The sequence below is a fragment of the Pseudomonas sp. GL_117 genome, assembly GCF_057835125.1.
In genome coordinates this window covers 1546466-1771979 of the sequence record NZ_CM174418.1, presented here as the reverse complement: position 1 = coordinate 1771979, position 225514 = coordinate 1546466, and the positions used below count along the sequence as shown (strand labels likewise).

218 protein-coding genes and 2 tRNA genes (2 of these 220 cut by a window edge) are annotated in these 225514 nt (G+C 61.5%); 110 read left to right on the top strand and 110 right to left on the bottom strand.

Translation table 11 applies throughout. The features are described 5' to 3' along the window. On the bottom strand, positions 1-1711 hold the 5' portion of the coding sequence (locus AC3ISR_RS08005) for an ABC transporter transmembrane domain-containing protein (protein WP_192298618.1). Its footprint begins 56 nt before the window's first position; the window shows 1711 of its 1767 coding nt (coding positions 1-1711); it begins with the start codon at positions 1709-1711; its stop codon lies off the left edge, out of view. Positions 1712-1957: 246 nt separating this feature from the next. Here AC3ISR_RS08005 and AC3ISR_RS08000 point away from each other — a divergent pair, with 246 nt between their 5' ends. Continuing rightward, a complete protein-coding gene (locus tag AC3ISR_RS08000) occupies positions 1958-2131 on the top strand; it encodes a PA1571 family protein (RefSeq protein WP_463984373.1) in 174 nt (57 codons plus the stop codon). 60 nt (positions 2132-2191) lie between these two features. Here AC3ISR_RS08000 and pdxB read toward each other — a convergent pair whose 3' ends face one another. Then, entirely contained in the window at positions 2192-3334 is a 1143-nt protein-coding gene (gene pdxB, locus AC3ISR_RS07995; RefSeq protein ID WP_192298616.1) for a 4-phosphoerythronate dehydrogenase PdxB, read from the bottom strand. Positions 3335-3614: 280 nt separating this feature from the next. On the opposite strand from pdxB, the gene AC3ISR_RS07990 reads away from it, so the two are divergent. Continuing rightward, positions 3615-5009, top strand: a complete 1395-nt coding sequence (locus AC3ISR_RS07990; protein ID WP_192298615.1) for an MATE family efflux transporter — start codon at positions 3615-3617, stop codon at positions 5007-5009. Here AC3ISR_RS07990 and tusA read toward each other — a convergent pair. Continuing rightward, positions 5006-5251, bottom strand: coding sequence for a sulfurtransferase TusA (gene tusA / locus AC3ISR_RS07985; protein ID WP_192298614.1), 246 nt, complete (start codon positions 5249-5251; stop codon positions 5006-5008). The two genes, AC3ISR_RS07990 and tusA, sit on opposite strands and share 4 nt — an antisense overlap. Positions 5252-5412: 161 nt before the next feature. Further along, positions 5413-6489: a 23S rRNA (cytidine(2498)-2'-O)-methyltransferase RlmM gene (rlmM, locus tag AC3ISR_RS07980; protein ID WP_192298613.1), complete on the bottom strand. Its 1077-nt coding sequence runs from the start codon at positions 6487-6489 to the stop codon at positions 5413-5415. Between the two features lie 196 nt (positions 6490-6685). Between rlmM and acnA the strand changes: the two genes are divergently transcribed. Further along, a complete protein-coding gene (gene acnA, locus AC3ISR_RS07975; protein ID WP_192298612.1) occupies positions 6686-9427 on the top strand; it encodes an aconitate hydratase AcnA in 2742 nt (913 codons plus the stop codon). A gap of 133 nt (positions 9428-9560) precedes the next feature. On the opposite strand, the gene AC3ISR_RS07970 is transcribed toward acnA, so the two are convergent. Continuing rightward, a complete protein-coding gene (locus tag AC3ISR_RS07970) occupies positions 9561-10496 on the bottom strand; it encodes an aspartyl/asparaginyl beta-hydroxylase domain-containing protein (RefSeq protein WP_192298611.1) in 936 nt (311 codons plus the stop codon). Between the two features lie 115 nt (positions 10497-10611). Continuing rightward, positions 10612-11586, bottom strand: a complete 975-nt coding sequence (gene cysK, locus AC3ISR_RS07965) for a cysteine synthase A (RefSeq protein WP_192298610.1) — start codon at positions 11584-11586, stop codon at positions 10612-10614. A gap of 127 nt (positions 11587-11713) precedes the next feature. On the opposite strand from cysK, the gene AC3ISR_RS07960 reads away from it, so the two are divergent. From AC3ISR_RS07960 to AC3ISR_RS07950, 3 genes are all read left to right on the top strand, one after another. Continuing rightward, complete coding sequence (locus AC3ISR_RS07960; protein ID WP_192298609.1) at positions 11714-12790, top strand: DUF748 domain-containing protein; 1077 nt, start codon at positions 11714-11716, stop codon at positions 12788-12790. 212 nt (positions 12791-13002) lie between these two features. Then, on the top strand, positions 13003-13848 hold the full coding sequence (locus AC3ISR_RS07955) for an AAA family ATPase (RefSeq protein WP_034112447.1): 846 nt from the start codon (positions 13003-13005) through the stop codon (positions 13846-13848). Continuing rightward, positions 13848-15026, top strand: coding sequence for a vWA domain-containing protein (locus AC3ISR_RS07950; RefSeq protein WP_463984374.1), 1179 nt, complete (start codon positions 13848-13850; stop codon positions 15024-15026). Before AC3ISR_RS07955 ends, AC3ISR_RS07950 begins: the two co-directional genes overlap by 1 nt. 133 nt (positions 15027-15159) lie before the next feature. Here AC3ISR_RS07950 and AC3ISR_RS07945 read toward each other — a convergent pair whose 3' ends face one another. The 3 genes from AC3ISR_RS07945 to AC3ISR_RS07935 are packed head-to-tail and all read right to left on the bottom strand — an operon-like array spanning position 15160 to position 17506. Beyond that, positions 15160-16068 (bottom strand): 5-oxoprolinase subunit C family protein, encoded by a 909-nt coding sequence (locus tag AC3ISR_RS07945; RefSeq protein ID WP_192299115.1) that lies wholly within the window; start codon positions 16066-16068, stop codon positions 15160-15162. After that, complete coding sequence (locus tag AC3ISR_RS07940; protein WP_226455301.1) at positions 16065-16769, bottom strand: 5-oxoprolinase subunit B family protein; 705 nt, start codon at positions 16767-16769, stop codon at positions 16065-16067. The genes AC3ISR_RS07945 and AC3ISR_RS07940 overlap by 4 nt, the downstream gene beginning before the upstream one ends. Then, the gene (locus AC3ISR_RS07935) at positions 16766-17506 is read right to left on the bottom strand and encodes a 5-oxoprolinase subunit PxpA (RefSeq protein WP_192299117.1); all 741 of its coding nucleotides are present in this window, start codon (positions 17504-17506) and stop codon (positions 16766-16768) included. Before AC3ISR_RS07935 ends, AC3ISR_RS07940 begins: the two co-directional genes overlap by 4 nt. Before the next feature lie 175 nt (positions 17507-17681). Between AC3ISR_RS07935 and AC3ISR_RS07930 the strand changes: the two genes are divergently transcribed. Beyond that, positions 17682-18602, top strand: coding sequence for a LysR family transcriptional regulator (locus tag AC3ISR_RS07930; RefSeq protein WP_192299118.1), 921 nt, complete (start codon positions 17682-17684; stop codon positions 18600-18602). 110 nt (positions 18603-18712) lie between these two features. On the opposite strand, the gene AC3ISR_RS07925 is transcribed toward AC3ISR_RS07930, so the two are convergent. From AC3ISR_RS07925 to AC3ISR_RS07915, 3 genes are read right to left on the bottom strand one after another with little or no spacing between them, the layout of a single operon-like run. Further along, positions 18713-19255, bottom strand: coding sequence for a DUF2937 family protein (locus tag AC3ISR_RS07925; protein WP_192299119.1), 543 nt, complete (start codon positions 19253-19255; stop codon positions 18713-18715). 11 nt (positions 19256-19266) lie between these two features. Then, on the bottom strand, positions 19267-20043 hold the full coding sequence (locus AC3ISR_RS07920; protein WP_192299120.1) for a class II glutamine amidotransferase: 777 nt from the start codon (positions 20041-20043) through the stop codon (positions 19267-19269). A 21-nt stretch (positions 20044-20064) separates the two neighbouring features. Further along, a complete protein-coding gene (locus tag AC3ISR_RS07915) occupies positions 20065-20595 on the bottom strand; it encodes an MFS transporter (protein WP_192299121.1) in 531 nt (176 codons plus the stop codon). A gap of 24 nt (positions 20596-20619) precedes the next feature. Between AC3ISR_RS07915 and AC3ISR_RS07910 the strand changes: the two genes are divergently transcribed. After that, on the top strand, positions 20620-22665 hold the full coding sequence (locus AC3ISR_RS07910; RefSeq protein WP_463984375.1) for a S9 family peptidase: 2046 nt from the start codon (positions 20620-20622) through the stop codon (positions 22663-22665). Positions 22666-22734: 69 nt separating this feature from the next. Further along, a complete protein-coding gene (locus tag AC3ISR_RS07905; RefSeq protein ID WP_463984376.1) occupies positions 22735-23208 on the top strand; it encodes a cyclic nucleotide-binding domain-containing protein in 474 nt (157 codons plus the stop codon). Here the strand turns inward: AC3ISR_RS07905 and AC3ISR_RS07900 are convergent. Continuing rightward, entirely contained in the window at positions 23205-23483 is a 279-nt protein-coding gene (locus tag AC3ISR_RS07900) for a hypothetical protein (protein WP_463984377.1), read from the bottom strand. The genes AC3ISR_RS07905 and AC3ISR_RS07900 overlap by 4 nt on opposite strands. Positions 23484-23561: 78 nt before the next feature. Between AC3ISR_RS07900 and AC3ISR_RS07895 the strand changes: the two genes are divergently transcribed. The 4 genes from AC3ISR_RS07895 (at position 23562) to AC3ISR_RS07880 (ending at position 25695) form a co-directional block, all read left to right on the top strand. Continuing rightward, positions 23562-24248, top strand: a complete 687-nt coding sequence (locus AC3ISR_RS07895; protein WP_463984378.1) for a spermidine synthase — start codon at positions 23562-23564, stop codon at positions 24246-24248. A gap of 59 nt (positions 24249-24307) precedes the next feature. Next, complete coding sequence (locus tag AC3ISR_RS07890) at positions 24308-24682, top strand: YajD family HNH nuclease (RefSeq protein ID WP_003210675.1); 375 nt, start codon at positions 24308-24310, stop codon at positions 24680-24682. A 187-nt stretch (positions 24683-24869) separates the two neighbouring features. Further along, positions 24870-25337, top strand: a complete 468-nt coding sequence (locus AC3ISR_RS07885; RefSeq protein ID WP_014717486.1) for an RNA methyltransferase — start codon at positions 24870-24872, stop codon at positions 25335-25337. A 67-nt stretch (positions 25338-25404) separates the two neighbouring features. After that, entirely contained in the window at positions 25405-25695 is a 291-nt protein-coding gene (locus AC3ISR_RS07880; protein WP_192299126.1) for a YgaP family membrane protein, read from the top strand. A 143-nt stretch (positions 25696-25838) separates the two neighbouring features. Here AC3ISR_RS07880 and AC3ISR_RS07875 read toward each other — a convergent pair whose 3' ends face one another. Both AC3ISR_RS07875 and AC3ISR_RS07870 read right to left on the bottom strand, forming a co-directional pair. After that, the gene (locus tag AC3ISR_RS07875) at positions 25839-27059 is read right to left on the bottom strand and encodes a hypothetical protein (protein ID WP_463984379.1); all 1221 of its coding nucleotides are present in this window, start codon (positions 27057-27059) and stop codon (positions 25839-25841) included. Positions 27060-27072: 13 nt separating this feature from the next. Further along, positions 27073-27522, bottom strand: coding sequence for a YcgN family cysteine cluster protein (locus AC3ISR_RS07870; RefSeq protein ID WP_003172524.1), 450 nt, complete (start codon positions 27520-27522; stop codon positions 27073-27075). Positions 27523-27675: 153 nt separating this feature from the next. On the opposite strand from AC3ISR_RS07870, the gene AC3ISR_RS07865 reads away from it, so the two are divergent. Then, positions 27676-28260, top strand: a complete 585-nt coding sequence (locus tag AC3ISR_RS07865) for a nitroreductase family protein (protein ID WP_192299128.1) — start codon at positions 27676-27678, stop codon at positions 28258-28260. Between the two features lie 130 nt (positions 28261-28390). On the opposite strand, the gene AC3ISR_RS07860 is transcribed toward AC3ISR_RS07865, so the two are convergent. From AC3ISR_RS07860 to AC3ISR_RS07840, 5 genes are all read right to left on the bottom strand, one after another. Next, a complete protein-coding gene (locus tag AC3ISR_RS07860; RefSeq protein WP_192299129.1) occupies positions 28391-29323 on the bottom strand; it encodes a D-2-hydroxyacid dehydrogenase in 933 nt (310 codons plus the stop codon). A 107-nt stretch (positions 29324-29430) separates the two neighbouring features. Next, positions 29431-29724, bottom strand: a complete 294-nt coding sequence (locus AC3ISR_RS07855; RefSeq protein ID WP_159962113.1) for a YcgL domain-containing protein — start codon at positions 29722-29724, stop codon at positions 29431-29433. Next, on the bottom strand, positions 29721-30854 hold the full coding sequence (gene rnd / locus AC3ISR_RS07850) for a ribonuclease D (protein ID WP_192299130.1): 1134 nt from the start codon (positions 30852-30854) through the stop codon (positions 29721-29723). The genes AC3ISR_RS07855 and rnd overlap by 4 nt, the downstream gene beginning before the upstream one ends. A gap of 121 nt (positions 30855-30975) precedes the next feature. Further along, complete coding sequence (locus AC3ISR_RS07845) at positions 30976-31572, bottom strand: class I SAM-dependent methyltransferase (RefSeq protein ID WP_192299131.1); 597 nt, start codon at positions 31570-31572, stop codon at positions 30976-30978. A gap of 101 nt (positions 31573-31673) precedes the next feature. Further along, positions 31674-33044: a glutamine synthetase family protein gene (locus tag AC3ISR_RS07840; protein ID WP_192299132.1), complete on the bottom strand. Its 1371-nt coding sequence runs from the start codon at positions 33042-33044 to the stop codon at positions 31674-31676. A 316-nt stretch (positions 33045-33360) separates the two neighbouring features. Here AC3ISR_RS07840 and AC3ISR_RS07835 point away from each other — a divergent pair, with 316 nt between their 5' ends. Beyond that, positions 33361-34200, top strand: a complete 840-nt coding sequence (locus AC3ISR_RS07835) for a cache domain-containing protein (RefSeq protein ID WP_463984380.1) — start codon at positions 33361-33363, stop codon at positions 34198-34200. A 26-nt stretch (positions 34201-34226) separates the two neighbouring features. On the opposite strand, the gene pobA is transcribed toward AC3ISR_RS07835, so the two are convergent. Next, complete coding sequence (pobA, locus tag AC3ISR_RS07830) at positions 34227-35420, bottom strand: 4-hydroxybenzoate 3-monooxygenase (RefSeq protein WP_463984381.1); 1194 nt, start codon at positions 35418-35420, stop codon at positions 34227-34229. Between the two features lie 180 nt (positions 35421-35600). Here pobA and AC3ISR_RS07825 point away from each other — a divergent pair, with 180 nt between their 5' ends. Then, positions 35601-36479: a helix-turn-helix domain-containing protein gene (locus tag AC3ISR_RS07825; RefSeq protein ID WP_192299135.1), complete on the top strand. Its 879-nt coding sequence runs from the start codon at positions 35601-35603 to the stop codon at positions 36477-36479. Between the two features lie 129 nt (positions 36480-36608). On the opposite strand, the gene AC3ISR_RS07820 is transcribed toward AC3ISR_RS07825, so the two are convergent. Both AC3ISR_RS07820 and AC3ISR_RS07815 read right to left on the bottom strand, forming a co-directional pair. Then, a complete protein-coding gene (locus tag AC3ISR_RS07820; protein ID WP_192299136.1) occupies positions 36609-36785 on the bottom strand; it encodes a hypothetical protein in 177 nt (58 codons plus the stop codon). Positions 36786-36885: 100 nt separating this feature from the next. Beyond that, positions 36886-37791, bottom strand: coding sequence for a LysR family transcriptional regulator (locus AC3ISR_RS07815; protein WP_226455287.1), 906 nt, complete (start codon positions 37789-37791; stop codon positions 36886-36888). Between the two features lie 107 nt (positions 37792-37898). On the opposite strand from AC3ISR_RS07815, the gene AC3ISR_RS07810 reads away from it, so the two are divergent. Further along, positions 37899-38765 carry an MBL fold metallo-hydrolase gene (locus AC3ISR_RS07810; protein ID WP_192299138.1) on the top strand — a complete coding sequence of 289 codons (867 nt, stop codon included), beginning with the start codon at positions 37899-37901 and terminating at the stop codon, positions 38763-38765. 34 nt (positions 38766-38799) lie between these two features. Next, on the top strand, positions 38800-39414 hold the full coding sequence (locus AC3ISR_RS07805; RefSeq protein WP_192299139.1) for an NAD(P)-dependent oxidoreductase: 615 nt from the start codon (positions 38800-38802) through the stop codon (positions 39412-39414). Between the two features lie 137 nt (positions 39415-39551). On the opposite strand, the gene AC3ISR_RS07800 is transcribed toward AC3ISR_RS07805, so the two are convergent. After that, positions 39552-40424, bottom strand: a complete 873-nt coding sequence (locus tag AC3ISR_RS07800) for a LysR substrate-binding domain-containing protein (protein WP_489324673.1) — start codon at positions 40422-40424, stop codon at positions 39552-39554. 112 nt (positions 40425-40536) lie between these two features. Here AC3ISR_RS07800 and AC3ISR_RS07795 point away from each other — a divergent pair, with 112 nt between their 5' ends. From AC3ISR_RS07795 to AC3ISR_RS07780, 4 genes are all read left to right on the top strand, one after another. Then, positions 40537-42162, top strand: coding sequence for a 5-guanidino-2-oxopentanoate decarboxylase (locus tag AC3ISR_RS07795; protein ID WP_463984383.1), 1626 nt, complete (start codon positions 40537-40539; stop codon positions 42160-42162). Next, positions 42159-43589: an aldehyde dehydrogenase family protein gene (locus tag AC3ISR_RS07790; RefSeq protein WP_463984384.1), complete on the top strand. Its 1431-nt coding sequence runs from the start codon at positions 42159-42161 to the stop codon at positions 43587-43589. Before AC3ISR_RS07795 ends, AC3ISR_RS07790 begins: the two co-directional genes overlap by 4 nt. A gap of 252 nt (positions 43590-43841) precedes the next feature. Next, entirely contained in the window at positions 43842-45029 is a 1188-nt protein-coding gene (locus AC3ISR_RS07785) for a cyanate transporter (protein WP_192299143.1), read from the top strand. Positions 45030-45166: 137 nt separating this feature from the next. Continuing rightward, positions 45167-46102: a LysR family transcriptional regulator gene (locus AC3ISR_RS07780; RefSeq protein ID WP_463984385.1), complete on the top strand. Its 936-nt coding sequence runs from the start codon at positions 45167-45169 to the stop codon at positions 46100-46102. Positions 46103-46149: 47 nt separating this feature from the next. Here the strand turns inward: AC3ISR_RS07780 and AC3ISR_RS07775 are convergent, their stop codons facing one another. Together AC3ISR_RS07775 and AC3ISR_RS07770 are read right to left on the bottom strand one after the other, a co-directional pair. Then, on the bottom strand, positions 46150-46512 hold the full coding sequence (locus AC3ISR_RS07775) for a 5-carboxymethyl-2-hydroxymuconate Delta-isomerase (RefSeq protein ID WP_192299145.1): 363 nt from the start codon (positions 46510-46512) through the stop codon (positions 46150-46152). 55 nt (positions 46513-46567) lie between these two features. Continuing rightward, the gene (locus AC3ISR_RS07770; protein ID WP_192299146.1) at positions 46568-47491 is read right to left on the bottom strand and encodes a LysR substrate-binding domain-containing protein; all 924 of its coding nucleotides are present in this window, start codon (positions 47489-47491) and stop codon (positions 46568-46570) included. A gap of 128 nt (positions 47492-47619) precedes the next feature. On the opposite strand from AC3ISR_RS07770, the gene AC3ISR_RS07765 reads away from it, so the two are divergent. Together AC3ISR_RS07765 and AC3ISR_RS07760 are read left to right on the top strand one after the other, a co-directional pair. Next, complete coding sequence (locus AC3ISR_RS07765) at positions 47620-47796, top strand: hypothetical protein (RefSeq protein ID WP_192299147.1); 177 nt, start codon at positions 47620-47622, stop codon at positions 47794-47796. Between the two features lie 135 nt (positions 47797-47931). Then, positions 47932-48324, top strand: a complete 393-nt coding sequence (locus AC3ISR_RS07760) for a VOC family protein (protein ID WP_192299148.1) — start codon at positions 47932-47934, stop codon at positions 48322-48324. A 139-nt stretch (positions 48325-48463) separates the two neighbouring features. On the opposite strand, the gene AC3ISR_RS07755 is transcribed toward AC3ISR_RS07760, so the two are convergent. Further along, complete coding sequence (locus AC3ISR_RS07755; protein WP_192299149.1) at positions 48464-48607, bottom strand: hypothetical protein; 144 nt, start codon at positions 48605-48607, stop codon at positions 48464-48466. A gap of 198 nt (positions 48608-48805) precedes the next feature. Here AC3ISR_RS07755 and AC3ISR_RS07750 point away from each other — a divergent pair, with 198 nt between their 5' ends. Next, positions 48806-50110 (top strand): MFS transporter, encoded by a 1305-nt coding sequence (locus tag AC3ISR_RS07750; protein WP_226455278.1) that lies wholly within the window; start codon positions 48806-48808, stop codon positions 50108-50110. Next, complete coding sequence (locus AC3ISR_RS07745) at positions 50110-50868, top strand: substrate-binding domain-containing protein (RefSeq protein WP_489324837.1); 759 nt, start codon at positions 50110-50112, stop codon at positions 50866-50868. Before AC3ISR_RS07750 ends, AC3ISR_RS07745 begins: the two co-directional genes overlap by 1 nt. Here AC3ISR_RS07745 and AC3ISR_RS07740 read toward each other — a convergent pair. Continuing rightward, positions 50860-51762, bottom strand: coding sequence for a LysR family transcriptional regulator (locus AC3ISR_RS07740; protein ID WP_192299151.1), 903 nt, complete (start codon positions 51760-51762; stop codon positions 50860-50862). The two genes, AC3ISR_RS07745 and AC3ISR_RS07740, sit on opposite strands and share 9 nt — an antisense overlap. Before the next feature lie 129 nt (positions 51763-51891). Between AC3ISR_RS07740 and AC3ISR_RS07735 the strand changes: the two genes are divergently transcribed. Beyond that, the gene (locus AC3ISR_RS07735; RefSeq protein WP_225595516.1) at positions 51892-52761 is read left to right on the top strand and encodes an SMP-30/gluconolactonase/LRE family protein; all 870 of its coding nucleotides are present in this window, start codon (positions 51892-51894) and stop codon (positions 52759-52761) included. Positions 52762-53354: 593 nt separating this feature from the next. Continuing rightward, positions 53355-54581: an MFS transporter gene (locus tag AC3ISR_RS07730; protein WP_192299152.1), complete on the top strand. Its 1227-nt coding sequence runs from the start codon at positions 53355-53357 to the stop codon at positions 54579-54581. 380 nt (positions 54582-54961) lie between these two features. Here AC3ISR_RS07730 and AC3ISR_RS07725 read toward each other — a convergent pair. From AC3ISR_RS07725 to dapA, 5 genes are all read right to left on the bottom strand, one after another. After that, positions 54962-55051: transfer RNA gene (locus tag AC3ISR_RS07725), tRNA-Ser, on the bottom strand. A gap of 84 nt (positions 55052-55135) precedes the next feature. Next, entirely contained in the window at positions 55136-55849 is a 714-nt protein-coding gene (gene purC / locus AC3ISR_RS07720; protein WP_003172493.1) for a phosphoribosylaminoimidazolesuccinocarboxamide synthase, read from the bottom strand. Between the two features lie 27 nt (positions 55850-55876). Further along, a complete protein-coding gene (locus AC3ISR_RS07715; protein ID WP_192299153.1) occupies positions 55877-56635 on the bottom strand; it encodes an MBL fold metallo-hydrolase in 759 nt (252 codons plus the stop codon). Positions 56636-56639: 4 nt separating this feature from the next. Continuing rightward, entirely contained in the window at positions 56640-57755 is a 1116-nt protein-coding gene (gene bamC, locus AC3ISR_RS07710; RefSeq protein ID WP_192299154.1) for an NlpB/DapX family lipoprotein, read from the bottom strand. Between the two features lie 17 nt (positions 57756-57772). Then, positions 57773-58651 (bottom strand): 4-hydroxy-tetrahydrodipicolinate synthase, encoded by an 879-nt coding sequence (dapA, locus tag AC3ISR_RS07705; protein ID WP_192299155.1) that lies wholly within the window; start codon positions 58649-58651, stop codon positions 57773-57775. Between the two features lie 273 nt (positions 58652-58924). On the opposite strand from dapA, the gene AC3ISR_RS07700 reads away from it, so the two are divergent. Both AC3ISR_RS07700 and AC3ISR_RS07695 read left to right on the top strand, forming a co-directional pair. Continuing rightward, the gene (locus AC3ISR_RS07700) at positions 58925-59485 is read left to right on the top strand and encodes a glycine cleavage system transcriptional repressor (protein WP_017137336.1); all 561 of its coding nucleotides are present in this window, start codon (positions 58925-58927) and stop codon (positions 59483-59485) included. Positions 59486-59495: 10 nt separating this feature from the next. Continuing rightward, on the top strand, positions 59496-59969 hold the full coding sequence (locus AC3ISR_RS07695) for a peroxiredoxin (RefSeq protein WP_192299156.1): 474 nt from the start codon (positions 59496-59498) through the stop codon (positions 59967-59969). A gap of 146 nt (positions 59970-60115) precedes the next feature. Here AC3ISR_RS07695 and AC3ISR_RS07690 read toward each other — a convergent pair whose 3' ends face one another. Beyond that, a complete protein-coding gene (locus tag AC3ISR_RS07690; protein WP_192299157.1) occupies positions 60116-61186 on the bottom strand; it encodes an AI-2E family transporter in 1071 nt (356 codons plus the stop codon). 31 nt (positions 61187-61217) lie between these two features. Continuing rightward, positions 61218-61457 carry a sulfurtransferase TusA family protein gene (locus AC3ISR_RS07685; protein WP_010212198.1) on the bottom strand — a complete coding sequence of 80 codons (240 nt, stop codon included), beginning with the start codon at positions 61455-61457 and terminating at the stop codon, positions 61218-61220. Positions 61458-61552: 95 nt separating this feature from the next. On the opposite strand from AC3ISR_RS07685, the gene AC3ISR_RS07680 reads away from it, so the two are divergent. Then, positions 61553-62986 (top strand): M48 family metalloprotease, encoded by a 1434-nt coding sequence (locus AC3ISR_RS07680; protein WP_463984386.1) that lies wholly within the window; start codon positions 61553-61555, stop codon positions 62984-62986. A 70-nt stretch (positions 62987-63056) separates the two neighbouring features. Here AC3ISR_RS07680 and AC3ISR_RS07675 read toward each other — a convergent pair whose 3' ends face one another. The 4 genes from AC3ISR_RS07675 to rpoE all read right to left on the bottom strand — a co-directional run bounded on the left by AC3ISR_RS07675 (position 63057) and on the right by rpoE (position 66908). After that, positions 63057-64493, bottom strand: a complete 1437-nt coding sequence (locus tag AC3ISR_RS07675) for a DegQ family serine endoprotease (RefSeq protein WP_192299159.1) — start codon at positions 64491-64493, stop codon at positions 63057-63059. Between the two features lie 235 nt (positions 64494-64728). After that, the gene (locus tag AC3ISR_RS07670) at positions 64729-65691 is read right to left on the bottom strand and encodes a MucB/RseB C-terminal domain-containing protein (protein WP_192299160.1); all 963 of its coding nucleotides are present in this window, start codon (positions 65689-65691) and stop codon (positions 64729-64731) included. Between the two features lie 15 nt (positions 65692-65706). Beyond that, entirely contained in the window at positions 65707-66294 is a 588-nt protein-coding gene (locus AC3ISR_RS07665) for a sigma-E factor negative regulatory protein (protein ID WP_003172479.1), read from the bottom strand. A gap of 32 nt (positions 66295-66326) precedes the next feature. After that, positions 66327-66908, bottom strand: coding sequence for an RNA polymerase sigma factor RpoE/AlgU (rpoE, locus tag AC3ISR_RS07660; protein WP_003172477.1), 582 nt, complete (start codon positions 66906-66908; stop codon positions 66327-66329). Positions 66909-67371: 463 nt separating this feature from the next. Between rpoE and nadB the strand changes: the two genes are divergently transcribed. Next, positions 67372-68988 carry an L-aspartate oxidase gene (nadB, locus tag AC3ISR_RS07655; protein WP_489324672.1) on the top strand — a complete coding sequence of 539 codons (1617 nt, stop codon included), beginning with the start codon at positions 67372-67374 and terminating at the stop codon, positions 68986-68988. Here the strand turns inward: nadB and AC3ISR_RS07650 are convergent. Further along, positions 68957-69406: a hypothetical protein gene (locus AC3ISR_RS07650; protein ID WP_192299166.1), complete on the bottom strand. Its 450-nt coding sequence runs from the start codon at positions 69404-69406 to the stop codon at positions 68957-68959. The two genes, nadB and AC3ISR_RS07650, sit on opposite strands and share 32 nt — an antisense overlap. Then, on the bottom strand, positions 69390-69644 hold the full coding sequence (locus AC3ISR_RS07645; protein ID WP_014717362.1) for an FAD assembly factor SdhE: 255 nt from the start codon (positions 69642-69644) through the stop codon (positions 69390-69392). Before AC3ISR_RS07645 ends, AC3ISR_RS07650 begins: the two co-directional genes overlap by 17 nt. A 140-nt stretch (positions 69645-69784) precedes the next feature. On the opposite strand from AC3ISR_RS07645, the gene ygfZ reads away from it, so the two are divergent. Both ygfZ and AC3ISR_RS07635 read left to right on the top strand, forming a co-directional pair. Beyond that, a complete protein-coding gene (gene ygfZ, locus AC3ISR_RS07640; RefSeq protein WP_192299167.1) occupies positions 69785-70726 on the top strand; it encodes a CAF17-like 4Fe-4S cluster assembly/insertion protein YgfZ in 942 nt (313 codons plus the stop codon). Between the two features lie 36 nt (positions 70727-70762). Further along, positions 70763-71584: an HDOD domain-containing protein gene (locus AC3ISR_RS07635; RefSeq protein WP_192299168.1), complete on the top strand. Its 822-nt coding sequence runs from the start codon at positions 70763-70765 to the stop codon at positions 71582-71584. Here the strand turns inward: AC3ISR_RS07635 and AC3ISR_RS07630 are convergent, their stop codons facing one another. Both AC3ISR_RS07630 and AC3ISR_RS07625 read right to left on the bottom strand, forming a co-directional pair. Next, a complete protein-coding gene (locus AC3ISR_RS07630) occupies positions 71585-72970 on the bottom strand; it encodes a sensor histidine kinase (RefSeq protein WP_192299169.1) in 1386 nt (461 codons plus the stop codon). After that, positions 72963-73634, bottom strand: coding sequence for a response regulator (locus AC3ISR_RS07625; protein ID WP_010212220.1), 672 nt, complete (start codon positions 73632-73634; stop codon positions 72963-72965). Before AC3ISR_RS07625 ends, AC3ISR_RS07630 begins: the two co-directional genes overlap by 8 nt. A gap of 235 nt (positions 73635-73869) precedes the next feature. Here AC3ISR_RS07625 and AC3ISR_RS07620 point away from each other — a divergent pair, with 235 nt between their 5' ends. The 6 genes from AC3ISR_RS07620 to AC3ISR_RS07595 all read left to right on the top strand — a co-directional run bounded on the left by AC3ISR_RS07620 (position 73870) and on the right by AC3ISR_RS07595 (position 80361). After that, entirely contained in the window at positions 73870-75162 is a 1293-nt protein-coding gene (locus AC3ISR_RS07620) for an OprD family porin (protein WP_463984417.1), read from the top strand. Positions 75163-75196: 34 nt separating this feature from the next. Then, the gene (locus AC3ISR_RS07615) at positions 75197-76180 is read left to right on the top strand and encodes a Bug family tripartite tricarboxylate transporter substrate binding protein (protein ID WP_463984416.1); all 984 of its coding nucleotides are present in this window, start codon (positions 75197-75199) and stop codon (positions 76178-76180) included. 129 nt (positions 76181-76309) lie between these two features. Beyond that, positions 76310-76768, top strand: coding sequence for a tripartite tricarboxylate transporter TctB family protein (locus AC3ISR_RS07610; protein ID WP_192299172.1), 459 nt, complete (start codon positions 76310-76312; stop codon positions 76766-76768). A gap of 1 nt (position 76769) precedes the next feature. Beyond that, positions 76770-78284, top strand: a complete 1515-nt coding sequence (locus AC3ISR_RS07605) for a tripartite tricarboxylate transporter permease (RefSeq protein ID WP_192299173.1) — start codon at positions 76770-76772, stop codon at positions 78282-78284. Further along, complete coding sequence (locus AC3ISR_RS07600; RefSeq protein WP_463984415.1) at positions 78277-79305, top strand: AbrB family transcriptional regulator; 1029 nt, start codon at positions 78277-78279, stop codon at positions 79303-79305. The genes AC3ISR_RS07605 and AC3ISR_RS07600 overlap by 8 nt, the downstream gene beginning before the upstream one ends. A 126-nt stretch (positions 79306-79431) precedes the next feature. Continuing rightward, the gene (locus AC3ISR_RS07595) at positions 79432-80361 is read left to right on the top strand and encodes a YncE family protein (protein ID WP_463984414.1); all 930 of its coding nucleotides are present in this window, start codon (positions 79432-79434) and stop codon (positions 80359-80361) included. A 16-nt stretch (positions 80362-80377) separates the two neighbouring features. Here AC3ISR_RS07595 and ung read toward each other — a convergent pair whose 3' ends face one another. Then, positions 80378-81070 (bottom strand): uracil-DNA glycosylase, encoded by a 693-nt coding sequence (gene ung, locus AC3ISR_RS07590; RefSeq protein ID WP_192299176.1) that lies wholly within the window; start codon positions 81068-81070, stop codon positions 80378-80380. A 136-nt stretch (positions 81071-81206) separates the two neighbouring features. On the opposite strand from ung, the gene AC3ISR_RS07585 reads away from it, so the two are divergent. After that, entirely contained in the window at positions 81207-82319 is a 1113-nt protein-coding gene (locus AC3ISR_RS07585; RefSeq protein ID WP_192299177.1) for an enoyl-CoA hydratase/isomerase family protein, read from the top strand. Between the two features lie 54 nt (positions 82320-82373). Here the strand turns inward: AC3ISR_RS07585 and AC3ISR_RS07580 are convergent, their stop codons facing one another. Further along, positions 82374-82742, bottom strand: a complete 369-nt coding sequence (locus tag AC3ISR_RS07580; RefSeq protein ID WP_226455265.1) for a hypothetical protein — start codon at positions 82740-82742, stop codon at positions 82374-82376. Between the two features lie 319 nt (positions 82743-83061). Between AC3ISR_RS07580 and AC3ISR_RS07575 the strand changes: the two genes are divergently transcribed. The 5 genes from AC3ISR_RS07575 (at position 83062) to AC3ISR_RS07555 (ending at position 87096) form a co-directional block, all read left to right on the top strand. Further along, positions 83062-84684 (top strand): methyl-accepting chemotaxis protein, encoded by a 1623-nt coding sequence (locus AC3ISR_RS07575; RefSeq protein WP_463984413.1) that lies wholly within the window; start codon positions 83062-83064, stop codon positions 84682-84684. A gap of 85 nt (positions 84685-84769) precedes the next feature. Beyond that, positions 84770-84982 carry a cysteine-rich CWC family protein gene (locus AC3ISR_RS07570; RefSeq protein WP_192299180.1) on the top strand — a complete coding sequence of 71 codons (213 nt, stop codon included), beginning with the start codon at positions 84770-84772 and terminating at the stop codon, positions 84980-84982. After that, positions 84982-85674: a 16S rRNA pseudouridine(516) synthase gene (locus AC3ISR_RS07565; RefSeq protein WP_192299181.1), complete on the top strand. Its 693-nt coding sequence runs from the start codon at positions 84982-84984 to the stop codon at positions 85672-85674. The genes AC3ISR_RS07570 and AC3ISR_RS07565 overlap by 1 nt, the downstream gene beginning before the upstream one ends. Positions 85675-85981: 307 nt before the next feature. Further along, on the top strand, positions 85982-86866 hold the full coding sequence (locus AC3ISR_RS07560) for an alpha/beta fold hydrolase (RefSeq protein WP_463984412.1): 885 nt from the start codon (positions 85982-85984) through the stop codon (positions 86864-86866). A 156-nt stretch (positions 86867-87022) separates the two neighbouring features. Further along, positions 87023-87096: transfer RNA gene (locus tag AC3ISR_RS07555), tRNA-Gly, on the top strand. Positions 87097-87397: 301 nt separating this feature from the next. Here the strand turns inward: AC3ISR_RS07555 and AC3ISR_RS07550 are convergent. Beyond that, on the bottom strand, positions 87398-88591 hold the full coding sequence (locus tag AC3ISR_RS07550) for an MFS transporter (RefSeq protein ID WP_192299235.1): 1194 nt from the start codon (positions 88589-88591) through the stop codon (positions 87398-87400). Positions 88592-88747: 156 nt separating this feature from the next. On the opposite strand from AC3ISR_RS07550, the gene AC3ISR_RS07545 reads away from it, so the two are divergent. From AC3ISR_RS07545 to AC3ISR_RS07530, 4 genes are all read left to right on the top strand, one after another. Continuing rightward, entirely contained in the window at positions 88748-89641 is an 894-nt protein-coding gene (locus AC3ISR_RS07545; protein WP_192299236.1) for a LysR family transcriptional regulator, read from the top strand. After that, entirely contained in the window at positions 89619-89759 is a 141-nt protein-coding gene (locus AC3ISR_RS07540; protein ID WP_192299237.1) for a hypothetical protein, read from the top strand. The genes AC3ISR_RS07545 and AC3ISR_RS07540 overlap by 23 nt, the downstream gene beginning before the upstream one ends. A gap of 55 nt (positions 89760-89814) precedes the next feature. Next, positions 89815-90147 carry a hypothetical protein gene (locus AC3ISR_RS07535; protein WP_192299238.1) on the top strand — a complete coding sequence of 111 codons (333 nt, stop codon included), beginning with the start codon at positions 89815-89817 and terminating at the stop codon, positions 90145-90147. A gap of 92 nt (positions 90148-90239) precedes the next feature. Beyond that, the gene (locus tag AC3ISR_RS07530) at positions 90240-90740 is read left to right on the top strand and encodes a methylated-DNA--[protein]-cysteine S-methyltransferase (RefSeq protein ID WP_192299239.1); all 501 of its coding nucleotides are present in this window, start codon (positions 90240-90242) and stop codon (positions 90738-90740) included. Positions 90741-90802: 62 nt separating this feature from the next. On the opposite strand, the gene AC3ISR_RS07525 is transcribed toward AC3ISR_RS07530, so the two are convergent. The 3 genes from AC3ISR_RS07525 to AC3ISR_RS07515 all read right to left on the bottom strand — a co-directional run bounded on the left by AC3ISR_RS07525 (position 90803) and on the right by AC3ISR_RS07515 (position 93078). Beyond that, positions 90803-91330 carry a DUF4142 domain-containing protein gene (locus AC3ISR_RS07525; protein WP_192299240.1) on the bottom strand — a complete coding sequence of 176 codons (528 nt, stop codon included), beginning with the start codon at positions 91328-91330 and terminating at the stop codon, positions 90803-90805. A gap of 119 nt (positions 91331-91449) precedes the next feature. Next, positions 91450-92091, bottom strand: a complete 642-nt coding sequence (locus AC3ISR_RS07520; protein ID WP_192299241.1) for a LysE family translocator — start codon at positions 92089-92091, stop codon at positions 91450-91452. Between the two features lie 21 nt (positions 92092-92112). Then, complete coding sequence (locus tag AC3ISR_RS07515) at positions 92113-93078, bottom strand: LysR family transcriptional regulator (protein ID WP_463984411.1); 966 nt, start codon at positions 93076-93078, stop codon at positions 92113-92115. 77 nt (positions 93079-93155) lie between these two features. Between AC3ISR_RS07515 and AC3ISR_RS07510 the strand changes: the two genes are divergently transcribed. After that, complete coding sequence (locus AC3ISR_RS07510) at positions 93156-93641, top strand: DMT family transporter (protein ID WP_192299243.1); 486 nt, start codon at positions 93156-93158, stop codon at positions 93639-93641. Positions 93642-93648: 7 nt separating this feature from the next. Here AC3ISR_RS07510 and AC3ISR_RS07505 read toward each other — a convergent pair whose 3' ends face one another. The 6 genes from AC3ISR_RS07505 to yiaY all read right to left on the bottom strand — a co-directional run bounded on the left by AC3ISR_RS07505 (position 93649) and on the right by yiaY (position 100114). After that, entirely contained in the window at positions 93649-94977 is a 1329-nt protein-coding gene (locus AC3ISR_RS07505; RefSeq protein WP_192299244.1) for an MFS transporter, read from the bottom strand. A 59-nt stretch (positions 94978-95036) separates the two neighbouring features. Then, positions 95037-95978 (bottom strand): hydroxymethylglutaryl-CoA lyase, encoded by a 942-nt coding sequence (locus tag AC3ISR_RS07500; RefSeq protein WP_489324671.1) that lies wholly within the window; start codon positions 95976-95978, stop codon positions 95037-95039. Further along, the gene (locus tag AC3ISR_RS07495) at positions 95975-97168 is read right to left on the bottom strand and encodes a CaiB/BaiF CoA transferase family protein (protein WP_192299246.1); all 1194 of its coding nucleotides are present in this window, start codon (positions 97166-97168) and stop codon (positions 95975-95977) included. Before AC3ISR_RS07495 ends, AC3ISR_RS07500 begins: the two co-directional genes overlap by 4 nt. Positions 97169-97279: 111 nt before the next feature. Continuing rightward, entirely contained in the window at positions 97280-98200 is a 921-nt protein-coding gene (locus tag AC3ISR_RS07490; protein WP_192299247.1) for a LysR family transcriptional regulator, read from the bottom strand. Continuing rightward, the gene (locus AC3ISR_RS07485; RefSeq protein ID WP_463984409.1) at positions 98200-98874 is read right to left on the bottom strand and encodes an NAD(P)H-binding protein; all 675 of its coding nucleotides are present in this window, start codon (positions 98872-98874) and stop codon (positions 98200-98202) included. The genes AC3ISR_RS07490 and AC3ISR_RS07485 overlap by 1 nt, the downstream gene beginning before the upstream one ends. A gap of 91 nt (positions 98875-98965) precedes the next feature. Beyond that, positions 98966-100114: an L-threonine dehydrogenase gene (gene yiaY, locus AC3ISR_RS07480; RefSeq protein ID WP_192299249.1), complete on the bottom strand. Its 1149-nt coding sequence runs from the start codon at positions 100112-100114 to the stop codon at positions 98966-98968. 123 nt (positions 100115-100237) lie between these two features. On the opposite strand from yiaY, the gene AC3ISR_RS07475 reads away from it, so the two are divergent. The 5 genes from AC3ISR_RS07475 to AC3ISR_RS07455 all read left to right on the top strand — a co-directional run bounded on the left by AC3ISR_RS07475 (position 100238) and on the right by AC3ISR_RS07455 (position 106784). Beyond that, a complete protein-coding gene (locus AC3ISR_RS07475; RefSeq protein ID WP_192299250.1) occupies positions 100238-101254 on the top strand; it encodes a DUF4917 family protein in 1017 nt (338 codons plus the stop codon). Between the two features lie 172 nt (positions 101255-101426). Continuing rightward, a complete protein-coding gene (locus tag AC3ISR_RS07470; protein ID WP_305392229.1) occupies positions 101427-101966 on the top strand; it encodes an RNA polymerase sigma factor in 540 nt (179 codons plus the stop codon). Beyond that, positions 101963-102931 carry a FecR family protein gene (locus AC3ISR_RS07465; RefSeq protein ID WP_463984408.1) on the top strand — a complete coding sequence of 323 codons (969 nt, stop codon included), beginning with the start codon at positions 101963-101965 and terminating at the stop codon, positions 102929-102931. Before AC3ISR_RS07470 ends, AC3ISR_RS07465 begins: the two co-directional genes overlap by 4 nt. 117 nt (positions 102932-103048) lie before the next feature. Further along, positions 103049-105622 (top strand): TonB-dependent receptor, encoded by a 2574-nt coding sequence (locus AC3ISR_RS07460; RefSeq protein ID WP_463984407.1) that lies wholly within the window; start codon positions 103049-103051, stop codon positions 105620-105622. 262 nt (positions 105623-105884) lie between these two features. Further along, positions 105885-106784 (top strand): DMT family transporter, encoded by a 900-nt coding sequence (locus tag AC3ISR_RS07455; protein WP_463984406.1) that lies wholly within the window; start codon positions 105885-105887, stop codon positions 106782-106784. 118 nt (positions 106785-106902) lie between these two features. Here the strand turns inward: AC3ISR_RS07455 and AC3ISR_RS07450 are convergent, their stop codons facing one another. The 4 genes from AC3ISR_RS07450 to AC3ISR_RS07435 all read right to left on the bottom strand — a co-directional run bounded on the left by AC3ISR_RS07450 (position 106903) and on the right by AC3ISR_RS07435 (position 110314). Beyond that, on the bottom strand, positions 106903-108111 hold the full coding sequence (locus AC3ISR_RS07450) for a class I SAM-dependent methyltransferase (protein ID WP_463984405.1): 1209 nt from the start codon (positions 108109-108111) through the stop codon (positions 106903-106905). 201 nt (positions 108112-108312) lie between these two features. Then, positions 108313-108930: a TPM domain-containing protein gene (locus AC3ISR_RS07445; RefSeq protein ID WP_192299256.1), complete on the bottom strand. Its 618-nt coding sequence runs from the start codon at positions 108928-108930 to the stop codon at positions 108313-108315. Between the two features lie 28 nt (positions 108931-108958). After that, on the bottom strand, positions 108959-109684 hold the full coding sequence (locus AC3ISR_RS07440) for a TPM domain-containing protein (protein WP_192299257.1): 726 nt from the start codon (positions 109682-109684) through the stop codon (positions 108959-108961). Between the two features lie 18 nt (positions 109685-109702). After that, positions 109703-110314, bottom strand: coding sequence for a LemA family protein (locus AC3ISR_RS07435; RefSeq protein ID WP_192299258.1), 612 nt, complete (start codon positions 110312-110314; stop codon positions 109703-109705). A gap of 225 nt (positions 110315-110539) precedes the next feature. On the opposite strand from AC3ISR_RS07435, the gene bglX reads away from it, so the two are divergent. Beyond that, on the top strand, positions 110540-112831 hold the full coding sequence (gene bglX / locus AC3ISR_RS07430) for a beta-glucosidase BglX (protein ID WP_192299259.1): 2292 nt from the start codon (positions 110540-110542) through the stop codon (positions 112829-112831). Positions 112832-112994: 163 nt separating this feature from the next. Here bglX and AC3ISR_RS07425 read toward each other — a convergent pair whose 3' ends face one another. The 4 genes from AC3ISR_RS07425 to AC3ISR_RS07410 all read right to left on the bottom strand — a co-directional run bounded on the left by AC3ISR_RS07425 (position 112995) and on the right by AC3ISR_RS07410 (position 116338). Next, positions 112995-114152 carry a phospholipase D-like domain-containing protein gene (locus AC3ISR_RS07425; protein ID WP_463984404.1) on the bottom strand — a complete coding sequence of 386 codons (1158 nt, stop codon included), beginning with the start codon at positions 114150-114152 and terminating at the stop codon, positions 112995-112997. A gap of 2 nt (positions 114153-114154) precedes the next feature. Then, complete coding sequence (locus AC3ISR_RS07420) at positions 114155-114733, bottom strand: YceI family protein (protein ID WP_192299261.1); 579 nt, start codon at positions 114731-114733, stop codon at positions 114155-114157. A gap of 220 nt (positions 114734-114953) precedes the next feature. Next, positions 114954-115268, bottom strand: coding sequence for an amidase (locus AC3ISR_RS07415; protein ID WP_192299262.1), 315 nt, complete (start codon positions 115266-115268; stop codon positions 114954-114956). Beyond that, the gene (locus AC3ISR_RS07410) at positions 115265-116338 is read right to left on the bottom strand and encodes a serine hydrolase domain-containing protein (RefSeq protein ID WP_192299263.1); all 1074 of its coding nucleotides are present in this window, start codon (positions 116336-116338) and stop codon (positions 115265-115267) included. Before AC3ISR_RS07410 ends, AC3ISR_RS07415 begins: the two co-directional genes overlap by 4 nt. Before the next feature lie 187 nt (positions 116339-116525). Here AC3ISR_RS07410 and olsB point away from each other — a divergent pair, with 187 nt between their 5' ends. Continuing rightward, positions 116526-117281 (top strand): L-ornithine N(alpha)-acyltransferase, encoded by a 756-nt coding sequence (olsB, locus tag AC3ISR_RS07405; RefSeq protein WP_105525131.1) that lies wholly within the window; start codon positions 116526-116528, stop codon positions 117279-117281. Beyond that, positions 117281-118072, top strand: a complete 792-nt coding sequence (locus AC3ISR_RS07400) for a lysophospholipid acyltransferase family protein (protein WP_192299264.1) — start codon at positions 117281-117283, stop codon at positions 118070-118072. Before olsB ends, AC3ISR_RS07400 begins: the two co-directional genes overlap by 1 nt. 103 nt (positions 118073-118175) lie before the next feature. Here AC3ISR_RS07400 and AC3ISR_RS07395 read toward each other — a convergent pair whose 3' ends face one another. Then, positions 118176-118760: an acyl carrier protein phosphodiesterase gene (locus tag AC3ISR_RS07395; RefSeq protein ID WP_192299265.1), complete on the bottom strand. Its 585-nt coding sequence runs from the start codon at positions 118758-118760 to the stop codon at positions 118176-118178. Between the two features lie 154 nt (positions 118761-118914). Here AC3ISR_RS07395 and AC3ISR_RS07390 point away from each other — a divergent pair, with 154 nt between their 5' ends. The 3 genes from AC3ISR_RS07390 to AC3ISR_RS07380 are packed head-to-tail and all read left to right on the top strand — an operon-like array spanning position 118915 to position 121489. After that, positions 118915-119229: an ArsR/SmtB family transcription factor gene (locus AC3ISR_RS07390; protein WP_192299266.1), complete on the top strand. Its 315-nt coding sequence runs from the start codon at positions 118915-118917 to the stop codon at positions 119227-119229. Positions 119230-119239: 10 nt separating this feature from the next. After that, on the top strand, positions 119240-120406 hold the full coding sequence (locus tag AC3ISR_RS07385) for an MFS transporter (RefSeq protein ID WP_463984403.1): 1167 nt from the start codon (positions 119240-119242) through the stop codon (positions 120404-120406). Between the two features lie 27 nt (positions 120407-120433). Continuing rightward, on the top strand, positions 120434-121489 hold the full coding sequence (locus AC3ISR_RS07380) for an alkene reductase (protein ID WP_192299268.1): 1056 nt from the start codon (positions 120434-120436) through the stop codon (positions 121487-121489). Between the two features lie 234 nt (positions 121490-121723). Here the strand turns inward: AC3ISR_RS07380 and AC3ISR_RS07375 are convergent, their stop codons facing one another. After that, positions 121724-122356: a TetR family transcriptional regulator gene (locus AC3ISR_RS07375; RefSeq protein ID WP_192299269.1), complete on the bottom strand. Its 633-nt coding sequence runs from the start codon at positions 122354-122356 to the stop codon at positions 121724-121726. Positions 122357-122642: 286 nt separating this feature from the next. Here AC3ISR_RS07375 and AC3ISR_RS07370 point away from each other — a divergent pair, with 286 nt between their 5' ends. The 8 genes from AC3ISR_RS07370 (at position 122643) to AC3ISR_RS07335 (ending at position 136149) form a co-directional block, all read left to right on the top strand. Next, complete coding sequence (locus AC3ISR_RS07370; protein WP_192299270.1) at positions 122643-123791, top strand: efflux RND transporter periplasmic adaptor subunit; 1149 nt, start codon at positions 122643-122645, stop codon at positions 123789-123791. A 3-nt stretch (positions 123792-123794) separates the two neighbouring features. Beyond that, positions 123795-126956, top strand: coding sequence for an efflux RND transporter permease subunit (locus AC3ISR_RS07365; RefSeq protein WP_192299271.1), 3162 nt, complete (start codon positions 123795-123797; stop codon positions 126954-126956). Beyond that, complete coding sequence (gene adeC / locus AC3ISR_RS07360; protein WP_463984402.1) at positions 126953-128410, top strand: AdeC/AdeK/OprM family multidrug efflux complex outer membrane factor; 1458 nt, start codon at positions 126953-126955, stop codon at positions 128408-128410. The genes AC3ISR_RS07365 and adeC overlap by 4 nt, the downstream gene beginning before the upstream one ends. A 309-nt stretch (positions 128411-128719) precedes the next feature. Continuing rightward, entirely contained in the window at positions 128720-130417 is a 1698-nt protein-coding gene (locus AC3ISR_RS07355) for a molecular chaperone HscC (RefSeq protein ID WP_192299273.1), read from the top strand. A gap of 12 nt (positions 130418-130429) precedes the next feature. Continuing rightward, complete coding sequence (locus AC3ISR_RS07350; protein ID WP_463984401.1) at positions 130430-132040, top strand: J domain-containing protein; 1611 nt, start codon at positions 130430-130432, stop codon at positions 132038-132040. 143 nt (positions 132041-132183) lie between these two features. Continuing rightward, positions 132184-133434 carry an OprD family porin gene (locus AC3ISR_RS07345; RefSeq protein WP_463984400.1) on the top strand — a complete coding sequence of 417 codons (1251 nt, stop codon included), beginning with the start codon at positions 132184-132186 and terminating at the stop codon, positions 133432-133434. Positions 133435-133519: 85 nt separating this feature from the next. After that, positions 133520-134419, top strand: a complete 900-nt coding sequence (locus AC3ISR_RS07340) for a polysaccharide deacetylase family protein (protein ID WP_463984399.1) — start codon at positions 133520-133522, stop codon at positions 134417-134419. Positions 134420-134517: 98 nt separating this feature from the next. Beyond that, positions 134518-136149: a M91 family zinc metallopeptidase gene (locus AC3ISR_RS07335; protein WP_463984398.1), complete on the top strand. Its 1632-nt coding sequence runs from the start codon at positions 134518-134520 to the stop codon at positions 136147-136149. Between the two features lie 54 nt (positions 136150-136203). On the opposite strand, the gene pcaC is transcribed toward AC3ISR_RS07335, so the two are convergent. From pcaC to pcaR, 11 genes are all read right to left on the bottom strand, one after another. Continuing rightward, complete coding sequence (gene pcaC, locus AC3ISR_RS07330) at positions 136204-136596, bottom strand: 4-carboxymuconolactone decarboxylase (RefSeq protein ID WP_192299278.1); 393 nt, start codon at positions 136594-136596, stop codon at positions 136204-136206. Between the two features lie 10 nt (positions 136597-136606). After that, positions 136607-137398 (bottom strand): 3-oxoadipate enol-lactonase, encoded by a 792-nt coding sequence (pcaD, locus tag AC3ISR_RS07325; protein ID WP_192299279.1) that lies wholly within the window; start codon positions 137396-137398, stop codon positions 136607-136609. Between the two features lie 10 nt (positions 137399-137408). After that, complete coding sequence (locus AC3ISR_RS07320) at positions 137409-138764, bottom strand: 3-carboxy-cis,cis-muconate cycloisomerase (protein WP_463984397.1); 1356 nt, start codon at positions 138762-138764, stop codon at positions 137409-137411. 10 nt (positions 138765-138774) lie between these two features. Continuing rightward, positions 138775-140070 (bottom strand): MFS family transporter, encoded by a 1296-nt coding sequence (locus AC3ISR_RS07315; RefSeq protein ID WP_463984396.1) that lies wholly within the window; start codon positions 140068-140070, stop codon positions 138775-138777. A 189-nt stretch (positions 140071-140259) separates the two neighbouring features. After that, positions 140260-140826, bottom strand: a complete 567-nt coding sequence (pcaG, locus tag AC3ISR_RS07310) for a protocatechuate 3,4-dioxygenase subunit alpha (RefSeq protein WP_192299282.1) — start codon at positions 140824-140826, stop codon at positions 140260-140262. Position 140827: 1 nt separating this feature from the next. Continuing rightward, complete coding sequence (gene pcaH / locus AC3ISR_RS07305) at positions 140828-141532, bottom strand: protocatechuate 3,4-dioxygenase subunit beta (protein WP_192299283.1); 705 nt, start codon at positions 141530-141532, stop codon at positions 140828-140830. A 17-nt stretch (positions 141533-141549) separates the two neighbouring features. After that, positions 141550-142752, bottom strand: a complete 1203-nt coding sequence (pcaF, locus tag AC3ISR_RS07300) for a 3-oxoadipyl-CoA thiolase (RefSeq protein ID WP_463984421.1) — start codon at positions 142750-142752, stop codon at positions 141550-141552. Then, the gene (locus AC3ISR_RS07295) at positions 142749-143528 is read right to left on the bottom strand and encodes a CoA-transferase subunit beta (protein WP_463984395.1); all 780 of its coding nucleotides are present in this window, start codon (positions 143526-143528) and stop codon (positions 142749-142751) included. Before AC3ISR_RS07295 ends, pcaF begins: the two co-directional genes overlap by 4 nt. Next, positions 143528-144385 carry a CoA transferase subunit A gene (locus AC3ISR_RS07290; protein WP_226455225.1) on the bottom strand — a complete coding sequence of 286 codons (858 nt, stop codon included), beginning with the start codon at positions 144383-144385 and terminating at the stop codon, positions 143528-143530. Before AC3ISR_RS07290 ends, AC3ISR_RS07295 begins: the two co-directional genes overlap by 1 nt. A gap of 300 nt (positions 144386-144685) precedes the next feature. Further along, positions 144686-146026, bottom strand: coding sequence for a 4-hydroxybenzoate transporter PcaK (pcaK, locus tag AC3ISR_RS07285; protein WP_226457709.1), 1341 nt, complete (start codon positions 146024-146026; stop codon positions 144686-144688). 147 nt (positions 146027-146173) lie between these two features. Beyond that, on the bottom strand, positions 146174-147016 hold the full coding sequence (gene pcaR, locus AC3ISR_RS07280) for a pca regulon transcriptional regulator PcaR (RefSeq protein ID WP_192299287.1): 843 nt from the start codon (positions 147014-147016) through the stop codon (positions 146174-146176). A 526-nt stretch (positions 147017-147542) separates the two neighbouring features. Between pcaR and AC3ISR_RS07275 the strand changes: the two genes are divergently transcribed. After that, positions 147543-147743, top strand: a complete 201-nt coding sequence (locus tag AC3ISR_RS07275) for a hypothetical protein (protein ID WP_003172389.1) — start codon at positions 147543-147545, stop codon at positions 147741-147743. Positions 147744-148066: 323 nt separating this feature from the next. Continuing rightward, the gene (locus AC3ISR_RS07270) at positions 148067-149542 is read left to right on the top strand and encodes an inorganic phosphate transporter (protein ID WP_192299288.1); all 1476 of its coding nucleotides are present in this window, start codon (positions 148067-148069) and stop codon (positions 149540-149542) included. Positions 149543-149705: 163 nt separating this feature from the next. On the opposite strand, the gene ccoM is transcribed toward AC3ISR_RS07270, so the two are convergent. After that, on the bottom strand, positions 149706-149822 hold the full coding sequence (gene ccoM, locus AC3ISR_RS07265; protein WP_003172387.1) for a cytochrome c oxidase subunit CcoM: 117 nt from the start codon (positions 149820-149822) through the stop codon (positions 149706-149708). 143 nt (positions 149823-149965) lie between these two features. Further along, positions 149966-150127 (bottom strand): hypothetical protein, encoded by a 162-nt coding sequence (locus tag AC3ISR_RS07260; protein WP_017844811.1) that lies wholly within the window; start codon positions 150125-150127, stop codon positions 149966-149968. Positions 150128-150258: 131 nt separating this feature from the next. On the opposite strand from AC3ISR_RS07260, the gene AC3ISR_RS07255 reads away from it, so the two are divergent. The 3 genes from AC3ISR_RS07255 to AC3ISR_RS07245 all read left to right on the top strand — a co-directional run bounded on the left by AC3ISR_RS07255 (position 150259) and on the right by AC3ISR_RS07245 (position 152865). Next, on the top strand, positions 150259-151125 hold the full coding sequence (locus tag AC3ISR_RS07255; RefSeq protein ID WP_489324670.1) for a LysR substrate-binding domain-containing protein: 867 nt from the start codon (positions 150259-150261) through the stop codon (positions 151123-151125). 91 nt (positions 151126-151216) lie between these two features. Further along, on the top strand, positions 151217-151687 hold the full coding sequence (locus AC3ISR_RS07250; protein WP_192299290.1) for a RidA family protein: 471 nt from the start codon (positions 151217-151219) through the stop codon (positions 151685-151687). Beyond that, positions 151684-152865 (top strand): aminotransferase class V-fold PLP-dependent enzyme, encoded by a 1182-nt coding sequence (locus AC3ISR_RS07245; RefSeq protein WP_463984393.1) that lies wholly within the window; start codon positions 151684-151686, stop codon positions 152863-152865. Before AC3ISR_RS07250 ends, AC3ISR_RS07245 begins: the two co-directional genes overlap by 4 nt. On the opposite strand, the gene AC3ISR_RS07240 is transcribed toward AC3ISR_RS07245, so the two are convergent. Further along, positions 152862-153203, bottom strand: a complete 342-nt coding sequence (locus tag AC3ISR_RS07240; RefSeq protein WP_025855310.1) for a hypothetical protein — start codon at positions 153201-153203, stop codon at positions 152862-152864. The genes AC3ISR_RS07245 and AC3ISR_RS07240 overlap by 4 nt on opposite strands. Positions 153204-153423: 220 nt before the next feature. Between AC3ISR_RS07240 and rapA the strand changes: the two genes are divergently transcribed. Further along, a complete protein-coding gene (gene rapA, locus AC3ISR_RS07235) occupies positions 153424-156270 on the top strand; it encodes an RNA polymerase-associated protein RapA (RefSeq protein ID WP_192299292.1) in 2847 nt (948 codons plus the stop codon). 150 nt (positions 156271-156420) lie between these two features. Here rapA and AC3ISR_RS07230 read toward each other — a convergent pair whose 3' ends face one another. Then, entirely contained in the window at positions 156421-157767 is a 1347-nt protein-coding gene (locus AC3ISR_RS07230) for a spinster family MFS transporter (protein ID WP_192299293.1), read from the bottom strand. Positions 157768-158016: 249 nt separating this feature from the next. Here AC3ISR_RS07230 and AC3ISR_RS07225 point away from each other — a divergent pair, with 249 nt between their 5' ends. The 3 genes from AC3ISR_RS07225 to AC3ISR_RS07215 all read left to right on the top strand — a co-directional run bounded on the left by AC3ISR_RS07225 (position 158017) and on the right by AC3ISR_RS07215 (position 163166). After that, a complete protein-coding gene (locus AC3ISR_RS07225) occupies positions 158017-158382 on the top strand; it encodes a YkgJ family cysteine cluster protein (protein ID WP_192299294.1) in 366 nt (121 codons plus the stop codon). 138 nt (positions 158383-158520) lie between these two features. Beyond that, positions 158521-160785, top strand: a complete 2265-nt coding sequence (locus AC3ISR_RS07220) for a putative bifunctional diguanylate cyclase/phosphodiesterase (protein ID WP_463984392.1) — start codon at positions 158521-158523, stop codon at positions 160783-160785. Positions 160786-160988: 203 nt separating this feature from the next. Then, entirely contained in the window at positions 160989-163166 is a 2178-nt protein-coding gene (locus tag AC3ISR_RS07215) for a hypothetical protein (protein ID WP_192299296.1), read from the top strand. A gap of 385 nt (positions 163167-163551) precedes the next feature. Here AC3ISR_RS07215 and AC3ISR_RS07210 read toward each other — a convergent pair whose 3' ends face one another. Continuing rightward, entirely contained in the window at positions 163552-163863 is a 312-nt protein-coding gene (locus AC3ISR_RS07210) for a DUF2288 domain-containing protein (protein WP_192299297.1), read from the bottom strand. A 353-nt stretch (positions 163864-164216) separates the two neighbouring features. Between AC3ISR_RS07210 and AC3ISR_RS07205 the strand changes: the two genes are divergently transcribed. From AC3ISR_RS07205 to AC3ISR_RS07165, 9 genes are all read left to right on the top strand, one after another. Beyond that, positions 164217-165344 carry a branched-chain amino acid ABC transporter substrate-binding protein gene (locus tag AC3ISR_RS07205; RefSeq protein ID WP_226457699.1) on the top strand — a complete coding sequence of 376 codons (1128 nt, stop codon included), beginning with the start codon at positions 164217-164219 and terminating at the stop codon, positions 165342-165344. Between the two features lie 229 nt (positions 165345-165573). Further along, on the top strand, positions 165574-166497 hold the full coding sequence (gene livH, locus AC3ISR_RS07200) for a high-affinity branched-chain amino acid ABC transporter permease LivH (protein WP_060753800.1): 924 nt from the start codon (positions 165574-165576) through the stop codon (positions 166495-166497). Next, a complete protein-coding gene (locus tag AC3ISR_RS07195; protein WP_192299299.1) occupies positions 166494-167747 on the top strand; it encodes a high-affinity branched-chain amino acid ABC transporter permease LivM in 1254 nt (417 codons plus the stop codon). The genes livH and AC3ISR_RS07195 overlap by 4 nt, the downstream gene beginning before the upstream one ends. Further along, positions 167744-168511, top strand: a complete 768-nt coding sequence (livG, locus tag AC3ISR_RS07190) for a high-affinity branched-chain amino acid ABC transporter ATP-binding protein LivG (protein ID WP_017735934.1) — start codon at positions 167744-167746, stop codon at positions 168509-168511. The genes AC3ISR_RS07195 and livG overlap by 4 nt, the downstream gene beginning before the upstream one ends. Position 168512: 1 nt before the next feature. Further along, on the top strand, positions 168513-169214 hold the full coding sequence (locus tag AC3ISR_RS07185; protein ID WP_017735935.1) for an ABC transporter ATP-binding protein: 702 nt from the start codon (positions 168513-168515) through the stop codon (positions 169212-169214). Positions 169215-169474: 260 nt separating this feature from the next. Continuing rightward, on the top strand, positions 169475-169771 hold the full coding sequence (locus AC3ISR_RS07180) for a BufA1 family periplasmic bufferin-type metallophore (RefSeq protein ID WP_024073886.1): 297 nt from the start codon (positions 169475-169477) through the stop codon (positions 169769-169771). 23 nt (positions 169772-169794) lie between these two features. Then, the gene (gene bufB, locus AC3ISR_RS07175) at positions 169795-170673 is read left to right on the top strand and encodes an MNIO family bufferin maturase (RefSeq protein WP_192299301.1); all 879 of its coding nucleotides are present in this window, start codon (positions 169795-169797) and stop codon (positions 170671-170673) included. Further along, on the top strand, positions 170670-171446 hold the full coding sequence (locus tag AC3ISR_RS07170; protein WP_463984391.1) for an HvfC/BufC N-terminal domain-containing protein: 777 nt from the start codon (positions 170670-170672) through the stop codon (positions 171444-171446). Before bufB ends, AC3ISR_RS07170 begins: the two co-directional genes overlap by 4 nt. Beyond that, positions 171443-171928, top strand: a complete 486-nt coding sequence (locus AC3ISR_RS07165) for a DoxX family protein (protein ID WP_463984390.1) — start codon at positions 171443-171445, stop codon at positions 171926-171928. The genes AC3ISR_RS07170 and AC3ISR_RS07165 overlap by 4 nt, the downstream gene beginning before the upstream one ends. On the opposite strand, the gene AC3ISR_RS07160 is transcribed toward AC3ISR_RS07165, so the two are convergent. After that, a complete protein-coding gene (locus tag AC3ISR_RS07160; RefSeq protein ID WP_192299304.1) occupies positions 171925-172833 on the bottom strand; it encodes a LysR family transcriptional regulator in 909 nt (302 codons plus the stop codon). The genes AC3ISR_RS07165 and AC3ISR_RS07160 overlap by 4 nt on opposite strands. A gap of 106 nt (positions 172834-172939) precedes the next feature. Between AC3ISR_RS07160 and AC3ISR_RS07155 the strand changes: the two genes are divergently transcribed. From AC3ISR_RS07155 to AC3ISR_RS07145, 3 genes are all read left to right on the top strand, one after another. Next, entirely contained in the window at positions 172940-173539 is a 600-nt protein-coding gene (locus AC3ISR_RS07155) for a short chain dehydrogenase (protein WP_463984389.1), read from the top strand. Positions 173540-173634: 95 nt separating this feature from the next. Next, positions 173635-174306: a COG3650 family protein gene (locus AC3ISR_RS07150; protein WP_192299306.1), complete on the top strand. Its 672-nt coding sequence runs from the start codon at positions 173635-173637 to the stop codon at positions 174304-174306. A gap of 106 nt (positions 174307-174412) precedes the next feature. Beyond that, the gene (locus AC3ISR_RS07145; RefSeq protein WP_192299307.1) at positions 174413-176026 is read left to right on the top strand and encodes an NAD(P)/FAD-dependent oxidoreductase; all 1614 of its coding nucleotides are present in this window, start codon (positions 174413-174415) and stop codon (positions 176024-176026) included. Positions 176027-176166: 140 nt separating this feature from the next. Here AC3ISR_RS07145 and AC3ISR_RS07140 read toward each other — a convergent pair whose 3' ends face one another. After that, entirely contained in the window at positions 176167-177261 is a 1095-nt protein-coding gene (locus AC3ISR_RS07140) for a PLP-dependent cysteine synthase family protein (protein ID WP_463984559.1), read from the bottom strand. A 216-nt stretch (positions 177262-177477) separates the two neighbouring features. Here AC3ISR_RS07140 and nhaA point away from each other — a divergent pair, with 216 nt between their 5' ends. The 3 genes from nhaA (at position 177478) to AC3ISR_RS07125 (ending at position 180351) form a co-directional block, all read left to right on the top strand. Further along, positions 177478-178653 carry a Na+/H+ antiporter NhaA gene (nhaA, locus tag AC3ISR_RS07135; RefSeq protein WP_463984558.1) on the top strand — a complete coding sequence of 392 codons (1176 nt, stop codon included), beginning with the start codon at positions 177478-177480 and terminating at the stop codon, positions 178651-178653. A gap of 145 nt (positions 178654-178798) precedes the next feature. Beyond that, complete coding sequence (locus AC3ISR_RS07130) at positions 178799-180019, top strand: S-type pyocin domain-containing protein (RefSeq protein WP_463984557.1); 1221 nt, start codon at positions 178799-178801, stop codon at positions 180017-180019. Continuing rightward, positions 180016-180351, top strand: a complete 336-nt coding sequence (locus AC3ISR_RS07125) for a hypothetical protein (RefSeq protein ID WP_192299311.1) — start codon at positions 180016-180018, stop codon at positions 180349-180351. Before AC3ISR_RS07130 ends, AC3ISR_RS07125 begins: the two co-directional genes overlap by 4 nt. Before the next feature lie 645 nt (positions 180352-180996). Here the strand turns inward: AC3ISR_RS07125 and AC3ISR_RS07120 are convergent. The 6 genes from AC3ISR_RS07120 to dinG all read right to left on the bottom strand — a co-directional run bounded on the left by AC3ISR_RS07120 (position 180997) and on the right by dinG (position 189332). Further along, a complete protein-coding gene (locus tag AC3ISR_RS07120; RefSeq protein ID WP_026136695.1) occupies positions 180997-181461 on the bottom strand; it encodes an outer membrane lipoprotein in 465 nt (154 codons plus the stop codon). Between the two features lie 264 nt (positions 181462-181725). After that, the gene (gene pdxH, locus AC3ISR_RS07115; protein WP_192299312.1) at positions 181726-182373 is read right to left on the bottom strand and encodes a pyridoxamine 5'-phosphate oxidase; all 648 of its coding nucleotides are present in this window, start codon (positions 182371-182373) and stop codon (positions 181726-181728) included. 25 nt (positions 182374-182398) lie between these two features. Next, a complete protein-coding gene (locus tag AC3ISR_RS07110; RefSeq protein WP_463984556.1) occupies positions 182399-183442 on the bottom strand; it encodes an OmpA family protein in 1044 nt (347 codons plus the stop codon). Between the two features lie 142 nt (positions 183443-183584). Then, complete coding sequence (locus AC3ISR_RS07105) at positions 183585-184730, bottom strand: serine hydrolase domain-containing protein (RefSeq protein ID WP_463984555.1); 1146 nt, start codon at positions 184728-184730, stop codon at positions 183585-183587. 82 nt (positions 184731-184812) lie between these two features. Further along, positions 184813-187098: a beta-galactosidase gene (locus AC3ISR_RS07100; protein WP_463984554.1), complete on the bottom strand. Its 2286-nt coding sequence runs from the start codon at positions 187096-187098 to the stop codon at positions 184813-184815. 89 nt (positions 187099-187187) lie between these two features. After that, positions 187188-189332 (bottom strand): ATP-dependent DNA helicase DinG, encoded by a 2145-nt coding sequence (gene dinG, locus AC3ISR_RS07095; RefSeq protein ID WP_135288038.1) that lies wholly within the window; start codon positions 189330-189332, stop codon positions 187188-187190. Between the two features lie 99 nt (positions 189333-189431). Between dinG and AC3ISR_RS07090 the strand changes: the two genes are divergently transcribed. Further along, positions 189432-189896, top strand: a complete 465-nt coding sequence (locus AC3ISR_RS07090; protein ID WP_192299316.1) for a CopD family protein — start codon at positions 189432-189434, stop codon at positions 189894-189896. Positions 189897-190035: 139 nt separating this feature from the next. Here AC3ISR_RS07090 and AC3ISR_RS07085 read toward each other — a convergent pair whose 3' ends face one another. Together AC3ISR_RS07085 and AC3ISR_RS07080 are read right to left on the bottom strand one after the other, a co-directional pair. Next, the gene (locus tag AC3ISR_RS07085) at positions 190036-190794 is read right to left on the bottom strand and encodes a collagen-like protein (RefSeq protein WP_192299317.1); all 759 of its coding nucleotides are present in this window, start codon (positions 190792-190794) and stop codon (positions 190036-190038) included. Between the two features lie 156 nt (positions 190795-190950). Continuing rightward, positions 190951-191646, bottom strand: coding sequence for a PA1041 family peptidoglycan-binding anchor lipoprotein (locus AC3ISR_RS07080; RefSeq protein ID WP_305392200.1), 696 nt, complete (start codon positions 191644-191646; stop codon positions 190951-190953). Positions 191647-191836: 190 nt separating this feature from the next. On the opposite strand from AC3ISR_RS07080, the gene AC3ISR_RS07075 reads away from it, so the two are divergent. Genes AC3ISR_RS07075 through AC3ISR_RS07060 form a run of 4 tightly spaced genes read left to right on the top strand, consistent with a single transcriptional unit; the run spans position 191837 to position 193508 of the window. Continuing rightward, positions 191837-192334 carry a DUF6231 family protein gene (locus AC3ISR_RS07075; RefSeq protein ID WP_463984553.1) on the top strand — a complete coding sequence of 166 codons (498 nt, stop codon included), beginning with the start codon at positions 191837-191839 and terminating at the stop codon, positions 192332-192334. A gap of 4 nt (positions 192335-192338) precedes the next feature. Continuing rightward, positions 192339-192809: a YchJ family protein gene (locus AC3ISR_RS07070; protein WP_192299320.1), complete on the top strand. Its 471-nt coding sequence runs from the start codon at positions 192339-192341 to the stop codon at positions 192807-192809. A 19-nt stretch (positions 192810-192828) separates the two neighbouring features. Continuing rightward, positions 192829-193311 (top strand): LEA/WHy family protein, encoded by a 483-nt coding sequence (locus tag AC3ISR_RS07065; RefSeq protein WP_463984552.1) that lies wholly within the window; start codon positions 192829-192831, stop codon positions 193309-193311. Further along, positions 193308-193508 (top strand): SEC-C metal-binding domain-containing protein, encoded by a 201-nt coding sequence (locus tag AC3ISR_RS07060; RefSeq protein ID WP_026136698.1) that lies wholly within the window; start codon positions 193308-193310, stop codon positions 193506-193508. Before AC3ISR_RS07065 ends, AC3ISR_RS07060 begins: the two co-directional genes overlap by 4 nt. 222 nt (positions 193509-193730) lie before the next feature. On the opposite strand, the gene AC3ISR_RS07055 is transcribed toward AC3ISR_RS07060, so the two are convergent. Continuing rightward, complete coding sequence (locus AC3ISR_RS07055; RefSeq protein ID WP_192299322.1) at positions 193731-194282, bottom strand: cysteine hydrolase family protein; 552 nt, start codon at positions 194280-194282, stop codon at positions 193731-193733. Between the two features lie 84 nt (positions 194283-194366). Between AC3ISR_RS07055 and AC3ISR_RS07050 the strand changes: the two genes are divergently transcribed. The 9 genes from AC3ISR_RS07050 to pdeM all read left to right on the top strand — a co-directional run bounded on the left by AC3ISR_RS07050 (position 194367) and on the right by pdeM (position 205333). Beyond that, positions 194367-195011 (top strand): glutathione S-transferase N-terminal domain-containing protein, encoded by a 645-nt coding sequence (locus AC3ISR_RS07050; RefSeq protein WP_192299323.1) that lies wholly within the window; start codon positions 194367-194369, stop codon positions 195009-195011. Positions 195012-195137: 126 nt separating this feature from the next. Then, entirely contained in the window at positions 195138-197579 is a 2442-nt protein-coding gene (locus AC3ISR_RS07045) for a penicillin acylase family protein (RefSeq protein WP_463984551.1), read from the top strand. Positions 197580-197964: 385 nt separating this feature from the next. Further along, entirely contained in the window at positions 197965-198744 is a 780-nt protein-coding gene (locus AC3ISR_RS07040; protein ID WP_017739082.1) for a transporter substrate-binding domain-containing protein, read from the top strand. Between the two features lie 59 nt (positions 198745-198803). Then, positions 198804-199532 carry an ABC transporter permease gene (locus AC3ISR_RS07035; RefSeq protein ID WP_192299325.1) on the top strand — a complete coding sequence of 243 codons (729 nt, stop codon included), beginning with the start codon at positions 198804-198806 and terminating at the stop codon, positions 199530-199532. Beyond that, the gene (locus AC3ISR_RS07030; RefSeq protein WP_192299326.1) at positions 199529-200239 is read left to right on the top strand and encodes an ABC transporter permease; all 711 of its coding nucleotides are present in this window, start codon (positions 199529-199531) and stop codon (positions 200237-200239) included. Before AC3ISR_RS07035 ends, AC3ISR_RS07030 begins: the two co-directional genes overlap by 4 nt. Before the next feature lie 9 nt (positions 200240-200248). After that, positions 200249-201367, top strand: a complete 1119-nt coding sequence (locus tag AC3ISR_RS07025; protein ID WP_463984550.1) for a succinylglutamate desuccinylase/aspartoacylase family protein — start codon at positions 200249-200251, stop codon at positions 201365-201367. A 13-nt stretch (positions 201368-201380) separates the two neighbouring features. After that, positions 201381-202145, top strand: a complete 765-nt coding sequence (locus AC3ISR_RS07020; RefSeq protein WP_192299328.1) for an ABC transporter ATP-binding protein — start codon at positions 201381-201383, stop codon at positions 202143-202145. A gap of 57 nt (positions 202146-202202) precedes the next feature. Next, positions 202203-204683: a ligase-associated DNA damage response DEXH box helicase gene (locus AC3ISR_RS07015; protein ID WP_463984549.1), complete on the top strand. Its 2481-nt coding sequence runs from the start codon at positions 202203-202205 to the stop codon at positions 204681-204683. Next, a complete protein-coding gene (gene pdeM, locus AC3ISR_RS07010) occupies positions 204683-205333 on the top strand; it encodes a ligase-associated DNA damage response endonuclease PdeM (protein ID WP_192299330.1) in 651 nt (216 codons plus the stop codon). Before AC3ISR_RS07015 ends, pdeM begins: the two co-directional genes overlap by 1 nt. A 3-nt stretch (positions 205334-205336) precedes the next feature. Here the strand turns inward: pdeM and AC3ISR_RS07005 are convergent, their stop codons facing one another. Both AC3ISR_RS07005 and dcd read right to left on the bottom strand, forming a co-directional pair. Beyond that, positions 205337-205549, bottom strand: coding sequence for a hypothetical protein (locus AC3ISR_RS07005; protein ID WP_192299331.1), 213 nt, complete (start codon positions 205547-205549; stop codon positions 205337-205339). A 107-nt stretch (positions 205550-205656) separates the two neighbouring features. Next, positions 205657-206223, bottom strand: a complete 567-nt coding sequence (gene dcd / locus AC3ISR_RS07000; protein ID WP_010212421.1) for a dCTP deaminase — start codon at positions 206221-206223, stop codon at positions 205657-205659. Between the two features lie 389 nt (positions 206224-206612). Here dcd and AC3ISR_RS06995 point away from each other — a divergent pair, with 389 nt between their 5' ends. After that, on the top strand, positions 206613-206822 hold the full coding sequence (locus AC3ISR_RS06995; protein ID WP_002554837.1) for a cold-shock protein: 210 nt from the start codon (positions 206613-206615) through the stop codon (positions 206820-206822). A 237-nt stretch (positions 206823-207059) separates the two neighbouring features. Here AC3ISR_RS06995 and rpoS read toward each other — a convergent pair whose 3' ends face one another. From rpoS to AC3ISR_RS06955, 8 genes are all read right to left on the bottom strand, one after another. Then, positions 207060-208064 (bottom strand): RNA polymerase sigma factor RpoS, encoded by a 1005-nt coding sequence (gene rpoS, locus AC3ISR_RS06990; RefSeq protein ID WP_192299332.1) that lies wholly within the window; start codon positions 208062-208064, stop codon positions 207060-207062. A gap of 105 nt (positions 208065-208169) precedes the next feature. Further along, the gene (locus AC3ISR_RS06985; protein WP_463984548.1) at positions 208170-209006 is read right to left on the bottom strand and encodes a peptidoglycan DD-metalloendopeptidase family protein; all 837 of its coding nucleotides are present in this window, start codon (positions 209004-209006) and stop codon (positions 208170-208172) included. A 209-nt stretch (positions 209007-209215) separates the two neighbouring features. Further along, positions 209216-209851 (bottom strand): protein-L-isoaspartate(D-aspartate) O-methyltransferase, encoded by a 636-nt coding sequence (locus tag AC3ISR_RS06980; RefSeq protein ID WP_177325361.1) that lies wholly within the window; start codon positions 209849-209851, stop codon positions 209216-209218. Positions 209852-209892: 41 nt separating this feature from the next. After that, positions 209893-210642, bottom strand: a complete 750-nt coding sequence (gene surE / locus AC3ISR_RS06975; RefSeq protein WP_192299334.1) for a 5'/3'-nucleotidase SurE — start codon at positions 210640-210642, stop codon at positions 209893-209895. After that, positions 210630-211688, bottom strand: a complete 1059-nt coding sequence (gene truD / locus AC3ISR_RS06970) for a tRNA pseudouridine(13) synthase TruD (RefSeq protein ID WP_463984547.1) — start codon at positions 211686-211688, stop codon at positions 210630-210632. Before truD ends, surE begins: the two co-directional genes overlap by 13 nt. Next, a complete protein-coding gene (ispF, locus tag AC3ISR_RS06965) occupies positions 211685-212158 on the bottom strand; it encodes a 2-C-methyl-D-erythritol 2,4-cyclodiphosphate synthase (RefSeq protein ID WP_058412401.1) in 474 nt (157 codons plus the stop codon). The genes truD and ispF overlap by 4 nt, the downstream gene beginning before the upstream one ends. Positions 212159-212212: 54 nt before the next feature. Beyond that, positions 212213-213058 (bottom strand): S-formylglutathione hydrolase, encoded by an 846-nt coding sequence (gene fghA, locus AC3ISR_RS06960; protein WP_192299336.1) that lies wholly within the window; start codon positions 213056-213058, stop codon positions 212213-212215. 89 nt (positions 213059-213147) lie between these two features. Continuing rightward, positions 213148-214260 carry an S-(hydroxymethyl)glutathione dehydrogenase/class III alcohol dehydrogenase gene (locus AC3ISR_RS06955; RefSeq protein WP_017137160.1) on the bottom strand — a complete coding sequence of 371 codons (1113 nt, stop codon included), beginning with the start codon at positions 214258-214260 and terminating at the stop codon, positions 213148-213150. A gap of 109 nt (positions 214261-214369) precedes the next feature. On the opposite strand from AC3ISR_RS06955, the gene AC3ISR_RS06950 reads away from it, so the two are divergent. Next, on the top strand, positions 214370-215266 hold the full coding sequence (locus AC3ISR_RS06950; RefSeq protein ID WP_192299337.1) for a LysR substrate-binding domain-containing protein: 897 nt from the start codon (positions 214370-214372) through the stop codon (positions 215264-215266). A gap of 129 nt (positions 215267-215395) precedes the next feature. On the opposite strand, the gene ispD is transcribed toward AC3ISR_RS06950, so the two are convergent. The 8 genes from ispD to dnaE all read right to left on the bottom strand — a co-directional run. After that, positions 215396-216103 (bottom strand): 2-C-methyl-D-erythritol 4-phosphate cytidylyltransferase, encoded by a 708-nt coding sequence (gene ispD, locus AC3ISR_RS06945; RefSeq protein WP_192299338.1) that lies wholly within the window; start codon positions 216101-216103, stop codon positions 215396-215398. Further along, positions 216100-216378 (bottom strand): cell division protein FtsB, encoded by a 279-nt coding sequence (ftsB, locus tag AC3ISR_RS06940; RefSeq protein ID WP_192299339.1) that lies wholly within the window; start codon positions 216376-216378, stop codon positions 216100-216102. The genes ispD and ftsB overlap by 4 nt, the downstream gene beginning before the upstream one ends. A 170-nt stretch (positions 216379-216548) precedes the next feature. Further along, the gene (eno, locus tag AC3ISR_RS06935) at positions 216549-217838 is read right to left on the bottom strand and encodes a phosphopyruvate hydratase (protein WP_003189193.1); all 1290 of its coding nucleotides are present in this window, start codon (positions 217836-217838) and stop codon (positions 216549-216551) included. Between the two features lie 157 nt (positions 217839-217995). Beyond that, on the bottom strand, positions 217996-218841 hold the full coding sequence (gene kdsA / locus AC3ISR_RS06930; protein WP_010212442.1) for a 3-deoxy-8-phosphooctulonate synthase: 846 nt from the start codon (positions 218839-218841) through the stop codon (positions 217996-217998). A 5-nt stretch (positions 218842-218846) separates the two neighbouring features. Next, the gene (gene pyrG, locus AC3ISR_RS06925; protein ID WP_192299340.1) at positions 218847-220478 is read right to left on the bottom strand and encodes a CTP synthase; all 1632 of its coding nucleotides are present in this window, start codon (positions 220476-220478) and stop codon (positions 218847-218849) included. 273 nt (positions 220479-220751) lie between these two features. Next, positions 220752-222062, bottom strand: coding sequence for a tRNA lysidine(34) synthetase TilS (tilS, locus tag AC3ISR_RS06920; protein ID WP_463984546.1), 1311 nt, complete (start codon positions 222060-222062; stop codon positions 220752-220754). 161 nt (positions 222063-222223) lie between these two features. Beyond that, positions 222224-223171, bottom strand: coding sequence for an acetyl-CoA carboxylase carboxyltransferase subunit alpha (locus tag AC3ISR_RS06915; protein WP_192299342.1), 948 nt, complete (start codon positions 223169-223171; stop codon positions 222224-222226). Positions 223172-223300: 129 nt separating this feature from the next. Then, a protein-coding gene (dnaE, locus tag AC3ISR_RS06910; RefSeq protein WP_463984545.1) for a DNA polymerase III subunit alpha crosses the window boundary here: on the bottom strand, positions 223301-225514 show its 3' portion. It continues 1308 nt past the right edge of the window; the window shows 2214 of its 3522 coding nt (coding positions 1309-3522); its start codon lies beyond the right edge, outside the window; the stop codon is at positions 223301-223303.

Below are 225514 nucleotides of genomic sequence, written 5' to 3'. Positions count from 1 at the left end.
CAATCAGTTGCTGATGCGTGCCCACCGCCACCAGCTTGCCTTGGTCCATCACCGCGATCCGATCCGCGTTCTTCACCGTTGCCAGCCGATGGGCGATCACCAGCGTGGTACGGCCCTGCATGAGTTGCGGCAGCGCTTGCTGGATCAAGTGTTCACTCTGCGCATCCAGCGCACTGGTGGCTTCGTCCAGCAGCAGAATCGGTGCATCCACCAGCAAGGCGCGGGCGATGGCTAGGCGTTGGCGCTGGCCGCCGGAAAGGCCCATGCCGCCGTCCCCCAGGTGGGTCTGGTAGCCGTCGGGCATTTGCAGGATGAAATCGTGGGCGTGGGCGATGCGTGCGGCGGCTTCGACCTGTTCCCGGGTGGCGGTCGGGTTGCCATAGCGGATGTTTTCTTCGACGCTGCCGAAGAACAGCGCCGGGCTTTGGGACACCAGGGCGAAGTGGCGGCGCAGGTCCATGGGCTCAAGTTCGGTCAGCGGCTGGCCTTCGATCAGGATACGGCCGTGCTGCGGGTCATAGAAACGCAGCAGCAAATCGAAAATCGTCGATTTGCCTGCGCCGGACGGACCGACCAGGGCCAGGGTTTCGCCAGGGTTAATCGTCAGATTCAAGCCGTCGATGGCGTAGCTGTCCGGCCGCGATGGGTAGGAAAAGCGCACGTCTTGCAACTCCATACGACCGCTGACGCGCTCCGGCAACTGGACCGTGCCAGTGGCAGGTGCCTGGATGTCATTGTTTGACTGCAACAATTCGCCGATGCGCTCGGCGGCACCGGCAGCACGCTGCAATTCACCGAGCACTTCACTCAGGGTGCCGACGGCGCTGCCGACGATCAGGCTGTAGAACACAAACGCCGCCAGCTCCCCACCGGAAATGCGCCCGCCGATCACGTCCATACCCCCCACCCAGAGCATCACGCCCACGGCGCCGAGCACCAGCATGATCACCAGGGTAATCAGCCATGCGCGCTGGACGATACGTTTGCGCGCCGTGGCGAAGGCCTCTTCCACGGTCATGGCGAAGCGCTGCTCGTCCTGCACCTGATGGTTGTAGGCCTGCACGGTCTTGATCTGCCCAAGGGTCTCGGACACATAGCTGCCCACGTCGGCGATCCGGTCCTGGCTCTGGCGCGACAAGCTGCGCACGCGGCGGCCGAAGATCAGGATCGGCGCAAGCACCAGCGGCAACGCAACCACCACAATACTGGTGAGCTTGGGATTGGTGACAAACAGCAGCACGATGCCACCGATGACCATCAACCCATTGCGCAGGAACAGCGACAGCGACGAACCGATCACCGATTGCAGCAACGTGGTGTCGGTGGTCAGGCGCGACTGGATTTCCGAGCTGCGGTTGTTCTCGTAGAACCCCGGGTGCAGGTAGATCAGGTGGTTGAACACCTGACGCCGGATGTCCGCCACCACCCGCTCGCCAATCCACGACACCAGGTAGAACCGCGCAAAGGTGCCCACGGCCAGGCCCAGTACCAACAGCATGAACAGACCGATGGACTGGTTGAGCAGGTGCGGCGATTGGGTCATGAAGCCCTGGTCCACCAGCAGGCGGATGCCCTGCCCCATGGACAAGGTAATGCCTGCCGTGATGATCAGCGCCAACAAGGCACCCAGCGCCTGCCAGCGGTAGGGCGCGATAAAGCGGCTGGCCAGGCGGATCGCACGGCGTTGACGGATCGAGAACATGGAGGGCATCACCTGCGCAAGGAGGATAGGTATCTACACTGCAACATTGGGGGAACTTGGCTGAATAACAATGAGTCAGGTTAATTATGCCCGCCAGCATGGGCGCCTAGAGGCTATCGGTCTAATACCCGGCTGGAAATCCGCAGTGGTTTCTGGTGGACTGAGGGTTCGAACCGGTGATCTAGCAGGGAGTTGTAACAGCGCGGTCACGCGGGGGAATTAGAGTAGGTACACAACCTGATGAGGAGACAGGCCATGACCTTGCACACCAGCAGCAATGCCAAGATTGAAGTGATCCGTCAGCCGCAGCAGTTGCCTTGCTCGTATATCGATGCAACGGGCCGCGAAGTGCAGATCACCGAAGAGATGATCCAGCAAGCGTGCCGCGAGCTGGAACAGCGACTGGTCACGCCTGCCAAGCAAGGCTGAAGCGCCCAAGCTCTTTCAAACCCGGCCCAGGTGGCCGGTTTTTTTGTGGCGTGGGAGTGCCTACAGGGACTTGGCGCCCAACGCCGAGACGATGCTGGTCAGCACCGCCGACTCACCGTTGATGCGCACGCTCAAACCATCGATCTCACGCCGCGCCGGATAATGCTTGCGCAACAGGTCAAAGGCCGTGCGCTGTTCCTGCACCGTACCTACAAGGCTGCGGCGAAAATCCGCATCGTCGCGGCGCGGGTCGTACACGCTGCGGCACAAGGTCGCCAGCGCCCAGGCCGGGTCGGTTTCTGCATTCAGGTGCACCTCGGCCAGCCACAACGGTGGCAGCAGGTCGCTCAGTTGAATGCTCGGCGCCTGCCCCAGATAAGCACAGAACGCCTGATAGATCTGTGCCGTACCGCGCTGGCGGCCTTCCAGGCTATAGCCGGCGATATGCGGCGTGGCCAGCACGCACAGGTCGGCCAGGTCGACGTCTACCTCGGGCTCACCTTCCCACACGTCCAACACTGCTTGCAGGTCTTCGCGCGCCAGTAACACTTCGCGCAGGGCCGCATTGTCCACCACCGGCCCACGGCTGGCGTTGATCAGCCAAGTGCCGAGCTTGAGTTGGTTGAGGCGCTGACGATCAAACAGGTGCCAGGTGGAAGCGTTGCCAGACTTGGTCAGCGGCGTGTGCAGGCTGATCACATCGCACTGCTCGATGATCTGCTCCAGGCTGACGTAATCCCCGCCTTCGGCGCCCTGCCGTGGCGGATCGCACACCAGCACGTTCCAGCCCAGGCCCTTGAGCACCTTGACCAGCCGCCCGCCGACTTCCCCGGCGCCGACGATGCCGTAGGTGCGCTGATTGAGGTCGGCACCTTCGATCTCGGCCAGGGTCTGCAAGCTGCCCAGCACGTAATCCACCACGCCCCGCGCATTGCAGCCGGGGGCGCTGGACCACTGGATGCCGGCCTGCTTGAAATAATCGAGGTCCAGGTGATCGGTGCCGATGGTGCACGTGCCGACAAACCGCACCGACGAGCCTTCCAGCAGCGCGCGATTGACGTTGGTCACCGAACGCACCAGCAGCACATCGGCCTGCTCCACGGTGGCGCGGTCAATGGAACGGCCGGGCACCCGGCGGATCTCGCCAAAGCCTTCGAAGAAGGCATCGAGCAGCGGAATATTTTCGTCGGCAACAATCAACATGGCAGGCTCCTTTCGCGGACCCGCAGTGTACACAGTTCCCATGCAGGGGAGCTTGTGTGGGAGCGGGCTTGCTCGCGAATACGGTGGGTCAGTAACAAATCAGTCGCCTGACACGCCGCCTTCGCGAGCAAGCCCGCTCCCACACAAGCCAGCTCCCACAAGGGATTTGTGGTGCTTGGAAGGGTGCTTACAAATCGCTAACACAGGTTTTTTCCTGACCATTGCGTCAGGGCGTAGAATCCGCCGTCCTTGCGTCTCCCTTATTCCTGGACACCCGTACGTGAACACTGCCACCGCTCCCCTCACCCGCCCCGCCCGCATCAGCCGGGAAGTGCGCGACCTACTGACGCTCGCCCTGCCGATCATGATCGGCCAACTGGCAACCACCGCGATGAGTTTCGTCGACGCCGTGATGGCCGGGCGCGTCAGCCCGCAGGACCTGGCGGCAGTGGGCCTGGGCAATTCGATCTGGATCCCGGTGTACCTGCTGATGACCGGCACGCTGCTGGCGACCACGCCAAAAGTCGCCCAGCGCTACGGTGCGGGCACGTTCAGCGAAATCGGGCCGTTGGTGCGCCAGTCGCTGTGGCTGGCGCTGGTGGTCGGGAGCATCGCCTCGCTGTTGCTGCTCAGCGCAGAACCGATCCTGCACTGGATGAACGTCGAGCCGGACCTGATCGCACCGTCCATGGGCTACCTGCACGGCATCGCCGCCGGCATGCCGGCGATCGCGCTGTATTACGTATTGCGCTGCTTCAGTGATGGCCTGGGCCGTACGCGGCCAAGCATGGTCATGGGCCTGTGCGGCCTGGCGCTGAACATTCCGCTGAACTACATCTTCATCTACGGCCACCTCGGCGTGCCAGCCATGGGCGGCGTGGGCTGCGGCTGGGCCACGGCCATCGCGATGTGGGTGATGATGCTCGGCCTGGCCGGCTGGACGTTTTTCGGCCCGGCGTACCAGAGCAGCGAACTGTTCAAGCGGTTCGACTGGCCGCAGTGGGCGGTGATCAAGCGCGTACTGGGTATCGGCCTGCCGATCGGCGTGGCGATCTTTGCCGAATCGAGCATCTTCGCGGTGATCGCCCTGTTGATCGGCAGCCTCGGTGCCACGGTGGTGTCCGGTCACCAGATCGCGCTGAACGTCAGCTCGCTGGTGTTCATGATCCCCTACTCCCTGAGCATGGCCGTCACCGTGCGCGTCGGCCAGGCACTGGGGCGGGACCAGCCGCGGGAAGCGCGCTTCGCCGCCGGGGTCGGCATGGGCACCGCCCTCGCCTACGCATGTTTGTCATGCAGCCTGATGCTGGCGTTTCGCGAGCAGATTGCCGCGATCTATACGCCGGACCCGATCGTGATCCACCTGGCCTCGACGCTGATCGTGTTTTCCGCGCTGTTCCAGTTCTCCGACTCGCTGCAAGTCACCGCCGCCGGTGCGCTACGCGGTTATCAGGACACGCGGGTGACCATGGTGCTGACCCTGTTCGCGTATTGGGGTGTGGGGCTACCGGTCGGCTATGCCCTGGGGCTCACCGACTGGCTCGGCGAACCGAGCGGCCCCAGCGGTTTGTGGCAGGGCCTGATCGTCGGCCTGAGTTGTGCGGCAGGGATGTTGCTGGTGCGCCTGGCGCGCAGTGCACGTCGACGCATTCGCGCGGCAAAAGCCCTGGGTTAAGCGGACTTCTTGCGAATCCAGTACAGGTACGTACCGGCCTGCTCCTGCTGATCCACCAGTTCGTGGTCAAGGAACACGCAGAACTTGGGAATATCGCGACGGGTCGACGGATCGGTCGCGATCACCTTGAGCAAGCCGCCGGGCGGCAGGTCGCGGATGTGCTGGTGCAGCATCATCACCGGCTCGGGACAGTTGAGGCCGGTGGCGTCGAGCACAGCGTCTACAGGCAAATCGAGGTTCATACATCACTCCTGAAACGGGCGCCGCTCCAACTGTGGGAGCGGGCTTGTGTGGGAGCGGGCTTGCTCGCGAATGCGGTGTGCCAGTCACTGATGATTTGACTGAACCACCGCTTTCGCGAGCAAGCCCGCTCCCACAGGGGTTTTGAGGTCACTTCAAATATTCAGCGGTTCCTGGGTTTCTTGGGGGTTTCCAGGCGGCGCAGGTGACACGTCACTTCCTCGCGGTCGTGGTACAGCTGCTTGCAGCCGATCTCCACCCGAATGCCGCGCGCCTTGAAGCCGTCCTCGATACGCTCGAGCAAACGCTTCACTTCAGCATAACGCTGCTTCATCGGCAGCTTCAGGTTCACCACCGCTTCACGGCAATGCCCTTCGCCGATCCAGGTTTCCAGCAACGCGGCATTGCGCGCGGGCTTCTCGACGATGTCACACACCATCCAGTCCACCGGCTGCTTGGGCACGAAGGTAAAACCGTCGGCCATCAAGTGTTGCACCAGGCCGGTATCCATCAGGCTTTCGGCCATGGGGCCGTTGTCGATGGCGGTCACCAGCATGCCGCGGTTGACCAGTTGCCAGGTCCAGCCGCCGGGGGCGGCACCGAGGTCGACGCCGGTCATGTCGCCGTGCAGGCGCTCGTCCCACTGGTCGCGAGGGATAAAGTGGTGCCAGGCCTCTTCCAGCTTGAGCGTCGAACGGCTCGGCGCCTCACGCGGGAATTTGAGGCGCGGAATGCCCATCGGCCACATCGCCGAGTTGTTCGACTCGGCCAGGCCCATGAACACTTCGCGGCCGCTCTTGAAGGTCAGCAGCAGGCGCGGTTTGCTCGGGTCGTCCACCAGCTTGCCGGCGTTGAGCAGGGCTTTGCGCAGGTGCACTTCAAATTTCTTGCAGAAGTTCGACAGTTCCTTGCCGTCGTTGGTGTCGACCATCTCCAGCCACAGGCTGCCACATACCGGGAACTCGCGCAGGTGGGCGAGGATCACGCTGATACGGTCGGTTTCCGGCAGGTCGATGAATACCCCGCGCGCCCACTGCCTTGGGAAGATCAACTCGGCAAAACGCTGGCCGTGCATCAGGCGCTGGGCGCCGTCTTCTTCGGTGCAGACAAATTCGGCGCAGGCGCTGCCGGTCTTGGCCTTGGCGTAGCCGGAAACGTTCAGGCGCGCGGCGTGTTCCGCGATCTCGGAACAGACTTCGCCTTCAAACCCCGGGCGGCAGTGCATAAAAAGGGTGTTCATCAACTCTCCTGGTGACTCGACCGACGTTGCGCTATCGCAATGTCTGTCATGAAAACGCGCGCATGATAGCTGAGTTCGGAACCTTGGACTTAACCATAGAGTCCAGTTATTAGCCTGCTAATGAAAACAGCGCTAGCTTTATAGCTCTGTCTGTCCCGTCAGGTCCGTAGCCGTGCGGATCATAAGGAGTCGCGTCATGTCATCGCTTGATAGCCTGAAAACCCTTAAAACCCTGCAAATCGACAGCAAGACCTACCACTACTTCAGCCTGCCCGAGGCGGCCAAAAGCCTGGGCGACCTGGACCGGTTGCCGATGTCGCTCAAAGTGCTGCTGGAAAACCTGCTGCGCTGGGAAGACGACAAGACCGTCACCGGCGCCGACCTCAAGGCCATTGCCGCCTGGCTCAAGGAGCGCCAGTCCGACCGCGAGATCCAGTACCGCCCCGCCCGCGTACTGATGCAGGACTTTACCGGCGTCCCCGCCGTGGTCGACCTGGCCGCCATGCGCGCCGCCGTGGCCAAGGCCGGGGGCGACCCGCAGCGCATCAACCCGCTGTCGCCGGTGGACCTGGTGATCGACCACTCGGTGATGGTCGATAAATTCGGCAACGCCGACGCCTTTGAACAAAACGTCGATATCGAAATGCAGCGCAACGGCGAACGCTACGCCTTCCTGCGCTGGGGCCAGAGTGCCTTCGACAACTTCAGCGTGGTGCCGCCCGGCACCGGCATCTGCCATCAGGTCAACCTCGAATACCTGGGCCGCACCGTGTGGACCAAGGACGAGGACGGCCGCACCTACGCCTTCCCCGACACCCTGGTCGGCACCGACTCCCACACCACCATGATCAACGGCCTCGGCGTACTCGGCTGGGGCGTCGGCGGCATCGAAGCGGAAGCGGCGATGCTCGGCCAGCCGGTGTCGATGCTGATCCCGGAAGTCATCGGTTTCAAACTCACCGGCAAGCTCAAGGAAGGCATCACCGCCACCGACCTGGTGCTGACCGTGACCCAGATGCTGCGCAAGAAAGGCGTGGTGGGTAAATTCGTCGAGTTCTACGGCGACGGCTTGGCCGACCTGCCTCTGGCCGACCGCGCCACCATTGCCAACATGGCTCCGGAATATGGCGCCACCTGCGGTTTTTTCCCGGTGGATGAGGTGACGTTGGACTACCTGCGTCTGTCGGGCCGTCCGTCAGAAACCGTCAAACTGGTCGAGGCCTACACCAAGGCCCAGGGCCTGTGGCGCAATGCCGGCCAGGAACCGGTATTCACCGACAGCCTGGCCCTGGACATGGGCAGCGTCGAAGCCAGCCTGGCCGGGCCAAAACGTCCGCAGGACCGTGTTTCGCTGCCGAATGTCGGCCAGGCGTTCAGCGACTTCCTCGACCTGCAGTTCAAACCGGCCAGCAAAGAGGTCGGCCGCCTGGAAAGCGAAGGCGGCGGCGGTGTCGCCGTGGGCAATGCCGACTTGGTGGGTGAAGCCGATTACGACTTCGAAGGTCAGACCTATCGCCTGAAAAACGGCGCGGTGGTGATCGCCGCGATCACCTCCTGCACCAACACCTCCAACCCCAGCGTGATGATGGCCGCCGGGCTGCTGGCGAAAAAGGCCGTAGAAAAGGGCCTGACGCGCAAGCCCTGGGTCAAAAGCTCCCTGGCACCGGGCTCCAAGGTAGTCACCGACTACTACAACGCCGCCGGGCTCACCCACTACCTCGACAAACTTGGCTTCGACCTGGTGGGCTATGGCTGTACCACCTGCATCGGCAACTCCGGCCCGTTGCCGGAGCCGATTGAAAAAGCCATCCAGAAAGCCGACCTCGCCGTGGCTTCGGTGCTGTCCGGCAACCGCAACTTCGAAGGCCGCGTGCACCCACTGGTGAAAACCAACTGGCTGGCCTCGCCGCCGCTGGTGGTCGCCTATGCGTTGGCCGGCACAGTGCGCATCGACATCAGCAGCGAGCCGCTGGGCAACGATCAGCAGGGCAAGCCGGTGTACCTCAAGGACATCTGGCCGAGCAGCCAGGAGATCGCCGACGCGGTGGCCCAGGTCAGCACCGGCATGTTCCACAAGGAATACGCCGAAGTGTTTGCCGGTGACGAGCAGTGGCAGGCAATTGAAGTACCGCAGGCCGCGACCTACGTGTGGCAGGAGGATTCCACCTACATCCAGCACCCGCCGTTCTTCGACGATATTTCCGGACCGCTGCCGGTAATCGAAGACGTCAAGGGCGCCAACGTCCTGGCCCTGCTCGGCGACTCGGTGACCACCGACCACATCTCCCCTGCTGGCAACATCAAAGCCGACAGCCCCGCCGGCCGCTACCTGCGCGAGCAAGGCGTGGAGCCGCGCGACTTCAACTCCTACGGCTCACGCCGGGGTAACCATGAAGTGATGATGCGCGGCACCTTTGCCAATATCCGCATCCGCAATGAAATGCTCGGCGGCGAGGAAGGCGGCAATACGCTGTACATCCCGACTGGCGAGAAAATGGCGATCTACGATGCGTCGATGAAATACCAGGCCTCGGGGACACCGCTGGTGGTGATCGCCGGCCAGGAATACGGCACGGGCTCGAGCCGCGACTGGGCGGCCAAGGGGACCAACCTGCTGGGGGTGAAGGCGGTGATCGCCGAGAGTTTCGAGCGGATCCACCGTTCCAACCTGGTGGGAATGGGCGTGTTGCCGTTGCAGTTCAAGCTGGATCAGAACCGCAAGACGCTCAAGCTCAGCGGCAAGGAGCAGATCGATATTCTGGGGCTGACGGGCGTGGAGATCGTGCCGCGGATGAACCTGACGCTGGTGATCACGCGGGAGGATGGCAGCAGCGAGAAGGTCGAGGTGCTGTGCCGGATTGATACGCTGAACGAGGTGGAGTACTTCAAGGCGGGGGGCATCTTGCACTACGTCCTGCGGCAGCTGATCGCGTCCTGAGCAACACTGCAAAACCAAATGTGGGAGCGGGCTTGCTCGCGAATGCGGTATGTCAGTCACAGATGTTTCGACTGATCCACCGCATTCGCGAGCAAGCCCGCTCCCACATTTTGACCGTGTTCACAAATTCAGGTCAGAACAACCACTTCCACAGCAATACCAGCACAACCACCGCCAACACCGGCCGCGCAATCCGGTAAGCCTTGGGATGCTTGCGCTTCCACTGCTTGACCACGCCACTGAACTTGTCGCTGAATGTCTTGCTCCAGGCATACGCCTGGTTGATCCCGCCAACCCGCTCGTCGTCCAGGTTCTGCGGCGCCGTGGCGCGGCCCAGTTGCTTGCTGACCCAACGATTGACGCGGGTCATGAAGCCATTGCTCAACGGCCGCTCAATGTCGCAGAACAGGATCACGCGGGTCTGTTCGGTCTCGTTCTTCACCCAGTGCACATAGGTTTCATCGAACATCACGTCGTCACCGTCACGCCAGGCGTACTCCTGCCCGTCGACAAAGATGCGACAAGCGTCGGAATTGGGCGTGGACAGACCCAGGTGATAACGCAAGGAACCGGCGAACGGATCACGGTGCGGGTTGAGGTGGCTGCCACCCGGCAACAGCGCGAACATCGCGCCCTTGACGTTGGGAATGCTGCTCACCAGCGCCACGGTTTTCGGGCACAGCGCCTCGGCCGATGGCAACGGTTTGTCGTACCACTTGAGGTAGAAGCGCTTCCAGCCCTTCTTGAAGAAGGAACCAAAACCGGCGTCGTTGTTCTTTTCGGCGGCGCGGATGTAACCCTCGTCGAACAGGTGCATGGCCTCTTCGCGGATCACTTCCCAGTTGTCCTTCAGCACGTCCAGTTCCGGGAACCTGGAGCGGTCCAGGTACGGCTTGGACGGCACCGCCGAGAACAGGTACATCAAGGCGTTATAGGGGGCGAACAGCGCCGAATGGTTGACGAACTGACGCAATATCGGCAAACGGGCCTTGCCGCGCAGGTGCACATACAGCGTGCTGCCGATAAACAACAGCAACACCGACAGTTTGGCGGCCAAAGAAAAGGTCATGCAGCAACTCCTGGAAAAATGCGCCGGGCATCATAAACACTTGGGCCATTATGCAGAAGGCTTTGGCTGACCGGCTGACACATATCAAACCTTGCGCCCTCGCCACAGACACACATCAGGCTTGGTTTTCCTGTTCGGTAAACAGATCGCTGAACAGCATGCTCGACAGGTAGCGCTCACCGGAGTCCGGCAGGATCACCACGATGGTCTTGCCCTGCATCTCCGGTTTCTGCGCCAGGCGCACCGCCACGGCCATCGCCGCACCGCAGGAGATACCGCACAGAATCCCTTCTTCCTGCATCAGGCGCAGGGCCATGGCCTTGGATTCTTCATCACTGACCAGCTCCACGCGGTCGACCATCGACAGGTCGAGGTTCTTCGGCACGAAACCGGCGCCGATGCCCTGGATCTTGTGCGGGCTTGGCTTGATCTCTTCACCGGCCAGCGCCTGGGTGATCACCGGCGACACGATCGGCTCCACGGCCACCGACAAAATCGGCTTGCCCGCAGTGTTCTTGATATAGCGCGACACGCCGGTGATGGTGCCACCCGTGCCGACGCCGGCCACCAGCACATCCACTGCGCCATCGGTGTCGTTCCAGATTTCCGGGCCGGTGGTTTTTTCGTGGATCGCCGGGTTGGCCGGGTTTTCGAACTGGCCGGGCATAAAGTACCGGGCCGGGTCGCTGGCGACGATTTCAGCGGCTTTCTCGATCGCGCCCTTCATGCCCTTGGCCGGTTCGGTCAGCACCAGCTCGGCGCCGAGGGCCTTGAGCACCTTGCGCCGCTCGATGCTCATGGACGCCGGCATGGTCAACAGCAGCTTGTAGCCACGGGCGGCAGCGACAAACGCCAGGCCGATGCCGGTGTTGCCCGAGGTCGGCTCGACAATGGTCATGCCCGGCTTGAGTTTGCCGCTGCCTTCCGCGTCCCAGATCATGTTCGCGCCGATACGGCACTTCACCGAGTAACCGGGGTTACGCCCTTCGATCTTGGCCAGGATGGTCACGCCACGCGGCGCGATACGGTTGATCTGCACCAGGGGCGTATTACCGATGGAGTGCGCGTTGTCTGCAAAGATGCGGCTCATGACGGGTCCTATGTTGACGGTATCCGGGAAGGCAACAAGGGTATGCCTCGTGCGGCAAAGCGTCCAGTCGCTGGAACGTTGCGCGCCCCTTAGAGGTCAATCGCCTATCTATACGGAGAATACCTACATGAAACGTCGCTACAGCTGGCCGCTATGGACCGTTGCCGGGCTGGTAGTGGTGCTGGTCGCCCTGGACCTGGCCCTGCCCTATCTGGTGCGCAACTACCTGAACGACAAGCTCGCCGACATGGGCGACTACCGCGGCCGGGTCAGCGACGTGGACCTGGCCCTGTGGCGCGGCGCGTACAGGATCAACGGCCTGGAAATCATCAAGGTAGATGGCAAGGTGCCAGTCCCCCTGCTCAAGGCGCCGTTGATCGATCTGGCGATAAGCTGGCAATCGCTGTGGGACGGCCACGCGGTGGTGGCCAAGGTACGGTTTATCAACCCCGAGGTGAACTTCGTCGATGGCGGCGCCAACAGGCAGGCCTCGCAGACCGGTAAAGGCACCGACTGGCGTGCGCAATTGGGCAAACTGGCGCCGTTCACCTTGGATGAAGTGCGCATCGAAGACGGCAAGATCGCCTTCCACAACTTCAGCTCCAAGCCGCCGGTAAACATCAACGCTACGGCCGTCAACGCAAGCTTCTACAACCTCACCAACGTGGTGCAAGTGCAAGGCCAGCGCGACGCCCGCTTCGAAGGCAAGGCCCTGCTGCAAGGCCAGGCGCCGCTGGAAGCCTCCGCCACGTTCGACCCGCTGAGCAACTTCGAGAACTTTGAATTCCGTTTCCGCGCCAAGGATCTGCAACTCAAGCGCATGAACGACTTTGCCTCGGCCTACGGCAAGTTCGACTTCAAGGCCGGCACCGGCGACGTGGTGATCGAAGCCCGGGCGGAAAAAGGCCAGTTGACTGGTTACATCAAGCCATTGTTGCGCGATGTGGAAGTGTTCGACTGGCGGCAGGATGTGGAAAACCAGGACAAAAACATCTTCCGTTCGATCTGGGAAGCGGTGGTCGGCGCCAGCGAGACCGTGTTGAAGAACCAGCAGAAAAACCAGTTCGCCACCCGTGTGGAATTGAGCGGCAGCGTGCATCAGCGAGATGTCAGCGCATTCGGTGCGTTTCTGGCGATTTTACGCAATGGTTTCATCCAGGCCTTTACTGCCCGCTACGAGCAACCCAAGCCCAGCGCCGATTAAATGTGGGAGCGGGCTTGCTCGCGAAGGCGGAGTGTCAGCCACCGTAAATGCCGACTGAACCACCGCATTCGCGAGCAAGCCCGCTCCCACATGGGTACGAGTACACATTCAGGTCGTGACCCGCCATTCAGAGACTGAATAACCCGTCTGCGTTCACAGTCGCCGGGGCTGCGCGGTATAGTCCGGGCATTGATGAATTCGAGGAAACACCGATGAAGTTCGAAGGCACCCAGGCCTATGTAGCCACCGACGACCTGAAACTGGCCGTCAACGCCGCCATCACCCTGGAGCGGCCGCTGCTGGTCAAGGGCGAGCCGGGCACCGGCAAGACCATGCTCGCCGAGCAATTGGCCGAGTCCTTCGGCGCCAAGTTGATCACCTGGCACATCAAGTCCACCACCAAGGCCCACCAGGGCCTCTACGAGTACGACGCGGTCAGCCGCCTGCGCGACTCGCAACTGGGCGTGGACAAGGTGCACGACGTACGCAACTACCTGAAAAAGGGCAAGCTCTGGGAAGCCTTCGAGTCCGACGAGCGGGTGATCCTGCTGATCGATGAAATCGACAAGGCCGACATCGAGTTCCCCAACGACCTGCTGCAAGAGCTCGACAAGATGGAGTTCTACGTCTACGAGATCGACGAGACCATCAAGGCCAAGAAGCGCCCGATCATCATCATTACCTCCAACAACGAAAAAGAGCTGCCGGACGCGTTCCTGCGCCGCTGCTTCTTTCACTACATCGCCTTCCCCGACCGTACCACCCTGCAAAAGATCGTCGACGTGCACTACCCCGACATCAAGAAAGACCTGGTCAGCGAAGCGCTGGACGTGTTCTTCGACGTGCGCAAGGTGCCAGGCCTGAAGAAAAAACCGTCCACCTCCGAACTGGTGGACTGGCTCAAGCTGCTGATGGCCGACAACATCGGCGAAGCCGTACTGCGCGAGCGCGACCCGACCAAGGCGATCCCACCGCTGGCCGGAGCGCTGGTGAAGAACGAGCAGGACGTGCAGTTGCTGGAGCGTCTGGCGTTCATGAGCCGTCGCGGTAATCGCTGATGCTGCTCAACCTGTTCAATGAAATGCGCGCCGCCAAGGTGCCAGTGTCGGTGCGCGAGCTGCTGGACCTGATCAACGCGCTGAAAATGCGCGTGACCTTCGCCGACATGGACGAGTTCTACTACCTGGCCCGGGCGATCCTGGTCAAGGACGAGCGGCATTTCGACAAGTTCGACCGGGCGTTCAGTGCCTATTTCAACGGCCTGGAAAAACTCGACGAGCACTTGCAGGCACTGATCCCCGAAGAGTGGCTGCGCAAGGAGTTCGAACGTTCGCTGAGCGATGAAGAACGTGCGCAGATCCAGTCCCTGGGCGGCCTCGACAAGCTGATCGAGGAGTTCAAGAAACGCCTGGAAGAACAGAAAGAACGCCATGCCGGCGGCAACAAGTGGATCGGCACCGGCGGCACCAGCCCGTTCGGTTCCGGCGGCTACAACCCCGAGGGCATCCGCGTCGGTGACGCCGGCAAGCGCCAGGGCAAGGCCGTCAAAGTGTGGGACCAGCGCGAGTACAAGAACCTCGACGATCAGGTGGAACTGGGCACACGCAATATCAAGATCGCCCTGCGCCGCCTGCGCAAGTTCGCGCGCCAGGGCGCCGCCGAAGAGCTGGACATCGACGGCACCATCGACCACACCGCCCGCGATGCCGGCTTGCTGAACATCCAGATGCGCCCGGAGCGGCGCAACACCATCAAGCTGCTGTTGCTGTTCGACATCGGCGGCTCGATGGACGCCCACGTGAAGATCTGCGAAGAGCTGTTTTCGGCGTGCAAGACCGAGTTCAAGCACCTGGAGTACTTCTACTTTCACAACTTCGTGTACGAATCGGTGTGGAAGAACAACCAGCGCCGCACCTCGGAGCGCACCTCCACCCAGGACCTGCTGCACAAGTACGGCGCGGACTACAAAGTGATCTTTATCGGCGATGCGTCGATGGCACCGTATGAGATCACCCAGGCCGGCGGCAGCGTCGAGCACTGGAACGAAGAACCGGGGTATGTGTGGATGCAGCGCTTCATGGCCAAGTACAAGAAGCTGATCTGGATTAACCCGTATCCCAAGGACACCTGGGGGTATACGGCGTCGACGGGGATTGTGCGGGAGTTGGTCGAGGATCAGATGTATCCGCTGACGTTGCGGGGGTTGGAAGAAGGGATGCGCTTCCTCTCCAAGTAAATGGAGATCCAAATGTGGGAGCGGGCTTGCTCGCGAATGCGGTGGTTCAGTAAAAACAGCTGTGACTGACAAACCGCATTCGCGAGCAAGCCCGCTCCCACACAAGCCCGCTCCCACATTTTTGATTGCGGTGCTACTTAAACCGCCGCAAGAAATCGATGTGCTGCCGATGCGCCGTCTCCTGCACCACCGGCGCCAACCTGACCTTCTCCCCCGGCAAACACTGCGCCAGCCGCGCCAGCGCCAACGGCGTCAACGCGCCCAGGCGCGGGTACCCACCAATCGTCTGCCGATCGTTGAGCAACACAATCGGCTGCCCATCCGGCGGCACCTGGATCGCCCCCAACGGAATCCCTTCGGAGATCAGCGACGGCCCCTGGTACTGCAATGGCGTGCCCAACAAACGCATGCCCATGCGGTCGGCGCGGCTGTCGAGGGTCCATTCGCTGTTGAACGCATCGAACAGGCTTTGCCCGCTGAATTGGCCGATTTGTGCGCCGACGATCACATCCAACGCAGCTCTAGCCGGCAAGCCTGGATCGCTGAGCACTTTCATCGCGCCGCCGGCACCGGAATACGCCAGGCACCCGCCTTCAGCCAGCGCTTTGCCAAAACCATCCACCCCGCCCAGTTCTTCGCGCACCACCGTGGCGCAACTGCCGAGCACCTGCGGCGCGTCAAACCCGCCTGGCGCGGCGAGGTAAGCCCGCGCACCATTGAACGGTTGGGTGAAACGCAAACGCTGGCCCTTTTGCAGGATAAAACTGCGGCCGGGGCTGATCGCACGTTCGTCGATAAACGCCCCCAGGTCCGCGCCGGCCAGGGCCAACAAGCAATAGTCCTCGGCGTGCACGGTAAAGCCGCCGAGGGTGATTTCCACCACGGGCGCATCCAGCGCATTGCCCAGCAGCCAGTTGGCCCAGGCCATCGACACCCAATCCAGCGCCCCACCCTGGGTCACGCCCAGATGGCGCACGCCAAAGCGTCCGGCGTCCTGCAACAGGCACAGCGGCGTGCTGGCCTCGATCAATAAGCGGCTCATGCCTGCGCCTCCAACGGTGTGTCATCGCCACCCAGCTGGATGAATTCGGCGTGCTCGACCGGCTCGAAGCGCACCGTATCGCCGGGCTGCATCAGGCTGTAGCCGTCGCGCTCGCGGTCGAACAACTTGGCCGGGGTGCGGCCGATCAGGTTCCAGCCGCCCGGCGACACCACCGGGTACGCGGCGGTCTGCCGTTCGGCGATGCCGACGCTGCCGGCCGCCACGCGTTTGCGCGGAGTACTCAGTCGCGGCGTGGCGAGGATGTCCTCCACCAGCCCCATAAAGGCGAAACCGGGGGCGAAGCCGAGGGCGAACACCTGGTATTCGTGGGCGCTGTGGCGGCGGATCACCTCGTCGATGTTCAAGCCACTGCGCTGGCTGAGCAGGCTCAGTTCGGGGCCGACGCTCAGGTCGTACCACACCGGCAGCACATGGCACTGGCCGCTGCCCTGGGTGTGCGGTTGCAGGTCGGTCAGCGCCTGGTCGATCAACTCGCGTGCCTGGGCCGGGCTCAATGCCGTGAGGTCGTAATGCACCATCAAGGTGGTATAGGACGGCACCAGGTCGACCAATGCCGCGCCGAATCCGCTGCGCAAGCGCTGGGTGGCGGCAAGCATCCACGGCATGTTGGCTTCGGCGATGACATCAAACAGGCGCACCATCAGGCAGTCGATGGCCACTACTTCGATCCGTGGCTTCATGCGGGCTTCAATGCCTCGCGGATGCGCTGCACGGCGGCGACCGAGCTGGCATTATCGCCGTGCACGCACAGGGTGTTGGCCTGCAACACCAGCGGGCTGCCGTCGCTGGCGACCAGCGCTGCGCCGCGGGAAATGGTCAGGGACTGCTGCACGATGGTGTCGGCATCATGGTGCACGGCACCGGGCAACTGCCGCGAAACCAGGTGGCCCTGGCTGTCGTAGGCACGGTCGGCGAACGCTTCGAACCACAGGGTCACACCGTACTCATCGCCCAGGGCCTGGGCCGCGCTGTTGTCGCGGGTGGCCAGCAGCATCAGCGGCAAGTCGCCGTAAGCGGCCACGGCCTGGATCACTGCGCGCAATTGCGCCGGGTTGGCCATCATGTCGTTGTACATCGCGCCGTGGGGTTTGACGTAGCTGACACGTGCACCTTGTGCGCGGCAGATGCCATCCAGCGCACCGATCTGGTAATGCAGCAGATCCTGGATTTCCTGCGGCGTGTAGGCCATGGAACGGCGGCCGAAGCCTTGCAGATCCTGGTACGCCGGGTGCGCACCGATTTGCACACCGTGCTTGAGCGCCAGGCTGACAGTCTTGCGCATGATGCTCGGGTCGCCGGCATGGAAACCGCAGGCCACGTTGGCGCAATCGATGAACGGCATGACTTCGGCGTCCAGACCCAGGGTCCAGTTGCCAAAGCTTTCGCCGATGTCGCAATTCAATAGCAGGCGGCTCACGGTGGGCTACTCCTGTAGGCTTTGTTTTTTTGTAGTGTGGGATTTTTTACGCAGAACTCGCAACTTGTCCTGACACCCCTACACGCTTATCGTGGAATAGCTCGATTTTTGGCGCTGGCCCGGTGCGGCGTCCAACTAATAAAAACCGATCCATGCATAAGAAAAAGTTGATCCCATGAATTTGAAGTTCCTCGAAACCTTCGTCTGGGTGGCCAAGCTCAAGAGCTTTCGCCTGACCGCCGAGAAGTTGTTCACCACCCAGGCCTCGATTTCCAGCCGCATCGCCGTGCTGGAAAGCGAGCTGGGGGTGAAACTGTTTCTGCGCGACTCACGCGGCGTGAGCCTGACCCCGGAAGGCGTGAAGGTGCTCGATTACGCCGAGCAGATGATGGTGACCATGCAGGGCTTGAAGCAGTCCCTGGAGACCAGCAGCAGCAAGGTCGGGCGCATCCGCATCGGTGCGATGGACACAGTGATCCACACCTGGCTGAGCCCGTTGGTCGCCGAACTGATGGACCATTTCCCGCTGGTGGAAATCGAATTGATCGCCGATACCGCATTGAACCTCAGCGATCAGCTGCAAAAAGGCTTCCTTGACCTGATCCTGCAAACCGACCTGCTGCGCCTCGAAACCGTGCGCAGCCTGGAACTGGCCAGCCACCCGATGGCCTGGATCGTCGCCAGCCAGTCGATCTACCACCGCGACTACGCGTCCCTCGCCGAACTGGCCCAGGAACGCATCATCACCTACTCGAAAAACTCCCACCCGCACCAGGACGTGTTGAGCCTGATGCAAGCCAACGGCGTGGCCGCGCCACGGATGAACTGTGTGAACTCGGTGTCGGCAATTACCCGCTTGCTGCGTGACGGCTTCGGAATTGGCGCATTGCCGCCGGTGCTGGTGATGGAAGAGCTGGAGCGCGGCGAATTGGTGATGTTGCCGATGGCGCAGAAACTGCCGAATTTGCAGGTGGTGGTGTCGTGGCGCGTAGGGGTGGAGTTGGTGGAGGAGATTGTCGGGTTGTGCCAGAAGGTGGTGGCTCGGTATGCGGTAGAAGTCGGCGAAAACAGAATGCAACTGACGAAACCCGATTAAAACTGTGGGAGCGGGCTTGCTCGCGAATGCGGTAGATCAGTCACAACATCTTTGACTGACATTCCGCTTTCGCGAGCAAGCCCGCTCCCACATGTGGATCTGTGTGCGGCTTATAAACCCTTCAGGTCCCGTTCTTCGATCGGCCGGCTCTGGCGCAGACGCTTGCCGCCCAACACCACCCAGTCGATCAACCGGAACAGGCATTCCAACCCGAACGACAGCAACATCGCCCCGCCCAGCCCCCAGCCCATGGCTTCGGGTGTCAGCAGGATCTGGTAGCTGTAGCCCTTCCAGGTCTCCAGGCGAATGTCCGGGTCGGCCGCCACTGCCACTTGCAGCGCACGGATGTACCACGGGCCTTGCATCGCCTGGAATTGCTTGTCCAACGCCACCTGGCGATCAAGCATCGCGCCCAGGCTGCTGGCATCGCTCTGGAACACCGGGTCATCACTGGCGCGGTAATGCGCGACCAGCGCCTTCAAATCGCCGTTGAAGAACTGCTGCGCCGTCGACTCAAACCCGCGCAGGCCGGTCTGGGCCTCGATCAGGTGGGCTTCGACGCGCTTGGCGTAGTCGTTGATAAACCCCGGCACTTGCACGCCGACCAACAAGCCAATGGCAAACAACACCAACCGCAGATAGCTGAGCAACATGGTCAATATCCTTACTCGGTGATGCCCTGGCTGACGCATTCACCACGTCGCCACAGGCTCCATTGGCCCGGTACGTAGCGGGTCCAGTTTTCGTTGTCGGTCAGCGGCTCGGTGGCAATCACCGTCACCACGTCATTGGGGGTGGTTTCAGCCTGAAAATCGACGATCACGTCGACATCTTTCAAACGCGCCGGGCCAAATGGGGCGCGACGGGTAATCTGCGCCAGCTTGGTCGAGCAGTAGCAGAACAGCCAGTCACCATCGCTGAGCAGGCAGTTGAACACGCCTTTGCTGCGGTACTCGGCACAGGCGGCGATCAGGTCCGGCAGCACCTGCTCGATGTCCACAGGTTCCGGGAAAGCTTCACGCACACGGTTGAGCAGATCACAGAACGCCGCTTCGCTATCGGTATCGCCCACCGGGCGATAGAAGGTGGCGCGCGGGTTGAAGTCCGCCAGTTGGCCGTTGTGGGCAAAACACCAGTTGCGCCCCCACAGCTCGCGCACGAACGGGTGGGTGTTGGACAAGCACACCTTGCCGACGTTGGCCTGGCGGATATGACCAATCACCACTTCACTTTTGATGGGATAACGCTGCACCAGCAACGCGACTTCCGACTCACTGCTCGCCGCCGGGTCCTGGAACAGCCGCAGGCCACGGCCTTCATAGAAGGCAATGCCCCACCCATCACGATGGGGACCGGTGCGCCCGCCACGCTGCATCAGCCCGGTAAAGCTGAACACGATGTCGGTGGGGACGTTGGCACTCATGCCCAATAATTCACACATGCCAGGGCTCTCGCTACGTCGTTAAAGGCGCGGTTCGACGCGCATGCCACTGACAGGCGCCGGACGGCGAAAAGGTTCGTCATCCTCTTCTGGCTCGGCCGCCAATGCTGCATCGGCAGCGGCCTTGCGCTCACGGCGGGCGTTGGCCGCGCGTTCGATGGGCCAGCGGATCAACACGATGACGAGATACACGCCGAAGGCAATCATCGTGTACATGAACAAATCGGAAATGGCGCGCCATGCGTTGTTGCCGACCTTGAGCACCAGGTCCAGCGCAGTGATGGCCACGGCGGGCGCAAACTGGGTCTTGACCGGGTCGACAATGGTCGGGCTGAACAGCAACACCGCCATCAGCAACTGCAGCGGCTCGCGCAGCCAGCGCCAGATCCAGCGGGTCATGCGCCACCACACCAACAGGCAGCCCAAAGCGGCGAAGGCGTAGAGGCCCCAAGCGGTCAGATAGTCGTTCTCGGTCATGGTGTCCATGGCAAGGTAGGCAAACAGGCGGCTATGATAACGGCTTTTGCGTGCCGCGGCTGCAATGCCTGCCACCGTCCGCCAGACAGGGATAGATACATGCCTTTATCATCCAACGCCCCGATTGCCCGCAAGGCCCCAGGCCAGGACCCTTACGCCTGGCTGCAGGAACGTGACAGTGCCGAGGTCCTGGATTATCTCAAGGCCGAAAACGCCTGGCAGGAAGCCCAGCTCGCCGACCAGCAGGCCCTGCGCGAAACCCTGTTCGAAGAGATCAAGGGCCGCATCCTCGAAACCGACCTGTCCCTGCCCTCCCCATGGGGCCCGTACCTGTATTACACACGCACCACCGCCGGCGACGAATACGCCCGCCACTACCGCTGCCGTCGCCCGGCCGATGACAGCAACACCGTGGACGAGAGCAGCGAGGAACTGCTGCTGGACCCGAACGTACTGGCCAATGGCGGCTTTTTTTCGCTGGGCGCGTTCAGCATCAGCCCTGACCATCAGCGTCTGGCCTACAGTCTGGATACCAACGGTGAAGAGATTTACACCCTGTTCGTGAAGGAATTGGCCAGCGGCAAGGTCAGCGAACTGGAGTTCGAGAACTGCGACGGCAGCATGACCTGGGCCAATGACAGCCTGACCCTGTTCTTTGCCGAGCTGGACGACACCCACCGCCCGCACAAGTTGTATCGCTACCGCCTGGACGGCACGGCGGCGCAGGAAGTGTTCCACGAGCCCGACGGACGTTTCTTCCTGCATTGCTACCGTTCCAGCTCCGAACGGCAACTGCTGCTGGCCCTGGGCAGCAAGACCACCAGCGAGATCTGGGCGCTGGACGCCGAGCAGCCACACCTTGACTTCAGGTGCCTGGCGCCACGGGTCGAAGACCATGAATACGATGTCGACCACGGCCAACTGAATGGCGCCTGGACCTGGTTTATCCGCAGCAACCGCGATGGCATCAACTACGCGCTGTTCGTGGCGATCGACATTGGCGACGTGCCGACCGAGGCCGAGTGGCTGAACCTGATCCCCCACAGCGACGCCGTGATGCTCGATGGCGTCAGCCTCAACACCAGTGCCATGACCCTGAGCCTGCGCATCGGCGGGCTGCCGGTGATCGAAGTGCATCCCCAGGGCCTTCCGGCCTACCGTGTGGAATTGCCTGACGCCGCCTACAGCCTCTACGTACAAAACAGCCTGGAATTTGCCAGCGACAAGATCCGCCTGCGCTACGAAGCCCTGAACCGCCCGGCCCAGGTGCGCCAGCTGGAACTGGCCAGCGGCGCGCAACAGGTACTCAAGGAAACCCCGGTGCTCGGCGTGTTCAACGCCGACGACTACGTGAGCCAGCGCCTGTGGGCCACCTCCGCCGATGGCACCCAGGTGCCGATCAGCCTGGTGGTCAAGCGCGACCAACTGGGCAAGCCGACACCGCTGTATCTGTACGGCTACGGCGCCTACGGTTCGAGCCTCGACCCGTGGTTCTCTCACGCCCGCCTGAGCCTGCTGGACCGTGGCGTGGCGTTTGCCATCGCGCACGTGCGCGGCGGCGGCGAGCTGGGCGAAGCCTGGTATCGCAACGGCAAGCAGGAACACAAGCAGAACACCTTCAGCGACTTCATCGCCTGCGCCGAACACTTGATCGCCGAGGGTTTGACCAGCGCCTCACAACTGGCGATCAGCGGCGGCAGTGCCGGCGGCCTGCTGATCGGCGCGGTGCTCAACCAACGCCCGGAGCTGTTCCAGGCAGCGATTGCCGAAGTGCCGTTCGTCGATGTGCTCAACACCATGCTCGACCCGGACCTGCCGCTGACCATCACTGAGTACGACGAGTGGGGCAACCCGGAAGAACCCGAGGTGTATGCGCGGATAAAAGCCTACGCACCGTACGAAAACGTACGCGCCCAGGCCTATCCGCACCTGCTGGTGATCGCCGGCTATAACGACAGCCGTGTGCAGTACTGGGAAGCGGCCAAGTGGGTGGCCAAGTTGCGCGACACCAAGACCGACAACAACCTGCTGCTGCTCAAGACCGAACTGGGCGCCGGCCATGGCGGGATGAGCGGGCGTTACCAGGGATTACGTGACGTAGCCCTCGAATATGCATTTGTGTTCAAGGCGCTGGGGTTGATTTAGGAACTTAGCGCGGCGGTTCTGTCTGAACACAGAACCGCCCTACAAGATTGACGGACCAATACCTACGCCATGCCAGAACCGACCTTACTCAACAATGCAATCCGCGACATGCTCATGGACTGCGGCCTGTTCGACCCCTTGTTGCCGGAAGATTTTCACGTGGCCGCGGGCTACTTCAATATCAGCAGCATTGCCAAAGACGAGGTGATCTTCCTCGAAGGCGATGCCGGCACCTTCATGTGCATCCTGCACAGCGGCCAGGTGGCGGTGCAGAAAGCCAATCCCAGCGGCCAGCGCCTGACCATCGCCACCCTGCGCAGTGGGCGGGCGTTTGGCGAAATGGCGGTACTCGATGGCGAGCGGCGTTCCGCCAGTTGCGTGGCCGCCAGTGATTGCGTGTTGTTGAACCTGGGCAAGGACGCCCTGGAAAAGATGCTCAATGAAACGCCCAGGGTCGCCGCGAAGATCATCCGCGCAATCGCCATCGCCCTGTCCAAGCGCCTGCGCATGGCCGACGGGCAATTGCTGTCGCAGCAGTTTTAACCGCCTGGCGTCTTCGGTTTGTTGTCGTTTTGCTGCAGGCCCGGCACGCTCTGGTCCTTGGGCGGCGTCGGCAACACGATCGGCGCCAGCGGCGGTGAGCCGTTGGTCTTGGGCACCGCTGTCGGGGTGACTTGCGGGTACAACGTCGGCGTCGGTGTACCCGGCGCGCCGGGGGTTGGCGCAGGGGCGACCGGTACGGTTTGCAACTCCTGAGCCTGCGCCGCACCCAATGTGAGCGCGCCAAGCACAATGACCGTTAGAATGCTGCACTTCATCGATGGCTCCATGGCCTGACCGGAATGCCATAAGGCTACTCCCAACCGCGCAAGAATGCCCTTCCCAATGAGATTTCCATGAAACGTTTTGTTCTGCTGGACACTGCCCCGATTCCCGACAACGGCGGGGCCTTGTGCCTGTTCGAATACGGTGAAGATTTTGTCATCAAGATCCAGGGCGGTGACGGCGGCCAACTGATGAACACGCGCATGCATGGCTCCGAAGACGCGCTGGCGGAGATCCCTTGCCGCAAGGTCGCCGGGCGCCCGGGCTCACGGGTGTTGATCGGTGGCCTGGGCATGGGCTTCACCCTGGCCTCGGCGCTCAAGCATTTGGGCAAGAGCGCCGAAGTGGTCGTCGCCGAACTGGTGCCGGGCGTGGTGGAGTGGAACCGTGGCGCACTGGGGGAAAAGTCCGGCCGGCCGTTGCTGGACCCGCGCACGGTGATCCGCATGGAAGACGTGGCCAAGGTGCTACAGACCGAGCCCCAGGGCTTTGACGCGATCATGCTCGACGTCGACAACGGCCCCGAAGGCCTCACCCAACGCGCCAACAGCTGGCTGTACTCCGCCGGCGGCCTGGCGGCCTGCGCCAAGGCCCTGCGGCCCAAGGGCGTACTGGCGGTGTGGTCGGCAAGTGCCGACAAGCTGTTCAGCGATAAACTGCGCAAGGCCGGCTTCAAGGCCGAGGAAGTGCAGGTGTTCGCCCACGGCAACAAAGGCACGCGGCACACCATCTGGATCGCCGAAAAGCTCAAGGGCTAAATGCGCCGTGAACGGCTAGAATCAAGCCTTACCGTGACCACCAAAATATAGGAGCCATGATGAGCTCAACCAACCCGCCCTCCCACACCGCCAAGCTGGACCGCATCCTCGCCGATGCCCAGCGCGACCGGGAAATGGGCTATCGCGACAAAGCGTTGAAGATGTACCCCCACGTGTGCGGCCGCTGCGCCCGTGAATTCGCCGGCAAGCGCCTGAGCGAACTGACCGTGCATCACCGTAACCACAACCATGATGACAACCCCCAGGATGGCTCCAACTGGGAATTGCTGTGCCTGTATTGCCACGACAATGAACACTCGCGCTACACCGACCAGCAGTATTTCGGCGAAGGCTCCACCAGCAGCCCGACGATTGCCAAGGCGACGCACAACCCGTTTGCGGCGTTGGCGGGGCTGATGAAGAAGGACGACTGATAGTCCTGTGTTGTCGGTACTGGCCGCTTCGCGAGCAAGCCCGCTCCCACATTTGACTGTATTCACAGATAGACATCTGTGAACCCAATCCAATGTGGGAGCGGGCTTGCTCGCGAAAGCAATGGCCCAAGCACCACAGCCCTCAGCACCGTATAATCGCGTTTTTTCCGCCAAGGCACCCTTCCCCGTGGGCAATAAACGCTACAGCTGCATCGGTCTGTATAACCCCAAATCCCCCGAAAACGTCGGCTCGGTCATGCGCGCCGCCGGCTGCTACGGCGTGGCCTCGGTGTTCTACACCGGCGTGCGCTACGAGCGCGCGCGGGACTTCATCACCGACACCAAGAAGGTCCATCACGACATTCCGCTGATCGGCATCGATGACCTGAAAAAGATCCTGCCCCTGGGTTGCATCCCGGTCGCCGTGGAACTGGTCGACGGCGCCCGTCCGTTGCCCGAATACACCCACCCCGACCGGGCGTTGTACATCTTCGGCCCCGAGGACGGTTCCCTCGACAAAGAGATCCGCGACTGGTGCGAAGACGTGGTTTACATCCCGACCACCGGCTGCATGAACCTCGCCGCCACCGTCAATGTGGTGCTTTACGACCGCCTGGCCAAGGGCAACAACACCCGCTCGGGCCCCAAATACTGATTTTGCGGGAACATCCGGCACCCGCCGGCAGTCAGCTACGTATCACTCGCCTTGTTGGAGACAGATCATGAACGACAGCAAAAACGTGCACGGCTTGGAACGCATCGGCTCCGTGGCCGGTGGCGTGATGATGGTAGGCAAAGGCCTGCGCCGTGGCGGGATTTTTGGCCTGATCCAGGTGGCGATTGGCGGCGTTGTGCTGGCCCGTGGGATAACTGGGCACAGTTCGCTCAAGGACAAGCTGGAGCAGGGCCGGCAGGAGATGAACACCATTCGTACAAAGATCGAACGCGTGGGAACCGAGTTGAAAAACCTCAAGACTCCGGCTGAAGTGGCTGCGGAAAAACCCATTGCCTGACTGTGATCTGTCAGATGCAGCAGATCTAAATGTGGGAGCGGGCTTGCTCGCGAATGCAGTGCATCAGTCGAAACATCTGTGACTGACATACCGCGTTCGCGAGCAAGCCCGCTCCCACATTGGGTTTTGTGCAAGGCTTGCGATCAGTGCAGCAGCTTGCTGTCCAGCACTACCGACCCTTCGCCGATCACGCTTTCAGCCAGCTGCACAAACTCCGCCGTGGTAATGCTGTTGGCCCGCATCACCGCCTGGGCCAGATCATCCAGCGAGCGTTTGTTGTGGGTCTTCACCCGAATCTCGCGATCCAGCTCCTGCAACACCACCACCGCCCGCGACACCGTCGCCCCGCTGACATGCTCGCCGCGCAGCGACGTCACGTCCTTGCCCTCCTTCACCAACCGCGCCTGGATCGCCTGATAACGCTCATCGGTAATCCCCCCGGCACGCCGTACCAGTTCGATGGCGTAGTACTCCGCCAACCCTTCGCTGATCCAGTCGCTGGTGTCGTGATCATTGAAGCGCCCAATCGCCTGCACCACTTCGCGGATCAACGGGCTGCTGCCGTTCTCGCTGACCAGCGGCGTGCGGCTGTTGAGGTAGATCGAATCGCGCGCGGCGAACGCGCCGCGGCGCATGGGGTCGCTGGCGCCGACCACCAGCAGCTTGGCTGGATGGCGTGGGAACGCCGCTTCCACTTGCGGCCAGACGAACGTCAGCAACGTCAGCACATCCATGCGGCGCATGGCCTGGCCCTTGGGCGAAGCCACGGTGACCTCGGTTTCGCCCAGGCGCACGCGGCGGCTGCCAAGGGTGCCGGCAAGCATCCAGCCGGTGGGCCGGTCGAACAGGCGCGAGACGTTGTCGATGCGGAATTTGTTTTTGCCAATACGCGGCCAGGCGGTCTCGACGCTTTTCCAGCCGGCGGGCAATTCGAAGGTCAGGCGCGAGACCAACTCGACGCCGTCCTGCTGGTCGAGCCGCGCAGTGGGCACCAGGTCTTCGCCACGAAACAGCGCCCAGCCTGGGGTCATGCGCGCTTCGTAGATCCCGGCCTTGCGTGCATGGGTCAGGCGTACGCGGTAGGTCAGGCTGACTTTGTCGGCGCCGGGCTGCCACACACCCCGTTGGCCTTTGACGCGCCATTGGCCGTCGGCCTTGAAGTCGCTGTAGTCGCCGTCGCGGCCCAGATCGAAGTCCAGGCTGCGCACCGCCGAGCCCTGGGACAGGCTCACGCGCACTTCAGCCTGATAGCTCTGGGGCAGCAGCTTGACGTGATAATCCAGGTCGACTTTCTTCGCGCACCAACCCGGCCCGCTCAGGGCCAGCAACACCAGGGTCGCGGCCAGCTTGGCTGCCATCGTCATAGAGACTCCTCTGTCAGCCCGCACGGAAGATCAGGTAATCCTCCCAGTCGTCTTCGGGCACGCTGCCTTCGCTGAGCATGCGCCCGGACTGGGAAATGCGTTCGTGGTGCACGGCGTCGCGGTCGCCGCAGACCAGGTGGTGCCACAGGGGCAGGTCCTTGCGCTCGCTGACCAGGCGGTAGCCGCAGGTCGGCGGCAACCATTTGAACTGGTCGGCCTGGCCCGGTGTGAGCTGGATGCAATCGGGCACCGACGCGCGACGATTGGGGTAGTCGGTGCACTGGCAGGTTTTCAGGTCGAGCAGTTTGCAGGCGATGCGCGTGTAATAGACGCTGTTGTCGTCTTCATCCTCAAGCTTTTGCAGGCAGCACAGGCCGCAGCCGTCGCACAACGACTCCCACTCCTCCTGATCGAGGTGCTCAAGGGTTTTGCGTATCCAGAAAGGTTCGACTTTGGCGGCCATGGCTCTACATCAGTATCGGTATGTTAAAAGGCCGCCAGTCTAGTGCCCAAGGCCCTTGGAACCAAGCGCTTACGACTGGCGGTGTAACAACACTTGTCAGTCTAATGGGCGCGCAGTAGCTTTGAACGCCGAATTGACCCTCAGGAAACGCCCATGACACGTGTTGCCGATTACCCGATCCATACTCAGTTCACCGAGCGCTGGTCGCCACGCGCTTTTACTGGCGAGAGCATTCCGCAGGAAACCCTGCTGAGCTTCTTTGAAGCCGCACGCTGGGCGCCGTCGGCCTACAACTCGCAGCCGTGGCGCTTTCTCTACGCACGTCGCGATACGCCGGACTGGGAACGTTTCCTCGGCCTGTTGAATGAATTCAACCGGGGCTGGGCGCAACACGCATCGGCCCTGGTGATCATCGCCTCGAAAACCGACTTCACCGCCCCTGGCGCCACTGAAGAAACCCCGGCGCTGTGGCACACCTTCGACACCGGTTCGGCCTGGGGCCACCTGGCGCTGCAAGCCAGCCTCAGCGGTTGGTACACCCATGGCATGGCCGGTTTCGATCAGGAACTGACGCGCAAAGAGCTGAAGATTCCGCAAGGTTATGCGCTGCATGCCGCCGTGGCGGTGGGCAAGCTGGGGGACAAATCGACGCTGCCGGAATACCTGCAAGGCCGTGAAGCGCCGAGCCCGCGTCGGCCGTTGAGCGAGCTGGCTTGCGAAGGCGACTTCAGCCTCTGAAGCTGAGGCAATAAGCAGGCTTGTGTGGGAGCGGGCTTGCTCGCGAAGACGGTGGGTCAGCCTACTCATCAGGCGACTGACACACCGCATTCGCGAGCAAGCCCGCTCCCACATTTTTTACTGCGTGGTGTCAGTAGCCGCGTGCGAAATCCACTTCGCCGCGCAACGCTTGCTTGGCTTGATACGCCCGCACGTTCTGCAAGAACAACTCCACCATCAATTGCGGTGACGTCGGCGCCGAGCTGTGCCCGGTCAGCAACAGCCCCCAGGCGGTCCAGAACGGATGGCGTTGCGGCAACGGTTCCTGGCGGCACACATCGATCACCGCGCCAGCCAAGTGCCCTTCCTTCAAGGCTTCGACCAAGTCGGCATCCACCACGGCCACACCGCGCCCGACGTTGATAAACAAACCAGTCGGCTTGAATTGCTTGAACAGCGCCGCGTCATACAAGTCATGGGTGCTTGGCGTGTTCGGCAGCAGGTTGATCACATAATCCACCTCGCCCACCAAGCGGCCCAGTTGATCCAGGCCGGCCACGTCAATGAACGGCGCCTGCTCGCGCGCGGTGCTGGCAATGCCGTACAGCTTGACGCCAAACGGCACCAGGAACTCGGCGACGCTCTGGCCGATGTCGCCGGTACCGACGATCAGCACCTTGCGCCCCGCCAGGCTCTGGCCCGTGCGACTGTCCCACTTGCGTTCCACTTGGCTGACCAAGCGCGCCAGTACTTCGCGCTCATGGCCGAGCATGTAGGTGAGGACAAACTCAGCCATGACCTGGCCATAGATACCCACTGCGCGGGTCAGGCGATAGTCGCGGGTCAGGCCGTCAGCCAGCAGCGGCGTGATGCCGGCCCAGGTCGATTGCAGCCATTGTGGCTGATGGCCCTGGCGCAGCAGGGTCGCCAGCAGGTCGGGCTGGCCCAGCCAAACCGGGCAATCGGCGGCCAGGCGCGACAGTTCGGCCGAGTCGCCGCTGGTCAACACCTCAAGGTCCGGTGCCGCTTCGCCGAGCAATTGGGCGTAGAGCGGATGATCCTGTTCAGCAATCAGAACACGCATGCTTAAAACCTTTCAAAAACAGTGCAGACGGCCGCCCGCATCCTTACGGCCACCGCCCAACAATACGATTGCATTGAAAAATGTGCCCCGAAGGGGGCACTGACCGATCACATCGGGTCGTTACGGCGCAGCAGTTCTTCGGGCAAGTGTTCGATGTACTCGTCCTCGGGCGGCGGCATTTGCAGGTGGTAGCCCTGCTTGTCGAGGTTTTCCAGGACCTGGGCGATGTCTTCCTGTTGCAGCTTGCGCTCAGGGGTCAGCACCAGGTTGAACGCGTGCACCGGCTTGCCGAACACCGCGAGCAGGCCTTCGGGCACACGTTCGAGCACATCGCTTTTAAGCACGTAAAGGTACATGCCGGCGCGTTTGGGGCTGCGGTAGATGGAGCAAATACGTTTCAAGGCTGTTCTCCGGCAGTGGCCAGGCTGTCGAGCAGCGCCTGGCCCATCAACTCGCGGCGCCAGCCACGCAGCGAGTCTGGCAATTGGTAAGGCCCATCGGGGTAGCCACTTTTGACCAGGGCTTCGAGGGTTTTCTTGCGCAGCATCAGTTCCGGCGCCATGTTCAGGCGTTCGGCTTCGGCCTGGCCCAGGGCACGCAGTTGCTTGATCAGCGCGGCGGCGTCCACCGGCAAGGGCTCGGCGACGGCGGGCGGCCACTGGTCAGCGGGCACACTGCCGGCACGTTTGATCAGGTCCAGCAGGAACTGGCCATCCTGACGCACGGTGCGCGGGTGCATGTCTTCGATCTTGCCCAGGGCGGCGAGGTTATCCGGCTGGGTCTTGGCCAGGGGCCACAGCGAGTGTTCGCGAATGATGCGGTTGCGCGGCAGGTCGCGGGCACGCGCCTGCTGTTCGCGCCAGGCGCACAGCTCACGTAATACCGCGAGTTGCGCGCGGGACAGTTTCCACGCCAGCTTGGCGTCGCGGTACACCTCGTAGGGGTCGACCTCGCGGCGCAGGTTGGCCACCAGCTCGGCGCCGTCGTCCAATACCCAGGCGTATTTGTCGTCGGACAGCTGCGGACGCAGGCGGATGTAGACCTGCGCCAGGTGCAACGCGTCTTCGGCGGCGTAGCTGATCTGCGTCTCGGACAACGGCCGCTGCAGCCAGTCCGAGCGGGTTTCGCCCTTGGGCAGCTCAATGTCCAGCACGGCCTGCACCAGGCGCGAATAGCCCATGGAGAAACCGAGGTTCAGGTAAGCGGCCGCCAATTGCGTATCGAACAACGGCACCGGCAGGCTGCCGGTCAGGCGCAGCAGCACTTCGAGGTCTTCGCTGCACGCGTGCACCACCTTGATCACCGCCGGGTTTTCCAGCAAGGCGGCCAAGGGTTGCCAGTTGTCGATGGTCAGGGGATCGATCAGGTAAGCGCGTACGCCATCACCAATCTGGATCAGCCCGGCGATGGGATAAAAGGTGTCGACCCGCATGAATTCGGTGTCGAGGGCGACGAATGGCAACTGCTGCCATTCGGCGCAATGCTGGCCGAGGCTATCGTTGTCGCAGATCCAGTGAATATCGATGGCCACACGGCTCTCCCTTGAAGAATGGCGCGCAGTATATATCGCGAAAGGGCATTGCGAGCATCCGCAGTGCGCGCGCCACACGAAAACTCCCACAAGAGATAAAGAATAGTCCGATGAACGGGAGTTATCCTGCCTTACGCAGCACGTAGACCCGCCACAGCTTGGAGCCCGGCACGAATTCCTGGTGGTTGAGCACCTCGAAACCGGCCTGGCGAAACTCCGGCTCCACCGCCACCGCCGAATTGACCGAAACAATCACCGTGTCGCGACTGACCCGGTGAAACTCGCGCAGCAGCGCCAGGCGCCCATCACTGCCGGGGACATGCCGAAACAGCTCCAGGCAGAAAATGCAGTCCACCGCGTTCGCCGACAGGCCGATGGAAAACGCCGAGCCCTGGAACGTCTTGATCCGCTTGAGCAATGCCGGGTGATGACCGCGGGCGTGGTCGAGCATGTCCTGGGAATTGTCCGAGGCCAGGATCACGCGGTTGACGTGCTCGGCCAACACCGGCCAGAAGCGCCCCGAACCACACGCCAGATCCAGAATCAGCCCCGGCTCGCCCGCCGCGTTCAGTGCATGGCGCACCAGCCGCTGCACACGCCAGGCCGCCAGGCGCTGCAGCAGCCCGGGCGGACGCGTATCGCCGCAGACCCGCGCGTGCTCACGGCCACAGCGCTCGGCGAATTCGATCTCGATGGAGGATGGAGGTTGTGGCGACATCGCGAGCTCATGTAAGTGAAACGGGAGTGAACGACCTTGATTCGCAGCTTAACCACTGCAACGTGAAAAAAAGGTTGAAACCGTCACTACCGTCGACTTGTTCAGGCCTGATGCAGATACCAGCGCCAATCCTGCGTGCCGACCTCGCCCATGAACTGGCGGTATTCCGCACGTTTTACCGCCAGGTACACGCCGAGGAACTCACGGCCAAACGCTTCTCGCGCCCAGCTTGAGCCTTCCAGCGCACGCAGGGTGGTCAGCCAGTCAGTGGGCAGCAACTCCTTGGCCTGGGCATAGCCGTTGCCTTCTACCGGCGCGCCGGGGTCGCGTTGTTCGCGGATACCTCGATGGATGCCGGCCAGGATCGCGGCGGCAGCCAGGTAGGGGTTGGCGTCGGCACCGCAGATGCGGTGTTCGATGTGCCGGGACGGGGCCGGGCCACCCGGTACACGCAGGCTGACGGTGCGGTTGTCGACCCCCCAGGTGGCGGCCAGTGGCGCATAACTGTTGCTCTGGAAACGCCGGTAGGAGTTGGCGTTGGGGCAAAACAGCAGCAGCGAATCGAGCAAAGTACTGAGCATGCCACCCACCGCCTGGCGCAGCAGCGGCGTGCCGTCGGCAGCTTCACTGGCGAACAGGTTGTTGCCCGCTGCGTCCGCCAGGCTGACGTGCATGTGCATGCCGGTGCCGGCGAGGTCGTCGAACGGCTTGGCCATGAAGCAGGCGGTCATCCCGTGCTTGTGCGCCACGCCCTTGACCAGGCGCTTGTAGCGCACCGCCTCATCCATCGCTTGCAGGGCGTCGGCGCGGTGCTCCAGGGTGATCTCGACTTGGCCCGGGGCGTATTCGGAGATCGCCGTACGTGCCGGGATGCCTTGCAATTTGCAGGCGCTATAGAGGTCGGCGAGAAACGGTTCGATCTGTTCCAGCTCGCGCAGGCCGTAGACCTGGGTCGAACGTGGGCGGCCGCCGTCCATGTCCCGTGCCGGTTGCGGGCGGCCATGGCTGTCGGGTTGCTGGTCCAGCAGGTAGAACTCCAGCTCCGCCGCCATCACCGGGTAATAACCGTCGGCCTTGAGCCCGTCGATCACCCTGGCCAGCAAGTGCCGGGGGTCGGCCACCGTGGCGGGCAGGCCTTCGCTTGGGTGCATGCTGACTTGCACCGCCGCCGTCGGGATCAACCGCCACGGCATGCGCTGCAGGCTGCCGCTGAGGGGGTAGGCGCGACAGTCAATATCGCCCACGTCCCAGACCAGCCCGGAGTCTTCTACGTCGTCGCCATTGATGGTCAGGCCGAGGATGGTGCTGGGCAGCGGTCGGCCGCTGGCGTACACCGCCAGCAGTTCATCGCGGTGCAGGAGCTTGCCACGTGGCACGCCATTGTTGTCGAGGATAAACAGTTCGAACATCTCGATGTCCGGGTGCTGGTCCAGAAAGGTCTGGGCTTCGTGCAGGCAGGCGAAATCGCTCATGGGCATTCTCATACGTTTGTGTCGGACAGGCGCGCAGGAGCACGCCCTACAGGGGGTGAGTCAACGTAGGAGAAAGGCGTCTGGTGGGCGTGCGTGCCGGCAGTGGAACAGTGCCCAGAAAGCCAGCTCGGGGAGCGTATCGGCGGAACCGTCCATGGGCGATCACAGTGAGGTCGATGCCCGGCAGCGTCACACGCCAGCATAGGTGAATAAATTCAGGCTTGGCGGAGTTTGGGTGCGACTTGGCTAAACATTCGACGCCTTGGACTACAGCCGTCTACGCTCTTGGCACATCCACAAGAACGAGGAACGGACCATGAAGGCACTGCGCCACATCACCTGGCTGCTGTTGTTGTGTTTCAGCCAGGTGCACGCTGCAACGACTCAGGACGAGGACGCTCAAGCCGCCAAGGCACTGCTGGAAAAAGCCTTGGCGTATTACCAGAGCAACGGCGACAAGGCCTTCGCCGCGTTCAGCCGCCAAGGCGAATTCATCGACAAGGACCGCTACGTGTTCGTGCTCGATACCAAAGGCGTGCTGCTGGCCAGCGGCGGCCCCTCCTCCGCCTTGATCGGCCGTGACATCGGTGAAGTGCTCGGGCCCGAGCTGCGCCAATCGTTCAAGGACGCCCTCAACGCGCCCGAAAGCCAAGGCATCCAGCAGGCAGACTATCGCTGGCAGAACTGGAACGACGGCAAAGTGGAACACAAGCATGTGTTCTATCAGCGCGTCGGCGAGCGCATCCTCGCGGTCGGCTACTACCTGCCACGGGCCACTCCGGAACAGGCGCGGGCCCTGCGCAACAAGGCCGTGAACGCACTGGTCAAGGACGAAGCCGGCACGCTGAAGGCGATCAATTCATTGCAAGGCGGCTTCCTGCAGGATGACCTGTACGTGTTTGTGGTCGACCTCAATACCGAGCGCTACGTGGCCCACGGCACCACCCTGCGGTTGATCAACACCGACTTCGGCAAGATCAAGGACCCGGACGGCAAGCCGGTGGGCGAGCCGATCCTCAAACTGATGGCCGAGCAGGACCAGGGTGAGTACAAGTACCGCTGGAAAAACCCGGTGACCGGCAAGGTCGAGAACAAGCATGCGTACTTGCGCAAGAGCGGGCATTACATGGTCGCAGTGGGTTACTACAGCCCCTGAAACCACCTACAGGCGTTGCGGGGGGGTTAGTCGATGGTTTCGTAGGGTAGGCCTACGTAGTTTTCGGCAATGGTCCTACGCCCCGCTTCGGAGTGGATGAAGTAATCAAGCTCACTCTCGGCAATCCGCTGGCTGAAGCCATCCGCCTCTGGAAACTGGTGCAGCATCGAGGTCATCCACCAGGAAAACCGCTCGGCCTTCCACACCCGGCGCAGGCAGATCGCCGAGTATTTTTCCAATAGGTCCACACGTCCTTCGCGGTACACCTTGAGCAAGATCCGCAACAGCGTGTTCACATCGCTGGCCGCCAGGTTCAAGCCCTTGGCGCCGGTGGGCGGCACGATGTGCGCGGCATCGCCGAGCAGGAACAGGCGCCCGTATTGCATTGGCTCGACCACGAAACTGCGCAGCGGCGCGATGCTTTTCTCGATGGACGGCCCGGTCACCAACTGCGCGGCCAGGTCGCCTGGCAGGCGGGTCTTCAGTTCATCCCAGAAGCGTGCGTCCGACCATTGATCCAACGGCTCTTGCACCGGCACTTGCAAGTAATAACGACTGCGCGTGGGCGAGCGCATGCTGCACAGGGCAAAGCCACGCGGGTGCTTGGCGTACACCAGCTCGGCGTGTACCGGCGGCGTGTCGGCGAGGATGCCGAGCCAGCCGAAGGGATACACACGTTCGAAGATTTTCAGCGACTCTTGCGGAATCGACTGACGGGCAACACCGTGGAATCCGTCGCAACCGGCGATGTAGTCGCACTCCAGGCGGTAGGGTTCGCCCTGGTGTTCGAAGGTCAGCCAGGGTTGATCACTTTTCAGCGCGTGCGGCTGCACATGGCTGGCTTCGTAGAAGGTGGTGGCGCCGGCAGCGGCGCGGGCGGCCATGAGGTCGCGGGTCACTTCGGTCTGGCCGTAGACCATCACCGACTGGCCGCCGGTCAAGCCCTTGAGGTCGATGTGGCTGAGCTTGCCGTTCAGCGCCAGTTCGAAGCCGTCATGCACCAACCCTTCGGCGTCCATGCGCTGGCTCACGCCCGCCTCGCGCAGCAGGTCGACCATGCCTTGTTCCAGCACCCCGGCACGGATGCGGCCACGCACATAGTCGGCGCTCTGGCGCTCTACGATCAGGGTCTGGATACCGGCGTTGTGCAACAGTTGGCCGAGCAACAGCCCGGAAGGTCCGGCGCCGATGATGGCGACTTGGGTTTTCAGGATTTTCATTATTTTTATCGCCTGCATATTCCACTCGAACGGATAGAGTGAAAGAGTTGTCATTGATCTTGTTGCTGGCATTTTTAACTTGAGTGGCTGGCATAAGAAGGTGAAAACTGAGCCAAAACCTGCGCTTTTCGCCAATCGGGGCGATTACCGCACCACTGTCCTGAGTATCGGATTGAAACCATGACCAAAACCGCGATTCCGGTCTTCAAGCTTTACGGGGAAAACCAGCAATGGCCGACCCCCGATTTGTTGCACTGCGAAACCATTTCCCGACGCAGCCGGGAATACCAGTGGGAAATCCAGCCCCACCGGCACGCGGATCTGTGCCAATTGCTGTACGTGCATAAAGGCCAGGCACACCTGGAAATCGAAGGCCTGCGCAGTACCCTCAACGAAGCCACATTGCAGGTGCTGCCGCCGCTGTGTGTGCACGGGTTCCGGTTTGCCGAGGATGTCGAGGGTTATGTGGTGACACTGGCGGCGCCACTGGTCAGTCACTTGCAGACGCAACTGGGCGGCACGATGGACGGTTTGCAGGCGCTGGGCAGTTACCCGGCGGGCAAGGACAGCGGCTATCTCAACAGCCAGTTCGCCCGCCTGCAGGACGAATACGCCGACGAACAACCGTCACGGGACATGATGATGCACGCCCTGGTCAGCGTGCTGCTGGTGTGGATCAGCCGCCAGGCGATCCAGCGTCGCCATCCGCGCGCGCCGCGCGGGCGCGAGTACTTTCGGCGCTTTACCCAACTGGTCGAGCAGCATTACCGCGAACATCCAAAGATTGAGGACTTGGCCCACAAGTTGGGGATCTCGGTCTCACACCTGAATGGGACGTGTCGGGAACTGGGCGGGCAACCGGCATTGCAGATCATGCATGACCGCCAGTTGCTGGAGGCCAAACGCCTGCTGACCTACACCAGCATGACCATCAATGAAATGTCGGAGGTGCTGGGTTTTTCCGACCCGACCAACTTCTCCCGACTGTTTCGCCGACGGGTCGGGTTTTCACCCAAGGCGTTTCGCGAGCAGCTCAAGGCTGAGACAACACCGAACTAAACAGTGGGAACAAGTCTATGTGGGAGCGGGCTTGCCCGCGATAGCGGTGGCTCAGTTGGAGCAACTTTGACTGGCACACCGCAGTCGCGGGCAAGCCCGCTCCCACATGGAATCTCCAGCGGACGGGTTCTAGCGCAAGGCGCTGAAACTGCCGGTGTGGGGGACACATTGGTCCTGATGGCAACTGATCGCAAAGCTCGGTTGCATACGGGTTTGCTCGACGCGGTAGGCGGCAGTCCCGTACAGCGCGCTGGCCAATGCGCTAAGGGTGAAAATCATCAGGTACTTTCTGGTTTTGATGCTCATGGCACAGACCTCTGAGCGGATCTACACAGTGCTGTTTAAAGCATAGGCCAGCCCGGGCAAGTTGCCATTATTGGCGCCTATTCAGTCTGTTTATATCGACTCAGAGCCCCTCGTCCCAAACAGGTGTTTGGGGAAACCTCGACACCAGGAAATCCAACAGGCTGCGCAGTGCCGACGGCATGTGCTTGCGTGACGCGTATACCGCGTAGATGTGCATTTGCCGGGGCTCGGCCGCGGGCAGCAGACGCACCAGTTCGCCACGGCGGATGTAATCGCCGGCCTGGTAGCTGGGCAACATGCCCACCCCCGCCCCGGCCAGGGTCACGCGCAATAAGGTACTGGCCTCGTTGGCCGTGATGTTGCCGTGCACCGGCACCGAAACGTGTTCGCCGCCCTCTTCGAAATGCCACAGGCTTTTGCCGAAATAGGAATGGGTGAGGCAGTTGTGCCGCGCCAGGTCCTCGACTTTCTGCGGCGCCGGATGCTCCAGCAGGTACGCCGGGGTGGCACACACCACCGAGCGGCAAACCGTCAGGCGTCGGGCGATCAGGTTGGGGTCCAGGTCGGTGCTGGTGCGGATGGCCAGGTCGATGCGCTCATCCACCAGGTTCACCGTGCGGTCGAGCATTTGCAGGTCCACCGTCACCAGCGGGTAGCGCTTGACGTACTCGGCGATCGCCTCGGCCAATTGCGCCTGGCCGAACGAGGTGCTCACGCTCAGGCGCAGCAGGCCACGGGGCGCATCATCGGGCTCACTGACGGCGGCTTGCATGTCACAGCTCAGCTCCAGCAATTGCCGGCAACGGGGCAAGGTTTCGCTGCCAGCCGCCGTCAGGCTGAGCTTGCGCGTGGTGCGGTGCAGCAGGCGCGCGCCGACCCAATCTTCCAGCTCGGCCAGGTAACGCGAGACCACCGGGCGTGACAGGTCCAGGTGGTCGGCGGCGGCAGACTGGCTACCCAGGTCCACCACCGTGACAAACACACGCATTGCTTGAAGCCGATCCATGATTTGCCCGCTTTTAGAAACAAACTATGTCCCAGCATCGCATTTTTAGTTGGGTTTGGTGCAACTAAGCTCTGTGCATCCTTTGAATCGACTGCTGGAGCTGCCCGATGTTGTCCACCCTCAAACGCTTGACCCTGGCGACCGCCGCGCTGGCCTTCGCCGCGCACGCCGCCGCAGCCGACCTGACCCTTGAGGTGTACAACCCAGGCGAAGCCGCGATCTTCCCGGTCAGCTCGGTGCTGGTCAGCGGCGCCAAGGACGCGATTCTGGTGGACGCGCAATTCGGCAAGGCCCAGGCCGAGCAGCTTGTGCAGAAGATTCGCGCCAGCGGCAAGCATTTGACCACCATCTACATCAGCCACGGCGACCCGGACTACTACTTCGGCCTGGACACCCTCACCACTGCATTCCCCGATGCCAAGGTGCTCGCGCCGCAACCAGTGGTCGACCACATCAAGGCCACCGTGGCCGGAAAACTGGAATTCTGGGGCCCGAAAATGGGCGCCGACAAGCCGGCTAAAACCATCGTGCCGGACGTGCTGCCAGGCCATAGCCTGAGCCTCGAAGGCCAGCAACTGGAAGTCATCGGCCTGGACGGCGCGCAGCCGGATCGCAGCTTTGTGTGGATTCCTTCAATCAAGGCCGTGATCGGTGGCGTGGTGGTCGCCGAGAACATTCACCTGTGGATGGCCGACACCCAGAGTGCCCAGTCCCACAAAGACTGGCTGGCGACCCTGCAGCGCATCCAACAGCTCAAGCCACGCAGCGTGATCCCGGGCCACTACCTCGGCACGCCGACCCTGAAATCGGTGGCGTTCACTGCCGACTACATCAAGGCCTTCGACATCGAAACCGCCAAGGCCAAAGACTCCGCCGCACTGATCGCGGCCATGAAAAAGCGTTACCCGACCCTCGCCGACGAAAGCTCGCTGGAACTGAGCGCCAAAGTCGCCAAGGGCGAAATGAAGTGGTGAATGGTTTTAACCCCCTGACTGACTGGAGAAGATCATGAGCAAGATTGCAATCATTGGGGCTACCGGCCGTGCGGGTAGCCAACTGCTGGAAGAAGCGTTGCGTCGTGGGCACAGTGTCACCGCCATCGCGCGTAATACCGACAAGATCGCCGCGCGCCCTGGCGTCACGGTCAAGCAGGCCGATGCGCTGGACGCCCAGGCCCTGCAGGCAGCGGTCAGCGGCAACGATGTGGTGATCAGCGCGGCACACTTCGCCACCCTGCCCGCCAGTGCGGTGATCGGGCCGGTGAAAAAAGCCGGGGTCAAACGCCTACTGGTGGTGGGCGGCGCGGGTTCGCTGCTGTTGCCCGATGGCAGCCGCGTGATTGACAGCCCGGGCTTTCCGGCCGAGTACAAGGCTGAGGCCAGTGCCGGCGCTGAATTTCTGGCGGCGCTGCGTCAGGAGCAGGAACTGGATTGGACCTTCCTGTCGCCGTCGGCGGAGTTCGTGGAGACCGAGCGCACCGGCCAGTTCCGTGTGGGTCAGGACGATTTGCTGGTGAGCAGTGAAGGTCGTAGCTGGATCAGTTTTGCGGACTATGCGATTGCGTTGATCGATGAAGTTGAATCGCCAAAACACTCGCGCCAACGTTTCACAGTGGGCTACTGACACAACGCGGTAAAACCTGTGGGAGCTGGTTTATGTGGGAGCGGGCTTGCCCGCGATGGCGGTGGGTCAGCTACATCTGTGCTGACTGACAGGCTGCCTTCGCGGGCAAGCCCGCTCCCACAGTTGGATCTGCGGTGTCAGGACGATTGTGCCTCGCTGACCAACCAATCCATTAACGCTTCAAGCCCTTGCGACGGCACCGTCCCAGGCGGATACACCAGGTAATACCCCATCCCCGTCGGCACCCTCAGCGCAAAGGGCATCGCCAATCGTCCCGCCTTCACATCCTCGCCAATCAACGCGCTGTCGCCAATCGCCACGCCCGAGCCTTGGGACGCCACGGTCATCGCCAGGTCCAGCGTTTCGAAATGATGCCCCTGGGCCAGGTTGCTCAAGCGGGTGTTTGCCGCGCTCAACCACAACGCCCAATCCCGTTCGTCCCGCGTGGGGTGCAGCAGCACCTGTCGCTGCAGATCCGCCGGGCTGTGCAAGTCGCCGAGCAGCGTGGGCGCGCAGACCGGGGTGAGTTGTTCATCGAACAAATGCCGCGCCTCGGCCGGCTGCTCGGCGATGGGCGCATAGATCAGCGCCGCGTCGAACTGCTCGCGGCGAAAGTCCACGGTGTAGGCCACGGTGGTGGTGAGCTCCACCGGAACCTGCGGGCGCTCCTTTTGCCATTGCATCAGGCGCGGCAGCAACCAACGCATCACACAGGTGGAAGCCTTGAGTTGCAGGGTCTGGCGACGGCCGCCGATCTGCTCCACCGCCTCACCGATCAGGCCGAATACCTGTTGCACCCGCAGTGACCATTCGCGGCCCTCGTCGGTAAGGCTCAAGCCACGCGCCTGGCGCTGGAACAGCGCGTAGCCCAGATGACTTTCCAGCCCGGCGATCTGTCGGCTGACAGCGCCTTGGGTGATGTGCAATTGCTCGGCGGCGCGGGTGAAGTTGCAGCACTGGGCGGTGACCCAGAAGGTGTGCAACGCGGGCAACGGCGGAAGGCGTTTCATTGGAGGCGCAGCCATGACGTGGAGACATGGCTAGTATGACTTTTTATCGATTGTTGCCGCTACCGGCCAGCCGCTCCAATACCGCCTCGAATCCATAACAAGAGCGACCTCAATGGCGACCTGCGGCGAAGTATTGGTCAACCTCCTCGAAGGCTATGGCGTGGACCAGGTGTTCGGCATCCCCGGCGTGCACACCGTGGAGTTGTATCGCGGCCTGGCCCGTTCCAGCATCCGCCATGTCACCCCGCGCCATGAACAGGGCGCCGGTTTCATGGCCGACGGCTACGCACGCACCAGCGGCAAGCCCGGCGTGTGTTTCATCATCACCGGCCCCGGCATGACCAACATCACCACTGCGATGGGCCAGGCGTATGCCGACTCGATCCCGATGCTGGTGATTTCCAGCGTGCAGTCGCGCAGCCAGCTGGGCGGCGGGCGCGGCAAGTTGCATGAGTTGCCGAACCAGGGCGCGATGATGGCCGGCGTGGCGGCGTTCTCCCATACCTTGATGTCGGCAGCCGAGTTGCCCGGCGTATTGGCGCGGGCGTTCGCGCTGTTCCAGGCCGGGCGGCCGCGGCCGGTGCACATCGAGATTCCGCTGGATGTGTTGGTGGAAAACGCCGACGCGCTGCTCGGCAGCGAGCCGGTCAGCGTGGCGCGTGCCGGGGCGGCGCCGGCAGCGGTCAAGCAGATGAGCCAGTTGCTGGCGGCGGCCAAGCGCCCGTTGATCCTGGCCGGTGGCGGTGCCATCGATGCGGCCCCCGAACTGACCCGGCTGGCAGACGCGCTGGGGGCGCCGGTGGCCCTGACCATCAACGCCAAAGGCATGCTGCCGTCGACTCACCCACTGCTGATCGGCTCGACCCAGACCCTGCTCGCCACCCGCGCCCTGGTCGCCGAAGCGGATGTGGTGCTGGCCATCGGCACCGAGCTGGCCGAGACCGACTACGACGTCACCTTCGCCGGCGGTTTCAAGATTCCCGGCGCCCTGCTGCGCATCGACATCGACGCCGACCAGACCGTGCGCAACTACCCGCCGCAAGTGGCGCTGGTGGCCGACGCACAGATCGCCGCCGAGGCGCTGCTGAGCGAGCTGAACCGCCAACCACTGGCCCCACGCGAGGCCCACTGGGGCGCACCGCGCGTTGCCCGGTTGTGGGCCGAACTGGCGCCCACCTGGGACGCCGCCACCCGCGCGCAAACCCTGTTCCTCGACACCGTCCTGCAAGAACTGCCCGATGCGGTCATCGTCGGCGACTCCACCCAACCGGTGTACAGCGCCAACCTCACCTTGAACCTCGACCACCCGCGCCGTTGGTTCAATTCGTCCACCGGCTACGGCACCCTGGGCTACGCCCTGCCCGCCGCGATCGGCGCCTGGCTGGGACGTGGCACCGGGCAACCGGTGGTGTGCCTGATCGGTGACGGCGGCGTGCAATTCACCCTGCCGGAACTGGCCAGTGCGGTGGAGGCACGCACGCCGATCATCGTGCTGCTGTGGAATAACCAGGGCTACGAAGAGATCAAGAAATACATGCTCAACCGCGCCATCGAACCCGTCGGCGTAGACATCTACACCCCCGACTTCATCGGCGTGGCCAAGGCACTGGGCTGCGCCGCCGAGAGCATCCAGGGCATCACGCAATTGCGCGCCGCGTTGCGCGCCGCCATTGATCGCCAGGGGCCGACGCTGATTGAAATCGACCAGGGACTTTGGATGCAGGAGGTGGCGGTATGAACGGCGTGTTTATCAATGGCGAATGGCTGGCCGGTGGCGAGATGCTGGAGGTGATCAACCCGGCCACCGAAGCGGTGTTGGCGCACGTCAGCGTGGGCAATGCCGCGGCGGTAACGCGGGCGGTGGACGCGGCCAGTGCGGCATTCGGCGACTGGTCGAAAAGCACTGGCAGGGACCGCGGCGCACTGTTGCGCAAGGTCGCCAAAGGCGTGGCCGAGCAGCGCGAACCGCTGATGCAGTTGCAATCGAGCAACAACGGCAAACCGCTGTTTGAGGCGGGTATCGATGTAGACGACGTGATCGCCACCTTCGAGTACTACGCCGCGATTGCCGAGGACATGGACGCCGAGCAGGACCGTCCGGTCGAGTTGCCCACCACGGATTTCAGCGCACGCTTGCGCCGCGAACCGTGCGGCGTGGTGGGGCTGATTGTGCCGTGGAATTTTCCGATGGTGACCACCGCCTGGAAACTCGCGCCGGCCCTCGCCGCCGGCTGCTGCGTGGTGCTCAAACCGTCGGAGGTCACGCCGTTGGCCGAGCTGCAACTGGCGCGGATCATCGCCGCTGCGGGCTTCCCGGCGGGCGTGTTCAACCTGGTCTGCGGCACCGGCCTGGCGGTGGGTGCGCCACTGGCAGCGGACCGGCGCGTGGCAAAGATTTCCTTCACCGGCAGCAATGCCGTGGGGGTGCAGGTGATGCAGCGCGCGGCCGAAACCATCAAGGGCGTAAGCCTGGAATTGGGCGGCAAATCTTCGCTGCTGGTACTGGCCGATGCCGACCTCGACCTCGCCGTAGAGCTGGCGTGCGGCGGTGGTTTTTTCAACGCGGGACAGATCTGTTCGGCGACCAGCCGCGTGCTGGTGGCCGACAATTTGGCCGACGAATTCCTACGCCGTTTGCAGCTGCGCGCTGAAGGCATCCGCGTGGCAGATCCGTTTGCCGACGAGGTGGAAATGGGTGCGCTGATCAACCGTGCGCAATACCAGCGCGTGCTCGGGCACATCAGACGCGGTGTCGAGGACGGCGCGCGGTTAGTCTGCGGCGGTGAGCGTCCGGCGCAACTGACCCAGGGCTTTTTCATCCGGCCGACGGTGTTTACCGATGTGCCCTTGGACAGCGCGTTGTGGAACGAAGAGATCTTCGGCCCGGTGCTGTGTGTCAGACGTTTTGCCACTGAAGCCGAGGCAATTGCCTTGGCCAACGACAGCGATTTCGGGCTGGTGGCCAGTGTGGTCAGCAGTGATGCCGAAACCGCCGCGCGCGTGGCCAATGGGTTGCAGGCCGGGCTGGTGTGGATCAATGCACCGCAGGTGATCTTCCCGCAGACGGCGTGGGGTGGTTACAAGCAGAGCAGCATCGGCCGCGAGCTGGGGCCGTGGGGGTTGGCGGCGTTTCAGGAGGTCAAGCATGTGATCAGGCCCACCTGACACTGAAGTTCGCCTGTCGGCGCGAGATTGTGTGGGAGCGGGCTTGCTCGCGAATGCAGTGTGTCAGTCGCTGAAGGTATTGACTGATACACCGCTTTCGCGAGCAAGCCCGCTCCCACACAAGCCAGTTTCCGCATTTAGAGAGGTGGTGTGTCAGCGACCTGCATTTTTTCAATAGTGCCTGCGACTTTCTGATTTGCCCCCCTGCCCCGCCCGTGGCCTGATTCGCCCTTGTTCACTCAAGGCAGGCCCATGGAAAACGTTCACGCAAAACCCACCACCGCCGTTTGGCTGATGATCAGCGTGGTGCTGGTCGCCCTTAACCTGCGCCCCTCGATGGCGGCGGTCGGCCCGTTGTTGTCGTCGATACGCGGCGAGGTGCCGTTGAGTTTCAGCAGTGCCGCCTTGCTGACCATGTTGCCGGTGATGGCCATGGGGCTGGCGATGTTTTTTGGCATGGGCGTGGCCAAGCGCATTGGCGAGCACCGCAGCATTGTGTGGTCGCTGGTAGTGATTGGCGTGGCGACGCTGTCACGGTTGTTTTTGGATTCGGCGCTGGAGTTGATCGTCAGCGCGATTGCCGCCGGGGTCGGGATCGCCTTGATCCAGGCGTTGATGCCGGCGCTGATCAAGTCGCGCTTCAGCGATAACGTCTCGCTGTTCATGGGCTTGTACGTCACTGCGATCATGGGCGGCGCGGCATTGGCGGCGTCGTTCGCGCCGTTCGTGCAGGTGCAGACCGGCAGCTGGCGCATCGGCCTGGCCGTGTGGGCGCTGCTCGCGCTGCTGGCCCTGGTGTGCTGGTACAAACAGCGCGCAGCATTGCCGCCGTTGCCCCACGCCGCTGCCGGCGCGCAGGAGTCGTTTTTCGGCAACCGCCGCGCCTGGCTGCTGGCGGTATTTTTTGGGCTCGGTACAGCGTCCTACACCTGTGTACTGGCGTGGCTGGCGCCGTACTACGTGGAGCAAGGCTGGAGTGAACAGAACGCCGGTTTGCTCCTGGGTTTTCTGACGGCGATGGAAGTGGTTTCCGGCTTGGTCACCCCGGCTATCGCCAACCGTCGCCAGGATAAACGCGGTGTGGTCGCCGTGTTGCTGGTGCTGATCATCCTGGGTTTCTGCGGCCTGATCCTCAGCCCGCAACACCTGAGCCTGCTGTGGCCGTGCCTGCTCGGCCTGGGCATCGGCGGGCTGTTCCCGATGAGCCTGATCCTGTCGCTAGACCATCTGCACAACCCGCGCCGCGCCGGTGGCCTGACTGCGTTTGTGCAAGGCGTGGGCTACCTGATTGCGGGCTTGTCGCCGCTGATCGCCGGGATGATCCGCGACCAGTTGGGCAGCTTCGAATGGGCTTGGTGGTCGCTGACAGCGGTAGTGGTGGTGATGCTGCTGATCGTCACGCGCTTCGACCCCAGGCATTACGCCCGCCATATCCGCTGACGTCGTGTTGCCAACAGTATTTGTCTCACGCCAAACATAGAAACGCCCTACAGAGCTTTCTAATGGTACGGCCGTTCCGTTAAGCTTTTGCGCTGTCTTGTACTGAGTTCGGTACAACGGGTTTACGGACGAAACCGATGTTAAACAGTAACTTGCTCAGAAAGCTCGATATGCAGGACTTGATGGTGTTTATCGCCGTCTACGACCAGAGCAGCGTTACCGACGTGTCCGAAACACTGTTCGTCAGCCAGTCAACCGTGAGCTACAGCCTGAAGAAACTGCGCACCAGTTTTGAAGATGAGCTGTTTATCAACACGCGGGCGGGCATGCGTCCGACGTACAAGGCCACCAGCATGTATGGCCATGTGCAGAAGATCCTTGAAAGCATCAACCTGTGCCACGCCGGTGGCCAGGCGTTTGATCCGACGCAAAAGGCGGTGACCTTCAATGTGTGTGCTCCGGAGTATTTCGAGCAGTTGATCCTGCCGCGCCTGCTGAAGAACTTCGACCGCGCCGACCTGCCGGTGATCGTCAATGTGCAGAAACTGGAAACCGACATCCCGGCCGACGACCTGCGCGAAGGCCGCCTGGATCTGGTGATCTGCTTCGGCCCGCACTTTCACCGCGCCCACAAAGACTTCAAGACCCAGATGCTGCTGGAAGACGACCTGGTGTGCGTATTCGACAAGCGCTCGGCGCCGAAAGAGCCGGCGTTCAGCCTGCAATCCTTCATCGAACGGCGCCACGTATTTCCCACGCCGTGGACCTCCGACACCAACATGATCGACGGCTGGCTCGCGCGCCAGGCCCACAAGCGCCAAGTGATTGCCCGCGCCAACAGCTATAGCGCCGCGCTGAAAATGATCACCGGCACTGACTTTATCGTCACCCTGCCGCGCCGCGTGCAGAAGCTGCTGGCCCCCGCCACTGTGTTTGGCCACTGCGAGGCGCCCAACGGGTTGCCGGGGTTCACCCTGGATATGCAATGGAACGAAACCAGTGAGCAGGACAGTGCCAATACGTGGTTTCGTGAGCAGGTGGTGAAAGTCTGCGCTGAACAGGGCTTGCTATAACGCTTTGCGGTGAGGGAGCTTGCTCCCTCGCCACAAGGGGTTGTGGGTCAGCCGATGGCGACTTTGCTGTAGGAATCACGATCTATATCCAGCAGTTCAACGCTCAATTGAACCTGCACGCCTTCAGGCCACACATTGAGCTCCTGCAACACAGCCAGCAGGCTTTCCGAGAGTTGCTTCTTGGCCTGCGGCGAACGCCCACTGAGCAATGCCAGGCGCACCGCAACAAACCCACGCTCGTTCAGGCCGGTGCCGACACGGAAATTCTCGACCTTGCACGCACGGCTCTTGATGTCGAACTCGGCGCCGAACTGACCGGAGGCCACCAACGCATGGTTCAGGCGCAACAAGGCCTTGTCGGTGTCCAGTTGCGTCAGGTTGGCGGTGTATTCCAGGTGCAGGTGCGGCATGGGTGTCTCCGAGGCTAACGTAGGAAGATTTCTAGATATATCACGGATAAACGCCTCAGGCTTGGGTTGCCAGGCCGCGGTCACTCATAAACGCTTCCAGTCGTGAACGCACCCAGCGCTCGGCCGGGTCGGTGTCCACGTGGCTGAGCCAGACCATGGACAAATCCAGGGTTGGCGTCTCGAACGGAAACGGCTCGCAGAACAGGTTGCCCGACACGGCCATGGCCTCGGCGGTGTAGTCCGGCAGGCTGGCGATCAGGTCGGTGCCGGCCAGCAGCGCCGGCAATGCGCTGTATTGCGGCACCGATAACACCACCTGGCGCTTGCGGCCGATCTCTGCCAGCCACTCATCGGCAAACCCGGAGACATTGGCGGTGTGGGACACCAGCACATGGGGCCGTGAGCAATATTCATCGAGGGTCAGCGGTGTGTCGGACGCGTCGGCGCGCAGGATGCGCGGGCGGATATGGCGCAGCAGTTTGCGCTTGGCATTGGCCGGCAGGCCACGGGTCTGGGTGATGCCCACGGTGATGTCGCCAGACGCGAGCAGATCGGGGATGCGCCAGTAGTCGACGTGCTGCACCACGAACACCACCTTCGGCGCTTCGCTGCGCAGACTGCGCAGCAAAGGCGGCAGCAGGCCGAACTCGACATCGTCGGACAGGCCGATACGAAAGGTCATGGAACTGATCGAGGGGTCGAAATCGTGAGTCAGGCTCAAGGCTGACGACAGCGAATCCAAAGCCGGCGACAAGTGCTGGATGATTTCCTCGGCGCGCGCGGTGGGTTCCATGCGATGACCGACGCGAATGAACAGCGGATCGTTGAACAATGTGCGCAGACGGTTGAGCGCCGAACTGATGGTGGGCTGGCCGAGAAACAACTTCTCCGCGACCCGCGTGACGTTGCGCTCCAGCATCAGTGCTTCGAAGACCACCATCAGGTTGATGTCGGCCTTGCGTAATTCATTGCGATTCATCGGCGCCTGCCCTTTCCCCACGACAAGCCGCAGTGTAGGAAGCCCGCGGGGCTGCGTCTATGTGCACACTGTTCATCCGGCGGCTTTGGGACTATAAATCAGCGCTTGAAGGTCGCGGGAACACCATCGTGTGGGTCATTATCGCCTTGGCCATTGTCGTGGCCGGGTTCTGTATCTGGGTTGTTCAGTTCATCGCCTCCCCCACCGTGAGGACGCTACTGCGCGTGTTCATCGGTTTGTGCCTGGCGGCGGTGATCGCCTTTGTGGTGCTGGCGGCGGGGTTTCCGACGTCGTTGCTGGTGTAGTGCCCTTTTTGTCTGCTTGTGGAATGGATGCCCTGCTGTGATAAAACCAACCCTCTGCCTCGCCTCGCTGCTGTTGATGGCCAGCTACCGCCCAGGGCTGCTCCCTCTGCCCACTACCGACAAGGACCGCCAACCATGAAATTTGCCTACACCATCATCTACGTGCCCGACGTGGCCGCCTCCCTGGATTTTTTTGAAAAAGCCTTCGGCTTCAGTCGCCGTTTCCTGCATGAATCCGGCACGTATGGCGAGCTGGAAACTGGCGAGACCACGCTCTCGTTCGCTGCCCATGAACTGGGGGAGATGAATTTCCCCGGCGGCCATGTGCAGGCGCATGCCTCCAAGCAGCCCTTGGGCATGGAGGTGGGGTTTGTGACTGAAGACGTGCTCGTCGCCCATGCCAAGGCCCTTGAACACGGCGCGACCGAACTGTCGGGACCGAGCGCCAAGCCGTGGGGGCAAGTGGTGTCGTATGTGCGCTGCCCGGATGGGACGCTAGTGGAGTTGTGCACACCTATCCAAGGCTGAACATAGAAACCCTGTGGGAGCGGGCTTGCTCGCGAAGGCGGTGGGTCAGTTGAAGTATCTGTAACTGACCCACCGCCTTCGCGAGCAAGCCCGCTCCCACACAAGCCCGCTCCCACATTTGATCTTCACCGCCGAGGGATCAGGGTTTGAGCGGACGCTCCTGATCCCGTTCGGAAAGTTCTGTACCGTCGTCTGGATGCTTCCAGGTCTGTGGCTTTTCTTCCTCACGTCGCCGGGGTTGCTCACCCTGTGGCACTTCCCGTGGTTTCTGTTTGTCAGTCATGTCCATCTCCGGTCCTTAAAAATGGGTCGCACCTTCAAGCATAGAACAGCGTCGGCATTTGCGGCGGGGCCGGCCATTGACAACCAACGCGCATCAATCCATCCAAATTTGTCACTTTTCATTTCTAAATGTGTCAGCCACTATTCTAGGTCTTAAGCGAAACAAGCACTTTTAAAAGAACGCTGGAGACACAAAACCATGACTAGTCCGACCCGGCCCGACGCTGCCCACTCTAAAGTTGGCGCGGTATTTCGCGTGACTTCGGGTAACTTCCTTGAACAGTTCGACTTTTTTCTGTTCGGTTTCTACGCCACCTACATTGCTGCCGCGTTCTTCCCCGCCGCTAATGAGTTTGCGTCATTAATGATGACCTTCGCCGTGTTCGGCGCAGGGTTCCTGATGCGTCCATTGGGCGCGATCATCTTGGGCGCCTACATCGATGACGTCGGCCGCCGCAAAGGGTTGATCGTGACCCTGTCGATCATGGCCAGCGGCACGCTGTTGATCGTGCTGGTGCCGGGTTATCACAGCATTGGCCTCTGGGCGCCGTTGCTGGTGCTGCTGGGGCGCCTGCTGCAAGGCTTCTCGGCCGGCGCAGAGCTGGGCGGTGTGTCGGTGTACCTGGCCGAAATGGCCACCCCGGGCCGCAAAGGCTTCTACACCAGCTGGCAGTCGGGCAGCCAACAGATCTCCATCGTGGTCGCCGCCGCACTCGGTTACGGCCTGAACGTGTGGATGGAGCCCTCCGTGGTCGCCGATTGGGGCTGGCGCATTCCGTTTGCCGTCGGTTGCGTGATCATTCCGTTCATCTTTGTGCTGCGGCGCAACCTGCAGGAAACCGAAGAGTTCGCCAACCGCAAGCATCGCCCGACCATGCGCGAAGTGCTGGCCACCCTGGTGAAGAACTGGAGCGTGGTCATCGGCGGCATGCTGATGGTGGCGATGACCACTACCGCGTTCTACCTGATCACCGTGTACGCGCCGACCTTCGGCAAGACCGTGCTGCAACTGAGCACGTCCGACGCGCTGTTGGTGACCTTGCTGGTGGCCGTGTCGAATTTTGTCTGGCTGCCCATCGGTGGCACCTTGAGCGACCGTTTCGGGCGCAAGCCGGTGCTGATCGCCATGACGACGCTGACCGTTCTCACGGCTTACCCAGCACTGTCCTACGTGGTGAACGCACCCAGCTTTGCCCATATGCTGGAAACCCTGCTGTGGTTCTCCTTCCTGTATGGCATGTACAACGGCGCAATGATCCCGGCCCTTACCGAGATCATGCCGGTGGAAGTGCGCGTGGCCGGTTTCTCCCTGGCCTATAGCCTGGCGACCGCGATTTTCGGCGGTTTCACCCCGGCGATCTCCACCTGGTTCATCCACATCACTGAGGACAAGGCTTCGCCGGCCTACTGGATGATGTTCGCCGCAGCCTGCGCGCTGTGCTCGACCCTGGCCCTGTATCGCCGCGCCAACAGTCGCGGCCAGGTGATGCAGGGGGCGGCATGATGAAGCCGCTGCTCAATACCCTGACGGCCCTGGCCCTCGGTGCGCTGGCGCTGGCGGCCCAGGCCGAGGAGCTCAAGGTGATGACCTCCGGAGGTTTCACCGCTGCCTATAAACTACTGGGCCCGCAATACGCCCAGCAGAGCGGCGACACCCTGGACACCATTCTCGGCCCGTCGATGGGCAAGGCACCGGAAGCGATTCCCAACCGCCTGGCCCGTGGCGAACACGCTGACGTGGTGATTATGGTCGGCTACGCCCTGGATGACCTGATCAAGCAGGGCAAGGTCGACAAGGCCTCCCGCGTGGAACTGGCGGACTCGCGCATCGGCCTGGTGGTGAAGGAAGGCGCGCCCAAACCGGCGATCGGCACCGATGTCGAGCTCAAGGCAGTGCTGAGCAAGGCCAAGTCCGTGGCGTATTCGGACAGTGCCAGCGGTGTGTATGTCGAGAAGGAGTTGTTCCACAAACTCGGCATGCCGGCCAAGGGCAATATGATCGAACGCATCCCGGTGGCCTCGGTGGTCGCGAAGGGGGACTACGAAGTCGGTCTACAGCAGGTCGCGGAATTGTTACCAGTGCCAGGGGTGACTTACGTCGGAAAAATCCCGGAGGACGTGCAGTCTGTGACGCGTTTTGCGGCGGGTATTCCCGTCAATGCCGAACACCCGGCGCAGGCCAAGGCGCTGCTGCAATTCCTCGCCTCGCCCGCAGCGCAACCGGTGGTGCAATCCACCGGCCTGGACTCGGTGTCACGCTGACCGAAACGGCATCTCCCGCACCAATCGCTCCAACTCCAGCGCCGCCGGCGGCAACGTCCGTCCGCGGCGCTTGATCAAGCCCACGTTGCGCATCACCTGCGGTTCCACCAACGGCACACTGACCAGCAGCGGGTGTTCGTTCGCCGGCATGGCAATCGAGGGCACCATCGCCACCCCCAACCCCGCCTCTACCAGCCCGATCATCGTGGTCACGTGGTGCGTCTCGCAGATGCTCGGCTTTTTCACCCGCACGCCTCGCAGCGCCTGATCCAGCAGGGAGCGGTTGCCTGAAGTCTTATCCACGGTGATGTAGTCATGTTCGTAGGCCTCGGCCCACGGCACGCTCTCACGCCCGGCCAACGGATGATCACGGCGACACGCCAGCACATAGCGCTCCTGCAGCAGCAACTCGAACTCCACTTCATCAGCCAGGCTGCCGCTGAAACTCACGCCAAAGTCCGCCTCGCCACTTCCCACGGCGTTGCACACTTCACCGGCGCTCGCATCCAGCACGCGCAGGCGAATTTTCGGATACAGCTTGTGGAATTCGGAGATCACGTGGGGCATGAAGTAATACGCGGTCGACGGTACGCAGGCGATGGTGACATTGCCCATGCGCGTGGAGGCAACGTTACTGATGCCCATCAGCGCGATGTCGAGGTCGTCGAGCATGCGCTCCACCTGTGGCAGGAAAGCGCGGCCGACCATGGTCAGGCTGACCCGCCGTGTGGTGCGCTCGAACAGCTTGACGTCGAGGGCGGACTCGAGCTTTTCGATACGTCGGCTGAGCGCCGGCTGCGAGATTCGGATCGCCTCGGCAGCGCCGCGAAAGCTGCCCTTGTCTACCACGGCGCGGAAGGCTTGGAGGTCGTTGAGGTCGAAGTTGATGATCACGAAGAAGGGCCAGTGAGGTCGATTTGTCGGCCATTATCGTACGAATGCAGCGGCAACAGGCCTGCGCGCATTTAAAAAACCCCCTCACCTGCGTAGTCTGCATGCCGAATCCTATCGACCGAGCGATCAATGACCTCCCGATTCCATAACAAAAACCCATTGCGTCTCTGGCGACTCGGGGCGTGCCTCATCGGCGCTCCGGTTATCGCCGCCCTCGGTTTCTTCGCCTGGCAAAGCTTCTACCCCGTGAGTGCGGCGAGCGGTTGGAGCGTTCAGGTGGTACACCGCGACGTGGCGAAAGCGGCATCGCTGATGCCGTTGCCGAACGGCTCACTGATGGTCAGCCAGGAACTCGACAAGGGTCAGGGCAGCATCGTGCGCATCCACCCCGACGGATCGCGCGAGGTGGTGGTGGCCAACCTGTCAAAACCCGACGGCATTGTGCCAACCCGCGGCGGCTGGGTGTTCAGCCAGGAGTCCGCCGACTTGCCCGTCAGTTTCTACAAGGACGGCGTGGTCACCGAACTGTTCAAGGGTGACAGCGTGCAAGGCGTGTGGGTTGAAGGCGACGACCTTTACGCCATCGAAGACCGCAAGCCAGCCGGGCGCCTGCTGCGTTACCGCTGGAGCGACCAGTCTCTGACCGTGCTGCGCGACCAGGTGCAGGAAGGCGAAGCCATCGTGCGCTGCACGGACGGCCGCCTGCTCTACAACGAGAAGAAAAAGGGCGTGGTGCGCGAGCTGACCGCCGACGGCAGTGACCCGGTGGTGCTGGGCAATTTGAACCAGCCGACCTTCCTGATGTGCGACGAGCGCGGGCTGTGGATCAATGAAGATGCCACACACCGGGCGCGATTGCTGCTGATTGATAAGCAGGGGCGCCAGCAGACCATTCTGTCGTTCCTCAAAGCCCCGCAGTCGATTGTGCCTACCGGACGCGGGACTTATCTGGTGGCCGAGGGCGGGAGAAACCGCGTGCTGGAGCTGACGCCTGAGTAACATCTCCCGCGACGTAGATCACGGCCGCTGAAATCGCGATACCCGCGAACGACAATACTGAGAACGTCGAAAACTCCCCCGAGTCGGTTTGAAATGGAAAAAACTCTAATCGCCTGCGTGCTGATCACTTGCCTGACCGGCTGTGTCGGTGCGCAACTTTCACTTCCCGAGCCAAAAAACGCAGCCGCTCCAGATCAGCGGGAATCATCCACCAAAGAAACCGAACGCCAATGGTGCGGCATGACGCTTTGGGTTGGGTTGCCACTGCCGCTGCAACTTCCCGTTTGCCAGTCACGCCCTCCTCCGTCCTACCTATACGCATGCGGCCCTTTCATGTTCCTGGGACCGATCATGCACAGCTACGAGGGGAATGCCTTGTGTGGAAAGTTTCTTTGAGAGCCATCGGCATACACGCACGCGGGGCACCCCCCGGTGCCTGCCAGCGCGCCTGCCAGACGCTTCGCATCGATAGCACTGATGATTACTATCGAAACGAGCGCCTGCTCGATATTCGCAACCGATTCCTATAATCCCCTCCCTGACTCCCTCCCCTCGCCTGGCTTCAGGCGACATTCACCTCGGAACCCACCATCATGCCAAGCGCCAGCCAGGCCCCTAGCGGCCTTCCCGAACACAATCAGCAAAGCGTCAAACAGCAGTGGCTGGCCATTCTTTCAGTGGCCGTTGGCGCCTTCGCCCTGGTGACCAGCGAGTTTCTCCCGGTAGGCGTACTCAACGACGTCGCCAGCGACCTGGGTATCAGTGCCGGGCATGCCGGACTGATGGTAACCCTGCCCGGCATCATGGCCGCCCTCGCCGCGCCTTTGCTGTCGGTGTTCATTGGCGCCATGGACCGTCGCTACCTGCTGATCAGCCTGACGCTGATCATGATCATCGCCAACTCGGTCGTGGCCTTTGCCAGCGACTTCAACCTGCTGCTGTTCGGTCGCGTACTGCTAGGCATCAGCATTGGCGGGTTCTGGGCCACGGCCATCGCCCTCAGCGGCCGCCTGGCGCCCAAAGGCGTGGGTGTGGCGAAGGCCACCTCGATCATCATGATGGGCGTGACACTGGCCACCGTGTTGGGCGTGCCCGTAGGCACCTGGCTCAGCGGCTTGATGGGCTGGCGCATGACTTTTCTGGTGACTGCACTGGTTGGCGTGCCGGTGTTGCTGGCGCAGGTCTTCCTGCTCCCACGGCTGACTCCGGAAAAAGCCATCCGCGTGAGTGACCTGCCGGCCTTGTTTATCAACCCACAAGCCCGGGTCGGATTGATCGCCGTATTGCTGATCGGTCTGGCGCACTTTGCCGCCTATACCTACGTCGCCCCTTTCTTCAAACAGAGTGCCGGTTTCGATGGGCCGACGATCGGCTCGCTGCTACTGCTCTATGGCGTGGCCGGCGTGCTGGGCAACATCTTTGCCGGTTTCGCCGCCAACCGTAGCGTGCGCAACACCCTGCTGCTGGTCGCACTGATGATCGGCACCAGCACCGCCCTGTTCCCCCACTTCGCCACCGGCATGACCGGCGCAGCGATGCTGATCGCACTCTGGGGCTTCGCCTTCGGCGCCTTCCCGGCCTGCGCCAGCATCTGGATGTTTGTCGTGGCACCCAAGGACGTCGAACGCGGCATGCCGCTCTTCGTCGCCTTGTTCCAGGTGATCATCGCCCTGGGCTCGTTCTTCGGCGGACGGATCGTCGATCAGATGGGCAGCTCGGTGTTGTTGAGCCTGGCCACGGCGTTGGTCGGGGCGGGTTTTGTGACGGTGCTGGTGCTGGGTCGCAAGGTGAGCAATAGCCTGGTGGCTCAACCGGCCTAAACGGAAAGTCGTTGACTAAAAAGCCTGCTGAGCATTGAGCCCAGCAGGCTTTTTTGTTTCAGGTGAGCAACATGACGGCCAATCTTCGTCATGCCTCCTAACACAATGGCGCGCGTGCCCCCACGCCTCTGAACTAGCCTTGGAAGGTCGCCGACGTGGCGACTGGCTGACAAGGAGCTTATATGCCAACGAGGTATCGGGATGCGGTCACGGGAGAGTACGTGACAGAAAGTGAGGCGAAAAAAAGACCACGGGAGACGGTGAAGGAGACGGATAAAAAGCCTGCGTCAAAGCCGAAGGATTTGAGTAGTACAGCGGAGTAATGAAATCCGAAAACAAAAAAGCCCCGTAGACTTTTGTCTACGGGGCTTTTATTTGTATGGCGGAGAGATAGGGATTCGAACCCTAGGTACCGGTGAAGGTACAACGGATTTCGAATCCGTCCCATTCGGCCACTCTGGCATCTCTCCAACGGCGCGCATCATAACAGCGTGGTTCAGGAAAGCAAAGCTCGAAGCGAGATTTTTTTCCGTGCTATCAGATGCTTGCGTCGATTAAAGCGGTACGCCAAGACGATTGGCGACTTCTTCGTAGGCTTCGATAACGTCACCGAGGCCCTGGCGGAAGCGGTCTTTGTCCATCTTCTTCTTGGTGTCCTTGTCCCACAGGCGGCAGCCGTCCGGGCTGAATTCGTCGCCCAGGACGATGGAGCCGTCGTGGAACACACCGAATTCGAGCTTGAAGTCCACCAGCAGCAGGCCGGCGTCGTCGAACAGCTTGCTCAGCACATCGTTGACCTTGAGGGACAACTCCTTCATGCGCGCCAGTTGTTCAGCGGTGCCCCAGCCGAACGCCACGACGTGGGATTCGTTGATGAACGGGTCGCCCTTGGCGTCGTCCTTCAGGAACAGCTCGAACGTGTAAGGGTTGAGCTTGAGGCCCTCTTCCACGCCCAGGCGCTTGACCAGGCTGCCGGCAGCGTAGTTACGCACGACGCATTCGACCGGGATCATGTCGAGCTTCTTGACCAGGCACTCGTTGTCGCCCAGCAGTTTGTCGAATTGGGTCGGAATGCCGGCCTCTTCGAGCTTCTGCATGATGAAGGCGTTGAACTTGTTGTTCACCATGCCTTTGCGATCAAGTTGTTCGATGCGCTTGCCGTCGAACGCCGAGGTGTCGTTGCGAAACAGCAGGATCAGGCGGTTGGCGTCGTCGGTCTTGTACACCGACTTGGCTTTGCCGCGGTAGAGTTCTTCACGTTTTTCCATGATGGGCTCCGCTTTGAGTGAGGTGGGCTAGGCGATGTGTCGCCAGTCGAGCCCTGAATCTTGATCGGCCAGTTGCAGCCAGTCCGGGTCGCACCCGAGGGTGTCGACAAAACATTGCCGGGCAAGCGTCGGCAGGTTGTTCTTGCTGCTCAAGTGGGCCAGGACCAGGTGTTGCAGGTCTTGCCAGCCCAACTCATACACCAGGTATGCCGCCTGGTGGTTGTTCAAATGTCCCAGTTCGCCACCGACCCGCTGCTTGAGAAAGTACGGGTAATGACCACGAGCCAGCAGGTCCCGACAGTGGTTGGCCTCGATCATCAACGCATCGAGGTCGCGGTAGCCGTCCAGCACCTTGGAGCAGTAGGACCCCAGGTCAGTAAGCACGCCGAAACGCCGCTCACCGCCACTGAAGACATACTGCGTCGGTTCCTGGGCGTCATGTGCGACGGCAATCACATCAATGCTCAACGCACCGATCTGCAGTTGCTCGCCACCGGCCAGGAAACCTCTAGGCTCGATAGGTTTGCGCATCCCGCGCAGGGTGCCGCGACTGAGGTACACCGGAAGATTGTAGCGCCGAGACAGCAAACCCACGCCATGCACGTGGTCGGCATGTTCGTGGGTTACCAGAATCGCGCTCAGCTGCGCGGGGTGTACCCCCAGGCGCAGCAGGCGCCGCTCGGTTTCTTTTAACGAGAAACCACAATCCACCAGCACATACGTGTCGTCATGTGCGACCAGCGTGCCGTTCCCTTGGCTACCGCTGCCGAGAACGGCAAAACGCATCGGATCAGCCCAGGTTGTCCTGAATCACGCCCAACACTTTGCGCGCTGTTTCAGCCGGCGCAACGGTGTTGATGTTCTTCTCGACGGTGACTTGCACGCTTTCGCCAACCTTGCTCAAACGAACCTGGTAACGCTCGGCGCGGGTCTCGATTTCTTCCTTGGTCGGTTTGCTGCCGAACAGCTTGCCGAAGAAACCTGGCTCGTCGTCTTTACGCTCGGCTTTTTCAGCCACGTTGATGTAGTACAGGCCCAGGCTGCGGTTGATGTCTTCAACACGCCAAGGGCCCTGCTCCAGGGCGCGACCTACACTGGCCCACGCACGGTCGAGGTCTTCGCCGAGGTTCAGCACCACGTTGCCGCTGCCGTCCTCGGTGAGGCTGACACGGCTCGGAGTATCGTAATCACGTGCGGCGAGCAGGGAGACCGAACCGCCCTTCTCGGAAATACGGCTCATGCTGGCCAGCATTTCGTCGACCAGTGCCGAATCAACACCGGTGTTGACCGAACGGTTGGTGAAATCAACGTTGGCGGTGCTGCCGGCAGGACGCTCGGCGCTGACCACATAGACTTCGCTGGTATTACGCTGTACACCCGGCTCGATGCGCACACGCACACGGGTTTCGCTGTCGGAGGCTACGCCACCGGCCTGCAGGCGCTTGGCCATGGTGGCCGACAGTTCGTTGCCCTGCTGCCATGCCGTGGTGAATTCACCGGTCTGTGGACGCTGCTGGTCGATGCGGAAACCGTTGTCCTGGAAGAACTGCACTGCCACTGGCCAGACTTCGGCGGGTGGACGCTGAGCCACGATCCAACGCGAATCACCGCTCTTCTGCAGGCTGTAATCGCTGGCATCGGCCACGGCCGAGATCGGCTGTGGACGTGGCACAACGTACTCACCCTTGGTGGTGTCGTCGGCGACATTGCGCGGGATCGGCAGCAACGGGTCAAGGCGCTTGGCGACGTTGACGTCCGGTGGCAGTTGCATCGGTTTGGTTGCTTGTGCTTCCAGGTAATCGCTGCCGCGGTCACGGAAGTAGCCTTCCGGGCCCCAGATCCAACCGCAGCCACTGGTGCTGGAGATAATCAAGGCAAGTGCGGAAAGTCCGGCCAATCGCTTCATGCGTAGTGCTTCCTCAATTAAACCAGGACGCCGGACTGGCGCAGGGCCTGTCGCAGCGGTTCATGACAGGCTTCGCTCAGACGGGTGAGCGGCAGACGGATACCGTCCGGCATCATGCCCATTTCAGTCAGCGCCCACTTCACGGGAATAGGGTTGGATTCGATAAACAGTGTCTTGTTGAGCGGCATCAGCTTCTCGTGGATCGCGCGGGCGGTCACGGCGTCACCGGCGATGGCGGCGGCGCACATTTCGCTCATGGCACGCGGGGCCACGTTGGCGGTCACGGAGATGTTGCCTTTGCCGCCCAGCAGCATCAGTTCGACAGCGGTGGCGTCGTCACCGGAATACACCAGGAAATCGCTGCTCACGCCGGCCAGGATGTCCTTGGCGCGTTGCAGGTCGCCGGTGGCTTCCTTGATACCGATGATGTTCGGTACGGTGGACAGGCGGATCACCGTCTCGGCCTTCATATCACACGCGGTACGACCCGGTACGTTATAGAGGATCTGCGGGATGTCGACCGCTTCGGCAATGGCGCGGAAATGCTGGTACAGGCCTTCCTGGGTCGGCTTGTTGTAGTACGGCGTCACCAGCAGGCAGGCATCGGCGCCGGCCTTCTTGGCGTTTTTGGTCAGCTCGATCGCTTCGCGCGTCGAGTTGGCGCCCGTACCGGCGATCACGGCAATGCGGCCCGCCACACGCTTGACCACGAATTCGATGACCTGGATGTGTTCTTCCACATCGAGGGTGGCCGACTCACCTGTGGTGCCGACCGCCACAATGGCGTTGGTGCCTTCTTGCAGGTGGAAGTCCACCAGTTTGCCCAGGCTGTCCCAGTCGAGATGACCTTGTGCATCCATGGGTGTGACCAGTGCCACCATACTGCCCGCAATCATGCAACCGCTCCTGCCGGAAAAAGAGAGCCGTAATGGTACTGGCGCCAAGATGCTTGCACAAGCAAAGTACCGCCTGAGGATGCGTTCTGGCGCAACTAAACGACAGGCAATGCCATCATTGGGCCAAAGGCTGCCTCCAAGCGCGTCGAAATCCGGCCGTTCACGCAATGAAAACGCCACCTCCTAGCCCTTGGCGACGGTTTTCGCTACCCTTCATCCTTTGATCGATACAGCCCACGCGGTATCGACCGCTCATCGCTTTAGGAAGGCTGCATGTCCACCCCCACAGTTCGCGAACAATTCCTTGTTATCAGTGCCCTCGGCGCCAACCCCATGGAGCTGACCAACGTCCTGTGCCGCGCCAGCCATGAGAACCGCTGCGCCGTCGTGACCTCCCGCCTGACCCGCCACGGCGAGTGCAGCGCGCTGGTCCTGCAGATTTCCGGCTCCTGGGACGCCCTGGCGCGCCTGGAAACCGGCCTGCCCGGCCTGGCCAAGAAACACAACTTCACCGTCAACGTGGTGCGCAGCGCCGCCCTGGAAAACCGTCCGCAGGCCTTGCCCTATGTGGCGTATGTCAGCTCGGCGTACCGTTCGGACATCGTCAACGAGCTGTGCCAGTTCTTTATCGACCACAACGTCGAGCTGGAGAACCTGACCTGCGACACCTACCAGGCACCACAAACCGGCGGCACCATGCTCAACGCCACGTTTACCGTGACCTTGCCGGCTGGTGTACAGATCAGCTGGTTGCGCGACCAGTTCCTGGACTTCGCCGATGCCCTGAACCTCGACGCATTGATCGAGCCATGGCGCCCACAGAACCCTATGTAAGGAACGCCCCATGCCGGTTGTCATCGACACACCCGTAGCCGATTTCGAAGCTCAGGCCACCAGCGGCCAGACCTTCAGCCTCGCCGCCCTCAAGGGCAAGCAAGTGGTGATCTACTTCTACCCCAAGGACAGCACCCCGGGCTGCACCACCGAAGGCCAAGGGTTCCGTGACCACTACGCAGCGTTCAAGGCGGCCAACACCGAAGTGTTCGGGGTGTCGCGCGACAGCGTGAAGTCCCACGAGAACTTCAAGGCCAAGCAGGAATTCCCCTTCGAGCTGATCAGCGACAAGGACGAAGCGGTCTGCCAGCTGTTTGATGTGATCAAGCTGAAGAAGCTGTATGGCAAGGAATACCTGGGCGTGGATCGCAGCACGTTCCTTATCGACAAGGATGGCGTACTGCGCCAGGAATGGCGTGGCGTGAAGGTGCCTGGGCATGTGGATGCCGTATTGGCCGCAGCACAATCCTTGAACAAAGCATAACTGTAGTGAGCGCGCTTGCCCCGCGCTGGGGGGGCGAAGCCGCCCTAAACCCAGGCACCTCGGTGTATCAGTAAGACCGCGGCGGTTGGATTTGGGGCGGCTTCGCCCCCCCAGCGCGGGGCAAGCCCGCCCACTACAGCAGCCCGTTACAACAGTGGCGCTACCACGGGTTCTTGCCGAGGCCAGGCATCCAACACCGCCTTGAACAGCGTCGCCAGGGGGATCGCAAAAAACACTCCCCAGAATCCCCACAACCCGCCGAACAACAGCACCGCGCAGATGATCGCCACCGGGTGCAGGTTGACCGCCTCCGAAAACAGCAGCGGCACAAGCACGTTGCCATCCAGGGTCTGGATGATCCCGTAGACCGCCATCAGGTAGATGAACTGATCACTCCAACCCCATTGGAACAGCGCGATCAGCGTCACCGGCACCGTCACCACCACGGCGCCGACATAAGGGACAACCACCGAGACCCCCACCAACAATGCCAGCAGCGCGGCGTAGTTCAGGTCCAGGGCGATAAAGGCGATGTAGGTCACGCCGCCGCAAATAATGATCTCAATGACCTTGCCACGGATGTAGTTGGCGATCTGTCGGTTCATCTCCTCGGCCACCCGCGTGATCAGCGCCCGCTCGCGCGGCAGGTAGCCGCGCACCCAGCGGCCGATCATGGCGCGGTCCTTGAGGAAGAAAAACACCAGGATCGGCACCAGCACCAGGTAGATCATGATGTTGACCAACAACGGCAAGCTGGACAGGGAAAACGTCAGCGCCCACTGGCCGAACTTTCCGATCTCGCCGCGCGCCACTTCGATGGCCTGCAACACCTGCTCGTCCGACACCAGATGGGGATAACGCTCCGGCAACAGCAGCAACAGCGACTGCCATTTGGCAAGCATGCCCGGCAGCTCGTTGAACAGGGTGATCAGCTGATGCCACAGCAACGGCAACACCACCACGATAAACAGCACCAGCAGCCCCATGAACAAGGCAAATACCAACCCCACCGCCACACCGCCCGGCAAGCGCAACCGCTCAAGGGTTGTGACCAGGCCCTGCATCAGGTAGGCCAGCACCATCCCCGCCAGGACCGGCGCCAGCATGCCACCCAAAGTGAGCACCGCCGTAAAGGCCAGGAACAGCAGGACGGCCAGCACTACCGCTTCCTCATCGGAGAAGTAGCGCTGAATCCAGTCTCGTAACACTTTGAACATCAATAGACCTCAGGTGGTGGGGGCGAACGGTTCAGGCCTTGCGCAACCAGTAACGGTACACACCGGCGGCGTCCTCTTCGTGCAGCAGGGTGTGACCGGCCAGTTTGGCAAACGTCCGGAAATCACGCTGGGAGCCTGCATCCGTGGCGATTACCTTGAGCACCGCGCCGCTGGCCAATCGATTGAGCTCCAGCTTGGCCTTGAGCAAAGGCAACGGGCAATTGAGGCCGCTGGCATCGAGTTCGGCATCAAAGGCTACAGCGTCGGTCATGGTTTTACTCCGGGCACGGGTTTGAGCTGCTTAGAATATCTGGTCCGAAGCTCAGTGTCCGGCTACAGTAAGCTCTTTGTCGAAAGGCTCTGTGCATGACTTTTTTGCGCCCCACCCTGCTGACGCTGGCTTGCCTGCTGGCCTCCCCAGGCTTCGCTGACGACCTGCCGTCACTTGGCGACGCCAGTTCTGCCATTGTCTCGCCACAACAGGAATACCAGCTGGGCCGTGCCTGGCTGGCCTACTTGCGGGGCCAGGTCTCGCAACTGAATGATCCGCAACTCAAGGATTATGTCGAAACCAGCGTGTACAAACTGGTGGAGACCAGCCAGGTCAATGACCGGCGCCTGGAGTTCATCTTGATCAACAGCCCGCAACTCAACGCCTTTGCCGCACCTGGCGGGATCGTCGGGGTCAACGGCGGCCTGTTCCTCAATGCGCAGACCGAGGGGGAATACGCCTCGGTACTGGCCCACGAATTGGCTCACCTGTCCCAACGCCACTTCGCACGCGGTGTGGAAGCGCAGCAGCGCATGCAGATCCCGATGATGGCCGCCCTGCTCGGCGGCATCATTGCCGCTGCCGCAGGTGCAGGTGACGCCGGCATTGCCGCGATTGCCGGCACCCAGGCCGCTGCCATCCAGGAACAGCGCCGCTTCTCGCGCCAGAACGAGCAAGAAGCCGATCGCATCGGCATCCTCAACCTGGAAAAAGCCGGTTACGACCCGCGCTCCATGCCGACCATGTTCGAACGCCTGATGCGCCAATACCGCTTCGACGCCAAGCCACCGGAATTCTTGCTGACGCACCCGGTGACCGAATCGCGGATCGCCGACACCCGCAACCGCGCCGAGCAAGCCAAATCCGGCGGCAAGGAAGACAGCCTGCGCTATCAACTGATTCGCGCACGGGTGCAGTTGCAATACGAGGACACACCAGGCCTTGCGGCCAAGCGTTTCCAGGCGCAATTGGACGAGAACCCGAAAAACGATGTGGCGCGTTATGGCTTGGCCATCGCGCAGATCAAAGGCTCCCAGTTCAAGGAAGCGCGGGAGAACCTCGCACCGTTGCTGGCCAAGGCGCCCAACGACATCACCTACAACCTGGCTCAAGTCCAACTGGACATCGACAACAACCACCTGCCGGATGCGCAACAGCGTACGGATCGGATGCTCACGCAATATCCCGGCAACTATCCGTTGAATCAGGTGCGCGTGGACCTTCTGCTGAAACAGAACCGTACCGCCGATGCAGAGAAAGCCTTGGACGGTTTGCTCAAGTCCCGCCCCGATGATCCCGATGTCTGGTATCAGGTCGCCGAAACGCGCGGCTTGTCTGGCAACATCATTGGCCTGCACCAGGCACGCGCCGAGTACTTTGCGCTGGTGGGCGACTTCCAGCAGGCCATCCAGCAGTTGGACTTCGCCAAGCGCAGGGCGGGCAGCAATTTCCCGTTATCGTCACGCATCGATGCACGCCAGCGTGAACTGATCGAACAGGAACGCCTGGTGAAGGGGATGATGAGCTAACCCACCCATCGCCCACAAAAAAGCCCCGCCCTCGTCAACCGAGGGCGGGGCTTTTAATTGAGCTAGCGGATTATTCGGCCAGCTTGAAGGTAATGAAGCTGGCACGCCCCTGGCGCAACACACGCATGGACACCGAACGATTCTTCGGCAACGCCTTGGCGATGTCGGTGAATTGCTTGGTGGTTTCAATGGCCTGGTTGTTCAGGTGAGTAATGACGTCGCCTGGTTGCAGGCCGATCAGTGCCGCAGGACCGTCCTGCACTTCCTTGATCACCACGCCGCTCTTGAGGTCGAAGCTTTTCTTCTGCTCGTCGGTCATCTCGACCACAGCAATACCCAGGCGGTTGCTGCTGCGCTCGGCACCAGGCTTGGCGTTGCCCAGGGCATCGAGGGTGGCGCCCTCTTCGGGGATGGCACCGACGGTCAGTTCAACGGTCTGGCGCTTGCCTTCACGAATCACTTCCAGCTTGGCCTTGGCGCCGGCCTTGAGCGCGCCGACCAGATGCGGCAGGTCGGCCGACATGACAATTGGCTGGCCATTCATGCTCAGAATCACGTCGCCGACTTGCAGGCCACCCTTGGCTGCCGGGCCACCGTCCTGAATCTGCGCGACCAGGGCACCGGCCGGCTTGTCGAGGCCGAAGGACTCAGCCAGATCCTTGTTCACTTCCTGGATCACCACGCCCAACCAGCCACGGCTGACCTTGCCACCGCTCTTGAGCTGATTGGAAACGTCCATGGCCACATCGATCGGGATGGCGAACGACACGCCCATGAAACCACCTGAACGGGTGTAGATCTGCGAGTTGATCCCCACCACTTCGCCGGCCAGGTTGAACAGCGGACCACCGGAGTTGCCCGGGTTGATCGGCACGTCGGTCTGGATGAACGGCACGTAGTTCTCGTTCGGCAGGCTGCGCCCAATGGCGCTGACAATGCCTTGGGTCACGGTGTGGTCAAAGCCGAACGGCGAACCGATGGCGACAACCCACTGCCCGGCTTTCAAGTCCTGGGATTTACCCAGCTTGAGAACCGGCAGGTCCTTGCCATCGATCTTCAGCAAGGCCACGTCGGAACGCGGGTCAGTACCCACCAGCTTGGCTTTCAGCTCACTGCGATCCGCCAGGCGCACGAGAATCTCGTCAGCATCGGCAATCACGTGGTTGTTGGTGAGGATGTAACCATCCGGCGAGATGATGAAGCCCGAGCCCAGGGACTGCGCCTCACGCTGGCCACCGCCACCGCGGGGCGAACGCTGTTGCGGCATGCCGCGCTCGAAGAACTCGCGCAGCATCGGCGGCAGGCCTTCCAGGTCCGGCATCTGCTGATTGGAAACTTTGCGGTCCGGCAGTTTCTGCGTGGTACTGATGTTCACCACCGCAGGCGAGGCCTGCTCAACCAGTTGGGTGAAGTCAGGCAACTCGGCCGCTTGCGCAGGCAAGGCCTGACCCAGCACCAATACCGTGGCGACTATGGATAGATAAGACTTCAAACGTGGTATCGACATACAGCTCCCGTTACGACGAGCAGGGTTGAGCGACAGGGTTCAAGAAACGCCGAAAACTGCGACCGACATTTTTGTTCCGCGAACAAAGCAAGGCCAGAGCCGACAAGCCCTGACCTATAAAAAACATGGGGGATTTTTGCAAGTGAAAATGCTGATCCATTCATTTCATGCTCTCGGCAACCGACCCGGCATGGGCTTAACATTGAAAGCTCAGGATGAACATAGGATTAACAACTCACGGCTGGGCGGCGGTCTTTTTTTCGCCGCGCACCGACAGTGCGATGCGTTCAGCAGTACCGATCGGAATTTCGCCGACAACCGTCACCATCATCTCGCCGTCCACCGTGTTCAGGCGCCGCGAGACGGCGACTGTAGGCCCCAATTGGGTGCGGGTTTCAGTGACGCTTGCATCGTTGATCGGCTCAAGAAATACCGAGAAGCGCGCCAGCCCGTCTTCATACATCAGGCTATCGACCGTTGCTTTCGTCTGGGTATCGGTGCGCGCTGCACTATTGGTCAGTTGAAACCCCGGCGGCAACCATTCCATATGCCAGTTCTCGGTTGTCGGGACTTGCGGCGCGCTAGCGCCAGCTGCGGCGATAGGCGTGCATTCGCTGCTGGGTTGCAAATCGCGATCACCCGGCACGGTCGACGTATTTAAACGCGTGAACTGAAAACGCTCCAGCAACTGCCCCTGGTCATTGAGCAGCAGGGACTTGAGTGGCAAGGCGGTATCACGGTCCAGGTGCAGCTCGAAGCCGTAACGATATTGGTCACGGGGCGTGATCGAGACGATCACTGCATTACGACCGGCCACGCGGGACTTGCCGATGACGGCCAGTTCATAGAATTCATTGAGTTTTTGCGGATCAAGCGCACGTGACGGTGCATCACGCGAATTGCCAAGGCCTGCGACAAGGGTGCCGCTGACACACTGAGTACGGCCGTCCAACCGCACGACTTCCTGGGCAGAGCCATCGAGCTGCAAGAGCCGCTCACGGACCTGACCATCCTGGACACGATGCCAGATGTCATGGGTGGAAAAACTGCCGTTACGCTCGTAGACGAACGTACCTTGAAAGCTTTGCTGCTGCTCTGCACGCCCAAGTCGAGTCAGCCAGTCTTGGGCTTCATCGGCGTGGGCGGGGAGTGCAAACCAACTGCTGAGCAAAAGCGTAAGGAGCGGTATGGCGCGCATAGAGCTCCTTACGAATCAGCGGTTTTCCAGGCTTGCGGCGCGAGCATAAGGCAGCGCGCTTTCAGTGCCTTTCAGAGCCGATTCCTGTGCGTGTTGGCGCAGGTAGCCTGGAAGACGCTGGTCCTGCCAGCCGGATTGGCCTTGCAGTACACCGTTGGCCATCGGGCCGGTGGTGTCAGAGCTTTCCTTGTAGCCGGCCAATACCGCTGGGCCTTTGACTTGCGGACCGGCCATGACCGGCTGCTGGGTCTGCTGGGCCAGTTCGGCACCGGCTATTTCGTCCTGGTTGTACAGGCGAACACCCGCCAGCACTGCAACAGTCACCGAGGCAGCGACTGCCAGGCGACCCAGGCTACGCCATGGACCACGTGCAGCTTTTGCCGGAACGGCTTCATCAGCCAGAGCGGCAGAAACGGCCGCAGCAATATCCAGACGAGGGATTAGAAGATCCTTGTGCATCACCGCCCGAGCGACTTGGTAACGAGACCAGGTATCACGGGTTTCGGCGTCATCAAATGCGTTGAGCACTCGACGAAGTTCCAGTTCATCCGCTTCGTTATCCATCACTGCGGACAGCGATTCCTGCAGGGCATCACGACTCATGGCGGTTCCTCTCTTGGCTGTCGCCGCTGTCTTTAGTTCTCTTGCAACAACGGTTGCAAGGCTTTATCGATGGCTTCCCGGGCCCGGAAAATCCGTGACCTTACAGTCCCCACCGGACACTGCATGACGCTCGCAATGTCTTCGTAACTCAGACCATCGAATTCACGTAAAGTTAACGCCGTACGCAAATCTTCTGGCAGTTGCTGAATGGTGCGATGAACGGTGCCTTCGATCTCGTCGCGCAGCAATGCACGCTCCGGCGACTCGAGATCTTTGAGGCCGTGATCACCATCGTAAAATTCAGCATCTTCTGAACTAACATCACTATCCGGTGGGCGGCGTCCGCGAGAGACCAGATAGTTCTTCGCCGTGTTGATGGCGATGCGGTACAGCCACGTGTAAAACGCACTGTCACCGCGGAAATTGCCTAGTGCACGGTACGCCTTGATAAAGGCTTCCTGTGCAACGTCCTGCGCTTCATGGGTGTCGTGCACAAACCGCACGATCAACCCGAGAATTTTGTGCTGGTATTTCAGCACTAGCAGATCAAAAGCTCGCTTGTCGCCGCGTTGAACGCGCTCGACCAGCTGCTGATCCTCTTCCTGGGTTAGCATGAACACTCCTCGTTGTACTTGAAGGAGGCTTGCATAACTAAACGATCAGGCTTGCAAACATAGACTCGGTCTTTTCGCAAAAGTTCTCCCCCTTCAAGCAAGTTTCCGGCACGCACTGATTTGGCACACACGAAAAACGCAGCACGGGCAACGCCGGCTGCGCGAATAATCTTGTCGCCGGTTTTCTGACGCGTCCAATGCTCCCGACGGGCCAATAAACTCAACGTTTTCCCAGCTTTCGGGCAACCTGCTATTGAGTCGAGGCTTATGCAAAAAGTTCCCGCTTCAATAACCAGCTGATTTTACCCGAGCCGTGCACCGTAATCTCACATTGCCACGAATGCCCGGCTATTGTGCCGCTCCCCCCCTCTATATACTAGTAGCCCGTGTGCCCCTTTGATTCGCCGATCCAGGCGTCCTGTCTGCGCCTGCCCTTTGGATCGCTTTTTGCGGAATCCTTCTAATGAGCCAACAGTTTCAACACGATGTCCTGGTGATCGGTAGCGGCGCGGCCGGCTTGAGTCTGGCGCTGACCCTCCCCAGCCATCTGCGCATTGCGGTCCTGAGCAAGGGCGACCTGGCCAACGGCTCGACATTCTGGGCCCAGGGCGGCGTCGCTGCCGTGCTGGATGACACCGACACCGTGCAATCCCACGTCGAAGACACCCTCAACGCCGGCGGCGGCCTGTGTCATGAAGACGCGGTGCGCTTCACCGTGGAGCACAGCCGCGAGGCGATCCAATGGCTGATCGACCAGGGCGTGCCGTTCACCCGCGATGAACACGCGGGCAGCGATGACGGCGGTTTCGAATTCCACCTGACCCGTGAAGGCGGCCACAGCCACCGTCGCATCATCCACGCCGCCGACGCCACCGGCGCCGCGATCTTCAAGACCCTGCTCGACCAAGCCCGCCAACGCCCCAACATCGAATTGCTGGAGCAACGCGTCGCCGTCGACCTGATCACCGAAAAACGCCTGGGCCTGGAAGGCGATCGCTGCCTCGGCGCCTATGTGCTCAACCGTGGCAGCGGCGAAGTCGACACCTACGGTGCGCGCTTCACCATTCTCGCTTCGGGCGGCGCGGCCAAGGTCTACCTCTACACCAGTAACCCTGACGGTGCCTGCGGCGACGGCATCGCCATGGCCTGGCGTTCGGGCTGTCGGGTGGCGAACCTGGAATTCAACCAGTTCCACCCCACCTGCCTGTACCACCCGCAGGCCAAGAGTTTCCTGATCACCGAAGCCCTGCGCGGCGAAGGCGCACACCTGAAACTGCCGAACGGCGAACGCTTCATGCAACGCTTCGACCCGCGCGCCGAACTGGCCCCACGGGACATCGTCGCCCGCGCCATCGACCATGAAATGAAGCGCCTGGGTATCGACTGCGTGTACCTGGACATCAGCCACAAACCCGAAGCCTTCATCAAGACCCACTTCCCCACCGTCTACGAACGCTGCCTGGCCTTCAACATCGACATCACCAAAGGCCCGATCCCGGTCGTCCCGGCCGCGCACTACACCTGCGGCGGCGTAATGGTCGACCAAAATGGCCGCACCGACGTGCCCGGCCTGTATGCGATTGGCGAAACCAGCTTCACCGGCCTGCACGGCGCCAATCGCATGGCCAGCAACTCGCTGCTCGAATGCTTCGTCTACGCCCGCTCGGCGGCGGCGGACATCCTCGAACAACTGCCACGCATCCCCGTGCCGGATGCCCTGCCCCGCTGGGACGCAAGCCAGGTCACCGATTCGGACGAAGACGTGATCATCGCCCACAACTGGGACGAGCTGCGGCGCTTCATGTGGGACTACGTGGGGATCGTGCGTACCAACAAGCGCCTGCAACGCGCGCAGCACCGGGTCCGGCTGTTGCTGGATGAGATCGACGAGTTCTACAGCAACTACAAAGTCAGCCGCGACCTGATCGAGTTGCGCAACCTGGCCCAAGTCGCGGAACTGATGATCCGCTCAGCCATGGAACGCAAGGAAAGCCGCGGCCTGCACTACACCCTCGACTACCCCGAGATGCTGCCCGAAGCCCACGACACTATCCTGGTGCCAACCACCTACGGCGACTGAACTTCAAGCGCACCCGCAGGCGCCGATGCACATCGGCTGCCTGCGAATCACCCGGCACACAGATCGAACGCACCCACCACTGCCCCGGCACGCGATAGCGCAGCACCACGATCAGCGGCAACGCCAGGCTGTCGGGGCGCAACTGCACGCTATGCCAACCCCGCTCGGCGCTGAACAGGTGCCAACCGTCTGCGTCGCGGCGCAGGCCACGAATCGACGAACGGTGAGTCAGCAGGATATGACGCGGCAAGACCCAGGCGGCATGCGCCAGGCACACCAACAGACCAAGGCTGGAATAGGACAGATCAAGCAACAAAAGCGCACCCAGCGCGAATAGCTGGGCAAGGAGATACGCCGCCAGCAACAGCCGTGAGGCCTGCCAGCGGCATTCAAAGGCGTGATTACTTGGGCTGGACACGATCCAGAATCATCCGAACCATGCGCTGCAGCTCCGGATCTTCAGATTCGGCGCGCTCCATGAACCAGCCGAACATGTCCTGATCTTCGCACGTCAGCAGCCGCACATAGAGGTCGCGGTCCACTTGATTGAGCGTCGCGTAAACCTCTTTGGTAAAAGGCACCAACAACACGTCCAATTCCAGCATGCCACGACGGCTGTGCCAGTAGAGGCGATTGATTTCAACATCTTCGACCATGGAACGCTCCTCAAATAGGCGGCAAGTATACAGGCCCGGCCGCACCCGAACAGTCGGCTTTGGTCGCCCCATACGGAAACTATCCATTTGCCGGGCGCCCCTCTATGATGCACCCATGACTTTTTGACCTGCGATGACCCATGGCTGACTCCGCTTTCTTCTGCCCCCTGTCCCACGAAGGCGTTCTCGCCGTCCGCGGCTCCGACGCTGCCAAGTTCCTGCAAGGGCAACTGACCTGCAACCTCAACTACCTGAGCGATACCCAGGCCAGCCTCGGCGCGCGCTGCACGCAAAAAGGGCGCATGCAATCGAGCTTTCGCATCCTGCTGCAAGGTGACGGCGTGTTGCTGGCCATGGCCACCGAGCTGCTGGAGCCGCAACTGGCCGACTTGAAGAAATACGCCGTCTTCTCCAAATCCAAACTCACCGACGAAAGCGCCGCCTGGGTGCGTTTCGGCCTGATGGGTGCGGATCCGGCACTGACCGCCCTCGGCCTTGAACTGCCAGCCGAGACCGACAGCGTTGCACGCACCGAGCACTTGATCGCGATTCGGGTTTCGCCCGAGCGCGCCGAGCTCTGGGTGCCCGTCGAGCACGCCGACACCGTGCGCGCCCAATTGGCTGCGCAAGCGCAAGAAACCGACCTGAACGAATGGCTGCTGGGCCAGATCCGCGCCGGCATCGGCCAGGTCATGGCGCAAACCCGCGAACTGTTCATCCCGCAGATGCTCAACCTGCAAGCCATCGGCGGCGTCAGCTTCAAGAAAGGCTGCTACACCGGCCAGGAAATCGTCGCGCGCATGCAGTACCTGGGCAAACTCAAACGCCGCCTGTACCGTTTGCGCCTGGATACGCTTGAAACACCCGAGCCAGGCACCCCGCTGTTTTCGCCCAGCCATAACAGCTCGATCGGCGAAGTGGTGATTGCAGCAAAAGCTGACCAGACGATTGAACTTCTGGCCGTATTGCAAGCCGAAGCTGCCGATAGTGGCGATGTGCATCTAGGCAGCCTTGAAGGCCCCGCCCTGCACCTGCTTGACCTGCCATACACACTCGACCGCGATCGAGAGATCCAGCGTTAATCGCCGTACCTTTTGGCAACACCCTAGAGATCCTGAATGAACAAGCTGGCGGAAAAAGTCCAACAGGCTTTGATTACGGCCATCGGCAACGATGATCTGGTTCTGCCGACATTACCCGAAGTGGCGCTGCAAATTCGCCAGGCCGCCGAAGACCCGGAAATCAGCATCAGCCACTTGAGCAAAGTGATCGGGCGCGACACCGCGCTGTCGGCGCGCCTGATCAAAGTGGTCAACAGCCCGCTGTTGCGTGCGACCCAGGAAGTCACCGACCTGCACACCGCCATCACCCGGCTGGGCACCAACTACAGCAGCAACCTGGCCATCGGCCTGGTGATGGAACAGATCTTCCACGCCCGCTCCGAAACGGTCGAACAAAAGATGCGCGATGTCTGGCGCCGCAGCCTCGAAGTGGCAGGCGTCAGCTATGCATTGTGCCGCAGCCACAGCCAGCTCAAGCCGGACCAGGCAGCCCTTGGCGGCCTGGTGCATCAGATCGGTGTGCTGCCGATCCTGACCTACGCCGAGGACCACTACGAACTGCTATCGGACCCGATCGCCCTCAACCACGTGATCGACAGCATCCACCCACTGCTCGGCGACAAGCTGCTGCACGGCTGGGATTTCCCGGAGATGCTGGCCAGCCTGCCGGGGCAATACCTGAACCTTGAACGTGACTCCGCCAGCCTCGACTACATCGATCTGGTGCAAATCGCCATGCTGTATTGCCATCGCGGCACCGACCACCCCTTGGCGGATGTGGTGGTTTCCACACTCCCCGCGCTCAAGAAGCTGCGCGTCGATCCGTACAGCGAAGCCCTGCGCGCCGAGCTGGATGAAGCACGCTCGATGTTCTACTGATCAACCGGCGATAAAGCTCACCCGCACCTTCAATCCCGCCAGTTCGCCATCGTGCAGGCTGATCTGCGCCAGGTGCGCGCGGCAGATCTCGCCGACAATCGCCAGCCCCAGGCCAGAGCCCAAGCCCTGCTGGCTGCGGCGGTAGAAGCGCTCGAAGACCCGGTCGCGCTCATCCAGCGGGATGCCCGGGCCATCGTCCTCCACTTCCAGCACCGCCGGCGCCGTGACCCGCAAGATCACATTGCCACCCGGTGGTGTATGGGCCAGGGCGTTGTCCACCAGGTTGCTCAACAACTCGTTCAACAGCGTCGGCTCGCCGCGCAGCCATACCGGCTCATCGGCCTCCAACGCCAACGCCACACCGCGTGCATGGGCCAGCGGCGCCATGGCCATGCCCAGCTCCCGGGCCAATTGGCTCAGATCGAGCAGTTGCGCACCGCCCTCGGCAATCGCCCGTGCACCGTTTTCGATACGCGCCAGCGACAACAGCTGATTAGCCAGATGGGTCAGGCGATCCGTGCCCTGGGCCGCGCTTTCCAGGGTGCTGCGCCAGGTCGGTGGGTCTTCGGCACGCAGGCCCAACTCCAAGCGCGCCTTGAGCGCCGCCAGCGGTGTGCGCAGCTCGTGGGCCGCGTCGGCAATAAACTGTGCCTGGCGCTCGAACTGGCCACGCAGGCGTTCGGTGAAATGATTGAGCGAACGCACCAACGGGCCGAATTCATGCTGCACTTCCACCAACGGCAGCGGCCGCAGATCATCGGGTTGGCGCTCTTCCACGGCGGTGCGCAAACGCTCCAGCGGGCGCAACGCGGCGCTCACGGCAAACCACACCAACAGCAAGGCACCGACGGCAAGCATGCCCAAGCGCAGCAAGGTATCAGCCATCAGGCTGCGCGCCATGCTCACACGGGCTTCGTCGGTCTCGGCCACGCGGATCTCCGCCATGCCGTTCATGTTTGGCTCGGAGACCGCCTTGAGCAGGCTCACCACACGCACCGGCTGGCCCAGGTAGGTGGCGTCGTAGAATCGCGCCAACGCCGGGTAATCATCAGTGCGCGGCGTGCCGGGTGGCGGGCCGGGAAGGTTTTCGTAGCCGGAAATCAGCTTCTGATCAATATCATTGACCTGATAGTAAATACGCCCGGCGCTGTCGTAGGCAAACGTGTCCAGGGCCACATACGGTACGTTGGCACTGAGGGTGCCGTCGACCTGGGTCAGGCCGGCGGCGATGGTCCGCGCCGAGGCGAGCAAGGTGCGGTCGTAGGCGGTGTCAGCGGCCTCGCGCCCGTTCCAGTAGGCACTCATGCCGCTGGCGAGCATCAACAACACCAGCAATAGCGCCAGGTTCCACAACAGGCGCCAGCGCAAACTGCTGGGTTTATGCATCGCGCGCTTCCAGCAGGTAGCCGAGGCCACGAAAGGTCACGATGGCGATGGGCTGGCCATCGAGTTTTTTGCGCAGACGGTGCACGTAGATTTCGATGGCATCGGGGCTGGCTTCTTCGTCCAGGCCGAACACCTGGGACGCCAGCTGCTCTTTACTCATGACCCGCCCCGGACGTGCAATCAGCGCCTCAAGCACCGCCTGCTCGCGGGACGTCAACGTCATCAGTTCGCCCCCCACCGTAAAGCGCCGGGTATCCAGGTCATAGACCAACACACCACACGCCTGCTGGCGCTCGCCGCCCAACACACTGCGCCGCAGCAACGCCTTGACCCGCGCTTCCAGTTCCGTCAGTTCAAAAGGCTTGGCCAGGTAATCGTCGGCGCCGAGGTTCAGGCCGTGCACGCGGTCCTTCACATCACTGCGCGCGGTCAGCATCAACACCGGCAGGTTTTTCCCACGCGCCCGCAAGCGTGCGAGCACCTCGAAACCGTCCATGCGCGGCAGCCCCACATCGAGGATCGCCGCCGCGTATTCCTCGCTGCTCAAGGCCAGGTCCGCGGCCACGCCATCGTGCAACACGTCGACGGTCAACCCCGTGCTCTTGAGCGCCTGGGCAACACTTTCGGCGAGTTGCAGGTGGTCTTCAACCAACAGGACACGCATGGATTTGTACCTCGTTCAGGGGTGGTCGACGCCACGCTTTGGCGGGCAGTTTACAGGCGCAACCTGCCCTGTGAAGCCCGAAAACATTGAAAGGTGGTTGAAAGGTTAGTGAAAGCTTCGCCCTTTAGCATCCAGACACGGTGGTCTTTGCCCACTGAGCTGCCTGAGCCGCAGCGCCCGAAAAACGCCTCGAAGCGTTTTCGTCAAAATAAGAACAATAACGGAGTACACCACGATGCTGTCGACACAGCCCCAGGCATTCTCGCCTGTGCGTTTTCCCCGCCTGACCCAGACCGCCCTTGCCAGCGCCGCTGCCCTTGCCGGCTTTTCGCCGCTTAGCCAGGCTGCCTTCTTCGAAGACAGTAGCGGTACCCTGGAAACCCGCAACATGTACTTCAACCGCGACTTCCGCGACGGCACCAGTGCACAGCAATCCAAACGCGACGAATGGGCCCAGGGGTTCATGCTCAACCTGCAATCGGGCTACACCGACGGCACCGTCGGCTTTGGCGTGGACGCGTTGGGCATGCTCGGCGTCAAGCTCGACTCCAGCCCCGACCGTACCGGCACCGGCCTGCTGCCCACCCATGATGACGGCCGCGCCGCCAACGAATACGCCAAACTGGGCCTGACCGGTAAAGTGAAGATCTCTGCCACCGAGCTGAAGATCGGCTCATTGGCCCCCGAACTGCCGATCCTCAAGCCCAACGACGGACGCATCCTGCCGCAAACCTTCAATGGCGGCCTGGTCACCTCCAAGGAGTTCAAGAACCTGGTGTTCACCGGCGGCCGCCTGGACAAAGCCAAGGACCGCGACGACACCAATTACGAAGACATCGCCCTCAACAACAAAAACAGCCGCTTCGTCAGTGGCGCCACCGGCAAGCACTTCAACTTCGGTGGCGTGGACTACAAATTCGCCGACAAGATCACCGGCAGCTACCACTTCGCCCAGCTCGATGACGTGTACCGCCAGCACTTCCTCGGCCTGGTCGCCGCCCGCCCGATGGGCCCCGGCACCTTCTCCACCGACCTGCGCCTGGCCATCAGTGATGACACCGGTAGCGCCCGTGGCGGCAAGATCGACAACAAATCCCTCAACGGCCTGTTCAGCTATGCCCTCAATGGCCATAAGCTCAGCGCCGGCTACCAGCACATGTCCGGTGACAATGCGTTTCCGTATGTGGATGGCAGCGACCCGTACCTGGTCAACTTCGTGCAGATCAACGACTTTGCCGGCGCCGAAGAACGCTCCTGGCAAGCGCGCTACGACTACGACTTCGCCAAACTGGGGATTCCCGGCCTGAGCTTCATGAGCCGCTACATCTCGGGTGACAACATCCAGCTCAAGAACGGCGACACCGGCAAAGAGTGGGAACGCAACAGCGAGATCAAATACGTCGTACAGAGCGGCACGCTCAAGGATGTGGCCGTGCGCCTGCGTAACGCCACGTACCGCTCCAACTATTCAGCCCGTGATGCGGATGAAATGCGCGTGCTGGTCAGCTACAGCATTGCGCTTTGGTAACAGCCACTCATAACAACAATGACGGAGATAGAAAATGACCCCTTCACTGCGTAAATTGGCCCTCGCCGCCGGCTGCATGCTGTTCGCCGGCCAACTGCTGGCCGCCGAAGAACCCAAGCGCCCGGAATGCATCGCCCCGGCCTCCCCCGGCGGTGGTTTCGACCTGACCTGCAAACTGGCGCAAAGCGCGCTGGTCAACGAGAAGTTGCTGAGCAAGCCGATGCGCGTGACCTACATGCCCGGCGGCGTCGGCGCGGTGGCCTACAACGCGGTGGTCGCGCAGCGCCCTGCGGATGCCGGCACCCTGGTGGCCTGGTCCAGCGGTTCGCTGCTGAACCTGGCGCAGGGCAAGTTCGGCCGTTTCGATGAAAGCGCCGTACGTTGGCTGGCAGCGGTCGGCACCAGCTACGGTGCCATCGCAGTGAAAAACGATTCGCCCTACAAGACCCTCGACGATCTGGTCAAAGCCCTGAAGAAAGATCCGAGCAGTGTCGTCATCGGTTCCGGCGGCACCGTCGGCAGCCAGGACTGGATGCAAACCGCCCTGATCGCCAAGGCCGCCGGGATCAACCCGCGTGAGCTGCGCTACGTGGCCCTCGAAGGCGGCGGTGAAATCGCCACCGCCCTGCTCGGCGGTCACATCCAGGTGGGCAGTACCGACATCTCCGACTCCATGCCACACATCCTCAGCGGTGACATGCGCCTGCTGGCGGTGTTCTCCGAAGAGCGCCTGGACGAGCCGGAAATGAAGAACATTCCGACGGCCAAAGAGCAAGGCTACGACATCGTCTGGCCAGTGGTGCGCGGTTTCTACCTCGGGCCAAAAGTCAGCGATGCCGACTACGCCTGGTGGAAAGATGCGTTCGACAAACTGCTGGCCTCCGACGAGTTCGCCAAGCTGCGTGACCAGCGCGAGCTGTTCCCGTTCGCCATGACCGGCCCGGAGCTGGACACCTACGTGAAGAAACAGGTGGCTGACTACAAAGTGCTGGCCAAAGAGTTTGGCTTGATCCAGTAAATGCCCTCTGTGGGAGCGCGCTTGCCCGCGAAAAACGTCAACGATGACGCGTGCGGCCTGGATACACGCGGCGCCGTTGCATTCTTCGCGAGCCACTGCGCTCCCACAAAAGCGGCCTAGGAGTTTCCTATGCTTTTACAACGCATTTTCGCCAGCGTGATGCTGCTGGTCTGTGCCGGTCTTGCGCTGATGGCGTGGCCGTACCAGGCCGCATTTTCCTACGAGCCGGTCGGGCCTCGTGCCTACCCGCTGCTGATGCTCGGGCTGATGAGCCTGGGCCTGATCTACATGATCATCCGCCCACAGCCGACCAAACACACGGAAGAAGAACCGGCGCTGGATCGCGAGACCCTGATCAAGATCGGCATCTGCGTGGCGCTGCTCATCGTGTTCGCCGCCACCTTCGAGCCTCTGGGTTTCATCCTCAGCAGCATGCTGATCGGCATCCCCATGGCGCGCCTGTATGGCGGCCGCTGGTTGCCGAGCGTGGTGATCGTCAGCCTGATGGCCGTGGGCCTCTATCTGCTGTTCGATAAAGCCATGGATGTTCCGCTGCCCCTCGGCCTGCTCGACGTTCTGGAGAACTGATATGGATACTTTCAGCTATTTGGGCCAGGGCTTCGGCGTTGCACTGTCCCCGTACAACCTGGTGACCGCGCTGTGCGGCACCTTGATCGGCACCGTAGTCGGCCTGTTGCCGGGCCTGGGTCCGATCAACGGCGTGGCCTTGCTGATCCCGATTGCATTCGCCCTGGGCTTGCCGCCGGAGTCGGCGTTGATCCTGCTGGCGGCCGTGTACCTGGGCTGCGAATACGGCGGCCGGATCAGTTCGATCCTGCTGAACATTCCGGGCGAAGCCTCCACCGTAATGACCACCCTCGACGGTTACCCGATGGCCCGCAAAGGCCTGGCGGGTGTAGCGCTGTCGTTGTCGGCGTGGAGTTCGTTCATCGGCGCGTTCATCGCCACCTGCGGCATGGTGCTGTTTGCACCGTTGCTTGCCAAATGGGCGATTGCCTTCGGTCCGGCGGAATATTTCGTACTGATGGTGTTCGCGATTGTCTGCCTCGGCGGTATGGCCGGTGACAAACCGTTGAAGACCTTTGTTGCAGCGCTGATCGGCCTGTTCCTGTCGGCGGTGGGCATCGACGCCAACAGCGGTGTGTACCGCTTTACCGGCGACAACATCCACCTCACCGACGGCATCCAGTTTGTGGTGTTGGTGCTGGGTCTGTTCTCCATCAGCGAGATTCTGTTGCTGCTGGAAAAAACCCACCGTGGCCAGGAAGCCGTGAAAGCCACCGGACGGATGATGTTCAACCTGAAGGAAGCATCCGCTGTCTTCTTGGTGAATATCCGTTGTGGCCTGCTGGGCTTCATCATGGGCGTGCTGCCTGGCGCTGGCGCAACATTGGCCTCAGCGGTTGCCTACATGACCGAGAAACGCATGGCCGGTGCCAGCGGCAAATTCGGCCAGGGCGACATGCGCGGCCTCGCCGCCCCGGAAACCGCGATCGGCGCATCCGCCTGCGGTGCCCTGGTGCCGATGCTGACCCTCGGCGTACCCGGTTCGGGCACCACGGCGGTGATGATCGGCGCATTGTCGCTGTACAACATCACGCCCGGCCCGCTGCTGTTCCAACAGCAACCGGACATCGTCTGGGGCCTGATCGCCTCGTTGTTTATCGCCAACATCATGCTGGTGATCCTCAACATCCCGATGATCCGCATCTTCACGCGCATCCTCGCCGTGCCGAACTGGGCGCTGGTACCGGTGATCGCGATCATCACCGCGATCGGTGTGTACGCCGTTCACGCCACCACCTTCGACCTGTTCCTGATGGTCGGCATCGGCATCTTCGGCTACATCCTGCGCAAGCTCGACTTCCCGCTGTCGCCAGTCCTGCTGGGCTTTATCCTCGGCGGCTTGATGGAGCAGAACCTGCGCCGGGCGCTGTCGATTTCCAACGGTGCGCTGGACATCCTCTGGTCGAGCCCGATCACCTTTGGTGTGTGGGTGCTGACCGCGCTGATGCTGGCTTTACCGCTGGTACGGATCTATCGCAAACGTGCCCTGCAGCGTCGTGCCGTGGCCGATGTCTGAAGTCACCTTTAAACATTGGTGGGGAACACCGCTGGTCGGTCTGGCCGGCGGTTACCTGGCCAGCCTTGTCGGCTGGCCCTTGCCGTATATGGTCGGCTCGTTGCTGGCGATCATCCTGGTGCGCTGCCTCACGCCATGGCAGTTGGCGGAGATTCCCGGCGGGCGCAAATGCGGCCAATGGGTGGTAGGGATTGGCATCGGCCTGCACTTCACGCCGTTGGTGATCGAGCAGGTGCTGAGCCATTTCGGGCTGATCTTCTTCGGCGCGCTGATCACCAGCCTTTCCAGCGTGGTCGGCGTCTGGTTGATGCGGCGCAGCGGTGAAGACCGCGCCACCGCATTTTTCTCCAGCATGCCGGGCGGTTCCGGGGAGATGGTCAACCTGGGCGCACGCAATGGTGCGGTGCTCAGCCGGGTCGCGGCGGGGCAAAGCCTGCGGGTGCTGGTGGTGGTGCTGTGCGTGCCGGCGATCTTCAAGTATGTGCTGGAAGGCGGCGCGCCACAGTTTCATCCGGCGCCGGTGAGTTGGCCGTGGCTGTTCGCGTTGTTTGCGCTTGGCGCATTGGTGGCCTGGGGTTGGCAGCGTTTGCGTCAGCCAAACCCGTGGTTGTTCGGGCCGTTGCTGGTGAGTGCGACCGCCAGCGTCGTATGGGATCTGCATATCGGCCTGCCCGATGGCGGCAGCCAGATCGGCCAGTGGTTGATCGGCAGCGGTTTGGGTTGCCACTTCAATCGTCAGTTCTTTCGCCGGGCGCCGTCGTTCATGGGCCGTACCCTGGTTGGTACGGCGTTGACCATGGCCTTGGCGACGTTGGCTGCGGTGGGATTGAGTGCGTTGACCCATCTGGATCTACGCTCGCTGACCCTGGGCATGATGCCCGGCGGCATTGCCGAGATGAGCCTCACGGCCGAGACCCTGCAACTGTCGGTGCCGTTGGTGACGGCGATGCAGGTAATGCGCTTGTTGTTCGTGTTGTTTTTGGCAGAGCCGCTGTTTCGTCACTGGAACCGCCAAACCTGATCTGCCATCGAACAGTGGCCTCTCAAGGGCCACTGCCATTCGTCTGAACTGTCAAGTCTGACAGCTAGCCAAACGCTCTCGTCACGATGATCAATGATGTGCACATGCCTATCGAGGACTGTGATCATGCGCCCGTCTTTCAAGGATCAAAAAACCGATGACGAACCGGCTGCCATCGTCAAAACGGTCGCCGTTCCAGGCGCGCCCAATCGCCTTGCGTTGAATGGTGATGGATCGCGCCTCTACGTCACCAGTTCCACCCTTCCACAAGGCATCATTGTTATCGATACCGCAAACTTGAGCATCATCACGACGATCACCGAGGCAGGCTCGCCCATCTGGCTCGCGATGCACCCAACTGCCCAACGCCTCTATGCCTGCGACGGCAGCCAAGCCACCGATACGCCTGTCGACGTGATCGACACCTCGACCAACACGCTCATCAATCAAATCAGGGGGTTCACCACCGTCCGGGGCATTGCATTGAATTCGACCGGTGCGCGCCTGTACGTCGCTGACCTAGGCGCTTCGCAAGTGGTGGCGATCGATACCAGCACCCATCAGCGAATCGCTGCGACTGCCGTGCGCCATCCCAGAGACATTTGTGTGGCGCCCGGCAACGCGCGCTCACATGTCGCCTCGATCCTCGATGACTGGACCAGCATCAACCTGGGAACCAACCGGGTCGTGTTCCAAACCAGCACGATTGCTGGAGAGCCCACCAGCATTGTGCATGCACGCTTCGCCGCTCGCGTGTACATCACCTACCGGGATCGTGGCGAGGTGTATATCGGGGACACCACCACCGCTCAGGCAAGCTCGACTCTCAGCGGGTTGCTCGGCCCTTTCCAGATCGCTTTTCACACGATGCTGGAGCGAGCCTACCTCACCGAAACCGATGGCAACCGAGTCAGTATCATCAATACCCGCACCCAAACCGTGACTGGCACGATCCCTGGCTTCGACAAGCCGCGCGGCATCGTAGTAGCGCCCAGCGGCCGATTGGCATACGTCGCCAATATCGGCAGTTCAACAGTGGCAGAAGTCCGCTTGTAGGGCACAGCGACCGACATTAAAGCGACGGCAACCGCCACTCAATCGGCGTTTCGCCATTCTGCTCAAGAAACTTGTTGGTGCGGCTGAAATGCCCGCAACCCAAAAACCCGCGATACGCCGACAACGGCGACGGATGCACTGACGTCAGCACCAGGTGCTTGGTCGCATCAATCAACTTCTGCTTGCCCTGGGCATGGGCGCCCCACAGTAAAAACACCAAGTGCGGCTGATGCGCGCTGACCACTTCGATAATCCGATCAGTAAAAAACTGCCAGCCCTTGCCCGCATGCGCGTTGGCGTTGGCACGCTCCACGGTCATGGTGGTGTTGAGCAGCAGCACGCCCTGATCCGCCCAGCTTTGCAGGCAACCGTGGTTGGGGATGTCGATGTTCAGGTCGCGCTTGAGCTCTTTGTAGATATTGAGCAGCGACGGCGGCGTGGGTATGCCCGGTTGCACCGAGAAGCACAGGCCGTGGGCCTGGCCGGGGCCGTGGTACGGGTCCTGGCCGAGGATCACCACCTTGACCTTGTCCAGCGGCGTCGAGTTGAGCGCGTTGAAGATCAGCGGGCCTGGCGGGTAGATCTCTTTGCCGGCCGCATGTTCCTCGCGCAGGAACTCGCGCAACTGGCTCATATACGGTTGCTCGAACTCATCGCGCAGGGCGTGCTTCCAGGTGGGTTCGAGTTTGATACGGTCGCCTTCGGTCATGATGCAATGGTCTTGTAAAAAAGAATGAGGCGAACCCTAGGAAAGCCGACCCCGCTTGTCAATTGATCTGACACACCACCGGCACTTTCCTACGAAGCGATCATACTAATCCTCTACCTTCCTGAATGAGGTCACGATGAACCTGCACTTCGAAGAGCTGACCGGCAGCGACGGTGCCCGCATCGGTATCGCCAGCCTGGACGCCGAAAAATCCCTCAACGCCCTCTCCCTACCGATGATCCTGGCCCTGGGCGAACGCCTGGACAGTTGGGCGAAAGACCCGAATATCGTGTGCGTGCTACTGCGCGGCAATGGGCCCAAGGCATTTTGCGCCGGTGGCGAAGTGCGCAGCCTCGCGATGGAGTGCCGCGAACAACCCGGCGTGGTGCCGGCGCTGGCCGCGCAGTTTTTTGCGGCGGAGTATCGCCTCGACTATCACCTGCACACGTACCCGAAACCGCTGATCTGCTGGGGCCACGGCTATGTGCTGGGTGGCGGCATGGGCCTGCTGCAAAGTGCGTCAGTGCGCATCGTTACGCCAAGCAGCCGCCTGGCAATGCCGGAGATCAGTATCGGCCTGTACCCGGATGTGGGCGCCAGTTGGTTCTTGTCGCGCATGCCGGGCAAGCTCGGCCTGTTCCTCGGCCTGACCGGCGCGCATATCAACGGTCGCGATGCCTTGGACCTGGGCCTGGCCGACCGCTTCCTGCGCGACGACCAGCAGGACGAATTGATCGAAGGCCTGCTGCAACTGAACTGGCAGGAACAAACGTCGATACAACTCAACAGCCTGCTCAAGGCGCTGGCCCAGGAAGCCGTCAGCCAGCAACCCGAAGCGCAGTGGCTGCCGCGCAGGACGCAGATCGACGCCTGGCTGGACGTGGGTGATGTACGCGGAGCCTGGCGCGCCTTGAGCCAGTTGCGCGAGCACGACGACCCGCTGTTCAGCCGTGCCGGCAAGACCTTGAGCGAAGGCTGCCCACTCACCGCGCACCTGGTGTGGGAACAACTGCACCGAGCCCGTCACCTGTCCCTGGCCCAGGTGTTTCAGATGGAATACACCTTGAGCCTCAATTGCTGCCGTCACCCGGAGTTCAGCGAAGGCGTGCGTGCGCGCTTGATCGACAAGGACCAGACGCCGCACTGGCATTGGCCGGACATCAACAGCCTGCCGGACGCGGTCGTACAGGCTCACTTCCACAAGGTGTGGGAAGGTCGCCACCCGCTGGCGGATTTGTCCGAATACTGAGTATTTCGCGCAAAAAAAAGCGGCGCTTCCTGCGCCGCTTGCTTTCAAGTCCTGTCAGCGGTGACCGCCGCGGCCGCCGCCATGGTCGGAACCGCGACCACGTCCATCATGCCCGCCATGATCGCCACGATCACCCCAGCCCTGGTTCGGATAGGGCCGGTAACCGGCACGCGGGCCGTAGTAACGCGGGGCCGGCTGGTAATAGCGCGGCGCCGGGTAGTAGCGCGGTTGCGGCGCGTAATAACGCGGTGCGGGGTAGTAATCACGGCGGTATTGGTAAGCGGTGCCACCCCCGTAGTAATACGCCGGCGCCGGTGACGTATAGACCTCGGATCGATAGTAACTCTGGCCTCCATCGTAGTAGGGCACACAGGCTGAAAGGGTCAGACCGAGTAAAGCGCTGAGCAGCAGTCGTCGATACATGGCGGCCTCCTGGACCGCGAAGGAGCTCCTCCAGCGACGCTGGGGGGCGGCACTCAGCTTTCACCGAATGACGAAATATCTGACAACAAAAACCGAATCTGGTGCGTTTTGGTTACAACTAGACACAACTACACAGGTTGCCGATACACGCCCTGCGCAGCGTACTCACGCATAAGGTTTATCCATCATGGGGGCTGTATCGATTCAGTAAATTTATCTGGCCCGAAACTTTGTTGATTGCGATGATGTCACTATGACATCGCACCAGGCCAGGGAGGCTCTAGCGTGCGTACTTCGCCAACTCCCTCGGATTCGAGCCATGAAAATTTCAACCAAGCTTCTACTTTCATTTCTACTCTGTGCACTGGTCACACTTGGGGTCGGTACGCTGGGCATCAAAGGCGTGGTCCGACTCGCCACCGCGCTGGAACTGACGTTCTCCAACAATCTGGTTTCGGTCAGCACCACCGCCGCCACCCTCAATGGCCTGGTCGCGCACAACCGCGGTTTGTACCGGCTGATGGATGCCAGCAACGGCGACGTCTCCCAGCAAGACCGCGACCGCGTGCGCCAGGACATCGCCACCGAACTCAAGCGCAGCCAGGCCGCCTACGCCACCTACCGCGCGACGCCGCTGGAAGCCGACGAACGGGCGGCGGGCGACAAGCTTGACCAGATCTGGCCCACCTATATCAGCAACTCCGAACGCATCATGGCCATGCTCGACGGCGGCCAGGTCGAGCAGGCTCGGGCCCAGCTCAACAGCACCAACAACGAACTGTTCCGCCAGGCACGCGAGCTGATTCGCGTGATCATCGAGTCGAATAACCGCCAGATCAAGGAAGGCGCCGTGGCCGCCGACGAACTGCGCAGCAGCGCCATGGCCTGGATGATCGGCGGCATCGTGATGGCCTTCCTGATCGCGATCATCATTGGCGTGCTGATCACCCGTCTGATCACCCGCCCTATCGCACAAGCGGTGCAGAGTGCGCAGCGCATTGCTCGTGGCGACCTGACCCACGCCATCCTCACCGAACGCACCGACGAAGCCGGGCAACTGCTGATGGCGCTGTCGGACATGCAAGGTGGCCTGAAAAGCACCCTGCTGGAAATCGCCAATGCCTCCGACCAGTTGGCCTCCGCCGCCGAAGAACTGAGCGCGGTCACCGAAGAAAGCAGCCGTGGGCTGACCCGCCAGAATGACGAAATCCAGCAAGCCGCCACCGCCGTGAACCAGATGACCGCCGCCGTGGACGAAGTGGCGAGCAACGCCGTGTCCACCTCGCAAGCCTCGCGCAAGGCCACCGACGAAGCCGAAGACGGCCGCCAGCAGGTGGCGCAGGCGGTGTCCGGCATGAGCGCGATGGTGGTCGAGATCAACGATTCGACGCAGTCGGTCGCAGACCTCGCCGGCCAGGTGCGGGAAATCGGCAAGGTGATCGACGTGATCCGCGGCATCGCCGACCAGACCAACCTGCTGGCGCTCAATGCGGCCATCGAAGCGGCCCGCGCAGGCGAGCAAGGCCGTGGTTTTGCGGTGGTGGCCGATGAAGTGCGTGCGTTGGCTCATCGCACCCAAACCTCCACGGTCGACATCGAAAAAATGATTGGGGAAGTGCAGGTGGGCGCCGACGACGCGGTGGCCGCGATGAACAAAAGCCTGACCTGGGCCAACAACACCCAGACCCTGGCGCAAAATGCCGGCGAAGCGCTGCAGCGCATCACCGACAGCGTGGCGCTGATCAATGAGCGCAACCTGGTGATCGCCTCCGCCTCCGAGGAGCAGGCCCAGGTTGCCCGTGAAGTCGACCGCAACCTGCTCAACATCCAGGACCTGTCCACCCAGACCGCCGCTGGCGCCCACCAGACCAACGCCTCCAGCCAGGACCTGTCGCGCCTGGCCACATCGTTCAACGTACTGGTCAGCAAGTTCCAGCTGTAAGTAGCCTGCGTCGGGGCAGCGCTGTATCGTGCAAGGCACACCGGGACTCACCGGGACCTTGCACCCTTTCAGCCTGAACCGACCGATGACCACGCCAACCCTCTGCCCCGCCTGCGGCGCCCGCAACGACTGCGCCCTGGCCGACCCTCGCACCGTCGACCAGGCCTGCTGGTGCTACAGCGTCACCATCGACCCGGCGGTGCTCGAAGCGCTGCCCGATGATCTGCGCAACAAAGCCTGCCTGTGTCCGCACTGTGCCCAGGTGGATGCGCAGCTACGCGGACTTGAGCAGCCGTAATGCGCGTCGATCGTTTCCTCAGCAACCTGCCACGTTTCAATCGCAAGCAAGTGCGTCTGCTGCTGGTTGAACGGCGTGTGACCGTCGACGGCGTTGCAGTCAGCGATCCGCACCATGAAGTGCGCGAATTCAGTCGTGTATGTGTTGATGATGAGGTTCTGCAGGCGGGCAAACCGGCGCGGTATTTCATGCTGCACAAGCCGCAGGGGTGCGTGAGCGCTACAACAGACCCGCAACACCCGACCGTGCTCGATTGGCTCGATGAACCGGACAAGGACGAGTTGCATATCGCCGGGCGCCTGGACTTCAACACCACCGGCCTGATGCTGATCACCAACGACGGCCAGTGGTCACGGCGCCTGACACAGCCGCAGACCAAGCTGCCCAAGGTCTACCTTGTCGAGACCGAACAGGACATCGGCCCGCAATACGCGCCGACGTTTGCCGCAGGCCTGTACTTTGCGTTCGAAGACCTCACCACCCAACCGGCCGCACTTGAGTTGCTGGGGCCGAGAACGGCGCGGCTGAGCATCATTGAAGGGCGCTATCACCAGGTGAAGCGTATGTTCGGGCATTTCGATAACAAGGTCATCGGCCTGCATCGCGAGCGGATGGGCCCCTTGGTGCTGGATGCCGCCCTGGCGCCGGGCGAGTACCGGGCGCTGACCGACGACGAAATCCGACAGGTCTGACGACCGTTCGGCCGGTGATGGCAAAAAACCGTTTTATAACCTTGCGAGGTGGCAGGTCTGCTGCTTGAATCCAAATCACCAGCCAAATTATGACTGGCGAGTCGCCTATAACTTCCAAGAAACACCCTGCCCCCGCCCGCGCTTGATCTACGGGCCTTCCAGGCAAAACTGCCCGCCATAACAACACCCGTCGGCCAGCCGTCAGCGGATCGACATGGGCGCTCATTTTCCAGGCGTATGCCTACCTGTCACAAAGCTCGTGCAGAGTTACCTGCGCGCCCTACCCGCTTGCCAGGAGTCTTACGACATGAGGCCAGAAATCGCTGTGTTGGATATACAGGGTCAGTATCGGGTTTACACGGAGTTCTATCGCGCGGACGCTGCTGCAAAGACCATCATCATGGTCAATGGCTCCATGGCCACCACGGCATCCTTCGCTCAAACCGTCAAAAGCCTGCACCCGCAATTCAATGTGGTTTTGTACGATCAGCCCTATGCTGGCCGTTCCAAAATCCATAACCGTCATGAGCAAATGCTGACAAAGGACGTCGAAGGCCAGATCCTCCTGGAACTCATCGACCACTTCGCCGCCGAACACGTGCTGTCATTCTCCTGGGGCGGCGCCGCTACCCTGGTCGCCCTTGCCCACCGCCCGCGCCGTGTGGAGAAGGCAGTGATCAGCTCGTTCTCACCCGTGATCAACGCGCCCATGCGCGACTACCTTGAACGTGGCGTTGACTACCTCGGCAACCTCGACCGCGACCGCGTCGGCCACCTCGTCAACAACACCATCGGCAAACACCTGCCGTCGTTGTTCAAGCGCTTCAACTACAAGCACGTGAGCAGCCTGGCCGAGCATGAATACGGGCAGATGCACTTCCACATCAGCCAAGTGCTCAACAGTGATCGACTGTGCTACCTCAAGGCAGCCAAGCAGATCGACATTCCGGTGCTGTTCTTGAACGGCGAATGGGACGAATACACCAGCGCCGAGGATGCCAAGCTGTTCGGCCAACATGTGGCCAACAGCAGCTTCAACACCATCCAGGCCACCGGGCACTTCCTGGATATGGAGCACAAGGCAGCGTGCCGGGACAGCCGGGACGCGGTCGTCGGCTTCTTGAAATCAGAGCGGCCAGCCAGCCGATTGCGGTACCACCAAGGCCAGACACAGCATGCATTTGCAATCTGAAATGCGATCCTGTGCAGGAGAAAGTCAGTGATTGAACGCAGACTTGCTCCTGCACAGGCTCCGTCCATCGGTTTATCCGACGCACGCAACCTGCACATTTTCCAAAGAAAAACTTCAAATCCTGATGAACATCTGGTACAAAGTCAGCCGCTCTGAGCGGGTATAGTTTAATGGTAGAACAGTAGCTTCCCAAGCTTCCGACGAGGGTTCGATTCCCTCTACCCGCTCCACTCAATTGTTGGTCCAACGTCAGGATGGTTTTGACGGGGGATGCATGAAAAAACCGGCCCTGGTGGCCGGTTTTTTTATGCCTGAAATAAGGTGATTCGATAAGGGTGGCAACTGCGCGCGGATAAATGCACCGGGTAGCTTTCGGGATACCGGCGCACTCGAGTGGTACCGCGCACAGCTGCCGTCGAACGCCGAGGCTGGCGATGCAGGCGTTGGAAAACCATAAATAGCTCACACAGCGAGTACAACCCGCGCCGTTCCGATGGGGGTGTAGGCAACGTCGCAAGATGAACAATCACATCACCGCTCGTCTACCATCCCTCTCTCCACCCACCACGCCAACGGCAACGTCAGCAACAACACTGCCGCCAACACCATCGCCGCCACCGGCACGCCCAGCGCATCCCCAACGCCACCCAACACCACGGGGGCCAGGGCCCCGCCGCCGATCGTGCCGGTGTAGAACAGCGCAAACGCCTGCTCCCGCTTGCCTGCTCCGGCCAGGTCCGGCACGGCGCCGTACAGCACCGACGAGGTGCCGTTGAGCACCAGGCCGAGCAGCGGCAACGTCAGCATCAAACCGTTCAGCGGCAGGTACACCGCCGCCATGATCAGCAGCGCGGTGGTGGTTTCCGTCAGCCACACGGTCTTCATCATGCCGATGCGCGCTCCGAGATAACCGCAAAGCAATTTGCCGAACGCGCCGCCGACAAACAGCAGGCTCAGGGCCAGGCCGACACCCGCCGTACCTGCGCCTTTGGCTTGCAGCAGGAACGGCAGGAACGTGAGAAAGCCCATGCGCACGGCGCTATCGAGGGTGCCGGTGCAGATCAGTGCGCGCAAGCCGCTGGCGGAGCCGATTCCACTGGAGGGTCTGGCCGTTTTCGTGGTGGCAGGTGCTCGCGACGGCGTAGGAATCAGCCACCACAATAGCCCCGCCGCCGCCAAACCCAGTAGCCCCAACAAGGTGGCACTGGCGCGCCAGCTGATGACGGTGAGCAGCAGGCCAACCAAGCCGGGGATCAGGGTTTTGCCGATGTCCCCAGAGAAATTGTACTGAGACAGCGCCTGCTTGATCCCACCCCCCTCCTCATAGGCATCGCTGATCATCGACGACGCCAGCGGGTGCTGCGTACTCGCGCCCAGGCCGCCCAATAGCAAGGCCAGCAGCAACAGGACCAGCCCGGTGGCTTGCCCAACCATCAAGTAAGCGATACCGGCAAGCGCAGTCCCCCCCACCAGCAACGGTGTGCGCCCCCAGCGTTTGGCGGCGCGGCTCGCCAGCAGTTGGAACACAGCCATCATCCCGGAATAGGCGCCGCGCAGAAGCCCGATCTGCGCGTAGGACATGGCGAACTGCGCCTGCCAGATGGGTAGCAGCACATAGATAACGTCGGTCAAGCCATCGTGTACGGCATGGGCGCTGCACCCGGCGATCAACGAACGACGGCGGGCAGAGCATTGGGAAGCGGGTATAACGACGGTGTCGGTCATGGCGTAGGAATCTGCTCAGGCTCAAGGCGCTTGCAGCCGGTCAAGACAGGCGCGACGTCATGAAACCTCTCGTTTTATGTTGTGAGGTCTTTATAGAATGCCCGGCAGGTCTTGAACCAATACCGAATTCACACCGATCAATACCCGAGGGCCAGGATGCTCGACCTACGCAAGCTGCGGTACTTTCTGACGGTCGCCGAAGAACTGCACTTCGGTCGAGCCGCCATTCGCCTGCACCTGGCCCAGCCACCGCTGACCCGGCAGATTTCGGCGCTGGAGGCCGAGTTGGGTTTCAAGCTGTTCGATCGCACCAGCCGCACCGTGACACTTACCGCTCAAGGCCGGTCGTTCTTGCCCTATGCGCGGGGTGTGCTGGAACAGGTGGAGCTGGCACAGGTGATCGCCGGCAAACTGGCCGCAGGCACCGCTGGGCAACTGGCATTGGGGTATGTCAGTTCGATTGCCTTGTCGGACCTGTTCAGCCAGGTGATTCATGCCTTTGCCCAACGCTTTCCCGACGTGCAGCTGACCCTGGTGGAATGCGCCTCCGGCAGCCTCGGCGCGCAGGTGGCGGACGGGCGCCTGGACATTGGCTTGAGCCGCCGGTTGCCGCAAAGCAGTGAAGTGCAGGCACTGTCGCTGGGCCAGGAACCCTTGGTGGCCGCGTTGGCCAGCGACAGCCCGTTGGCGCGCCAGGCGCAGGTGAGCTTGGCGCAGCTCAGTGCTTATCCGCTGATCCTGTTTCCGGCGGATCATGGATCGGGACTGAACCAGTCCATCGAACAGCTGTACCGCGAGCATGGGCAGCCCCTGCGCGCGGGGCCGACCGGCCGACAGATCACCTCGATCATTGCCCTGGTGGCGGCAGGGCAAGGCGTGGCGTTGGTGCCGCAATGCGCGCAAAGCTTGATGCACAAGGGCGTGACGTACAGGCCTTTGGTGGAAGTGGATGCGTGTGCACAGTTGTTGGTACTGACTCGTGATGTAGAAAAAAACCTATCAGTACAAGCCTTTATGAGGGTGATAGGTGAAGTGGCAGACGCTCGATAGCAAGCAGAATGTTTACGAAGGATACTTCGAGATCATTGCCGAAGAAGCCGCGGCGGCGGCGCTGAAGCGTCTGCAACAAGACCGCCAGCGCCACTTCAGCAAAGTCCGACTGTGGTGACGAGTTGATCTCTAAATGATGTCAGCTCCTCCCCCCTGACACCGAGATCACGCCCATGCTAGAACCCCAGCAACACACGCCAAAGGCCATACGACGCCAGGTGGTCGGCTGGGTACTGGTCTTGCCGCTGCTACTGTCGTTTATGAGGCTGCCGTTTTTCATCGGACCGGTCATCGCGGCAGGATCGATCGTCGCCTCGGCTTATGGCATACGGTTGGCCAGGCAACATGCCAACCGACGCTTGACCGTGTTCGCCTCAATTATCACCGCGTTCAATGTCATTTCACTTTTACTGACGGGAACAGCCTCATTTCTTAAGGCTTTGTATAACATTTCCTGGATTTACTGGTACCCGCTCTACGCCAACTGGGTGTACTGGAACTTCTAGGCCCAGGAAAATTCAATCGCAAGAAACGTAGTTTCCAACCGGGCGGATACAATTACAGTGGCGCCATGACGTTCGCCCACAGGAGCCCACCCATGCCCTACGAATACAAACTCATGCCCTCCCCGGTCGGCCAGCTCACCCTGGTGGCGCGCGACGGCAAGCTCAGCGCGATCCTGTGGGAAAAAGAGCGCGCCAACCGTGTACGCCTGGGGCAATTGCAGGAGGCCAACAGCAGCCCGGTGCTGTTGGAAACCGAGCGCCAGTTGCAGGAATATTTCGCCGGCACCCGTAGTCAATTCACGCTGGAGCTGGACTTCAGCGGCACCGACTTTCAGAAACAGGTCTGGCAGGCACTCCTGACCATCCCCTTCGGCGAAACCCGCAGCTACAGCCAGATCGCCCGGCAGATCGGCAACCCCAAGGCCGTGCGCGCCGTGGGCGCGGCCAATGGGCGCAACCCGATCTCGATCATCGCACCGTGCCATCGGGTGATTGGCGCCTCGGGTGAACTGACCGGGTTCGCCGGCGGCCTGCAAGCCAAGCAATACCTGCTTGCGCTGGAAGGCACCGGCCAGGCGGAAATGGCGTTCTAGAGCGAATAAAAAACGGCGGTTGGAGAGGCTCCAACCGCCGTTTTTCAGTTCCGGCCAGACACTCAACCGTCGCCTTGATGGCCTTTACCGTAGGTCGACGCCAGGGCACGGGCCTTTTGCAGACGCTCCTGCAACTTGGGCAACGTCTCATCCACCAGCGCCTTGATTTCCGGCACATCCGACGCCGCACCTTCCTGTTTGAACAGGGCAATGGCGTCTTCGTTTTCCTTGACCTGTTGCGCGGTGTAGGCGGCGTCGAAGGAGTCGCCGTCCTTGAGCTCGGGCATCAAGGTTTCGGCTTTGTCGACGATCTTTTCCCGCGGCGCCACCGGCAGCTCCAGCTTCTTGGCGATGGCCGCCAGGTGCTGGTTGGCCAGGGTGCGTTCGTTGATCACCTCGATGGTGTAATCCTTGATTTCCTGGGACGAGGTCTTGGCGTGGGCCATGCGACTGGTTTCGATATCGGCCATCCCTTTGGCCGAGGCCTGCTCGATGAATTCAGCAGGCGACTGGGCGAAAGCATTGCTGGCGCCGAGGCCCAGCAGCATCGCGAAACTGGCGGTGCGTAACCGGATAGCCATGCGGCTCATGATGGGTTCCTCCAGGGCAAAATTAGGCGAGGGGGAATACACCCCGCCCTGAATTCGAATTTTCAGGGCGGCAAAGGTTTAGAAAAAACTTGCCAGTGCGACGAACGGTCGTGATTGCGTCACGCCGGTTTACTGGCAAACAGGCCCGGCAGCGCATGGGCCAACGCATTGATGGCAAAGCCGATAAACATCACCCCACAAAGCTTGGTGATGAGGATTTCATGCCGCTGATACACCGTGCGCACCCGCTGGGCGCCGACCACGCCAATCAGGATCGCGTAGGCCAGCACGCCACCGACGAAGCTGAGGAAGATCAGCGCAGGCAACATCGACCACGTCAGCAACTCGGCACGACTGGACAACAACGCCGTAAAGGTTGCAACCGCCACCGGGTATGCCTTGGGATTGGTCAGGCCGAACAGGATGCCGTGCCAGAACGGATGCCGCGCAGCGCCTTGCGGTGCATCGCTGCTGCGGCGCTGGGTGCGGATCGCACGCCAGCCGAGCCAGAACAGATACAGGCCGCTGAGCACGCCCAGCACATCAAATGCACCGCTGCCCACCTCCCGCGCACCAACGATGGCGATCAGCGCCGTGCTGCACCACACCACGTCGCCCAACAAGTGCCCACACAGAAAACCCGCCCCGGCGCGACGGCCACGGGCGGCGCCGATGCCGAATACGGCGAGGACGCCTGGACCCGGGGTAATACCGTAGATAAAACCTGAAGCGAGGACGGCGAGCAGCAAGGAGGGGGTCATGGGCGCGACTCTGACGGACGGTTAAGGGTGGAAAGATTCTGCATGTTCTACCTCGCAGCGCAATGCTGAACACACTTCTATATCAGTCAATACACCCCGCATCCGCCCCAGCAACCACTGCAACCCCGAATCCCCACCCCGCCGCACGTGCCACGCCAGCTCAAACGCGAACGACGGAATATGAAACGGCGGCGCCACCGCGACCAAATGCCGGTGATCGATGTTCAGCAAGCCCCGCGACGACACCGTCAAAATCAGATCCGTGCCCTGGATCAACTGCGGCGCCACGCCCCAGTGTGGCAGGCTGATCGCCACATGCCGGCGCTCACGGATTGCCGTCAATGCGCGCTCGATTTCCGGCGTGCCGCTGCCTCGCATTTCCAGCAACACATGGGGGCGCGAGAGGTAGGTGGGCAGGTCCAGCGTGCCACCCTCCGGCAAGCTGTTGCGGTCCACCAGGCAGGTGTAGTGCTCTTCAAACAGCGGTGTAGTCCGCAGTTCCGCCGGCATGTCAGGAAAGACCCCGGCAGCCAGGTCGAGATCGCCATTAAGCACCCCATCCACCATGCCCTCGCGGCTGGCCTGGATGATTTGCAGGTCAATACCCGGCGCTTCACGGCGCAGCATGCGCACCAAATCAGGTAGGAAAATCGCCGCACTGTAGTCCGACATTGCCAGGCGAAACCGCCGCTTGGCCGACGCCGGATCAAATTGATTGGGCGCCAGCAACGCCTGTACCTGGGCCAAGGCTTCGGCCAGTGGCGCCGCCAACTCCAAGGCGCGCGCGGTGGGTACCAAGCCGCCACCCTGGCGTACCAGCAACGGATCGCCGAGCACATCGCGCAAGCGCGCCAGCGCATGGCTGACCGCCGGCTGGCTAAGGTGCAAACGCTCGGCGGCGCGGGTGACGTGTTGCTCGCTGAGCAAGGCGTCGAGGACCACCAGCAGGTTGAGATCGATGCGGCGCAGATCATTCATCAGCTGCATGCTCGGCATAAGAACTTGGAATTTAAATTTGCGCGACGAATACCTTAGAGTCCAGCAAAACCTTTGGGAGATTCATGATGACCACATTGCATTGGCTGGGTTTATTGGCGCTGGCAGTGATCGCCGGAGCAGTGGTGCCGTTTCAGAGTGCGATCAACGCCAACCTCGGGCGTGGGCTCGGCCACCCGTTGTGGGCCACCCTGGCGTCGCTGCTGGTAAGCATTGTGGTGTTGCTGCCGGTGATTGTGGCGCTGCGCTTGCCCCTGCCGAGCCTGGGTTTTATCAGCAAGGCGCCGTTGTGGATGTGGGCCGGTGGCGCATTTGGCGTGTGTTTTATTTCCCTGGCGTTGATGCTGTTGCCCAAGCTCGGTGCGTCAGGATTTATTGCACTGGCCATGGCCGGGCAGATGCTCGCCTCGTTGCTGCTCGATCACTTTGGCCTGTTTGGGCTGGCGGAGCGCCAACTGACAACGCCCCGGGTGCTGGGGGCGTTGTTGTTGATTGGCGGGGTGGCGTTGATTCAGTTCAGCGCCACGCCAGCCAAGGCCTTGGCCGCAGCGTGATAATTCGTCAACGCTTGTCGGACGTACGCAGCTTTTGTGGCAGCCCCCACAACAACAGCGCAGCGGCGATCAACGCACACACACCAATCACGTAGAGCGCCGGGGTGGTGCTGCCGCTGATGTCCTTGATCCGCCCAACCATCACCGGGCTGACAATACCGCCCAGTTGTCCCAGGGTGTTGATCAAGGCAATCCCGCCCGCCGCACCGGCACCCGCGCCGGCCAGCAGTTTGGGCGGCAAGGTCCAGAAGGTCGGGATGGCAGCAATGATCCCCGCACCCAACAGGCCCAGCGCCACGATCAGGAACGTGGTGTGGTCGTCAAAGATACCGGCACAGAAAAACCCTACCGCGCCCAATGCCACCAACCCACTGACAAACTTGCGGCGTTCACCAGTGGCATCCGACCAGCGTCCTACCAGCACCATGGTGATCGCACCACAGATATAGGGGATGGCGGTCAGCAAGCCGATCACCACCGAGCTTTCGATACCGGTGCTGCGGATCAATTGCGGTGCCCAGAAGTTAAGGCCGTAGGACGCTACCTGGATCAGGAAGTAGATCAGCCCCAGCATCAGGAAACCGGGAATTCGCAGGGCCTGGAGCAGCGAGCCCTTCTTGTGGACCTCATGCACGGCGATGCGGCTGGAGAGCAAGGTTTTTTCTTCGGCGCTCAGCCACGGCGCATCTTCAATACGGTCCTTGAACTGCGTCAGCACCATCCACGCCAAGACCACACACGGCATACCGCCGAGCAGGAACAGCCAATGCCAGCCGCGCATTTGCAGCACACCGTCCATGTGCTCCAGCACCAGCCCGGAGAACGGCGCCCCCACCAGCCCGGCAAACGCCGAAGCGAGGAACAGCATCGAGGTAATACGCCCACGGAAGTCCTGGGGAAACCACAGCGTCAGGTAATACAGCACGCCCGGCGCAAAGCCTGCCTCCATGGCGCCAATCAGAAAGCGCAGCACGTAGAACTGCCACTCAGCCGTGACAAACACCATAGCCGCCGTCGCCAGCCCCCAGGACACCATGATCCGCGCGATCCACCGGCGAGCCCCGACCTTGTAGAGCATCATGTTGCTCGGCACTTCGAAAATCACATAGCCAACCACAAACAGCCCAGCCCCCAAGCCGTATGCAGTGTTGCTCAGGCCAAGGTCGGCCTGCAGCTGGAACTTGGCGAAGCTGATGTTGATACGGTCAAAAAAGGCGAACAGATAGCAGACCATGATCAGGGGCATCAGGCGCCAGGCGACCTTGTTGACCACGGCTTTGATCGGGTCGACTTCAACTGCCGGCCGCGCGCCGGCCTCTAACGGATTAGTGCTCATGTCTTCTCTCCAGCGGGCTGCTCACGGGCGCCCGATTGTTTTTGTTGTCTGGTGCGGGGTTACAGCGTGGCGATGTACGCCGGTGGTGGATGCAGGTCGCAATTGCGCCCGGCCTTGGCCACCTGGCCGGGCAATTCATGCCCCAGCAAGGCCGGCAATTGGCGGGACAGGTGCAGCAGGTGCGGCAAGTCGATCCCGGTGTGAATGCCCACTTCTTCGCACAGGTTGACCAGGTCTTCGGTGCAGATATTGCCCGACGCCCCCGGCGCAAACGGGCAGCCGCCAAGGCCGCCGAGGGCCGCGTCAAACCGCCGGGCCCCCGCCTCGTAGGCCGCCAGCACGTTGCACAACCCCAGGCCGCGGGTGTTGTGGAAATGCAGGGTCAGGTCAATGGCGGGCACGCGCTCCAGCACACGCTTGACCAGGCGCTCGACCTGACGCGGGTTGGCCATTCCGGTGGTATCGGCAAGGCTGATGCCCTGAATGCCCAGCTCGCGATAAGCATCGACAATCTGCAGCACGCGATCCTCATCGATCGCTCCTTCGAACGGGCAACCAAAGGTGGTGGCGATACTGGCGTTGAGGCGCACGGGATGGTCGGCGGCAAAGCTGACAATATCGCCGAACGCCGCCAACGACGCCTCGCATCGCATGCGCATATTGGCCAGGTTATGGGTCTGGCTGGCAGACATCACCAGATTCAACTCATCGGCGCGGGACTCGATGGCGCGTTGGGCGCCCTTGAGGTTGGGGATCAACGCCACGTAGATCACACCGGCCTTGCGCTGGATGCCCTGGAACACCTGCTCGCCATCGCGCAACGCGGGAATGGCCTTCGGTGACACGAACGAACCGGCTTCGATCCGCGAAAAACCGGCCAGTGAAAGCTGGTCGATCAGGGCGATCTTGTCGGCGGTCTCGACCCAGGTCGGCTCGATTTGCAGGCCGTCCCGCGGGGAGACTTCCTGCACGATCAGCGGGTCTGAATAGTCGTGAATCATTGCACCACTCCGGACGTTTTCAGGCGTTGAATGTCGGCGCCGGTAAGACCCAGGCTGCCAAGAATGTCATCCGTATGTTGGCCCAGGGCCGGACCCGACCAGTTCACCCCGCCAGGCGTTTGCGAGAGTTTGGGCACGATGCCGGGCATCTTCACCGACACGCCGCCGGGCAGCTCGGCGCTGAGCAACATGTCCCGCGCCTGATAGTGCGGATCGCTGACGATGTCCGCCACGGAATAGATGCGTCCGGCCGGCACTTCGGCGGCTTCCAGCGCGCTGAGTACCTGGTCGATGGGCAGGCTGCTGGTCCAGTGGGTGATCGCCGCATCGAGCAGCCCGCTCTTGGCGGCGCGGCCATCGTTATGGGCGAACTCCGGCGCTTCGCCCAGGTCGGCGCGACCGATGGCGTTCATCAGGCGCTTGTAGATCGGGTCGCTGTTGCCGGCAATCACCACGTAGGCGCCATCGGCGGTCAGGTAGGTGTTGGACGGCGCGATGCCGGGCAAGGCGCCGCCGCTGCGTTCACGCACATGGCCGAGCATGTCGTATTCGGGCACCAGGCTTTCCATCAGATTGAACACGCTTTCGGCCAGCGACACATCGACGATCTGCCCATCGCCCTGCCCGGTCTTGACCCGCAACAGCGACATCAGCGCGCCGATCACACCGTGCAGGGACGCGAGGGAATCCCCCAGGCTCACCCCGACCCGCGCCGGAGGCGAGTCCGGGTTGCCGGTGGTGTAGCGGATGCCGCCCATGGCCTCGCCAATGGCACCGAAGCCAGGACGGTCGCGATACGGGCCGGTCTGGCCATAGCCAGAGATGCGCACCAGGGTCAGCTTGGGGTTGAGGGCGTGCAACACGTCCCAGCCCAGGCCGAGTTTTTCCAGGCCACCGGGACGCAGGTTTTCGATCAGCACGTCGGCATCGCCGAGCAGTTGCTTGATCAGGTCCAGCCCTTCGCCGGACTTGAGGTCCAACGCCAGGGACTTCTTGTTGCGCGATTGCAGGTACCACCACAGCGACGTACCTTCATGCAGCTTTCGCCATTTGCGAAGTGGATCGCCCTGGCCAATGGCTTCGATCTTGATCACCTCGGCGCCAAACTCGGCCATCAGCCGGGCGGCGAACGGCGCGGCAATCAGCGTGCCGATCTCGATCACCTTGATACCGCTCAGGGGACCCGTCATGGTGTGGACCTCTTATTCTTGGAATGTGGCGCCAAGACTAGAGGGCCAATACAGCAGAAATCCAACCGTCAGTTGGCAAGTAGCGTTCGCGAAAGGCGAACGATCGAAGAATTATCTGTAGGACTCAGACGTATTGCTCAGGTAATCAAAGAGCAAACGACTCACTGGCGACAATTGCGCCTCATCACGTACCACCAGGATCAGGCTGCGATCCGACCAGGCATCCGTCAGCGGCACGGCATGCAAACCCAGGGCGCGGCCGAACAATTCGTACGCCTTGCGCGGCAGAATGCCGATGCCCATGTTCGCCTGGACCATCCGGCACATCGCATCAAACCCCGGCACATGAATACGCAGGCGCAGCATCTTGCCCGCCTCCCGTGCGGCGGCGTGGGTACGCATATTGATCGAGCTGGCGGCGTGCAGGCCGACATAGTCGCTGTCCAGGGTTTCGGCGAAGGCCAGGCTATCGCGGGCTGCCAAGGCGTGATCCGCGGGCATCAGCACCACCAGTTTGTCGAGGCGATAAATCACGCTGGGCAGGCCTTTGATGTCGGTGTCGCTGGAGCAGATCCCCAGGTCCGCCACGCCATCCAGCACACCCTGGACCACGCCGTTGCTGGGGCGCTCCTCCAGGTCGGTTTTGACCTGAGGGTGCAGTGCGGAAAAATCCCGCAGGTCTTCGGGAAGGAACTGAATGATCGCCGAGAGATTGGCCAGCATCCGCACATATCCGCGTACACCATGGCTGTGTTCGCCAAGTTCCAGGCCCATTTTCTCGACGTTGAACAGCATCTGCCGTGCATGGTGCAACAGGGTTTCACCGGCGGCCGTCAGGTCCATGCCCTTGGCCCGCCGCACAAACAGGTTGACGCCCAGCACCTGCTCCAACTCCATCAGCCGCTTGCTGGCAGCCGATACCGCGATGGCTTCGCGCGCAGCGGCGCGGGTCAGCGTGCCCTCTTCAAACACCGCGACAAACAGTTGCAGGGTGATCAAATCCAGGCGGCGCACCAGGCTCTTGTGCAACATCAGCGGCGCTCGCCGGCCAGTCGATTGATCTCGGCCTGCTCCACCACCGGTTGTGGCGCGCCCTGGCTCGCCACCTGCAACATCGCCCGGCCAACGGTCTCGGTGCTGACAACCCAACTTGGCTTGACCTGGCGTACAAGCGACAGCAACGGCCCGAGCACGGTATAAAACCCTTGGTACAACGGCGTCTTCGACCGCACCCCGTGCAGCGGCTGGATCACCCCTGGCCGGAACAGATACACCGCCTTGAACGGCAAGCGCAGCAAGGCATTCTCGGTCTTGCCCTTGACCCGCGCCCACATCGACTTACCCGCCTCGGAACTGTCCGTACCGGCGCCGGACACATAGATAAACGTCATCTGCGGATTGAGCCGCGCCAAAGTGCTGGCCGCGACCAACGTCAGGTCGTAGGTGAGGTGGGTGTACTGGGTTTCACTCATGCCCGCCGACGAAACGCCGAGGCAGAAGAAGCACGCATCAAAACCTTGCAGCAGGTTTTCCAGGGGTTGGAAATCCAGCATGTCGCTGTGCAACACCTGATGCAGCTTGCCGTGTTCCTGGGTCAGGGGCGTGCGGCCAACCGCGACCACTTCCTGCACGTCAGCGGCCAGCAGGCATTCACGCAGAACACCTTGGCCGACCATGCCGGTGGCGCCGAATAACAGAACTCTCATAGGGGGACCTCAGCGGCAAGCCGCAAGCTCAAGCTTCAAGTTGAATGCGATTTCACTTGTAGCTTAACGCTTGCGGCTCGTCACTGCCCCGCTAGAAAGCGCTGCGAAAGATCTCTTCTATCTGCCTTTGATCCGCGCGCCGTGGGTTGGTCAGCCCGCACGCATCCTTCAAGGCGTTGGTGGCGAGCAGCGGGATGTCCTGCAACTTGGCGCCCAGTTCACGCAGGCCAGCGGGGATGTCGACGTCCTGGGACAAACTGCGAATCGCCGCGATGGCCGCCTGGGCGCCCTCTTCCACGGTGATGCCCTTGACGTCGGCGCCCAGGGCGCGGCCCACGTCGCACAAGCGTTTGGCGCTGACGCTGGCGTTGAAGCTCTGCACATGGGGCAGTAGGACAGCGTTGCACACGCCGTGGGGCAAATCGTACAAGCCGCCCAGTTGGTGGGCCATGGCGTGCACAAAGCCCAGCGACGCGTTGTTGAACGCCATACCGGCGAGGAACTGCGCATACGCCATGTTTTCCCGCGCGGCCTTGTCGCTGCCGTCGCGCACGGCCAGGCGCAGGTTGGCACTGATCAGTTCGATGGCCTTGATCGCGCAAGCGTCAGTGATCGGCGTGGCGGCAGTGGACACGTAGGCTTCGATGGCGTGGGTCAAGGCGTCCATGCCGGTGGCGGCGGTGAGGCCCTTGGGCATGCCGACCATCAATGCCGGGTCGTTGACCGACAGCAGCGGCGTGACGTTACGGTCGACGATGGCCATTTTCACGTGGCGGGTTTCGTCGGTAATGATGCAGAAACGGGTCATCTCGCTGGCGGTGCCGGCGGTGGTGTTGATGGCCACCAGCGGCAGTTGCGGCTTGCTCGATTGGTCGACCCCTTCGTAGTCGCCGATATGCCCGCCATTGGTGGCGCACAGGGCGATGCCCTTGGCGCAGTCGTGCGGCGAACCGCCGCCCAGGGACACCACAAAATCGCAGGCGCTCGCCTGCAAGAGCGCCAGGCCGTTCTCGACGTTTTCCACGTTGGGGTTGGGTTTGGCGCCGTCGTAGATCACCGAGTCGATGTCCTGCATCGCCAGTTTCTCGGCGATCATGTGGGCCACGCCCGCCTTGGCCAAGCCGGCGTCGGTGACGATCAGCGCCTTGCGAAAGCCGTAGTTGCGAATGGCAGTCATGGCTTCGTCGAGGCAATCAGTGCCCATGATGTTGACGGCGGGAATAAAGAAGGTGCTGCTCATGGCGAATCCTCAGAGGCTTTATGCCTACAGAATCAACCCGTGGCGCGCAGCGCATCTTGATCAGGATCAACGCCCGCTCGTGATAAAGTCACCGCCCAGCCGATTTCGAGTAGACCCGCCGCAATGAAGGATTTCCAGGATATTGACGCCCACCTTGAAGACTGGAGCGCCCTGCGCAGCGCGATCGACTTCAGCGGGATTCTGATCGGCAACGGCGCCAGCCGTACGATTTGGGAAGACTTTGCCTACGACTCGCTGTTCGAAAACGCCCGCACCGTCGAAGAAAAGCCCCTGAGCCAATCCGAGCTCAGCGTGTTCGATGCGCTGCAAACCCGCAGTTTCGAGCAAGCCCTGGGTGCCCTGAAAACCACCAGCCGGGTCAACAAGGCGCTGGCAGTCAGCTCGGCGGCGCCGCGCAATCGCTACTACGCGATCAAGGAAGCGCTGATCAATACCATCCACGCCGTGCATATCCCCTGGCGCCTGGTGCAACCGTCGACATTGGCGACGATCAACCGCGAACTGGCAAGCTACTCCACGGTATTCACGAGCAACTACGACTTGCTCAACTACTGGGCGATTCTGCACGCGCCGGGCATTGACGACCTGTTCCGCAGCGCCGACGCCAGCTTCGACCTGCGCAACACCCGCACCGACGCCACGCGCATCCTCTACCTGCACGGCGGTCTGCACCTGGTGCGCAACCTCGACGGCACCGCACGCAAGCTGCCGACCACCGACAGCACCTTGCTCAGCAGCTTTGCGATCAACAACACGATCAAGACCCTCGACGATGTGCCACTGTTTGTCAGCGAGGGCAAGGTTGAAGAGAAGCTCAAGACCATCCGCAGTTCGGATTACCTGTCGTTCTGCTATGAGCAATTGCTGACCCATGAAGGGGCGTTGTGCATCTTCGGCCACGAATTGGGGGCACAGGACAAACACTTGGTGGATGCGATTCGCCAGGCGGGATTGACCACCTTGGCGATTTCGGTGTCGGGACGCAGTGATGGGTTTATTCGTCAGCAGAAGCGGCGGTATTCGCAGCTATTCGAGGGAACCGATGTGGAACTGAGGTTCTTTGCCGCGCGTACCCATGCGTTGGGCAATCCTGCACTGTCCGTGCCCGTCGAACGCTGAGAAAAATGTGGGAGGGGCGTGGCCCCGATGCCGGAGTGTCAGCCACTGCATGCGTTGGCTGAACCAGGGTCATCGAGGGCAAGGCCTCTCCCACTTTTTTAGAGACAAATAGCAATAGTTCTCGATACCATTCGCGACTTTCCTACGTCGCGCTTCGTCAAGAAGGATATTCATGTCTCGCCCCAAGCCCGACCCGCTGTCGGCCGATGCCTTTCGCGGGTTCTATACAGATATTCTGTATTTCCTGCGCAAACGCACGGACAACGCCAGCGACGCTGCGGACATGACCCAGGACGTCTTCACCCAATGGCTGGACTACCGCGACCGCGCCAAGGTCGAGCAGCCGCGGGCGTTTCTGTTCCAGATGGCACGCAACCTGCTGCGTGATCACTGGCGCAAACAGAAGGTGCGCCATACCGTCCACAGCGATCAGGCCGAACGGGATGCCGAGCCGGTCACCGACGAGCACAACGAGCCCATGGCCGCCGTGCAGCGCTTGCAACGCCTGGAACAGTTGAAAGAAGTCCTCGCCGAGCTCTCGCCCCGCCGCCGAGAAGCCCTTATGCTGCACCGCTTCGAAGGCCTGAGCCAGGCGCAGATCGCCGAACGCATGGGGATTTCCACCAGCATGGTGGAAAAACACATCGCCTTCGCCCTCCTGCATTGCAAGCGACGCCTTCAACACGAACCCGGCACGGAGCAGCCAGAATGAACCGCCTGAGCGACACAGACGCAATGGACATCGAAGAGATCGACTCTATCGACGCCCAAGCCGCCAGTTGGTTTACCCGCAACCGCAACGACCCCGACCGTACCGAGCGCAAGGCCTTTGCCGCCTGGCAGGCCGAGCCTGCACATGCCCGCGCCTATGCCGAGTTCGAGCAACTGTGGGCCGACCTCGCCCAATTGCAGCAACTGAACAAACCCGTGGCGCTGCCCAAGCGCAAAGCGCCGATGTGGCGCCCGGCTCTGGCGGTGGCCGCCGCGTTGGTCTGCGCCGTGCTGGCCAACAGGATCGACACGCCACGCGAGCTTTTTCACACCCAGGTTGCCGCCCACGCCAAGGGCATGCGCACGTTGAACCTGCCCGATGGCAGCACCTTGTATGTAAACGCCAACACCCGCGTGCGCGTGGATTTCAGCGCCTACCAGCGCATTCTTCACCTGGACAAAGGCCAGTTGTACATAGAGGTCGCGCCTGACAAGGAACGCCCACTGTTCGTACAAGCCGGCGCAGCGAATGTACGGGTGGTTGGCACCGGTTTTGACGTGCGCCGCAGCCAGCAGCAACTGGTGGTCAGCGTCGCCCATGGCCAGGTCGCCTTCGCACCCGATGCCAAAAGCCCCGTCGCACTGCTCGGAGCCCAACAACGCGCCACCTTCAACTACGCCAAGGGCACCCTGCAGCAGCAAAGCCTCACCGGCGAAGAAGTCGCCGACTGGCGCAGCGGGCACCTGGCATTTCGCAATCGCGAGCTGGCCAGCCTGATCGACGAACTGGGCCTTTACCGCCCGCAAGCCCCGATGCAGGTCAGCCATGCCGTGGCGCAACTGAAGGTCTCGGGCAACCTCGACGTAAACGATCCGGACGCCCTGCTCAGCGCCCTCCCGGCCCTGCTGCCGGTAAAAACCGTGACCTCAGCCGATGGCATCATCAGGATCGATGCAAGCAAATAACACCTATTTGAGAATATTTTTCATTCGCAGGTGTGGATTTATTTACCTGCCCCGTCTCCCTCCGGTCTGCATTTGATACGCACACCTTTTGGCTAGTTAGCCGCACCGGGGGATTTCATGTTTCGCGCGCCTTGCCACGCTTCGCACCTGTTTCTTCGACCGACCCTCATCGCCAGTTGCCTGGCGTTCAGCCTCAGCGCCCAGGCGGATTCGCTCAAGCTGCAACTGCCCGCCCAGGCGCTGGCCACGTCTCTGAGCCAAGTGGCGCAGCAGGCTAAAATCCAGCTGCTGTTCGATGAAACGCTGCTCAAGAACGTGCAGGCGCCAGCGCTCGACGGCGACTTCACCCCGGAAGTGGCCATTCGCACCCTGCTCAAAAACGGTGAATTTACCCTGATCAGGGTCGGCAGCACCTACGTGGTCAAGCCCGAAGACCCCAAGACCACCAACAGCGGCGCCGTGCAACTGGATGCCCTGAGCGTGATCGGCACCGGCAACAAGGTCGACTCCACCACCGTCGGCCGCTCAACCCTGCGCCAGGCCGACATCGACCGCTACCAGCCCAACAACATCCCATCGCTGTTGCAGACCCTGCCTGGTGTGTTCATGGGCGGCTCGTCCAAGCCGGGCGGGCAGACCATCAACATTCGCGGCTTCGGCGAGGCCGAAGACGTACCGATGTCGGTGGATGGCGCGACCAAGAGCGGTTTTGAGCGCTACCAGCAAGGCACGGTGTTTATCGAGCCCGAGCTGATCAAGAGCGTCGAAGTGGAGAAAGGCCCCTACTCGGCCTTCACCGGCAACGGCGGCTTTGGCGGCTCGATCATCATGGAAACCAAGGACGCCCCCGACCTGCTGGAAGACGGCCGCGACGCCGGCGCCATGCTCAAGTACGGCTACGCCAGCAACGACCACGAGCAGGTCTATAGCTCAGCCGTCTACGGCCGCACCGACGACGGCCGCTTCGATGCGCTCGCCTACCTGACCCAGCGCGACGGCGGCGACATGAAACTGGCCGGCACCCCGCCCGATCCCGACAACAAGTTCCCGATCAACCCCAAGCGCCTGCCCAACAGCGCCCAGGATGTGGACGGCAAGCTGTTCAAGGTCAACGCGCACTTCACCGATGAACACAGCATGGGGTTGTCGTACTCGCGCGCGAGCAGCGAGCGCTGGACGCCGTTCTCGGCCAAAAGCTATCCCACACCGCCGCTGCAATCGGCCATCGACCGCTATGGCTACGAGGGCGCACTGAAGCGCTTCCTGGCCAACCGCACCACCGTCGACACCACCTACTCCGGCAAGTACCTCTACCAGCCGCTGGACAACCCGCTGATCGACTTGAAGCTCAGCTACTCGGTGTCCCGCACCGACCAGACCGACGAGCGCAACGAGGACGCCTCGTTCAGCCTGGCCACCGGCGGGCGCAAGATGGACACTGCCTACGGCGACAAGATCCTGGAGTTGCGCAACACCAGCCTGTTCAACACCGGGCCGCTGGAACACGCGCTGACCACCGGCGTGCAGATCCGCAAGCACAAGCGTGAAACCGAAAGCTGGATGCCGGGCGCCACCTACAACACCGCCAAGTACAACTACGGGCATTTCCAGCCGTACTTCATGCCCCACGGCAAAGTCGACACCCATTCGTTCTACGTGCAGGACGCGGTGACGATCGGCGACGTGACCATCACCCCGTCCCTGCGCTATGACCATGTGCGCAACCGCGGCGAAGCCAACGACGCGCCGTACTACAGCAACCCCGATCCCAGCATCGGCCACGACTACAGCGACAAAACCTACACAGGTTGGTCGCCGCGCCTGGCCGCCTACTGGGCCATCACCCCGGATGTGGCGATGTTCGCCAGCTGGAACAAAACCTGGCGCGCCCCGGTGATCGACGAACAATACGAAGTGCAAGGCCTCGGCAGCCGCACGTCCACCAGCCTCAACCTCAAGCCGGAGCGCATCACGGCGATCACGGCGGGTAACGTCACCAACTTCTCCAACCTCATCGGCCATGGCGACAACCTGCAACTGCGCACCACGCTGTTCCATAACCGCATCGAAGACGAAATCTTCAAGGCCACGGGCATCGGCTGCGACCGGCAAAACAGCGTGTCCGGCACCATCGACAGCGTCTGCACCAGCGCCGACATGGCGGCCAAGACCAACTACCGCAACGTCGGTGGCATGACCATCAAGGGCTTCGAGCTGGAAGCCTATTACGACTCGACTTACGTGTTCGGCTCGGTGACCTACTCCTGGGCCACCGGCAAACGCGACAACCCCTACACCAACCCGTGGGCCACCAGCACCCACGTGTACGCGCGAGATATTCCACCGGCCAAATGGGTGCTGATGATGGGCAACAAGATCCCGGCGTGGGACGCGCAGGTCGGCTGGACCGCGCAGTTCGTGCGCAAGACCGACCGCCTGCCCAGCGACAAATACTCCGGCGGCTTCAACAGCAGCGTGGGCGACACGTTCTACGACCAATACGCCAACGACGACTACGCCAGCATGGGCCTGTTCGCCAACTGGAAGCCGCAGCAAGCCGGCCTGAAAGGCACCGAGGTCAACTTCACCGTCGATAACCTGCTCAACAACAACTACCGCCCGGCACTCAGCGGCGACCGCGCCTACAGCGAAGGGCGCAACGCGAAGATCAGCATTACGCGGTTCTTCTAACCGAGCGAGCCGGTCGAGTGGGAGCTGGCTTTTGTGGGAGCTGGCTTGCCTGCGATAGCATCACCTCGGTGCAACAGGCATACCGAGGTGCCTGCATCGCGGGCAAGCCCGGCTCCCACCCAAGCCCAGTTCCCTACACAAACCCGGTTCCTCCAGCATGCAACTGTACGGATAAATCCGCACCCAGCTGTAGGCCCTTGATCGGCGGGGGTTGTGGCTAGATGGGCTTCCCTTGAAGCCCTATCGATTTCGGTCCCACTCCATGAGCTCGCGCGAAAACACCGGCATGGCCCTTGGCCTGCTGGGCGTCATCATCTTCAGTCTGACCCTGCCCTTCACCCGCATCGTGGTGCAGGAAATCCACCCGTTGCTCAACGGCCTCGGCCGTGCGTTGTTCGCGGCGATCCCGGCGGCAGCGTTGTTGCTGTGGCGCCGTGAACAGTGGCCGAGCTGGCGCCAGGTGCGCGGGCTGTGCCTGGTGATTGCCGGGGTGATCCTGGGCTTTCCGGTGCTGTCGGCGTGGGCCATGCAAACCCTGCCGGCGTCCCACGGCGCGCTGGTCAACGGCCTGCAACCGCTGTGTGTGGCGCTGTATGCGGCGTGGCTGTCCCACGAGCGGCCGTCAAAAGCCTTCTGGGCCTGCGCGGCGCTGGGCAGTGGGCTGGTGTTGAGTTATGCCTTGATCACCGGCGCGGGCAGTATCCAGGCGGGCGACTTGCTGATGCTCGGCGCCATCGCCGTGGGCGGACTCGGGTATGCCGAAGGTGGCCGCCTGGCCAAGGAGATGGGCGGCTGGCAGGTGATCTGCTGGGCGCTGGTGCTGTCGACGCCGCTGTTGATCGGCCCGGTGTGGTACTTGGCGGCGCAGCATCAAGGCGCGGTGTCGATGCGTGCGTGGAGGGCGTTTGGGTATGTGTCGCTGTTCTCGCAGTTCCTGGGGTTCTTCGCCTGGTACGCCGGGTTGGCCATGGGCGGCATTGCGCGGGTCAGCCAGATTCAGCTGTTGCAGATCTTCTTCACCATCGCGTTTTCGGCATTGTTCTTTGGCGAACACATTGAGCCGATTACCTGGGTGTTTGCCTGTGGGGTGATTGTGACGGTGATGCTGGGGCGCAAGACTTCGGTGCAGCCTGCGCCTGCTCTCAAGCCAGACACGGTCTAAATGTGGGAGCGGGCTTGCTCGCGAATGCGGTGTGTCAGTCACACATTTTTAAACTGATCCACCGCGTTCGCGAGCAAGCCCGCTCCCACACAAGCCCACTCCCACAGGGGATAGCTGTTCAGTTCAGGTAGCCATCCGCACTCAGCAGGGTTTCCAGGCAGTGTTCGGTGATGTGGTAGAACGCCTTCAGCTCCTGGATTTTTTCCAGCAACTGCGCGTTATCCAGCGGCTGCTCACGCTTGACCGCCAGAATCATCTTGTTTTTGTTGGTGTGATCCAACGAGATGAATTCAAACACCTTGGTTTCATACCCGCACGCTTCGAGGAACAACGCACGCAAGCTGTCGGTCACCATCTCGGCCTGCTGCCCCAGGTGCAAGCCGTATTGCAGCATCGGCTTCAACAGCGCCGGGCTCTGGATCTGCAGGCGGATCTGCTTGTGGCAGCACGGCGAGCACATGATGATCGACGCGCCGGAACGGATGCCGGTGTGGATCGCATAGTCGGTGGCGATGTCGCAGGCGTGCAGAGCGATCATCACGTCCAGTTCGCTCGGCGCCACGCTGCGCACATCGCCACATTTGAACACCAGCCCCGGATGTTCCAGGCGCGCGGCGGCGCTGTTGCACAACGTCACCATGTCTTCGCGCAACTCGACGCCCGTCACCTCGCCTTCGGCCTTGAGGGTGTTGCGCAGGTAATCGTGGATGGCGAAGGTCAGGTAACCCTTGCCCGAGCCGAAATCGGCGACGCGCACCGGGCGGTCCAGTTTGAGCGGTGAGCTGGTCAGCGCATGGCTGAACACTTCGATGAACTTGTTGATCTGCTTCCACTTGCGCGACATCGACGGGATCAGCGCCTGCTTGGCGTCGGTCACGCCCAGGTCAGCGAGGAATGGCCGGCTGAGGTCGAGGAAGCGATTCTTCTCACGGTTGTGCTCGGCGCTCGGCGCCTCGCGCAGTTGCTGCGGCTTGCTTTTGAACAGCGAGCTTTTGTTCTTCTTGCTGTATTCCAGCTGGGCTTCGTCGGTCAACGACAGTAAGTGCGCGTTCTTGAACTGCGCCGGCAGCAGCGCGGCAATCGTCGCCACGCCCTCGGCCACGGGGAAGTTCTTGGTGATGTCGCGGGTTTTATAGCGATAGACGAAGGACAGGCACGCCTGCTCCTTGACCGTCACCGCCTTGATGATCAGGCGCTGCAACTCGGCTTCGTCACCGACGTACTTGGCCAGCACCAGCTTGATAAAGGCGTTCTGCGTGAGGCTTGTGCCGAGCAGTTCGATGAACTGGGCGTGGTGGTCGCTGACAGGTTGAGCGGTGACAGACATGAACAAAAACGCCTCGGGCTGGGAATGCCGGGCATTTTAGGGGGGACGGGGCTTCAGGGCACGGGGTTATTTGACTAACGGTAATTGTATTGCCGACACAACACCCAATGTGGGAGCGGGCTTGCTCGCGAATGCGGTGGATCAGACAATGAATCTGTTGACTGACACACCGCATTCGCGAGCAAGCCCGCTCCCACATTTTTAGTTGAGCACGATCAGGCGATTGGGCAATTCATTGCGGGTTTGCGTCACCGGCACATGCACCTTCAACAACTCACCACACGCTTCGATGCAGTCGATAAAGCCCGCCAGCGTCTGCCCCTGCTTCACCTGTTGGGTAAACGCCTGCACGATGGCATTCCAGCTGCTGTCATCCAGGCGCTTGGAAATCCCGTCATCCACCAGGATCTCCACATACCGCTCCGCCTCGCTGACAAAAATCAGCACGCCGGTGCTGCCCAGGGTGTGGTGCAGGTTCTGCTCCAGGAACTGTCGGCGCGCCAGGTTGGATGCGCGCCAATGGCGCACCGAACGCGGGATCAAGCGCGTGGTGACCTTGGGCAAGCGGAACACCAGGCACAACACGATGAACGTCGCCCACTGCGCCAGCAGCAAGGTGTACATGGTCATGTAGCCCGACAGGTAATGCACCACGCCGGGCACCACCAGCGCGATCAGACTGGCCCACAACAGCGGGATGTAGGCGTAATCGTCGGCGCGGGCCGCCAGTACCGTCACCAGTTCCGCGTCGGTGGTTTTCTCCACGCGGGCGATGGCTTCGGCGACTTGGCGCTGCTCGTGTTCAGTCAGTAATGCCATGGTTATCGTTGCTCTCTCATTATTATCATCACCAGCCGCCCGAAGCCCCACCGCCGCCGAAACCACCACCGCCGCCACGGAAACCGCCGCCACCACCGCCGCCACCACCACGGCCGCTGCTGCTGAGAATCGCCAGCAGAATCGCGCCCACCGGCAGGCCCAGGCGATTGCACAACCACAACACGCCGATCAGCAGGATAAATAAGCCAATGGAAAACCCGGGATTATCCTTGGCAAAGTTGGCATCCGCCACATGCGCCGGCACGGCCAGCGGTTCGCCGCCCACCACCTGCAGCATCGCCGCCACGCCGTCGCTGATGCCCTGGCTGAAGTTACCAGCCTTGAACTTCGGTGCGATCACCTGGTTGATGATCACCCACGCTTGCGCATCGGTGAGCACACCTTCCAGGCCGTAGCCGACTTCGATGCGCAATTTGCGCTCATCGCGGGCGACGATCAGCAGTGCGCCGTTGTCCTTGCCCTTCTGGCCGATGCCCCAGTGGCGGCCCAATTGGTAACCGAAGTCTTCAATGGGCACGCCTTGCAGGTCGGGCACGGTGACCACCACGATCTGGTCGCCCGAGGTCTGCTCCAGCGCCTGCAATTGCTGGGTCAGCCGCTCGCGCGTGGGCGCGTCGAGCATCTGGGCGTTATCGACCACCCGCCCGGTCAGCGCCGGGAATGTCAGCGCCGCCTGGGCCGCGCCCACGCAAGCCAACAGCCACAGCGCCAGGCCTATCCTTAGTAAACGCATCGACACCTCAGTGCAGCTTTACTTGAACTTCACTTGCGGCGCTTTATCGGCGTCGGCGCTGGTGGCTTCAAACGAGGCGCGGATCGGCAAGTCGCTGTACATCACGCTGTGCCACAGCCGGCCCGGGAAGGTGCGGATCTCAGTGTTGTAGGCCTGCACCGCCTGGATAAAGTCGCGGCGCGCCACGGCGATGCGGTTTTCGGTGCCTTCAAGCTGGGATTGCAGGGCCAGGAAGTTCTGGTTGGCCTTGAGGTCCGGATAGCGCTCGGACACCACCATCAGGCGGCTGAGGGCGCCGCTCAAACCGTCCTGGGCTTGCTGGAACTGCTTGAGTTTTTCCGGGTTGTCGAGGGTGCTGGCATCCACCTGGATCGAGGTGGCCTTGGCCCGCGCTTCGATCACCGCGGTGAGGGTGTCCTGCTCATGGGCGGCGTAGCCCTTGACCACTTCCACCAGGTTGGGGATCAGGTCGGCACGCCGTTGGTACTGGTTCTGCACCTGGCCCCAGGCGGCTTTGGCCTGTTCGTCCAGTGTCGGAATATTGTTGATGCCGCAACCGCTGAGCACGCTGCTGATCAATAACAATGCCGCGGCTTTCAAGCCCCAGCGGTAACCCTGTGCTGCTTGCATGGTGTTTCTCCTGGCGAACTTTGATGGAATTTGGCAACCGTGAGGCATAATCCGCTACCACGACTGGATTGCATCGAATCAATCAGCTAAAAAGATGCCCACCGCAAACAAGAGTTCCGAAGTGTGCGGCATTTGTCGGTATAACACTCGAACAACAACGTACGCTCCCCACATTTTGGCAGAACAGCGCATTTTCGCTGTGCAGTGAGCCGAAAAAGGATATTCATGAAAAAGCTGTGTTTGCTCGGCCTTGTTGCCACTCTGGCCAGTCACCCCGTATGGGCAGAAACAAAGCCTGCTGCGCTTAAAGACAAGGACGCCTTCGTCAGCGACCTGCTCAGGCAGATGACCCTCGATGAGAAGATCGGCCAATTGCGCCTGATCAGCATCGGCCCCGAAATGCCCCGCGAGCTGATCCGCAAGGAAATCGCCGCCGGTCGCATCGGTGGCACCTTCAACTCGATCACCCGCCCGGAAAACCGTCCGATGCAGGACGCGGCGATGCGCAGCCGCCTGAAGATCCCGATGTTCTTCGCCTATGACGTGATCCACGGCCACCGCACTATCTTCCCGATCAGCCTGGCACTGGCCTCCAGCTGGGACATGGACGCGATCCACCGCTCCGGGCGCATCGCCGCCCAGGAAGCCGCAGCCGACAGCCTCGACATTACCTTTGCGCCGATGGTCGACATCTCCCGCGACCCGCGCTGGGGCCGTACCTCCGAAGGTTTCGGCGAAGACACCTACCTGGTTTCGCGGATTGCCGAAGTGATGGTCAAGGCGTTCCAGGGCACCAGCCCCGCGAATGCCGACAGCCTCATGGCCAGCGTCAAGCACTTCGCCCTGTACGGCGCGGTGGAAGGCGGGCGCGACTACAACGTGGTCGACATGAGCCCGGTCAAGATGTACCAGGACTACCTGCCGCCGTACCACGCGGCAATCAAGGCCGGTTCCGGCGGTGTGATGGTGGCGCTGAACTCGATCAACGGCGTGCCCGCCACCGCCAACACCTGGCTGATGAACGACCTGCTGCGCAAGGACTGGGGCTTCAAGGGCCTGGCCGTGAGCGACCACGGTGCGATCTTCGAACTGATCAAGCACGGCGTGGCCAAGGATGGGCGTGAAGCCGCCAAGCTGGCAATCAAGGCCGGTATCGACATGAGCATGAACGACTCGCTGTACGGCAAGGAATTGCCAGGGCTGCTCAAGTCCGGCGAGATCGAACAGAGCGACATCGACAACGCCGTGCGCGAAGTACTCGGCGCCAAGTACGACATGGGCCTGTTCAAGGACCCGTACCTGCGCATCGGCAAGGCTGAGGATGACCCGGCCGACACCTATGCCGACAGTCGCCTGCACCGCGCCGAGGCGCGTGATATTGCCCGTCGCAGCCTGGTCTTGCTGAAAAACCAGAACAACACCCTGCCACTGAAAAAATCCGCGACCATCGCCCTGGTCGGCCCGCTGGCCAAGGCACCGATCGACATGATGGGCAGTTGGGCCGCCGCCGGGCGCCCGGCGCAATCGGTGACCCTGCTGGACGGTCTGAACGCGGTGATCGGCGAAAAAGGCAAAGTGATCTATGCCCGCGGCGCCAACATCACCAACGACAAGGCCGTGGTCGACTACCTCAACTTCCTCAACTTCGATGCCCCGGAAGTGGTGGACGACAAGCGCGCACCGCAAGTGTTGATCGACGAAGCGGTGAAAGCCGCCAGGAATGCCGATGTGATCGTGGCAGCGGTGGGTGAGTCCCGTGGCATGTCCCACGAATCCTCCAGCCGCACCGACCTGAACATCCCGCAGAGCCAGCGCGACCTGATCAAGGCGCTGAAAGCCACCGGCAAGCCGCTGGTGCTGGTGCTGATGAACGGCCGCCCGTTGTCGATTCTCGAAGAGAACCAGCAGGCCGACGCGATCCTGGAAACCTGGTTCGCCGGCACCGAGGGTGGCAACGCCATCGCCGACGTGCTGTTTGGTGACTACAACCCATCGGGCAAGCTGCCGATTACGTTCCCACGTTCGGTGGGGCAGATTCCGACCTACTACAACCACCTGACCATCGGCCGGCCGTTCACGCCGGGCAAGCCGGGCAACTACACCTCGCAGTACTTCGATGACACCACCGGGCCCTTGTTCCCGTTTGGGTATGGCCTGAGCTACACCACGTTCAGCCTGTCGGACATGGCGTTGTCGTCCACCACCTTGAACAAGACCGGCAAGCTTGATGCCAGCATCACGCTGAAAAACACCGGCAAGGTCGACGGCGAAACCGTGGTGCAGCTGTATATCCAGGACGTGGCCGGTTCGATGATCCGCCCGATCAAGGAGCTGAAGAACTTCCAGAAGGTGCTGCTCAAGGCTGGCGAAGAACGCACGCTGCACTTCAGCATCACCGAGGACGACTTGAAGTTCTACAACACCCAGCTCAAGTTCGCGGCGGAACCGGGTGAGTTCAATGTGCAGATCGGGTTGGATTCCCAGGATGTGCAGCAGCAGACCTTTGAGCTGCTCTGATCCAAAGCTGTAAATGCAGTCAGTGTAGGAGCTGGCTCATGTGGGAGCTGGCTTGCCTGCGATCGCATCACCTCGGTATGACTGATACACCAAGGTTCCTGCATCGCGGGCAAGCCCGGCTCCCACATGAGCCAGCTCCCACATTCAGATCGAGTTGGTCTGGTTAACCGCGTCGGTTGAGCACGTTGACCACCAACCGATCAATCCACCCCCACACCCGCTGCTTCACTCGCCGCCACAACGGCCGCGACTTCCACGCCTCCAGGCTGACCGCCAGGCTCTGGGCAAAATCCCGCTCGAAACTGCCCGCCACCGCTTGCGTCAACTCTGGGTCCAACGCTTCCAGGTTGGCATCTAGGTTGAAGCGCAGGTTCCAGTGATCGAAGTTGCACGAGCCGACACTGACCCAATCGTCCACCAGCACCATCTTCAAGTGCAAAAAGCATGGCTGGTATTCAAAGATCTGCACCCCCGAGCGCAGCAGGCGCGGGTAATACCGGTGCCCGGCATAGCGCACGGACGGATGGTCGGTGCGCGGGCCGGTCAGCAGCAAGCGCACATCCACCCCGCGCCCTGCCGCCCGGCGCAATGCGCGGCGCACGCCCCAGGTCGGCAGGAAGTACGGGGTCGCCAGCCAGATACGTTGCTGGCCGCCGTTCAAGGCGCGGATCAGCGATTGCAGAATATCCCGATGCTGGCGGGCGTCGGCGTATGCAACACGTCCCAGCCCCGGCCCGGTGGCGGGCGTTCTGGGTAAGCGCGGCAAGCCGAAACGGGTCGCGGGTTTCCATTCGCGGCGGGCGGCGTTGGCGTGCCATTGGCGGTCGAACAGCGCCTGCCAGTCCTGCACCAGCGGGCCGCTGATCTGCACCATCACTTCGTGCCAGTCGGCCGTGTCGTGGCCCGGGTTCCAGAATTCATCGGTAACACCGGTGCCGCCGACGAAGGCGCAGCCCTGGTCCACCAGCAGCAGTTTGCGGTGGTCGCGGTACAGGTTGCGCATCCAGCGCCGCCAGCTCAGGCGATTGTAGAAACGCAGTTCCACACCGGCATCGGTCAGGCGTTTGCGCAGCCCGAGGGTAAACGCCAGGCTGCCGTAGTCATCAAACAGGCAGCGCACCCGCACACCCCGTTCAGCGGCAAGCACCAACGCCTGCACCATGGCCTCGGCACAGGCGCCGGCTTCCACCAGGTACAACTCCAGTTCAACCTGCCGCTCGGCACGGGCAATCTCCACCAGCATCTGCGGGAAGAAATTCGGCCCGTCGATCAACAACTCGAAGCGGTTGGCGCCGCGCCACGGGAACACTGCGCCGCCCACGGTCAGCGCGCCGTAAAGATCAGCACCGCACCCACCGGCACCGACAAGCTGATCGACGCCAAACCGGCCGCCTTACGCAACGCTGCCACACCGGGCATCAAATCGAAGTCCTCGGCATGCATCACCACCGGCTCCAGGGTCACGACCTGGAAGCGCCGGTCATCCAGGCGCGTGGCGAGCAGTTCGGCGTTGTAGGTCTGGGTCTTGCCATGCAGGGTGACGCGCAGCGGCAAGCGCAGTTCCAATTGCGCGCCGGGGGCCAGGTCATTGATGGGTTGCAGGTTGATCTGCGCGTTGATCAGCGCGTCGGGAAAGGTCTTGATTTCGAACAGGTCATTGCGCATACGCTCATCGCGCAACGGAATGCCGCTGTTGATCGACTCCAGCTCCACTTCGACCTGCGCCGCCCCGTTGCCGTCGACTTTGCCATGCAGCACCAGAAAGCGCTGCACTTCGGCGATGTCGGCGTTTTTGCTTGTGACGAAGGACAGGCGTGAGGATTCGTTATCCAGATACCAGTCGGCATGGGCAGGCACGGCAGCGGCGGCCAACAGAGCGAAGGCCAGGGGTTTGATCAGCATTAAAGACTCGTAGGGAGAAAAACCTGCACGAACCTTAAGCGCAATGTCACAAGCGGCGCAAATCCAATCTGGGCACGGGTTTGTGTGGAGTGGCGCTTGTGTGGGAGCGGGCTTGTGTGGGAGCGGGCTTGCCCGCGAAGGCGGTGTGTCAGATACAGACTTGCTGGCTGATCCACCGCATTCGCGGGCAAGCCCGCTCCCACAAGGGATATGAGGCGTATCAGGGATTGAGGCGGCAGCCAAGGCGGTCGCCGAGCCAGCGCGCGCTGTGGGTGCGGCCCAGCCCGCTGGCGGTGACTTCGCTGCGTTCCGGGTTGTCGGTGAATGCGCTGACCGGCACGTACTGCTTTACATACCCGCGGCAATACTCCGCCGGATGGTTCGCCACATACCGGCACGAGCAATACTCCTTCGCCGTGTAGGCCGCGATGATGTCGGGAAAGGCTTGCAGGTTGACGCGCTCGTGCCAGATCCACCCCAGCAACACGAGCAACAACAGCAGCAACAGGCTTGTAAACGGCCGACCACGGATCATGGCTGCACCGCCGCGAGCACGCGCTTGAGCAGTTCGTTGTGGCGGTAACTGCCGTCGCGATCATCGCCGTAGCGCACGATCACCAAGTGTTCGTCGGGCATCACATACAACGCCTGTCCCCAATGGCCCAGGGCGGCGAAGGTATCGGCGGGCGCATCCGGCCACGGCCTTTGGGCGCCTTGATTGAGCCACCAGTGCCCGCCCGGCACGGCTTCATCCTGGCCGGCCTGGTAGTGGGCAAACGCCTGGCGATTGAAGGCAATCCATTCCTTGGGCAGCAACTGCTGCTCGCCCCAGCGACCGTCCCGCGCCATCAACAGGCCGACACGCGCGAGGTCGCGGGCAGTGAGGTAGGCGTAGGACGAGGCGACAAAGGTTTCATCGGCATCGGTTTCCCAGGTCGCGTTGTGAATGCCCAGCGGCTTGAACAGCGCATCCCACGGGTAACTCATGTAAGCCTTGTGGCCAAGCATGCCCTTGAGGGCGGCGGACAGGATGTTGCTGTCGCCGCTGGAATAACGGAACACCTGGCCCGGCGCGTGGGCGGCGTCGGTGTCGGCGGCGAACTCAGCCATATCGCGATGGCCACGGGTGTAGAGCATCGCCACCACCGAGGATTTCAGCGGGGCGTATTCGTAGTCCTCCTGCCAGTCCAGACCCGAGGCCCAGTGCAACAGGTCGGCCATCGTCACCGTGGGGTGCTGCTTCATCGGCGGATAAAACCGCGCAGCCGGGTCGGTCAGTTTGAAGCGGTTTTCACCGTAGGCCACGCCCAACACCGTCGCCATCAGGCTTTTACTCACAGACCAAGTGAGGTGCGCAGTGCTGGCCGTGGTCGGCGCGGCGTAGCGTTCGTAGATGACCACGCCATCACGGACCACCAGCAGCGCATCGGTGCGAATGCCTTGGCGGGTGGCGTCGTCGCGCGGGGGAAATGCGTAGGCGTTCAAGGCATCGAGCGCGGGGCCTTCGATTTGCGAGCCCCTGGCCCACTCCTTGGCAGGCCAGGTTTCGGCGTGGGCGGTAACGGTGACTGACAGCAGGGCAACACACAACAGGCCTCTGACCATGGACGCGGACTCAAGGGGGGCATTCAAGCCCGCGAGGCTAGCGCAGGGCAATGACAGATTCGCGACAGGGCAGCCTGTCATCCAAGCGTCACCATAACTTCATGGAGATGACACCGGGCCTCCATAGCCTGAGTTTGGACAACAAAGTCGACCGGCCGAAATCGTGGCCGGCACTCGGAGACTCGCCATGACTCAGATCGCCCGCATCAGCGACACCGGCAATGAACGCCGTCTGCAAGCCGAACGCCTGGTTGGCGCGCAGGCATTGCAGGAAGCCCAGGCCTTGCGGTTCAACGTGTTCAGCGGCGAATTCAACGCCAAGCTGAAAGGCGCGGAACTGGGTCTGGACATGGATGACTATGATGTTCACTGCAGCCACATCGGCGTGCGGGACTTGAACAGCGGTCGTTTGGTCGCCACCACCCGCTTGCTCGACCACGCGGCCGCCAGCACCTTGGGTCGGTTCTACAGCGAAGAAGAATTCAGCTTGCATGGCTTGCTCCACCTGCAAGGCCCGATCCTGGAAATCGGCCGCACCTGCGTCGACCCGGCCTACCGCAACGGCGGCACCATCGCCGTATTGTGGGGCGAGTTGGCCGAAGTGCTGAACCAGGGCGGCTACAGCTACCTGATGGGCTGCGCGAGCATCCCGATGCACGACGGCGGCATCCAGGCCCACGCGATCATGCAGCGCCTGCGCGAACGCTACCTGTGCAACGAACACCTGCGTGCCGAACCGAAAAAACCATTGCCGGCGCTGGACCTGCCGTCCAACGTCATCGCGGAGATGCCACCGCTGCTCAAGGCCTACATGCGCCTGGGTGCGAAGATCTGCGGCGAGCCGTGCTGGGACGAGGACTTCCAGGTGGCCGACGTGTTCATCCTGCTCAAGCGCGATAACTTGTGCCCGCGCTACGCCCGCCACTTCAAGGCGGCCATGTGATGAGCCGCCTGCGGGTGTACGGGCGCATTGCCCGCGTGCTGGTGGTGGTGGCGCTGGGCTTGAGCATGGCCAGTGTGTTTGGCCTGTTCGAGCGCTTGGGTATCGCCAATTCGATGCTGCGGCGCCAGCGTTGGTCGCGGTTTTTCATGGCGCGGCTGACCAACGCCCTGCCCTTTCGCGTAACGGTACACGGTGAGCTGCCGACCCAGCCGATGCTGTGGGTGAGCAATCACGTGTCGTGGACCGACATTCCATTGCTGGGCGCCGTGGCCCCGATGTCGTTCCTGTCCAAGGCCGAAGTGCGCACCTGGCCGGTGGCCGGTTGGTTGGCGGCGAAGGCCGGCAGCTTGTTCATTCGCCGTGGTTCGGGCGACAGCCAGTTGATTCGCAAGCAGATGACCCGCCATCTGGAGCAACAGCACCCGCTGTTGATGTTCCCCGAAGGCACCACCACCGACGGGCGCAGCCTGCGCACCTTTCACGGGCGCTTGCTGGCCAGTGCGATTGATGCGGATGTGGCGCTACAACCTGTAGCGATCCGCTATCTGCGCGAGGGTCAGGTGGACGCATTGGCGCCGTTCATTGGCGATGATGATTTGCTCTCGCACCTGATGCGCTTGTTTGCCAATGATCAGGGCGATGTGGAAATTCATCTGCTCAAGCCGATTGCGTGCGCCGGGCAGGAGCGTGCGGCGCTGGCGTATCAGGCGCAGCAGGCGGTGCAGAAGGCGCTGTTCGGGCCGGTGCCAGAGGCGGAAGAGGTAGAGGCTCGACCTGCATTTGCAGCATGAACACAGTTCAAAATGTGAGAGCTGGCTTGCCTGCGATAGCGGTGGGTCAGCTACACATGTATCAACTGGCAGACCGCCATCGCAGGCAAGCCAGCTCCCACATTTAGATCTCAGTGTTCAGTTGGGCTTGTGCAAAAGCCTGTAGCTGTGGATAGAACACTCGGAAGTCGTCACTCAGCGGTTCATACAACACCCGCAATTCCTGCATGGCATGTCCGAGTTCCTCAGGCTGCGTCAACCGCCGCGAAATCCCCCGCAGCACCTGCTCCATCACTGCAAACTCACGATACGAACCCAACCAGTCATCGGCCGCCATATACGGCGCAATCTGCGCCAGCCGCCCCGGCAGTTGTGGCTCGGCCGCCAGCACGCGGTACACCTGCGAGGTGAAGCGCTCCAGCGGCTGGTCGGCATACAGCGCCCAATCCCGCGCCAGGCAGTGGTCGAAAAATACGTCGAGGACGATCCCGGCATAACGCCGGCGGGTCAGGCTGAAGCGCGACAACGCCTGCCCCACCAATGGATGACTGTCGGTAAAGCGGTCGATGGAACGATGCAGCTGGATCGCCGCCTCGATTGACGGGCTGAACTGGCCTTGCAGGCGGCCTTTGACGAAGTCGCCATAGAGGCTGCCCAGCAGTTGCGCAGGAAGTTGGCCGCCCAGGTGCAGATGTGCGAGATAATTCATGGCGCGCAGTTTAGCACTGCCGCCAACGTATCGTTATAACCCGATATATCGATTTGGTCTGTTCTCAGAGCAAAATCATATTGGTATATCGGGATATAACGATTTAAGGTTCGCCTCATCGCGATATAACGCTTCAAGACACCGAGCACCTGCCATGTCCATCGACCTCGACGAAATAATAAAAGCCCTGGCGCACCCAGTACGGCGAGACATCCTCAACTGGCTGAAAGACCCGAAAGTGCAATTCCCCGAGCAACTGCACAACCACGAATACGGCATCTGCGCCGGGCAGATCGACCAACGCTGCGGCTTGTCCCAGTCGACCGTGTCGGCCCACCTGGCGACCTTGCAGCGCGCAGGTTTGATCAGCAGCCAGAAGGCCGGGCAGTGGCACTTTTTCAAACGCAACGAGGACACCATCCAGGCGTTCCTCGATGCGCTCACTACAGAACTCAGCGCACCGCTGTAAAGGAACCCCAATGCCCCTCTCGCTACTCATACTGGCCCTGAGCGCCTTCGCCATCGGCACCACCGAGTTCGTCATCATGGGCCTGTTGCCCGATGTGGCGGCGGACCTCGGTGTGTCGATCCCCGGCGCCGGTTGGCTGGTCACCGGCTACGCCCTGGGCGTGGCCATTGGCGCGCCGTTCATGGCACTGGCCACCGCCAAGCTGCCGCGCAAGGCCGCCCTGGTAGCGTTGATGGGCATCTTTATTGTCGGCAACCTGCTCTGCGCCCTGGCAAGCGACTACAACGTGCTGATGTTTGCCCGTGTGGTCACCGCGCTGTGCCACGGCGCGTTCTTCGGGATCGGTTCGGTGGTCGCCGCCAACCTGGTGCCAGCCAACAAGCGCGCATCGGCCGTGGCATTGATGTTCACCGGCTTGACCCTGGCCAACGTGCTGGGCGTACCGTTGGGTACGGCGTTGGGCCAGGCCGCCGGCTGGCGCTCGACGTTCTGGGCGGTGACCGTGATTGGTGTGGTCGCGCTGATCGGCCTGATCCGCTTCCTGCCGGCCAAGCGTGACGAAGAAAAACTCGACATGCGTGCCGAACTGGCGGCCCTTAAAGGTGCTGGTATCTGGTTGTCGCTGACCATGACTGCGCTGTTCTCCGCGTCGATGTTCACCCTCTTCACCTACGTCGCGCCGCTGTTGGGCGACGTCACCGGCATCTCGCCCCAAGGCGTGACCTGGACCCTGCTGTTGATCGGCCTGGGCCTGACCCTGGGCAACATCGTCGGCGGCAAGCTGGCGGACAAACGCCTGGCCGCAACCCTGATCGGCGTGTTCATCAGCATGGCGGTGGTGTCCACCGCGCTGAGCTGGACCAGCATCGCCGTGATCCCGACGGAAATCACCTTGTTCCTGTGGGCCACCGCCGCGTTCGCCGCCGTGCCTGCGTTGCAGATCAACGTTGTGACCTTCGGCAAAGCCGCGCCGAACCTGGTGTCCACCTTGAACATCGGTGCCTTCAACATCGGCAACGCCCTTGGCGCCTGGGTCGGCGGCAGCGTGATCGCCCACGGTTTCGGCCTCACCAGCGTGCCATTGGCCGCCGGTGCCCTGGCGATCCTCGCGCTGCTGGTGACCCTGATTACTTTCCGTCAGAACGGCGATGCCGACCTGGCCCCTGTGACCAACTGATCAACTTCAAAGAGAAGGTGTTTTCCCATGACGACTATTTTCGATCCGATCAAACTGGGCGACCTGGAACTGTCCAACCGCATCATCATGGCGCCGCTGACCCGCTGCCGTGCCGATGAAGGTCGCGTGCCCAACGCGCTGATGGCCGAGTACTACGTGCAACGTGCTTCCGCCGGGCTGATCCTCAGCGAAGCCACCTCCGTGACGCCGCTGGGCGTGGGTTACCCGGACACCCCGGGCATCTGGTCCAACGACCAGGTACGTGGCTGGGCCAACGTCACCAAGGCCGTGCACGCCGCGGGCGGCAAGATCTTCCTGCAACTGTGGCATGTGGGGCGCATCTCCCACCCGTCGTACCTGAACGGCGAAACCCCGGTGGCCCCGAGCGCAATCCAGCCTAAAGGCCACGTCAGCCTGGTGCGCCCACTGGCCGACTACCCGACCCCACGTGCCCTGGAAACCGCGGAAATCGCCGACATCGTCGACGCCTACCGTACCGGCGCCGAGAACGCCAAGGCCGCTGGCTTTGACGGCGTGGAAATCCATGGTGCCAACGGCTATCTGCTCGACCAGTTCCTGCAAAGCAGCACCAACCAGCGCACCGATAACTACGGCGGCTCCCTGGAAAACCGTGCACGCCTGCTGCTGGAAGTGACCGACGCCGCCATCGAGGTCTGGGGCGCAGGACGTGTGGGTGTGCATTTGGCACCACGTGCCGATTCCCACGACATGGGTGACGACAATCTGGCAGAGACCTTCACCTACGTCGCCAGCGAACTGGGCAAGCGTGGCATTGCGTTCATCTGCTCCCGTGAAAAAGAAGGCGCGGACAGCCTCGGCCCACAACTGAAGAAAGCGTTCGGCGGCACCTATATCGCCAACGAACGCTTCACCAAGGACAGCGCCAACGCCTGGCTGGCCTCGGGCAAGGCGGATGCGGTGGCCTTTGGTGTGCCGTTCATTGCCAACCCGGACCTGCCGGCGCGCTTGAAGGCTGATGCGCCGCTGAACGAAGCGAATCCGCAAACCTTCTATGGCAAAGGCCCGGTCGGCTACATCGACTACCCGACCCTCGCGCTGTGATGTAACAAGCTGAAACGAAAAAGCCCCGGTTCGCAGGAACCGGGGCTTTTTCATGGGGGCCAGGAAACATTCCTTCACACCCCTGCAACAAAATCCCTACAAAATACTTAGCCGGCTACCTATCAACCCCCGGCCAGCGCGTATATAAAGTCACCCCACAAATACGGCACAAGGACGATTGACCATCCTTAGGCTTTACTGTTGACACAACCGGATGCAATTACGCATTTTGTCTCAATTGCGCAGGTTCGGGCTCAAGCGCAGCATGTCGAGCCCTATATCAACCCAGCGCTCAGCGTCCTGATGCAGTTGGAAGCTGTCGGGGACCAGCAACCATTGGCCGATCAGCCCGTTGATATAGGCATGAATGCACACTGCACCACGGGTGGTGTCGAGGTTTTCCGGCAGTTGACCACGATGCACTGCATTGCGCAGGGTCAAGCCGATACGCAGATTGCACTCCAGGCTGTGAGTCTGGCGTTGACGGCGCATGTCGCACATTTCATCGGTGAATTCGCACTTATGGAACAAGATCTCATTGATGCGCCGGGTTTTCGGGTCAAGGGCCACCTGATGGTACAAGTGAATCAACAGCTTGCGCATGCAGCCCAGCGGGTCGAGTTCATCCTCGCTTTCACTGGCCCGGGCCAGTTCGTCCAGGGGTTCGTGCAGGGTGTCGAGCAACGCCTGGAGCAAATCGGATTTGTTACTGAAATGCCAATAGATGGCCCCCCGCGTCACGCCGGCCAGCGCAGCGATATCCGCCAGGGTGGTGCGTGCCACACCGCGCTCATAAAAGGCCTGCTCGGCGGCTTGGAGAATCTGGCTGCGCGTTTCCTGAGCTTCCTCTTTGGTGCGACGAACCATGGCAGTAAAACCTCAATCAGGACACTTGAGACTATCGTTAACGCAGAATTAATAGCCGTTGACGATCATCTGAATATTTGTGGGACGGCACCATCGTGGGTGCCGAACGTAATGAAATCGAGGCTTTGGGCACTGCTTTGTCAACATTCCGCGAAGCCTGTCAAGAGTTTACAAACAACCGTGAACGTAAGTATATTGCGTAGCAAGCTACTTATCTACTCACAGCTTGTTTTTCACCCTTCCACATTTCTTGTGCGCATCCTGCGCGCCTGACCCGAGGATCTTCATGCAACTTAAGCCAGCTGTTACCGCTCTGGTCACTGCCGTCGCCCTGGCATCGCTGCTCAGCGGATGTAAAAAGGAAGAAGCGGCTCCGCCCGCCCAAACCCCTCAGGTCGGCGTGGTCACCATTCAACCGCAAGCCTATACCCTGACGTCCGAGCTGCCAGGCCGCACCACCGCCTACCGCATTGCGGAAGTTCGCCCACAGGTCAACGGCATCATTCTCAAGCGCCTGTTCAAGGAAGGCGGCGACGTGAAGGAAGGGCAACAGCTCTACCAGATCGACCCGTCGGTGTATGACGCCACCCTGAAAAGCGCGCAGGCCAGCCTGACCCAGACCAAGTCCATCTCCGATCGCTACAAGCAGTTGGTCGATGAGCAGGCCGTCAGCCGCCAGGAATACGACACCGCCGTCGCCAACCGCATGACCGCGGAAGCCAACGTGCAAACCGCCCAGATCAACGTGCGCTACACCAAAGTGTTCGCGCCGATCTCCGGGCGTATCGGCCGTTCTTCGGTGACCGAAGGCGCGCTGGTCAGCAATGGCCAGACCGATGCCATGGCGGTGATCCAGCAACTGGACCCGATCTACGTCGACGTCACCCAGTCCTCGGCTGAAATGCTGAAACTGCGCCGCGACCTGGAAAGCGGCCAACTGGAAAAAGCCGGTGCCAATGCCGCCAAGGTCAAGCTGACCCTGGAAGACGGTAGCGCGTACGGCCAGGACGGCAAGCTGGAATTCTCCGAAGTGTCGGTTGACCAGACCACCGGTTCGGTAACCCTGCGCGCCGTGTTCCCCAACCCTGACCACACCCTGCTGCCCGGCATGTTCGTTCATGCCCAGCTGCAAGCCGGTGTGAACAGCAAGGCCATCCTGGCGCCACAGCAAGGCGTGACCCGCGACATCAAGGGCATCCCGACGGCATTGGTGGTGAACAAGGACAACAAGGTCGAGCAACGCACCCTGGTTGCCAACCGCACATCCGGCGCCTACTGGCTGGTGGAAAAAGGCCTCGACGCCGGTGACCGCGTGATCACCGAAGGCCTGCAATTCATCAAGCCGGGCATCGAAGTCAAGGTCAAGGACGCCGACAACGCCAAGCCTGCCGGTTCTGCTCCCGCTCCTGCCGCCGCTGCTGGCCAGGGGGAGTAACCCATGTCGAAATTTTTTATCGACCGTCCCATTTTCGCCTGGGTAATTGCCCTGGTGATCATGCTGGTCGGGGCACTGTCGATCCTGAAGTTGCCCATCAACCAATACCCGGCCATCGCGCCAACCGCCATCGACATCCAGGTGACCTACCCAGGCGCGTCCGCACAAACCGTGCAGGACACCGTGGTGCAGGTCATCGAGCAACAGCTCAACGGTATCGACAACCTGCGTTATGTCGCCTCGGACAGTAACTCCGACGGCAGCATGACCATCACCGCGACGTTCAACCAGGGTACCAACCCGGACATCGCCCAGGTTCAGGTGCAGAACAAGCTGAACCTGGCGACCCCACTGCTGCCGCAAGAAGTGCAGCAGCAGGGTATCCGCGTGACCAAGTCGGTGAAGAACTTCCTGATGGTGATCGGTCTGGTGTCGGAAGACGGCAGCATGACCAAGGACGACCTGTCCAACTACATCGTGTCCAACATCCAGGACCCGATTTCCCGGACGGCGGGTGTCGGTGACTTCCAGGTCTTCGGTTCGCAGTACGCCATGCGTATCTGGCTCGACCCGGCCAAGCTGAACAACTACCAGCTGACCCCGGTAGACGTCAGCAGCGCCATCGCCGCGCAGAACGTACAGGTGGCCACCGGCCAACTGGGCGGCCTGCCTGCCCTGCCCGGCACCCAGCTGAACGCAACCATCATCGGCAAGACCCGCCTGCAAACCGCCGAAGAGTTCGGCAAGATCCTGATGAAGGTCAATGCCGATGGCTCGCAGGTTCGCCTGCGCGACGTTGCGCGTATCGAACTGGGCGGCCAGAACTACAGCATCAGTGCACAGTTCAACGGCAAGCCGGCGTCCGGTATGGCGATCAAGCTCGCCTCGGGTGCCAACGCCCTGGACACCGCCAAGGCCATCCGCGCCACGGTTGCGTCCCTGGAACCGTTCTTCCCGCCAGGCATGAAGGCGGTGGTGCCGTATGACACCACCCCGGTTGTGACCGAATCGATCTCCGGTGTCGTTCACACCCTGGTCGAAGCGATCGTGCTGGTGTTCCTGGTGATGTTCCTGTTCCTGCAGAACTTCCGCGCCACCATCATCACCACCATGACCGTACCGGTGGTATTGCTGGGTACGTTCGGCATCCTCGCGGCGTTCGGCTTCACCATCAACACCCTGACCATGTTCGGCATGATCCTGGCCATCGGCTTGCTGGTGGACGACGCCATCGTCGTGGTGGAGAACGTCGAGCGGGTGATGGCTGAGGAACACTTGTCGCCCAAAGAAGCGACGGTCAAGTCCATGGGCCAGATCCAGGGCGCCCTGGTGGGTATTGCCCTGGTACTCTCGGCGGTACTGCTGCCGATGGCGTTCTTCGGCGGCTCCACAGGTGTGATCTACAAACAGTTCTCCATCACTATCGTTTCGGCGATGGCGTTGTCGGTACTGGTTGCCCTGATCTTCACCCCGGCCTTGTGCGCCACCATGCTCAAGCCGATCGACCCGGAAAAGCACGGCCAACCCAAGCGTGGTTTCTTCGGCTGGTTCAACCGCACCTTCGACCGTGGCGTACTGAGCTACGAGCGCGGCGTGGGCAACATGATCAAGCACAAATTCCCGGCGTTTTTTGTGTACCTGGTCATCGTCCTCGGCATGGTCTGGTTGTTCACCCGCATTCCAAGCGCGTTCCTCCCGGAAGAAGACCAGGGCGTGATTTTCGCCCAGGTGCAGACCCCGGTCGGCTCGTCGGCTGAACGCACGCAGAAAGTCATCGACGACATGCGCGCCTTCCTGCTGCACGACAAGGAAGGCGAGCCAGGCGAAGGCAAAGCCGTCAAATCGGTATTTACCGTAAACGGCTTCAACTTCGCCGGCCGTGGCCAGAGCTCGGGCCTCGCGTTCGTGATGCTCAAGCCATGGGATGAGCGTGATGCTTCGACGTCCGTGTTCGAAGTGGCCAAGCGTGCCCAGGGTTACTTCTTCGGCGCCTTCAAGGACGCCATGGTGTTCGCCATCGTGCCGCCTTCGGTACTCGAATTGGGTAACGCCACCGGTTTCGATGTGTTCCTGCAAGACCAGGGCGGCGTCGGCCACGAAAAACTGATGGAAGCGCGCAACCAGTTCCTAGGCATGGCAGCGCAGAGCAAGATCCTTGCTGGCGTACGTCCCAACGGTGTGAACGATGAGCCGCAGTACGAGCTGACCGTTGACGACGAGAAGGCCAGTGCCCAGGGCATCACGCTGTCGAGCATCAACCAGACCCTGGCGATTGCCCTGGGTGGCAGCTACGTCAACGACTTCATCGACCGTGGTCGGGTGAAGAAGGTGTACGTGCAGGGCGAGGCCGCTGGCCGGATGTCGCCTGAAGACCTGGACAAATGGTTCGTGCGCAGTGACTCCGGGAAGATGGTGCCGATGTCGGCCATTTCCTCGGGCAAGTGGATCTACGGTTCGCCGAAACTCTCGCGCTACAACGGTGTAGCGGCGATGGAAATCCTCGGGACCCCGGCACCGGGCTACAGCACCGGCGATGCCATGGCTGAAGTCGAGCGCATCGCCAAGCAATTGCCGGCGGGTGTCGGCTACGCGTGGACCGGTCTGTCGTACGAAGAACGTCTGTCCGGCTCCCAGGCGCCGGCGCTGTATGCACTGTCGCTGCTGGTGGTCTTCCTCTGCCTCGCGGCACTGTACGAAAGCTGGTCGATCCCGATTGCGGTAGTGCTGGTCGTACCGCTGGGTGTGGTCGGTGCGTTGATCGCCACGAGCATGCGCGGCTTGTCCAACGACGTGTTCTTCCAGGTGGGCTTGTTGGTGACGGTGGGCCTGGCGGCGAAAAACGCCATCCTGATCGTCGAGTTCGCCAAAGAGTTGCACGAGCAGGGCAAAGGCATTGTCGAGGCTGCCATCGAGGCGTCCCGCATGCGTCTGCGGCCGATCATCATGACCTCCATGGCGTTCATCCTTGGCGTATTGCCGCTGGCGATCTCCTCGGGCGCCGGCTCGGGCAGCCAGCACGCGATTGGTACAGGCGTGATCGGCGGCATGATCACCGCGACTGTCCTGGCGATCTTCTGGGTACCGCTGTTCTTCGCAACCGTGTCCGCCGCGGGCGAGCGTAAAAAGACTGAACCTACTGACATCCATAAAGAGGCTGGCCAATGAGCAAGTCGCTCCTTTCCTTAGCTGTCACGGCATTCGTGCTCAGTGGCTGCTCGCTGATACCTGACTATCAGCGCCCCGAAGCGCCGGTAGCCGCACAGTTCCCGCAGGGGCCGGCGTATTCGTCGGCCCAGGCGCCGAGCCAGGCCGCTGCCGAACAGGGCTGGAAGCAGTTTTTCCATGACCCTGCCCTGCAACAGCTGATCCAGGTTGCCCTGGAGAACAACCGCGACCTGCGTGTCGCGGCCCTGAACATCGACGCCTACGCCGCGCAGTACCGCATCCAGCGTGCCGACCTGTTCCCGGCCGTCTCGGCCACGGGCAGCGGCAGCCGCCAGCGCGTACCGGCACGTGCCTCGCAAACCGGCGAGTCGAGCATCAACAGCTCGTACTCGGCCACCCTCGGGATCAGCGCCTACGAGCTGGACCTGTTCGGCCGTGTGCGCAGCCTGAGCGAAGAAGCCCTGCAGAAGTACTTCGCCACCGAAGAAGCCCGCCGCAGCACGCAGATCAGCCTGGTCGCCAACGTGGCCACGGCCTACGTGACCTGGCAGGCCGATAAAGAGCTGCTCAAGCTGACCCAGGACACCCTCGGTGCCTACGAGCAGAGCTTCAAGCTGACCTCGCGCAGCAACGAAGTCGGTGTGGCCTCGGCCCTCGACCTCAGCCAGGCGCGCACCTCGGTGGAAAACGCCCGGGTTGCCCTGGCGCGTTACACCCGCCAGGTGGCCCAGGACGAAAACAGCCTGACCCTGCTGCTGGGCACGGGCCTGCCGGCGAATCTGGTCAGCAAGCCGCTGTCGGATGACCTGCTCAGCGACGTACCGGCTGGCTTGCCGTCGGACCTGCTGCAACGGCGTCCCGACATCCTGCAAGCCGAGTACAACCTCAAGGCTGCCAACGCCAACATCGGCGCGGCCCGTGCGGCGTTCTTCCCGAGCATCAGCCTGACGGCCAACGCCGGCACCCTGAGCCCGGACTTGGGCGGCCTGTTCAAGGGCGGCTCGGGCACCTGGTCGTTCGCCCCGCAGATCAACATCCCGATCTTCAACGCTGGCAGCCTGCGCGCAAGCCTGGACTACGCGAAGATCCAGAAAGAGATCAACGTGGCGACCTACGAGAAGGCGATCCAGACCGGCTTCCAGGAAGTCTCCGACGGCCTCGCCGCACGTGAGACCTACAAGCAGCAACTGGAGGCCCAGCGTGGTTTCGTCGCCGCCAACCAGGACTACTACCGCCTGGCCGAGCGTCGCTACCGCATTGGTGTCGACAGCAACCTGACCTTCCTCGACGCCCAGCGCCAACTGTTCAGTGCCCAGCAATCGCTGATCACAGACCGCCTGGCGCAGCTCACCAGCGAGGTCAACCTGTACAAGGCCCTCGGCGGTGGCTGGAATGCGCAGACCGCGAAAAACGAGGCGTTGAAAGAAGAAGCACCGGCGCTGAAGCTGTTCTGATCGCACCGCTGTGAACAAACCGCTTCCCTCACCGGAAGCGGTTTTTTTATGCCCTGAATGTGGCGCATGTAGGCGCTGGCTTGTGGAGCCTCGCTTTTGTGGGAGCTGGCTTGCCTGCGATAGCATCGCCGCGGTGCAACTGACACACCAAGGTGCCTGCATCGCAGGCAAGCCAGCTTCCACATTGGTCTAGCGGCGCTTGTTCAAACCCCATCAGCCCCCCCTAAACCCGCCGCCTTGCATTTCGCTTAACCTTTCAGGATAAAATTGGTCACAGATTCTTACAGACCACAGAGGGAGCTTGTCGTAATGATCGTAGGAATCGACCTGGGGACTACCAACAGTCTCGCCGCGGTCTGGCGCGGTGATGCCGCCGAAATGGTGCCCAACGCCCTTGGCGAGTTGCTGACCCCAAGCGTGGTCGGCCTGGATGACCAAGGCCGCATCCTGGTAGGCCAGGCCGCCAAGGAACGCCTGCACACCCACCCGCACCTGACGACCTCGCTGTTCAAGCGCTACATGGGCAGCGCCACCGAAGTGCGCCTGGGCGACCGTTCGTTCCGTCCCGAAGAACTCTCGGCACTGGTGCTCAAAAGCCTCAAGGAAGACATCGAACGCACCTACGGCCACACCGTCACCGACGCCGTGATCAGCGTGCCCGCGTATTTCAGCGACGGCCAGCGCAAAGCCACGCGCATCGCCGGTGAACTGGCCGGGCTCAACGTCGACAAACTGATCAACGAACCGACTGCCGCGGCCCTCGCCTACGGCCTGCATCAGCGCGACAAGGAAACCTCGTTCCTGGTCTTCGACCTCGGCGGCGGCACCTTTGACGTGTCGATCATCGAGCTGTTCGACGGGGTCATGGAAGTGCGCGCCAGCGCCGGCGACAACTTCCTCGGCGGCGAAGACTTCGACACCCTGCTGCTCGAACACTTCGTCGACAGCCAGCGCAACGCCGCCGACTTCCCGCCCACCAGCAGCGTGTTGCACGCCCTGCGCCGCGAAGCCGAGCGCGTGCGCAAAGCCCTGGGCCAGGACGACAGCGCCGAGTTCGCCCTGCGCGTCGACGGCCGCCAATGGGTCAAAACCATCACCCAGCAGGAGCTCGCCAAGCTCTACACGCCGCTGCTCGAACGCCTGCGGGCGCCGATCGAACGGGCCCTGCGCGATGCGCGGATCCGCGTGGGCGACCTCGATGAAATCCTGCTGGTGGGCGGCACCACGCGCATGCCGCTGGTGCGTAAACTCGCCGCCGGTTTGTTCGGGCGCTTCCCCTCCATCAGCCTCGACCCGGACCAGGTGGTCGCCCACGGCGCTGCGATCCAGGCGGCACTCAAGGCACGTTCGGCGGCACTGGAAGAAGTGGTGCTGACCGACGTCTGCCCCTACACCCTCGGCATCGAAACCTCGCACCAATACGGTGGCCATATCGAAAGCGGCCACTACCTGCCGCTGATCGAACGCAACAGCAGCGTGCCGGTGAGCCGGGTCAAGACCGTCGTGACCCTGCACGACAACCAGAGCCAGGTGCTGCTGAAGATCTACCAGGGCGAAAGCCGGCTGGTCAAAGACAACATCGAACTGGGCCAACTGGACATTGCCGTGCCCAAGCGCAAAGCCGGTGAAGTGTCCCTGGACGTGCGCTTCACCTACGACAACAACGGCCTGCTCGAAGCCCAGGTGAAGATCCCGCTGACCGGCGAGCAGCACTCGCTGGTGATCGAGAACAACCCTGGCGTGTTGAGCCCGGACGAGATCCAGCAACGCCTGCAAGCCTTGGCGCTGCTCAAGGTCCACCCGCGCGACCAGCAGGTCAACACCGTACTCAGCGCCCGCCTCGAACGCCTTTACCAGGAAAACCTCGGCGAGCTGCGCGAACAACTCGGCCATTGGGCCGCGCAGTTCCAGCAAGTGCTCGACACCCAGGACGAACGCCGCATCCGCGAGGCCCGCAGCGAACTGACCCGTCAACTTGAGCAGCTCGACAACGGGTTCTGGCGCTAAGGGAACACCCACATGGATTGTTGGACCGTACTGCAACTGCCGCAAGAGAGCGACGAACGCAGCATCAAACGCAGCTACGCGCGGCTGCTCAAAAACTGCCGCCCGGACGATGACGCCGAAGGCTTCCAGCGCCTGCGCGAAGCCTACGAAGAAGCCCTGGCCTACGCACGCTGGCGGGCAGACTGGGAAGAAGAGGCCGAGACCGCACCGGCCGCCGTGGCCGAATCGGCCTACGGCAACCTCAACGACCTCGCCGAACTGATGGACGTCAACGCCCGCCCTCCTGCCCCGCTTGCAACGCCCCGCCCCGACCCGGCCCAGGCGCTGATCAACGGCCTCACCCTGCACAACCTGGACGAACGCTGGGCCCAGGCCCAACAACAGGGCTGCACCGAGGCGTTCCAGGCCGGCCTGTTGCGCCACTGCTTCGAAAGCCCAGGCGAGCGCGCCGCGATTACCCGTTGGGCGGTGCAGCATCTTGAATGGCTGACACCCTGGCAACAGGTGGCCATGACCCCGTGGCAGCACGACGCGCTCAGCAGCGAGTTGTTGCAGGAGTACCGGCGCACCTTGCAGGAGCTGCTGGAGCAGAAGGCCGAACGCGAGTTCATCACCCAACTCACGCAAATGACCGGCCAACCCTGGCTGCGGGTGTTCGACCTGCAACAACAGTGGCAACGCATCGTCCTGCACCTGCTGCATGACACCACCTGGAGCGTGCCGCTGTTCGAGCGCGTGTGCCAGGCGTTCGGCTGGGACGACCAGGCCGGCGTGTTCCCGGAACCGGCCTGGATGTGGCGCGAACTGGTCACGCGCTGTGAACAGGAGAGCTTTTTCGAACACTTGCAGGCCAAGGCCGAGGACCGCACCTGGAAATCCGCCGATGCCATGGCGGCGCGCCTGCTGCTGACGCCGATGTCCAAGACCCAGCAAAACTGGATGACGGCGCAGTTCAGCGACAACGACTGGCACGCCTGCCAACAGCTGGCCCAAACCCTCAACTGGCGTTACCCGCAGTTGTTGGAACGCCTGCCCCAGGCCGACGTGTTTTTCTGGCGTAAATTCCTGCCACGCCCAGTGTCCCATCGCAGCTGGATAAGGGTGTGGGGCGGTTTGGCCCTGGCCGCGGCACTGGCCGTCGCGCCCGAGACCAAATCGGAGATGACCACCGAAGCGGTGATGGTGGTGCTGCTGACGCTCATTCCAGCGTTCATCGCTATCCGTTCCACACAGCTATGGGCCGCCCTGACCTCTCGCTTGATCATCCCCGACCTGTGGCTGACAGAGCGCCTGCTGCCCGAACGGTTCAACCCGCATCAGCAGTGGCTGGTATTGCGCCACGGCATCCCGCAATTGGGCATGTTGTGGATGTTTGGCCTGCTGCTGGGGGTGATGGGCATGCTGGGTTACCTGGGAATGATCCTGATCCACCTGCTTCACCGCAGGCGCATCGGCCAACCCAGCGAGAACTTCGAGCAGCTCTACCCGTGGATCAGCGGCCTGCACTGGGCCCACTGGAGTCCGTTGCAGGTGGCATTCCTGGCGGTGATGGTGCCCGCTACGCTGCTGTGCCAGCGTTATTTGCCCGAGATCCCCTGGACCAGCCTGATGCACGTGCTCTAGGCGCATAAACGCCGGGCGCCACTGCCCGGCAACTTGCGTGCGATCACCGCCCACAACCCGCCTCCCCCCGATTGAACCGCCTGCACACCGCCCCGCACCATGGCCCGCACCTGCACACCTCCAATAACAATAGGTTCAACGCCATGAGCACGTTCCACCCTCGCCAGCTGTTGCTGGCTGCCGCCGTCACCAGCCTTGCCCTGCCCGTCGTCGCCCAAGAGCACGGCTTCCTGGAAGACGCCAGCGCCAACCTCAACCTGCGTAATTTCTTCTTCAACCGCAATTACACCAACCCGACCAAGACCCAGGGCGGCGCGCAGGAGTGGACGCAGAGTTTCATCCTCGACGCCAAGTCCGGCTTCACCCAGGGCACGGTGGGTTTCGGGGTGGATGTGCTGGGCATGTATTCGTTGAAGCTCGATGGCGGACGCGGCACCGGCGGCACCCAGTTGTTGCCACTGGACCACGACGGCCGCCCGGCGGATGAATTCGGGCGCCTGGGCGTGGCGTTCAAGGCGCGGATCTCGAAGACGGAACTGAAGGTCGGCGAATGGATGCCAGTACTGCCGATCCTGCGCGCAGACGATGGCCGCTCCCTGCCGCAAACCTTGCGCGGCGGGCAGATCACCTCCAAGGAAATCGACGGCCTGACCCTGTATGGCGGCCAGTTCCGCGCCAACAGCCCGCGTGACGACAGCAGCATGAACGACATGTCGATGGTCGGTAAAACCGCCTTCACGTCCGACCGTTTCAACTTCCAGGGCGGTGAATATGCGTTCAACGACAAGCGCACCCAGGTCGGCCTGTGGAACGCCCAGCTCAAGGACATCTACCGCCAGCAATACGTCAACCTGATCCACAGCCAACCCCTGGGCGACTGGACCCTGGGCGCCAGCCTCGGCTTCTTCTACGGCAAGGACGACGGCAGCGCCCGCGCAGGGGAACTGGACAACAAAACCTGGTCCGGACTGTTCTCGGCCAAATACGGCGGCAACACCTTCTACGTCGGCCTGCAGAAACTCACCGGCAACAATGCCTGGATGCGCGTCAACGGCACCAGCGGCGGCACCCTGGCCAACGACAGCTACAACTCCAGCTACGACAACGCCCAGGAAAAATCCTGGCAAGTGCGCCACGACTACAACTTCGCCGCCCTCGGCGTGCCGGGCCTGACCCTGATGAACCGCTACATCAGTGGCAGCAACGTGCACACCGGCACCATCACCGACGGCAAGGAGTGGGGCCGCGAAACCGAAGTGGGCTATACCGTGCAAAGCGGGGTGGCCAAAAACCTCAATGTGCGCCTGCGCAACTCCAGCATGCGCCGCGACTACAGCAACAACGAGTTCGACGAAAACCGGTTGATCGTCAGTTACCCGATCAGTCTGCTGTAAACCGTCATCGACCTTGCTGTATGGTGCGCGCCTGCCGCTGCTGAGCTGAATCAGCAGCGGCTTTTTATTCGAGCCCGTGCACACCATGAAATCCTTCGCTTTAGCGTGCGCCCTGCTAGCCCTGGCCCTGAGCCTCAGCGGCTGCATCGGCGCACCCATTGCCCTCACGCCGCAGACCGAGCAACGCCTGCAGAGCCTGGCGCCGATCCGCTTCCTGCTGACCTTCGATGACGGCCCCAGCGCCTCGGGCTACAACAACCCGAGTCGTACGGTGATCAACGACCTGGCGCACAACCCGGTGTTGCCGGGGATCAAGGCGGTGTTCTTCCTGCAGACCGAATCCTCACGCTCCGGCGGCAGCTCCCGCGGGCGCAAGACCATGGAGCGCGAGTACGCCGGCGGGCACGTCCTGGCCTTCCACACGGCCACGATGTTTCATACCAACCATCGCTGGCTCAGCGACGCCGAACTGGAAAGCACCCTCACCCAGGGCACCGCCGACATCGCCTCGATCACCGGCCGCCCGCCCCTGCTGGTGCGCCCACCGTTCTGGAACTACGACCGCCGCACCTTCGCCGCCTACCAGCGTCATGGCCTGCACGTGCTGCTGACCGACTTGAGCGCCAACGACGGCAAGATCTGGGGCTTCAACGCCAGCCCACGCCGCCGCGCCAACCTGTACCGACAGCTCTCGGTGGTGCGCGAACGCATCGCCCAAGGCGAGTTGCCAACGGTGGACGGGGTGATTCCAGTGGTGGTGACGTTTCATGACATCAACCGCTATACCGCGCGGCATATGCAGGAGTACTTGCAGATCTTGCTGGACAGCGCACGGATCAACGGCGTGAGGACTGCCGCTGAGCCGTTCTACACCGACACGGCCCAGCTCGAACGCGCCGCGCTGGCCCGCACGGTGAAGGATGTGAGCGAACCGGTGCATCTGCCGGGCGTGTGGAATTGGGTGTGGGACGCAGACTCACACTGAGCGAGAGAAACAGACTACACAGGCACTGGAACCTTTCACTTACAGCAGTCCACTCAGCAACTGAATGAGTCCCTGATAAGCGAAGGAAACCACTGCCAATGGTCATACGTGCGCCGACTATTTCTTATCCATCCCTCGTCAAACATCAAGCCCCCACACAACTGTCTGAACAAACACCTGAAAACAAACCTGCCACGACCATAGTGGTCGATGGAAACAAGAAAACCTACGTTGATCCGAATTACATAAAAGAAAAAAACAAACTTTATGCCGAACAAAACAAACCGCTTATTCCTGCTCACTATGCAGGTAAATCTACACTCACAACCGACCAGCGCCCCTTCAGCACGACCCGCATCGAATACAACCCCTTACACCGCGACAACGATGTAGAAATCACCAGAGAGCGCACCGTTCGTTACTCTACCAATAAAGCATTATCCCCCTCACTGACGAATGACGCCCTAGTTATAAAAACGGGTGACCAAGCAGACACTGTGCATATTGGCAAAGGAAAGAATGGCGCCCTCACGGCAAAAATAAACGAGCAGACTTATTCCATCCAACCCAGCGATGAACTCGGTTCCGGCCAAAAACTAGTCATTCAAACGCAGGGCGGCAATGACACCGTCACCATCGATGATGAGGTTGAGTCCGAGGTGATTGTCGAAGGTGGAGATGGGGATGACGTTATAAATGCCGGCGGCGGCCGCAGTCGCATCTTCGGTGGCGCAGGAAATGACACCATTCGCCTGGGTCGAGGCACAGGTTATGCCGAAGGCAACGACGGCAATGACACCATCTACGGTGGGCGCGGCAAAAGCGTCTTGTACGGCAACAACGGAAATGATCGACTATTCGGGTACACAGGGCCTGATGCAAACCCGACTTACATCGACGGTGGTGCAGGAAACGATCTGCTCGTCGGAGGCAGCGCGCACTCGGTGATGAACGGTGGTTTGGGTAACGATACATTGCTAGGCAAAGGCCGCAGCACATTCTATTCGGGCAATGGCAATGACTGCGTGATCTCCAATAACAAGGAGGACTTGATTTATGCAAAACCCACCGACCAGATACGCAAACAAAACGACACACGCTTTATACCTGTCACTTATGAAAACGTCGGTAAAACGGGCATTACCGTTGAAGGATCCGACGCGTTCAAACAGCGGGTCGAGGATGATTTGGAAATGTTGAGAAGTTCTCCTTCCGGACAGCAGATGCTTAAAGAGTTCGATGCATCCACATCACGCGTCGGAGCGCCATTGAAGATAACGGAAGCACAATCCGAAGATAACAGCTTCTACATGGGCCGCAATTCCAACTTTGATCAGCAAGTCAACGATGGAAAAAAACCCCATTCAGCAGAAGACCCAAATCTGGCGGTCATAAAAGACGGTATTCGCGGCAACCCGCTTACCCATGGAGAGCTGCAATACAATCGCTCGTATGTTGATAACGGCACGCATAAAAATCATCCCGCCAGCTACTTGTACCACGAGATGTCGCATGCCTATAACGGCAGAAATGGCACAGTGCTACCAGGTACGACCCAACGCGAGGCAAATGTTGAACGCCAAGCTGTTGGCTTACCCACCAATGCCGCCCCGTTTGACTTTGACAATGATCCAGCAACCCCGCCCACCGATACCAACCCCGACCCCTTTAATGAAAACGCCCTGCGTAAAGAAATGGGCGAGGCATTGCGCACCCGATACAGAGAGTGACACGGCCCTGAGGAAAAGCAGACGGAAGCTGGCACGGCGCAGCGGGCCTGAAGATCAACCCCGCGACTCGACCCCAAGCTCATCCCACACCGACTCCGCCAGGTGGAACGTCGCATTCGCCGCCGGTATCCCGCAGTAGATCGCGCTCTGCATCAGCACTTCCTTGATCTCTGCGCGGCTCACGCCATTGCTGGCGGCGGCACGCAGGTGCAGCTTCAACTCGTCATTGCGGTTCATGCCGATCAGCATCGCAATGGTGATCAGGCTGCGGGTGTGCCGAGGCAGGCCCGGGCGGGTCCAGATGTCACCCCAGGCGTGGCGGGTGATCATGTCCTGGAACTCGCTGTTGAACTCGGTCAAGGCATTGAGGCTGCGATCGACATGGGCGTCGCCCAGCACTTCGCGGCGCACTTGCAGGCCGTCGGCGTAACGTTGTTTCTCGTCCACAAAAAACTCCTCAGTGGGCCAGCAAAAATTCGACAACCAGGTCGCTGAACGCTGCGCCGGCCTGGACATTGGACAGGTGCGCCGCATAGAACTCGGCGTATTCGGCACCCTGCACATGGTTCTGGATAAAGTGGCTGCCCTCTGGTGGCGTAACAGCGTCGTCGGTACCGGCAATCACCAGGGTCGGGGCCTTGATCAACGCCAGTTGCTCGCGAAAATCCGCATCGCGCACGGCCGCGCAGTTGGCGGCATAACCTTCGGGGGATGTGGCGGCCAGCATGTCGGTGATCTGCTTGGCCTGGTGCGGGTTGGCCGCCGCAAAGTCGGCGGTGAACCAGCGCGCAATCGACGCATCACGCAGGGCGACCATTGCCGCCGTGCCGTCGCGCAGGACCATCTCGATACGCGGGTTCCAGATCTGCGGCGTGCCGATCCTGGCAGCGGTGTTGCACAGCACCAGGCGATGCAGGCGCTCGCCCGCATGGATGCCCAGCCACTGGCCAATCAAGCCGCCCATGGACAAGCCACAGAAATGCGCGCGTTGGATATCCAGCGCATCCAACAGCGCGATCACGTCGCGGCCCAGTTGCTCGATGCTATAGGGCCCTGGCGTGACCAGGGATTTGCCATGACCACGGGTATCAAAGCGCAGCACACGAAAATGCTCAGTGAACGCTGGGATCTGGATGTCCCACATGTGCAGGTCGGTGCCCAGGGAGTTGGACAACACCAAGACCGGCGCACCCACGGGGCCGTCCAGTTGGTAATGCAGTTCGCCATCGGCGAGTTGTACAAAGGCCACGGTGGTCTCCTCAAGCAAAATGTTCAGTGACGGCACGGCTGACCCACGTGCGGGCCAGCCCGAGGTAATGGCCGGGATCAAGCAGGCGGTCGAGTTCGGCCGCTGACAGTTCGGCGGTGACCTGGGGTTCGTCCGCCAGCACCGCACGCAAGTGCCGCCCTTCGGCGACGGCGCGTTTGCAGCAGTGTTCCAGCAGATGGTGTGCGGTCTCACGGCCCAGGCGCTGGGCGAGCACGATGCTCACGGCTTCGGCCAACACCAGGCCTTGGGTCAGATCGAGGTTTTGCGTCATGCGCTCAGGATCGACCTCCAAACCTTCACTCACCAGCAACGCCTGTTGCAGCGCGCCGGACACCAGCCGGCAGATCTCCGGCAGGGTTTCCCATTCGGCATGCCACAGGCCCAGGCTGCGCTCGTGTTCCTGAGGCATGGCGCTGAACATCGTCGCCACCAGCCCGGGCACGCGGGTGGCGGCGCTGATCAGCACGGCAGCGCCCACCGGGTTGCGTTTGTGCGGCATGGTGGACGAGCCACCTTTGCCCGGCGCAGAGGGCTCGAACACCTCGGCCGCTTCGGTCTGCATCAACAGGCTGATGTCGCGCCCCAGTTTGCCCAGGCTACCGGCGATCAGGCCAAGCACGCTGGCAAACTCCACCAGGCGATCGCGCTGGGTGTGCCAGGGTTGTTCGGGCAGGCTCAAGCGCAACTCGTCGGCCAAGGCCTGCGCCACCGGCAGTGCCTGTTCGCCAAGGGCGGCCAGCGTGCCGGAGGCGCCGCCAAACTGCAGCACCAGCAAACGCGGTTTCAATTCGGCCAGGCGTTGACGACTACGGGTCACCGCCCCCAGCCAACCGGCGATTTTCATCCCCAGCGTGACCGGCGTCGCATGCTGCAACCAGGTGCGTCCGGCCAGCGGCACGTCGGCATGGCGCTGGGCCTGGGCGGCGAGGATATCGCCCAGGCGCGCCAGGTCCGTTTCGATCAGCGTCAGCGCCTGGCGCAGTTGCAGCACCAGGCCGGTGTCCATCACATCCTGGCTGGTGGCGCCCAGGTGTACATAACGTTCGGCACCGGCGTCTTCACTGGCGATCAACTTGCCCAACGCCTTCACCAGCGGGATCGCCGAATTGCCCGCCGTGGCAATCGCCACGCCAAGGGCATCGACGTCGTACAGTGAGGCCAGGCAAGCCTGGGCAATCGACGCAACGGCGGCCTGCGGGATCAAACCCACCCGCGCCTCGGCCCGGGCCAACGCGGCCTCGAAATCCAGCATGCCCTGCAGGCGTCCCCTGTCGCAGAACACTTCGGCCATGCTGCCTGCCGTGAAGTAAGCGTCGAACAGTTGATTGCTCGTGCGCAGTGTCATAACCCGTCCCTTACAAGTCGTGGTGCAGGTACGCCGCCTGTTTCGGCAAGCGCAAGCTGAACAGAAAAGCGATTGCCATCATCGCTGTGACGTACCAATAAAAGCTGTTTTCCATGCCGATGGATTTGAGGCTCAGCGCGACGAATTCCGCCGAGCCGCCAAAGATCGCATTGGCCACCGCATACGCCAGGCCAACCCCCAACGCACGCACCTGGGGCGGGAACATTTCCGCCTTCACCAGGCCGCTGATGGAGGTGTAGAAGCTGACGATCGCCAAGGCCAGGGTGATCAGCACAAAGGCCAGGAACGGGCTGCTGACGGTTTTCAGGGTGAGCAGGATCGGCACGGTGAACAAGGTGCCAAGGCCGGCAAACCACAGCATCGAATTACGACGGCCGATCTTGTCCGCGAGCATGCCAAACACCGGCTGCATGCACATATACAGGAACAGCGCGCCGGTCATGATGTAGCTCGACGTCTTGGCGTGCATGCCGACCGTGTTCACCAGGTACTTCTGCATGTAGGTGGTGAAGGTATAGAAAATCAGCGAGCCGCCAGCGGTGTAGCCGAGCACCGTGATAAACGCTGCCTTATGGTCGCGAAACAGCGCGGCAATGCTGCCGGCGTCCTTGTCTTCGCGCATTTCCTTGCTGGTGGTTTCCTTGAGCGTACGGCGCAGCAGCAACGAGATCACCGCCGCAACGGCGCCGATCACGAATGGAATACGCCAGCCCCAGGCACGCAGCTCTTCTTCAGTGAGGATCTGTTGCAGGATCACCACCACCAGCACCGCCAGCAGTTGCCCGCCAATCAGGGTCACGTATTGGAACGAGGCGAAGAACCCGCGCTGGCCCTTGAGCGCGACTTCACTCATGTAGGTCGCGGTGGTGCCGTACTCGCCGCCCACGGACAAACCCTGGAACAGCCGCGCGATCAGCAGCAGGATCGGCGCCCACACGCCGATGTCGTTGTAGGTGGGCAAAAACGCGATGACCAGGGAGCCGGCGCACATCATCAGCACCGAGATCATCATCGAGTTCTTGCGCCCGTGTTTGTCGGCCACGCGACCGAACAGCCAGCCGCCGATGGGGCGCATCAGGAAGCCGGCAGCAAACACACCAGCGGTGTTGACCAGTTGCACCGTGGGGTTGTCCGAAGGGAAGAAGGCCGGGGCAAAGTAGATGGCGCAGAAGGCGTAGACGTAGAAGTCGAACCATTCGACGAGGTTGCCGGAGGAGGCACCGACAATCGCAAAAATCCGTTTGCTGCGTTCTTCTCCGGTGTAGTGACTGGTGGTTGTTGTCATGATTTTTCACTCAGTGGGAACGGTTATAGCCTAGACATACTTTGCAACAAGCTCGTTCCACAACAAGACCTTTAGAGGTGGGGTGGCCGAACTGGCCCTGTCGCAGGCAAGCCAGCTCCCACCTTTGACGGTGTTCACACATCAAGATGTGGGAGCTGGCTTGCCTGCGATGAGGCCCTCAAGACCACTTCAATAATCGAAGAACACCGTCTCCTTGTCGGTCCCCTGCAAAATCACATTCCACTGATGCACACCCTCTGCATCCTGCTTGGCAATCAACGTCTCACGCCGCTCAGCAGGTACACACGCCAACAACGGGTCATCCCCATTCATTGGCTCGCCCTCAAAATAAATCCGCGTGAGCAAGTGCTTCACCAGGCCCCGCGCAAACACCAGCACCACCAGGTGCGGCGCCTGGGTCGTGCCCTTGAGCCCTGGCACTGCGCCCGGTTTGATGGTGGTAAAGCGAAACCGCCCTTCCCCATCCACGGGTACGCGGCCGAAGCCTTCGAAGTTCGGGTCGACGGCCTTGTCCTGCTCGTCTTCCGGGTGGTCGTACTTGCCGGCGGCGTTGGCCTGCCAGACTTCCAACATAGCGTCGTTGACGACTTCACCGTTGCCGTCCAGCACTTGCCCGCTGATCGCCACGCGTTCGCCGAGGGTGGCGGCGGTGGTCAGGTCTTCGCGGTTCAGCCAGGTCAGGCCGATGTGGTAATACGGCCCGACGGTGTGGGACGTGGTCGCGTTGAGTGTCATCTCATTTCTCCATCGGCGTGGCGTCGCGGCCGCGCAGGACGATGTCCCAGCGGTAGCCGAGGGCATAGGAAGGAATGGTTTTTTCCAGGTCGAAACGGGCGATCAATCGTTCCTTGGCGCGGGTGTCCGGCACGCAGTTGTAGATCGGGTCGTATTCCAGCAGCGGGTCGCCGGGGAAGTACATCTGCGTGACCAGGCGCGTCAGCACGCTGGGACCGAACAGCGAAAAGTGGATATGCGCCGGGCGCCACGCGTTGTGGTGGTTGCCCCACGGGTAGGCGCCGGGCTTGATGGTCTGGAACTGATACCAGCCATCGGCATCGGTGACGGTACGGCCGGTGCCGGTGAAATTCGGGTCCAGCGGCGCGTCATGCAGGTCGCGCTTATGGTTGTAGCGCCCGGCGGCGTTGGCCTGCCAGATCTCCACCAGAATGCCCGGCACAGGCAGGCCATTCTCGTCGAGCACGCGGCCGTGAATGATGATGCGTTCGCCCTGGGGCTCGCCGTCATGCTGGGCGGTCAGGTCGTTGTCCTTCGCGTTGATCCGCTCGGCGCCGATGGTCGGGCCGGTGATTTCCGACAAGGAATGGGGCAGAAACACCAACGGCTGGGACGGCGAACGGACGTTCGTCGACTGGTAGGCCGGGTGCAGGTAATCAGGTTGAGTGCCCGCTTGCGGGCGCCGGTATCCAGGCTTGTCACTCATGGTGCAGTCCTCTTTTATTAGATGCGTTCAATCGCCAGGGCCAAGCCTTGGCCGACGCCCACGCACATGGTCGCCAGGCCTTTGCGGCCGCCGGTTTTTTCCAATTGATGCAAAGCCGTCAGTACCAGGCGCGCGCCGCTCATGCCCAGGGGATGGCCGAGGGCGATGGCGCCGCCATTCGGGTTGACCTGCGGCGCATCGTCGGCAATGCCCAGTTCACGCAGTACCGCCAAGCCTTGGCTGGCGAAAGCTTCGTTGAGTTCGATGACATCAAAGTCGGTGACCGCCAGACCGAGGCGCGCCACCAACTTGCGTACCGCTGGCACCGGGCCGATCCCCATTACACGCGGCGCGACACCGGCGCTGGCCATGCCCAGGACGCGGGCGCGGGCAGTCAGGCCGTGTTTTTGCACGGCCTCGGCGCTGGCCAGGATCAAGGCGGCGGCCCCGTCATTCACACCGGAAGCATTGCCGGCGGTGACGGTTTTGTCCGGGCCGTTCACGGGTTTGAGCTTGGCCAGGGCTTCCAGGGTGGTGTCCCGTGGATGCTCATCGTGTTCTACCAGCGTCTCGCCTTTTTTATGGGCGACCCGTACCGGCACGATTTCTTCGGCGAAGAACCCGGCGGCTTGTGCGGCGGCGGTGCGTTGCTGGCTGCGCAGGGCGAAGGCGTCCTGGTCGGCGCGGGAAACCTGGTAGTCATCGGCAACGTTGTCGGCGGTCTGCGGCATCGCATCCACGCCGTACTGGGCCTTCATCAGCGGGTTGATAAAACGCCAGCCGATGGTGGTGTCTTCCAGTTTCATCGTGCGTGAAAACGCCGCGTCGGCCTTGCCCATCACGAACGGCGCCCGGGACATCGACTCGACGCCGCCGGCAATCGCCAGCTCCATTTCGCCACTGGCGATCGCACGGAACGCGGTGCCGATGGCGTCCATGCCCGAGGCGCACAATCGGTTGAGGGTCACGCCGGGAATACTCTCCGGCAGGCCCGCGAGCAACAGCGCCATGCGCGCGACGTTGCGGTTGTCTTCACCGGCCTGGTTGGCGCAGCCGAGGAATACTTCGTCGACGGCATTCCAATCCACCGACGGGTTGCGCTCGATCAGCGCCTTGATCGGCAACGCCGCCAGGTCATCGGCGCGTACCGTGGCCAGGCCACCGCCGAACCGGCCGATGGGCGTGCGGATCGCGTCGCAGATAAATACGTCACGCATCAGGCTTCTCCTGGCGCTTGGCCGTGGGCGGCCGCCGTGCGCGCTTCGAGGTCACGCAGGGCGCTCAGTTCCAGGTCGGTCGGTGCGGCGGTGGTGCTGACCTGGTCGGCAAACCGAATCGCCCAACCAGTGGCGGCCACTACTTGCTCGCGGGTCACGCCGGGGTGCAGCGCGGTGACCACAAACTCATGGGTGCCCACTTCCGGTTCCATGATGCACAGATCGGTAATAATCCCGACAGGACCGGCGCCCGGCAGGCCCAGACGCTTGCGCGAATCGCCGCCCTCGCCGTGGCCGACCGAGGTGATGAAGTCCAGCTTGTCGACAAACGAACGCGCCGACTGTTTGAGGATGATCAGCACGCTCTTGGCCGAGCCGGCAATTTCCGGTGCGCCACCGGCACCCGGCAGGCGCACTTTGGGCTGGTGGTAGTCACCGACCACGGTGGTGTTGATGTTGCCGAAGCGGTCAACCTGCGCTGCGCCGAGAAAGCCGACGTCGATGCGCCCGCCTTGCAGCCAGTAGCGAAAGATCTCACCCGTGGGCACGACAGTGTCGGCGGTTTCCGCCAGCTCGCCATCACCGATAGACAGCGGCAACACGCTGGGCTTGGCGCCAATCGGGCCGGACTCGTAGATCAGCACCACGTCCGGCGAGGAGGTCAGGCGCGCCAGGTTGGCAGCCTTGGACGGCAAGCCGATGCCGACGAAACACACGGAGCCGTTCTGGAGACGGCGCGCGGCAGCGACGGTCATCATTTCATTGGTCGAGTAAGCCATTACTGGGCCTCCTGCTGTGTGGTCAGCTTGGCCTGGAATTCACTGAAGTCGGCAGTGCCGTGGATGTATTCATCGATCCAGGCGGTAAAGGTCTCACGGTCACGGGCGATGGGGTCCCACGCCTGGTAGAAACGGTTGTCGCGCTCGTTGTAGCCGTGGGCGTAGGACGGATGCGCGCCACCGGGTACATGGCACACGGCCGTCAGGGCCCAGGTCGGCAATACGCAGCTGTTCATCGGTGCATTCAGGTCATCGACGATTTCTTCCACGGTGACGATGCAGCGTTGGGCCGCCAGGGCCGCCTCCTTCTGCACACCGAGAATGCCCCAGAGCAGCACGTTACCCTTGCGGTCGGCCTTTTGCGCGTGGATCACGGTCACGTCCGGGCGCACCGACGGCACCGCCGCCAGCACTTCGCCGGTGAACGGGCACGTCACGCTCTTGATCAGCGGGTTGACCTTGGGCAGGTCGGAACCGGCGTAGGCACGCAGCACCGCGAACGGCAGGCCGGAAGCACCGGCGACGTAGGCATTGGCCAGGTCGGCGTGGCTGTGTTCTTCGATCTCCAGCGGTTGCGGCCATTGCTTCTCGACCGCGTCGCGCAGGCGGTGCAGGGAACCCACGCCCGGGTTGCCGCCCCAGGAGAAAATCAGCTTGCGGGCGCAACCGGCACCGATCAATTGGTCGTAGACCAAGTCAGGGGTCATACGCACCAGCGTCAGGTCTTTCTTGCCCTGACGAATGATTTCATGACCCGCTGCCGTAGGGATCAGGTGGGTAAAACCTTCGAGCGCAACGGTATCGCCGTCGTTCACGAAGCGCTTTACCGCGTCGGTCAGGGTGAGCATTTCAGCCATGGGGTTGGGCTCCCGGTGTGGATCAAAAAAGGCGCGGAGGTGGCGCCGAAGTGCTTTGAAGGTTAAGTCGGGGGAATGCGCCAAACAATCCGATAATCGACTCAGTGTTCGATTATCGAACCGATTGTTGTCTAGCTAATCTTTCCTACATGCAGGCCTAAAGTGGGCACGGCCCCCTGTGGGAGCGGGCTTGCTCGCGAATGCGGTGTATCAGTCAACTCATGTATTCACTGACCCACCGCATTCGCGAGCGAGCCCGCTCCCACATAAGCCCGGTCGGCATAGAATCAGCGCCAAGCGCTAGGTCGCATCCGCATGACTGACCATGCCCTTGATCACCACCGCAGCCGTGGCCAGCGCAGCCGGAATCACCAGTGCCGTCAGCACTTGCTCGAAATTCCAGCCCAGCCCCAGCAGCGTCGCGCCCATCCAAGCGCCGAGGATCGCGCCGAAGCGACCGATGCCGAGCATCCACGACACGCCCGTGGCACGGCCCTGGGTCGGGTAGAAACGTGCGGCCAGCGATGGCATCGCCGATTGCGCACCGTTGACGCACATCCCGGCGATCAACACCAAGGTTGCCAGCAGCGTGATGTTGCCCAGGCTCTGGCCGACCGCGTAGGCAAACACCCCGGCCAACAGGTAGAAAGTGCCGATGACCTTGTGCGGATTGAACCGGTCCATCGCCCACCCCACACCGACCGCACTGAGCACGCCACCAAACTGGAACAGTGCTCCGATAAACGCGGCCTGTTCCATGCTGGCGCCGCTGTCGCGCATCAGGGTCGGCAACCAACTGGTCAGCAGGTACACGATCACCAGGCCCATGAAGTAGGTCAGCCACAACAGCAAGGTGCCGGCGCTGTAGGTGCCGGAGAAGATCACCGCGAAGACGTTGCGCGCCTTGACGGTTTTTTGCTCGGGCACGCTGAACGCAGTGGCTTGGGCGACGATATTCGGTTCGATGGGCGCCAGGGTCTTGCGCACCTTGTCGGTGCCGCGATTGCGCACCACCAGGTAACGCGCCGACTCCGGCAGCCAGAGCATCAGCACCACCACCAGGATCAAGGGCAGAATGCCGCCGATCATCAACAGGGCATGCCAGCCGAACGCCGGGATCAGCTTGGCCGAGATAAACCCGCCACCGGCCATGCCCAGGTTGAAACCGCAGAACATGCTGGTCACCAGCAGCGACTTGTGGCGCTCGGGGGTGTATTCGGAGAGCAGCGTGGTGGCATTCGGCATGCCCGCCCCCAGGCCGAGCCCGGTGAGGAAGCGCAGCACCAGCAACTGGTCGACGTTACTGCTGTAGGCCGACGCCAGGCTGAACGCACCAAACACCAGCACCGCGCCGACCAACACCACTTTGCGCCCGAAGCGGTCGGCCAGCGGACCCGAACCGAGGGCGCCGAAGACCATGCCGATCAACGCGGCGCTCATCACCGGGCCGAGGCTGGCGCGGTCGATGCCCCAGTCCTGGGACAAGGCCGGCGCGATAAAGCCCATGGCCGCCGTGTCGAGGCCATCGAGGAAGACAATCAGGAAACACAGGATCACCACACGCCACTGGTAGCGTGACAGCGGCTGGGCGTTGATGAAGGACTGGACGTCCAGGGTAGTACCGACAGAAGGCTGATTCATTATTGTTATTTCCACACCGATGGGCGGGCTGACAACCTTTGGTCGTCATTATTATTGGGGCGCGCCCTAGAGCGCTGCCGCACATTAATAAGCCAGGGGAAACATCGTCAATTGACCGAGCCGGGATCTGTGCGGTCACCGAACACCTTAGGTAAACAGCTGCGCGCTCAGTTCGCGACTGGCGCTGAGCATACTCGGCAGGAAACGCTGCTCCAGCTCGTTGCGGCTGACGCGTCCGGCGTGGGTGCTGACGTTGAGCGCGGCCAACACCTGGCCAGACGCGTCATACACCGGCACGGCGATGGAACGCAGGCCCTGCTCCAGTTCCTGATCGACGATGCACCAGCCCTGCTGACGTACTTGTTGCAGGCAGTCGAGCAAGGCCGTCGGCGTGGTCAGGGTGCGGCTGGTCTTGGTTTGCAGGTCGGCGTGGTCGAGGTAGTCCTGTAAAGAGGCGTCGTCCAGTGCGGCAAGGAGGATGCGGCCCATCGAGGTGCAATATGCCGGCAGGCGGCCGCCTACCGACAGGTCGACCGAGATCAGGCGCTGGGTCGTGGCGGAGCGGGCGATGTAGAGGATGTCATCACCCTCGAGGGTGGCCATGTTGCAGGCTTCGTGGAGTTGCTCGCTCATGCGGTCCAGATAAGGCTGCGCCGACACTGCCAGCGGCGTGGACGATAAGTACGCATGGCCGAGGGTCAGCACTTTGGGCAGCAGCGAATAGGTGCGCCCATCGGTGGTGGCGTAGCCGAGCTTGATCAGTGTGTAGAGGCAACGGCGCACGGCGGCGCGGGGGATTTCGGTGCGGTGGCTGATTTGCGCAATGGTCAGGTGCCGCTTGCGCTCCTGGAACGCCTGCACCACGGCCAGGCCACGGGCCAGGGAGGTCATGAAATCCGGATCGCCGGTAAACGCCTGAATCCGCTTGGCCGGTGAAGCCACGATCGGTGGCGCCACTGATGCGAAAGAGTTGCGCAGTTGATCGTTCATCTCAGGGATCCTTTTTCTTGTTTTCAACCACAGAAGGTTTGGCCTCTATTACAAGCCGTGCGGGTCGCCAGACACAATGTCCGCCCCGCAACGCTGGGCGATTATCGAACACATATCCGATTATCGCAATTTACCCCGCCCGGATCATAAAGCTGGGTGGCGCCTCGCAACAGCATGAAGAGGAGATATTTCTTGACGCCAGATTTTCAGCAATTACGCACGCGCTCAAGTAACAGAACGCTCACACAAAGTTGTCGATTTTTAACTTTATGGTGATAGTGTTATTCAAATGCGCCGCTATACTGCAAGCTGTGCAGAGGTCAGCCCGGTTTGATAATCGGGATCAGAGCTCGCCAGGCGGCACACTCAGTGTGTGACGTCGGTCACAAGTACCGGTTTATTGAATGGACTCCAGGCACGACTTTCTAACTTGAAGGGTTCAACTTGGAATTGCCTGAGCACGACTGTCCAATACACCCCTGTACGGCAATTAAACTCAACTCACTTCAATAAGGTATTCAATAAAGTGACAAAAGATGAACTGCGCGCGGAACTTGAGCGCCAGGAACAACGTTACAAGGACGTTTACGGCGGGGAAGTCACCACCTACGCCGCCCAGCCAGAACCTGAACGCAAACCTTGGCGTAAACGCGCCAGCCTGCTTGACCAGGCCTTTGCCCAGGAAATCCAAAAGATTGAACAGGAACTCAAAGCCGAAGAGCCATAAGCGCTTCGGCCCGAGCGCCAGGATTTGCCACCTCGGCTGGCGTATTGCCAGCTGAGGGCAGCCATTGCTCTAGCAAGCGACCTACAGTCGCAGACGAAATTTCATACAAATGTTTCAGGCATGCCATTTTCATGGCAATTCCCTGCCCTGCAAGCCTTGTGCTTTATAAATCAAAGACTTGTCAAAGCCCCGAAAACCCTGGGATAGGCGCCTTCCCCCCAGGCTTTTTCAATGAAGATTGTTACCGATGAGCAGCTAATGCATCGATTACTGAGGTTTTCTGGCATAATCGCGCCCCCTTACGACCGGGTCAGAAAACCTTCATGATCGATTTATTCAGCGGACTGGATGCTTGGGTTCTAGTGAGCCTGTTGCTCGCCCTGGCCTTTGTCCTCGCCTTCGAGTTCATCAATGGCTTTCATGACACCGCAAACGCGGTGGCCACAGTCATCTATACCAAAGCCATGCCGCCACACCTGGCCGTGTTCTTCTCCGGGGTGTTCAACTTCCTCGGCGTGTTGCTCGGTGGTGTCGGTGTCGCCTACGCCATCGTGCACTTGCTGCCGGTGGAGTTGCTGATCAATGTGAACACCGGCCACGGCTTGGCCATGGTCTTCTCCTTGTTGGCGGCGGCGATCACCTGGAACCTGGGCACCTGGTACTTCGGTATCCCGGCGTCCAGCTCCCACACCCTGATCGGCTCGATCCTCGGTGTCGGCCTGGCCAACGCTCTGATCAACGACATCCCGTTGGCCGATGGTGTGAACTGGCAGAAAGCGATCGATATCGGCGCCTCCCTGGTGTTCTCGCCGATGGCCGGCTTCCTGGTCGCAGCCCTGGTGCTGATCGGCCTGAAGTGGTGGCGCCCGCTGTCGAAGATGCACAAGACGCCGGACCAGCGCCGCAAGCTCGACGACAAAAAGCACCCGCCATTCTGGAACCGCCTGGTCCTGGTGATCTCCGCCATGGCCGTGAGCTTCGTGCACGGTTCCAACGATGGCCAGAAAGGTATCGGCCTGATCATGCTGGTACTCATCGGTATCGTGCCGGCGCAGTTCGTACTTGACCTGGGCAGCACCACCTACCAGATCGAACGCACCCGCGACGCCACGGTGCATTTGAGCCAGTTCTACCAGCGCAACAGTGCCACCCTTGGCGAGTTCCTGGCCCTGGGCAAAAGTGTGAAGGATGACCTGCCGGGCAAGTTCCAGTGCAACCCGCAGCAGACCGAACCCACTATCAGTGCGCTGATGGAGACATTGAAAGGTGTGTCCGACTACCACTCGTTGACCGCCGATCACCGTATCGAAGTACGTCGCTACCTGCTCTGCCTGGACGATACCGCGAAGAAAGTCGGCAAACTGCCGGGCCTGGAAGCCCGTGAGAAGGCCGACCTGGACAAGCTGCGCAAAGACCTGACCGCCACCACCGAGTACGCACCGTTCTGGGTGATCCTCGCGGTTGCACTGGCCCTGGGCCTGGGCACCATGGTGGGCTGGAAGCGTGTGGTACTGACCATCGGTGAGAAAATCGGCAAGCAGGGCATGACCTATGCCCAGGGCATGTCGGCACAGATCACCACGGCGAGCATGATTGGCCTGGCCAACATCTTCAGCCTGCCGGTGTCGACCACCCACGTGCTGTCGTCGGGCGTCGCCGGCACCATGGTCGCCAACAAGAGCGGCCTGCAAGGCGGTACGGTCAAGACCATCCTGATGGCGTGGGTATTGACCCTGCCGGCAACCGTGGGCCTGTCGGCCGGGCTGTTCTGGCTGGCGTCCAAGGCGCTGGGCAACTGATAGTCTGCTTGCAATAAAAAAGGTGCGATCCGCGAGGGTCGCACCTTTTTTTATGCCTGTCGCCAAGCTCAATAAAAATGTCTTGTTGATTAAATTGCAGGCAAAAAAAAGGGCGACCGAAGTCGCCCAAAATGCCTTGCGTGCTCATGTAACCTGGAAAGCCCTATGGTTTTTTACGCTTGTTCGCGTCTTTCCAGATAAAAATTCCAAACCCTACAAAAAACAACACCATGAGGCTGACGGTCAGCACTCCGGCAAATACCACATTGTCGATAAACATGACCGGCCTCCTGCACTTGCCCTGTTGCGATAGGGCTAAGTTAATCGAGAAGGTGGATTGGAAAATTGACGGGGATCAATGTCGCCCACGACGGGGCGTAAAGAAGGGCAATAACTGACCTGCATCAACAGATGCAGGTTGTTTCAACGCTTTTTCGGTTTGTTCTTTGGTTTTTTCTTAACTTTGCCCAACGGCATCGCTTGTTCGAATGCCTGGCGCACTTCATTCAGGCGTTTGTCATTGAGGTCATGCACACGCTTGGCACGTTCGGCATTCAGGTCAATCAGCTTGTCGTCATCACTCATGGCTTGGCTTACGTCGTGGCGGAAATGCCTCAATAATGCGGCCTGCCCCGCCCGACGGCAAATCAGCGGGCGACAAAAGGCAGGTCATCGCCCAAAATCGGCACTTCCCATTGGTACTGGAGCGCACGCGAGTGGCACTGCACAAGGACCTTCCGCCGTTGCTGGCCCTGCGCGCCTTCGAAGCCGTGGCGCGGCACTTGAGCTTTATCAAGGCGGCGCAAGAGCTGTCGGTGACCCAGAGTGCGTTGAGCCATCAAGTACAGAAACTTGAACAGCATCTGGGCAAACCGCTGTTTATCCGACGCACCCGTGCGATCGATCTGACTGCCGACGGCCAACGCTACTACGATGAAATCCGCCCTGCCCTCGACGCAATTGCCACCGCCACCCGCACCCAGCGGGCGACACCCAGCGCCACGGTGTTGCGCATCGGCCTGCTCGCCTCCTTCGCTACCCTGTGGCTGGCGCCGCGCCTGGCCGGGTTTCTCAACCGTTACCCGCATATCCAGGTCGAGCTGCTGCCAGCCATCCAACTGGCGAACGTCGCCGGTGCCGAAGTCGACCTGGCGATCCGCTACGGCAAGGGCGATTGGCCCGACGTGCAGGCCACCCGACTGATGGCGGAAGTGATCTCCCCCGTATGCAGCCCGGCATTCAAGGCCCGTCATGACGGCCCGTTGCTGATGGCTACATCGCACAAACCCTTCGAATGGACGGATTGGTCCGCGCATTACCAGGTCGACCTCAGCCGTCACCCCCGCGTGATGCTGCACGACTACAACATCGTGGTCGAAGCCGCCGTGGCCGGCCAAGGCATCGCCATGGGCCGCCATCGCCTTATCGAGCGTCGGCTCCAAGACGGCAGCCTGGTGCAAGCCTTCGACTGGCCGCCCTACCACAGTGACATCGGCTACTGGCTGATCGCCCCCCAAGGCCGCCTCAGTGCAGCGGCCGAGTGTTTTAGCCAGTGGTTGAAGGAAGCCTGCAGCGACGCGTGAGTTATTTCGATACGTCGTGTGAGATCTATCCGTTTGTCGCCAATCCGACCGAGCAACATGATCAGTCCTCCCTAACCCTTGAGGATGGATCATGAGCGACTCCCTGCGCCAACGCGTACACACCCTCGGCCTCACGCTGCCAACGCCCAGCCTGCCGGCGGCCAACTACATCAGCCATGTCATCAGCGGCAACCAGCTGTTTATCTCCGGGCAAATTCCCCTGATCGATGGCCAACCTGCCTATGTCGGCCGCCTGGGGGAATCCCTCAGCGATGAAGAAGGCGCCCACGCCGCAGAACTGGCAGCGTTGAGCCTGCTCGCGCAATTGGGCGATGCACTGGAGGATGACCTGTCACAGCTAGTTCGCACGCTGCGCCTGGGCGTTTACATCGCCAGCAGCGGCGACTTCCAGCGCCAGAGCCTGGTCGCCAACGGTGCGTCGAACCTGTTGGTCAATGCCCTCGGTGAAAAAGGCCGCCATGTGCGCACCGCCGTGGGTGTCTCCAGCCTGCCCGCCGGTGTGGCGGTGGAGATTGACGCCATTTTCGAGCTACGCCCGTGAGCCCGCTCAACATCCAGGCGCTGCGCGACGCCACCCCCGGCTGCCAGTCCGGCATCGCGCACTTCAATCACGCAGGGGCATCGCTACCGAGCCAGGCCACCCTCGATGCCATCATCGAACAACTGCACCGCGAGGCCCGCGACGGGCCGATGGAGGCTGGCGAGTACGGCGCGCAACTGCTGGATAACGCCCGTCACGCCGCCGGGCAATTGCTCAATGCGCCCACCGCATCCATCGCCTTCGCCGGCAGCGGCTCGACCGCCTGGAGCATGGCGTTCCAGGCGCTGGCCCCATGGCAGCCGGGCGACCGTATCCTGGTGGGGCGCCATGAATGGGGCGGCAACCTGGCGAGCATGCAACTGGCAGTGCAAGCCGGTGCCCGCATAGAAGTCATCCCCTGCGACGCAACCGGCGCGGTCTGTCCGCTGGCGCTGGAAGCAATGATCGATGCCAAGGTCAGGCTGATCGACCTCACCTGGCTGCCCGCCAACGGCGGCCTGATCAACCCTGCCCAGGCCATCGGCGAAGTGGCCAGACGGCACGGTATCCCTTACTTCATCGATGCCGGCCAAGCCGTCGGCCAAGTGCCGGTGGATGTGCAGGCGCTGCACTGCGACGTGCTCAAGTCGGCCGGGCGCAAACACCTGCGCGGGCCACGCGGCACGGCACTGTTGTATGTGCGACCAGACTTTCTCAAGCAACTGAACCCGGCCCAGCGCGATGTATTTTCTGCACCGTGGACAACCGAAGGGTTCGACTTGCGCAACGACGCCCGCCGCTTTGAAACCAGCGAAGCGTCCTACGCCTTATTGGCCGGATTGGGCAATGCGTTGCAGGAAATCAATCAGTTGGGGATTGCGCGGGTATGGGAAACCGTCTCACAGGTCAGCGAGCGAGTCCGCGAGGGGCTGCGTCAGATTCCAGGAATTACCCTGCACGACCTGGGCACCTGCCAATCCGGGCTGATCGCCTTCAACCTCGCCGGCTGGGACGCCTTCGAACTCAAGCGGCAATTGGGCCTCAAGCGCATCAACATCGGCGCCAATGATGTGGCGTACACCCCGCTGGACATGCAGGCGCGCGGCCTGGCCAGCATTGCGCGGGTTTCCGTCAGCCCGCTCAATAACACACACGACGTCGAACGGTTGCTGGTGGCCCTGGAGCAATTGCGCGGCTAAACCTCGACGTCCACCCACAAGCCCTGGCGCGGCGCGTCTTCGATCAGCGGCACCACCGGCACGGTGTTGTCGGCGTTGAGCAGGTCGCCCGGAATGGCCAGGTGCTGCTCCGGATCTTCATCGGCTTCGCGGCGGCGTTTTTGCTGCTCTTGCTGGCGGCGTTGTTCTTCGCGCAGCAGAAAGGTCGACTGCTCGGCATCGCCCTTCTTCAGGTCGATGGTGCTTTCGTTGGAGCCCGCCTGAACTGGCACCACGGGCGGAATATCCGGTTTCTGGCGTACCGGATCGAGTTGTGACGTGACCGGCACAACGCTGACGGGCAGCATGGGTGGCAGCATAAGGTTTGTTCTCCTGATCAACAGGCTGTCGGCGCGCCTGCGGGCGACTTGAGCCTACACTCGCCAAGCTGTGACCCAGTCGACACTCCCAAGTGCCCGCCACCCGTCGATCCGACTTCCGGGCAGCCACTCAAACGGAGTAGTTTTTGTCAGGAGTCCTTTGGCTGAGGGCCGTGTTCCGTTAAGATAGTCGGCTTTTTCACGGCGGGAGTCAGGCAGCATGGCGCAGCAGTATCAACCGGGGCAACGCTGGATTAGTGACAGCGAAGCAGAGCTGGGGTTAGGCACCGTTCTGGCACAGGACGGCCGCTTGTTGACCGTGCTCTATCCGGCCACTGGCGACACCCGCCAGTATGCGCTACGGAATGCGCCCCTCACTCGCGTGCGGTTCTCGCCGGGTGACACCATCACCCATTTCGAAGGCTGGAAAATGACCGTGCAGGAAGTCGACGACGTCGACGGCCTGCTGGTGTACCACGGCCTCAATGGGCAGAACGAGCAGGTCACCCTGCCGGAAACCCAACTCTCCAATTTCATCCAGTTCCGCCTGGCCAGCGACCGTCTGTTCGCCGGGCAGATCGACCCGCTGGCCTGGTTCTCGCTGCGCTACCACACCCTGGAACACACCAGCCGCCAATTGCAGTCTTCGCTGTGGGGCCTGGGTGGCGTGCGTGCGCAACCGATTGCCCACCAATTGCACATCGCCCGTGAAGTCGCCGACCGTATCGCGCCGCGGGTATTGCTGGCCGACGAAGTAGGCCTGGGCAAGACCATCGAAGCCGGCCTGGTGATCCATCGCCAACTGCTGTCGGGCCGCGCCAACCGCGTGCTGATCCTGGTCCCGGAAAACCTGCAGCACCAATGGCTGGTGGAAATGCGCCGCCGCTTCAACCTGCAGGTTGCGCTGTTTGACGAAGAACGCTTCATTGAAAGCGATGCCGCCAACCCATTCGAAGACACCCAGCTTGCCCTGGTGGCACTGGAATGGCTGGTGGACGACGAGAAGGCCCAGGACGCGCTGTTCGCCGCCGGCTGGGACCTGCTGGTGGTCGACGAAGCTCACCACCTGGTCTGGCACGAAGAAAAGGCCAGCGCCGAATACGCCCTGGTCGAGCAACTGGCCGAAGTGATTCCTGGCGTGCTGCTGCTGACCGCCACCCCGGAACAATTGGGCCAGGACAGCCACTTCGCCCGCCTGCGCCTGCTGGACCCGAACCGCTTCCACGACCTGGCCGCCTTCCGCGCCGAGAGCGAGAACTATCGCCCGGTGGCCGAAGCCGTGCAGGAACTGATGGACAAGGGCCGCCTGTCGCCAGCCGCCCACAAGACCATCCAGGGTTTCCTCGGTGACGAAGGCGAAGCCCTGCTCACCGCCGTCAACGATGGTGACACCGAAGCCAGCGCACGCCTGGTGCGCGAGTTGCTCGACCGCCACGGCACCGGCCGCGTGCTGTTCCGCAACACCCGCGCCGCCGTGCAGGGTTTCCCGGAGCGCAAGCTGCACGCCTACCCGCTGGCGAACCCGGACGAATACCTCGAATTGCCGCTGGGCGAGCACGCCGAGTTGTACCCGGAAGTCAGCTTCCAGGCGCAACCGGACATTGAGGAAGAAAACCGCTGGTGGCGCTTCGACCCACGGGTCGAATGGCTGATCGATCAGCTGAAAATGCTCAAGCGCACCAAGGTCCTGGTGATCTGCGCCCACGCCGAAACCGCCATGGACCTGGAAGACGCCCTGCGCGTGCGCTCCGGCATTCCGGCCACGGTATTCCACGAGGGCATGAACATCCTCGAGCGTGACCGCGCCGCCGCCTACTTCGCCGATGAAGAGTTCGGCGCCCAGGTGCTGATCTGCTCCGAGATCGGCAGCGAAGGCCGCAACTTCCAGTTCTCCCACCACTTGGTGCTGTTCGACCTGCCGTCTCACCCGGACCTGCTGGAACAGCGGATCGGCCGTCTGGACCGGATCGGCCAGAAACACGTGATCGAACTGCACGTGCCGTACCTGGAGACCAGCCCGCAAGAGCGCCTGTTCCAGTGGTACAACGAGGCGCTGAATGCATTCCTCAACACCTGCCCGACCGGCAACGCCTTGCAGCATCAGTTCGGCCCACGCCTGCTGCCGCTGCTGGAAGCAGCCGACGACGGCGAGTGGCAAGCCCTGATCGACGAAGCCCGCACCGAGCGCGAGCGCCTGGAGCAAGAGCTGCACACCGGTCGCGACCGCTTGCTGGAACTCAACTCCGGCGGTGCCGGGGAAGGCGACGCGCTGGTCGAGGACATCCTGGAGCAAGACGATCAGTTCGCCCTGCCGATCTACATGGAAACCCTGTTCGATGCGTTCGGCATCGACAGCGAAGACCATTCGGAAAACGCCCTGATCCTGAAGCCGAGCGAAAAAATGCTCGACGCCAGCTTCCCCCTCGGCGACGACGAAGGCGTGACCATCACCTACGACCGCAACCAGGCACTGTCACGTGAAGACATGCAGTTCATCACCTGGGAACACCCGATGGTGCAGGGCGGCATGGACTTGGTGCTGTCCGGTTCGATGGGCAACACCGCCGTGGCCCTGATCAAGAACAAGGCGCTGAAACCGGGCACCGTGTTGCTGGAACTGCTCTACGTCAGCGAAGTGGTCGCACCGCGCGCCCTGCAACTGGGCCGCTACCTGCCGCCGGCCGCCTTGCGCTGCTTGCTGGATGCCAATGGCAATGACCTGTCGAGCCGTGTGTCGTTCGTGACGCTCAACGACCAGTTGGAAAGCGTGCCACGGGCCAGCGCCAACAAGTTTATCCAGGCCCAGCGCGACCAGCTGACGCCACGGATCAACGCCGGCGAAGAGAAGATCACCCCGCAGCACGCCGAGCGTGTGGCTGAGGCCAAGCGTCGCCTGGCAGCGGACACCGACGAAGAACTGGCACGCCTGACCGCGTTGCAAGCGGTCAACCCGACCGTGCGTGACAGTGAGTTGGTGGCGTTGCGCAACCAGCGCGAGCAAGGTTTGGCGATGCTGGACAAAGCCGCGCTGCGGTTGGAAGCGATTCGAGTCCTGGTCGCAGGCTAGTAATAAAGAAGGCCCGCGCAATGCGGGCCTTCTTTATATGCCTTGAGGGCCTCATCGCGGGCAAGCCCGCTCCCACAGTTGACCGAGTTCCAACGTTGGAATGCAGCCAAATGTGGGAGCTGGCTTGCCTGCGATGAAGTCACCTCGGTCTCAAGCTGTAACCGCCGACGCCGGCACCTCAATAACACTCAAGCCCTCCTTCATCTTCTTGGCATCACGCACAAAACACCGCGACGCCTGGAACAGAAACAGCATGGTCAGCAACAGCGCCACCGGGATCAGATACATGGCGTCATGCAACCCCACTGCCTTGTACGCCTCGGTCATCTGCTCCGCCCCCGCCGCATACATCGCCGAATGGGCGAAATGATCGGACAAGCCCCCCACCACGATCGGCCCCATGCCGCCGCCCAGCAAGTACAACCCGGCAAAAAACAGCGCCATCGCCGTGGCCCGCAGACGCGGCTCGACCACGTCTTGAATCGCCGTGTACACGCAGGTGTAGAAGTTATAGGCAAACAGCCAGCCCACACTGAACAACGCCACAAACACCCCGATCTCGATACGCCCGGCGTGCAACGCCCAGGCCGTGGTGACGGTGGAAATGATCAGGCTGAACGCCGCGAACAGCAGGCGGCCGTTGGCAACCCGCTGATGAATCTTGTCGGCCACCCAACCGCCCAGGGTCAGGCCCACCAGGCCGGTCAGGCCGACGATCACGCCCGTGGCGACCGCTGCATCCTGCAATGGCATCAGGAAGTAGCGCTGTAGCATCGGCACCAGGAACGAGTTGCAGGCATAGGTAGCGAAGTTGAAACACAGCCCGGCCAGCACCAGCCAAAGGAACGTCGGCACTGCCAGCACGCGACGGATCGGGCGGTCGACGCGCGCCTGGGAGACTTGCACGGTTTCAGCGGCGCCGCGCTTGGGCTCCTTGATATAGAACATGAACACCGCAAGGATCATCCCCGGCACGGCGGCGATAAAGAACGGCGCGCGCCAGCTGTCGAACGCCTTGACCATCCAACCGATAGTGAAGAAGGCCAACAACAGGCCCAGGGGCAAGCCGAGCATGAAGATACCCATCGCCCGGGCACGGCGATGGGCAGGAAACAGGTCGCCGATCAGCGAGTTGGCCGCCGGGGCGTAGCTGGCTTCGCCGATACCGATGCCCATGCGCACCAGCAAAAAGCTCCAGAAACTGCCGACCAGGCCATTGACCGCCGTCAGCCCGCTCCAGGCGAACAGGCCCCAGCCCATCAATTTGCTGCGCGAACCGGTATCGGCCAGGCGCCCGAGGGGCAGGCCGGCGATGGCATAGACGATGGTGAAGGCGGTACCGATGATGCCGAGCTGGAAGTCGCTCAGGTGCCATTCCATGCGGATCGGCTCGATGATGATCGCGGGAATGGTGCGATCGAAGAAGTTGAACAAATTGGCGAGGAACAGCAGGAACAGAATGCGCCAGGCATTCGCCGCTTGGGTCGAGTTCTGCATGGGTCCGTCTCTTTTATTGTTATGAGAGCTGCGATGCCCGATGCATCCTGCCCGGTCCCTGCAACATAGTGGGGCTGGCAGCGCTTGTCTGTAATGATTCGTAAAGCTGATAGGGCATGATTTCCCCCGGTTTCATGGGACTTTCCCTACGAAAATATATATCCGCTCCCCTCTTCCCAACGGCCATGGCGCAGATAGAATGGCAAGCCTTCCTGTAGTCCCCCTCTTACTTTCTTATCGATGACGCCCATGTCCGAAGCCAGTCCGTGCCTGAGTTGCGGTGCCTGCTGTTCACACTTTCGCGTGTCTTTTTTCTGGGGTGAGTGCGCCTCGTCCGGAGGGACGGTACCCGACGATCTGGTGGTACAGATCAACCCGACGCGCGTGGCGATGATCGGCACCGACCAGAAACCCGTACGCTGCTGCAGCCTTGAAGGTGAAGTGGGCAAGGGCACCAGTTGCTCGATCTACACGCAACGCTCGAGTACCTGCCGCGAATTTGAAGCGTCCTGGCACGAAGGCGTGCACAACGCCGATTGCGATGCGGCCCGCGCCGCCTTCGGCCTGCCGCCCCTGGAAGCGCCCTTCGAGCTGGATCTGCCCATCAGCGCTTAGCATCAAACGCTATGGCCGGCATGCCAAAATCATTCAGAGCAAAGTGCCATTATTCATGGCGAATCCTGCGAGGCTTCTATACTCGACTGCATAGGTCATCGCCGTAGGCAGTGACGAGACTCTATGATGGGGCACGCTATGGAATGGCTTGGTCTGAATTTCTTTACCGAGCTTCCAGCGAACGGGCATTTATTACTCAATTGCAGTCATAACCCCTTCCTGGTGCTACTGGCCTACCTGGTCGCCTGTGCGGCCGGTTTCGGTACGCTCGATATGGCCGAGCGCGTCGGCCACGTCGAAGACCCTACTGCACGTCGCCGCTGGCGCTGGCTGGGTGCCGGTTGCCTGGCCGGTGGTATCTGGTCCACACACTTCATCAGCATGCTGGCCTTCCAGGCGCCCATCGCGATTCACCACGAATTGTTCATGACCTTCATTTCGCTGCTGATCGCCATGATCGCCTCGCTGTTCGCCATGCAAACCCTCAGTCATCCCCGCCTGCGCTTGCACCAGTATCTGCTGGCGTCGGTATGGATGGGCCTGGGCATCGCCCTGATGCACTACGTCGGCATATCCGCCATGCGTTCCCAGGCCCAGGCGTATTTCGAGTCAGCACTGTTCATGGCCTCGATTGGCATCGCCATCGGTGCCAGCCTTGCGGCGCTGCTGCTGTCGAGCTACCTGCGCAACGGCGCCGGGGTGTTTCACCAACTGCTCAAATACGCGGCCAGCCTGGTGCTGGGCGCCGGCATCCTCAGCATGCACTTTACCGGCATGGCGGCCATGCGCCTGATCGTGCCCACCGGCGCAGACCTCTCACTGCCGCTGAACAACAACCCCATCCAACTCGGCCTGTCGGTCGCCGTCATCACCTTGCTGGTGATCGGCAGCAGCGTCAGCGCGGCACTGGCGGACAAGAAGCTGCAACACAAGGAGCGCGACCTGCGCCGAGTCAACGCCCTGCTCAGCGAGTTGGACCAGGCCCGTGCCTCGCTGCAGCAAGTAGCGCACTTTGACGCCCTGACCAGCCTGCTCAACCGGCGCGGCTTCAACCAGATCTTTGCGGAAAAAGTCGCTGAAAAAACCGCATCAAACGGCATGTTGGCGGTTATTTTCCTTGATATCGACCATTTCAAGCGCATCAACGACAGCCTCGGCCACGACGCCGGCGACCAATTGCTCAGCGTCCTTGCCGGGCATATCAAAGGGTCGGTGCGCAGCCATGAAGACGTGGTTGCGCGGTTTGGCGGTGACGAGTTCTGCATCCTGATCAACATCCACCACCGTGACGAAGCGCGGCACATGGCCCAGCGCATCATGCAAAAGATGAAAGACCCGATAGAGTTGGCCGGGCGGCGCATGGTGATGACCACCAGCATCGGCATCAGCCTGTTCCCGGACGATGGCCAGACCTGCGAAGAGCTGCTGAAAACCGCCGACCTGGCGCTGTACCAATCCAAAGACACCGGCCGCAATACCCTGAACTTCTTCAGCTCCAACCTGAAAACCCGCGCCTTTCTCGAACTGCAACTGGAAGAAGAGCTGCGTGGCGCACTGCGGGCCAGAAACCAGCTGGTGTTGTTCTACCAACCGATCTTCGACATGAAACTGGGCAAAGTCTCGCGCCTGGAGGCCTTGGTGCGCTGGCAACACCCGACACACGGCCTGTTGGCTCCGGACCGGTTTATCGGGATCGCCGAAAGCAACGGCCTGATTGCCGAACTGGACCACTGGGTATTGCGCCAGGCCTGTCACGATCTGAGCCTGTTGTCTGACCGGGGCTACTACGAACTGACCATGGCGGTGAACTGCTCGGCCTTGAACATGGCCCGCGACGAACTGGCCGATGAAATCGAAGACGCACTGCGTTTCGCCGGTGTGGCGGCCCACCGCCTGGAACTGGAAGTCACCGAAAACGCGCTGATGGGCAATATCAGCAGCACCCTGGCGTTGCTGCGCCAGATCCGTGCACTGGGTGTTTCACTGGCCATCGATGATTTCGGCACCGGCTATTCCTCCCTCGCCTACCTTAAACGCCTGCCGCTCAATACCTTGAAGATTGATCGTTCGTTTATCCAGGACATCCCCAAATCCACTGCCGACATCGAGATCGTCCAGGCGATTATCGGCATGGCCCACACCCTGCACCTGCAGGTGGTCACCGAAGGCGTGGAAACCCAGGCGCAGTTCGAGTTGCTGCTCAAGCATGGCTGCGATTTCGTCCAGGGCTACCTGCTCAGCCCGGCGGTGTGCGCCGCCGATATCATCGGCGTGATCCAAGGCATTGAAAGGCAGAACCCGCTGCATGCGTTGAGCGCGGCGGGCGCGATGGACATTTGCGCCCCCAAGGCGCCCTCCCCCGGCCGTGCCGGCTCCACCTCGGTGGTGCGGCCAATCCGCTGACGTCGAAACTTTGGCATTACGCCATCATTTGCTTAAAGAAACCCGACCAACGGCCGATTCATCAGAGTCCGGCTACGTTTTCCCTTGAGAACGCAGGGTTAATTTTCACATCCCGGACGAAGACGCGCTGCAAAGTCGCGAACTCCCATTCAGTGATGGCTCCTTGAAATTCTCCAGCCATCCGTTCAGGTACATGGCGCCCAATGACTTCCAAAAATAACTCTGCCACCGTGGTCCCCGACGTGTTGCCGACAGCACCTGTGGAAAAATCCCCAGGTTCAAAGTCATTGAGCAGCGCCCGCCCGCTGGCCACCCAGCAATACCTGTACTTCACCGAAACCAACACCGACCGCATCCTCGACAACCTCGACGGCCTGCGCGACATGGTGTTCCCACGCCTGCCCCAGCAGGAAGGCGACGGCGACCCGCGCAACGAGCAGGAATTTCCTTCGGTCTGCCTGATCGGCCTGGGGCGCTGCGGTTCGAACATCGCGCTGGACGTGGCCGAGCTGGTGTACAACGCGCGCAAGTTCTACCTGAATGAGTTCAGTAACGAAGACAAATCGGCGGACAAGGGCTACAGCCCGGCGCAGTGGATCCGCAACAACCTGCGCCTGGGCGGCGGCAAGGCCAGCAAGCCGGTGTTCCTGGTGGAACCGCTGGTGATGCTCGGCGACCTGGACAAGGACATCGCCGGGCGCATCCGCTTCTCGCGCAAGGGTGAAAAAAGCGGGTTCCTGCGCGACTACAGCAAAATGAAAATCATGGACCTGTCAGAGGTGCATGCCGGTGGCGCGGGTAACGCGCCGATCCTCGGCCAGTACCTGGCCAAGATCATCCTCAACAAAGACACCCAGCGCTTTTCCAGCCCCGACTGGAAAATGATCCACTCGTATCTGATCGACTCCTGCGGCATCAAGGCCAACCAGTCGCGCCTGTACTTCTCGATCTTCAGCGCCGGCGGCGGCACGGGTTCAGGCATGGCCTCGGAATTCGGCCTGGCCCAGCAACACTCGTACATGAACAAGACCTTCGACACCAAGCCCGCCGACGAGCACGACAGCAAGAGCGGCCACGCGTTTGTGTTCGAGCCGATCTTCACCAGCGGCATCTGCGTGCTGCCGAACATCTCCGACCACCGCAGCGAAATGTCCGAGGCACTGCATATCAACGCCGGGCGTTTGCTCTGCAAGTATCTGTCGGAAGAATGGGATTTCTCATACAACTTCGCCAATGAAGACAGCAGCGAGGCCAGCGTGAAGGGGCGAATCCGCCCATGGAACGCAATGATGCTGATCTCCAACGACATCATGCGCTACGCCGAAGAGAGCGATGACGGCAACATCCAGAACATTGACGTCAATGCCATGGAAAAACACGCCAACCAGTATATTTCCCAGCAGATCTTCAACATCCTCACCGCCCAGGCGGTGACCACCGACTACGACCAGAACTACTTCCGCCGCGCCGGTATCGACATCGGCGAGACCATCCGCCTGGATGCCAACGACCTGTTTATGAGTCTGGCCGGGCCGGTGGCGATTGCCTACGCCGAGTCGGTGGTGCCGGAAACCCCGGCGCCGTCCAACGACAAGTTCAAGGTGTTCGACAAAGAACCGCAGCGCCTGAACATCGACGACCTGTTCTTCCGCTCCATCGACCTGCCGCACTTCAACAAGGTCACCCAGGCCATCGAAGGCATCAGCTTGCTGCCGATTGAATCCAAGCGCTACAGAGCGTCCCTGGAGCAGTACAAGAACTCCGGCTACGACGCTGCGGCGTTGCACGACCTGCACTTCTTCAAGAACTGCTCGTCGGTGGTGTCGATCGTCTCGCTGCCCAAGGACTACAAACTGTCCTACATGGACCTCAACCGGCTCAAGACCCACCTCAACAGCCTGTTCCCCAATACCACGCTCAAGCGCTATGCCCTGGTGATCGGCGCCTCGGCCAACCTGTCGCTGACCACCTTGATCGCCAAGAGCCCATGCCTGTCGGACGACTTCCTGACCTTGATCGTGGCGTTTATCAAACGCTGCTTTGCGCGCAACCCGTACCGCTTCGACGAGACGCTGGACAACTCGATCCTGGACTTCATCATCCACGAGGACTTCGACGAAGACCGCATCGACGAGTTGCTCAACGAGTTTGAAAACCCGGCGAAGATCCTCGATACCAACTGGTACGCGATCAAGCCGATGTATGAGAAGAAGTACCGCGAACTGATCAACGACAAAGAGAAATTCGTGTCGATCAATGACATCCGCCTGTCGCGGGACTGTGTGAAGAAGGCGATCAAGTACCTGCGCGAGATCTACCGTCACCGCATCGGCAAGACCAAGGTTATTTCGTTGAATAACCACACAGGTAAAACGGCCTGAGACCTTGAGACGGCGCCCATCGGCGCCGTCGTTGTTTCAGAGTGCCATGCGCTGGCGTTGCCAGGCCTGTGGCATGGGTTTGACGCGCTCTACCGTGCCGGCTGAAAAAGTACGCCGGCATGGCGTGGAAGAAACGTTTTGCCGCGTAGAAGTGGTGCACGAACTTCCTTGCTTCACCGCTTCACACGGATTTATCTGACAGGCACCCGCCGTTTATTCACACCAAGAAACAATTCAGCCGCGCTTTTGGCCGCGAGAAAACTGTTCCCATGACGTGCACGTCACCCTGCGCTGTGACCTTTCTCTACGGCAACATGCCATCACGGCGCCAGCGGTTACTCCGCTACACACTTCCTTCGGCGAAAAACACGCACCTTTTTGGTGCCTAGCTTTCTTGTGCCGCCCTTTCCTGGATCAGAATCCAAGGCGAAACCACCACCGCCCAGAGGCTGGGATCACGTTCCACCAGGTCCAATGCCCGCGTCGCAGACACTTCGCCAAGACTCCCCGAGGCCAGCCAGGAGGCGACTTTGTCACGGTTGTCCTCAGCCATTCCTTCGGCGGCTTCGATCAAATCCAGGCCGGCGTCGACCCACAATAGGGCACCCTTGGCAAAGAACGGTTCAAGCTCCTTCCAGGAAATTTCGGCGGTTTCACCGAGCAGCTTGGCATAGAGGGTGCTAGGTTCTTGCGTCATGGGAATTCACCTGAGTAAAAAATCGGCGCAATCTTAACGTCGAGGCGTTCGCATAAAAAGCCAGGCAGAAACCCAGTTGCAAAATGAGTCATCGATAGAAAGTTTCAGAAAAGCCAAGGATTGCCCGAAACTCTGGCATCAGCCCGCCGCGATTCTGTCTTTTTCTTTCATTTAAGCGACATGCCCGGGTTTTGCCCCCAGCAGCCAGCTTTTCAAGCGATCAACCGGCGCTCTACACTGTACCGGTACAGTTGCCAGGCCGCTGCCGGGGGATGTCCGAGATATCCGATCCGGTTCTGCAGCTCACAAGGCCGCTAGAACTATAAAAAATACAACAGCAAGAGTGGAGCACTATGAATAAGGCTACTAAGCAGATTTCCAAACTGTTTGCCGCTATGGTCCTGGCTGGGGTTGCCGGCCATTCGTTTGCAGCCGACACCATCAAGATCGGCATCGCCGGCCCGAAGACCGGCCCGGTTACGCAATACGGCGACATGCAGTTCGTTGGCGCAAAACAAGCGATCAAAGACATCAATGCCAAGGGCGGCGTCGATGGCAAGATGCTTGAAGCCAAGGAATACGATGACGCTTGCGATCCAAAACAAGCCGTTGCCGTAGCCAACAAAGTGGTCAACGATGGCGTCAAGTTCGTGGTCGGTCACCTCTGCTCCAGCTCCACTCAGCCAGCGTCGGACATCTATGAAGACGAAGGCGTCATCATGATCACCCCGGCCGCTACCAGCCCGGACATCACCGCCCGTGGCTACAAGCTGGTCTTCCGCACCATCGGCCTGGACAGCGCCCAGGGCCCAGCGGCCGGCAACTACATCGCCGACCACGTGAAGCCGAAAGTCGTTGCCGTACTGCACGACAAACAGCAATACGGTGAAGGCATCGCCACCGCCGTCAAACAGACCCTTGAGAAGAAAGGCACCAAGGTTGCCGTCTTCGAAGGCCTGAACGCCGGCGACAAAGACTTCTCCTCGATCATCCAGAAGCTCAAGCAAGCCAACGTCGACTTCGTCTACTACGGCGGCTACCACCCAGAGCTGGGCCTGATCCTGCGCCAAGCCCAGGAAAAAGGCCTGAAAGCCAAGTTCATGGGTCCGGAAGGCGTCGGCAACGACTCCATCTCGCAAATCGCCCAAGGCGCTTCCGAAGGCCTGCTGGTCACCCTGCCGAAGTCGTTCGACGCCGAGCCTGAGAACAAGGCCATCGTTGACGCCATCAAGGCTGACGGCAAGGACCCAAGCGGCCCGTTCGTGTTCCCGGCCTACTCCGCCGTTGAGCTGATCGCCGGCGGTATCGCTGCCGCGAAGAGCGAAGACACCGCCAAAGTGGCAGCCGCGATCCACGCGGGCACGTTCAAGACCCCTACCGGCGACCTGAGCTTTGACGCCAAGGGCGACCTGAAGGACTTCAAGTTCGTGGTCTACGAATGGCACTTCGGCAAACCAAAAACCGAAGTTTCCCCTCAGTAAGCCAGGCGTTACTGGTCCAACAAGCCCACTGTGAAAGCAGTGGGCTTTGTTTTACGAGGTTTATGGGCCTGTCACCCGCGATCCGGGCGCTGGCTCACCTGAAAATCTTAAAACCGTCACCAGCGGTTCGCTGGCAAACGCTTCGTGCAAATGTGCTCATAGAACACAGCGCGGGGCCGGAACATGACTCCACCAGTGAAATGCGTATCGGGTTTTTAGGAGCGCTGTAATGCCTGAGATCTATCATTTTTTCCAACAGCTGGTTAATGGCCTGACCATTGGCAGCACCTATGCCTTGATAGCCATTGGCTACACAATGGTTTACGGCATCATTGGAATGATCAACTTCGCCCATGGCGAGGTGTACATGATTGGTTCCTACGTGGCCTTTATCGCCCTTGCCGGGCTGGCCATGATGGGGATCCACTCCCTGCCGCTGTTGATGACCGCCGCGTTTATCGCGTCAATCGTTGTAACCAGTGCCTACGGCTACAGTATCGAGCGTGTTGCCTATCGTCCCTTGCGTGGCAGCAACCGTTTGATCCCGTTGATTTCCGCCATCGGCATGTCGATTTTCCTACAGAACACTGTATTGCTGTCCCAGGATTCCAAGGATAAATCCATCCCCAACCTGATCCCTGGGAGCTTCTCCTTCGGCCCGGGCGGCGCGGAGGAAGTGCTGATTTCCTACATGCAGATCCTGGTCTTCGTCGTCACCCTGGTGGCCATGCTGGGCCTGACCCTGTTCATCTCCCGCTCCCGTCTGGGGCGCGCCTGCCGGGCCTGCGCCGAAGACATCAAGATGGCCAACCTGCTGGGCATCAACACCAACAACATCATCGCCCTGACCTTCGTGATCGGTGCCGCGCTGGCCGCGGTCGCGGCGGTGCTGCTGAGCATGCAGTACGGCGTGATCAACCCCAACGCCGGTTTCCTGGTAGGCCTCAAGGCCTTTACCGCGGCGGTATTGGGCGGCATCGGCAGTATCCCGGGCGCGATGCTCGGTGGCCTGGTGCTGGGTGTGGCCGAAGCCTTTGGCGCCGACATCTTCGGCGACCAGTACAAGGACGTCGTGGCGTTCGGCCTGTTGGTTCTGGTGCTGTTGTTCCGTCCGACCGGCATTCTGGGCCGTCCGGAGGTTGAGAAAGTATGAGCAGATATCTTAAATCGGCGTTCTTCAGCGCCCTGCTGGTGTGGGCCGTGGCCTTTCCGGTACTCGGCCTCAAGCTGAGCATTGTCGGCATCAACCTGGAAGTGCATGGCACCGGTCCCGTGACCCTGACCATCATTGCCCTGTGCTCGGTGCTGATGTTCCTGCGCGTGTTGTTCACCCAACAGGTCGGCGCCTTGTTCAAGGGCAACCGTGGGCCGTTGGTATCGCCCAAGGTCAGCCAATTCCTGACCCTGCCGCGTACCCAGCGCTACATCATCATCGCGTTGATCATTGCCGCATTGATCTGGCCGTTCTTCGGCTCGCGCGGCGCCGTCGACATCGCCACCCTGATCCTGATCTACGTGTTGCTGGGCCTGGGCCTGAACATCGTGGTGGGCCTGGCCGGTCTGCTCGACCTCGGTTATGTGGGTTTCTATGCGGTGGGTGCCTACACCTACGCGCTGCTCTCGCACTACCTGGGCTGGAGCTTCTGGATCTGCCTGCCACTGGCGGGCATGGCGGCGGCGACGTTCGGCTTCCTGCTGGGCTTCCCGGTATTGCGCTTGCGCGGTGACTACCTGGCGATCGTGACCTTGGGCTTCGGGGAAATCATCCGACTGTTCCTGCGTAACCTGACCGACATCACCGGTGGCCCGAACGGCATCAGCAGCATCCCCAAGCCGACCTTCTTCGGGCTGTCGTTCGACCGCAGCGCCGCAGAAGGCATGCAGACCTTCCACGAGTATTTCGGGATCGACTACAACCCGGTAAGCAAAGTGGTGTTCCTGTACCTGGTGGCGCTGTTGCTGGCGTTGGCGGCCTTGTTCGTGATCAACCGTTTGCTGCGCATGCCGATCGGCCGTGCGTGGGAAGCATTGCGCGAAGATGAGATCGCCTGCCGTGCCCTGGGCCTGAACCCGACCATCATCAAGCTTTCCGCCTTCACCCTGGGTGCTGCGTTCGCCGGTTTCGCCGGCAGCTTCTTCGCCGCGCGCCAAGGCCTGGTCACCCCGGAGTCGTTCACCTTTATCGAGTCGGCGATCATCCTCGCCATCGTGGTACTGGGCGGCATGGGCTCGCAGTTGGGCGTCATTCTGGCGGCAATCGTGATGATCCTGCTGCCGGAAATGATGCGTGAGTTCAGCGAATACCGCATGTTGATGTTCGGCGCCATGATGGTGCTGATGATGATCTGGCGTCCTCAAGGCCTGCTCCCTATGCAACGTCCACACATGGAGCTGCGCAAATGAGCCGCGAGATCCTGAAGGTTGAAAACTTGAGCATGCGCTTCGGCGGCTTGCTGGCGGTCAACGGCGTGGCCCTGACCGTGAAAGAGAAACAGGTGGTTGCATTGATCGGCCCCAACGGCGCCGGCAAGACCACGGTGTTCAACTGCCTCACCGGTTTCTACAAGCCGAGCGGTGGCAGCATCCTGCTGGACGGCCAGCCGATCCAGGGCCTGGCCGGTCACGAGATCGCCCGCAAGGGCGTGGTGCGGACCTTCCAGAACGTGCGCCTGTTCAAGGACATGACAGCGGTCGAGAACCTGCTGATCGCCCAGCACCGTCACTTGAACACCAACTTCCTGGCGGGCCTGTTCAAGACCCCGGCGTTCCGCAAGAGCGAGCGCGAAGCCATGGAATTTGCCGCGTACTGGCTGGACAAGGTCAACCTGACCGAGTTCGCCAACCGCCCTGCCGGCACCCTGGCCTATGGTCAGCAACGTCGCCTGGAAATCGCCCGTTGCATGATGACCCGCCCGCGCATCCTCATGCTCGACGAACCGGCTGCCGGCCTGAACCCCAAGGAAACCGAAGACCTCAAGGCGCTGATCAGTGTGCTGCGTGAGGAACACAACGTCACCGTGCTGTTGATCGAACACGACATGAAACTGGTCATGAGCATTTCCGACCACATCGTGGTGATCAACCAGGGCACGCCGCTGGCCGACGGGACGCCGGAGCAGATCCGCGACAACCCGGAAGTGATCAAAGCCTATTTGGGGGAAGCGTAAAATGCTGCAATTCGAAAACGTTTCCACTTTCTACGGCAAGATCCAGGCCCTGCACAGCGTTAACGTGGAAGTGCGCCAAGGTGAGATCGTCACGCTGATCGGCGCCAACGGTGCCGGCAAGTCGACCCTGCTGATGACCCTGTGCGGTTCGCCGCAAGCCCACAGCGGCAGCATCCGCTACATGGGTGAGGAACTGGTGGGCCTGCAATCGTCGCAGATCATGCGCAAAAGCATCGCGGTGGTGCCGGAAGGTCGTCGGGTGTTTTCCCGCCTGACCGTGGAAGAGAACCTGGCCATGGGCGGGTTCTTTACCGACAAGGGCGACTTCCAGGAACAGATGGACAAGGTGCTGCACCTTTTCCCTCGGCTCAAGGAGCGCTTCAGCCAGCGCGGCGGCACCATGTCCGGCGGCGAGCAGCAAATGCTCGCCATCGGTCGGGCGCTGATGAGCAAGCCCAAGCTGCTGTTGCTCGACGAACCGTCCCTGGGCCTGGCACCGATCATCATCCAGCAGATCTTCGACATCATCGAACAGCTGCGCAAGGACGGTGTAACGGTGTTCCTGGTGGAGCAGAACGCCAACCAGGCCCTGAAAATCGCCGACCGTGCCTATGTGCTGGAGAACGGCCGGGTGGTGATGGAAGGTTCGGGTGAGCAATTGCTGACCGATCCCAAGGTGCGTGAGGCGTACCTGGGCGGTTAACCACCGGTTGCTGCACGAACCGGGTCAAAAAATGTGGGAGCGGGCTTGCTCGCGAATGCGGTGGATCAGCCAAGTATCTGTTGGCTGGCACGCCGCTTTCGCGAGCAAGCCCGCTCCCACATTTGCGTTGTGTGTTTCTTTGAATCCGATGAGACCCGAAATTATTTTTGGTGGATTTGTAACGGATCCCCCCCTCCTGTCTCTAGTGGTGCAAGCAGGCAATCAAGCCCGCCAACTCAACCCACTGCTGGAGATTCACCATGACCACCAAACTGTCCGCTGCCACCCTCGTCCTGGCCCTCGGTTCCGCCCTGAGCCTGTCCGCGCTGACCACCACCGCCCACGCCGCTGACGATATGCAGAAATGTTTCGGCGTCGCTGAAGCCGGTAAAAACGACTGTGCCGCAGGCGCTGGCACGTCCTGCGCTGGCACCTCGAAAACCAAGGACCAGGCCAACGCCTGGAAGCTGGTCCCCGCTGGCACCTGCACCCAAACCCCAAGCTCCACCTCGCCGACCGGTTTCGGCCAGGAAGCGGCCTTCACCGCCAAGTCCTGAAACCCTGGGCCGCCTGAGTACTGATGATGATTCTTTCATCCCTGCACCCCGCCTCCCAGGCTCAGGCGCCCGGCCTTCCGCGCCGGGCCGGGCTGGGGCTCAAGCACGAGCACTTGAGCGAAGTGCTTGAGACCACCCCCGACATCGGTTTTTTTGAAGTGCACGCCGAAAACTACATGGTCGCCGGCGGGCCCTTTCATCACTACCTGGGTTTGATCCGCGCACAGTACCCGCTGTCGTTGCACGGCGTGGGCCTGTCCATCGGCGGCGAAGGCCCCCTGGACCCTGCGCACCTGGCACGCCTGGCCACGCTGATCGAGCGCTATCAACCCCAGTCCTTTTCCGAACACCTGGCCTGGTCGAGCCACGGCCCGGTGTTTCTCCATGACCTGCTGCCCCTGGCCTACGACGCCGCCACCCTCAAGCGTGTGTGCGAACACGTTGACCAGGTCCAAAGCGCGCTCAAGCGCCCGATGCTGCTGGAGAATCCGTCGACCTACCTGCAATTCCAGCGCTCGACCCTGGACGAGACCGACTTCATCAGCGAAATCGTCCGCCGCACCGGCTGTGGTTTGCTGCTGGACGTCAACAACGTCTACGTGTCGTGCATCAATCACCAGCGCGAGCCACTGGCCTACATCGACGCGTTACCGCTGCACGCCGTCGGTGAGATTCATCTGGCCGGTTTTGCCGAAGACACTGACAGCCTCGGCGAACGCCTACTGATCGATGATCACGGCGCGCCCATCGATAACGCCGTATGGCAGTTGTACGAAAGCGTACTGACACGCACCGGACCGGTCGCCACATTGATCGAACGCGACAATCAGGTACCGGCCTTCAGCGTGCTGCAAGCCGAAGCCCGGCACGCGGACTGGCACCTGTCGCAGGTCAGCCCATGAGCCTGCACGCCGATTTTGCCGCCGCCTTGCTGGCCCCCGAAGCGACCTGCCCCGACGGCCTGTTCAGCCGTAACGGCGCCGACCCCGCCAGCCGCTTCGCGGTGTATCGCAACAATGTACACAGCGCGTTGATCAACGCGCTGGCCACCGCGTACCCCGTGACCCTGCAACTGGTGGGCGACAGGTTTTTCCGCGCCATGGCCGGCCTCTACCTACAGAGCTGCCCACCCACCAGCCCGTTGATGTGCGAGTACGGCAGTACGCTCGCCGACTTCATCCAGGGTTTCGAACCGGCGGCCAGCGTGCCCTACCTGGCGGATATGGCACGGCTGGAACGCTTGCGGGTCTGCGCGTATCACGCGGCCGACCATGCGCCGCTGGCCCCTCAAGCGCTACTCCAGGCCCTGCAAGGCCAAGCCGACCTGGGGGCGCTGCGCGTGCAACTGCATCCGTCGGTGACCACGCTGGCTAGCGCGTATGCGCTGGTGGCGATGTGGGCCGCGCATCAGGCAGAGGATGGCGTCGGCACCCTGGACCCCTGGCATGCCCAGAGTGCCCTGGTATTGCGCCAAGGCCTGGAGGTCAAGGTGTTCGCCATCGACCCTGGATCGCAGGTCTTTATCGACCGCCTGGGCCACGGCTTGCCTTTGCAGAGGGCCGTGGAGTGCGCCCTGGAGGCCAACGCTGAATTCGACCTGCACCAATGCCTGACGCTGCTGATCAGCCACCAGGCCATCATTCATTTGCATCTGGACCAAAAGGTATCGCCATGAACACCTCCGCACCGTGCCTGGTAAGACAGGTCATTCAACTATTCGAAAAAATCCCCTACAGCCTGATCGCCTTCATCGCACGGTTTTCCATCGCCGCGGTGTTCTGGAAATCCGGGCAAACCAAGGTCGAGGGCTTTGCCGTGGACCTGATCGGCGGCACCTTTGAGCTGGGTGAGCCACGCCTGGCCGCATCGACCTTGCCGCTGTTTCGCAGCGAATACCACGTGCCGTTGCTGTCGCCGGAGGTGGCCGCACATATGGCGGCGTTTGCCGAGCATTTTTTCCCGGTGCTGATTCTGATCGGGTTCGCCACGCGATTCTCGGCCCTGGCGCTGATCGGCATGACCCTGGTCATTCAGCTCTTCGTCTACCCGGACGCCTACCCGACCCACGGCACCTGGATCGCCGTGCTGTTGCTGCTGGTGGCCAAGGGACCGGGACGCTTGTCCATCGACCAGTTGATCGCCCGCCGTTACCACTAAAGCCGGTCGAGGGCCTCGCCGCTGCGCTTGAACCAGTCCACCAGGTAATCGGCCAACACTTGAGTGCGACGCGGCAGGCCGCCTTGATAGGGATGCACCAGGTACATCGGCATGCTCCGCGTCTGAAAGTCGCGCAGGAGCAAGCGCAAGCGCCCGTCAGCCAATTCCGCGGGTAAGACGTAGGACGGCAGACGGGCAATACCGGCCCCGACCAGCGCAGCCTTTTTCAACAGGTTGTAATGATTGGAGGCGAAGGTGCCACTGACCCGCACCCGCAACAATTCGTGCTGCTGGTGGTACAGCCACTCTTCGCGGCCGCTGTAGTGACTGTTGAGCAGGCAGGTGTGGCGGGCCAGATCCGCCGGGGTCTGCGGCTCGCCATGCTGCTCCAGGTAAGCCGGGCTGGCGCAGGTCATCTCATGCCAGGCCAGCAATGGCTTGGCCACCAGGCGCGCGTTTTCGATGGCACCGGAACGCACCCCCAAATCGAAGCCGTCCCGCGCCAGATCGCGATAGTTGTTGTTCAGCTCCAGCTCGAGCTGAACTTGCGGGTACTGCTTGGAAAACTCCAGTAGCAAGCCATCAAAGAAGGTTTCGCCCAACGACACTGGAACCGTCATACGCACCGGTCCGACAAGATCGTCTTTGAGCCGCGCCAATGCCTGACGGGCGCGGTCGACCTGGACCACCAGCGCCTGGGCCTGGGGCAGCAGCGCCGCGCCGGCCGCGGTGAGGCTGAGCTTGCGCGTGGTGCGATGCAGCAACACGACCGAGTACTGCGTTTCCAACTGGCTGATGCGCTTGGACAGTTGCCCCTTGCTACAGCCCAACTGCTCCGCCGCCACGGTGAAACTGCCGGCTTCGATCAACACGGCAAAGGCCGCCAGGTCATCCATCTCGCTCATGGATTGTTTCCAAAAGAAAACCAAAGGTTGCCTATTAGCACGTTTATCCAGGGAAAAAGCCACTCTAGACTGAACCCTCACTTACCCCCACTGGAGGAACAGCACCATGAAAATCCTATTGATTGGCGCCAGCGGCACCGTCGGCTCGGCAGTCAAGAACGAACTGGCGCAGCGTCACGAGGTGATCAGCATCGGCCGCACCAGCGGTGACTTTCAGGTGGACATCAGCGACAGCGCCTCAATCCGCAAGCTGTTCGAGCAGACCGGCAAGTTCGACGCGCTGGTCTGCGCCGCCGGCAGCGTGAAGTTCGCGGCACTGGGTGAAATGAGCGACGCCGACTTTGAACTGGGCCTGCGCGACAAACTGATGGGCCAGGTCAACCTGCTGCTGATCGGCCGCGAGTACGCCAACGACGGCGCGTCTTTCACCTTCACCAGCGGCATCCTCAACCGCGACCCGATCCGCACGGGTGCATCGGCGGCGCTGGTCAACGGTGCGCTGGATGCGTTCGTCAAAGCAGCGGCAATCGAATTGCCACGGGGCCTGCGCGTCAATTCTGTAAGTCCTACGGTACTGGTGGAAGCGATGGGCAGCTACGCGCCTTATTTCCGCGGTTTCAAACCGGCGGCGGGGGCAGATGTGGCGTTGGCCTACGCCAAAAGCGTCGAGGGCTTGCAGACCGGTCAGACCTTTATCGTGGGCTGACCTTAACGTCTGTCAGAATCGCCTGAAGCTGGCAGGCGGGCTTGTGATGCGGCGCCAGCCTGCGTAACGTGGCGGCACTTGTCTGGAGACCCTCTATGCGTGCCGCTCGTACCCTTGCCCTGTTTGCCCTGCTCCCCCTGTTCGCCGCCTGCCAGATGTTCGAAAGCGAGCCGGCCAAGCCGTCGACTGCCGGCCTGACCCGCATGCAGGGCGAACTCACGGCGGTCAACGGCAAGCTGCTGTTCCAGCCGTGCAACGACCAACGCAACTACGTGGTCAACGACACCGGCGGCACCAGCGTCCTGCAGGAAGCCGCCTCCCTGGCCGGCCAGCAAGGCACCTTGTTCGCCGACCTGCGTGGCAAGTTCTCCGGCGTGGCCAGCGGCACCCAGGGCAGCGTCGACCTGCAACAGCTCTACCGCGTGGAGCGTTCGACCTCGGCCTGCAACGACCCGGACTTCAAGCGCATGATCCTGCGCGCCAACGGCCACAAGCCGGCCTGGGCGATGAATGTCACGGCCAAGGGCATGGTGCTGGAGCGCGAAGGCCAGCCGCCACTGGCGGTGCCGTATGTGGAAGAACAGATCGGCGATGGCCGTTTCAACCTGATGACCGAAGCCAACAACCAGCACGTCGAACTGTGGGTAGCCCCGCAACGTTGCGTGGACAGCGTCAGCGGCAGCCTGCAACACATGACCGCCGAATTGCGCGTCAACGGCCAGGTGCAACGCGGTTGCGCGGCGTTTGGCGGCTCGCGCGACGACTGACGCCGCCCTGGGCTGTTTTAACATGACGGAAAACGTCCATTGGGGCTTATAATCGCCGGTTTGCAAAACAGCCGGCCTCTTTGCCCGCCGCCTACCGGATCCCGTCATGCTACGAATCACCGAACTCAAGCTGCCCATCGACCATCCCGAAGAAGACCTGCGCCCTGCCATCGTGCAGCGCCTGGGCATCGCCAGTGATGACCTGCTCGATTTCACCCTGTTCAAACGCAGCTACGATGCGCGCAAGAAGTCATCGGAGCTGTGCTTCATCTACACCATCGACCTGGACGTCAAAGGCGAAGCCGCCCTGCTGCTCAAGTTCGCCGATGACCGCAACGTCAACCAGGCGCCGGATGTCAGCTACAAAGTGGTCGGCCAGGCGCCTGAAGGCCTGACGGAACGCCCGATCGTGGTCGGCTTTGGCCCGTGCGGCATCTTCGCCGGGCTGCTGCTGGCACAAATGGGCTTCAAGCCAATCATTCTTGAGCGCGGTCGCGAAGTGCGCCAGCGCACCAAGGACACCTGGGGCCTGTGGCGTAAGAATGTGCTGAACCCCGAGTCCAACGTGCAGTTCGGCGAAGGCGGCGCCGGGACCTTTTCCGACGGCAAGCTGTACAGCCAGATCAAGGACCCGAAATTCCACGGGCGTAAAGTCCTGCACGAATTCGTCAAGGCCGGTGCGCCGGAAGAGATCCTTTACGTCAGCAAGCCGCACATCGGTACATTCCGCCTGACCGGCGTGGTGGAAAACATGCGCGAGCAGATCATCGCCCTCGGCGGTGAAGTGCGTTTCGAGCAACGCGTCACTGACGTGCTGATTGAAGACGGCCAGTTGAATGGCGTAGTTGTCGACGGCGGCGAGCAGATCCTCTCCAAGCACGTGATCCTGGCCCTCGGCCATAGCGCCCGCGACACCTTCCGCATGCTTCACGGCCGTGGCGTGTACATGGAGGCCAAGCCGTTCTCGGTGGGTTTCCGTATCGAACACCCGCAGTCGCTGATCGACGCGGCGCGCCTGGGCAAATACGCTGGCCACCCGAAACTTGGCGCTGCCGACTACAAGCTGGTGCACCATGCCAAGAACGGCCGCTCGGTCTACAGCTTCTGCATGTGCCCGGGCGGTACGGTGGTCGCTGCCACCTCCGAGCCGGGCCGCGTAGTAACCAACGGCATGAGCCAATATTCGCGTAACGAGCGTAATGCCAACTCTGGCATCGTGGTCGGCATTACGCCTGAGGTGGATTACCCGGGTGGACCGCTGGCGGGTATCGAGTTGCAGGAGCGTCTGGAGTCCCACGCCTACATCCTCGGCGGCAGCAACTATGAGGCCCCGGCGCAACTGGTGGGCGATTTCATCGCGGGTAAGCCATCCACGGCTATCGGTAGCGTGGAACCGTCCTACAAGCCGGGGGTAGCCCTGGGTGACCTGGCCCTGGCCCTGCCGGACTTCGCCATCGAAGCGATCCGCGAAGCACTGCCGGCGTTCGAGAAGCAGATCAAGGGCTACTCGCTGCACGATGCCGTGCTGACCGGGATCGAGACGCGCACGTCGTCGCCGTTGCGGATCACCCGTAATGAGTCGATGCAGAGCTTGAACGTCAAGGGCCTGTTCCCGGCCGGTGAAGGCGCGGGTTATGCCGGTGGGATTCTGTCGGCGGGTGTGGACGGGATTCGGATCGCCGAGGCGTTGGCGCGGGATATGTTGGGCCTCGAAGCCTGATAACTCGCTTATTTATTGAATGTGAGCGGGCTTGTGTGGGAGCGGGCTTGCTCGCGAAAGCGGTGGATCAGTTGAACAGTGTGTGACTGACACACCGCATTCGCGAGCAAGCCCGCTCCCACATTGGTTTTTGTGTTGAGTCAGATATTGGCGCGCAAGACGCTGGCCGGCAGCGGCTCGCCCTGTTCGACAGTCGCCGCCACGGCGGCAATCAAATCCTGTAGCTCGTAGCCCTGCGCTTTAAGCCACGCCTGATCATAGTAAGTGGTGGCATACCGCTCTCCCCCGTCACACAAGATCGCCACGATCGACCCCGACTCCCCGGCTGCTTTCATCTGCAGCGCAGCCATCAACGCGCCGATCAAGTTAGTCCCACTGGACCCGCCGACCCGCCGCCCCAAGCGCGCGGCCAGGTAATGCATGGCCGCCAGCGATAATGCATCTGGCACCTTGACCATCGCATCAATCACCTTGGGCAGAAACGACGCCTCGACCCGCGGCCGGCCAATGCCTTCGATGCGCGAACCACAGTCCAGGCGCAAACTGGCGTCGCCGCTCAAGTAGTAATCAAAAAACACTGAGCGCTCCGCATCGGCACACAGCACGCGGGTGCAATGCTGGCGATAACGCACGTAACGCCCCAGGGTTGCCGTGGTGCCGCCGGTACCGGGGCTGGAAATCAGCCAGCTCGGCTCTGGGTAATGCTCAAACCGCATCTGCTGGAAGATCGACTCGGCGATGTTGTTGTTCGCGCGCCAGTCGGTGGCCCGTTCCGCGTAGGTGAACTGGTCCATGAAGTGACCACCACTTTCCTGCGCCAGCCGTTCGGATTCGGCGTAGATCTGCGTCGGATCGTTCACCAGATGGCTCTTGCCACCGTAAAAGGCGATCTGCGCGATCTTTTCCTGGGAGGTGGTGGCCGGCATCACCGCGATAAACGGCAAGCCGAGCAGGCGGGCGAAGTAGGCTTCCGATATCGCCGTCGAACCGCTGGACGCCTCGATCACCGGTGCGCCCGGCTTCAACCAGCCATTGCACAGCGCATACAGGAACAGCGAACGCGCCAGACGATGCTTCAGGCTGCCGGTGGGGTGGCTGGACTCGTCCTTGAAGTACAACTCGACACCCGGCAAGCCGGGCAGCGGCAACGGGATCAGGTGTGTGTCGGCGCTGCGCTGGAAGTCCGCTTCGATGATACGAATGGCTTCGCGGGCCCAGGGACGGTGGTCGCTCATGAGGAGGTTCTCTAAGGATTTCACGCCCAATCTTAGGAGGTTTCCTACACTCCACACAGATACAGTACCGACTCAATTGGACACACAATTGCTAAGCTTTGGCGCACTGCCCTCCCAATCACTCTCTTATAACAAATAAGAATATAACTTTTGTTTTAACAACTAACGGTACGGGTTAGGGTAGCCACCTATTGAACCTGGATTGGAGAGCATCCCTTGCCTCTGCGTAGCACTTTCACCCGTTTCTTCCAGCTGGAGGCCGCCAGTGGCTTGCTGTTGATCGCCGCTGCCGCACTGGCGCTGATCATCAACAACTCGCCGTTGTCGCACCTCTACAACGCCTTTCTCGATGTGCCGGTGGTGGCACAGATCGGCGCACTGAAAATCGCCAAGCCTGCACTGCTATGGATCAACGACGGCCTGATGGCGCTGTTCTTCCTGCTGATCGGCCTGGAGGTCAAGCGTGAGTTGCTTGACGGCCATCTGTCCAAGCCGTCCCAGGTGGTGCTGCCCGGCGCAGCCGCGATTGGCGGCATGGTCGTACCGGCGCTGATCTACTGGGCGATCAACAAGAACTACCCCGCCGCGCTGTCGGGCTGGGCGATCCCCATGGCCACCGACATCGCCTTCGCCCTCGGCGTACTGGCCCTGTTGGGCAAACGCGTGCCGGTGTCGCTCAAGCTGTTCCTGATGACCCTGGCGATCATCGACGACCTGGGCGCAATCATCGTGATTGCGGTGTTCTATTCCGCCGACCTGTCGGGCGCCGCACTGGCGGGCGCGGGCGCTTGCCTGATTGCATTGATCGCGATGAATCGCCTCGGTGTGATCAAGCTTGGCCCGTACCTGATCATCGGGTTGATCCTGTGGGTCTGCGTGCTGAAAAGTGGTGTGCATGCCACCCTGGCCGGCGTGACATTGGCCTTCTGCATCCCGATGCGCACCAAGAATGCCGAGCCTTCGCCATTGATGACCCTGGAACACGCCCTGCACCCTTGGGTGGCCTACGGCATCCTGCCGCTGTTTGCGTTCGCCAACGCCGGTGTGTCCCTGGCCGGCGTCAGCCTGGAAAGCTTCACCCACCACGTACCGCTGGGCATTGCCGCCGGCCTGCTGATCGGCAAGACCGTCGGCGTGTTCGGCCTGACCTGGCTGGCCATCAAGACCGGCCTGGCCGCACTGCCCAGCGGCGCCAACTGGGGCCAGGTGTTTGGTGTGGCGATCCTGTGCGGCATCGGCTTTACCATGAGCCTGTTTGTCGGTTCCCTGGCGTTTGTGCCGGGTGCCAGTGAGTTTGCCGGGGAAGACCGAATGGGGATTCTGACCGGGTCGATTCTGGCGGCGTGCATTGGCTATGCAGTAACGGCAATGGCGAGTCGCAAGAAAGCATAACGAATGCAATGACTGTGGCGAGGGAGCTTGCTCCCTCGCCACATTTCCCTCCTGTTCCCCTTCCCTCCTCAGATAAGACCTACATCGCCCCTGCTCGGCTTGCCATAACGTCGGCCCTCGTTATGCAGCACGCCAGGAGGGCACGATGGCAAATACCAAGGATACATTCCAAGTCTGGCGGTCCTACGGAACCGGCACCGGCGGTTATCGCATGCTTGAGCCCATGAACGAGGCCGAATTGGCGGCCCGTGCAGCGCGGCAAAAAGACCACCAAACCCTGCTCGCCCGCCAGGAAGCCTACGAAAACAGCCGCCTGGCTGATCCGCACCCCGCCCCAACGCCCTTGATAGGCTGCGTTTTTACCAAGTCCTGCAACCTGCCGGACAGCATCATCGACTATCACGACCCCACCGGTTATGTACCGCTTGATCGCCTTGAGGACTATGGCGAGTACGCGTTGCTGGGTGGTCGCGAGACCGACGAGTCTGGTGTGCTACCTCTCAAGAAAATCAGCGGCAGTGCTCTGCCAGCAGGGCTTGGAATGCTGGCGCTGGCCGGCACTGTTACAGGCTCAGCCGCCGCAGCCGGGGCAGGCACTGTCGGGGCTACCTTCCTGACGGGCCTGGTGGGGCTGATCTGGCCCTCCAGTCTTGGCGACAGCGCGCTCTACACCGAAGAGCAACTGCGCTCCATGGCGAGAGCACGCACGCGGGTTCGCTTGCATGTCGAGCAACAGGAGGACGGCACGCTCAAGGGATACGCGTTCTACACAGGCAAAAATCGCGACTGGGAAATGGTCGATGTGGTGCAGTTTCAGTTGCGAGAGATGCAGTACATCGCCGACCTGGGTGACGGGATTGAACTGATCTGGACGCCTGCCGCAAATCCCGGTGACACCCTCGGCATCCCGGCGTTGCAAGCCGCGCCTTCGACACCGCATATATGGGTGTACCCGGCCAACGAGAAGGCCGCCAACATTATCGTCGACCCGATATATCCGCCGGACTACAAAGATTTCATCCTGGTGTTCCCGGCGGATTCGGGTGTTAGACCGCTGTATATCGTCGTCAGTTGGAAGTACGAGGACGCGCCTTATCACAGTAAAAAGGGGAATTCGGTTAAAAGTAAAAAACCAACCAATGGCTTGGATGCCTTGAACGACTCCGTATTGGTCAAACCTTCAGAGCCTCGACGAATAGGTATTGACCCACACACAAAGGAGTTTGTGGTTATTGATTTCTCAACAGAAGGCACTTTTCACGGACATGTACGACCATGGGGAGCACTTAATCAGCACATGAAAAACGCATTGATAAGAGCTGGGAAAACCAACCGCAAAGGAAAACTTTTAGGAGCCGGTAAATGAATATGCGCTACCACGATCCCGACTTGACCCATGATGAAGCCGTGCACGATCTAGCAACTGGAGACGTCAGCAAAGTCACCACAGCACTGATTTCAGTCGGCCTTAACGAAATGAATGGCACTTGGGCGCAAAACGTTTGCTTGCAACATATGGATAGCGACAACGATGAGATTGCATCCGCTGCAATTGTCGCCATTGGCCACATCGCGCGTCGCTTCGGAACACTGGACATGGAGAAGGTGGGTCCAGCCCTAATTCAAGCAGGGCGCAAATGCCCCGCATTGAGGGGAGTCATTGGAAGCGCAATGGACGACATAGAAATGTTCACCTGAACCCCATCAAAAAGCCGCCTTGGCCTGAACCAAGACGGCTCCACCTCTCAGACCTTAAAGGTCATCAAAGCTGTCCCGCAGGAACGTCCAGACGTGATAAGCACGCAGGCAGTTCACTACGAGGTTCCACGTACGTCGTGCAAACTTGGACATACTCGGCCCTCCGTAAGTTGGGCCTTACCTCCAGCACACTTACCGGAACACGTGGGCCTTTGGATGCAGGTCGATGCATCCTTGAGGCGGCCGGGTTAATGGGCTTTCCGCGTAAATCCGGCACGGATTACTAGCCCGTGGCGGTCGGTCCAAAAATTCGCGCGCGTACCCGGCTCACCTGAAAGCGACAAACGCAGAACGAAGAGGAGCCTAACCAAAATACCGCTTGAAGGTGTGACCAAAGCAGGTCGAGCCCCAATTTCTGATTAGTGTATTTATTGCAAACCTTTGCGGCGGCAATCGCCAAGAGAAAGCCTCAAAACAAACCAATGCCGACCATCGCTCAACCTTGCATGACAATATGCCCAGCAGTAGTATTCGAATGCAGGTCGATGCATCTTTGAAGCCGCAAGCCCAGCCACTAACTGGGCTTGCAACAAAAACCCCCAACCGGTCACCCGATTGGGGGTTTTTCGTTTCTGCGACTAATACTTAGCGAGTAACCCGGCTAGTCCCATCAACGGTCATGATGCGCACGCGGTCGCCAATGCGGAAGATTTCATTCTCCTGCACGGCCTGCACGTAGGCGCGCATGCTGCCGTCGTCTTCGCGGACGGTGATTTCCACGCCCTGGGTGCGGGTCAGGCCTTCTTCGGTGGCCGAGCCCAGCAGGCCGCCGGCAACTGCGCCGATCACCGCGGTCACGATACTGCCACGGCCGCCGCCGATGGCGCTGCCGCCAACGCCGCCGATGACTGCGCCGGCAGCGCCGCCGATTGGGGTCTTGGTGCCTTCGATTTTCACTGGGCGCAGGGATTCGATGGTGCCCATGCGAACGCTCTGTACACGACGCGCTTCGTCACGGGAGTACGAGTCGCCGGTCAGACTCGAAGCACAGCCACCCAGCAGAAGTGACAGGGTGGTGAAGCAGGCAACTAGTAAAACGGACTTACGCATAGCATCAACTCCAAAGGACAGGTGGTCATTAAACGCGGCAGCCTCGCGCCTGTCACGGCCCGCACCGCAAAAAATTGCTTTCATTCAGCCTGAGTACAGACTGCCAGTACCAGAAAACTCGACAAACGGTAGCCCAGCTCTTGTGCCAATAGATGTCACGACTGTTTCAACATTGTAGTCACACAGCCGGAAGCAGCCGAAGTCTGTGCAATACAGACTTCGGCGCAACGGACAATATTCAGGTGAGGTGACGAAAGGTGACGCTCAGGGCGCCAGGCGCTCGCGGGTCCAGTCGGTCCCTTGCAGGCGATAGTTCAGGCGGTCGTGCAGGCGGCTGGCGCGGCCCTGCCAGAACTCGATGCGCTCGGGCAGCAGGCGATAACCGCCCCAGTGCTCGGGGCAGTCGGGCTGGGTATCGCTGAAACGCTGCTCGGTGGCCTTGAGCAAGTCCTGCAGTTCTTCACGGTCACGAATGACCTTGCTCTGCGGCGACGCCCACGCGCCCAAGCGGCTGCCCAATGGGCGGACCTGATAATAAGCGTCCGACTCCTCAGGCGTGACCTTGACCACCCGCCCCTCGATCCGCACCTGGCGCTCCAGAGTCGGCCAGAAGAAGGTCATCGCCGCAAACGGCCGCGCCGCGAGCTGTTCACCCTTGGCGCTCTGATAGTTGGTGAAGAAGGTAAAGCCCTGTGCATCCAGGCCCTTGAGCAGCAGGATGCGACAGTGCGGGCGACCATCGCTGTCAACCGTGGCCAGGGTCATGGCATTGGCTTCCACCGGCGGCTGCTCGGTTTTCACCGCGTCGCCGAACCACTGGTGGAACAACGCAAACGGCTCGCTCGGGGCCTGGGCCTCGCTCAAACCATCCCGTGTGTAGTCACGGCGCATATCGGCCAGTGCCTGGGTCATGCGGCTTTATCCTTCTTTCAACAGATCAGTTTTTCGCCTGGTCGTTAGCCGGTGCAGCCGCCTTGGCTTTGGCCGGAGCCGCTTTCTTGGCAGCAGGCTTGGCCGGGGCTTTCTTGGCGGCGGGCTTGGCAGCGGCTTTCTTCGCGGCAGGCACCTTTTTCGCCGGGGTCTTGGCGGCCGGAGCAGGTGCTGGAACGTCCTGCACCGCAACCATCTCAGCCACTGGCGGGGTCTTGCCCGAGTTGTACTTGCTCAGCAAGGCCAACATAGTTGTACGCTGAGTGAACATAATTTCCATGCGACGGTTCAGCGCACGGCCCTGGGTGCTGTCATTGGCGGCACGTGGCATCAGGTCACCCATGCCGCGCAGCATCAGGCGGTCCTGCTTCAGGCCGCTGAGGCTGAAGATCGATGCGATCGACTGTGCACGTTCCTTGCTCAACGCCTGGCTCGCCGGTGCAGTGCCGGTGGCGTCGACGTGGCCCAGGACCAGTACGGCGGTCTTTGGATCGGCTTCAACAGCCTTGGCGACGCGGGTGAACGGGCCCAGGGTGACCGGCAGCAACATCGACGGACGTTTCGGGTTGTAGGAACCGTCCACCGGGGCGATAACGACCAGTACGTTGTCACGACGTTCCAGTTGCAGGTTGCTGTCCTTGATCGCAGCACGCAGGCGCGGCTCATAGTCGTCCAACCAGGCCTGGGTGATTTTCGGGTCAGGCATTGGGATATTGGTCACGTCGACCTTGGCCAGGGGCTTTGGCTTGCTTTCGAACGGCCACCACCAATGGGTTTCGCTCTCTGCCTTGGCGACAGCTGGCGCGGCGGCAGGTGCAGGGGTAGCAGCCTTGAGGTCGGCTTTCAAGTCAGCGGCCTTGGCGTCGGCGGCAGCCTTGGCGTCCGGCTTGGCATCCGGCTTGGCGTCGACCTTGGTCACTGCGTCCTTGGCAGCCGTCTTATCCGATCCAAATGACCACCAATGCCCACCGTCGGCATCATTTTGTGGAGTTTGTGCACAGCCGGTAATAGTGAGGCAAAGCGCGAGTGCCAAGGACTTGTTCGATAACATGAGGTATCCACAAAATGAGAAAAAACCAGGGGTCTCGAGGACCCGTTAAACAGACGCCAGGATAAGAATAAAGTTACATACTTTCCGTCAGCGTCTTCTTATAGTTGCCTTTGTAACAAAAAAACGTGAAACAGCAAGGGGTTTACAGACAACCGGCCAATATTCCGACCAACTTCTGTGCACGTGGGTCCATAAGTACATAGGGCCCCAATGTATTAGTCACGAAACCAAACGCTACATCATGCTCCGGATCGGCGAAGCCCACCGAACCACCCGCGCCAGGATGCCCGAACGCACGCGGGCCAAGGCCGAAGGTGGCATTCGGCAGTTGCGGTTGATCCAACATGCAGCCCAGGCCGAAACGGGTTTGTGTCAATAATGTTTTATCCGGCCCGATACTGTGTTCACGGGTCAACTCTTCAAGCATGTCGCTTTCGAGCAAACTACCGTCCAACAAACCGCTATAAAAACCCGCCAGGCTGCGCGCATTACCGTGACCATTTGCCGCCGGCTGCTGCATGCGTCGCCATTCAGGTTTATTAGTGCTGGTCAGAATAGACGGAGGATTGGCAAATGCCCGCGTAGTCATTGCAGTCGGTTCACGCATCATTACTTGCAGTAACCGTTGCGCGGCGGCATCGCCCATATTGCCTTTGCTGCGCGCTATATGCGCAACACGATAAAACTCTTCATCCGCCAGGCCTACGTGGAAGTCCAAGCCCAGTGGCCGTGCAACCCGAGCCACGATGGACTCCCCTGGCCCGCGCCCGTCGGCACGCCGCAACAGCTCGCCGACCAGCCAGCCATAGGTGATCGCCTCGTAGCCATGCCCTTGGCCCGGTGTCCACCACGGGGCCTCGGCCGCCAGGGTGTCGACCATCAACTGCCAGTCGTACAGCGCCTCGGTGGGTAGCATCTCGCGGATCGCAGGCAACCCGGCCTGATGGCAGAGCAACTGGCGCAAGGTGATGGCTTCTTTGCCCGCCGCCGCAAATTCCGGCCAGTAGTCGGCCACGGGCGCATCCAGCTTCAGCTTGCCCTCGGCCACCAATTGCAGGGCCGTGACGGCGGTGAAGGTCTTGGTGCATGAGAACAGGTTGACGATGGTGTCGCTGTGCCACGCCTCGGCACCGTCCTTGTCGGCGGTGCCGGCCCACAGGTCGACGACGGTTTCGCCGCCGACCTGGATGCACAGCCCGGCGCCACGCTCCTGGGGGTCATCGAACAACGCGGCGAACGCTTCACGTACCGCTTCGAACTGGAGCTCGTAATGACCCTGAATCTGCACCTAAGCCCCCTCGGAAAACGCCGTAAAAAGTGGCCGACATTGTTCCAGTCATTCCAGGATTTGGGAACCCGTCAACGCTGAATCAATGACCATTTCCAGCATGCCCGCCGGCATGTCCGGCGCCTTTGCCGTCACCGCCCGAACGACCGCTTGCATGCTCATGCGCCGCGCTGGCCGCCTTGGCTTTTTCCGCCTCCTTGCCCAACTGCTCGACGGCCGCCAGGTTGCTCTTGCGCACGCTGTCGACAAAGCCTTGGAACGGCACATCGGTGATGCCGACCAGCCCGAAGTGGCCGTTTTCAGCGTCCAGCAGACGCCCGGTCACCGGCTGATCCAGGTACTGGAACCAGTGCACGCCAATAATCGACGGCTCGGCCATGGCCTGCTTGAGGAAGTTGGCGTACGCCGCGCCGCGATCTTCCTCCCTGGCCAATTGGGTCACGCCGCCCCAGAACGGCCCACGGTCCGCCGAGCCGAAGTTGAATTCGGTGATCAGCACGGGTTTGTCCAACGCGCGCAGAGCCGCGAAGTCATAACCGTCCTGGGGTTTGAGGGTGTACATGTTGAAACTCAGCACATCGCAATACTGGGCGCACGACGCCACCGCTTCCGGAGTGCTCACCGCGTAGCGGCCGCCCAGTAGCAACTGGTTCGGCGCGTGCCATTTCAGCGCATCGGAGATGGTCTTGAAGTAGGCGTCGGCGAAGGTCTTCTGGAAATACTTGAAGTCGGCCTCGATTTCCGGGTGCTCGGCATTCGGCATCGGCGCTTCGAAACCCGGGTCTTCCATCAACTCCCAACCCGCCACATGAACGCCCCAGGCTTTCGACAGGCCGTCCTCGTTACGATACTTGTCGCGCAATTGCTTGAGGAACGCGCGTTTGGCCGGCACATCGGTGGTCATGCGCAAAGTGCCGTAGGCCAAGGCGTAACGGGACTTCGGATCATCGCCAGGACCGGCCCAGGCCAATTCATTGTCGGCGAAAAAGCCGATCAACCATGGGTCATCACGGTGATCGCGGGCGGCAATGGCCACGGCGCGTTCGGTGGCCATGGCGAAGCGCGGATCAAACGGGTCGGGCATGCCGCCCCACCAATCGGTGCCGGTGCTGATGCTGGCGTAGTCGCCGACAATTGATAGCGGCAAGGTGTACGGCACGCGGTCGGCGCGGGCCAGCGCTTCGTCACTCCAGTTGCCCACAGTGTTGAAACCCCAGGCTTGCAGGCGATCGAGGGTGTGGCTGACCCAACGCTTGTGGTCGAACCCTTCACCGCCATAGGTACGTTGCAGGTTGGCGCCGTAGAAGTCGTACCAGCGCCCGGCACCATAGCTGCGCCCTTCGCCGGCCCCATTGCCGGTGCGGTTATCGCCGCTGCCGTAGTAGTTATCCAGCGGCTCGCCAGCCTTGGGTAACGCCGCGAACATCCATTCACGGCCGGATACGTAGGTCTGGCTGTTATCCGGGGCCACGGTATTGACGCCCAACGAGTAGAACGGATGGCCTTGCGGCGTCACCAGATACCAGCGACCATCGCGCTTCTCGGTGCGGAAAAAACCGCTGGCCTCGAACGCCGGGCCTTTGTTCCAGCCGCCGTACGGGTCCAGTGCGGATTTATCCCGCATGGCCAACCAGCCCTGGAGCTGTTGCTGCTCCTTGACGGCAGCGGCCTTGAGTTGTTCGTCACTGCCAACCTTCTCCGGCCAGCGCGCACGGGTGGACTGACCATACGCATCCACCAGCTCGCTGTAGGCAGCCTTGATCACCGGCTCGCTGTCCTGCACGCCAAAGCGCTCCAACAGGATGCTCTGGGCCGCGCTGGGCTTGAGCATCGACAAGGTCACCGAAACCACCTGGCTGCGGTCGACTTCGCCAAAACTGCCACCGAGCAACACGCGTTGACCGTCCACGGTAATCGGCATCGGCGGGCCAGCCTTCATGCCCTGGCTCAACGGTGAGTTGGCTTGCAACGGGATCAGCAAGGTCTGCGCCGGACCGGCCGGCAGGTCGATGCGGCTGCGCAAGATCCTGCCGTCCGCGCTCTGCACTTTGACGTATAGGGTCAGCGCCCAGTCCATCGCACTCTGGATGCGCAGGCTCATGGCGCCGGACTGCGACCAGTCCCAGACGCCGCTCTGCGGGCTGAGCACCAGGCTCGGTTCGGCGGCCGGGTTGAAGGTGATGCGGCGCAACACCTCGCCTTCAGGGGTTTGTTCGGCGTTGTATTGCGGCAGGCTGGCGTCCTGGGTCGCCACCTTGACCACATCGGCAGGCCGGACGAAATTGAACAGGGTCTGTTGCCCGGCAGGCGCGGCCATCAAGGGCGCGGCGAACAACAGGGCAAATAGAGCGGGCAGCGTGCGAATCATACAGACAAGGTTCTCCCAGACGGCCGATGAATGGCCTGATGAAATACAGTGAGATAGACCACGGAGTGGGCGAAATCGCCCACGGCGGCTTAAGAAATTTCGCGCCTGAATGGCGGCAAGGCATTCAGGATAGCCTTGCCATAGCGCTGGGTGACCAAACGGCGGTCGAGCAAGGTGATGGTGCCCCGGTCCTGTTCGGTACGCAGCAAGCGCCCGCAGGCCTGGACCAGCTTCAAGGAAGCGTCCGGCACCGAGATTTCCATGAACGGGTTACCGCCCCGCGCTTCGATCCATTCGGCCAACGCCGCTTCGACCGGATCATCCGGCACCGAGAACGGGATCTTGGCGATCACCACGTGTTCGCAGTAGGCGCCCGGCAAGTCCACGCCTTCGGCAAAGCTGGCCAGGCCGAACAGCACGCTGGAGTCGCCGCCATCCACCCGCGCCTTGTGCTTGTTCAGGGTTTCCTGCTTGGACAGGTTGCCCTGGATAAACACCTGCTTGCGCCAGTCGCGGTCGAGACCGTCGAACACGTCCTGCATCTGTTTGCGTGACGAGAACAGCACCAGGGTGCCGCGCGAACCTTCCACCAGCTCCGGCAGGTCGCGGATGATCGCCGCGGTGTGCGCTGCGGCGTCCCGCGGGTCGGCCTTGAGGTCGGGCACTCGCAGCACACCGGCGTCGGCATGATGGAACGGGCTGGGCACCACGGCGGTGACGGCTTTTTTCGGCAGGCCGGCGCGCATGCGGAAGCGGTCGAAGGTGCCCAGGGCCGTCAGCGTGGCGGAGGTCACCAGGCAGCCATAGGCCACGTTCCACAGATTGCGACGCAGCATTTCGGCGGCGAGGATCGGGCTGGCGTTGACCTCGATGTCAAACAGCGCACCGCTTTCCGACAGGGTCAGCCAGCGGGCCATGGGCGGGTTGTCTTCCGGGTCTTCGACGGTGAAGGCGGTCCACAATTCCCAGTTGCCTTGGGCGCGGGACAGCAGGCTGCCGAACAGCGGATACCATTCCTCGGCCTGGTTGCTGGCGATGCCGATGTTGACCTCGCCGTCCATGCCTTCCTTGAGCAAATCGGTGAGACGGGTAAACAGGTCGGTCAGGCGCGAAAAGCCCTTCTTCAACTCGATGCCCATTTCGCGCATATGTTCGGGGATCAAGCCGCCGACGAAACGGTGGCGTGGGCGCTCACGGCCTTCCACATCTTCGCCGGGCTTGAAGTCGGCGACCTGCTCGCAGGCGCTGAACATGAATTGCTGCTGGGTCTTGATCTCCCGCGCCAGCTCCGGCACTTGTTCGATCAGCTTGCCGAGGTCGCCGGGCAGTGGGTGCTGGGCCAGCAACTTGGTGAGGTTCTTCGCGGTGCTTTCCAGCCAATCGGCGGTGGATCGCAGGCGCGTGTAATGGGCGAAGTGACCGATGGCCTTGTCCGGCAGGTGATGGCCTTCGTCGAAGACGTAGAGCGTGTCACGCGGATCGGGCAATACGGCACCGCCGCCCAGGGCCAGGTCAGCCAGCACCATGTCGTGGTTGGTGACAATCACATCGACCTTGCCCATGCCCTCGCGGGCCTTGTAGAAGGCGCACTGGCCGAAGTTGGGGCAATGGCGGTTGGTGCATTGGCTGTGGTCGGTGGTCAGGCGCGCCCAGTCGGAGTCTTCCAGGGCGGTGGGCCAGCTGTCGCGGTCGCCGTCCCATTTGTTGCCGGCCAGTTTCTCGATCATGCTGGTGAACAGCTTCTGGCTGACCTCATCCACCTCGATCTTGAAGCCTTCTTCTTCGAACAACGACGCGGTGGCGGTTTGCGCATGGCCTTCCTGCAACAACACGTCGAGCTTGGACAGGCACATGTAGCGGCCACGGCCCTTGGCCAGGGCGAAGGTGAAGTTCAGGCCGCTGTTGCGCATCAGGTCGGGCAGGTCTTTGTAGACGATCTGCTCTTGCAGGGCCACGGTGGCGGTGGCAATCACCAGGCGCTTGCCGGCGGCCTTGGCGGTCGGGATCGCGGCCAGGCTGTAGGCCACGGTCTTGCCCGTACCGGTGCCGGCTTCGACGGCCACGACCGCGGGCTCACCTTCGCGGCGACCTTCGTCGTCGGTGTCGATATCCCCGAGGACCTTGGCCACTTCGGCGATCATCAGGCGTTGGCCATAGCGCGGTTTCAAGCTCTTGGCTTCGAGAAAACGCGAGTAGGCGCCCTGGATCGTGGTTTTGAGTTCAGTGCTGATCATGGATAGTCGGGCGCAAAAAACGCTGGATAAATTTTCAGTGGTTCGGATCGGCCGCTATCATACCCCGCTAATGAATCCCGCGCAGAACGGAGTACCGCAATGACCGTGTTTAGCCTCGCCTACACCCTGCATGTATTGGCCGCCCTGATCTGGGTCGGCGGCATGTTTTTCGCCTGGATGATCCTGCGCCCCGCCGCCGGGGTGGCACTTGAGGGCCCTGCCCGGCTCACGCTGTGGGCAAATGTGTTTCAACGTTTTTTTGTGTGGGTATGGGTCGCGGTGGCGATTTTGCCGATCAGCGGCATTGGCTTGCTGCACCTGCGCTTCAGCGGGTTTGAGACTGCGCCGCGTTATGTGCAGGTGATGATGGGCCTGTATCTGGTGATGACGGCGTTGTTTATCCGCATCCAGGCGTTGAAGTTCCCGGAACTGCGCGCAGCGGTGGCGGCGCAGGATTGGCCGGTGGGCGCGGCGGTGCTGGGGCAGATTCGGCGGTTGGTAGGCATCAATTTGATTGTGGGATTGGTAACAGTGGCAATCGCCTCAGCCCGACCAATGCTCTGAGCTTGTAGTGAGCGGGCTTGCCCCGCGCTGGGTGGCGAAGCCGCCCCAAATCCAGACACCTCGGTCTTTCTGAAACACCGCGGTGTAACGGTTGGGGCGGCTTCGCCCCCCAGCGCGGGGCAAGCCCGCTCACTACAAGTTACAGGCGTTGGATGGTGACGGAACCTGCGGGCCCCGCTGGTCCTGGTTGGCCTTCCAACCCAGGACGGCCCTTCTCGCCGCCATCGGCCTGATACACCAGGCACCCCTTGGACTGCCCGCCTTTGCCTGGCTTGCCCGCCGTGCCCGCCAAACCACCCGCGCCACCGTCGACCCAGACCTTGATCTGCTGCGCCGGGAAGTCCTTTGGCAATTCAACCCGCACTTGCGCACCCGCCGCACCCGGCAGGCCATCACCACCGTTGTCGCCATTGGCGCCACGCCCGGCCGCGCCCCAGGTGCAGCCCGGGTCCACGCCGTTGGCACCGTCCAAACCGGCATAACCTTTGGCACCAGCACCACCACGGGCATCCACCGACAACTCATCGGCCGCCAATGATTGAATGCGCAAGGTCAGGTCACGCCCGGCCTTGGCCGGTTTTTCATGGGTGCCGGGCGCACCGCGCGAGGTGAACTGGCTGCCGTGGTCAAGTTGCGCATGGCGCACCTGCAATTGCAGCGCGGTATTACCCGGGACGATGGCGATACGCGCGTCGCGCCCCAGGTGCAACTCATCCACCGTGACCTGGCTGATACTGGCCGGAATCAGCAACGTGCCGTAGTCCGCCACATCCAGGCGCTCCAATTGCAGCACGCTGGTGCTGTTGGGCAGGCGCATCAACGAGTTGGTTTCAACACTGACGCTCTGGGCCAGGGCAATGGGGCTGACCAACAGGGCCAACAGTAAAACCTTACGCATCTTGGGGCTCCCGAGTTTGTTCTAGTTTTTTCTTTGGACGCACAGTAACGACTTCTACCGGCGATTTGCCAGTGAAGGTTCAAAAAAGTTGGGAAAGGTCGGTTTCGGTAAAGATTGCCGGCAATGCCCCTGTGGATCCCACAGGGGCAAGGGCTGTCAGCGGTTGATCTGGATTTCCACGCGGCGGTTCAACGCACGGCCTTCAGCGGTTTTGTTGTCGGCGACCGGATGGCTTTCGCCAGCCCCCGTTACCGAGACAAAGCTGCTGCGCGGCACACCCGATTGGATGAGGTACTCGGTGACCGAATGCGCACGTTTTTCCGAGAGTTTCTGGTTGTAGGCGTCTTTGCCGACGCTGTCCGTATGACCACTGACCCGCAGTTGCGCGCCCGGTGCTTCTTTTTTCAGGCGGGTGGCGATGGTATCGAGCTTGGCTTTATCCGCCGCCGTCAACTTGGCCGAATCGAACTGGAACAACACATCGCGGATCACGATGGTTTCTTCCTTGACCACGACCACTTCCTCAACCACTGCCGCGACCGGCACCGGCGGGCAACCGTTGGCATCTACATGCACGCCCTTAGGCGTGCCCGGGCACTTGTCGCGGCTGTCCGGTACGCCATCGCCGTCCTCGTCGCCATCGCCATGCACCCAGCAATAGGCGCCGGCCATGCCGCCGACCAACAGCGCGCCATAGCCCGCGTAGGCCGAGCTTTCCGTTGCACCGATCGCCGCGCCGGTCACACCGCCAACGGCGGCGCAGGTGGGCCAATCGGTTTTTTGCAAGCCTGCGCAACCTGTCAATACGCCGGTTAGCAGAATCAAGGGCAGAGCTGTCCGCATGATGCTCATCTGATTTCTCCTGAGGGGATCGGCGGGGGCCGATGGGTGGAGTAAAGACCGCTCTTTTCATCTGCGCCAGTAGGCCGCACCCCCGGTTTCATTGAGGATCGCCGCCAGTGCCTGGCTTTTCGCAATCGCCCGCTCTAGGCCAGCACGCTCAGCCGCGCTAGTCTCTACGGTCCTGATGTGAGGATCTGTGATGACCGCTGGTATTTCCGCTCGTACACCCCAACAAGCCTTGGCTGCCCTGCTCGACCTGCACCAGCCCAAGCGCCTGTTGCTGTTGGGGGCCAGCCAGTTCCCGGCGCTGGAGGCTTTTGAAGCCGAACACCCGGACACCCAGGTGTCCATCGCCCCGCCCGGCCCCCTGCCCGCCGAGCTGGCCGCGCAGCGTTTTGACCTGGCGCTGGTGGTCGACTGCCTGGAGCACCTATCAAAGGCACAAGGCCTGACCCTGCTCGGCGGCATCCGCAACCTCAATGCCAGCCGCATTGCGGTGCTGGTGGACCTCGGCGCATGCGAATGGCAGGACACCGACTTCTTCTCCCTGGCCTTGCAGGCCGGCGAGCGTTTCCAGCGCGATGAGCAGGTTCTGACGCTGTTTACCTACGATCTGCTTGACTATAAACAGGTGCCGGACTGGCTCAACGCCCGGTTCTGGGCCAACCCGGAAAACTTCGGAAAGTATTGGTGGTAACCCGATGAGTACATCCATTTGCCCCTGCGGCAGTGGCAACCTGCTGGATGCCTGCTGCGGCCATTATCACGCCGGCCACCCGGCGCCCTGCGCCAGCGCGCTGATGCGTTCGCGCTACAGCGCCTATGTGCTGGGCCTGGTGGACTATCTGGTGGCAACCACCCTGCCCGCGCAACAGGCCGGCCTGGACCGTGACGCCATCGGCGCGTGGAGCGCCCAAAGCACCTGGCTGGGCCTGGAGGTGGAAAGCTCCGAGGTGTTCGGCGGCCAGCCGGAGCACGCGTTCGTGACCTTCACCGCCCGCTGGCATGACAGCACTGGCGAACACAGCCACCGCGAACAGTCTTCTTTCGTACAGAATGACGGGCGCTGGTACTTCATCGATCCGACCGTGGAGGTGAAGACCGGGCGCAACGATGCGTGTCTGTGTGGCAGCGGGCAGAAATTCAAGAAGTGTTGTTCCAGCTATCTCTAACCAACACAGGACAAACGCCATGCTTCGGATCTACAGCTTGATGCTGGCGTTAACCCTCGGCCTGAGCGGCTGCGCGTCGTGGTTCGAAGACGACGCGCCACCGCCCCACGTGTCCCTGGTGAAAGTCGAAGTGGTGCGGGCCAAGCTGTTGGAGCAGAAATTCAAGCTGTACTTTCGCGTGGACAACCGCGACGACGCCGACCTGACCGTACGCGGCCTGGTCTACAAGGTCAGCCTGGACAACTTTGTGCTGACCGAAGGGGAATCCAACCAGTGGCTCACCGTGCCGCCCAGAGGCCATGCTTTTTTCAAGGTTTCGGTACGCACCAACCTCTGGCCACAGATCCGCGATGTGGTGCAGATGCTGAAAAACCCGAGCAAGCCAGTGCCCTATCGCCTCGAAGGCGAGCTGAAAACCGGATTATTCATCGGTTATGACGTGCAGGTGGCCCACAATGGCGAGATAATCCCCGGCGATTTTATTCCGGAGCGACATCAATGACTCAGCAACCCCATGTCCATGGTCCTGACTGCAACCACGATCACGATCACCATGATCACGACCACGGCCATGTCCACGGCCCGAACTGCGGCCACGCTCACCAGGAGCCGGTGCGCAACGCCTTGAAGGACGTGGGTCGCAACGATCCGTGCCCGTGCGGCAGCGCAAAAAAATTCAAGAAGTGCCACGGGGCGTAATACGCCACTTGAATCTGTAAGCGCGCTTGTGTGGGAGCGGGCTTGCTCGCGAAGGTGGCGTGTCAGTCACAGGTATTTCAACTGACCCACCGCCTTCGCGAGCAAGCCCGCACACACATTGGATTGCATCTCAAATCAGGATCTGCGCTGAAACAACAGCTCAACCTCTCGCCCGCCACCGTCTCGATTCCTCAAGCTCAACCGCCCTTCATGCGCCCAGGCTTAGCCCAGCACATCACGGGAGTTGATCACCGTGGCGTATTCGCCGTGCAGGTTACCCAGGGACATGGCGTGCACCAGCTCGGCGGGGTGCGGCGCACCGAAAAAGTCCGGTTTGTCGAAGGTGTAGCACGCGTCCTCAATCACCCAGGTATCAAACCCGAGGTTGCCGCCGGTGCGTGCGGTGGCTTCCACCGAGTTGTGGGTGGCCACGCCCACCAGCACCAATTGCACGATGCCGGCCGCGCGCAACTGCGCTTGCAGCGGCGTACCGCTGAAGGCATCCGGTACGCGTTTTTGAATCAATTGCTCGCCGGGCGCAGGCACGCAATTGTCCTGGAACTCGACGCCGGACTGCCCAGGCCAGAACACCGAGTCCGGCAGATGGGACAAATGCTGCACATGGATCACCGGGCGCCCGGTACTGCGCCAATGCCGCAACAGCGCCTGGATGCGTTCTTCGGCCTGCGGGTTATTACGCCGCCCCAGCTTGGGGTGATGAATGCCTTTTTGCTGATCAATCACGATCAGCGCCGCGTCCTGTCGAAATGCCATAACGATAGACCTAAATGTTTCATTGAATTTTCGCGCTCCCAGCATCACCTATTCCTACAGCCATTCGCGCACTTGGAGAGCGTCATGATCGACTTGTACTACTGGACTACCCCCAACGGTCACAAAGTATCACTGTTCCTGGAAGAAGCCGGCCTGCCCTATGAGGTGCATCCGATCAATATCGGCCAGGGCGACCAGTTCAAGCCGGACTTCCTGAAGATCGCTCCCAACAACCGCATTCCGGCCATCGTCGATCATCAACCGAGCGATGGTGGCGCGCCGATTTCGTTGTTCGAATCCGGCGCAATCCTGCTCTACCTCGCAGAAAAAACCGGCCAGTTCATTGCCAAGGACCTACGCGGTCGTCAGGAAACCCTGCAATGGCTGTTCTGGCAGATGGGTGGATTGGGGCCGATGGCCGGCCAGAACCATCACTTCAGCCAGTTCGCACCGGAAAAGATTCCCTACGCGATCAAGCGTTACGTGGATGAAACCGCGCGCCTGTACGGCGTATTGGATCGGCGCCTGGCAGACCGCGCGTTCGTCGCAGGCGAGGACTACAGCATTGCCGACATGGCCATCTATCCGTGGATCGTTTCCCACAAGTGGCAGAGCCAGCGGTTGGAAGATTTCCCCCATGTGCAGCGTTGGTTTAACAGCATCAAGGAGCGGCCGGCGACAGTGCGGGCTTACGAACTGGTGCAGAAAGTGAATCCGCCCAAGGCCTGACCCCAAAGCATTTGATTTGAGCCCGTCTCAAGATCTGATGCTTTCCCCAAACTCCTGCTTGCGTCGTTTCACCGCGCTCACTAACGTAGCGCCTTTACTGACGCTACCCCCCGCAGGAGCTTTGCCATGGCCTCGCCAGCCCTCTCACATTTTCTTCCCCGGTTCGGCGTTGCCGCGGCAGTGGCCAGTGCATTAAGCCTGGCCGGCTGCCAACTCCAGAGCATCCAGGACACCCTGCCGCCGGTCGCCGGCGTGCAACCAATCAAAGGCCTGGCACAGAATGTGTCGGTGCGTCGCAATGCCCAGGGCATGCCGTTGATCGAAAGCAACACCTTCCATGACGCGCTGTTCAGCCTCGGTTATGTACATGCCAGTGACCGCATCACCCAGATGGTCACGTTGCGCCTGCTGGCCCAGGGCCGTCTGGCGGAGATGTCCGGTCCCGATGTGCTGGATGCCGACCGGTTCATGCGTGCGGTCAACCTGAAAAAAAGCGCCGGCGAGCTGTATAACGCCTCCTCGCCACGCCTCAAGCGGTTCTTCGAGGTGTACGCGCGCGGCGTCAACGCCTACCTGTTCCGCTACCGCGACAAGCTGCCGCCGGACCTCGCCCAGACCGGCTACAAGCCCGAGTACTGGAAACCGGAAGATTCGGCGCTGTTGTTCTGCCTGTTGAATTTCAGCGAGTCGGCCAACCTGCAGGAAGAAATCGCTTCACTGGTGCTGGCGCAGAAAGTCGGTGTCGACAAACTCGCCTGGCTCACCCCGAGCGCGCCGGATGAAGCGATCCCGCTGGCCGAAGCCGAGAAACTCAAAGGGGTCAACCTGGGCCAGATCACCGGCCTCGCCGGGCTGGACACGGTCAGCCAGCAACTGAGCCGCCTCAACGCCCTGGCCGTGACCACCTCGAGCAACTGGGCGATTGGCCCGCAACGCAGCCGCAGCGGCAAAAGCCTGCTGGCCAACGACCTTGCCGCCCAGCCGCAAGCGCCGTCGCCGTGGAGCTACGTGCAGATCCGCGCGCCGAAATACCAGGCGGTCGGTGCCTCGATTGCCGGTCTGCCGACCCTGTTGTCCGGCTTCAACGGCAAAGTCGCGTGGAGCATGAGCACGGTCAAGGGCGACACCCAGGACCTGTTCCTGGAGAAGGTCAAACGCCAAGGCAGCGCGTTGTACTACGAGAACAACGGCAAATGGCTACCGGCCGCTGTGCGTAACGAAACCTTCTTCGTCAAAGGCCAACGCTCGACTCGCGAAGTGGTGTACGAAACCCGCCATGGCGCCCTGCTCAACAGCAGCCAGGCACTGACCAGCGGCCTGGGCCTGGCCTTGCAAACCGCCGACTTCAAGGACGACAAGAGCCTGGACGCGTTCTTCGACCTGTCCCGCGCACAAAACGCCGGCAAGGCCTCGGACGCGACCCGCGAGATTCGCGCCATCGCGTTGAATCTGGTGTTTGCCGACGCCAGCAACATCGGCTGGCAAGTCACCGGCCGCTTCCCCAACCGCCGCGAAGGTGAAGGCCTGCTGCCCTCGCCGGGCTGGGACACGCGCTTTGACTGGGACGGTTACGCCGACGCAATGCTGCACCCTTACGACCAGGACCCGGCCCAAGGCTGGATCGGCACCGCCAACCAGCGCACCGCACCGCGCGGTTATGGCATGCAGCTGTCCAACTCCTGGGACGCGCCCGAGCGCAGCGAGCGCCTGGCGCAACTGGCCAATGCGGGCAAGCATGACACCCGCAGTATGATCGCCATGCAGTACGACCAGACCACCACCTTCGCCGCCAAGCTCAAGAGCATGCTCCAGGCGCCGGGCATGGCCCAGCCGCTGAAACAGGCGATTGACGCCCTGCCGGCAGCCGAGCAGGCCAAGGCCCGCGAGGCGTTGAGCCGCTTGATGGGGTTCGATGGGCGCCTGGTGTCCACCTCCGCCGACGCGGCGCTCTACGAACTGTTCCTGCAAGAAAGCACCAAACAGATCTTCCTCGATGAACTCGGCCCGGAAAACAGCGCCAGCTGGAAGGCGTTTGTCAGCAACGCCAGCCTGTCCTATGCCGCCCAGGCCGACCACCTGCTGGGCCGTGAAGACAGCCCGTTCTGGGACGACATCCGGACCCCGCAGAAAGAAGACAAACCGGCAATCCTCGCCCGTAGCCTGGCCGCGGCGATCAGCGCCGGAGACAGCCAACTGGGCAGCGATCACAAGGCCTGGCAGTGGGGCAAGTTGCACAGCACCACCTGGAAAAACGCCGGGGGCCAGGTGATTCGAGGCCCATTGGCATCCGGTGGCGACCACAACACCCTGAACCCGGCGCCGTACAACTGGGGGCAGGACTTCACTACCACCCAGGTGCCGGCGCTGCGCATGATCGTCGACTTCGGCCAAGTGGAACCGATGACAGGCCAGGGTGGCATCGGCCAATCCGGCAACCCCGCCAGCCCGAACTATGCCAACGGCATCGACCCATCGCTCAAGGCGCAATACCTGAGCTTCCCGATGCAGCCGCAGAACTTTGACAAGGTGTACGGGAAGACGCGGCTAACCCTGACCCCAGGCAAATAACCCCGCCCCCCTACGAAAGGCAGCCCCTGTAGTGAGCGGGCTTGCCCCGCGCCGGGTGGCGAAGCCGCCCCAAACGGTCCGCCGCGGTGTTTCAGGAAAACCGAGGCGCCTGGATTTGGGGCGGCTTCGCCACCCAGCGCGGGGCGAGCCCGCTCACTACAACAGCCCTCCGACATTTTCAGATGCGCACGACCCAAAACGGTGCGCTGATTTTCCAATGCCCAATTTCGGGCATCTCCTACACTCTGAAGTATTCCTTCGTACCTTTTAAAACGACTATTCGGAACTATGGTTCAGAAATTGCTACGGGTGTTGGGTCTGACACCGTTCAGTAACAGTCCTAAACGCGCCACAAGCGCTTATCTTGGTTTCAAGGGATTACATAATGAAAAAAGCATTGCTGACCCTTTCTGCACTGGCTCTGTGCATGGCCGCAGGTTCCGCCTTGGCCAAGGAATACAAGGAATTGCGTTTTGGTGTCGATCCGTCCTACGCGCCGTTCGAGTCCAAAGCCGCCGACGGCAGCCTGGTGGGCTTCGACATCGACCTGGGCAATGCGATCTGCGCGGAGCTGAAGGTCAAGTGTAAGTGGGTCGAAAGTGATTTTGACGGCATGATTCCGGGCCTCAACGCCAACAAATTCGACGGTGTGATTTCGTCGATGACCGTGACCACCGCCCGTGAAAAGGCGATCGACTTCTCCAGCGAGCTGTTCTCCGGCCCGACGTCCCTGGTGTTCAAGAAAGGCGCCGGTTTCTCCACCCCGGAGTCGCTCAAGGGCAAATCCGTGGGCTATGAGCAAGGCACCATTCAGGAAGCCTACGCCAAGGCCGTGCTGGACAAGGCCGGTGTGACCACCAAGGCCTACGCCAACCAGGACCAGGTGTACGCGGACCTGACCTCCGGCCGCCTCGACGCCTCGGTGCAGGACATGCTGCAAGCCGAACTGGGCTTCCTGAAGTCGCCGGCCGGTGCCGGTTATGAAGTCAGCGCGGCTATCGATGACCCACTGCTGCCGTCCAAAACTGCGATCGGTATCAAAAAAGGTAACAAAGACCTCAAGGCCTTGCTCGATAAAGGTATCAAAGCGTTACACGATGATGGCACCTACGCCACCATCCAGAAGAAACACTTCGGCGACCTGAACCTGTACAGCGGTAAATAACACCCTGGCGCCCACCCCTTTGCGGTGGGCGCTTTTTTATCGCCATAGGTCCTGAAGTCATGTTTGAAGATCTTTTACAAACCCTGGGGCTGGGTGCCTTCAGCTTGAAGGGGTTCGGCCCGCTGTTGCTGCAAGGCACGTGGATGACCGTGAAGTTGTCGGTCGCTTCCCTGGCCGTCAGCGTCCTGCTCGGCCTGCTCGGCGCCAGCGCGAAGCTGTCCAGCCTGCGCCTGCTGCGTATCCCCGCCCAGCTCTACACCACCTTGATCCGCGGCGTACCCGACCTGGTGCTGATGCTGCTGATTTTCTACAGCCTGCAAATCTGGCTGACCGGTTTTACCGACTTTATGGAATGGGACTACATCGAGATCGACCCATTCAGCGCCGGGGTCATCACCCTGGGCTTTATCTACGGTGCTTACTTCACCGAAACCTTTCGCGGTGCGATCCTCGCCGTGCCCCGCGGCCAGCTGGAGGCGGCGACGGCCTACGGGCTCAAGCGCGGGCAGCGGTTCCGCTATGTCACCTTTCCGCAGATGATGCGCTTTGCCCTGCCGGGCATCGGCAACAACTGGATGGTGATGCTCAAGGCCACCGCGCTGGTGTCGATCATCGGCCTGGCAGACCTGGTCAAGGCGGCCCAGGATGCGGGCAAGAGCACCTATCAACTGTTCTATTTCCTGGTGGTCGCCGCGCTGATCTACCTGTTGATTACCAGCGCCTCCAACTTCGTGTTGCGCAGGCTTGAGCGGCGCTACTCCGCCGGGGCCCGGGAGGCCGTGCGATGATCGAACTCCTGCAGCAATACTGGCGGCCGTTCCTGTACAGCGACGGCCAGCACATCACCGGCCTGGCAATGACCATGTGGTTGCTCAGCGCCTCGCTGGTGATTGGTTTCCTCGTGTCGATCCCGCTGTCCATCGCACGCGTCTCGCGCAAGCGCCTGGTGCGCTGGCCGGTGCAGTTCTACACCTACCTGTTTCGTGGCACGCCGCTCTATATTCAGTTGTTGATCTGCTACACCGGCATCTACAGCATCGCGGCGGTGCGCGAACAACCGTTGCTGGATGCGTTCTTTCGCGATGCGATGAACTGCACCATCCTCGCCTTCGCCCTCAACACCTGTGCCTACACCACCGAGATCTTTGCCGGGGCGATCCGCAGCATGGCCCACGGCGAAGTCGAAGCGGCCAAGGCCTACGGTCTGAGCGGTTGGAAGCTGTATGCCTACGTGATCATGCCCTCGGCCCTACGCCGTTCGCTGCCGTACTACAGCAACGAAGTGATCCTGATGCTGCATTCGACCACGGTGGCATTTACCGCGACGGTGCCGGACATTCTCAAGGTGGCCCGGGACGCCAATTCGGCCACCTACATGACCTTTCAATCATTCGGCATCGCTGCGCTGATCTACCTGACCGTGACCTTCGCCCTGGTTGGTCTGTTTCGCCTGGCAGAGCGCCGCTGGCTGGCCTTTCTCGGGCCGAGCCACTAAGGAGTCGCAATGCGTCATCAGATTCATCAACTGATTGCGCCGGTGCCAGGTACGGCGCGGCAGATTCACAGTTTCCACTTCGGGCCCGCAGAGGCCGAGGGCAAAATCTATATCCAGGCGTCGCTGCATGCCGACGAACTGCCGGGCATGCTGGTGGCCTGGCACCTGAAGGTGCGCCTGGCCGAGTTGGCCGCGGCCGGGCGTCTGCGCAGTGAGATTGTGCTGGTACCGGTGGCCAATCCGGTGGGCCTGGAACAGGTGCTGATGGATATTCCATTGGGCCGCTACGAGCTGGAGAGCGGGCAGAACTTCAATCGCCTGTTCGTCGACCTCAGTGAAGCCGTCGGCACTCAGGTCGAGGCGTTGCTCAGCGACGACCCGCAGCACAACGTGCGGGTGATCCGTGCTGCCCTGTGCGACGCCTTGGCGGCGCAGACTGCTGCGACCCAGTTGCAATCCCAACGCCTGGCATTGCAGCGCCTGGCTTGCGATGCCGACATGGTGCTGGACCTGCATTGCGACTTCGAAGCCGTGGCGCACCTGTACACCACGCCCGAAGCGTGGCCGCAGGTGGAGCCGCTGGCGCGCTATATCGGCTCGGAGGCCAACTTGCTCGCCACCGACTCCGGTGGGCAATCCTTCGATGAATGTTTCACCCTGGTCTGGTGGCAGTTGCAGCAACGCTTCGGCGAGCGCTTCCCGATACCCATGGGCAGCTTTTCGGTGACCGTCGAACTGCGCGGCCAGGGCGATGTGAACCACGGTCTGGCCAGCCTCGACTGCCAGGCGATCATCGACTACCTGATCCACTTCGGCGCCATTACCGGCGATGTCGCCCCGCTGCCCGACCTGCCCTACCCGGCCACGCCGCTGGCCGGTGTCGAGCCGGTGGCTACGCCGGTTGGCGGCCTGCTGGTGTTCAGCGCCCTGCCCGGCGAATACCTGGAGGCCGGGCAACTGATCGCCGAAATCATCGACCCTATTACCGACCGCGTAACGCCCGTGCACTGCCAGAAGGCCGGCCTGCTTTACGCCCGTTCGCTACGCCGCATGGCCACTGCCGGGATGGTCATCGGCCATGTCGCAGGCACCGAGGCCTACCGCAGCGGCTATCTACTTTCGCCTTGAGGATGCACGTCCCATGTACAAATTGACCGTTGAAGGCCTGCATAAAAGCTATGGCGACAATGAAGTGCTCAAAGGTGTTTCGCTCAAGGCCAAGACCGGTGACGTGATCAGCCTGATCGGCGCCAGCGGCTCGGGTAAGAGTACCTTTCTGCGCTGCATCAACTTCCTGGAGACCCCCAACGACGGCGCCATGACCCTGGATGGCAAGCCCATCCGCATGGTCAGCGACCGCCACGGCATGCGCGTGGCCGACGACGCCGAGTTGCAGCGCCTGCGCACGCGCCTGGCGATGGTGTTCCAGCACTTCAACCTGTGGAGCCACATGAGCGTGCTGGAAAACATCACCATGGCCCCGCGCCGGGTGCTGGGCTGCAGCAAGAAGGACGCCGAGGAGCGCGCCCGTCGTTATCTGGACAAGGTCGGCCTGCCGGCACGGGTGGCCGATCAATACCCGGCGTTTCTCTCCGGCGGCCAGCAGCAACGGGTCGCCATCGCCCGCGCCCTGGCGATGGAACCTGAGGTGATGCTGTTCGACGAACCCACTTCGGCCCTCGACCCGGAGCTGGTGGGCGAAGTGTTGAAAGTGATCCAGGGCCTGGCCGAGGAAGGCCGCACCATGATCATGGTGACCCACGAGATGAGCTTTGCACGCAAGGTGTCGAGCCAAGTGCTGTTCCTGCACAAGGGCCTGGTGGAAGAGCAAGGCGCGCCGGCGGATGTGCTGGGCAATCCGCAGAGCGAGCGCTTGCAGCAGTTCTTGAGTGGCAACTTGAAGTAAACCTTTGCGCGCCCTGGAAGGTCTGTGCAATAGACCTTCCAGAGTGTCAGCGCGCCCATGGCAAAACCTACCGACTACGCCAAGCATTGGTTTGCCGCCAAGGGTTGGAAGCCGTTCGCTTTTCAAAAAGATGTGTGGGCGGCGGTCAGGAGCGGCCAGTCGGGACTGCTGCACGCCAGCACTGGCGCCGGTAAGACCTACGCCCTGTGGTTTGCTGCCCTCAACCGCTTTGCCATCTCGCGCCCGCCCGCGACCGGCAAGCGTACCCCCCCTGCCGAACCGCTGAGCGTGCTGTGGATCACGCCGATGCGCGCCCTGGCCGCCGACACAGCCCGCGCCCTCGAAGCGCCGCTGGAGTCACTACAGATTCCGTGGAGCGTCGGCCTGCGCACCGGCGACACCAGCAGCAGCGAACGCGCACGCCAGACCCGGCGCCCGCCCACCGCACTGGTCACCACCCCGGAAAGCCTGACCCTGATGCTCGCCCGTGCCGACAGCGAAACGAGCCTGGCGCACCTGCGCATGGTCATAGTGGATGAATGGCATGAATTGATCGGCAACAAGCGCGGCGTCCAGTTGCAACTGGCGCTGGCACGGCTGCGACGCTGGCATCCCGAACTGATGGTGTGGGGGATTTCCGCCACGCTGGGCAATCAATCCCACGCCTTGGAGGTGCTGGTCCCACAGGGCGGCGGGATCAATGTGCAGGGGCAAACAGCCAAGCAGCTGAAGGTCGACACCTTGCTGCCAGCGCACGCCGAACGCTTTCCCTGGGCCGGGCATATCGGCCTGAAGATGTTGCCCCAGGTGCTGGCGGAAATAGACGCCAGCAGCAGTTGCCTGGTGTTTACCAATACGCGGGCGCAGTCGGAAATCTGGTTCCAGGCATTGCTGGATGCGCGTCCCGATTGGGCCGGGGTGATTGCGCTGCACCATGGTTCACTGTCGCGGGAAACCCGAGACTGGGTAGAGCGGGCGTTGAAAGACGGCCAGCTCAAGGCGGTGGTCTGCACCTCCAGCCTGGACCTGGGGGTGGATTTTTTGCCGGTAGAGCGTGTGCTGCAGATTGGCTCGGCCAAAGGCGTCGCACGCCTGATGCAGCGCGCCGGGCGCTCGGGGCATGTGCCGGGTCGGCCGTCGCGAGTGACGCTGGTGCCGACCCACAGCCTGGAACTGGTGGAAGCGGCGGCGGCCCAGGATGCAATTGCCCAACGGCGTATTGAAGCGCGGGAATCGCCCTACAAGCCATTGGACGTGCTCGTACAACATTTGGTGAGCATGGCGTTGGGCGGCGGCTTTACGCCGGATGCGCTGCTGGAAGAGGTACGCGGCACCTGGGCTTATCGCGACCTCGATAAAGAGGACTGGGCCTGGGCGCTGGGATTTGTGCGGCATGGCGGTCTGTCCCTGACTGCCTACCCCGATTACCGCCGGGTGGAACCCGATGAACAGGGCATCTGGCGTGTCCCTGATGCACGACTGGCGCGGCATCACCGCATGAGTGTGGGCACAATCGTCAGCGACGCCAGCATCCAGCTGAAATTCTGGAGCAAAGGCGGCGGGGGCAAGAACCTGGGCAGTGTCGAGGAAGGTTTTATTGCGCGGCTCAAGCCAGGTGATGGCTTCCTGTTTGCCGGACGCTTGCTCGAGCTGGTCCGCGTGGAAAACATGACCGCCTATGTACGCCGCAGCAGCGCGAAAAAAGCCGCCGTACCGCGCTGGAACGGTGGGCGCATGCCACTCTCCAACGAGCTGGCACAGGCCGTGGTGGCACGCTTTGACGCGGCGGCCCAGGGGCACTTTGACGGCCCTGAAATGCGCGCGGTGCAACCTTTGCTACTGACGCAGTTGCACTGGTCCGGCCTGCCGACGCGCACATGCTTACTGGCCGAAGTACTCAAATCCCGCGAGGGCTGGCACCTGTTCCTCTACCCGTTCGGCGGGCGCCAGGTGCACCAGGGGTTGGCCGGTTTGCTGGCGTGGCGGGTCAGCCAGGGGCAACCCGTGACCTTCTCGATTGCGGTGAATGACTACGGGTTGGAGCTACTGAGTGCTACCGAGGTGGATTGGCCTGCATTGTTGAACAGCGCATTGCTGAGCCCCGAGAACCTGCTCCACGACGTGGCCGCCAGCCTGAATGCCGGTGAGTTGGCCTTGCGCCGTTTTCGTGAGATCGCGCGCATCGCCGGGCTGGTGTTTGCCGGTTACCCCGGCGCACCGAAAAGCACGCGGCAGGTGCAGGCGTCCAGCGGGCTGTTCTTCGAGGTGTTCAAGCAATATGACCCACAGAACCTGTTGCTGACCCAGGCGGGGGAAGAAGTCCTGCGTGACGAGCTGGATATGCGGCGACTGGAAGAGACCTTGCGCCATCTGTCGACACTGAAGCTGGATTTACACTTGATCGAACGCCCGACGCCACTGGCGTTCCCATTACTGGTGGAGCGAATGCGCGAAAGCATGAGCTCGGAAAAGCTCTCGGCGCGCATCGCACGGATGGTCAAGGACCTGGAAAAGGTCGCGGATAACGGGAAGCGTTGATGGTTTGCAAGGTGCTGCTGGAAGGTGAATGGCTATGGCTGCTGGCGGACAAGGCGGTTTACTGGCCCGCGCGGCGGTGCCTGTTGATTGCCGATGCACATTTTGGCAAAGCCTCGGCCTATCGCAGCCTGGGGCAGCCGGTGCCCCAGGGGACGACTACAGCGAATCTTGTACGCCTGGATCGACTGTTGTCGGCGTATGCCTGTGAGCAACTGATCTTCCTTGGCGACTTCTTGCACGGCCCCGGGTCACAGGCCAGTGGCACCCTGAACGCACTGAGGGCCTGGCGTGAGCGCAATGCTGCCCTGAAGATGACCTTGATTCGTGGCAATCACGATAAACGCGCAGGCGACCCACCGGCCGACTTGAGGGTCGACGTGGTGACTGAGCCACTGCTGATGGGGCCTTTCGCCTTGCAACACGAACCGCACGCCCACCCCGTTCACCACGTGCTGGCGGGGCATGTGCATCCGGTGTATCGGCTGCGGGGCAAAGGGCGGCAGAGCCTGCGGCTGCCCTGCTTCCAGATCGGTGGGCGGATCAGTCTGTTGCCAGCGTTCGGTGCATTCACCGGGGGGCATGGGGTGGAGCAGGACAATGATCGCCGAATCTATGTGATTGGCGATCATGAAGTCTGGCCACTGGGCTAGATGTCAGGCAACGGGAGCGGGAGGCGGCTCGTCCGGCAGGGTTGGAACACCGGTTTCATCGGGCTGCTCGGGTTGACCTGGGGCGGGGTCAGGATCCGGCTGTCCCGGCACTCCCCCGTCGAAGGCTGGATTTGCCATCAGGGACCAGGCCATCACACCAATCTGGTTGGGTTCAAGCCGGGCAAGTTCGGCGCTGATTCGCGGGTCGATCTTCATAAGGGACTCCTCAAGCGTGGCCCGGCGCGTTGTGCACGCGCCGAGGCAGTACACCCAATAGAGTGCCTACCCGCCGACAAATTCCCTTTACGTGTAAGACCTTTCGATCAAGCGCGCGGGAGGGTAACGCCGCGCTGGCCCTGGTACTTGCCTGCACGGTCTTTATAGGACACTTCACAAGCCTCGTCGGACTGCAGGAACAGCATCTGTGCCACACCTTCGTTGGCATAGATCTTCGCCGGCAACGTGGTGGTGTTGGAGAACTCCAGGGTCACGTGACCTTCCCACTCGGGCTCAAGCGGCGTCACGTTGACGATGATGCCGCAGCGCGCGTAGGTGCTCTTGCCCAGGCAGATGGTCAGCACGTCGCGGGGAATGCGGAAGAACTCCACGGTGCGCGCCAGGGCGAAGGAGTTCGGCGGAATGATGCACACGTCGCTCTTGACGTCGACGAAGCTCTTTTCGTCAAAGTTCTTTGGATCGACAATCGCCGAGTTGATGTTGGTGAACACCTTGAACTCATCGGCGCAGCGCACATCGTAGCCGTAGCTGGAAACACCGTAGGAAATCACCGGGGCATCGCCTTGACCACGGATCTGGCGCTCGACGAACGGTTCGATCATGCCGTGCTCTTGCGCCATGCGGCGAATCCACTTGTCCGATTTGATGCTCATGGCGGGTGTCCTGAATAGCGAGGTGGAAAAATTCTGTTGGGCATCTTACCGGGGCCGGCGTTGGGGTTCAAAGGGCGCCGGGCTTTTCTTGACGATAGGCCTGCCTGCCGGAGGCCGCAGCCAGCGGGGCCGGGACCCGGCTCAGGGTGACCGATGGCAGTAAATACCACCGCCAGTCACGAAATTAGAGAAACCTTCGGAAATACCATTGGCACGTTCCGGAAAAAGGGTTAAGGTGGCGCCACTGTGCTGCTTGTGTCACTGAGAATCTCTACACGATATGTTGAATTTCGATCCAACCATCTCCAAGAATTTTTCCTGCTCTTTGCACTCAGTCTCGGCCAGGGCTTTTCCTGAGTCGCAGTTAACTTTGTCCAAGGAGATACACCATGTCTAATCGCCAAACTGGTACCGTTAAGTGGTTCAACGATGAAAAAGGCTTCGGCTTCATCACTCCACAATCCGGTGACGACCTGTTCGTTCACTTCAAAGCTATCCAATCCGACGGCTTCAAAAGCCTGAAAGAAGGCCAACAGGTTTCTTTCATCGCTACCCGCGGTCAGAAAGGCATGCAAGCTGAAGAAGTTCAAGTTATCTAACTTGTACTGACTTAGTCGAAAAGACCCCGCCCTTAAAAGCGGGGTTTTTTTATGCCTGGGATTTGGCATTGTCGCCGATGTAATGGCCAGGCAAAAAAAATGTGGGAGCCAAACCTATGCGGGAGCTGGCTTGCCTGCACTCGCATCACCTTGGTGTCACTGACAAACCGAGGTAGTGCTATCGCAGGCAAGCCAGCTCCCACACAAGCCTGACTCCCACACTTTCAACGTGCGCCGTTATTGGAACAACGACTCACTCGACAAGCCATTCTTCTCCAGGATCTCACGCAAGCGCTTGAGGCCCTCCACCTGGATCTGCCGCACCCGCTCACGGGTCAAGCCGATTTCCAGGCCGACATCCTCCAGGGTACTGCTCTCATGGCCGCGCAGGCCGAAGCGGCGAATCACCACCTCACGCTGCTTGTCCGTAAGCTCGGATAACCACTGGTCAATGCTTTGGGACAGATCATCGTCCTGCAACAGCTCGCAAGGATCTGTCGGACGATCGTCGGTCAGGGTATCCAGCAGGGTTTTATCCGAATCCGGACCCAGCGAGACGTCGACCGAAGACACGCGCTCGTTCAAGCCGAGCATGCGCTTGACCTCACCTACCGGCTTCTCCAGCAGGTTGGCGATCTCTTCAGGCGAGGGTTCGTGATCGAGTTTTTGCGTAAGCTCACGTGCCGCCCGCAGGTAGACGTTGAGCTCCTTGACCACATGGATCGGCAACCGGATCGTGCGGGTCTGATTCATGATCGCCCGTTCGATGGTCTGGCGAATCCACCAGGTAGCGTAGGTCGAAAAGCGGAAGCCCCGCTCCGGGTCAAACTTCTCCACCGCCCGGATCAAGCCGAGGTTGCCCTCCTCGATCAGGTCCAACAGGGATAGCCCACGATTGACATAGCGTCGGGCGATTTTCACCACCAGCCGCAGGTTGCTTTCAATCATGCGCTTGCGCCCGGCCGGATCGCCTTTTTGCGACAAGCGCGCAAAATGGACTTCTTCTTCGGGAGTGAGCAGAGGGGAAAAGCCGATTTCATTGAGGTACAACTGGGTCGCGTCGAGCGCCCGGGTGTAGTCAATGTACTTGTGTTGCTTTAACGCAGTGGAGTTCTTGGATTTGGTGCGAACTGAAGGTGTTGCAGGTCCCTCATTCGACATCGAATCCTCAGCGATACCGGTCTCCATAAGGAGGACCTCATCGTCGATGTCAAACTCCGGCGCTTCTTTACTGAGAGCCATTGTTATAGTCCTTTGGTGAGTTCGACCTCAAGCTCAAGCATCGCCTTTATCCTTGGCAACGCTGGAGCCTGTTCCTTCTACGTGAGGGAACAGGCTGGCAACACATCAACGACGGGGTAGGAATTGCAGTGGATCTACAGGCTTCCCTTGGCGGCGAATCTCAAAGTGCAGTTTCACCCGGTCTGTACCAGTTGACCCCATTTCGGCAATTGTTTGTCCGACTTTGACTTGCTGCCCCTCCCGAACCAACAGCCTGCGGTTGTGACCGTAAGCACTGACGTAGGTATCGCTGTGTTTGATGATGACCAGCTCGCCGTAGCCCCGTAAACCACTCCCGGCGTACACCACTGTCCCATCAGACGCAGCTAAAACAGGCTGTCCCAAATCCCCGGCAATATCAATGCCTTTATTCAAACTGCCGTTTGAAGAGAATTTTCCAATAAGCACTCCGTTTGAGGGCCATCCCCAACCGGTCGGTGCAGGCCCTGCCGGAGGCAGCGGCGCAGAGGTCGGCTTGCTCGCAACCGCAGGCGCAGCGGTGCCTGCAGGCCGGGTGATGATCGTGGTTTTGCTCGAAGACGACGGCGACGAAGTGCTGTTTGTGACAACCGCAGCAGGCGTTGAGCCGGTGCGCCCGTCAAAGCGAATCGTCTGACCCGGATGTATCGTGTAGGGCACCGGAATATTGTTACGTGCTGCAAGCGCCTTGTAATCCCAGCCATAACGGAAGGCGATCGAGAACATCGTGTCGCCCTTGCGTACCACATATTGCCCGGTGGTCACCGTCGGCTTTTGCGGAGCCGCGCCATTGCGGTCGACCACCCGTGCGCCGCTGCTTGGCGAGCTGGAGCACGCCACCAGGGAGGAACTCAAGACAAGGCCAAGCACCAGTCGCTGAAAGCTTGTTTTACTCATACGCTGCGCAAGACCTGTGAGACTCACCCGCCGCTCCCTTTGTGGTGGCTGAACATGAACGCCTGTATCAGGCTTGAAATATGACGCAAGTATAACTGGGCATTGGCTTTTTTCCGGCACACGACTGAAACGAAACATTCATCATGTTTAACCCGGATGGCCAATCATGTTGACTCAACAGGCCCCGGCGTAAGACACATCCCAGCCAACAGAATTCACTGCCGGTAGACAAATGATCAGGCCAGTGGACCATTGAGCAACGGCACGAAGCGTACGGCGCCCAGCACATGCCGTGAAAACCCTTCGTCCTCACGGATAATGAGCATCAATTGTTGCACTTCGCCAGAGCCCACCGGGATGACCAACCGCCCACCAGGGGCCAATTGATCGAGCAAGGCTTGCGGCACATCGGTGGCCACGGCGGTGACGATAATGCCGTTGTAAGGCGCCAGCGCCGGCCAGCCTTCCCAGCCGTCGCCCCAGCGGAACACCACGTTGCGCAGGTTCAACTCTGCCAGGCGCTCCTTGGCGCGGTCCTGCAGGACCTTGATGCGCTCCACCGAGAACACCCGTTCCACCAACTGCGACAGCACCGCGGTCTGGTAGCCCGAGCCGGTGCCGATCTCCAACACCTTGTCCAAAGGCCCGGCCGCCAGCAGTAGCTCGCTCATGCGCGCGACCATGTACGGCTGGGAGATGGTCTGGTTGTGGCCGATGGGCAGCGCGGTGTCTTCATAGGCACGGTGCGCCAGGGCTTCATCGACAAACAGATGCCGTGGTGTACGGCGGATCACTTCCAGCACCTGGGCGTTGGACAAGCCCTCCTCGTACAGGCGCTGGATCAAACGCTCACGGGTGCGTTGGGAGGTCATCCCGATGCCGCGGCGCAGTAGGTCGTCTTGTTCACGGCCCATCAGTTCAGCGCCTCCAGCCAGCCATCGAGACTACTGAAGGCATCACTGAAGGTGCGATCAAGTTGCAACGGGGTAATCGATACATAACCTTGCATCACCGCGTGAAAGTCCGTGCCCGGGCCGCCATCTTCGGCATCGCCGGCGGCGGCGATCCAATAACCTTCCTTGCCGCGCGGATCGACCACCTTCAACGGCGCCGCCGCACGGGCACGATGGCCCAGGCGCGTCAGCTGGATGCCGCGGATATGGTCGAGGGGCAAATTGGGGATATTGACGTTGAGCACCGTTCGCGGCGGCAGGTCCAGGGAACCATGGGCCTCCACCAGCTTGCGCGCGAAATAGGCGGCAGTAGGCAGGTTGTCCAATTGGCGCGAAGCCAACGAGAAGGCAAACGAGGTCCGCCCCAGGAAGCGCCCTTCAAGGGCCGCCGCCACCGTGCCGGAATACAGCACGTCGTCACCCAGGTTGGCGCCGAGGTTGATGCCCGACACCACCAGGTCCGGCTCGTGCTCCAAAAGGCTGTTGATCGCCAGGTGGACACAGTCGGTGGGGGTGCCGTTCACGCTGATAAAGCCGTTGGCCAGAACCTGCGGGTGCAGCGGACGGTCGAGCGTCAGCGAACTGCTGGCGCCGCTCTTGTCCTGGTCGGGGGCAACCACCATGCACTCGGCATAATCTTCCAGCGCAGCATAGAGCGCGGCAAGACCGGGTGCGGTGGCACCGTCATCGTTTGATATCAGAATACGCATGGGCTGTCCGTCTGCCCCACCGGCACCAGATCAACAAGCTCGCGCACCAAGACAGTGGCGAAGCATCCGGCCGGCAGGACGAATTCCAATTGCAGAATGTCAGGACCGGGATAATGCCACGTCAACCCGCCAATGGGCAGTCGCAGAATGCGACGCTCCTGGCTCATGCCGGCATTCACCAGCCAATCGCGCAGGTCGGCTTCGCCGGCGGCAATGGCCTGTTCCAGCGCATGGGTTGCGCCTGAGGCGGGCGAGTCGCCCTCGCCCCACTGAGGCCCGGTGGGGTGCAGGTCCAGAATCGCCAGGCGCGGGTCGCTGCATTCAGCTTCGCCCGCCGGGAAAAAGCTGCGGCTGTCGGTAAACGCCAACAGGTCGCCGACTTGGGCGCGCTGCCAGGAGCCATCGGCAACACGCGCCGCCAGCACCTTGTTGAACAGGAAACTGCGGGCGGTGGACAACAGCCGCGAACGCACATTGCGCTGCTCCGGCAAGGCTTTGCGCGCAGCCCACTCGCGGGCGTCGACGACATTGCCGCCGTTGTGGCCAAAGCGCTGGGCGCCAAAATAATTGGGAATGCCGTGCTGGGCGATCAATTGCAAGCGCGCATCGATGGCGGCGGTGTCGCCAGCCAACTGGGTCAGGCGCAAGGTAAAGCCATTGGCCGAATGCGCACCGCGCTGCAGTTTGCGCTTGTGCCGTGCAGTCTTGAGGATCTTGAGGGTGTCGTTTTCTGCGGCGCTCATGTCCGGGTCGGCCTTGCCTGGCAGCTGCACGCTGAACCATTGGCGGGTCAGTGCCTGGCGATCCTTGAGCCCGGCATAACTGACGGTGCGCAACGGCACACCGGCGGCCTTGGCGATACGTCGCGCCGCTTCCTCAGTGTTCAGGCCGCGCTTTTCCACCCACAACCACAGGTGCTCGCCCTCGCCGGTCAGCGGGATGTCGAGTACCTCATCGACTTGAAAATCTTCCGCCGTCGCCTTCAGCACCGCGCGGCCCAAGGCCTCGCCATAGGCCCGCGGGCCCAACAGTTGCAGGTCGTTCATGCGCGCAGCAACAAGGCGACGGAGTGCACGGCGATGCCCTCTTCACGACCGGTAAACCCGAGCTTTTCGGTGGTGGTGGCTTTCACGTTCACTTGATCCAATTCTATTTGCAGATCCGCGGCGATCAGCGCGCGCATCGATTCGATATGGGGGGCCATTTTCGGCGCCTGGGCCACGATCGTGTTGTCGACGTTGGCGACCTTCCAGCCCTTGGCGTGGATCAGGCCGACCACATGCCGCAGCAGCACGCGACTGTCCGCCCCCTTGAAGGTCGGGTCGGTGTCTGGAAAGTGTTTGCCGATGTCACCCAATGCCGCCGCGCCGAGCAAGGCATCGCTCAAGGCATGCAGCACGACATCGCCGTCGGAATGAGCCAGCAACCCGTGGTGATGCGCAATGCGCACGCCGCCCAGGGTGATGAAATCGCCTTCAGCGAAACGGTGCACATCGTAGCCGTGGCCAATACGCATAAAAAAACGCCCCGATTTAATTCAGGGCGTGATTCTACCTACTTTTGCCTCACATTAACCGAGCAAAGCACGGCCATGATGTCGCAAATGCTCTTCGATGAAGCTGGCGATAAAGAAGTAGCTGTGATCGTAGCCAGGCTGCAGGCGCAGTTCGAGCGGATGGTTGGCCGCTTTCGCGGCTTGCTGCAAGGCTTCGGGCTTGAGCTGCACCGCGAGGAAGTCGTCGCGGTCCCCCTGATCCACCAGCAACGGCAGCTTTTCCGAGGCTTCGCCGAGCAACACGCAGGCATCCCATTCGCGCCATTTGGAACGTTCTTCGCCGAGGTAGCGGGAGAAGGCTTTCTGGCCCCACGGGCAATCCATCGGGTTGTTGATCGGCGAAAACGCCGACACCGACAGGTAACGCCCAGGGTTGCGCAAAGCACACACCAGCGCACCGTGGCCGCCCATGGAGTGGCCGCTGATACCGCGTTTATCCGAAGCCGGGAAATGCGCTTCGACCAAAGCCGGCAACTCCTGCACCACGTAGTCATGCATCCGATAGTGCTTGGCCCAGGGTTCCTGGGTAGCGTTCAGGTAAAAGCCCGCACCAAGGCCGAAATCCCACGCGTTGTCCGGATCACCCGGCACACCAGGGCCGCGCGGACTGGTGTCCGGCGCGACGATGATCAGCCCCAGCTCGGCGGCCATGCGCTGGGCACCGGCCTTCTGCATGAAATTCTCATCGGTGCAGGTCAAGCCGGACAGCCAGTACAGCACCGGCAACTTGCCGCCCTGCTCCGCTTGCGGCGGCAGGTAGACGGCGAAGGTCATGTCGCAACCGAGTACGTGGGAGCTGTGTTTGTAACGTTTGTGCCAACCGCCAAAACTTTTCTGGCAGGAGATATTTTCCAAGGTCATGGGAGGCTCCCAGCTGCAAGGTGCAAGCTTCAAGCGACAAGTAAGGCGTACACCCACTTGCCGCTTGCCGCTTATAGCTTGCCGCTGCTTCAGAAATGAATGACGGTGCGGATGCTCTTGCCTTCATGCATCAGGTCAAACGCTTTGTTGATGTCTTCCAGACCCATGGTGTGGGTGATGAAGGTGTCCAACGGGATCTCGCCGGTCTGGGCCATTTCCACGTAGCTTGGCAGCTCGGTCCGACCGCGCACGCCGCCGAATGCCGAACCGCGCCAGACGCGACCGGTCACCAACTGGAATGGACGGGTGGAAATTTCCTGGCCGGCGCCGGCAACACCAATGATCACCGACTCGCCCCAGCCTTTGTGACAGCACTCAAGGGCGGCGCGCATCAGTTGCACGTTGCCGATGCATTCGAAGGAAAAGTCCACGCCGCCGTCGGTCAAATCGACAATCACGTCCTGAATTGGGCGGTCGTAGTCTTTCGGGTTGATGCAGTCGGTAGCCCCCAGTTGCTTGGCGATCTCGAACTTGGCCGGGTTGATGTCGATGGCGATGATGCGCCCGGCCTTGGCCTTGACCGCACCGATCACCGCCGACAGGCCGATACCGCCGAGGCCGAAGATGGCCACGGTATCGCCCGGCTTGACCTTGGCGGTGTTGATTACCGCGCCGATGCCTGTGGTGACGCCGCAACCCAGCAGGCAGACTTTCTCCAGCGGGGCTTCTTTGGGAATCTTGGCCACGGAAATTTCCGGCAGCACGGTGTACTCGGAGAAGGTCGAGGTCCCCATGTAGTGGAAAATCGGCTGGCCTTTGTAGGAGAAGCGCGTGGTGCCGTCCGGCATCAGGCCCTTGCCCTGGGTCGAGCGGATGGCCTGGCACAGGTTGGTCTTGCCCGACAGGCAGAATTTGCACTTGCCGCATTCCGGGGTGTACAGCGGGATCACATGGTCGCCAACCGCCACCGACGTCACGCCCTCGCCAATCGCTTCAACCACCGCACCGCCTTCGTGGCCGAGGATCGACGGGAAGATGCCTTCCGGATCGGCACCGGAGAGGGTGTACGCGTCGGTGTGGCAAACGCCGGACGCAACTACGCGCAACAGCACTTCACCCGCCTTGGGCATGGCGACATCCACTTCAACGATCTCAAGAGGCTTCTTGGCTTCGAAGGCTACAGCGGCGCGGGACTTGATCATCCGGGTTTCTCCATCGGGTTAAAAACTAAGGCACAGAGTGTAAAACATGGCTGACTGATGAATAATCCAGCCAAAAGCAAAACTTTATTGCTGTACAGGGATAATCATCATGTTGGAAAACCGCTGGGAAGGCATCGATGAATTCGTCGCGGTGGCCGAATGCAGCCAATTCACCGCGGCAGCCGAACGCCTGGGCGTGTCCTCATCCCACATCAGCCGGCAGGTGGCACGCCTGGAAGAACGCTTGCAGACGCGCTTGCTCTATCGCAGTACGCGCAAGGTCACGCTGACCGAGGCCGGCCAGACCTTTCTGCAACATTGCCAACGTTTGCAGGACGGGCGCGAAGAGGCCCTGCGCGCGGTCGGCGACCTCACCAGCGAACCCAAGGGTATGTTGCGCATGACCTGCGCCGTGGCGTACGGCGAGCGATTCATCGTGCCGCTGGTGACGCGGTTCATGGCGTTGTACCCGCAGTTGCGCGTGGATATTGAGCTGAGCAACCGTCAACTGGACTTGGTGCACGAAGGCCTCGACCTCGCGATTCGCCTCGGGCGCCTGCAGGATTCGCGCATGGTTGCCAGCCGCCTGGCACCGCGACGCATGTACCTGTGCGCATCACCGTCCTACCTGGCGCGGTATGGTCGGCCACATAGTTTGTCGGAATTGACTCGGCACAACTGCCTGATCGGTAGCTCGGACATTTGGCAACTGGCCCAGGACGGGCGGGAATTTTCCCAACGTGTGCAGGGAAACTGGCGATGTAACAGTGGGCAGGCGGTGCTGGATGCGGCGTTGCAAGGCGTCGGGTTGTGCCAGTTGCCGGATTATTACGTGCTGGAGCATCTGCACAGTGGTGCGCTGGTGTCGTTGCTGGAGGCACACCAACCACCGAATACGGCGGTGTGGGCGCTGTATCCACAGCAGCGGCATTTGTCGCCGAAGGTGCGCAAGTTGGTGGATTTCTTGAAGGAGGGGTTGGCTGAAAGGCCGGAGTACAGCCGGTGAATATTGGCTGTTTGTGCCGGCCTCTTCGCGGGCAAGCCAGCTCCCACATTGGACCGCGTTTAACGTGTAGGAACACGGTCAAATGTGGGAGCTGGCTTGCCTGCGATGAAGTCGACTCGGTGCAGCTGACTAACCGCGGTTAGCCCACCGCAACCGCAACCACTCCAAATCCTCCGGCCGGGTCACCTTGATGTTGTCCGAACGCCCCTCGATCAAGCGCGGCGCCTGGCCGGCCCATTCCATGGCCGAGGCCTCATCAGTGATCACCGCATCCGCCACCAAGCTATCGGCCAACGCACGGTGCAAGGCGCCCAGGCGAAACATCTGTGGCGTGTAGGCTTGCCAGATCAGACTGCGGTCGACGGTTTCCACCACCCGCCCATGCTTGTCCACGCGCTTGAGGGTGTCGCGGGCCGGCACGGCCAGCAGGCCGCCGACCGGGTCATCCGCCAGTTCGCTCAGTAGCTTGTCGAGATCATCGCGGCTCAGATTCGGCCGCGCAGCATCGTGCACCAACACCCAATCTTCATCGCTGGCGCCAAGGGCATGCAAATGCAGCAGCGCATTGAGCACCGAACCCGAACGCTCCGTGCCACCGTCCGCACGCTCGATGCGCGGGTCGGCTGCACAGGCCAGGCCAGGCCAGTAAGGATCATCGCCAGCAAGGCTGACCACCAGGCCCTTGAGCGAGGGGTGGTCGAGAAAACAGCCGAGGCTGTGTTCGAGAATTGTGCGCCCGCCCAGCTGCAAATATTGCTTGGGACGGTCCGCAGCCATACGAGCACCAACGCCCGCGGCAGGAATCACGGCCCAGAAGGCCGGCAAACCATTACTCATTGGGCCAACTGGTAGAGGGTTTCGCCCTCCTTGACCATACCCAACTCATGGCGAGCCCGTTCTTCAACGGTCTCCGTGCCTTTTTTCAGCTCAAGCACTTCGGCGTCGAGGACGCGGTTTCGCTCCAGCAGGCGTTCGTTTTCGGCGTGCTGGTCGGCAATTTGCTGGGTCAGATCCTTTACCTGCGCAAAGCTGCCATTACCCACCCATAGGCGGTACTGCAGGCCAGCCAGCAACAGGAGCAAGATGAGGAACAACCAATTGGGACTGCGCATCGAAATCCGGGTATCCAGTGAAAAAAGACAGCCATGTAAAACTTTTGCAGCAACTGATAGCACGAAGCCTGGAAGAACCAGGCTTGTGCTCGGTAGCCATGAGATTAGCGTCGAAATTCACTTCATCGTGAAATTTGCGACGCTATCAGACGACTTTTACCATTTAACCATCAGCCGCGAAACTCGCCGCGACCGTTGTACTTGGCCTTGCCTGCCAGTTGCTCTTCGATACGCAGCAATTGGTTGTACTTGGAAACGCGGTCCGAACGGCACAGGGAGCCGGTCTTGATCTGGCCAGCCGAAGTGCCCACGGCCAGGTCGGCAATGGTCGAATCTTCGGTTTCGCCGGAGCGGTGCGAGATCACGGCGGTGTAGCCCGCAGCCTTGGCCATCTGGATGGCTTCCAGGGTTTCGGTCAGGGTGCCGATCTGGTTGAACTTGATCAGGATCGAGTTGGCGATCTTTTTATCGATGCCTTCTTTCAGGATCTTGGTGTTGGTCACGAACAGGTCGTCGCCCACCAGTTGGATCTTCTCGCCGATCTTGTCGGTGAGGATTTTCCAACCGTCCCAGTCGGACTCGTCCAGGCCGTCTTCGATCGAGATGATCGGGTAGCGCTGGGTCAGGCCCTTCAGGTATTCAGCGAAACCTTCGGAGTTGAACACCTGGCCTTCGCCGGACAGGTTGTACTTGCCATCTTCGTAGAACTCGCTGGCCGCGCAGTCCAGGGCCAGGGTCACGTCGGTACCCAGCTTGTAGCCAGCGTTGGCCACGGCTTCGGAGATCACTTTGAGTGCATCTTCGTTGGACGCCAGGTTCGGTGCGAAACCACCTTCGTCACCCACCGCAGTGCTCAGGCCGCGGGCCTTCAGCACAGCCTTGAGGTGGTGGAAAATCTCGGTGCCCATGCGCAGGCCTTCGGAGAAGGACTTGGCGCCAACCGGCTGCACCATGAATTCCTGGATGTCGACGTTGTTATCAGCGTGCTCGCCACCGTTGATGATGTTCATCATCGGTACTGGCATCGAGTAGACACCCGGGGTGCCGTTCAGGTTGGCAATGTGCGCGTACAGCGGCAGATCCTGGTCCTGTGCAGCGGCCTTGGCGGCAGCCAGGGACACGGCGAGGATGGCGTTGGCGCCCAGGCTGCCTTTGTTTTCGGTGCCGTCGAGCTTGATCATCGCGTGGTCCAGGGCTTTCTGGTCCAGCGGGTCCTTGCCCAGCAACAGGTCACGGATCGGGCCGTTGATGTTGGCAACAGCTTTCAGTACACCCTTGCCCAGGTAACGGCTCTTGTCGCCATCACGCAGTTCCAGCGCTTCGCGCGAACCGGTGGAAGCACCGGACGGCGCGCAGGCGCTGCCGATGATGCCGTTATCGAGAAGCACGTCGGCTTCGACGGTGGGGTTGCCACGGGAGTCGAGAACTTCACGACCTTTGATGTCGACGATTTTTGCCATTGTTGTAAACACTCCAAAGTTGACGAAAACGACGCAGCTGAAGGAAAACTTTTGACCGACCGCAAGGGTGGAACAACGGGGCAGGCTTGCAGGCGACAAGGCTCAGGCCCGGGGGCCTGAGCTTTTAGCGTGGGATACTTTACCGGAGAAACGCGGCTTACGCGGTCTCTACCGTCGGAAAACTCTTGACCAGTTCGTCCAACTGCTTGAGCTGGGCCAGGAACGGCTCCAGCTTGTCCAGGCGCAGGGCGCATGGGCCGTCGCATTTGGCGTTGTCCGGGTCCGGGTGGGCTTCCAGGAACAGGCCAGCCAGGGACTGGCTGATGCCGGCCTTGGCCAGGTCCAGCACCTGGGCACGGCGCCCACCGGCGGAATCGGCACGACCACCGGGCATTTGCAGCGCGTGGGTCACGTCGAAGAACACCGGGTATTCGAACTGTTTCATGATGCCGAAACCGAGCATGTCCACCACGAGGTTGTTGTAGCCGAAGCTCGAACCGCGCTCGCAGAGGATCAACTGGTCGTTACCCGCTTCCACGCACTTGTTCAGGATGTGTTTCATCTCCTGGGGCGCGAGGAACTGGGCTTTCTTGATATTGATCACAGCGCCGGTCTTGGCCATCGCCACGACCAGGTCGGTCTGGCGCGACAGGAAGGCCGGCAACTGGATGATGTCGCACACCTCGGCGACCACGGCAGCCTGTTCAGGCTCGTGGACGTCGGTGATGATCGGCACGCCGAAGGCTTGCTTGATGTCCTGGAAGATCCGCATGCCTTCTTCAAGGCCCGGGCCGCGATAGGACGTCACGGACGAACGGTTGGCCTTGTCAAAGCTGGCCTTGAATACGTAAGGGATACCGAGTTTCTCGGTGACCTTCACGTACTCTTCACAGACCTGCATCGCCATGTCGCGGCTTTCCAGCACGTTCATGCCGCCAAACAGCACCATGGGCTTGTCGTTGGCAATCTCGATGTCGCCGACGCGAATGATCTTCTGGGCCATCAGGGTTACGCCTTCTTCTGGTGTTGCGTCAGTGCCGCCTTGACGAAACCGCTGAACAACGGGTGACCGTCGCGCGGCGTCGAGGTGAACTCCGGGTGGAACTGGCAAGCGACGAACCATGGATGATCCGGTGCTTCAACCACTTCAACCAGTGCGCCATCACCGGAACGACCGGAGATTTTCAGGCCGGCTTCTTTGATTTGCGGCAGCAGCTTGTTGTTCACTTCGTAGCGGTGACGGTGACGCTCGACGATCACGTCCTTGCCGTAGCAATCGTGAACCAGCGAGCCCGCTTCCAGCAGGCAGTCTTGCGCGCCAAGACGCATGGTGCCGCCCAGGTCGGAGGCTTCGGTACGGGTTTCGACCGCGCCGGTGGCATCTTCCCACTCGGTGATCAGGCCCACGACCGGGTGGCCGCTCTTGCTGTCGAACTCGGTGGAGTTGGCGTCTTTCCAACCCAGCACGTTACGGGCGAACTCGATAACGGCCACTTGCATGCCCAGGCAAATCCCCAGGTACGGCACCTTGTTCTCACGAGCGTACTGCACGGCCGTGATCTTGCCTTCCACGCCACGCAGGCCGAAGCCGCCTGGAACGAGGATCGCGTCCACACCTTCGAGCAAGGCGGTGCCTTGGTTCTCGATGTCTTCGGAATCGATATAGCGCAGGTTGACCTTGGTACGGTTGCTGATGCCCGCGTGGCTCATCGCTTCGATCAGCGACTTGTAGGCGTCCAGCAGTTCCATGTACTTGCCGACCATGGCGATGGTGACTTCGTGCTCGGGGTTGAGCTTGGCGTCGACCACGGCTTCCCACTCGGACAGGTCCGCGCCGTTGCATTGCAGGCCGAAACGCTCGACCACAAAATCATCCAGGCCTTGCGAATGCAGGATGCCCGGGATCTTGTAGATGGTGTCGGCGTCTTCCAGCGCGATCACCGCACGTTCTTCAACGTTGGTGAATTGCGCGATCTTGCGACGCGAGGAAATGTCGATCGGGTGATCGGAGCGGCACACCAGCACGTCCGGCTGCAGGCCGATGGAACGCAGTTCCTTGACCGAGTGCTGGGTAGGCTTGGTTTTGGTTTCGCCAGCGGTGGCGATGTACGGCACCAGTGTCAGGTGCATCAACATCGCGCGCTTGGCACCGACTTCGAAACGCAGCTGGCGGATGGCTTCGAGGAACGGTTGGGATTCGATGTCACCCACGGTGCCACCGATCTCGACCATCGCCACGTCGGCATCGCCTGCACCCTTGATGATGCGGCGCTTGATTTCGTCGGTGATGTGCGGGATCACCTGGATGGTTGCACCCAGGTAGTCACCACGGCGCTCTTTGCGCAGCACGTGCTCGTAGACACGGCCTGTGGTGAAGTTGTTGTTCTGGGTCATGGTCGTGCGGATGAACCGCTCGTAGTGGCCCAGGTCCAGGTCGGTCTCGGCGCCGTCGTGGGTGACGAACACTTCACCGTGCTGGAACGGGCTCATGGTGCCCGGGTCAACGTTGATGTACGGGTCCAGCTTGAGCATGGTGACCTTAAGTCCCCGCGCCTCCAGGATGGCCGCCAATGAAGCCGATGCGATGCCTTTCCCCAATGAAGAAACAACACCGCCCGTGACGAATATGTAGCGCGTCATGAAAAACCCTAGAAGTCTGCGTTAAAGCGGTCCGAGCCGCCGGGGAAAGCGAAGAGAGGCCGAAGCCCCCGATCACCTGCATTAATCACAGTGCACCTTTCAAAAAAACCGCCGCGTTGTGACAGACCAGCAATGAAACACCGGTACGTTGATCGCTACACATTTTTTGGAATCGCCCAGCAAAGACTGCTTGGTAATCGGCAACTGCTGCGATTCAGGCGAATCCACAGAAGTTGTATCAAGAAGGGAGCGTAGTCTACCGGAAAGGCGCTATCAGCTCAAACCTTGATCGCAGTTCTGTGGCATCCAATGTAATTGCCAGTCGCTGGCCGAGTTGGGCCATAGCCCGGCGAGGGTTGGGATACCCAGCAATTGCTCACCCCGATACAGCAGCGGCAATCTGCCACGGACAAAGCCGGGCAAGCCGCATTCATTCAGCAGGCGCTTCACGTCACGCCGGCCACGGCCCGGCACTTCGATGACTTCGCCGCCCTGGCGATAGCGGATCACCAGTGGGCCGTCAGGGGCCGTGCCGATCAGTCTCAGGTGACCATTGCCGGGTAACTCTAGTGGGGTTTGTGGATCGGGCCAGCTCACCGTTGCGCCGGAAAATTCCGACCAAGCGGTAGGCAGCCACCAGATGCGCTCGCCACAACGGTGCAACTCGCCATCGGCAAGGTGCCACAGGGGCTGCGCGTCGCCCTTGGCGTCCCGCAGGGAATGCCAGCTGGCCCAGTGGTCACTGTCGGGTAACCGAGTCAGCGGCGTCAGCCAATGACGCAGGGTGTTGCGTTGGCGGGCATCGGAAAGTTCGCGCAACGGCGCAAGGGCCAATGACGGCAATGGCAACCAGGGAAAGGCTGAGGGCTGGTCAGCGGCACGCAGGTCCAGTTGCGCCAACTCGTCGAGCAACCCTTGCGCCTCCCCCAGGTGCTCGGCGGCGCGCGCCAGGCTGGAGACCGCTTGCGGCCAACGCTCCGTGAGTACCGGGAACACTCGGTGGCGCAGGTAGTTGCGCGAGAACCGTGGGTCGGTGTTGGACGGATCTTCAATCCACGTGAGTTGATGCTCGCTGGCATAAGCTTGCAACTCAGCCCGCGATACCTCCAGCAACGGTCGCACCAGATGACCGCCCGCCAAGGGGCGATGCGCAGGCATTGCCGACAACCCCCGCACGCCTGCCCCGCGCAACAGGCGAAACAGCAGAGTTTCGGCCTGATCATCACGATGCTGGCCAGTGAGCAACACCTCCCCTGCCCCGGTCACCTCGGCAAACACCTGGTAGCGCGCATCACGGGCGGCACGCTCAAGGCTGGCGCCGGGCCGGACTTGCACGCGCATGACGCGCAGGGGCACGCCCAGAGCGTCACACATCGACTGACAATGAGCTGGCCAGGCGTCGGCGACAGCTTGCAGGCCGTGGTGGACATGGATGGCGCTGAGGGGAGGAAGATGCTCAGTGTTAGCGAGCAGGTGCAGCAGGACAGTGGAGTCGAGCCCGCCGGAGAAAGCGATATGCCAGGCCGGGGCGTTGCGCCAGGCAGAGAGGGCGTGAAGGAGCTTGGCGGACAAGGAGGATTTCATGAAAAACACCGCCACTGATCTGGCATACGATAACCCAGCATACACAAAGCAAATGTGGGAGCGGGCTTGCTCACGAATGCAGAGTGTCAGTCACTGAAAAGGTTGACTGATCCACCGCTTTCGCGAGCAAGCCCGCTCCCACATTTTAGGGCTATGTCGAATTACAGACCGTAGCTCATCAAACGCTCGTAACGACGGGCCAGCAGCGCTTCGTTATCCAGCTTCTTGAGCATCGCCAGTTGCGAGCCCAATTCTGCGCGAATGGTCGCAGCGGCGGCAGCCGGGTCACGGTGGGCGCCGCCCAGTGGCTCGGCGATCACTTTGTCCACGATCCCCAGGCCCTTGAGACGATCGGCAGTGATGCCCATGGCTTCGGCAGCGTCCGGCGCCTTTTCTGCGGTTTTCCACAGGATCGACGCGCAACCTTCCGGTGAGATCACCGCGTAGGTCGAATATTGCAGCATGTTCAGCTGATCGCAGACACCGATGGCCAGTGCACCGCCGGAACCACCTTCACCAATCACGGTGGCGATGATCGGGGTCTTCAGGCGGGACATGACGCGCAGGTTCCAGGCAATCGCTTCGCTCTGGTTGCGTTCTTCAGCGTCGATACCCGGGTACGCACCCGGGGTGTCGATGAAGGTCAGGATCGGCATCTTGAAGCGCTCAGCCATCTCCATCAGGCGGCACGCCTTGCGGTAGCCTTCCGGGCGCGGCATGCCGAAGTTGCGACGTACTTTCTCGCGCACTTCACGGCCTTTCTGGTGACCGATCACCATCACTGGCTGGTCGTCCAGGCGAGCGATACCGCCCACGATGGCCGCGTCGTCGGAGAAGTGGCGGTCGCCATGCAGCTCGTCGAACTCGGTGAAGATGTGGTCAATGTAGTCCAGGGTGTATGGACGGCGCGGGTGGCGGGCCAGGCGCGCGATCTGCCAGCTGGTCAGCTTGCCGAAGATGTCTTCGGTCAGCGTCTTGCTCTTGTCTTGCAGGCGCGAGATTTCATCGCCGATATTCAGCGAATTGTCATTGCCGACCAGGCGCAGCTCTTCGATCTTGGCTTGCAGGTCAGCGATCGGCTGTTCGAAATCAAGAAAATTCGGGTTCATAAGCGTCCGTCTTGGGTCGACGGCCAGGGAGTGCCTGGCCAGCCGGTTGTCTATTCGCGCCCTACCTTAAGGGAGAGGCGCGTTTAGGTCGAGATTAAATATTTAGTCGAGATCAGACATATCTGACCGTCAACGGTATTGGAGGAAGACGTTGTCACGGCCGAACTGGTCACGCAAAGCTTGAATCAAGCCATCCGCAGGATCAATTCGCCAGGTCTCGCCGAACTGCAACATCGCCTTGGCATCGCTGCCGGTGTACTCCATGGTCACCGGGCACGCGCCACGATGGCGTTTGAGCAATTCGCCCAACAGGCGTAGCTGATCGCCCTTGAGCGCATCGGTCTTGACCCTCAGGCGCAGGCTTTCGGCAAGATTGGTGCGCGCATCTTCCATGCTCATCACCCGCTTGATCCGCAGGCGCAGGCCGCCGGAAAAGTCGTCATTGCTGACCTCCCCCTCCACGACGACCATGGCATCGGTCTGCAACAACGACTGGGCCGAGTGGAAGGCATCGGCAAACAGCGACGCTTCGATCCGCCCCGAGCGGTCATCGAGGGTGATAAAGCCCATCTTGTCGCCTTTCTTATTTTTCATCACCCGCAGGGCGATGATCATGCCGGCGACGGTCTGGGTGTCTCGCGCCGGCTTCAGGTCGATGATGCGTTGACGGGCGAAACGACGGATTTCGCCCTCGTATTCGTCAATCGGATGACCAGTGAGGTAAAGGCCCAGGGTGTCTTTTTCACCCTTGAGACGTTCCTTGAGGGTCAACTCCTTGGCCTTGCGGTGGTTAGCGTACACATCCGCATCTTCTTCGACGAACAAACCGCCAAACAAGTCGGCGTGGCCGCTGTCGTGGGTGCGGGCGGTCTGTTCGGCGGCCTTGATCGCCTCTTCCATGGCGGCGAGCAACACCGCGCGGTTACGGTCGATATTGGCTTGGTAAGCTTTGGGTTCATCGTGGAAATACGGGCCGAGACGGTCGAGTGCACCGCTGCGGATCAGGCCATCAAGGGTTCGTTTGTTGATGCGCTTGAGGTCGACCCGCGCGCAGAAGTCGAACAGGTCCTTGAACGGCCCGTCCTGACGCGCTTCGACAATCGCTTCCACCGGGCCTTCGCCCACACCTTTGATCGCGCCCAGGCCGTAAATGATGCGGCCTTCGTCGTTCACCGTGAACTTGAACTCCGAGGCGTTCACATCCGGCGCGTCGAGGCGCAGCTTCATGGTGCGCACTTCCTCGATCAAGGTCACGACCTTGTCGGTGTTGTGCATATCCGCCGAGAGTACCGCCGCCATGAATGGCGCCGGGTAGTGGGCCTTCAGCCAGGCGGTCTGGTACGACACCAGGCCGTAGGCGGCGGAGTGGGATTTGTTGAAACCGTAGCCGGCGAACTTTTCCACCAGGTCGAAGATGTTACCCGCCAGGTCGGCGTCGATATTGTTGGTCGCGCAACCTTCAATGAAGCCGCCGCGCTGCTTGGCCATCTCTTCGGGTTTTTTCTTACCCATGGCCCGACGCAGCATGTCCGCACCGCCAAGGGTGTAACCGGCCATGACCTGGGCGATCTGCATCACCTGTTCCTGATACAGGATGATGCCGTAGGTCGGTGCCAGTACCGGCTTGAGGCCTTCGTACTGGTAGTCGGAGTGCGGGTAAGCCAGCTCGGCACGCCCGTGCTTACGGTTGATGAAGTCATCCACCATGCCCGATTGCAACGGGCCCGGACGGAACAAGGCCACCAGTGCGATCAAGTCTTCCAGGCAGTCGGGCTTGAGCTTTTTGATCAGCTCTTTCATACCGCGCGACTCAAGCTGGAACACCGCCGTGGTCTCGGCTTTTTGCAGCAACTGGTACGTTGGTTTGTCGTCCAGCGGGATAAAGGCAATATCCAGTGGCGCTTCGTTGACCTTGGCGCGGTCACGGTTGATGGTCTTGAGCGCCCAGTCGATGATCGTCAGGGTCCGCAGGCCGAGGAAGTCGAACTTCACCAGGCCGGCCGCCTCCACGTCGTCCTTGTCGAACTGGGTTACCAGGCCGTCACCGGCCTCGTCGCAATAGATCGGCGAAAAGTCGGTGAGCTTGGTAGGTGCAATTACCACACCACCGGCGTGTTTACCGACGTTACGCACCACACCTTCGAGCTTGCGCGCCATGTCCCAGATTTCGGCGGCCTCTTCATCGACCTTGATGAAGTCGCGCAGGATTTCTTCCTGCTCGTAAGCCTTTTCCAGGGTCATGCCGACTTCGAACGGAATCATCTTCGACAGACGATCCGCCAGGCCGTAGGACTTGCCCTGCACCCGCGCCACGTCGCGGATTACAGCCTTGGCAGCCATGGA

Bases quoted from the DNA above. Each gene is read 5' to 3' on its own strand.
- AC3ISR_RS07340 (WP_463984399.1), top strand. From the start codon at position 133,520: ATGAAATCCTTCGCTTTAGCGTGCGCCCTGCTAGCCCTGGCCCTGAGC.
- AC3ISR_RS07335 (WP_463984398.1), top strand. From the start codon at position 134,518: ATGGTCATACGTGCGCCGACTATTTCTTATCCATCCCTCGTCAAACAT.
- kdsA (WP_010212442.1), bottom strand. From the start codon at position 218,841: ATGGCCCAGAAGATCATTCGCGTCGGCGACATCGAGATTGCCAACGAC.
- AC3ISR_RS07120 (WP_026136695.1), bottom strand. From the start codon at position 181,461: ATGCGTAAGTCCGTTTTACTAGTTGCCTGCTTCACCACCCTGTCACTT.
- truD (WP_463984547.1), bottom strand. From the start codon at position 211,688: ATGAACGACCTGCAACTGTTGGGCCCGCGGGCCTATGGCGAGGCCTTG.
- AC3ISR_RS07345 (WP_463984400.1), top strand. From the start codon at position 132,184: ATGAGCACGTTCCACCCTCGCCAGCTGTTGCTGGCTGCCGCCGTCACC.
- AC3ISR_RS07180 (WP_024073886.1), top strand. From the start codon at position 169,475: ATGACCACCAAACTGTCCGCTGCCACCCTCGTCCTGGCCCTCGGTTCC.
- AC3ISR_RS07570 (WP_192299180.1), top strand. From the start codon at position 84,770: ATGACCACGCCAACCCTCTGCCCCGCCTGCGGCGCCCGCAACGACTGC.
- AC3ISR_RS07940 (WP_226455301.1), bottom strand. From the start codon at position 16,769: ATGAAGCCACGGATCGAAGTAGTGGCCATCGACTGCCTGATGGTGCGC.
- AC3ISR_RS07880 (WP_192299126.1), top strand. From the start codon at position 25,405: ATGAACGACAGCAAAAACGTGCACGGCTTGGAACGCATCGGCTCCGTG.
- AC3ISR_RS07785 (WP_192299143.1), top strand. From the start codon at position 43,842: ATGGAAAACGTTCACGCAAAACCCACCACCGCCGTTTGGCTGATGATC.
- AC3ISR_RS07620 (WP_463984417.1), top strand. From the start codon at position 73,870: ATGCTGTCGACACAGCCCCAGGCATTCTCGCCTGTGCGTTTTCCCCGC.
- AC3ISR_RS07065 (WP_463984552.1), top strand. From the start codon at position 192,829: ATGCTTCGGATCTACAGCTTGATGCTGGCGTTAACCCTCGGCCTGAGC.
- AC3ISR_RS07160 (WP_192299304.1), bottom strand. From the start codon at position 172,833: ATGAGCGAGATGGATGACCTGGCGGCCTTTGCCGTGTTGATCGAAGCC.
- AC3ISR_RS07420 (WP_192299261.1), bottom strand. From the start codon at position 114,733: ATGCTGATCAAACCCCTGGCCTTCGCTCTGTTGGCCGCCGCTGCCGTG.
- AC3ISR_RS07810 (WP_192299138.1), top strand. From the start codon at position 37,899: ATGTTGTCCACCCTCAAACGCTTGACCCTGGCGACCGCCGCGCTGGCC.
- AC3ISR_RS07390 (WP_192299266.1), top strand. From the start codon at position 118,915: ATGTCCATCGACCTCGACGAAATAATAAAAGCCCTGGCGCACCCAGTA.
- AC3ISR_RS07745 (WP_489324837.1), top strand. From the start codon at position 50,110: ATGAAGCCGCTGCTCAATACCCTGACGGCCCTGGCCCTCGGTGCGCTG.
- nadB (WP_489324672.1), top strand. From the start codon at position 67,372: ATGAGCCAACAGTTTCAACACGATGTCCTGGTGATCGGTAGCGGCGCG.
- AC3ISR_RS07400 (WP_192299264.1), top strand. From the start codon at position 117,281: ATGAGCCGCCTGCGGGTGTACGGGCGCATTGCCCGCGTGCTGGTGGTG.
- AC3ISR_RS06980 (WP_177325361.1), bottom strand. From the start codon at position 209,851: ATGACCTCCCAACGCACCCGTGAGCGTTTGATCCAGCGCCTGTACGAG.
- yiaY (WP_192299249.1), bottom strand. From the start codon at position 100,114: ATGAGCAGCACCTTCTTTATTCCCGCCGTCAACATCATGGGCACTGAT.
- AC3ISR_RS07475 (WP_192299250.1), top strand. From the start codon at position 100,238: ATGAAGGATTTCCAGGATATTGACGCCCACCTTGAAGACTGGAGCGCC.
- AC3ISR_RS07315 (WP_463984396.1), bottom strand. From the start codon at position 140,070: ATGACAACAACCACCAGTCACTACACCGGAGAAGAACGCAGCAAACGG.
- AC3ISR_RS07865 (WP_192299128.1), top strand. From the start codon at position 27,676: ATGACACGTGTTGCCGATTACCCGATCCATACTCAGTTCACCGAGCGC.
- AC3ISR_RS07680 (WP_463984386.1), top strand. From the start codon at position 61,553: ATGACTTTTTTGCGCCCCACCCTGCTGACGCTGGCTTGCCTGCTGGCC.
- AC3ISR_RS07150 (WP_192299306.1), top strand. From the start codon at position 173,635: ATGCGTGCCGCTCGTACCCTTGCCCTGTTTGCCCTGCTCCCCCTGTTC.
- AC3ISR_RS07040 (WP_017739082.1), top strand. From the start codon at position 197,965: ATGAAAAAAGCATTGCTGACCCTTTCTGCACTGGCTCTGTGCATGGCC.
- AC3ISR_RS07730 (WP_192299152.1), top strand. From the start codon at position 53,355: ATGCCAAGCGCCAGCCAGGCCCCTAGCGGCCTTCCCGAACACAATCAG.
- ygfZ (WP_192299167.1), top strand. From the start codon at position 69,785: ATGGCTGACTCCGCTTTCTTCTGCCCCCTGTCCCACGAAGGCGTTCTC.
- AC3ISR_RS07795 (WP_463984383.1), top strand. From the start codon at position 40,537: ATGGCGACCTGCGGCGAAGTATTGGTCAACCTCCTCGAAGGCTATGGC.
- AC3ISR_RS07695 (WP_192299156.1), top strand. From the start codon at position 59,496: ATGCCGGTTGTCATCGACACACCCGTAGCCGATTTCGAAGCTCAGGCC.
- AC3ISR_RS07510 (WP_192299243.1), top strand. From the start codon at position 93,156: ATGACCACATTGCATTGGCTGGGTTTATTGGCGCTGGCAGTGATCGCC.
- AC3ISR_RS07565 (WP_192299181.1), top strand. From the start codon at position 84,982: ATGCGCGTCGATCGTTTCCTCAGCAACCTGCCACGTTTCAATCGCAAG.
- AC3ISR_RS07910 (WP_463984375.1), top strand. From the start codon at position 20,620: ATGCCTTTATCATCCAACGCCCCGATTGCCCGCAAGGCCCCAGGCCAG.
- AC3ISR_RS07845 (WP_192299131.1), bottom strand. From the start codon at position 31,572: ATGTCGCCACAACCTCCATCCTCCATCGAGATCGAATTCGCCGAGCGC.
- AC3ISR_RS07085 (WP_192299317.1), bottom strand. From the start codon at position 190,794: ATGCGTAAGGTTTTACTGTTGGCCCTGTTGGTCAGCCCCATTGCCCTG.
- AC3ISR_RS07525 (WP_192299240.1), bottom strand. From the start codon at position 91,330: ATGAGCCGCATGGCTATCCGGTTACGCACCGCCAGTTTCGCGATGCTG.
- AC3ISR_RS07465 (WP_463984408.1), top strand. From the start codon at position 101,963: ATGAACCGCCTGAGCGACACAGACGCAATGGACATCGAAGAGATCGAC.
- AC3ISR_RS07110 (WP_463984556.1), bottom strand. From the start codon at position 183,442: ATGTTATCGAACAAGTCCTTGGCACTCGCGCTTTGCCTCACTATTACC.
- AC3ISR_RS07070 (WP_192299320.1), top strand. From the start codon at position 192,339: ATGAGTACATCCATTTGCCCCTGCGGCAGTGGCAACCTGCTGGATGCC.
- dinG (WP_135288038.1), bottom strand. From the start codon at position 189,332: ATGATCAGCACTGAACTCAAAACCACGATCCAGGGCGCCTACTCGCGT.
- AC3ISR_RS07485 (WP_463984409.1), bottom strand. From the start codon at position 98,874: ATGAGAGTTCTGTTATTCGGCGCCACCGGCATGGTCGGCCAAGGTGTT.
- AC3ISR_RS07320 (WP_463984397.1), bottom strand. From the start codon at position 138,764: ATGACACTGCGCACGAGCAATCAACTGTTCGACGCTTACTTCACGGCA.
- AC3ISR_RS07875 (WP_463984379.1), bottom strand. From the start codon at position 27,059: ATGACGATGGCAGCCAAGCTGGCCGCGACCCTGGTGTTGCTGGCCCTG.
- adeC (WP_463984402.1), top strand. From the start codon at position 126,953: ATGAGCAAGTCGCTCCTTTCCTTAGCTGTCACGGCATTCGTGCTCAGT.
- pcaH (WP_192299283.1), bottom strand. From the start codon at position 141,532: ATGAGTGACAAGCCTGGATACCGGCGCCCGCAAGCGGGCACTCAACCT.
- AC3ISR_RS07635 (WP_192299168.1), top strand. From the start codon at position 70,763: ATGAACAAGCTGGCGGAAAAAGTCCAACAGGCTTTGATTACGGCCATC.
- AC3ISR_RS07125 (WP_192299311.1), top strand. From the start codon at position 180,016: ATGAATATGCGCTACCACGATCCCGACTTGACCCATGATGAAGCCGTG.
- tusA (WP_192298614.1), bottom strand. From the start codon at position 5,251: ATGAACCTCGATTTGCCTGTAGACGCTGTGCTCGACGCCACCGGCCTC.
- AC3ISR_RS07185 (WP_017735935.1), top strand. From the start codon at position 168,513: ATGCTGCAATTCGAAAACGTTTCCACTTTCTACGGCAAGATCCAGGCC.
- pdxH (WP_192299312.1), bottom strand. From the start codon at position 182,373: ATGACCCAGGCACTGGCCGATATGCGCCGTGACTACACACGGGATGGT.
- AC3ISR_RS07670 (WP_192299160.1), bottom strand. From the start codon at position 65,691: ATGCGCGCCATACCGCTCCTTACGCTTTTGCTCAGCAGTTGGTTTGCA.
- AC3ISR_RS07130 (WP_463984557.1), top strand. From the start codon at position 178,799: ATGGCAAATACCAAGGATACATTCCAAGTCTGGCGGTCCTACGGAACC.
- pobA (WP_463984381.1), bottom strand. From the start codon at position 35,420: ATGAAAATCCTGAAAACCCAAGTCGCCATCATCGGCGCCGGACCTTCC.
- AC3ISR_RS07470 (WP_305392229.1), top strand. From the start codon at position 101,427: ATGTCTCGCCCCAAGCCCGACCCGCTGTCGGCCGATGCCTTTCGCGGG.
- AC3ISR_RS07495 (WP_192299246.1), bottom strand. From the start codon at position 97,168: ATGACGGGTCCCCTGAGCGGTATCAAGGTGATCGAGATCGGCACGCTG.
- AC3ISR_RS07685 (WP_010212198.1), bottom strand. From the start codon at position 61,457: ATGACCGACGCTGTAGCCTTTGATGCCGAACTCGATGCCAGCGGCCTC.
- AC3ISR_RS07045 (WP_463984551.1), top strand. From the start codon at position 195,138: ATGGCCTCGCCAGCCCTCTCACATTTTCTTCCCCGGTTCGGCGTTGCC.
- AC3ISR_RS07100 (WP_463984554.1), bottom strand. From the start codon at position 187,098: ATGATTCGCACGCTGCCCGCTCTATTTGCCCTGTTGTTCGCCGCGCCC.
- purC (WP_003172493.1), bottom strand. From the start codon at position 55,849: ATGGAAAAACGTGAAGAACTCTACCGCGGCAAAGCCAAGTCGGTGTAC.
- AC3ISR_RS07545 (WP_192299236.1), top strand. From the start codon at position 88,748: ATGCTCGACCTACGCAAGCTGCGGTACTTTCTGACGGTCGCCGAAGAA.
- AC3ISR_RS07955 (WP_034112447.1), top strand. From the start codon at position 13,003: ATGAAGTTCGAAGGCACCCAGGCCTATGTAGCCACCGACGACCTGAAA.
- ispF (WP_058412401.1), bottom strand. From the start codon at position 212,158: ATGCGTATTGGCCACGGCTACGATGTGCACCGTTTCGCTGAAGGCGAT.
- AC3ISR_RS07675 (WP_192299159.1), bottom strand. From the start codon at position 64,493: ATGTCGATACCACGTTTGAAGTCTTATCTATCCATAGTCGCCACGGTA.
- AC3ISR_RS07790 (WP_463984384.1), top strand. From the start codon at position 42,159: ATGAACGGCGTGTTTATCAATGGCGAATGGCTGGCCGGTGGCGAGATG.
- AC3ISR_RS07490 (WP_192299247.1), bottom strand. From the start codon at position 98,200: ATGTTGCACAAGAGCCTGGTGCGCCGCCTGGATTTGATCACCCTGCAA.
- AC3ISR_RS07455 (WP_463984406.1), top strand. From the start codon at position 105,885: ATGAGCTCGCGCGAAAACACCGGCATGGCCCTTGGCCTGCTGGGCGTC.
- AC3ISR_RS08000 (WP_463984373.1), top strand. From the start codon at position 1,958: ATGACCTTGCACACCAGCAGCAATGCCAAGATTGAAGTGATCCGTCAG.
- AC3ISR_RS07025 (WP_463984550.1), top strand. From the start codon at position 200,249: ATGCGTCATCAGATTCATCAACTGATTGCGCCGGTGCCAGGTACGGCG.
- bamC (WP_192299154.1), bottom strand. From the start codon at position 57,755: ATGAAGCGATTGGCCGGACTTTCCGCACTTGCCTTGATTATCTCCAGC.
- rapA (WP_192299292.1), top strand. From the start codon at position 153,424: ATGGCGCAGCAGTATCAACCGGGGCAACGCTGGATTAGTGACAGCGAA.
- AC3ISR_RS07060 (WP_026136698.1), top strand. From the start codon at position 193,308: ATGACTCAGCAACCCCATGTCCATGGTCCTGACTGCAACCACGATCAC.
- AC3ISR_RS07500 (WP_489324671.1), bottom strand. From the start codon at position 95,978: ATGATTCACGACTATTCAGACCCGCTGATCGTGCAGGAAGTCTCCCCG.
- AC3ISR_RS07945 (WP_192299115.1), bottom strand. From the start codon at position 16,068: ATGAGCCGCTTATTGATCGAGGCCAGCACGCCGCTGTGCCTGTTGCAG.
- AC3ISR_RS07835 (WP_463984380.1), top strand. From the start codon at position 33,361: ATGAAGGCACTGCGCCACATCACCTGGCTGCTGTTGTTGTGTTTCAGC.
- AC3ISR_RS07870 (WP_003172524.1), bottom strand. From the start codon at position 27,522: ATGGCCGCCAAAGTCGAACCTTTCTGGATACGCAAAACCCTTGAGCAC.
- tilS (WP_463984546.1), bottom strand. From the start codon at position 222,062: ATGAAATCCTCCTTGTCCGCCAAGCTCCTTCACGCCCTCTCTGCCTGG.
- dcd (WP_010212421.1), bottom strand. From the start codon at position 206,223: ATGAGCATCAAATCGGACAAGTGGATTCGCCGCATGGCGCAAGAGCAC.
- rpoS (WP_192299332.1), bottom strand. From the start codon at position 208,064: ATGGCTCTCAGTAAAGAAGCGCCGGAGTTTGACATCGACGATGAGGTC.
- AC3ISR_RS07715 (WP_192299153.1), bottom strand. From the start codon at position 56,635: ATGCGTTTTGCCGTTCTCGGCAGCGGTAGCCAAGGGAACGGCACGCTG.
- ung (WP_192299176.1), bottom strand. From the start codon at position 81,070: ATGACCGAAGGCGACCGTATCAAACTCGAACCCACCTGGAAGCACGCC.
- AC3ISR_RS07690 (WP_192299157.1), bottom strand. From the start codon at position 61,186: ATGTTCAAAGTGTTACGAGACTGGATTCAGCGCTACTTCTCCGATGAG.
- AC3ISR_RS07585 (WP_192299177.1), top strand. From the start codon at position 81,207: ATGAACCTGCACTTCGAAGAGCTGACCGGCAGCGACGGTGCCCGCATC.
- AC3ISR_RS07080 (WP_305392200.1), bottom strand. From the start codon at position 191,646: ATGAGCATCATGCGGACAGCTCTGCCCTTGATTCTGCTAACCGGCGTA.
- AC3ISR_RS07895 (WP_463984378.1), top strand. From the start codon at position 23,562: ATGAAACGTTTTGTTCTGCTGGACACTGCCCCGATTCCCGACAACGGC.
- AC3ISR_RS07760 (WP_192299148.1), top strand. From the start codon at position 47,932: ATGAAATTTGCCTACACCATCATCTACGTGCCCGACGTGGCCGCCTCC.
- AC3ISR_RS07770 (WP_192299146.1), bottom strand. From the start codon at position 47,491: ATGAATCGCAATGAATTACGCAAGGCCGACATCAACCTGATGGTGGTC.
- AC3ISR_RS07015 (WP_463984549.1), top strand. From the start codon at position 202,203: ATGGCAAAACCTACCGACTACGCCAAGCATTGGTTTGCCGCCAAGGGT.
- AC3ISR_RS07530 (WP_192299239.1), top strand. From the start codon at position 90,240: ATGCCCTACGAATACAAACTCATGCCCTCCCCGGTCGGCCAGCTCACC.
- pcaG (WP_192299282.1), bottom strand. From the start codon at position 140,826: ATGACACTCAACGCGACCACGTCCCACACCGTCGGGCCGTATTACCAC.
- AC3ISR_RS06955 (WP_017137160.1), bottom strand. From the start codon at position 214,260: ATGATCAAGTCCCGCGCCGCTGTAGCCTTCGAAGCCAAGAAGCCTCTT.
- AC3ISR_RS07030 (WP_192299326.1), top strand. From the start codon at position 199,529: ATGATCGAACTCCTGCAGCAATACTGGCGGCCGTTCCTGTACAGCGAC.
- AC3ISR_RS07515 (WP_463984411.1), bottom strand. From the start codon at position 93,078: ATGCAGCTGATGAATGATCTGCGCCGCATCGATCTCAACCTGCTGGTG.
- dapA (WP_192299155.1), bottom strand. From the start codon at position 58,651: ATGATTGCGGGCAGTATGGTGGCACTGGTCACACCCATGGATGCACAA.
- AC3ISR_RS07210 (WP_192299297.1), bottom strand. From the start codon at position 163,863: ATGACGCAAGAACCTAGCACCCTCTATGCCAAGCTGCTCGGTGAAACC.
- AC3ISR_RS07630 (WP_192299169.1), bottom strand. From the start codon at position 72,970: ATGCATAAACCCAGCAGTTTGCGCTGGCGCCTGTTGTGGAACCTGGCG.
- AC3ISR_RS07055 (WP_192299322.1), bottom strand. From the start codon at position 194,282: ATGGCATTTCGACAGGACGCGGCGCTGATCGTGATTGATCAGCAAAAA.
- ccoM (WP_003172387.1), bottom strand. From the start codon at position 149,822: ATGTTTATCGACAATGTGGTATTTGCCGGAGTGCTGACCGTCAGCCTC.
- AC3ISR_RS07560 (WP_463984412.1), top strand. From the start codon at position 85,982: ATGAGGCCAGAAATCGCTGTGTTGGATATACAGGGTCAGTATCGGGTT.
- AC3ISR_RS07050 (WP_192299323.1), top strand. From the start codon at position 194,367: ATGATCGACTTGTACTACTGGACTACCCCCAACGGTCACAAAGTATCA.
- AC3ISR_RS07505 (WP_192299244.1), bottom strand. From the start codon at position 94,977: ATGAGCACTAATCCGTTAGAGGCCGGCGCGCGGCCGGCAGTTGAAGTC.
- pcaK (WP_226457709.1), bottom strand. From the start codon at position 146,026: ATGAATCAGCCTTCTGTCGGTACTACCCTGGACGTCCAGTCCTTCATC.
- AC3ISR_RS07440 (WP_192299257.1), bottom strand. From the start codon at position 109,684: ATGCGTTTACTAAGGATAGGCCTGGCGCTGTGGCTGTTGGCTTGCGTG.
- AC3ISR_RS07575 (WP_463984413.1), top strand. From the start codon at position 83,062: ATGAAAATTTCAACCAAGCTTCTACTTTCATTTCTACTCTGTGCACTG.
- AC3ISR_RS07450 (WP_463984405.1), bottom strand. From the start codon at position 108,111: ATGTCTGTCACCGCTCAACCTGTCAGCGACCACCACGCCCAGTTCATC.
- AC3ISR_RS07890 (WP_003210675.1), top strand. From the start codon at position 24,308: ATGAGCTCAACCAACCCGCCCTCCCACACCGCCAAGCTGGACCGCATC.
- AC3ISR_RS07700 (WP_017137336.1), top strand. From the start codon at position 58,925: ATGTCCACCCCCACAGTTCGCGAACAATTCCTTGTTATCAGTGCCCTC.
- AC3ISR_RS07445 (WP_192299256.1), bottom strand. From the start codon at position 108,930: ATGGCATTACTGACTGAACACGAGCAGCGCCAAGTCGCCGAAGCCATC.
- AC3ISR_RS07240 (WP_025855310.1), bottom strand. From the start codon at position 153,203: ATGCTGCCACCCATGCTGCCCGTCAGCGTTGTGCCGGTCACGTCACAA.
- AC3ISR_RS07195 (WP_192299299.1), top strand. From the start codon at position 166,494: ATGAGCAGATATCTTAAATCGGCGTTCTTCAGCGCCCTGCTGGTGTGG.
- AC3ISR_RS07780 (WP_463984385.1), top strand. From the start codon at position 45,167: ATGTTAAACAGTAACTTGCTCAGAAAGCTCGATATGCAGGACTTGATG.
- AC3ISR_RS07840 (WP_192299132.1), bottom strand. From the start codon at position 33,044: ATGAGCGATTTCGCCTGCCTGCACGAAGCCCAGACCTTTCTGGACCAG.
- AC3ISR_RS07625 (WP_010212220.1), bottom strand. From the start codon at position 73,634: ATGCGTGTCCTGTTGGTTGAAGACCACCTGCAACTCGCCGAAAGTGTT.
- AC3ISR_RS07375 (WP_192299269.1), bottom strand. From the start codon at position 122,356: ATGGTTCGTCGCACCAAAGAGGAAGCTCAGGAAACGCGCAGCCAGATT.
- AC3ISR_RS07350 (WP_463984401.1), top strand. From the start codon at position 130,430: ATGGATTGTTGGACCGTACTGCAACTGCCGCAAGAGAGCGACGAACGC.
- AC3ISR_RS07145 (WP_192299307.1), top strand. From the start codon at position 174,413: ATGCTACGAATCACCGAACTCAAGCTGCCCATCGACCATCCCGAAGAA.
- AC3ISR_RS07580 (WP_226455265.1), bottom strand. From the start codon at position 82,742: ATGTATCGACGACTGCTGCTCAGCGCTTTACTCGGTCTGACCCTTTCA.
- bglX (WP_192299259.1), top strand. From the start codon at position 110,540: ATGAAAAAGCTGTGTTTGCTCGGCCTTGTTGCCACTCTGGCCAGTCAC.
- AC3ISR_RS07005 (WP_192299331.1), bottom strand. From the start codon at position 205,549: ATGAAGATCGACCCGCGAATCAGCGCCGAACTTGCCCGGCTTGAACCC.
- AC3ISR_RS07665 (WP_003172479.1), bottom strand. From the start codon at position 66,294: ATGAGTCGTGATGCCCTGCAGGAATCGCTGTCCGCAGTGATGGATAAC.
- AC3ISR_RS07825 (WP_192299135.1), top strand. From the start codon at position 35,601: ATGACCAAAACCGCGATTCCGGTCTTCAAGCTTTACGGGGAAAACCAG.
- AC3ISR_RS06950 (WP_192299337.1), top strand. From the start codon at position 214,370: ATGTTGGAAAACCGCTGGGAAGGCATCGATGAATTCGTCGCGGTGGCC.
- AC3ISR_RS07230 (WP_192299293.1), bottom strand. From the start codon at position 157,767: ATGCAGAACTCGACCCAAGCGGCGAATGCCTGGCGCATTCTGTTCCTG.
- ispD (WP_192299338.1), bottom strand. From the start codon at position 216,103: ATGAGTAATGGTTTGCCGGCCTTCTGGGCCGTGATTCCTGCCGCGGGC.
- AC3ISR_RS07950 (WP_463984374.1), top strand. From the start codon at position 13,848: ATGCTGCTCAACCTGTTCAATGAAATGCGCGCCGCCAAGGTGCCAGTG.
- AC3ISR_RS07035 (WP_192299325.1), top strand. From the start codon at position 198,804: ATGTTTGAAGATCTTTTACAAACCCTGGGGCTGGGTGCCTTCAGCTTG.
- livH (WP_060753800.1), top strand. From the start codon at position 165,574: ATGCCTGAGATCTATCATTTTTTCCAACAGCTGGTTAATGGCCTGACC.
- olsB (WP_105525131.1), top strand. From the start codon at position 116,526: ATGACTCAGATCGCCCGCATCAGCGACACCGGCAATGAACGCCGTCTG.
- AC3ISR_RS07355 (WP_192299273.1), top strand. From the start codon at position 128,720: ATGATCGTAGGAATCGACCTGGGGACTACCAACAGTCTCGCCGCGGTC.
- AC3ISR_RS07925 (WP_192299119.1), bottom strand. From the start codon at position 19,255: ATGTTGCTCAGCTATCTGCGGTTGGTGTTGTTTGCCATTGGCTTGTTG.
- AC3ISR_RS07550 (WP_192299235.1), bottom strand. From the start codon at position 88,591: ATGACCGACACCGTCGTTATACCCGCTTCCCAATGCTCTGCCCGCCGT.
- AC3ISR_RS07290 (WP_226455225.1), bottom strand. From the start codon at position 144,385: ATGGCTGAAATGCTCACCCTGACCGACGCGGTAAAGCGCTTCGTGAAC.
- AC3ISR_RS07535 (WP_192299238.1), top strand. From the start codon at position 89,815: ATGCTAGAACCCCAGCAACACACGCCAAAGGCCATACGACGCCAGGTG.
- AC3ISR_RS07225 (WP_192299294.1), top strand. From the start codon at position 158,017: ATGTCCGAAGCCAGTCCGTGCCTGAGTTGCGGTGCCTGCTGTTCACAC.
- AC3ISR_RS07215 (WP_192299296.1), top strand. From the start codon at position 160,989: ATGACTTCCAAAAATAACTCTGCCACCGTGGTCCCCGACGTGTTGCCG.
- AC3ISR_RS07250 (WP_192299290.1), top strand. From the start codon at position 151,217: ATGAGCGACTCCCTGCGCCAACGCGTACACACCCTCGGCCTCACGCTG.
- AC3ISR_RS07415 (WP_192299262.1), bottom strand. From the start codon at position 115,268: ATGATCCGTGGTCGGCCGTTTACAAGCCTGTTGCTGCTGTTGTTGCTC.
- AC3ISR_RS07410 (WP_192299263.1), bottom strand. From the start codon at position 116,338: ATGGTCAGAGGCCTGTTGTGTGTTGCCCTGCTGTCAGTCACCGTTACC.
- AC3ISR_RS07750 (WP_226455278.1), top strand. From the start codon at position 48,806: ATGACTAGTCCGACCCGGCCCGACGCTGCCCACTCTAAAGTTGGCGCG.
- pdxB (WP_192298616.1), bottom strand. From the start codon at position 3,334: ATGTTGATTGTTGCCGACGAAAATATTCCGCTGCTCGATGCCTTCTTC.
- AC3ISR_RS07970 (WP_192298611.1), bottom strand. From the start codon at position 10,496: ATGACCTTTTCTTTGGCCGCCAAACTGTCGGTGTTGCTGTTGTTTATC.
- pyrG (WP_192299340.1), bottom strand. From the start codon at position 220,478: ATGACGCGCTACATATTCGTCACGGGCGGTGTTGTTTCTTCATTGGGG.
- livG (WP_017735934.1), top strand. From the start codon at position 167,744: ATGAGCCGCGAGATCCTGAAGGTTGAAAACTTGAGCATGCGCTTCGGC.
- AC3ISR_RS07615 (WP_463984416.1), top strand. From the start codon at position 75,197: ATGACCCCTTCACTGCGTAAATTGGCCCTCGCCGCCGGCTGCATGCTG.
- AC3ISR_RS07905 (WP_463984376.1), top strand. From the start codon at position 22,735: ATGCCAGAACCGACCTTACTCAACAATGCAATCCGCGACATGCTCATG.
- AC3ISR_RS07605 (WP_192299173.1), top strand. From the start codon at position 76,770: ATGGATACTTTCAGCTATTTGGGCCAGGGCTTCGGCGTTGCACTGTCC.
- AC3ISR_RS07595 (WP_463984414.1), top strand. From the start codon at position 79,432: ATGCGCCCGTCTTTCAAGGATCAAAAAACCGATGACGAACCGGCTGCC.
- pcaR (WP_192299287.1), bottom strand. From the start codon at position 147,016: ATGAACGATCAACTGCGCAACTCTTTCGCATCAGTGGCGCCACCGATC.
- AC3ISR_RS07815 (WP_226455287.1), bottom strand. From the start codon at position 37,791: ATGGATCGGCTTCAAGCAATGCGTGTGTTTGTCACGGTGGTGGACCTG.
- AC3ISR_RS07380 (WP_192299268.1), top strand. From the start codon at position 120,434: ATGACGACTATTTTCGATCCGATCAAACTGGGCGACCTGGAACTGTCC.
- AC3ISR_RS07775 (WP_192299145.1), bottom strand. From the start codon at position 46,512: ATGCCGCACCTGCACCTGGAATACACCGCCAACCTGACGCAACTGGAC.
- AC3ISR_RS07370 (WP_192299270.1), top strand. From the start codon at position 122,643: ATGCAACTTAAGCCAGCTGTTACCGCTCTGGTCACTGCCGTCGCCCTG.
- rlmM (WP_192298613.1), bottom strand. From the start codon at position 6,489: ATGAACACCCTTTTTATGCACTGCCGCCCGGGGTTTGAAGGCGAAGTC.
- AC3ISR_RS07020 (WP_192299328.1), top strand. From the start codon at position 201,381: ATGTACAAATTGACCGTTGAAGGCCTGCATAAAAGCTATGGCGACAAT.
- AC3ISR_RS07800 (WP_489324673.1), bottom strand. From the start codon at position 40,424: ATGAAACGCCTTCCGCCGTTGCCCGCGTTGCACACCTTCTGGGTCACC.
- AC3ISR_RS07270 (WP_192299288.1), top strand. From the start codon at position 148,067: ATGATCGATTTATTCAGCGGACTGGATGCTTGGGTTCTAGTGAGCCTG.
- pdeM (WP_192299330.1), top strand. From the start codon at position 204,683: ATGGTTTGCAAGGTGCTGCTGGAAGGTGAATGGCTATGGCTGCTGGCG.
- AC3ISR_RS07900 (WP_463984377.1), bottom strand. From the start codon at position 23,483: ATGAAGTGCAGCATTCTAACGGTCATTGTGCTTGGCGCGCTCACATTG.
- fghA (WP_192299336.1), bottom strand. From the start codon at position 213,058: ATGACCTTGGAAAATATCTCCTGCCAGAAAAGTTTTGGCGGTTGGCAC.
- AC3ISR_RS07735 (WP_225595516.1), top strand. From the start codon at position 51,892: ATGACCTCCCGATTCCATAACAAAAACCCATTGCGTCTCTGGCGACTC.
- AC3ISR_RS07805 (WP_192299139.1), top strand. From the start codon at position 38,800: ATGAGCAAGATTGCAATCATTGGGGCTACCGGCCGTGCGGGTAGCCAA.
- acnA (WP_192298612.1), top strand. From the start codon at position 6,686: ATGTCATCGCTTGATAGCCTGAAAACCCTTAAAACCCTGCAAATCGAC.
- AC3ISR_RS07090 (WP_192299316.1), top strand. From the start codon at position 189,432: ATGACCGTGTTTAGCCTCGCCTACACCCTGCATGTATTGGCCGCCCTG.
- AC3ISR_RS07920 (WP_192299120.1), bottom strand. From the start codon at position 20,043: ATGTGTGAATTATTGGGCATGAGTGCCAACGTCCCCACCGACATCGTG.
- AC3ISR_RS07205 (WP_226457699.1), top strand. From the start codon at position 164,217: ATGAATAAGGCTACTAAGCAGATTTCCAAACTGTTTGCCGCTATGGTC.
- AC3ISR_RS07260 (WP_017844811.1), bottom strand. From the start codon at position 150,127: ATGAGTGATGACGACAAGCTGATTGACCTGAATGCCGAACGTGCCAAG.
- AC3ISR_RS07165 (WP_463984390.1), top strand. From the start codon at position 171,443: ATGAACACCTCCGCACCGTGCCTGGTAAGACAGGTCATTCAACTATTC.
- ftsB (WP_192299339.1), bottom strand. From the start codon at position 216,378: ATGCGCAGTCCCAATTGGTTGTTCCTCATCTTGCTCCTGTTGCTGGCT.
- AC3ISR_RS07385 (WP_463984403.1), top strand. From the start codon at position 119,240: ATGCCCCTCTCGCTACTCATACTGGCCCTGAGCGCCTTCGCCATCGGC.
- AC3ISR_RS07155 (WP_463984389.1), top strand. From the start codon at position 172,940: ATGAAAATCCTATTGATTGGCGCCAGCGGCACCGTCGGCTCGGCAGTC.
- AC3ISR_RS07600 (WP_463984415.1), top strand. From the start codon at position 78,277: ATGTCTGAAGTCACCTTTAAACATTGGTGGGGAACACCGCTGGTCGGT.
- AC3ISR_RS07460 (WP_463984407.1), top strand. From the start codon at position 103,049: ATGTTTCGCGCGCCTTGCCACGCTTCGCACCTGTTTCTTCGACCGACC.
- AC3ISR_RS07140 (WP_463984559.1), bottom strand. From the start codon at position 177,261: ATGAGCGACCACCGTCCCTGGGCCCGCGAAGCCATTCGTATCATCGAA.
- AC3ISR_RS07365 (WP_192299271.1), top strand. From the start codon at position 123,795: ATGTCGAAATTTTTTATCGACCGTCCCATTTTCGCCTGGGTAATTGCC.
- AC3ISR_RS07610 (WP_192299172.1), top strand. From the start codon at position 76,310: ATGCTTTTACAACGCATTTTCGCCAGCGTGATGCTGCTGGTCTGTGCC.
- AC3ISR_RS07170 (WP_463984391.1), top strand. From the start codon at position 170,670: ATGAGCCTGCACGCCGATTTTGCCGCCGCCTTGCTGGCCCCCGAAGCG.
- AC3ISR_RS06915 (WP_192299342.1), bottom strand. From the start codon at position 223,171: ATGAACCCGAATTTTCTTGATTTCGAACAGCCGATCGCTGACCTGCAA.
- AC3ISR_RS07820 (WP_192299136.1), bottom strand. From the start codon at position 36,785: ATGAGCATCAAAACCAGAAAGTACCTGATGATTTTCACCCTTAGCGCA.
- eno (WP_003189193.1), bottom strand. From the start codon at position 217,838: ATGGCAAAAATCGTCGACATCAAAGGTCGTGAAGTTCTCGACTCCCGT.
- AC3ISR_RS06995 (WP_002554837.1), top strand. From the start codon at position 206,613: ATGTCTAATCGCCAAACTGGTACCGTTAAGTGGTTCAACGATGAAAAA.
- AC3ISR_RS07435 (WP_192299258.1), bottom strand. From the start codon at position 110,314: ATGCAAGCAGCACAGGGTTACCGCTGGGGCTTGAAAGCCGCGGCATTG.
- AC3ISR_RS07930 (WP_192299118.1), top strand. From the start codon at position 17,682: ATGAATTTGAAGTTCCTCGAAACCTTCGTCTGGGTGGCCAAGCTCAAG.
- AC3ISR_RS07520 (WP_192299241.1), bottom strand. From the start codon at position 92,091: ATGACCCCCTCCTTGCTGCTCGCCGTCCTCGCTTCAGGTTTTATCTAC.
- cysK (WP_192298610.1), bottom strand. From the start codon at position 11,586: ATGAGCCGCATCTTTGCAGACAACGCGCACTCCATCGGTAATACGCCC.
- AC3ISR_RS07860 (WP_192299129.1), bottom strand. From the start codon at position 29,323: ATGCGTGTTCTGATTGCTGAACAGGATCATCCGCTCTACGCCCAATTG.
- AC3ISR_RS07960 (WP_192298609.1), top strand. From the start codon at position 11,714: ATGAAACGTCGCTACAGCTGGCCGCTATGGACCGTTGCCGGGCTGGTA.
- AC3ISR_RS07075 (WP_463984553.1), top strand. From the start codon at position 191,837: ATGACCGCTGGTATTTCCGCTCGTACACCCCAACAAGCCTTGGCTGCC.
- bufB (WP_192299301.1), top strand. From the start codon at position 169,795: ATGATGATTCTTTCATCCCTGCACCCCGCCTCCCAGGCTCAGGCGCCC.
- rpoE (WP_003172477.1), bottom strand. From the start codon at position 66,908: ATGCTAACCCAGGAAGAGGATCAGCAGCTGGTCGAGCGCGTTCAACGC.
- AC3ISR_RS07645 (WP_014717362.1), bottom strand. From the start codon at position 69,644: ATGGTCGAAGATGTTGAAATCAATCGCCTCTACTGGCACAGCCGTCGT.
- AC3ISR_RS07395 (WP_192299265.1), bottom strand. From the start codon at position 118,760: ATGAATTATCTCGCACATCTGCACCTGGGCGGCCAACTTCCTGCGCAA.
- AC3ISR_RS07295 (WP_463984395.1), bottom strand. From the start codon at position 143,528: ATGGCTTACTCGACCAATGAAATGATGACCGTCGCTGCCGCGCGCCGT.
- AC3ISR_RS07755 (WP_192299149.1), bottom strand. From the start codon at position 48,607: ATGACTGACAAACAGAAACCACGGGAAGTGCCACAGGGTGAGCAACCC.
- surE (WP_192299334.1), bottom strand. From the start codon at position 210,642: ATGCGTATTCTGATATCAAACGATGACGGTGCCACCGCACCCGGTCTT.
- AC3ISR_RS07220 (WP_463984392.1), top strand. From the start codon at position 158,521: ATGGAATGGCTTGGTCTGAATTTCTTTACCGAGCTTCCAGCGAACGGG.